This is a genomic window from Deinococcus metallilatus (assembly GCF_004758605.1).
GTDB classification, from domain to species: domain Bacteria; phylum Deinococcota; class Deinococci; order Deinococcales; family Deinococcaceae; genus Deinococcus; species Deinococcus metallilatus.
The window spans coordinates 1-224,903 of the sequence record NZ_CP038511.1 but is presented as its reverse complement, the minus strand read 5'-3'; the positions used below and the strand labels follow the sequence as shown (position 1 = coordinate 224,903).

Here is a 224,903-nt window from a genome sequence, read left to right as displayed (position 1 = left end):
GGACGAAGGTCTCCAGGGCTGCCAAAGGTTCCTCCCGCTGGCCGCAGGGTAACAGTGCCGGCGCAAAGATCCGTCCTACTTTGCCCACGTCTTGGTGCAGGGCCTGGACCCCACCCGGCAGCGATTTTTGCTCACCTGGCCCCTCAGGCCGACTGTTCCGCCCCAAGCTGCCTGAATTCTAATCCACCCCCAGGGGATAGCCTGACGGATGTGTCGACGACGGCCTGCTATGAAGCTCTAAATCTGCTTGGCTGAATCCAAGTGCCGTGCTCAGCCTTGACATCCCCCCGGGGAGGGTATAGGGTCAGGGCGGGGAAGGCATCCTGGCGGCAGAGCAACCCGCGCGTTCCCCAAAAGCCGAGGTCACGACCGCGCCAGCCTCACTGGAGCCCTTGAGAACGTCATCGGTGCGCGGGCGCAGCGGACACTCGCCGGACGGTTCATCCCTGTGGGCGAGCGCGGCGGTCACTGCCTGCAGGGTTTACAGGAATTGAACACTTGCCGCCTACCCTCACGGCACGGGGCGATCACGCCGTGAGCAGATGAGCGGGAAAGCAGGGGGAACAATGACGCGACAGCACGAGACGCACCACCACGGCCAGACTGAAGCCAGCACGCAGACCTCCAGCGTTCTGGAAGTGGCGTTCCGCAACTGCTACGACGGCTCGGAGTTCGCCGACCTTGAGCGCAGCCTCTCCGCCATCGCGGGCGTGCAGAGCGTGCATATCGACCGCACGCGCGCCGTCGCCCACCTCGGGTACGACCCCGGCAACGTGACCGAGCCCGAGTTGCGCCGCCGCCTGCACGCCGCCGGGTACGACTGCGACTGCGAGGACTGCCCGCCGTCCGCCGTGCAGCCGGGGCATCCCCGCGTCGGGCACGCGGACCGCAGGCACACCGGGCACGACCACGCGGCGATGCTGGCCCGGGCCGCGACGTCCGCGCCCCACGCCCCCCCCACCCAGTCCCAGGGCCGCCAGGACACCTCTGCCGAGACGGGGCACGCCGGGCACGACCACCCGGCCATGACCACCAGCACCTCGCACCCCGCGGCCCACGATCACGCGGCGATGATGGCCAGCGGGGCGGGCGCGCACGCGCAGATGGGCCACGACGAACACGCGGGCCACGGGGAGGCGATGGTGCAGGGCATGCTGCGCCGCTTCGTGATCAGCCTGGTGCTGACCGTGCCGGTGGTGCTGTATTCCCCCATCGGTGAGGTGCTGGGCTTTACCGCCATGCCGCCCCTCGGCCTCTCGATGGCCTGGTTCGGGCTGATTCTCGCCACCCCCGTGGTGTGGTGGGGCGGCTGGCCCTTCATCTCGGCGGCGTGGCGGGCCCTGCGGCGCGGCGAGGCGAACATGATGACCCTGATCGCCACCGGCATCCTGGTGAGCTGGGTGTTCTCAGTGTACGCCACCCTCTTCCTGGGGGGCCGGGAGGTGTTCTTCGAGGCGGCGGCCATGCTGACCACCCTGTCCCTGCTGGGCCACTGGCTGGAGATGCGCGCCCGTTTCGCCACCGGGCGGGCGGTCGAGGCCCTGCTGAAGCTGGCCCCCTCCACCGCCCGGGTGGTCCGGCAGGGGCAGGAGGTGGAGGTGCCGTTGGAACAGGTCGTGGTCGGCGACGAGCTCGCGGTGAGGCCCGGGGACCGCGTGCCGGTGGACGGCGAGGTGGTCAGCGGGAGCAGCTACGTGGACGAGTCGATGATCACCGGGGAGCCGATTCCGGTGGCGAAGAACCCGGGGGCGAAGGTCACGGGCGGCACCGTGAATCAGAACGGCGCCTTCCACTTCCGCGCGACGGCGGTGGGGGCGGACACCGCCCTGTCCCGCATCGTGCAGATGGTGCAGAACGCGCAGGCGAGCAAGGCGCCCGCGCAGCGTCTGGCGGACACGGCCGGGAAGTACCTGGTCTACGTCGCGCTCACCAGCGGCCTGATCGCCTTCCTGGTCTGGTATTTCCTGGGCAATGAGGGCGTGGTGTTTGCGTTGACGGCGACCGTGTCCGCCATCGTGATCGCCTGCCCGGACGCGCTGGCGCTGGCCACGCCGACCGCGATCACGGTCGGCGTCGGGAAAGGGGCACGGGAGGGCGTGCTGTTCAAGAACGCCACCGCGCTGGAAGCGACCGCCGGGGTGAATACGGTCATTTTTGACAAGACCGGCACGCTCACCGAGGGCAAACCCGCCCTGACGGACGTGATTCCGGTCCCCGGAGTGGGTGAGGCGGACCTGCTGCACCTGGCCGCGTCGGCGGACCGGCCCTCGCAGCACCCGCTGGCGGAGGCCATCGTCCGGGGTGCCCAGGCCCGGGGGGTGGACATCCAGCGTCCGGACGCGTTCGACTCGGTGCCCGGGCACGGCGTGGTGGCGACGGTGCAGGGCCAGCGGGTGCTGATCGGGAACCGCAAGCTGATGGACCGGGAAGGGGTGGACGTCGGTGCCCTGCCCGGAGAGGTGGACCGGCTCGCGGCAGACGGAAAAACCGCGATGTACGTGGCCGCGGACGGACGGGCGCTGGGCGTGGTGGCGGTGGCCGACACCATCCGAGAGACGGCCCGGACGGCGGTGCAGGTCCTGCACGGGCTGGGCGTGCAGACCGTGATGCTCACCGGGGACAACCGCCGGACGGCGGAGGCGGTGGCCCGGCAGTTGGGAATGGACACCGTGATCGCGGAGGTGCTGCCGGGGGACAAGGCCGCGAAGGTGCAGGAACTCCAGGGGCAGGGCCGCAACGTCGCGATGGTGGGGGACGGCGTGAACGACGCGCCGGCCCTGGCGCAGGCCGACGTGGGCATCGCCATCGGCGCGGGCACGGACGTCGCGGTGGAAACGGCGGACGTGGTCCTGGTCAGGAACAGCCCGGCGGATGTGGCAAGTTCCATCGAGCTCGCCCGGCGGGTGCGCGGCAAGATCAAGCAGAACCTCTTCTGGGCCGCGATCTACAACGTCCTTGCCATTCCCTTTGCGGCGGGCGTGCTGTATCCGGCGTACGGCATTCTGCTGCGCCCCGAGTGGGCGGCGCTGCTAATGAGTGCGAGCACCGTCATCGTCACGGTGAACGCGCTGCTGCTCAACCGGGTGCGCCTGGGCCGACACCCGGCCCGGCCCCAGACCGCACTGGCGAGTGCCACTCAGGCCCACTGAGTCTCCTGACCGCACGGCTGCCGCCCAGTGGGCGGCAGCACGCTTGGGGCGGTTTCCCCACCACCCGCTGCTCCTTCCCGCAGTCGCCGCACGGAGCCAGGAGCGCGAAGGCAAAGCCCCCCTCACCGGGGCGGTGGGGAGCAGGACGGATTCGTAGGCGCGGGCGTCAGCGGCAGGGTGAGGGCGACGCTCTGGGCTGGCAACACGTCCCGCCACGCCGTTATCAGCTCGCGGTACGCGGTGCCGACCGGCCGGATACGGCGGTCCAGGTCGTACAGGCCCACCGGGTAGGGGCGCAGGTTCCGCTCCCGCAGCGCCGTGTCCCAGTCCACCTGATCCGTCAGCGAGTACCACGTGAAGCCCACCACCGGGACCCCGTCGTTGCGGATCTTGAGGACGTTGGCCCACTGCTTGGTGAGCCAGTCCGCCGCTTCCGTCCCGCGGCGGCCCTGGGGCGCGTTGGTCTCGGTGTGCATCACCGGCAGCCGGTAGCGCCGGTGATACTCACGGGTGATCAGGGCATACCCGAACATGTCCCCGGAGGGTTCCAGGCGGCCGTCCGGGAACACGCAGTGTTCGTTGGTGACGTAGTAGTCGTTGCCCATCACGCAGTGCGGCGTGAGCCGCTGCGCCCGGAAAAAGGCGTACTCCTGCCGGGTTAGGCCGTGATCCAGCAGGTACTCCAGCATGCTGGCGCTCACGTCCCGCCCGTAGTTCAGGTCCAGCGACAGGAACCGCAGCTCGTTGAGAAAGGCCTCCTGCGCCAGCACCTCCGGCACGCGGGCATGGAAGTGCTCCGTCGACTCGCTCTGCATGAACAGCGCGTCCGGGCGCACCTCCAGGATCGTCCGCATGGCGAGGACGTTCGCCCTCACCAAGTGTTTGAGCGCCGTGACGAACCCCCGATCTGTCGTGAGCCCCTCGTTCCACCAGCCGTACTTCCCGCTGAACAGGGCGCAGATGTACATCTCGTTGACCGGGGTGTAGAGCTGCACCCAGGGGTAACGCCGGGCGAACGCCCCCGCGTACCCGGCAAACAGTTCCGGAAAGTCCGGGTTCTGGAAGCTCCCGATCCAGTCCGGCACCCCGAAGTGGCAGAGGTCCGCGATGACCGTGAGCCCCCGCCGCCGCAGCGCCCGGAAGGTGGCGTCCGCGAAGGACCAGTCGTACCGCCCGGGGCCGACGAAGGACCGGTGCAGGGGCGGCCCGTACCGCAGGGCGTTCACCCCGAGCTCCACGGCCAGGTCGAAGTCCAGCTCGTAGTGCTCGTCGTGCCCGCAGTCGCGCATCTGGTCCACCCGCACGCGCCCGCCCTGGAGGGTGGGCGCGCTGTTCTCGATGCCGGTGGCGAACAGGAAATGGGTCATGGCTCCTTTCCGTGCGGGCGACCGCCGGGCCGAGGGTCAGAGGAGGGGGCACACGACGCCCCCGGGCCCGGCGTTCAACGTCCCACCACCAGGGCATGCAGTTCCCCGCCGAGCCGGTAGCGCGCGGTGACGCGGCGGGTCAGCGCGTCGATTCTCACGACGGTGCCCTCCCGCATGTTGCTCACGAAGACGTCGCGCCCGTCCGCGCTGATCCCGAGGCCATATGGCCCGTCACCCGTCCCCACGTTGACCGAGTTCCCGCTGGACACGTCCAGCACCGTGACGGCCGTCCCGCTGAGGTTGCTGACCCACAGCTCCTGCCCGGTGCGGAAGGCGAGTTGCTCGGGCACCATGCCGACCGGGTAGCTGGCGGCCACGGCGAAGGGCGCCGTGTTCAACAGGTCGATCCGTTCCCCGTCGAGCTCGGTGAGGGCCGCGCGGCGCCCGTCCGGCGAGAGGGCGGCACGGTAGGGCCGACCCCCCAGCATCCAGGTGTTCCTGACCTTCAGGGTGGAACCGTCCAGCAGGGTCACGCTGCCGGACAGGCGCGCGCCGGGGAGGCTCCCGGCCATGCTCGTGCTGGTGACAAGCAGCCAGGCCGCCCCCGGACCCACCAGGACGTGTTCAGGAACCTGCGCGAGCCGGACGGTGCGCTCCACCTGCCAGGTGTCGGTGCGGAACACCGTGAGGGTGCGCGGCCCCGCGCGGGTCACGTAGAGGCGCCGTCCGTCCGGGGAGACGGCCAGGCCGCGCACCCCCGCCCCCACCCGCAGCGTTCGCAGGACGCGCAGCCGCGCCGCGTCGATCACGCTCACCGTGCCCGTCTCCCCGCCCACCACGAACAGCCGTTGCCGCTGCGGGTCGGAAATCAGGCCGTGCGGGGTGCCGGGAATGGGCACCCGTCCCATCACCTGTCCGCTCGCACCGTCCAGCGCGATGATGGCGGAATCCGTCACGTTCTCGACGTACACGGTGGGCGCGGCAGCGGCGCCGGACAGTCCGAGCAGGCCGCAGAGAAGCCAGGCCTGCCTGCGGTGTGGCCGGGTCATGAATCCTCCTTTCGGTTCACGCCCCGTCATCCGGGACGACCGGCGCGCCCCGTCTGGCCGGGCCGTCTGAGCGCCGGGAAGAACGCCGGGGTGGTGGCCGCGTAGCGGGCGTAGGCTTCCCCGAACACCTGACGGGCCTCGGCCTCCTCGCGCCGGGCGAGCCGCAGGTACATCACCACCAGCACGGGAAACATCAGCAGGGTCAGGAGGGTCGGCCACTGCACCAGAAACCCCAGCAGGATCAGGATGAAGCTGGCGTACTGCGGGTGACGGACCCGCGCGTACGGGCCGGAGGTCGCCACCCGTCCCTCCCGCTGCGCGCGGTACAACACGTCCCAGGCCGCCGCGACCAGCCAGAACCCGCCGCCGATCAGCAGGTAGCTCAGCAGGTGCGGCAGGCCGAGGTGAGGATCGCCGCGCTGCCCCAGCATCGCCCACCACAGGTGCCCCGCGTCGTGGGAGAACACGTTCAGGTCGGGATACCGGCGCTGCAACCAGCCGGACAGCAGGTAGAGGGTCAGCGGGAAGCCGTACATCTCGGTGAACAGCGCAACCAGGAACGCCGTGAAGGCGGAGAACGCGCGCCAGTCGCGCGGGCTTCTGGGCCGCGCGAAACTCAGCGCGAAGAGCGCGAACACCACGGTGTTGAAGGCAACCAGGACCCACAGGCCGTAGGCGGGCGTGTCCGTCACCGCGCATCCCCTCCCCGGGAGGAACCGTCTTGCAGGTCCGCGCCCGGACCCGCGTGGCCCTGTCCCCCATGCCCATGCATCCAGAGGTGCATCAGCGGACACAGCAGGACCAGCACGAGGGGCAGCGCCCCGAACACATGGGCCGTGTGCTCCGTGACGAGGAAAAAGCCCGCGATTCCCAGAAAGGCCAGGAAGACCAGGCCCCCGGCCGTGCGCAGCAGGTGTCTCATTCTTCCCCCTGACCCGGGCAACGTCGCCGGATCCCGGCCGTGCCCCATACCGGGGCCGACGGCCGACGGTGAACTCCGGGCAGGACCCTCACCGGATGCTGGGCGGGCCTGCCTCGAAGCCGGCCCGGGCCAGTGCGGAACGCAGGTGCGAGAGGTCGAACTGGCCCGGGTCATACTCCACATACCCCATCTCGGTGGCGGGGTTGACATAGGCCCGGATGACACCCGGCAGCCGGGACAGAACGCCCTCCGCCCGCAGGGCCCCACCGCACCCGAGCCCGTCAATGGGAATGGTCAGGCGCTGGGTGGTGTGCATCGCTCCTCCTTGCCGCGCCCGTGGTGGCCCCTGCACTCTGCCGGGGCACATTCGGGCGTCACCCCCAGTCTGCCGCCCACCCTTGAGGGCCCGCTGCGCCGTTCCTGTGGGTTGGCTGAGGTGCACGGGTTCACTCTCCCCGGCAACGGCCCGCCGAACTAACGGCCGCCGGGTCCGGTCCCCGGCGCGACGGGCAGTTCGAAGGTGACCTGGGTCCCCACGCCCGGCCGGCTTGCCAGCCGCAGGCTGCCGCCGTGCTGCTCGGCGATCCAGCGGGCGATCGGAAGGCCCAGGCCGCTGCCCCCCGGGTGGTGGGTGCGGGCCGGGGCGCCCCGGTAGAAGCGCTCGAACACCCGCGGCAGGTCCGGCCCGGCGATGCCGACGCCCGTGTCGCTTACCGTCAGCCTCGCCGCCGGGCCGTCACGCCGTAGCGTGACGTTGACTTGCCCTCCCGGCGGGGTGTAGTGCACCGCGTTGTCCAGCAGGATGAGCAGGAGTTGCTTGAGCCGGTCCCCGTCCCCCTCCACGGTCGCCGCGTCGACGGGCCCGAGCGCCAGCCGCTGCCCGCGTGCCAGGTGTTGCGCCTCCTGGACCGTCTCGCGGACCAGCGCCTCCAGCACGACCTGTCCCCGCCGGATGCCCAGGCCCGCGTCCCCGCGCGCCAGGGTCAACAACTGGCCGACGAGGCGGGTCATGCGCTCGCTCTCCCGCTCGGCTTCCCGCACGACGTCCGCACGCTCCGCCTCCGGCATGTCCGGGTAGCGCCGCAACAGGTCCAGGTTGGCCCGGACGACCGTCAGGGGGGCCCGCAACTCGTGGGAGGCGTCCGCGATAAAGCGGCGCTGGGTCTGCGCCGACTCCTCCAGGCTCTCCAGCATGGTGTTGAAGGTCCGCGCCAGCTCGCCGACCTCGTCGTCGTGGGGTGGCGGTGCCACCCGCGCCGTCGGCTCCCGCGAGCGGGCGATCTCGCGGGCGGCCGCCGTCATGGCCTCCAGGGGCCGCAGCAGCCGCCCCGCGGTGAACCAGGTCGCGGCCAGCGCGCCGAGCAGGCACAGCGTGCCCACCCCGAGCAGCACCGTTCTCAGCCGGGCGACCGAACGGTCCAGCAGTCCCAGCGGGGTGAGGGTCTCGACATAGCCGAGCGCCGTGCCCCCCGCGCGCACGGGCAGCACGAAGACCCGCCAGCGCTGCTCCCCGACCAGCAGCCCGAACGCACCCCCGGCCGGGTGCGGCGGGGGCGGCGTCAGCCGGGGAAACAGCGCCACCACGCCGGCGTAGGCGGGTCCGGCGGGCGCGGCGAGCACCTGGGGCGGGGACGCCTGCACCAAGGCCGGGGCCGCCGCGCTCCGGCGCCGCACCCGCCCGTCGGGGCCATACACGCCGGACAGGACCGGGAGGCCCCCAGCCTGAAGATCGGTGTTCACCCGCGTTCCTGCCTGCCGCACCTCGGCCGCCAGGTGCAGCGCGCGGTCCACCAGGACGCGGTCGAGTTCATCGTAATGGCTGCGGGTGTGAAAGGCGTAGCTGAGGAGGCCCGAGGCGAACAGGGCCAGGGCGCAGCCGAGGCCGTACACCAGCGCCAGGCGCCAGCGCAGGGGCAACCTCCACGATAGGCGCGACCGGCCGGGCCCCCCACCGGCCCCGGCGGCGCTCACTCCCGGCGCAGCACGTACCCGGCGCCGCGCACGGTGTGGATCAGGCGCTCTTCCCCGGGTTCCTCCAGCTTGTGGCGCAACTGCTTCACGCATACCTCCACGACGTTCACGTCTCCGAAATACGACTTGTCCCACACCCGGTCGAGCAGCCGCTGCTTGGACAGCACCCGGCCCTGGCCTTCCAGCAGCTCCCGCAACAGCCTGAACTCGAGGTGGGTGAGCGGCACGACCCGCCCCCCCCGGCGGACCACGTGCCCCTCGACCTCCAGCGTCAGGTCGGCACAGCGCAGGACCGTGGGGCGCTCTGTCCGGCGGCGGCGCAGGAGGGTCCGCACCCGCGCGAGCAGCACGTCGAAGGTAAAGGGCTTCACGACGTAGTCGTCGGCCCCCGCCTCCAGCCCCGCGATCTGGTCCCGGTCCTCGTCGCGCGCAGTCAGCAGCAGCACGGGGGTGTCATCCCCGGCGGCGCGCAGCCGGCGCAGCACCTCCAGCCCGTCCACCCCCGGCATCATCACGTCGAGGATCACCAGGTCAGGGGTCTGGCCCCGCAGGAGGCGGAGGCCCGACTCGCCCGACGCGGCCACCTCCACGGCGTACCCCTCGAAGGTGAGGCCCCGCTTGAGGGCCGCCGTGACCCCCCCGTCGTCATCAATCACCAGGATGCGTTCCATGCCCCAGCGTTCATTCTGCCTCACCGCTGGAAGAGGAGGGACCCCCACCCGGCTGGAAAAGGGCAAGGGGGCCACCCCAGCGTTCGCGGTGCAGGCGGCGTGAGGCCCTCAGCGTCGGCTCAGGTCCCACGCGGGTGCCGCTCAGGCAGGCCATCTAGGCTTGGAGGACCGGCGCCGTGCGGACGCCCCCACCGCTGACCCTGGTCGCGCCAGTCCTGCTGTCCCCGGGATCAGCCTTGCCGGTCCCACCTGCCCGCTTTCCCACGCCGGAGGCCCCCATGACTCCCCGACCTGCCCTTTCCGCCACCCCGCCTGGCCCGTCGCCCCTGTCCCCCGAGGAACTGCGCCTGCTCGACGCGTACTGGCGCGCCGCGAACTACCTGTCGGTGGGCCAGATCTACCTGCTGGACAACCCGCTGCTGCGGGAACCCCTCAGCCTGGACCACGTCAAGCCCCGGCTCCTGGGCCACTGGGGCACCACACCCGGGCTGAACTTCATCTACGCCCACCTCAACCGGCTGATCCGGGCGCATGACTTGAGCGTGCTGTACGTCGCCGGTCCCGGGCACGGCGGCCCCGGCCTGGTGGCGAACACCTACCTGGAAGGCACCTACAGTGAGGTCTACCCGGAAGTGGGGCAGAACGAGGCGGGCCTGCGGCGGCTGTTCAAGCAGTTCTCCTTCCCCGGCGGTATTCCCAGCCACGTGGCCCCCGAGACGCCCGGCTCCATCCACGAGGGGGGCGAACTGGGTTACAGCCTCGCGCACGCGTATGGGGCCGCCTTCGACCACCCGGGGCTCCTCGTCGCCTGCGTGGTCGGCGACGGCGAGGCGGAGACGGGCGCCCTGGCGGCGAGCTGGCACGCCAACAAGTTCCTGAACCCGGCGCGGGACGGGGCGGTGCTGCCCATCCTGCACCTCAACGGGTACAAGATCGCCAATCCCACCGTGCTGGGCCGCCTGGACGGGGCGGAGCTGGAGGCGCTGCTCACGGGGTATGGGCACCGGCCCTACCTGGTGGAGGGCGACGATCCGGCCGAGATGCACGGCAAGATGGCCGCCACGCTGGAACAGGTCTGGGCCGACATCACGGCGATCCAGCGCGCGGCGCGGGAAGAGGGCGCGACCTCGCGGCCCCACTGGCCGCTGATCGTGCTGCGGAGTCCCAAGGGCTGGACCGGGCCGCGGGAGGTGGACGGCCTCCCCGTGGAGGGAACCTGGCGTTCCCACCAGGTGCCGCTCGCGGGGCTGTTCGAGTCTCCCGATCACCTGCGCGCCCTGGAGGCGTGGCTCCGCAGCTACCGTCCGGAGGAGCTCTTCGACGACAGCGGGCGGCTGCGGCCGGAACTCACGGCCCTCGCGCCACGGGGAACGCGGCGGATGGGGGCCAATCCGGTGGCGAACGGGGGACTGCTGCTGCGGCCCCTGGAGCTGCCCGATTTCCGCCTGTACGCCGTCCCCGTGCCCCGGCCCGGCGGGGTAACCGCCGAGGCGACCCGCGTGCTCGGCACCTTCCTGAGGGACGTGATGGCGAAGAACCCGGTGAACTTCCGGCTGTTCGGGCCGGACGAGACGGCCTCGAACCGTCTGGACGCCGTGTACGGGGCCACCACGAAGACGTGGCTGGGGCCAGTCCTCCCGACCGACGAGCACCTGTCCCCGGACGGGCGGGTCATGGAACTGCTGAGCGAGCAGGTGCTCCAGGGCTGGCTGGAGGGCTACCTGCTGACCGGACGGCACGGGCTGTTCTCGTGCTACGAGGCGTTCATCCACATCGTGGACTCGATGTTCAACCAGCACGCCAAGTGGCTGAAGACCACCAACGACCTCCCCTGGCGTCGACCGATCGCGAGCCTGAACTACCTGCTTACCTCGCACGTGTGGCGGCAGGACCACAACGGCTTCTCGCACCAGGACCCCGGCTTCATCGACCACGTGGTGAACAAGAAGGCGGACGTGGTGCGGGTGTACCTGCCGCCCGACGCGAACACGCTGCTCTCGGTGGCCGACCACTGCCTGCGCAGCCGCCAGTACGTGAACGTGATCGTGGCCGGGAAACAGCCCGCTCCCCAGTGGCTGGGCATGGACGAGGCCGCGCGCCACTGCGCGGCGGGCGTGGGCATCTGGTCCTGGGCGAGCACCGACGCGGGGGCGGAGCCCGACGTGGTGATGGCCTGCGCGGGGGACGTGCCCACCCTGGAGACGCTCGCGGCGGTGGACCTGCTGCGGGAGGCCTTCCCGGACCTGAAGATCCGGGTGGTGAACGTGGTGGACCTGATGACGCTGCAACCCCACGAGGAGCACCCCCACGGCCTCACCCACCAGGAGTTCGACCGCCTCTTCACCACCGACCGCCCCATCATCTTCGCGTATCACGGCTACCCCTGGTTGATCCACCGCCTCACCTACCGCCGCACGAACCACCCCAACCTGCATGTGCGCGGCTACAAGGAGGAGGGGACGACGACCACGCCCTTCGACATGACGGTGCTGAACGACCTCGACCGCTTCCACCTCGCCCTGGACGTGGTGAACCGGGTGCCGCGCCTGCGAGAGGTGGGGGCGCATTTCGGGCAGCGGATGCGCGACCGCCTCGCCGAGCACCACGCGTACATCCGGGAACACGGCGATGACCTGCCCGAGGTAAAGAACTGGACCTGGCGCGGCTGAGGCACCACCGGCTGCCGGGACCGCGGGGGGGTGACGCGGTCCCGGTGAACTTTCCCCGGGCTTCCCGGCCGTTCAGCTCACGACGATGGCCATCGTGAGGCCGCCACCCCCCTGGACCTCCACGTTGTCATTGGTGAGGTGGTGGGGGATGTGGCAGTGAATCAGCCAGGTGCCCTTCTCGCGCGCCGTCCAGATCACGTCGTAGCGTTGCCCCGGCCCGACGTTGATGGTGTCGGCCCGGAAGCGGGCCGAGGGGGCCAGGGTCTCGCCGTCGCGGGCCACGACCTCGAATGGCCCGCCGTGGACATGCATGGGGTGGATGAAGTTGTTGTTGCTGCCAATAAAGCGCAGCCTCACCGTCTGGCCGATCTTCATCCGGATGGTGTCGGTGGCGGGATAGGCCTTGCCGTTGATGGTGAAGAAGTTCGGCAGCAGGCCCTCCATGAGCATGGCGGGAAAGGTGTAGCCGTCCTTGAAGGTCCACTCCTGCAACTGCAGGGTGTATTCGGCGTCTGCCCGCGGCTCGCCCGCCCGGTCCCTGGGATCAACGATCAGCGCCCCGTAGAGCCCCAGGCCCTCCTGGCGATCCACCGCGGTGTGTGAGTGGTAGAAGTAGGTCCCGACCTGCCTCACCGTGAACTCGTAGGTGAAGCTCCCGCCCGGGGGAATGGGCGGCTGGGTGACGTCCGCCGCACCGTCCATCGCATTGGGCACCACCAGGCCGTGCCAGTGGAGGGTGGTGGGCTCGGGCAGGGTGTTCTTCACGATGATGCGGACACGGTCTCCCTCGGTGAGGCGCAGGCGCGGCCCCGGGACCTGCCGGTTCACGGCGTAGGCCGCGACCTGCGTTCCGGGCAGGATGTTCCAGCGGATCAGCGAGGTTTCGAGCTGAAACACCTTCACGCCGTTCTCGACCCGGGGCGTGAGCGGCTGATCGCCACGCGCGTTCGGGGGGGCGGTGGAGCTGACCTTGCCCAGGTCCACGGCCGCCATGTCGGCCATCGCCTCCATCGGCGTGCTGGCGGTCATGATCATGCCGGGCGGCATCACCAGGCTGCCCATCTTGGTCGGCGTCTGGACGGGCGTGTCGGGAAGCTGCGACACCGGCGTGGCCTGGCCGCTTCCTCCCACGGTCATGCCGGGCATCGTCCCATTCTGCATGGCGCTGGCCCTCATGCCGAGGTCGCCATACCGGGCCGAGAGCAGCACGCCTCCCGCCAGGGCGAGCAGCGTCAGGACGGTGACGGCAGTCATCTGCGGCCTGCCGACCCGGGGCGGGCTCCCCATGTCCTCCATGCCCACCGGGCCGGATGGCCCCACGCTGCGGTCACTGCCGTTGCGGTCGTTCATGATTCCATTCCTTTCATGCTGGGGCTGGCGGGAGGCACGGGGGCCAGGGGCCGTTCCGCACGGGCGGCAGCGAGGTGACGCTCGGCCGTCAGGCTGTGGCCGCCCCGCCCGAGGGCCAGGACGGTCCCCATCCCTTCCTTGGAACGGACGCTCACCAGCCAGACGTTGATGGGATAGGCGAAGGCCAGCCCCACGACCGCCGCAAGCGACATCACGCCCCAGAAACGCAGCGAGGTAGGTTCCATCGCGGCCATGTCCCGGCTCATCAGCAGGACCATCACCGGTGCCATGCCTGCCATCATCACGTTCATCGACAGGAACTCGGGCAGCAGGCTGCGGCGCAGCGCCGCCAGGTACGAGCCGCCCAGCATGTTCCGCATGAACAGCGCCTGGAAGATCAGCAGGCTGAACAGAAAGCCGAAGACGTACTCCGCCAGCAGGTCGAACCCCATCGGCCACCCCAGCAGCCCGGTGACAGCGGCGGCCAGGATGATGCCGGTGGCGTCCCCCGCCAGGCAGTGGATGGCGGACCCCAGGCCCTGCTTCCACAGGGGACGGATGAACTCCGGGTGCTGCCCGGCGACAGGGGCCTGACAGGACAGCACGTACAGCGCCGCGCCGACCGGTCCGGTGTACGCCGTGACAAACACCCACCCCCACTTCATGACCTTCATCTCGGGATTGTTGGCAAAGGCGTCCCAGGCCACGTACAGCGTGGTGAGGGCGGCCAGGACGAACCAGACCCGCAACACGGTGTCGAGGTCAACCACGGCGAATGCCCCTTCCCGGGAGGGCTCCCGGCCCCCCGTTGACAGCGTTCCCGCCGTCCCGCAAGCGGACCGGCACCTGGCCGTTACAGCGGTGAGACATAGACTTCCTCCCCCTCGACCTCAGCGCGAAAGAGCCGCACGGGCTTCACGGCGGGCAGCCGCAGGGCCCGGCCGGTCTCGAGATCGAATCTTGCCCCGTGCTTGGGGCAGGTGATCGCGCCGTCCTCCACCGGGCCACCCTCCAGCGGAAAGTTCTGGTGGGTGCAGAGATTGCGCAGTGCGTAGAACCTGCCCTGATCCCGGATGACGAGGACGTTCTGGTCCCCCACCCGGACGCTGGTCTGGCTACCCTCGGGCAGGTCGGCGACCCGACCGACCCGGACACGCTCCCCCGTCCGGCTCGCCCCTGAACCTGGTGCGTTCACGCCGCCCCCGGCGAGCGCACCCGTCCGGGGAGCACGGTGGTCAGGGGCTCGCTGGCAGTCCGCACGCTTTCCCTCTGCCATGACCTGTCCATGGGTCACCGGGGGGCCGTCGGCTCTTCGGCCCCCTTGGAACCGGCAGGCGTTCCTTGACCCGGCGTCACCCGTGGTGGCCGGGAGGAGGGCAGAAAGTGGCGGGTGATGCCCAGGCTGGCGTCCGTTTTCGCGATGGACCGCGCCGCGTCCGGCTCGGTGCCGCTGAGCGCCCGGATGCAGTCCACGTTCTCGGGAATCACGATGGCCTCGTTGTGCACCTGGAAAGTGAGGTACACTTCGCGCCCGTCGCTGGCCAGGGCGTCCTCCCAGACCGCCACTTCCCACATGTCGCCGCGGGGGCGCCGGAGGTCGCGCATCAACTCCATCACGCTGTTGAGCGCCTCCAGGCCATCCGCCGCGCGCACCAGGGCCACGCGCGGCGTTTCCAGCAGAATCGCGCGCAACTCTTCCACGTCCACGGGGCGCGTCGTCTCGATCATCGCGAAGTGCAGGTGGCTGAGGTTGTAGGGGCCCGCCCCGGCCAGGGTGGTGATGTCGAGCCCCGGGATCACCGTCTGGGCGTCCGGTCCCTGATGGCTGGGCACCTTCGTTTCCGGGGTGGCCGTGTTGATCATGCCGTTCCGGTGCGACTCCCACGGGTCGGTCGCCCGCCGCATCAGCACGGCCCGCACGCGTCTGGCCAGGCCACGCCCGTGCAGCGCGTGGCTGATCCGGCTGAGGGCGGTGGTATTGCAGGACACCACCCGCGCGGAGTCGCGGTTCAGTGCCCCCTCGTAATTCACCTGCGCCACGAACGAGTACCCCGCCAGTTCGTGCTTCTCCCCCCCCTGCCAAATTGGCTTGACGCCCGCCGCCTGGTACGCGGCCTGGTTGGCGGCCGCGACCCTCTTGGGGGCGCAGTCCACCACCACGTCCACCTGCGCCAGCAGGTCCTGGAGCGTTCCGGCCACCGGCACCCCGGCGGCCTGCAACTCGCCCGACCTTTCCGGGAGGCTGGCGTACACTGGGTACCCGCGCTCGACCGCGACACGGATGCGGTAGTCCGGCACCACATCCGCCACGCCCACAAGTTCCATGTCGTCCTGCGCGCTCACCGCGTCCGCGACGCGCTTGCCGATGACACCGTAGCCGTTGACGGCCACCCGCACCTTGGCTGATTTCATGCGGTCCTCTCCTTCCAGAACGTCAGAGGCGGAGTGCCCCTCGGGACCCAGCCTAGGCCGCCGGACCAAGCGGGCCCTGTCGAGTGGCTGAAGCTGCGCTGAGCCCCTTCCCCGGCCTGGTGGTCCGGGACCCGTCCCGCGAGGACTTGTCGGGGCTCCCGCGGCGCGTCGAGCAGGAGGGCCACAGCTTCACCCTCTCTAGACCCCGGAGCGGGCGAGACCCCGGAGCGGGCGCACCAGTGCTCGTCGACGCTCACGAGGCGGCCGGGCTCGCCCCCCACGGCGCCGAGCCCATGCCTGCCCTCCCGCTCATCCCCAAGCCCAGCGCCTCCCGCCATACGGGACGTCCGGCAGCCGCACGCCCCGGCCTGAGCCGCGGTCCCCACCTGGCAAGTGAGCACCTCGACGGGCACGCCGTCCGACAGCAAGATTCGCGGGGCGCTGGACACCTCGCGCATGCAGTCCTCGTCCTGCACGAAGCGCGGGTCGGCGGGAAACTCCACCCTGAGCACGTCCACGCCCAGCGCGGGAAGGTCCTGGGCGCCGCGGACCACCTGTTCGGCCTGACGTCGGGCAAACACCCGCCGGGTCCTCGTCTCGCGGTGCGCCGGGGGAGGCGACGGGCTCGACCAGGGCGGGCAGGTCCTCCTCCCGGCAGGCGGCGATGAGCGCGGCCGTCACCTCCCGCTGACGCGCTGCGGCGTTCTCCCGGGCCGGGTGGTAATACACCAGCAGCTTGGCGGCGTCCGCGCCCATCCGGCGGATCGGCTGCCCCCTCCAACCCGGGTGGAACGTGGTGAGCCGCGCCCCGTGGTCGTCGTTGTACCCGGTGGCCTCCGTGCCGACCCGTAGGCCCGTGTTCCCCGGCAGCGCTTCCACCGCGATGCCCTGCGCCGCCCCATACGGACACCGGGGCCAGGGCGCGGGTGAGGTCCAGCTTGTACCCAGTGAGGCGCGCGGCATCCCCGGATTCCGGGTGACGGGGGCCCATCATGCGCTGGATAGATCCGCGGTGATCGAGGGCCCTCATCACCAACAGCCCTTCCCGGGTTGCGAGGCGTTGCAGGCCGCGCAGTTTCCCGATCGTGAGGGGCGTCATGGCTGCTCCTGGGGTGTGCAGGGGTCCGGGATGCGGACGAAGAGGCGGCTGGCTCCACCGGTGGGTGGGGCGCCCTCTCAGTGGTGGCTCTCGTGTTCCCCGCCGGTGCTCGGCTCCACCTGGCGCAGACCCAGGTCACGGACGCCCCCCGGGGCTGGCGCGAGGGGCGAGACGCTCACCCCGTTCGGCCCCTTCCCGGTCGGCACCCGGGCAACCGTGCGGCGCGTGGCTAGGTCCACGACCGCGAGGGTGTTCGCGTAGGTGTTGGTGACGTACGCGAAGCGCCCGGTGGGGTCCACCGTCACGCCGTGGGCGCCCGCGCCGGTCGCGATGTCCGCCACCACGCTGAACTTCGCGGCGTCAATGACCGACAGGGTCTGGCCGGGGCGCTCCGGGGTGCCCTGGTTGGCCGCCAGGACGAAGCGGTTGTCCGGCGTCACGGTGAGCTGGATCGGCCCGGGACCCACCCGCACCTTTCCGAGAACCTTCCGGGTGGCGACGTCGATCCTGGCCACCGCATTCTCGTCGCGGAGCGTCACGTACGCCACCTTGCCGTTCGGGGCGAACGCCACCTGTGCCGGGGCCTGGCCCACCGGGACCTCCGCGACCGTGCGGGACGCCCGGGCGTCGATCCAGCTCACACTGTTCCCGCCGGTGTTCGCCACCAGGACCCACCGGCCGTCCGGGCTGGGGCGCAGTCCGTGCGGGTGCGCGCCCACCTTCACGGTCGCCAGAGGCTGAAGCGCGGCCGCGTCGATAATGGTGACAGTGCCGTCCTCACCATTTGTGACGTAGGCGCGCTTCCCGTCAGGGCTGACGATGACGTGGGCGGGGGACGTCCCGGTCGGAACGCTGCCCAGCAGCCGGTAACTGGCCGCGTCAATCTTGACCGCCCGCGCCTGCTCGCCGAGCACGGCCCAAACGCTCTTGCCACCTGGGGCGAGCTGAACGTTGTGCGGGGAGGGCACCCCAGTCAGGGTGGCCTGGACACGCCGGGTGGCGGCGTCGATCACCGTCAGGCTCCCGGTCGTCTCATCCGCGACCCAGACACTTCCGCGCACGTCCGGCGCCCCTCCTCCGCCCAGGGTGGTCGCGGCGGACACGCCCAGGAATAACCCCAGCAGCGGAACAACTTGCAGCATACGTGTAGACATTGCATCCTCCGGGTGGCCGGGCGCGGCCTGGAAGCCATCCAGACACTGCGGACTGGCCGTGCCGTGCTTGGCCCGAGGTCATGCTAGGGCGGACATGTAAAGCTTGTGCAAAGCGGCACATGGTGGTGTCCTGGGCTTTCCTTCCATCGCGGTCGGGGCGGAAACTGACCACGCGTGCCCGCGCCAACGGGCAGCGGGTTCGCCGGTCCCGGCGCTTCCACGGGTGGTTGGCACCTCTGCCCGTCCGGCCCGGAACCCGCGGTAACGGCCCGGTAACCCAGGAACACCAAGCTGGGGCGGGAGGTGCACCAGATGAGGAGACGCGGCCGGCAGAGGCGTGGGAGGCACCTGCAGCAGACCCGGCGGCGCGGGGCGACGGGATGAATGCCCGGCTGCTGGCAGAGGTGCTGCTCAAGCGGCGAACCCTGCGAACCCATGACGCCTGGAGCCGCCAGCAACTGGAACGCCATCAGGAGCGGGCGCTCGCCACGCTGCGGCGTTTCGCGCTCGCCCGTTCGCCGTTCTACCGGCGCTTCCACCAGGGGCTCGAAGACCGGCCGCTGCATGAATTGCCGGTTCTCACCAAGAGCGAGCTGATGAGCCGGTACGACGAGCTGGTCACCGACCGCGCCGTGCACCTGGAAGACGTCCGCGCCCACCTGGCTGCCCCAGGCGGCGGGAAGCCGTTCCTGGGGCGGTACCAGGTGAATGCGACGGCGGGCAGCACCGGGCACCCCGGACTGTTCCTGTTCAACCGGGAGGAGTGGTCCTGGGTGCTCGCCTCCTATGCCCGGATGTACGCCTGGAGCGGCATCCGGGCGGATCTCACGCATCATCCCCGCCTCGCGGTGGTCAGCACCACCCACCCCTGGCACCAGTCCGCCAGCGTGGGCGCGAGCGTTCAAAGTCCCCTGGTCCCCACCCTGCGCCTTGACGCAGACCAGCCCCTGCCCGAACTCGTCGCGGCGCTGAATGCCTGGCAGCCCGAGGGGCTGGTGGCCTATGCCGGGACCGCCCACCAGCTCGCCGGGGCCCAACTGTCGGGTGAATTGCACATCCGCCCCAGGGCCGTCCTCACGGCGTCGGAGGTGCTAACCGGTGAGGCGCGGCGCCGCATCACCAGCGCGTGGGGCAAGCGCCCCTTCAACGAGTACGGCGCGACCGAGACGGCCGGGATCGCCGGGGAGTGCGCGCATCACGACGGGCTCCACCTGTACGAGGATCTCCTCGTGATCGAGGTGGTCGATGCGCACCACCGGCCCGTGCCCCCGGGCGAGACGGGCGAGCGGCTGCTCGTCTCAGTGCTGTTCAGCCGCACGTTGCCCCTGATCCGGTATGAACTGACAGACCGGGTCCGCCTCGACACGGGCAGGTGTGCCTGCGGCATGCCGTACCGGCGCCTCACGGCCATCGAGGGCCGGGCGGAAGAGGTCCTGCGCTTGCCCGGCGCCAGGGGGACCGTCGTGACGGTCCACCCCAATGTCTTCCACGATCTGATGGATGCCGTGCCGGTCAGCCAGTGGCAGGTCGTGCTCACCGGATCGGCCGTTCGGGTGCGGGTCACCGGCCCCGGGGCCACCTTGACCCCGGGGAGCGTCGAGGCGAACGTGGCCGCCGCCCTGGAGAGGCGGGGGGTGATCTCCCCGGACGTACGCGTGGAGGTGGTGGAGCAACTTTCCCGGACCGCGCTGGGCAAGACGCCGCTGATCCGGGTGGAGTCCGCAGAGCCGCCCGGGAGGGCGGACCGCTGAACCGGAACCAGCAGGGGCGGGGCCCCGTCCTCCGGCTTTTTCCCGGGCTTTACCGAAGTTGAACAGAGCTTCTGTAGGGTGAGGTCCGTGCAATGTCTGGGAATGTGCCCGAACTGGAGAGTCGCCCTGTGCCCGGCGGTGTTTTCCGTTCCCCCCGCGCCTGCTCGGGGGATGGCCGGGACGGCGTGACATGACGGCGAACACCCGTCACGCCCCCCGCACCGGGCGCCGCGCGGCGTTGCCCCTGGCCCTGCTGGTCGCGGCCGGGCTGGGCGGCGCGCTGTGGTGGCAGACGCAGGGTGCTGGGGTTCGGGCCGCAGGGCGGCTGAGCGGCGACTTCCACGCCCTGCGGGTCCTCCCGGATGGCCGCCTGCTGTACGGGCAGCATGCGGGCGTCTCGGTCAGCACGGACGGGGGCCGGACCTGGGGCGCCGCCGACGGTGCCGGAGACGCCATGGCGCTCGCCCCGGCGGCGGGCGGCACCCTGGTCATGGCCGGGCATGACGTGCTGAAGGTCAGCCGGGACGGCGGGACGACCTGGCAGGACGCGGGGTTCGGAACCCTCCCGGGCACGGACATTCACGGCTTCGTGGCCCTGCCGGGTCGACCCGGCGTGTGGTACGCGAACATCGCCGGAAGGGGCCTCTACCGCACGGAGAACGGGCAGGACTGGCGCTTCGTGTCCCCGGAGACGGCGGGCGTGATGGCGCTCGCGGCAGGTCCGGGGGAGACCCCGCGGCTCTATGCCCTGAGCATGGGTGAGGGGCTGATCGTCTCGGACGACGGCACGACCTGGCAACGGGCCGGGGACGCGCCGCAGGCGGCGGGTTTGGGCCTGGACGTTCACCCGGTGAGCGGCAATGTGTACCTCGCCGGTCCGGCTGGCGTGGCCCGCTCGGAGGACCGGGGCGCGAGCTGGATGAACCTGGGGCTGCCCGAGGGCGCCCTGCTGGTCACCGCCGACCCGCGGGACGAGACGAGGCTGTACGCCGCGGGTGAGAGCGGCCTCCTGTACCGCTCGGTGGACGGGGGGAAGACTTGGAGCCAGTGAGGTCGCGCTGGTGGCTCGCCGCGGCGGGCACCCTCGTCGCCGCGCTCTTCCTCGCGTGGCCGACCATCTCCCCGGTCCTGCGGGAGGCCGCCCTCGACCTGTATCGCCGCAGCGGCACCCTGAACGCCGCCCTGGCGGGTCCCGTCACCGCCCTGCGCCTCCAGGCAGGCGCCTCGCTGCTCACGCCGTTCCTGCTGGGGCTGCTGGCCGCCACCGCGCCCTGCCAGCTCTCGACCGGCGCGGCGACCCTCGCCTACGTCGCGCGGGACGGCCACGCGGGGGGGCCTGGCCGCGCAGCCTGGCCTTCATGGGGGCGCGCGTGCTGGTGTACCTCGCGCTGGGCGCCGTGGCCGTCTCCGCCTTCGGCGGCACCCTGGCGGCCCCCGGGAACTTCTTCACCGGCGTTCGGCGGGTGCTGGGCCCGCTGATGGTCCTGGTGGGCCTGGCGATGGTCGGCGTGCTGCGCCCCCGCGTCACCCTCGGGACGCGCCTCGCGGGGCGGCTGGAGGAACGCGCCCGGGGGGGCGCGGCACGCTGGGCGCGTTCCTCCTGGGTCTGGCCTTCAGCCTGGCGTTCTGCCCGACGCTCTTCCTGCTCTACTTCGGCCTGACCCTCCCGCTGGCGCTCACCGCGCCGCTGGGCGCGCTGTACCCGGCCGCGTTCGCGCTGGGGATGACGCTTCCCCTGCTCGTCCTGGTCGCATTCCTGCCCCGGGCGACGGCCAGCGGGCGGCCACCGTACGTCGGTGCTCTCCAGCGCGGCCACCGGCACGCCACGCCGGTGGCCGGGGCCGTGTTCGTCCTGGCCGGGCTGTACGACAGCTTTGTCTATTGGCTGCTCTGACCGCGAGCAGGTCACGCCGGGGCACAGCTGGCCTGTTCTCCCAGGTCCTTGGCCGGGTGCGTCCCGGCGTGCCTCACGTTGGGGGCCAGGAACCACCGCCCAGGTGTCCGGCCAGGGAGGGCACCGACCGGCGTGCCGCCCGGGTTCGAAGGTGGCGAGGGTCAACACCGCGAGTGGCGACGCCCACGCCCAGGTCAGGCACGAGTGGCATCTGGCCGCTGTACGCCCACCACTTCAGGGCGCGTGCCACCCCCTCACCCGGCGTCCCGGTGGTTCAGCGCGAGGGCGGCGCACGGGACCCCGGCGGCGGGGACCAGGCCCCGCTGCGAAAGGGCGGCATCTGCACCATCTCGCGGGCGCTAGTGAGAACGAAGGCCGTCCCGGAGACGAACAGGAGCGCGCGGATGAGCGCCCGGCGCAGGGGTCCGCGGCCCGCCGGGACGGGAAGCGCGGCGGGCGTCACGAGGAGGCCGAGCAGGCGGCGTTCCCGCACCTCCACCGGGAAGCCAGCCGCGCGCAGCCGCTCGGGAGTGCGCCGGTTCGGATGCCAGCCGACCACGTGATCGAAGACATCAGGTCGGCCGCCCGGCCCAGCCGGGGGTGAGGGGGCGGACAAGCGCCAGCAGCCGTCCGCCCGGCCGCAGCTCCGCGAAGAGCCGCGCCGAGTCGGGAACGGCAGGGCCTTGGGGCGCGCTTTGCGGAGCGTCCCACCGCTGAGGTCGGGGCCCATGCGTGAACGTCGCACCCGTGCCCACCCCGAGGTCCAGCACGTCGCGGCACGCCCCCGCGAGGAGGCGCGACCGCAACAGCATTGGGCGGCGACCCGGTCGTATAGCGGCTAAACACGGTCGGCATGGGCCACGGGTGATCCTCCACCAAAGGCCAGGGGAGAGGCTTTCCCCGGCCGCCTTGGTCGCACACTCCTGTTCAGCTTTGATCCAGCGCCGCGTCCGACGCGCCCATAGCCAGAGCCACGCTCCGCCTTTTACAGAAGTTGAACATGGGCCGCGTAGCCTGGAGCTATGACCAACACGAACAGGATGTCCGGTGGGAAGGTCTCCCCGGCACGGCCGGGGGGCCGCCCCTGGCCCGCCGTGCTGGCGGGGGGGTTCGCCCTGCTGCTGGTGGGGGGTGCCTGGTGGGCCCGTTCCGGCGGCGCCCCGGGGGAGCTGGGGCAGACGTTTCCCAACCAGGGCCAGGAGCACATCGCCGCGGGGGCCGAGCACCCGGCCTACAACTCCTTCCCGGCGACGAGCGGCTGGCATGTCGAGCAGCCGCAGCCCTGGGGCACCTTCGTGTACGAGGTTGCGCCCGAGGCCCTCGTGCACAACCTGGAGCACGGCGGTATCGTGATCCAGTACCATCCGTCGCTGCTGAAGGGGGACATTGGGGTACTGGAGGCGATTCAGAAGCGCTATCCGAACAAGACGGTCGTCGCCCCGAACGCACGGTTGAAGGTCCCGCTGGCCCTGACCGCCTGGCGGCGGCTGTACACCCTCGACACGCTGGACGAGGCCAGGATCGTGGACTTCATCGAACGGTACAAGAACCGTGCGCCAGAGCGTCTCCCCGACTGAGTCCCGGCCGCCCGCGCGGCCGCTGGGGCGCTGGCTGCCGCCGGTGCTCGCGGCCCTGCTGGTGGCGGTGCTGGCGGCGGCCCTGCTGCGCCCCAGCGGCGCGCCCCCGTCCCCTCTGATCGGGAAATCGGCCCCGGACTTCACACTGACCACGCTGGACGGCCAGACCTTCCGGCTGCGCGACCACCTCGGCGGCCCGGTGATCGTGAACTTCTGGGCCTCCTGGTGTATTCCCTGCCGGGAGGAGGCGCCCCTGCTGGGCGAATTCGCGCGGGCAGCGCGCAACCTCACCCTGGTCGGGGTGACCTTTCAGGACCAGCCCGACGCTGCTCAGGGCTTCGTGCGGGAGTTCGCGGTGCCGTATCCCAGCGTGGTTGACCGTCAGTCGCGCGCGGCGATCGACTATGGGGTCGCCGGAATTCCCGAGACGTACTTCATTGATGCTGGCGGAGTGGTTCGGGAAAAGCACACCGGGCCTTTCACCCGGGAGGCGCTGTGGGAGAGTGCCCGGCGGATCGGCGTGCGGTTTTGACCTCGCGCCCACCGGGCAGGGCCTTGTGAGGCGTGACCTCCATGGGCGCGGCGGGGGAAAGGGAGACGAGCAACCCTGGAGTTGCCCCCTCCCGTCACGGCTGGCTCACTGCCGGTGTTCGGGATGGGGTCCTCGCTTAGCCACTGCTGATGCACCTGCTCGTGGTTCAGGTGCACATGCTCGTCCACATGATCCACCGCGCTCAGTGGGAGCCAATGGTGCGTCCCCGAGTCATCCTTGGTCAGCTTGAGGTACTCGCCGTCCACCCGGTCCACCTCCTCATGCGGGTGCCCGTCCGCGCAAATCATCGGCATGTGCTCCTGAATCCGTGCTCCCATCGTCGTGGTCTGACCTCCCTGGGCGGCACCCTCCTCCCGGCCAACCCGGCAGGCGCGACCTTCACCCGATGGAGGAGGCTCCACGTTTTATCTCGATACCTGAGCAGACGCTCAGGTATAGTGGGGGCATGAGTGCTCCCCGCTCGAGGCTCGAATACTTCGTGGACGGCATGGACTGTGCCAGTTGTGTTCAGAAGGTCGAGCGCATGATCGCCACGCTCCCCGGCGCCGAGGAGGTCAGGACCAGCTTCAACAAGCAGACGCTCCGCCTGGACCTCGACGAGACGCAGACAGAGCGCGCCACCCTGGAGCGCAACCTCCAGGCCCTCGGGTACACCCCCTCCCTGCTGAATCCGCCCACGGCTCCGATGTCGGAGGCCGCTCCCAAGGACCACGCCCACGGCGAGCACGGGCACGTCCACGAGGCCCCCACGCCCGGTCAGCCTTGGTACGCCACCGGGCAGGGCAAGCTGGTCGTGACCTCCGGCGTGCTGCTGGCGCTGGCCTGGCTGTTCGGCTTCATCGAGCCCCAGTTCGCCACCTGGGGCTTCGTCGCCGCCACCCTGCTCGGGGTCTGGCCGCTGGCGAAGAAGGCGGTCGCCAGCGCCCGCTTCGGGGACTACTTCAGCATCAACACGCTGGTGAGCCTCGCCGCCGTCGGCGCGGTCCTCATCGGGGAGGCCGCCGAGGGCGCCGTCGTCGTGTTCTTCTTCGCGGTCGGGGAGCTGCTCGAAGGCATCGCCGCCGGGCGGGCCCGCGCCGGAATTCAGGCGCTCGCCGCCCTGGTCCCCAAGACCGCCCTGCTGGTGGAAGGCCAGGGGACCCGTGAAGTGCCTGCCGATTCGCTCGCGGTGGGGCAGACCGTGCAGGTGAACCCCGGGGGCCGCGTCCCGGCCGACGGCACGATCCTGAGCGGCACCTCCAACCTGGATGACAGCCCGGTGACGGGAGAAAGCGTGCCCGTGGTCAAGAGCGCCGGGAACACGGTGTACGCGGGCAGCATCAACACCGATGGGGTGCTCACCGTGCGGGTGGACAAGGCGGCCAGCGACAACACCATCGCCCGCATCATCCACCTGGTCGAGGAGGCGGAAGGAAGTAAGGCGCCCACCGCGCGCTTCATCGACCGCTTCAGCCGGTACTACACCCCGGGCGTGGTCGCGGTGTCCGCCCTGGTGGCCCTGGTGCCCCCGCTGCTGTTCGGGGGCGTGTGGCACGAGTGGCTGTACAAGGGCATCGCTCTGCTGCTGATCGGCTGCCCCTGCGCCCTGGTCCTCAGCGTCCCCGCCGCCATCACCAGCGGGATCAGCGCCGGGACCCGCCGGGGCCTGCTGATCAAGGGCGGCGCCGCGCTGGAGAGCATCGGGAGCGTGAAGACGGTGGCGTTCGACAAGACCGGGACGCTGACCGCCGGGAAGCCGCGCGTGACCGACGTGGTGGGGCAGGACCGAAACGAGGTGCTGCGCCTGGCCGCCGCGGTCGAGTCGGGCAGCAGCCACCCGCTGGCGAAGGCCATCACCGACGCTGCCAAGGGGAGCCACCTCACCCTGCCCGCCGCCGAGAACGCCCAGGCCCTCCCCGGCAAGGCGGTCACGGCGACCGTCGAGGGCCGAACGCTGAGCGTCAGCTCGCCCCGCCACGCGGCGACCCTGACGACCCTCCCCGCCGACCTGAGCGCCACCATCGAGGCCTTCGAGAAGCAGGGGCGAACCGCCGTGGTGCTGCTGGACGGGCCGACCCCCCTCGGCGTCATCGCCATCCGCGACGAGCCGCGGCCCGACGCCCGGGAGGCCGTCGCGCAGCTCCGCGGGCTGGGCGTCCAGACCGTCATGCTCACCGGGGACAATGCCCGCACCGGGCAGGCCATCGCTTCCGACCTGGGGATGGACGTTCGGGCCGAGTTGCTGCCCGAGGACAAGCTGCGCCTGATCGCGGACCTGAAGGCGAAGGGGGGCGTGGCGATGGTGGGGGACGGCATCAATGACGCGCCCGCCCTGGCCCAGTCGGACGTGGGCATTGCGATGGGCGGCGGCACCGACGTGGCCCTGGAGACCGCCGACGCGGCCCTGCTGCGTGAGCGGGTGACCGGTGTGGCGGACCTGGTGGGGCTGTCGCGGGCGACCATGCAGAACATCAAGGTGAACATCGCTTTCGCGCTGGGCCTCAAGGCGATCTTCCTGGTCACGACCCTGCTGGGGTATACCAACCTCTGGATGGCGATTCTGGCCGACACGGGCGCGACCGCCATCGTCACCGCCAACGCCCTGCGCCTGCTGCGCTGGAAGGGGAGCGGTCCCGCCGCCCCCCGCACCGTCACCGCCGCCCCAACCCCCACCCGCGCCTGAGCCATGCCCGAGATCACGCTCTACACCGTCCCGAACTGCGCGGACTGTCATGCTGTCAAGCGGCTGCTGACCCACCATGGCGCTGCCTTCACCGAGAAGAACGTGCGGGGGGACCCGGAAGCCGTGGCGGAAATGCAGGCCAAGGCAAACGTCCGCATCGCCCCCGTCACGTTGATCGGCGAGCAGGCCTTTTACGGCCCCTTCGACGACCAGCGCCCCCGGATTCTGACGGCCTTGCAGGGTTCCCGTGAGTGAGCACGGGCACAGCCATGGGGCGAACGCGAGCGCCCGCCAGCTCACCCTCGCCCTGGCCCTGACCGGCAGCTTCCTGGTCGTGGAGGTCATCTACGGCTTCCTCTCAGGCAGCCTGGCCCTGCTCTCCGACGCCGGGCACATGCTCACCGACGTGATGGCCCTGGTCCTGTCCCTGTTCGCCATCCGCCTCGGGCAGCGGGCGGCCGACCGGAGACGCACCTTCGGCTACCGCCGGGCGGAGATTCTGGCGGCGGCCGTGAACGCCGGGGCGCTCTTCGCCATCGGGCTGTACATCCTGTTCGAGGCTTACCGCCGCCTGCGCGAGCCGGTCGAGGTCCAGACCACCTCCATGCTCGTCGTCGCGGTGCTGGGGCTCCTGGTGAACGTCATCAGCGCCCGCATCCTGGTCGGCGGCAGCCAGGACAGCCTCAACGTGAAGTCCGCCTACCTGGAGGTCATAGGCGACCTGCTGGGCTCGGTGGCCGTGATCGTCGGGGCGCTGCTGATCCGCTTCACCGGCCTCACCTGGATCGACCCGGTGCTGGGGGCCCTCATCGGCCTGTGGGTCCTGCCCCGCACCTGGACCCTGCTCAGGGCCAGCGTGAACGTGCTGCTGGAGGGCGTGCCCGAGGGCCTGGACCTCGATCAGTTGCGATCCGACCTGGCGGCGTTGCCCGGGGTGCGGGAAGTCCACGACCTGCACGTCTGGAGCGTGACCAGCGGCGAGCACAACCTCACGGCGCATCTGGTGGCGCCCGCGCCCGCCGCCGATCTGCTCTCCCGGGTCCACGAGGTCGCCGAGCGGCACGGCATCGAGCACAGCACCGTCCAGATCGAGCCCCCAGGCGCCCACGCCGGGCATGAAGGACACCTGCACCCATGAATCGGCCTCCTGGGAACGTGCGGGAGGTGGTGGGGTGACGGTGTTTCCCTCCTCCCTGCGCTATGGTCGAGACATGAGAACCGCTTCTCAAGACGACGTGTGCGAGGTGGCCTGCGTCCATCCTGAGGCGGTCGCCCGGGTGAGGGCCGTCCAGCCAGACGCGAGCTGTGTTGAGGACGCCACCAGCCTGCTCAAAATGATTGCCGACCCCACCCGCTTCCGCATCCTCAGCGCCCTGAACGCCGAGGAGCTGTGCGTATGCGACCTCGCCGCCGTGGTCGGCATCAGCGAGAGCGCCGTCAGCCACCAGCTCCGACTCCTGCGGGCCCACCGCCTGGTGGCCTTCCGCAAGGAGGGACGCATCGCCTACTACCGGCTGCTCGACCAGCACATCACCTCCCTAATCGGCGGCGCGGTGGACCACGTGCGCGAGTGAAGCCGATCTTCGTCCTGCTGGCCGTGGCGCTGCTGGGGCTGGCGGGTGTGGGCGGGTGGTGGCTGACCCAGGAGCGCCGCTGGCAGGGGGACCTGTTCTGCATCGAGCGGCCCGGGACCCTCTGGAATGGGCTGGCTCCCCTCCCGTCCGGCCTGACGCCCGAATGCCCGACGTACAGCCGGGGCTACCGGGCGGAGGTTCACCGGGGGGAGGCCCGGGTGGAGATGTACCGCCTGCCCGGGTGGCAGCCGAAGGTCCTCCTCGATCCCTTCAAGCGCGCGGGGTATGGGCAACGGACGGACGACGTTCTCCCCGGCAACTACACGGCGTTTCTGGACCGGGGCGGGGAGCTGCTCCAGTACCACGCCGTGCAGGAGGGGGAGACCAAGACCACCCTCATCACCATCAGCGGCCAGCCGTAGAATGCTCCAAAAGCGGCCAGTGAGGTGGGCTCCACCTCACTGGCCGCACGTCTGTCTTCACCGCAAGTGCAACGCGCGGCCCACCCCTTACCGCGACGGGGACGCGGCGAGCCGGCGGTGAAGCTGGCGCTCCTTGAGGCCCTCGGCCAGGAAGTAGCTCCCCATCACCGCCACCACCGCCACCACCTGGAGCACCACACCCTCCCAGGTCGCGTACAGCCCCGACCACAGCCCCGCCCACGCCGGGAAGCTCGCCGGCAGGGCGTGGACGGGCAGCCACCCCACCAGTTGCAGGGTGTGGACCGTATTCCCCACCATCACGAACAGCACCGCGCAGATCATCCCACCCGTCCAAACCAGCAGCTTCTTCATGGGCAGCTTGGCCTGGAGGGCGAAGACCAGGACACCCACGCCCAGCACGGCGGCCAGTCCCAGCCCGGTCCCCGTGAGCACGACCCCCGTGCCGCTTTGCAGCACCAGCGATTGGAGGAACAGCACCGTCTCGAAGCCCTCGCGGTAGATGGAGGTGAAGCCCAGGACGACCAGGCCCAGCACCTGCGCGAGGTGCCCCCCCACCCGCCCGCCCATCAGGTGGTGTTTCTGCTGCTGGAAGGCGGCCATACGGTCGGTCCAGTACACGTTGTGGAAAAACCAGTTCATGATCACCAGCAGCACGCCGATGGCGATCACGCTCACCACCGCCGAGAGCTTCTCCCCGAAGCGCGCGAAGAGCCCCAGGGTGCCCTGCATCAGCAGCCAGGTCAGCACCGAGGCGACCAAGGCGAGGGCCGCCCCCGCCCACATCGGGCGGCGCAGGTGCCGCACCTGCTTGCGGCGCAGGGAGCCCATCAGGGCGGCCAGGATCAGCACGGCCTCCAGCCCCTCGCGGAAGACGATCACGCCCGCGTTGGTCGCCACGGCGGCCGGGGCCGCGTCCGTGCCCAGCAGCTTGGCCGTGTCGTCCAGGGCCACGTCGAGTTGTGCCCGGGTCTGCCCGAAGGCCGCCGCGTCCCCGCGCTCCCGGATCAGGCGGGCGAGCCCCTTGGGCTGTTCGCCGTTCCAGAAGAGGTCTTCGAGGCGCAGCTTGAGGTCGGGGGCGAACACCGCGATCCGGGCCTCCGGGCCGCCCTCCAGGGTGGCGTAGGCGTCGAGGCGCCCGCTCTCGGCGAGGTCGTAATCGCCGCTGGCGGCCGCGCGCACCGCCGCGTCGAGTTGCGAGCGAATCACGTCGAGGTCACCGCTGGCGTCGTGCCGCTGCCAGGCCGCCGGGAAGAGGGTACTGAGCTGGGCGGAGAGGGCCTTCACCCCCTGCTGCACCCGCGCGGCCGAGGGGACGTTCTCCTGGCGCGCGGCCCGGTCGAGGTCCGCCGCGAGGGTCTCGAAGGCCTGACGGGCCCGGTCGGCGCCGGACTGGTCCCCCAGGAGCGGGGCCAGGTCCCCGAAGGCCCCGGCCGCGCCGCTCAGGAAGGTGCGGGCCTCGGTGATCTCCAGGTCGCGCTTCACGACGACGTGTCCCTCGGCGCCGCTCACCCCGCGGGCGTACTCCACCAGCACCAGGTTCAGGTAGCGCAGGGCCTGGGAGGCGCGGCGGGCACGCTCCCGCTCGCTCAGGGGCGCGGCCCGGAAGCCATTGATCAGGGTGGTGACCCGGGGCAGGCTGCCGGGCAGGGCCACGAACGCCTCGCGGGCGGTCTTGAGCGCCGCCTCGCCCCGTTGCTCCCGGTAGGTGGGGGCCAGAACCTCGAAGTACCCGCGGGCCAGGGCGGCCTGCTCTGCCGCCCGGATGCGGTAGCCCTGGGTTTGGGCCTGGCCCAGGTGGGTCAGCGCGTCCGCGAGCCGGGCCTGGTAGCCGTCGAGCAGGTCGGCCCGCACGCCGAGCAGGGCGGCCTGGGGCTGAATCTCCCCGCGCGCCAGGGCCTCGACCGCCTCGGTCACGTCGGCGTTCAGCCGCGTGAAGCGGTTGGCGGGCCGGTACTCGCGCAGGGGCAGCCACCGGCGGGCGGCGACCACGTCGTTCGCCCGCACGGCGCCTTCCAGGGCGCGGTACGCCCCGGAGAGCAGGCCCGTCCAGGCCAGACTCCGGGCGGCAGCGAAGTTGGCCTCGTCGTCCCGCCCCGCCGCCTTCACCGCCCGCTCCAGATCGCCCGCCACCTGCCGGGCGATGGCCGGGTCCACCTCGCGCAGCGCTGGCGCGAGGTCGCGTTGGAAGGTGGTCTGCGCCTGTCGGGTGAGCGTGGCCGCGTGCTGGGGATCGAGGATCAGCTCGACCTGCGCGTCGGAGAGCGCCGTGCGCACCGTCTGCGCCGCGGTGGCGAGGTCAGCGGCGCCCGCCGTGCTGGCCAGGGTGAGGAGCAGGGGGAGAAGCCGCCTCATTGCCCCGACACCTTGACCCCCAGGAGGGTGGCGGCCTGCGTGAGGGGACCGGCAATGGCGGTCGCGCGGTCCTGCGCCTCCTGTTGCAGCATCAGGGCCTGCTCGGGCGTGAAGCGCCGCCGCTGCTCTCGGGCAATCAGGCGTTCAACGTAGGTCCGCAGGTCCTTCAGGCCGCTCCGCACCTGGGCGTCGAGCGTGGCGTTCCTGCCCCGCACCTGGGGACTCACCCCGGCGTAGATCACCTGCCAGGACCCGATGTTGTCCCGCAGGTCGTTCAGGCGGGAGATGGCCGCGAACTCCTGGGTCTGGCTGGCGCCGCCCGTCACGAAACGCGAGCCGCGCCAGGCCTCCAGAAAGTCCTGGGTGGTGGGCACGTTGGCCGTGAGGGTGCTGAAGACGTACGCCGTGCTGGGCTGCCAGGTCCGCGCCGTCTGCCGCAGTTGCCCGACCACCGCGTGCAGGGCGTCCACGCCGCCCTTGAGCACGTTCGCGTCCGGCAGGGCGTTGCCCAGCCCGTCCCTGGCGCTGAGCTTCACCTTCAGGGCCGTGTACCGGGGATTCAGGCCCCACAGCGCGGACTCGGTGAGGTTGAACAGTGCGCCCGGCCGTTTCAGAACCGTGCCGTTGGGGAGCTTCACGTCGTGGTCCACGCCGCCCTCGGTGCCGGGGTTGGCGGCGTCGATGATCAGGTCGAGGCGGTCGAAGGGGTCCTGCCCGGCGAAGAAGCCCTCGATCTGCTCGTAGCGGGGGCTGGCGTCGCGCCAAGCGGCCCGGGTCTGCTCGACGGCGGCTTTCACTCCACCAGGATTGGTCTTCCAGAGCCGGGCGTAGTCGAAGTTCGCCCCCTTGGCGAGTTGGTAGTAGGCGTCACTGGCCTGCACGAGTCGGGCGGTGGAGGTGTTCAGGGCGTCCAGGCGACCCAGCAGGTAGGTCTTGGTGCCGCTCAGGTCGGCCGCCAGGGCGGGCGGAGCGAGCAGCAGGGTCAGCAGGATCGGGGCGGTTCGCACAGTTCTCCTTTTAATCCGAGCAGATCAGTCGGATTAAGCGTAGGGCGCGACCAGAGAGCTGTCAAGAATCGTCGTGTAGGACGGCCTTTATTGAGAGTCGTTCTCGGTAAGGTCAGGACTTCGGCCAGAACGGCGTCATGTCAGCGCTGATCACACCATGCTGGCCCTTCCGTCTCTTGGAGGGGACGAGGAACACGTCTGTTGAGGCCATCGGTCTCCTCCAAGCATCTGCCCCTGCGGCCAGCCCGGGTCACGTTTGCCGCGGCCCCGCTGCGCCGGATCTCGGGGGCGAACGGGTGGGACTCTCTGAGTTGCGGGGGCAGGAAGTCATCGTGCCGTTCCGCGGCTGAGGTGCGCCTTCTGCCGCGCCGGTCCGGCACGAACACCTTTACCATGACCCAATGGGGAGGTCACACGAGCGAGTTCCGCGGGCTGAAGGCGGACCGGATCCCGTGTGAGTCAGACGGTGGCCTCCCACTCCCCGCGACGGGCTTCCGGCGGTGACGGGGTAACGCCAGCAGTGGCGCGAGAACCAACGCTAAGCTTTCAGCCCCTCGGCCGCGCCACATCCTCTGGGGCTACCGTCGTCCCCGGCGCTCGCAAGAGCCTGGCGACGCTGCCAGTCCTGACTTTCTCAACCACTAGAATGCCTGAATGACGACGGTGGCCGTGCCCGGCGTGCTCGACCAGCTCAAGGCCCTCTCCCACGAGATCCGCTTTGAGTTGGTCCGGCACCTGGCAGGCGGCGAACGCTGCGTGTGCGACCTGGAAGCCTTGCTGGGGCTTCCCCAGTCCAAGGTCTCCTACCACCTCGGCATCCTCCGCGAAGCCGAACTGGTTTCTTCCGAGCAGCGCGGCAAGAACACCTATTACACCCTGCGCCAGGATCAATTTTTTCAGTTGGGTGGGAACCTGCTGGGCGAGATATTCACGGGTCCACTCGCCTTGACGCATCAAACGAAATCGATATGCTGAGGGTGTGACCCGCGTTCTGATCCTGTGCACCCACAATTCCGCCCGCTCGCAGATGGCCGAGGCCCTGACTCGGGCGGCGGCAGAGCGTGTGGGATTGGGCCTCGACGTGCATTCCGCTGGGACGGAAGCCACCCGGGTCAAGGACGACGCGAAGACCGTCATGGGGGAGATCGGCCTGAGCCTCGACGGCCACACCAGCAAGACGCTCTGGGACGTGCCGGACTGGCAGAACTTCGACTATGTGATCACCGTCTGCGACTCGGCCGCTGAAGCCTGCCCCGCGTACCCAGGCCGGACCCACCGCCTGCACTACCCCTTCACCGACCCGAGCGGCGGCAGCCTCGACCGCTGGCGGGAAGTGCGGGACCAACTCCAGAAGCAATTCGATGGGTTCGTGCAGGCGCTCCGGGACGGGCGGCCCGTCCCCGAGAGTTACGAGGACAGCCCGCCCGTCTCGGCGGCCTGACGTGGCCGTTCCCCTGTCCCGCGCGCTGGTGGCCGAGGGGCTGGGCACCTTTGCCCTGGTGTTCTTCGGCCCCGGTGCGGCGGTGGTCCAGGCGCAGACGGGCGCCCTCGGCCACCTCGGCGTGGCCGCCGTATTCGGCCTCACCGTCACCGCCGTCATCGCGGCCCTGGCGCCCATCAGCGGGGCCCACATCAATCCGGCGGCCACGTTCGCCCTGACCCTGGCCGGGAAGTTCCCGCGTGCTCGGGTCCTGCCCTACGTCGCGGCGCAGCTCCTGGGCGCGGTCCTGGCCGCCTTCGTGCTGCTGGCGCTCTTCGGCCTGAAGGGCGGTCTGGGCGTCACGGTTCCTGCGGGGAGCGTGGCCCAAGCGTTCGTCCTCGAACTGGTGCTGACCTTCTTCCTGCTGCTCGTCGCGCTCAGAAGCGGTCTGCCGTGGGTGGTGGGAGGCGTCGTTGCCCTGGGAGCCGCGATGGGCGGCCCCATCACCGGGGCGAGCATGAACCCGGCCCGCTCCTTTGGCCCGGCGCTGGCGAGCGGCCTCTGGACCGCCCACTGGTTGTACTGGGCCGCCCCCCTGCTCGGCGCCGTCCTGGCGGTGGCCGCCAACCACGTCCTGAGTCCCACAGAACCCGTCGAACCCCGTCCTCACCTTGCCCAGGAGTTCCAGCCCGAAGGAGAGCCGACATGACCCAGGGAGAGAGCAACACGTTCACGCCAACCGACACCCGGCCGCCCAGCGTGCTGTTCATCTGCACCGGCAACACCGCCCGCTCGCAGATGGCTCAGGTGCTGCTGGAGCACCACGCCGGGGACCGTTTCAGCGTCCAATCGGCTGGGCTGGAACCGGGTGAAATCAACCCACTGACCCTGAAGGTGCTCGAAGAACGGGGCCTTTCCACCGGCCACCTTCAGGCCAAGGGCGTCAAGCCGCTCCTCGGGGAGCACTTCACCTACGTGGTGACGGTGTGTGACCGGGCGGAAGCCAACTGCCCGATCTTCCCGCACGCCTCCTACCGCCTGTCCTGGGCCTTCGACGACCCCGCTGCCGCTCAGGGCAATGAGGAGGAGCGCCTGGCCGTCTTCCGCCGGGTGCGTGATGAAATTGACGACCGGATTCAAAGCTGGTTGCGGAGCCAGGCATGAGGACCGCCGTCTTCGGGGACGTTCACGGTAACTGCTCTGCCCTGGTCGCCCGTCCGATCAGGGCAACCGTTAACCCATCCGATTGTTGTCATTGACAAGCAACAAGGGCCGCAGTACAGTCAAGGCATGACCGTTGCCAATGACAACAGATTGGAGGAGGCGACCCAGACGGGAGCACTCCTTCGGACGGTGACGCGGCAGTTCACCGAGTTGCAGCAACGGAACTTCGCCTGCTGCGACGTGCAATCCGCGACCCAGTGCGCGATTCTCACCACCTTGGAACGCGAGGGCGATCAGACGCTGCGGGCCTTGACCGGCACTTTGAACCTGGACAAGGCGTGGCTCAGCCGCAGCACCGACGATCTGGTGGAACAGGGGCTCCTCGTGAAGACGCCGCACCCGGGCGACCGCCGCGCCCTGCTGCTGCGCCTCACGGGCGCGGGACACCAGGCCGCGCAGGACCTCGACGCCCAGCTCAACGACCAATCCGCCCGGGTGCTGGCCCGCCTGCCCCAAGAGGACCGGGCGGCGACGTTGCGGCTCCTCAGGGGCCTGAGCGCCGCGCTTGGGGCCGAACTCGACGGGGAGGGGGGCTGCGGATGCTGACCCGAGGCGCACGTCCCGCCGATCTTCCTGCCGCCGGGGCGTTGCTCGCCGCTCTCAACCTGCCCACGGCGGGCGTCGGCGAGCACCTGGGCGGCTACCTCCTCGCCGAGGACGGGGACGGGCACGTGCTGGGCCTCGCCGGGTTGGAGACGCACGACAGAGTGGGCCTGCTGCGCTCGGTGGCCGTCACGCCGTCGGCACGGGGGCAGGGCGTGGCCGCCCGGCTGATCGGTGAAGTGCTCGACCAGGCCCGCGCCCGGGGCCTCCAGCATCTCTACCTGCTCACCACCACCGCCGAGGGCTACTTCCCGCGCTTCTTCCCGCGCTTCGGCTTCGTCCGGGTGCCACGTTCGGTCGCTCCCGCCCCCCTGCTCGCCTCGCGCGAGTTTCAGGACGCCTGCCCAGGGTCCGCCACCCTGATGCACCTCGCCCTGCACGCCGCTTCCCAGGAGGAACCCATGACGCAGACCATCCCCGGCCTCACGGACCAGACCTCCACCTCCGCGCTGCTCGACGCGCTGCGTGCAGGGCCTCCACTCCCCCTGGAGTTCTGGCTCCACAGCGAGCGGCTGGTCGGCCCCGGCTACCACGTCACGGAAGTGAAGGCCGTCACGATTGAAGCGATGGACTGCGGCGGGAGGGCTTCCTCCTGGCGCGAGACGGTGATCCAGCTCAAGGACGGCAACGCGCGGGAGGCGGGAGAGGGGTTCATGACCACCCGTAAGTTCCTGAGCATCTACGACCGGGTGGCAAAGAGCGTCCCGGTGCGCGGGGAGGCGGAGGTGCGGTTTGAGTACGGCAACAGCGTCACGCCCGCCATGCAGTACCACGTCACGCACGTCGAACCCCAGGGGGAGCGCGTGATCGTTCACCTGCGGACGCCAGGTGTGCAGTGCAAGGCTTCTGACGCCTGCGGGCAGCCCGTCGCTGCGGCGGAGCCGGTGGAGGCCGCGGCGTGCTGTGCCCCTACAAGTGGGAGTGGCTGCTGTGGCCCGGCCACGACCGACCTGATCTCCCTGGGCTGATGCCCGAGTCCACTCGCAGCCAGCGTTCCCTGGTGTGGACGCTGGCCGTCCTCACGACCGTGAGCTACGGCGCCCTGTACTACGCCCAGCCCCTCCTTGCGGTCGCCGCCGAACACGAACGCGGGTGGTCCCGCACTCAGACCGGCCTCGCCTTCACCCTCGCCCTGCTGGTCACGGCGCTCGTCGCCCCAAGGGTCGGTCGCGCCCTCGACGCTCGCGGGGGCCGGGTGCTGGTGGGGGGCGGGGCGGCGCTGGGCGGAGTGGCGTTCATGCTGCTGGCCTGCACCTCCAGCTACCCGGCCTTTGTGCTGGGCTGGCTGCTCGCGGGCGTGGCGATGGCCCTGACGTTCTACGAGGCCGCCTTCACCGTCCTGGGGCAACAGGTGAGTGGCGCTGCCCGGACCCGGGCCACCCTGACGATTACGCTCGTCGCGGGGCTGGCGAGCACGATCTTCGTGCCGCTCACCGCCGCCCTGCTGTCGGTGGGGGCACTACGTGCGGCGCTGCTCGCCCTCGCGGTGCTGCTGGTCGCCTTGGGCCTGCTGGCCTGGCGGGTCCTTCCCTCAGTGGGAGGGGCCAGACCGGGTACACCTCGTCCGGCCTTTGCCCCGGACCCCGCCTTCGCACGGCTGACGTTGGCCTTCACGCTCGCGCGCATCGTCACCGTCGGGGTGGGTTTGCAGCTCGCGCCGCTCCTGCTCGCTGCCGGATACGCTCCCGGGCTCGCGGCGGCCCTCACCGGCCTGCTGGGCCTGGCCGCCCTGCCGGGCCGGGTGCTGTTCGTCCCGCTGCTCTCGCGGCTGGGCGCCCTGCCTCTGACCCTGGTGCTCTTCGTCGGCCTGGCGATTGGGGCGCTGCTGCTGCATTTCCTGGCGTCTCTGACGCTCATGGTCGTGGGCATCGTGGTGTTCGGGCTGACGAGTGGGGCCCTGACCTTTGGGGCGGCGAACGGGCAGATGGCGCGGTCGGTGAACCTGGCGCAGGCGTTCACGCCGCTGGGGGTAGGGGTGCTGTTCACCTGGACAGGCAGCGCCCACGTCTCCCTGCTGCTGCTGGCAGGGTCTGCCCTGGCCGCTGCCGGAGTCCTGCTCACCGCCCGTCGCCTGACCGCAGGCGGAGGCTGGACCCAGGCTTAGCCTTGGTGTTCGCCCCACTGCTGGCGCGACCCCTTGACGGGAACGTCCGAGGGGTGCGCCGTGGACACCCTGACAAGGGGTGGGCGGCGGGGGTGCCGCTCTGCTTCGACGGGCTCCGGTGGGTGGACGATCAGCGGCGCGGCCTCGCGGAGGCGCGCGTCTCTGGCACGGTCCGGATGGGATCGCCTGACCAGCCGGAAGGCGACAAGAATGCGGGCTCAACCGTTCGGTCGGCTCCCTGTGGAGCGGTGCTGCAGGTCCAGCAGACCGAGTTTTAGGAGAGCCGCAGGATCCCGGTGGGGCCAGCCTATAGGCGGTGGGGCGCCGAGCGGCGCGGCGAGTCCCAGCCGCCCCTGCGGCTTGGTCCCGGAGAAACGCGGCGCCGCATGGGCAGCGCAGCCACCGGCCACGCTCAAGCTGCGGACAAGGTGTTCAGGACCGGATGACCTTGAGCGTCGCGTCGTACTTCGCCTCCACCAGCTCCAGGAACAGCAGCAGCGCACCCGGGCCGCCACGCACCCTGAACCAACTTCCCACGCTCATGGGACTGTCCGTCGTCCGGCTGACTTCGGTCCAGCCCTGCTCGGCCAGTTGCGGCGAGAAGTGGTCGAAGAGGGCTGCCGCCGTCCTCTCCGCGCCGAGCACGGCGGCATGGTGCCACCGTCCGCCGCTCCCACCCCCGCCCAGGGGTTCCACCGTCGTTCCACTGGGGACGCGCAGGCGAACCGGGGGTCCCCACCTTTCCTGGCAACAGGCCAACCGAACGGCGCGTTGTTCCGGGAGCGTGGGAGAGGCGTCGAGGGTCACCCACGTCACCCCGTCCACCTCCCGGGCGGTGACCCGCAGGGAGAGGTGCTGTTCCCTCGAGGAGCAGTGGAGGTGTTCGGGGAGGAGTGCTGGGAGAAACCCGCCTGCCGGGAACCCCGGCAAGCGGTCTTCCTCCCAGCCGGTGAGCCGCAGTAGGTCACGCCACTGCCCGAGGCACGAGAGCAGGGGCAGTTCAGCGTCGAGGAGCACCCGGGTGTGCCTCCCTGGCAAGCCCCCGGACCGGGGAATCCGGGACCACTGGGTGCTGCCCAGGACCCGTGAACCGGCTGGGAGGGGGAGGTGGAAGCCGGGCGGAAGCCGCCCGACATAGCGGGTCTCTGTGGCACCGTGGCGGAAGGGACCCAGAAGCAGGCGGCGGCGCAATTCACGTTCCAGGGCTTCCATGAAGACCTCCGGGATGAGCGGAATGGGGAGGGAAGTCAGGGGAATACGGGGGGGTCCCGCCCCAAGCAAGTGGACCTGGGAGACGGCCCCTCCGGCGATGCGGACGGCCCCACCCCCAACCCCTGCCGACCGGGCCGGCTGACTGCCGCATCAAACTCCCCGAACTCCTCCGGCTGGATCACGGAGTCCGCGGCGCCACGGGCCTCGCTGGCCCACCGGTCCTGGGGCAGCTTCAAGGGCGTGACCACCACCGGCACACCCCGGAGCGCCTTACCCCCGTGCATGGTGTACAGCTGTTCATGTCTGTTGACCCGGGGCATGTGGAGGTCGAGCAGCACCAAGCTAAATTGCCCCTCCGGTCGCCCGGCGTGGCCGCTGCGGCGGCCCAGGAAATTCAGGTCCTCCTGGCCGCCTGCGGCGACGCTGACCTCGCGCCGCTGAGTTTCAGGGCGACCCGGGCTCGTTGTCCCCGACATCATCAAGTGCTCGGTCATGCAGGTCCTTCCGGCCAGGGCAGCACGGGAAAAGCCTCACCTGTTCGTGACAGTGGACATGAGGGTGGGAGAACCACCTGTCCAGGCAGAGTGTCCTCAACCCCGCCGAACCTCAATGACGGGTGGGCCACTTCCATGTCAGCGCCTCCAGGTTCACGGCTGTCCAGTCCAGACTTTCTCAGCGGACAGGGGGGACGGGCGTTCATACGCTCCCGCCCGCTCCCCGCACCTGGCTGCGGCTCAGGACACCTGAATCTGCATGGTGAGCCCCCCGCCCCCCTGCACCTCGACGTTGTCGTTCGTCGTGTGGTGCGGAATGTGGCAGTGGATCAGCCAGGTGCCCTTCTCCCGGGCCTTCCAGATCACGTCGTAGCGCTGCCCGGGGCCGACGTTCACCGTGTCTGCGAGGTAGCGCGCGCTTTCCTTCAAGGTCTCCCCGTCGCGCGCCACGACCTCGAAGGGGCCGCCGTGCACATGCATGGGGTGCACGAAGTTGTTGTTGCTGCCGACGAAACGCAGCCTCACCGTCTGGCCGACCTTCATGCGGAGGGTGTCGGTTTCCGGGTACGCCTTGCCGTTGATGGTGAAGAAGTTGGGCAGCGCGCCCTCCATGATCATCGCCGGGAAGGTGTAGCCCTCGCGCTTGAGCCACTCCTGCAACTGCACCGTGGAGTCGAGGTCCGCCTTCGGCTCGCCCGCCGCGTTGTTCGGCTTCACGAGCAGCGCCCCGTACAGCCCCAGGCCCTGCTGGCGGTCGGGGTTCTTGTGCGAGTGGTAGAAGTACGTCCCCGCCTGCCGCACGGTGAACTCGTACGTGAAGGTCTCGCCGGGCGCGATGGGCCCCTGGGTCACGTCCGCCGGGCCGTCCATGCTGTTTGGCACGATCAGGCCGTGCCAGTGGATCGTCGTGCTCTCCGGCAGGCTGTTCTTGACGTTGATCCGCACCCGGTCGCCCTGGGTGAGTTCCAGGCGCGGCCCGGGCACCTGGCGGTTCACGGCGTAGGCCGCCACCTGCACGTCCTTCAGGATGTTCCAGCGGATCAGCGAGGTCTCGAAGTTGAACACCTTCACCCCGCCCACCACCTGCGGCGTGAGGGTCCGGTCTCCCCGGGCGTTCGCGGGGGCCGTGAACCGGACCCGGGTGAGGTCCACTGCGGCCATGTCCCGCATCGCCTCCATGTTCATCGTCTTCGTCATGATCATGCCGGGCGGCATCACCAGGTCACCCATCCGGGTGGGCGTCTGGAGGGGCGTGGCGGGCAGCTCGCCCACGGGGGTGGGCGTCTGGGCGGCCGGGCCCGTGTTCGCGTTGCCCCCGCCCATGTTCATCCCGGGCATGCTCGGCATTCCGGAGGTGTTCCCGCTCATGTCCATCCCGGGCATGTTCTGGCCCGGCATGTTCATCTCGCGGGCGCTCATGCTCAGGTCGCCGAAGGCGGCCGCCAGACCGACGCCCGCCGCCAGGGCGAGTACGCTCAGGATGGTCACGGCCGCGATCTGGGGACGCGACACCTTGGGCGTCATGTCCATACCGCCGTGGTCCGGGGACGGCGTGGACTTCCGAGGATCTGGCTGGTCGTTCATGTCACATGCCTTTCATGGAATGGTGGGCGGTGGAGGCGCCTGGCGCGGGCACCTCACCGGTGGTGCGCTCGATCAGGCGCTCCTCGGCGGCGAGGTCGTGTCCGCCCCGACCCAGGGCCCGCACCGTGCCCATGCCGTGCTTGAGACCGCTCGCCACCAGCCAGACGTTGACCGGGTAGGCCACGGCGAAGCCCACCAGGGTCGCCAGGGACATCACCCCCCAGAAGCGCAGCGAGGTGGGTTCCATCGCCGTCATGTCGCGGCTCATCAGGATCACCATCACCGGCACCATGCCCGCCATCACCGCGTTCATCGAGACCCACTCCGGCAGGAACGAGCGCCGCACCGCCCGCAGGTACGAGCCGCCCAGCATGTCCCGCATAAAGAGCGCCTGGAAGATCAGCAGCCCGAACAGGAAGCCGAACACGTACTCGCTGATCACGTCCAGCCACATCGGCAAGCCCAGGGTCGTCGTGATCGCGGCGGCCAGGATGATGCCGGTCGCGTCCCCCGCCAGGCAGTGGATGCTCGAGCCCACACTCTGCTTCCACAGGGGCTGGACGAAGGTCTCGTGGGTGCCAGGAGCCGGTTCCTGGCAGGACAGGATGTAGAGCGCCGCGCCCACCGGGCCGGTGTAGAGGGTGACGAGCAACCAGCCCCACTTCATGACCCTCATCTCCGGGTTGCGGGTGAAGGCGTCCCAGGCGACGTAGGCCGCCGACAGCGCGGTCAGCCCGAACCACACCGCGAGGATGACGTCGATGGTCGCCCAACCGGTCGCGGCGGGAGTCATGCCCGCCCCCGGAACTTGGACGTGGAGAAGACGCGGGCCCGTGGAACGGACCGGCCCTTCACCCCCTCCATCCGGTGCCTGGAGGTGTCGCCCGCGATCATCCAGGGGTTCCTGCCGCCAGGCTGCCTGCGGAGAGGGGCGCCCCCGAAGCGGGCGAGCGCCCGCGCGGGGCGGCAGGACGTCCCGCGCGCGGCATGGCTGCCCGGCGGCAGGATGGGATCGCCGGGGGTCCGGTGTCCGGGCACGAAGTGTCGGGGGCCTGGCGTCTCGCCCTCATCCCGGATGGGGGAGCGGGTCAGGGCGAACTCCTGGCGGGCGGGCCGGGCCTGGAGCATCCGGGCCGCCCGCCGCCACTGGGCACCAGCGGGGACGCGGCGTGTCGCGGCGCCGGGATGGGTCACGGCCGCACTCTGGGTGGGCGCGGGCGCGGGGATGGGTCGTCGGCAGTTCATCTCCACCTCCTGGCGCAAGGCTAGGCGCGAGGTGTTAAGTTCGTGTAACCCGGCCGGGGTGGCCTGGAAGTTCGCTCCCACACGCCCGGCGTTCCCCAGGGTCAACCCTTCGACCCGCGCGGCTCCTGGTCATCGAGCAGGGGAGTCCACCAGCCGGGGCAGGCCATTCTCCACGCTTCACCAGCCGGGGTGTCCACCCCGGCTGACCGGGTGGGCCAGGGCGCTGGTCCATGAGGTTCGGAGCCACACGCCGACTTGAACGGACCGGCCCCGACGATCGGGGGGAGACCGGTCACGGTCCTGGGTCGTCGGGACCGTTCCCGCCCGGCTCTGGGGAGGAAGAGGACGCCTCCAACAGCTCGAAGGTCACGTCCTGGCTCCCGTCAGGAAGGCGGTCGAGGGCGAGCATCACGATGGGACGGGTGACCCCCTCCACGGTGACGCTGGGCTCGGAGATGCCCTCGAAGTCGGCCAGCCGCAGGCCCACCGACATGCCGACCGGCAGGCGCGGGTCGTCGCTGCGAGTGACCTGCCCCACGATCTGGGCGGGGGGAACGCGAACCGTCACGGAGCAGGTTTCTAATTTTCGGATATTCGGAAGCACGGATGTTAGGATAGCAGCATGCACCGCCACGCCATTCCCAGCCCGGCCCACCCGGAGGACCTGAGCCGGGTCACCGCAGTGTTCAAGGCCCTGTCCGAACCCCTGCGGGTCCAACTGCTGCTGCTGCTCAGGGACGGCGAGCGCAATGTCGGCCAGCTCGTCGAGGCCCTGGGCGTCCCCCAAAGCACCGTCAGCCGCCACCTCGCCCTCTTGCGGAGCGCCGAGCTGGTCAGGACCCGCCGCGAGACGACCAGCGTGTACTACCACCTCGCCGACGGGCACGTCGCCCGCCTCCTGCAGGAGGCCTTCTCCCACGCCCAGCACGAACGCCTCGGCCTCCCCGACCACCCCGGCACCGAGACGGTGATGGGAAGCGTCCAGTGAACGCCCTGGCCCCATTCTCCGCGCTGCGCAACGCCCGCTTTGCCCGGCTCTACGCCGCCCAGACGATCAGCCAGATCGGCGACGCCTTCACCTGGGTCGCGCTCGCCCTGCTGGCCTACCAGCTCGCCGAGAAGGACGCCGCCGTCGTGCTGGGCACAGCCCTCACCCTGCGCGTGACCGCCTTCGTGCTGTTCTCCCCGCTCGCCGGGGTGCTCGCCGACCGCCTGGAACGCCGGACCATCCTGGTGGGCTGCCACTTCGCCCGCGCGGTCGTGATCGGCCTGATGCCCTTCGTGGGGGAAGTGTGGCAGGTCTACGTCCTGATGTTCCTGCTCAACAGCCTGACGGCCTTCTTCACCCCCACCAACCAGGCCACCGTGCCGCTGGTGGTTGGGCGCGAGGACGCGGGCCCCGCCTTCGCGCTCTCCAGCGCGACGACCGAGTTGCTGGGCATCGTCGGCCCCGGGCTGGCCGGGGTCCTGGCCGCCTTCGTGGGGGGGCGCAGTCTGTTCTTCTTCGACGCGGCGTCCTTTGTGCTGGCGGGCCTGCTGGTGCTCACCCTGCCCAGCCTGCGGGCGGGGCGGGGGAGGTGGAGCGCAGCACCCTCGCGGACGTGCGGGACGGCACGGCCCGGCTGTGGCGGGACGCGCCGGTCCGCTTCGCGCTCCTGATGGAACTGGTGGCGGCGGTCGCGGGCGCGCTGATCCTGGTCGTGACGGTGGTGCGGGTGCAGGGAGGGCTGAATCTCGGCGAGGCGCAGTACGGCTGGGTGATGGCGCTCTACGGCCTGGGGGCGACGGTCGCCTCGCTGGCGGTGGGGGCGGCGGGGCGGCGGGTGCCGAGGACGACCTTCATCCTGGCGGGGGCGCTGCTGACCTCGCTGGCGATCCTGCCGGGGGACGTGGTGGGCCTGGCGCCGCTGATGATCCTGTGGCTGGTGGCGGGGGTGGGGCAGAACTGGGTGAACCTGCCGACCGAGACGCTGCTGGCCGAACGCACCGAGGAGGCGGCGCAGGGGCGGGTGTACGGGGCGCACTTCGCGTGGAGTCACCTGTGGTGGGCCTTTTCGTACCCGGTGGCGAGCCTCCTGAGCGCGCGACTGCCCGACCACGCCTTCCTGTACGGCGGGCTGCTGGCCCTGGTGATCCTGGCCGCCGTGTCCCTCCTCTCCCGCGGCACGCCGAGTCCTGCGGCCAAGCCGAGTTCCTCGACCGATTGAAAGGAGACGCCCGGCCCGGCGCCCGTCCGGAGGCACGCTCCCGGGCGGGCGTCATGGGCCAACTTCAGCCGCCCTTGAGACCGCTGGCCGGTGGCCTTCACGCAGGCCTGCTGCACTGGAACGATGACCCAACCCGACCGCACCGGCCAGTCCGAACAGACGGCCCAGGAAGACCGCGCCGCCCGCATTCAACGCCTGGTGAACGAGGGCCGGGAAGCGGAGCTGGACGAGCAGGACGACCGGTTCGCCATCGAGAACGGCCTGATCGAGGGCTGAGCCCCGCAGCAGGTGCGCCCCGGCCCGGCGGAGAACACCGCGCGAAGGGGCGGCCTGAACAGGGAAGGCCCTCTCCCCGCTTCCTTCGGCGCTCCGGGCGTGACGGGGACCTGAAGCGGTGGGGCAGAGCCCGCACCGACCTTGTGAGCCCTGCTTCAATGGGCAGAACCCGGTGGGAAACTGGCCGCTCGCCTGAGGCCGCTCCCGACCCAACCAGCGGAGGAGGCGGGTTGACCCCGACGGCCCGCCCTGGTGCAACCGGGGAAACCACCGGTCCCGCTCCACGTCGACCTGATAGTCGGGTCCCCAGCGGTCACACCGTAGTCTCCACGGGGATACTCAGGGCCGTGGCGATGGGCGTGTAGATGTCGACGTCCGCCTCCACGGCCCGCAGGCTCACGATCAGGGCGTACCGCGCGTCGCGGTCCACGTACGGCGGGGTGCCGCCCCGTTTCTCGCGCCACCACCCGCTGACAGGGTAGACCAGCACCGCCTCACAAGCTTGCAGGGTCGTGATGTCCCCGCGCCAGCGGTCCGAGTGAATCGAACCGGAGGTCCGGAGTCTGGGGCCGAACGCCCAATGATCGTTGCCCGCGTCCCGGATGCTGCTCCCCTCGTTGGGCAGGCTCTCACGCTGAATGCGGGCCTTGAAGTCCGCCTCGGTCTCCAGCGGGCCTTTCACTGCAAACCTCAGGCCGTGCGAGGCGTAGCGGAACCGCTGGGCGTAGCCGCGTTCACTCGGATTGGGTTCCACGAAGTACGACAGCGTGACGCGCATCTCAAGGTCCAGGCCCTCCAGCGCCGCCGTGTCGATGGCCGACCAGGGGAAGCGGTGCAGGTGCATCTCGTTCATCCGGGTTCGGCTGCCCACCGCCTCAAACGGGCGCAGGGCGTCCTGGACGACCAGCGTGAGGTCGTTCCGCGCGCTGCGGCGGGCCCGCTCCAGCTGGGGGACGCCGTACCCGTACCGACGCAGGAGGTTCCGGACATCCAGGCGGCGGGACCCGGCCAGGCGCGCCTGCATGGCGGGCGTCCACTCGGCGGAGTGCACCATCAGCGCCCGGATCGTCTCCGGCCAGTAGTGCGGGAACTCCGCCGCGAGTTGGGCCGCCATGCGCGCCCCCAGCGCCGACGCCGCACTCGTGTCCCCGAAGTCCCGCAGGTGCCCCGTCGTGAGGTCGAAATCCGCCGTGAGCAACCGGACGTCCGGGTGCTTGGCATCGAAGGTGCCCCCGTTCACGATCAGGTTGCCGCCTTCCATCACGATCTCCGGCTTGATGGGCCACTGTTCCTGCCAGAGCACGGACGTGCTGCTGGTCGGGGACAGGTCCCCCCGGGCGCCACCGGCCACCATCCCGTGTACCGAGGGTCGAGCAGATTGGTCTTGTCGGTGTACGCCCCCACGGTCAGGACGTTCCACGCCTGGGCGGGGCTGTGCACCTGCGCGGTGTCGGCCGACCCCAGGTAGTCGCTCAACAGGTCGGGAACCGCGGGCGTGTTGTTCCCGGCCGCCACCACCGCGAGGCGCTGGGGCTCGTCACCGCCCCCGGACGTGAGCTGGTCGAGGGCGGCGGACCAGGCCGTGGGCCGACCCCGGTTCACGTCGAAGGTCGCCGTCACCGCCAGGCAGATGACGCGCTGCCGCTCGGGGTTGGTCCCCTCCATCTGCCGCACCGCGTCCTGGGTGATGCGCCCGTAGAGGTGGTGGGGGTTGTGCCCGGCCGGGGGCAGGATCTTCACGGACTCCAGCCGGTGACTGAGCCTCGCCGCCGCGCTCGACAGCAGAAAGGCGAGGACGTCCCCGTGCAGGATCAGCCCCGACATGGCGGTGCCGTGCCCGTCCCACCCGGAGTCGTCCGGTCCCCAGTGGGGGTGCCAGGTCTGCCAGTCGTTCGGGTGCAGGTGCGTGGCGATCAGGGGGTGGGGCCGCGTGACGCCGCTGTCGAGCAGCAGGACGGCCGTCTGCACCGACGCGTCGGGAGGCAGAAGGCGCGTGGCGGCCTCGTCCACCCACTGGGCCTGCTCGGCATTGTTCATGCGCACGAACACGTCGGGCGTGTCGCGGGACAGGCGCAACTCCGCCATCACGACGGTGTGGAGGAAGATCCGGCTGAGCGCGTCGAAGGACCCGTGCACGAGCAGCACCTCCCGGTCCGGGAAGCTCAGGCTCTCCCCGGCCACGGTGAGTTCCACCCGCCGCGCGACCTGCCGGAACTCCTCGGCCGCGCCCTGCCGGACCCAGACCTCCCACCACACGGCCGCCCCCGGCCCGGGCAGCGACGCGGCGTCCCCGACGAAGATGGAGCGCAGGGCGGCGTGCCGGATCCCCTCGATGTTCGTCACCAGGGACGCGCGTTTGGGCTTTCCGCCGGGAGTGTCCACGCTGGCGTACTCGTGGATTCGCCGGTCGTAGGCCTCGGCCGCCGCCTGCGGCACGACCACCGTCGCGACCACGCGGTTCGTCGCCGGGTCCCGCCGGACCGAGGCCACCTCGATGCCCTGTTGCCGACCCTCCAGCCGTTGCAGGAGAGCTTTGTCCGCGTCACGCCCCGTGAGTTCGAAGTCGAGGTACTGCCCCTGCGGCCCCTCGGGGAACGCGGGGTCCCGGGGCAGGCCCGAGAGCGCCTGCCTGGCCAGCGCGAGCTGACCCGCCAGGGCCGCCGCGTGCGCGGCGCGGTCGTCGCGGGGCGTGATGTGCGCCCTGACGTTGCCCTGCACCTCGTACCGTGTGGCCTGTCCAGGGCCCTCCAGGTAGAGGTGGTTCAAATCGCGTCGCGGATCAGTCATGCGGGATGTCCCGCATCTTAGCGGCTCGGCAGCTCATCGGCGGGCGAGTTTGCGTTCCTCAATCGCCGCGAGCAGTTCCGTGCCCCCGATCTGCTCGCGTCCACCCAGAATGGCCGTCTTCGCGGCTTCCTCCGCGGCCCGGGCCACCTCGGCGTGGCTCAGCCCCTCGGCGGCGGCGGCCGCCTTCGACCAGGAGAATTTGGGCGGCGCGAACCGGGCCAGCTTGTTCTTCAGGATGCGGGTAATGACCGCCGGGGTGGGCAACTGGTACTCGATCACGTCGTCGAAGCGGCGGAAGAGGGCCGGGTCGAGGAGTTCCGGGTGGTTGGTGGCCGCGACGATCAGGCTCGTGGAGGTGTCCTGCTCGAGGAACTGGAGGAACGAGTTCAGGACGCGCCGAATCTCCCCCACGTCGTTGCCCGCGCTGCGCCTCGCGCCGATGGCGTCGAACTCGTCGAAGAAGTAGACGCCCCTCATCGTGCCCATCGCCTCGAAGACCGTCCGCAGTTTCGCCGCCGTCTCCCCCATGAACTTCGTGATGACCCCCTCGAGCAGCAGGGTCATGAGCGGCAGTCCCAGCTCGCCGGCCAGGGCGTGCGCGGTCAGCGTCTTGCCGCTGCCGGGCGGGCCGATCATCAGGATCTTGCGCCGCGGGGTCAGCCCGAAGGCCCGCAGCCGTTCCTGCTGCACGTACTCGTGAATCACCCGCTCCAGGCGTCCGGCCGTCTCGTCGGGCAGGACCAGGTCCTTGAGCCGCTGGCGCGGGTGCGACACCGACAGCAGCGAGGCGAGTTCCCCCTTGGGCGGCAGCGGCTGAAACACCAGCGGGGAGGGGGAAGCTGGCGGCGGGAGGCCCTCCCGTGAGCGGGCGAGGTCGATCAGCTTGCGGAGTTCCTGCGCCACGTTGCCGTGCCCCTGCCTGGCCTCGCGCGCCGCGACCTGCAGGGCCACCGACAGGAACTGCTGATCGTCCCGGTCGACGTGGCTTTTCACAAGCGCGAGAACGTGGTTCGAGGTACTCATGGGGCCTCCGGGGCAAAAGGGGTCAGCGGACCTGCATCCCTGCTGCTCAGGGTACGTGAGACCGCGTCTGAAGATGTCCCGGTTATATCAGTGGAAGAGGGCGGGAGGACCCCGACGTCGAGGTTCCCCCGGGGCCACCGAGCCGGGTCTCCTCATCCTCGGCCCACCGCCCCCGACGCCCAACCGGTACACTCCAGGTCAAGCGCGGCGGGGGGAGACATGGGCATGCGGCGGATCACCTGGATGGTCGTCCTCACTCTGTTCACGTGTGCTCTGGCGGGCGGCGGGGGTCCTCCGGGCCCGCTGGCCCCCGACTTCGCGTTTCAGACCATCAACGGTCAGGCCGTGCGGCTCTCGGCCCTGCGCGGACAGGCGGTGATCATTCTCTTTGGGGACGTGCATTGCACGGTGTGCCGGGACAACGACCAGTTGCTGCGGCTCTACCAGGACGAGTATGTCGACCGTGACCTGACCGTGATCAGCCTGCACGCGCACGTCACGCCGCTTGACCTCGCCTGCTACGACGCGCCCTTCCTTTTCGGCGTCCTGACCGGTCGCGATCCGGGGGTGGTGATCTTCCATGAGTACCACGCGACGCTCCCCACAACCGTGTTCATCGACCGGCGCGGCCGGGTGCGGAATGTGGTTCACGCACGCCTCGACGAGTCCACCCTGGTGCGCGACCTGCAAGGCCTGTTGTGAGGCAGAGGTGCGTCGCTCTCCGGGTCCAGGGTCGGGGGACGGAGCCCGGTGAGGCGCCACGGACCGGCGTCGCCGGGGATGGGGCGGGGGTCGTGGCAGCCCCTCCGCGGCGTCCCGGGCCAGCGGCGGGGGAAGGAACCCTCTGACCGGAGGGCAGGGGTCGGCGGAAGGGGGTCGGTCATCCAGCGTGGCCTGACCCCCGCTTGCCTTTCTGCCGTCCGGCAGGCACGATGCGGGGCATGACGAAAAAGTCGACGAAGGCCCCGGCCAAGAAGCCTGCTGCCGCCAAAGCCCCGAAACGCGGCGCCGCCGAGGCGACCGCCGGGCGCGGCGGCAAGGTCGCCAAGACGCAGCTCGTGGAGCAGGTGGCGGAGAAGAGCGGCCTGACGAAGAAGCAGGCGGCCCAGGGGGTGGACGCGGCCATGGACACCATCGTCGAGGCCCTCCGCCAGGGGCAGAGCGTGGGGCTGCCCGGCCTGGGCACCCTGAGTGTGCGGGACACCGCTGCCCGCACCGGCGTGCGCCCCGGCACCAGCGAGCGCATCCAGATTCCCGCGGGCAAGAAGGTCGCCTTCAAAGTCGCTCAAACTTTGAAAGGTGAACTCAAACAACGAAGTCCCGACTATCACGTCCTCCTAGCAGACTAGGGGCGTTCGGTATTTCGTGCAGAGCACTTCGCTCCTTCAAGGTCTCTGCCTCTGCTCCAACTCAATGACTCACAGCAGACTCATCTTGAGGCCTATTAACCTCAAATGTATACTTGTCAGCCTCTAACTGGGTGACAATCCACCATCAACGAAAATCAAGCGCGCGCGGTTCTCTGGGTGGGCCTTTAAATGAACACTATCAAAAGCCGCCCAATTCTCAAAAATTGTGATGCTCCCGTGCGCAGACCGCCAACAGACGACCACCTGACCTGTGTGGAATATCACGCCGTCAAGGACATGACCTATGCCGCTGACCCCTGTGGTATCGGCCGCACGCATGACAGCAAAAGTACGTGGGAAAGTGATGCCAGTGTGACTCATCGTTTTCTCCTATTCACATTCAACATATCCTGGTTACGAGAGCAGTTACATATACGGATGTAAGTTGCAGCGATGGCCCTCCTATTAAGACGTCCGCTGTCTTTTAGAGCTCATGGGACATGTAGGTACGGACATCCTATAAACTTTTAAGATCGAAGGCGGGGCTGAAGATGTGGCCGACGCAGTTGTAGAGGCGCAGTGGCGGGTGGTGATTCTTTTGGTGCTGACGCCCGACCTCGAACACTATAGGAGTTGGAGCCGCCATTAGCAGGTGGATGATGCAATTCTGCCCGTAACGACTTTGGATCGCACTGAGGAGTAGCGAGAACTCTCGCCTGAAGTGCTTCAGTTGTTTCTCAGCGATGAGAAAATGTTTATGTCGATGCCGCTCGGGAGTACGGATGTGGATCACTGGCGTATCGGTGGGCACGTCCGGGCCAAATTGGCTGGTCGTGATCAGACCGCTCATCGAAAGGCAAAGCACGACTTCACTCACTCCTTCTGTATCGGGCAGAGAATCGACTTCATAGGTAAAATCGTCGGCAACCTGGGCGGCTTCCTTCCAACGGGTGGGACTGCCGTCCTGAACGTTCATAACGCGTAAAGGTCGAGTGCTGCCGACAACGCTGCCAAAGTAAGCGATGGCTGGCATCTTGCCCAGGCAGAAGATCGATAGGTGTTCAACGTCATCGAGATCAAGTCCGGCCCAACGACGGGTGATCAACTTCCGCAGCTCAGCCCAATGTTCAGGAGATTCCTCTGTCGTCAACGGAAGGGTCAAGCGTGAAGGCTTTGCCTGATCTGGGAAGAAGTCGGGCAGAACAGCATCACGCATTTGCGAAGCGTCGAGGTTTGTCACCTGCTGTTGGGCATCTTCACTTTGAGTTTGTTGAATATATGTTCTGAACGCTACGATGTGGGTACGCTTAGGTTTCAAGCTTGTCAGGTACCAGATTCTTTCTTCATGCTGCTGTTTAATCCCTTTTAAAGCTTCTGTAGAGAACTTAGGGTCATTGGGGCGCGAGTCAATCTCATGGTGGCAATCAAAGCACAGCAGCATAATGTTGTCGATGGAATCAGCCTTCTGGCGTGAATCGATAGGATGGTGACGTGGGGCTTTCGGCCCGCCCTGACCGACAATATGTGCCCTCTCAGCACGGTTCAACGGCTCGAACGTCATAGGGCTCTCAGTGAGAAGGTCGTTGCAAATCTCGCATCGTCCCCCAGCCGCCACCCAGAGCCGAATCGTGTTGAATTCGTTGAGGTTCGTGTGACCTTTGACTTCCTTCGTGATGGTTTTCGGGGGTTCCCAAGTCATACCCTGAACTCCGTGTGGGTTTCGCCTATGAGAGTGACGTCGCGCCCACCTTGATTGGCATGCCAGACGCGCGTGATGGCGGTGCCAACAATGATGAAATGCAGCCCGTTTTCGCGGGCCTCCTCCTGCTTCAAGTGCTTCCGCCAGCTGCGCAGGTCAATCGAAGACGGCGTTGGGCAGGGCTCCGGATGTGTGTGCCATTCCCCGAAATAAGTGCGGGTACAGCCGGAAGCAAGCCACATTAGGTTCAGGAGTTCCTGATGCGGCTCGACACTGCGGTGAAAGCGGGTGCGCGTGCGGCGGTCTCCGGGCTGCGGCGAGGTAAAGCGATCCAGGACAAGGTTGCCCTGCTGGCGCTCATGACCAACAAGGATGCCGCCAGCCTCCGTATTCTTCGGGTGCACCTGTGTATAAGCCCACATGGCTTCCAGCACACGTCGATGCACTTCAAGGATGCGTCCTGCGGTCGTCCGCAGCAGCAGCGTCATGGTTTCCCTCTGCACAGCGGGCAGTCGGGATTGTCGTACGCTTCGCCCCTGCGCAACGCACCGCGCTTTTTGAAGTAGCGCTCGGACAGCTGGTGGCCAGCCGCTTTGAACGCTGTGGGGCTGCCTTTCCATGACCGGAGGAGGCTGCGAGCGAGCCTGCCGTGGAGGACGTCGATCGCTGTTCGGACGGCCTCCTCAGCCGTCTTGATGGCATCAAGGTCGGAGTAGGGCGTGTGAAACGTCCCGCACCCCAGCTCGTCGTGCCCGATGTGCTGGTACGGCGCGCCGAAGGATGCGGCGTTCGCCATGGGCGCTTGGGGAGACGAGTACAGGCATCGTGGGCAACCAGCCTCGCCTGGGATCACCGTCAGGTGATGGCCGCCCAATCCCAGAGCCTCTAGCCAGAGCAGCAGCGTCGGTGGACGATAGGCAACGGGGAAGTCGCGCAGCGCTCTGGCCAGCATCAGCTGATGCGTCGTGTCGCCCGTGGCATCGACGGTCAGGTCGAAGTCCCCCAGCTGGAAGTCACCCTGGCCGAGGGCCACCTCGGTGCGCTTCTCGACCGCTGTCACCTTAAGGTAGGGGTACTTCTCGTGCAGAGCCTGTTCCATCCCGGTGACCTTCGGCTTTCCGACAAAGCGCCGACCGAGGGCATGCCGGTATGTGTTGCTCGCCATGAACTTGTCCGGGTCGACCAGCGTCAGGTGCCCAACTCCAGCGGCGGCGAGCATGGGCGCGACGTAACCGCCGAGCGCTCCGCAGCCGAGCAGGAGCACCTTCCTATCGAGGAGGGAGGCGGTGCTGCCACCGCGCGGCATGAGGTAGGCCGCATCACGCCGAACCACCGAGAGCGGCCCCAGCTGAATAGGGAGAAGATTAGCGTCCAGCGACAGAACATGTCCACGACGCATCCCCCTGACCTGCACGGCGACCAGACCAAAGCGGTGTTCTTGTGCTCGCTTGGGGCGGGGGATGCCGAGCACCAGTAGATCTGCCGTCATCTTTCGGCTGGTCAGAAGGTCGTCGAGCACAAGTAGGTTTTCGGGCGATAAAGATCCGCGAACGATGTCGCGCAGTTGTGTGGGCGTCCACTGTCTCCTGGAGAGCGGCGGCACGATGAGCGGCGTGGGCTCCAGCGGTAGGTACAGGGCTGAAGTACTCGGAGTGCTCATCCTCAAGTCGCGGTGGCGATTGAACTCGTTGGGCCCAAAGTCACCGCCCAGGTCGCCGACCGCCTCGTACGGTTCAGGCGGGACATGAGCAGCTTGACGCCGTATGGACGTGCGGCCCTTGGCGTCCTTCCTGCCCTCATCCGAAGCCCGCCAGGCAGCCAAGACGCGGCAGCGCTCGTCCGGGACGAAATAGGAGGCGATGGCCGAGGGCTTCGACTTCGATCCGGCAGGAGGCACCCAGTACAGGGGGAACTCGTCCAGGAGTTCGTGATTGTCCGGAGCAGTCCAGGCATCCTCTAGAGTCGTTAAGGCTCGCCTGAGCGCGTCAAGAATTACCTCGACGGGGGTTTGTGGGTCAAAGGCTTGGTCGCGCGTCGGGACGTAGCAGATGTCGCCGTCATGCCCCACATGCGCAGTGATGCCATCAGCCCGTCCTCCCTCGTCGGCCACGAGTTGGACGTAAGGCAGCTGGGATGGGAATGCGCTGGTAAGGCCAACGCGGAGCGTGACGCTGTTGGTTCCAATAGTGGCATCGCCGACCAAGCACGCAGCGATGCCGCGGTTGCGAGCCCAGGGGAGGCCCTGAGGCTTGGTCGTGATGGTGGCGTTGGCAAGCAGGTTCAAACGACCGACTTCCTCAAGCCAGACGATGAGTTGGGCCCGGCTCGTCAACGTCGAGTTCACCCCGAGATGGAGGGGGTCAGGATGGCCGCGGCCTTCTTCACGGAGTCCTTCGTGCCTTCTTCTTCCTCGTCCTCACCGTCCGGAAAGCCCTTGAACTGCCCTTGCAGGACCTTGCAGGCATCCGTGTTCTTCCCGGCGTCGCCCGCATCGCGCAGGGCGTCACGGAGGTCAATGAGGCGATCCTCGAAGATTTCCATATTGCGGTTGGTCATGCGGGCGAAGACATCCGTATAGGGAGCAAACGGCAACTCAACCACCAGCCTCCGGCCGAGCTCATCGTCTTTGTCTCCCTTCATGTTGTCTTGAAAGGTATCGAGCAGGTTCTGAACGAAGTTCTGGAGAGCGGCGCGGTCATCGGTGGTGCCGTAGAGTTCACGCCCCTGCGGCGTGAACATCGTCAATCCGGCCACGGTGAGGCCCACCCCAACTGGGGAGGCATGGCTGGTGGCCGAGCGGTACTTGTGGTCGCGCCAGCGCTTGAGAGCACGGAGTACACGCTTGAACTGCTGGCGTTCCTCCTTGATGGAGAACGTCGTCCTAATGCGGCGAGCGAGTTCGCTGGGGTGGTTGGTTTGCCACTCAGGGCTCCCGGCGAACTCCTTGCCCCGGGCGAGCGGGAGTTCAATGTCCGTACGCATATCCGGGTCGGCGTAGGCGGCGAGGTCAACGTGGCAGCCGTCATCAAAGGTGACTGTGACGCATGGCGTCTTGATCTCCACGGTACCCTCGTCCAACTCCAAGTCGAGGGCATCGCGAATCAGGCGCTTGATCTTGGTGGGGTCGTCCTTGTAGTCACCCTGTGTGGAATCGATGTTGAAAACGGCGCCGACATCAATGTCATAGTCGTGTTGTTCGTCAATAGGCTTGACACCGGTTTTGAGGCTATAGCTGCCCTGGTCGAACTTCTTGAAGCTGGGTGCGGACTCGTCTTTGTCTTCAAAGAGCTTTTTCAGGCCCGACCGCAAGGCGTCAAGTACCTGCTCACGCCTTTCACGAAGGGTAGGCTCCTCCTCGGTGGTACCCAGTTGGATCTCTTTGTCGAACTCGTAGAACTGCTTTTGAACCTTGGCCATTCGTCCCCTCCTATAACGAGTACGGAAATACGTGACGGGCGTAAAACGAGGCCAGCATAACAGTGCCGCCTCAATTTGTAAATAGCATAACAACCACACGTCAGCGCTCTTGAAGGCGGACGGAACTCTAGAGGAGGAATTTTTAGGGAGGTTTTAGCGGTCTGCTGACGGGACATACCATACAACCAGAAGGTGATCCTCCCACAACCTTCAACTCATCGCTGGGCAAGCACTGGATCGGGCTGGGCATCACGGCTGCCTTAGCAATTCTCGCGCTGATCGGCACGGAATGATAGTTCGACTGCGTCTCTCCACCTCTCATGTTGCCACCCCGGGTCTGGAGCAGGGCGTCACGTCGCAGGGGTCGGGCCGCCCCGCGGATGTCCTGCGCTCACCATCTCGCCGCAACTGCGCTTCCGAACCCCGCCTGACCGCACTACAGTGGAGTTCCCTTTCCCCGCTTCCGTCGTCCGCCCTCTCGCAGGAACCGCTGGCCAGGAGTCCGGATGCGCCGAACCGCTGCCCACGACGGCCTCACCCTCAAAGCCTACGCTGGCACCACCGGCGTCCTCCTCGCCTTTGACATTGCCCCAGAACGGCGCCCGGGGCTGCTGGGGTTCGCCGTCCACCGCTCCGCCCCCGACGGCTCCGAACGCTGGCTCCCCGGCCAGCTCGCCTTTCCAGATCAGCCCCATGAGCCTGGCGAGTCCCTCCCCACGAACGTCGCGCCCATTCAGGCCTTCCGCTGGAGCGATTACGCGGTCTACCCCAACCGCACCTACACCTACACGGTCCACCCTGTCTACGGCCAGCCGGGTGCCCTTGACGTTCAGCCCGGTCCCAGCGTGACCATCACCACCTCCCCCCAGGACGCTGGCGAGCACATCGTCACGTTCAACCGCGCCGCCGCGGCCAGCCAGGCCTTCGCCCGCCGCTTTCCCCGGGTCGCCGAGGACCTGCTCGCCCGCAAGAAGGCGGGACAGGCCGCCGTCCTGCCCGCCAACGCCCTGGAATGGCTCAGCCGAGGCGCCCTTGAGCAGATTGTCCGCTTCATCGACGACGCCCAGGATGAAACCTGGGCCCTGGACATCGCCATCTACGAGTACGAACTCCTCCCCATCCTGCACGCCGTCGAGCGGGCCGTGCAGCGGCGCGTGAACGTCCGCGTCGTCTACCATGCTGCCGCGAGGGACCCGCAGACTGCCGAGAACGAGCACAACCTCACCCGGGTTCCCGAGGCGTACAAGCGCGCCCGCGTCACCACCCGCATCCACCACCACAAGTTCATGGTCCGCAGCCGCCTCCAGGACGGCAAGCGTATGCCCCACGCCGCCCTATGCGGCAGCACGAACTTCACTGAGAATGGAGTGTACCGCCAGGCCAACGTCGTGCATGTGGCGCAGACTCCGCACGTCGCCCGGACGTACCTGGACCTGTTCGAGGTGCTCTTCTCCGGGCTAGCCCCCAAGGCCACCAAGCAATACATCGACGAGCACAACCCGCTGCCCGGGTCATGGGGGGAGTGCTTTGTCGGCTTCTCACCCCGCAGCGGTGAGCGCGACCTGGACGCATTCGTCACCCTCATCAAGGAGGCGAAGCGTGACGTCATGTTTTGCACTGCCTTCGACCTCGACGCTCGTATTCTGAACGCGCTGTGGGGCATGGAGGGCGACGACGTCCTCCGGCTCGGCCTCCAGAACCGCCGGCAGGAGGGTCCCCCAGCAACGGCCGGGGAGACTTCTGGGGGCGAGATCGTGGGAACGCACCGTGACCGTGGCCGGCAGTTCGCCGCGGCGGCCCTCCTCCCAAGCGGCCTGGAGGGTTTCTTGCAGGAGAACACCGCCGGGCAGGCGGGCAGCATCCTCATCCACACCAAACTCGTCGTGCTCGACTTCACCACGGACCGTCCCACTGTCATCAGCGGCAGCCACAACTACTCCAAGAATGCCAGCGGGGGAACGACGAGAACTACCTCGTGCTGCGCGGCAACACCGACGTCGCCGACGCCTACGGCTGCGAACTCCTGCGGATCTACGACCACTACCGGTTCCGCTGGCTGCTTCGGGAAGAGGGGGCCTCCGCCACGCCCACCCTCGCGTTGACCGACGCTTGGACGCAGGACTACTTCGGCGGGGACAAGTTCCGCACGCTGGATCGCGAGCGCTTCGCGGGCACAGGGGGGGCAGGATGACCGATCAGGACGTCGCTGGCCTGCGAGAGTGCAATCTCGTGCTGGAGGGAGGCATCACGAGCGGCATCGTGTATCCGGCCCTCATCGTGGAACTCGCCCGGACGTACCGCTTCCGTTGCCTCGGGGGTAGCAGCGCCGGGGCGATCGGCGCCGCCTTTGCGGCCGCTGCCGAGTACGGTCGTCAGTGCGGGCAGGGCGGGATGGACGCCTTGGAGCGTGAGGCCGCCTGGCTCGGGCAGGGGGCCGTCCCCGGCCCCCTCCACCTCCAGCAGCTCTTCCAGCCGCAGACACGTACTCGCGGCACCTTCAACTTTCTATCGGGAGCGGTCGGGAAAGACTGGGGGTGGAGGGGGCCGCTCTCCGCGATGCGTGTCCAGCCCCTCGCCGCGATTGTGGGTGCTCTGCCGGGCCTCGGCTCAGCCCTCGTCGCCCGCACGAACAAGACCTCCCACGGACGCCTGGCTGGCACCCTCATTGGCCTGGGGCTTGGGGCTGCCGGGGCAGCTACAGCCGCACTCGGCGTATCGCTCGCCAGCATCAAAAGCGTGCTGGAAGGAAATCACTACGGACTGTGCGACGGCTCAGGAAGCGAAGGGGGCGGCGTGCCCGCCCTGACGGACTGGTTCACCGACGCCCTCGACCGCGTCGCGGGCCGGGGCACTGGGGGCGATCCACTCACGTTCGAGGACCTGACGGCGCAGGGCATCGACCTCCAGATGATGACGACCTGCCTGTCCCACGGGCGGCCCTACCGGCTGCCCTTCACGCGGGGAGACCGGTTCTACTTCCGGGAGAGTGAATTCCGCGCCCTCTTCCCCGAGCGGGTTGTGAAGTACCTGCTTGAGCACCCCCGGCCGATCTCCTCGAACGACGAGCGTGCGGTAGCCCGTCGCGCCCGGCTCGCCGCACAAGGGCTGCACCCACTCCCCGCTGGCCCTGCCCTGCCCGTCGCACTCGCGGCGCGGCTGAGCCTAAGTTTTCCCGGCCTGATCAGTGCCGTGCCCCTGTATACCGTCGACTACTCTCTCGCCGTGCCGGAGAGCGAGCGCACCGCGGAGTGCGCTTACTTCTCCGACGGCGGCCTCGCCTCGAACTTCCCGGTGCACCTCTTTGACGATCCCCTGCCCAAGCGGCCGACATTCGCGGTGAACCTCCGCCGCTATCCCCGTGGTCAGGAGCCCTCGGCGGACGAGGCAGAGAACGTGTGGATGCCCGACGGGAACCGCGGCGGCCTGAACCCCACCTTCAGCCCCATCGAGGGCCTCGGCGGCTTCGGCCTGGCCCTCCTCGACACCGCCAAGAACTGGGGAGACGGGGTGTTCGTGCAGGCGCCCGGGTACCGCGACCGCATCGTGCACGTGCACCTGGCTGAGGACGAGGGCGGCCTGAATCTGGGGATGGACGCGGAGACGGTGACGCGCCTGATGGAGCGCGGCCGGGCCGCCGCACACCTGATCACCACTCGTTTTGCGTCGGGGACCGCATGGGACAACCACCGCCGGGTTCGGCTGCTGTCGTTGTTGGCGGGGGTGGAAGCACTGGCGAGGGAGTTCGAGGCGGAGGTCGGCTTGGTGCGGGAGGGGGAGATGCCGTGGCCGGAGATCCTCGCAGCGCGGAACCGGGGCTACCCGCTCTTGGCCGCGGGGCAACAAGTGGCGGATCAGGTCGCACAAGCGCTGCAAGACTTGGGCAAGGAGCTGAAGGTGTCCCCCGTGTCTCTGAGGGAGCGGGGCGCGCCCCGCCCACAACTGGAATTGAAACTGAGGCCGGAGCCATAGGCGGGGCGGACCGTGCTGAGCAGTGTAGGAGGCCAGTTGGACGAGCCCTCCCTCGAGACGACCCGCCACTTCCGGGGGCCAAGGAAACGGACAGCTATCAGGACTGGTGGAAGCCGCAACGTCGCCTGGGCGCCCGACCGCTCACAACCATGATGGAGAAGGCAAGTTCGACGAGCCTTTCCACGGGTTAATTCCTAATTAAGGTAGATCGTGGCTCTGTCCCGTCCCCTGTTGATGCCGGTCATGAAATCTGGCAACTCAGGGGCGTTGGCACATCGCCTGGGTTCTCCGAGAAATCACTTCAGATCAAGCACTCCGATGATCTGGATATCAATTAGACCGGGCAAGGACTGCTTCGATAATGCCCTCAAGTCCATACCACTCGTAGCATTCCACGACACGCGGCATCTCACCAATCTCCTTCGCTAGATGTGGCGCGTCGCTCACGTAATCGTCTGGATGCCATCTTGGGCTCAGACCTACAAAGCCTTCTTCCACAAACTCTGCTACGTGTCGCGTGCCCCGCGTCACGGCCTTGAACCGATCGTCGGGGAGCGAGCCTCCCATAAAGAACACAACGTTTCTCTTCAGGTTCAGCCGCTGACAGAAGAGAGCAATCGCCTTCAGGTCCAGTCGGCACTTTTCGTAGTTCCAGCGTCCTGCCTCCCAGACCTCATAGGTATAGAACTCATGCTCACCCGGCTGACGTCGCTGCGTTAGCAGCACAAATAGATCTAGGTCTGGCTCCATCAGGGCTGGGAAGAATCGCTTTTTCCGCTGATCTCCGAGGGCAGGTGACTGTGGCAGCGCGATAAAGAAGACAGTGCCCAACTGATCTCCTATATGGAGGTCAGCAATCCGCTGGCACAGTTCCTGCGGGTGCTTGTACCAGTGTCCTGCACACAAGCCCGGCTCCCGACTTCGGCCCAGGAGAAAGTCGCGGCTGACCTGGAAGTAGTCAGTGATGAACGTCAGCGCAGCTTCGTCCAGATGGGCCACCGTCTGACTTGGGCTTGCCAGAACGCCTAGGCTGAAGCCGAAGGGGGCTAACAACGAAGCGGCTCGCAAACTGTCCAGAGTATGCCACTTCAAGACCTGATGTAGCCGGTCATAGATCAACCCATAAGGCGCTGGCAAATCCGTGGGGATCACGCGCTCTGCTTTTGGGGATACGTGCCGCACCTGCGCCGTATCCTGAAAAAGCTCCAGAGGAACGGCGCCCAGGGGCGGGCGGGCCGATTCCACCGAATGAAGGTGCCGCACGAGCGCCGGCCAATTGGTCTCCCAGGCCGCATCAGTGCCAAAATCGAAGTAAAGCCGGGACTTCAGATAATGCGGCAGGCCCGCCCAGCCGTCTCCAGTATTGAAAAGCAGCGGTACATACCGGGTCTGGCGCGGGTCACCGTAGACAGCTGGACTGATCAACTGCGTTTCAATGCCCACGCCCCCGTGACGCAGATTGGCCTTCTGCACATACTTGGCGTCCAGCAACATCAGCACATGTGTAATGGAAGGGTCACCAACAGCCTGTTCCATGAAGACGTTTGTATCCTGGCCGGGTTTCAGGTCCCACTGATCGAAAACAACATCAATGCCGGCTCCCCGAAGGGCCCTGGCGAACTCTTGCCTGATGGTGGGCGTCTCCCCAGGCGTAGGAGAGGAATGCGCGGGGTGGAGGAGCCATGACTGGCCCAATAATCCCATGGAACAGCTGCGGTCCCGCGAGGGTGGCGATGGTGCTGGGGTACTACGGCGTGCACATGGCGCTCGCCACTATCAGCGCCGGCACTCGCCCTTCCCCCATCTCGTACATGCGCGCGGACGGCATTGCGCCCTTCGCCCGGCAACTTGGCCTTGATGCCACACGGGTCAAGCAGGCGAATGTGAACACCATCCGCAGCCTGATTGCCAATGGCTATTTCGTGACCGTCTTGGAGCGGCTGAAAGAAGTCGACAAAGTCCTACACTTCCGGGTGGTGTGGGCCCTCGACGACCAGCGCCAGGTCTTCAGCGCGGGAACATCGTTGGCGGGGCCGTAGGCATGGTCGAGCGCCTCCCAGAAGATGCCATCAAGGTTAAGGGACATACCGGGCTTCACCCTACCCGCTGCGCCGGGAAATGTCGGGACGGCTCAACCGGGTGAACCAGGATGAACCGCCTGCCGCCCGCTTCCTTCATGACGGGCAGGGCTCGACGAACTCCGCGTCCAGCCAACACTCCGCGTGCCCCAGGTCTAGGGCGCTGTTCGCCCTCCCCGTTCTTTCGTACTTCCAGGGAAACACACTCCCGATGGCTCCGGCTCAAAAGGGGATGAGCAAGTTGAGCAGCCGGCGCAGCTCGTCCGGGGTGTCGTCCGCCGTCCGAGTCGCCGCGCGAGCAGCCAGGTCCCGGAACTCGTCCTCGGACGGCAGCGCCGTGGCCTCCACCGTCAGGGTATGAGCGGAACACACCGCCTCCCCCCCGCACTCCACCCGCACGTCGCACGGGAGGTAACAACGGCCGGGTTCCAGGTCGAAGCGGGCCCGCAAGACCCCCTCAGGCGCCGTGATGACGAAGACGAAAAGGCCAGGAATCACTGCCCCCATTGTGCGCCCTGCCGCCTCAACGCACGAGGGGGGCGTCAGCCCCTGGCCTACAGGTTCACCACACTCACCCCCAGCAACCGGACCCGGTGCCCGGCAGCAGCTCCGGCGTCAGGACCTCGGTCACCGTCTGAGCCAGCTCGTCCGCCCCCTGGAACGGCTGCTCGCGGGTCCGGTGCCGCGTCACCGTCGTCCCGTCCTCGAAGCTGAGTTTCAGCACCGCCGTCCGCCCCACGTAGCCCCGCTTCGACCACCGAGCTTCGACCTCCGCCGTGAGGGACGGCAGCTCGGCCAGGACAGCCTCCCGCGTGCTCAGGTCGTGGTCGAAGGTGCGCTCCACCCCGATGGACTGCGGCTCCCGGTGCACCTCCACCGGCCGCTCATCCACCCCCGCGCCAGCTCGCACAGGCGGGGGGCGAGCTTCCTGAAAGGCGGACGAAGGTATGCATACTCATCAGTGCTTCGACGCGTCTGGAACGGAGTATTCCTTTCCTTACCAACCTAGTTGAAAACAGTTCCCATTCCAGCGCGTGCCGAGCCGCACCTGCCCATGCAACACTGCCCTCATTTTCCTGCTCAGGTCACCTCACCTGTGGCCGTTGCGAAGAGGCTTTTTGGTTCAATTGATTTTCGTCCGCGTTTCAGGAGCTTCCCGAACCCAGGATGGCCTGGAGTTCCGCCAGCGTCCTCGCCCGCAGGTCCGCTCCTGTCAGCATGCCTCGTATCGTGTCACTATCGGCAGCCTGGCTGCCAGAACGCTCACCATGCGGTTGTGGTAGTTCATCACGGGGTCACGTCTGATGTCGTGTCCATTCCACTGCTCGGCCCAGTGCGCGTCGCGGCCGATCCAGGCGATCTCGTAGGCCAGTTTGAAGATGGAGGTCGCCACCGCGCCCGCGCTGGCCGGGTACCCCGCCGCGATCAGCAGGTGCGCCGTCCGCAGGTCCTGCATCACCCGCACGAAGATCTTCCGGCAGACCAGATTCGCCTATGAAAGCTGCGTGGCGTTGGCCTCTGGCTGGACGGCCAGCAGGTTAGACATCAGGGCATAAGTTCGGGCGGGCAGGTCGTACACCAGGGACTCGGAATGCTGGGCCGTGAAGTCCAGCGCCGCGTTCTCCCAGTCGGCCACGGTCCAGGCTGGATCGGGGTTCTGCCAGGCCTCATCGCGGAAGCGCGTTATGGCGCCCAGTATGGAAGAACGGGGCGACTGCGAGCCCCAATGGGAGCAGCAGCCTTCCGGAGCCCGCAAACCCGAGGGTAAGAAGGGGCGGTCCCTTCTATACTGCCCCGGTGCTGTTGCCGATCAGTGCGGAACCGCTCAACTTTCCCCTAAACTTCACCTGGACGGACAAGGCCACCGCCAAGGCCGGCGCAGCCCTGCTCACTCAGGGGGACTACGACGCCATCGAATTGCGCCGGTACGCGGAGCATCAGAAATGCCATGGCTGCGACACCCGCGAGAAGGCCAAGACGCTGGTCGTCGTGCGGGACCGCCTCACCGGCGAGACGTTCGAAATTGGCCTGCAGTGCATGGGGGACCTGTACGGCGTCAACATCGGCACCCTGTCCCAGCACGCCTCGGACGTGGCTAAGACACGCCGCAGCCTTGCCCTGAAGCTGGGCCTGTCCGGCGACCTCCCCACCGAGCGCCAAGTGGCCATCATCCGGGAGGCCGTGGCGACCTATGTGCCCGTGCCTGAGCGGCTGCTTCGCGAACTCGACGGCTTGGACGTGTGGAATCTTCCGCCCCTTGAGCAGGACCGGGTGCGGGACCTGCACCAGCTCGCCTGCTACCACCGCGAGTGGCGGGAAGCACCCGACCATGCCCATCGCCGCTGGCGGGCCCTGAGCGGCCACCCGGCCTTCGCCTACACGCCCAGACGTCAGGAGGTGCATGACCGCTGCATGCGGGCCCTCTCCGCCGCGGCCCTGCTTCCGGAGACGGAGATCATCCGGCTGATCAGTCACCTGCGGGAGGCGGCCGCCTTCAAATCCAAGCTAGCCCGGCTGGCCGCACCCGAGGAGTTCCCTAGCCGGGAAGCGTATGAGGCGGCGCTGGAAGCCCGGCTCAGGGCCCGGGTGCGGCTGGGCCAGCCGGTCGACCACCGGCTCTCCGGGGACCGGGCCGCGGCGGTGTTCAACCCCACCCAGGTAGTGGGCCTGGAGGCCCGGGCCCTGTACGCCACTGCCGCCGTGTGGGACGACGAGGCGGAGCCCTTCAGGGAACGTCTGCACGCCACGGAACCCTACTGGAAAAAAGTGCGGCGGCCGGTGATCGCTGTCGGACCGGTCGACTTCCAGCAGGTTCCTCCCGTGAAGGGCCGGCGGTACAACGAGAAGGACGAGGAGTGGGAGGAGTACGACAAGGAACCCGCCTGGACCTTCCGTTTCCGGCGGGTGGCCTGGGCCCTCGTCGAGCCCTACACCGACACCTACCCCCTGTGGCACACGTACGGCCGCGACCGTCTGGAACGCTACACGTGAAAGCGGCGGAGCATCTCACCGTGAAGATGCGCCTGCCCGCCTGGCGCGGGCACTACCCGGACGCCGACTTCTGGGAGCCCTGGCACATGGCGGTCCTGCACCACGGCGGGATGGGGGGCTCCCCACCGCCCGTCAGCGTGATGGCGGACCTCTACCACCCCGCCCGACCAGTGAACAACCCGGCCTCCCGGCTGTTGCTCACCTTCGAGAAACGCACCCTGCTGGGGCACCTGCCTCCCGAGATGCGGTTGGAGCATACCGTCCCCCAGAGTCTTCTGGACGAGTGTCTAGAGGCACCGGTCGAGGACCTGCACGCCTTCTGGGGCAACCTGGACAGCCACGTCCACAAGCATGTCGTTCCGGACGAGCAACCCCACCTGGACGCGGCGGCCCGGGCCATTCGCGGGGAGGTCCGTCGCCGCGGCCTGGACCCCGATCTCGATCCTGATTTCTTCCCTACGGCCGTGACGGACGCAGCGTCCTACGCCGCACTTGCCCGGGCCATCCTGTTCGTCGCGTTGCTTGCGAACACTCCACTGCGGTTCCACCTGTACTGCGCGCGGGCCGACTTCGTGCCGTACGCCGCGCTCACCCTGAACATCGACATGCCCGAGGCGTTTCTTCAGGCTCACGGGGAGTCGGGGACGCGAGAAGTGGTCCTTGGGCTGCACCTCGCCGTCGCGGAGCGGCTGTCTCTGCCCAGAGAGACGCTCTTCGTCCCCATCCTGAACCGTGAGGTCAACTTCAGTACCCTGTATGCCCCGAAAGCGGCTCAATCTTCACGATTGCGGGCCGGTGGCCGGTCGAGTATTGTAATTCTGCAATAATGGACCATTCTAGGGGGGTGAGCATGAGCGACGCGGACAAGAAAGTACAGGCGCTGGACGACGAGATCCTGGAAGACACCGTCCTGGTGCACCGCCGCATGCGACCCCGCGTCCAGCGCCGGGAGACGCTCGTCACCCTGGCCCTGCGGGCCCTCCTTGAAGCCCCCGAAGGACGCCTGGAAACGCCGATCCTGGCCTCTGACCCAGTGCGGCGCTGAAGGGTGGCGAAGGCTTCGTCCTATAGGCAGGCGTTGTGGCGCGCAGGAGCCCAGGCTTTCTACGTTACTTCCTGCACGCTGCGGTTAAGGACGCTCCGTATCTCTTCAGGAGTTGTCCTTTGATCAGGAAGACAGCACCGGACCAGTATGGAGGGTCAAGGGATCAGCGCGACCGCGAGGCCGCCACTTCCTTCCCAATCACGTCGCGCATCTGGGGAAGACCGATCTCTGCATAGGCATTGGCCGCCACGTTCAACCACACCGCCACCCGATCGTTTGAATCTGCACTGCTCACCTGCATGTCGGCGTACAGTCGCGCCTGCTCGAGAAGGGCGCGGGCCAGGACGCGGTAGGCCCGGAGCCGGGTCGTCATGCGCACGACCTCTTTCATCAGGAATTGCGCTTCACCCAGGAGCTCAGCCCCACCGTTCACGCCTGACCGGAACTGCTCACGCAACAACCGGATCTTCAGCAGTTGCGTCTGACCCAGTTGAAGCGACACGATCGGAAGGACCCGGTCCACCACCTTCTGCACAAACGCGAACTGGGCCTGCGGTTGATCTCCAAGACGAGCACGCCAGAGTGCGACGGAGCCCCGAAGCAACAACGCGCTGTGTTCGCCGCGGTCCAGTTCCAGCGTCGTGTACATGCGCTGGGCCAACCTGGCGTGCCGGTCCACCGCCTCAATGTCGTGGTCCGACCTGGCCGGGTTGGGGGCTGAGCAGGGAAGATCCTGCGCCTCGCTCAGGTACGCGCGGGCCAGGTCGAGGTGGACATCCGCCCTGAGGCGGTCGAGGCCGACAGGCCCTCCGTCAGAGGTGTGGTTCCGGGTGTTCAGCGCCGCGCAGAGGGGCTCAAGGAGGCGCAACGAGGGCTCGCGTTCCTTGCGAAGGGTGGCCAGCCGGCCGCCCAACGCCGTATGTCGCCAGCTCAGCTCCTGGCGCACGGCCGATTCCTGCGCTCCGTCCTGCCACATTAGGGCGACGAGATCTGGCACCAGGGCGTCGTGCTGTGACCCCAGGGCCTCAAGGGCCGTGCGGGCCTCCTCAAGGTCAACATACATCAGGGTCCGCACACGATGACGCAGTGCCCGGAGGTGGACATCGGCGGGCGGGTTCATCTCCACGACCTGTTGGCAAAGGCCCGCGGCCTGCACGAGGGACAGCGCCTCACCCTGAGGGCCGCGCAACGTCTGGGCGAATTTGAGCACCTCCTGGGGTGTATGCCCGGAGATGGGCATATTGATCTCGGGCAGCTCGCGGAGGGCCTGAATACAGCAACTCCGGTCTGTGAGGCGCAGGGATGGCGCCCGCCGCGACCTCACCAGAGGCGCTCCGGCGGGCCTCCCCGAGCCACGACCAGGAGCTACACGGTCGCTATCGAGGACCTCCAACTGGTGCAACCCCCGCAGTGCAATGGTCTCTCCAGGCGTGACGAACACCTCAAGCTGTCCATTCTTCCGCAAGGCCTGGTACACGTCCTTGCGGTATTGCTTGGCGTCCACGGCCCCCCTCGACTTCGGGGGTTTGAGGCCCAGACTGCGTGGGTCCAGCCCCACGACCTCGCCTGTGAGTAAGAAGTACGTCGCCTGCCCTACGAGCTGCCGCAGGATCGGCTGCCGCCGGTCCACCATTGTGCTCCCCCGCCGGCGTGACGTCTTCCAATAGATGCGCGTTCCGTCCTTCGTCGGCACGGCTGTGGCGATGAACGCCGCCTCCGACTGTTCGGACGGAACACGTTGCTGTTCAAGGTGCAGCTCCGTCAGGCGGGAAGGCGCATCTGCCATGTTCTGATCGTACTCAAAGGGGCTCGTGAAACATTGTGTGTTGCAAAGTGGTGGAATTTGCGATGGAAGGTGCTCACTGACGGTGCGAGGGTGAAGACGTACCCTGAACTCACCAATCGGCTGGCCAGCTCATCGGTGTCGGAAGTCGTACCCTTTAGCCATCGTCACAAGCGAACGGAGGGGTCAGGAGTGAAAACGCTCGTTACGCTCGGCGTCGCGTTGTTTCTCGGGCATGCAGCGGCCACGAGTTACCGCATCGGCATCTTCGTCAATCCGAACGTCACCTCTAGCGGCTCACTGGGACCGACCGGTGACGCCTCCTCGGCAACGCTCTCCGCCTTCGGTCACATGTGGATCGCCTTCATCGTGGACGACCGCGTGGACAGCACGTACGGATTTTGGGGTGAAGGCCCTTTCGGCTTCGGCGGCGGTGGCTTCCGCGACGACAGGGAAGTCGCCGATACGCAAGCGTTCTTGCGCGGTAACGTTAACGGCATGATCGCGCGTTTCGCGCACGTCAACGACACACGGTTCAACTGGGCCAAAGCGAACATCAAGAGTTTCTCCGGCTGCACCTCGTACAAACCGGTCGGCGGGACCGGCGGGCAATGCAACTGCATCGACTTTGCCACGCGCACGTGGCACGTGTTGACGGCGAACTGGGAAGACTTTCGCGTGGGCCCCACCACGAACCTCTCCGTGTCCACGCGGCAAGTCGCACGCATGATTCAAGACAAGAACGGCGGGTACATTCAAGGCGACTTGGACGGCGGCAAGGTGTGGCGGTGACCGAGGCTTCCGACGACCCCTGCCGACTGCCACGCCGAACCCGCTAGGCCTCGTCGCTGTCTTCTTCGGGGTCAGGCGGCGCAAACGCGCCGCCTGACCCCGAGTTGAACAGTGGCTAGATCAGATGGGTCATGTGGTCAAGGGAGGGCGCCACCCCGGTCTGGAGTCTCGCCTTCGAGTTCAGATCGCCGGTGCCTCAACTTCATTTCGCAGGACACGCACCGCGTTCCCCACTCCTCCGGGGCCTGCCTGGAAGAAACCATCCGCCCAGCCGCCACCAAAACCACCGACCTAGGCTCCATCCCTCAGGACTTGTCGGAGGCCCCTTCCTGGCCTTCCTGTGAGCGAGCATTTTTCCTGACGTCTAGAACAGCGTTTTCCACGCCCTACTTTTGCTGTGGACAGAAGGCAGGCGTTTCTTTTGCTGCAGCCACAAGAGGACCAGAGGGCACGCTGTATTGTTAACTTCAAGCCATGCCGGTGTAGGGAATAGACACACGGATCGACCGAACCAACCGCCAGATGCCTCCTGCAAGATTTTTCCAATAAGAGCGCTTATTGTAAAATTCCACGGTGGTTCCCACCCTCCACCCCCGCCTCCGCGGCTTGACCCGGCACCCCCACGCTCCCCTCGCCATCGCCGCCGGTCTCCCCGACTTCCTCACCCGCCACCCCCACTTCCAGGATCATCCCGTCACGAACCGGCTGCGCGACCTCGCCCTTCAGATCTGTCGAGCGACTACTCCCGAACGAGCGGCGACCCTGGCCGCCGAACTCCTCGACCTGGTGGAAGCCATCACCCTCATGCATCACGAGGCTGGGCATGCCGCCGCGTACTACGCCCTGACTCCAGCCTCGCGGGTCCGCCTCGTCCGGGTGACCTTCGACCCCCAGGAGATCCCGGTCCCCGGCTTCGACCATTTCGCCGCCGTAGTGCGCGAACTCCCGGATACTTGGCCCCAGGACGAGCACGAGGCCCTCCTCGAACTCGCCTGCCTCCTCGCCGGGCCGCTCCATACTCCCGAGTACGAGGGCCGGTACGGCCAGGCCCACATGCGTCAGGACGTGGCGCTCCAGGGCACCGATGCCCTGCGGGTCGAGGAACTGCTCTCCGCCTTCGCCGAGGACGGACTGGACCCAGAGGCACAGCAGCGGGAGGCGGAACGGCTCGCCACCGATCCCACCCTGCTCCCGCCCATTCGTGAACTGGCGCGGGTCCTGTTCGACGCCTGGGCGGAGGGGCAGCGCGATGTTCCAGGCTCCGTCCTGGAAGCCGTCCTCGCGCGGCACCTCCGGAGACCGCAAGAATGACGGGGTCTGCCCTGGACCTAGTTCGCCAGGACCTGCACGACCGGGCCCGGGCCTGGGTATCGCTCCACCCCGACGAGCGGCGTCGCCGCGCCGTTCAGGCCTGCGCCGAAAAAGACGCCGAAGCGCTCTGGTCCCTGGTCGAGGCGTACCTCACCCAGCACGCGCAGTCGGGCGTGCTGATCAGCCGCCACACCCTGCTCAGCTACCGCACCGGGGTCCGGCAGCTCGTGGACCACATGACAAACCGAGCCTGGAAGGTGCTCGGTCCCGAGCGTGAGGACGCTCAGGGGTGGGTGGGCGACCTGATCGCTTCTGGCAAGTCGATCAGTACCGTGCAGGCAAGGGTCGCGGCAGGCATCACCCTGTACAAGGCCCTGCGCTGGGCGGGCGCCACCCGCGCTTCGCCCTTCGAGGACGTGCGCCTCCCCCGCGACCGCCGTCACCCCCTGGAGAAGAACGCGCCGTACAGCGAGAGCCTCGTCGCCCGGGTGCTGACCCGTGCCCGGGAAGCCTACGGAGAGGCAGAGACCTCAGCAAAGCGCTCCCGGCAACTGGAAGTGTGGGCGCTGTTGCTGGTCCTCACCCATTCGGGGCTACGCATTGACGAGGCCCTCAGCCTGCGCTGGCCGGACGTGGACGCGGGCGAGGACGAGCCGCACCTCGTCGTGCAGTCGGGCAAGGGGCGCAAGAGCCGCGTGGTCCCGATCAGCCCCCGCCTGGCCGACGCGCTGCACGCCTATCGCGGTGTCACCCGGACCCGGCGGCACCGGGAGGACTTCATCTTCCCGTACCGCACCTGGCAGGGGGCGGCGTACCACGTGCGGCCGCTGTTCGCGCGGCGGAACGGGGGGAACGACTTCCGGGGGTTTCACGCCTTCCGCAAGTACATGGGGAGTCGGCTGTACGAGGCGCTGGGGGACTTCGTGGCGGTGGCGGAGGTGCTGGGACACGCCAACGTGAACACGACGCGCGGGTATGTGCGGGTGGGCGTGAAGCGCGCCCGGCAGGCCATCCGGGAGTGGTGAAACCGGCCGGGCCGGGCATGGCACCGCCCTTACCGAGAGGCGTTTCCCGCACCAGGCCTTCAGCACATCGGATCACCGCTGTCCGTGGACAAGCTGGCAGAGGACAACCTCGCCGAGAGCGGAAGGGCCCGCGTCCACCCTGACCCACAGGAACAATGGGGGGATGCCGCCCTGTCCGCAGTGTGCCCCGCACCCGGGTCATCCTCCCGGTCCTCCCCGCCTGCCAGCAGACGCCGGGCGCCAGACACTCCTCCTCAGGTTCGACCGGTGCACCATCACCACGTCATGAATGACTGGCCGCTGCGCTCCGCACAGGCCCGCGAGGAACTCACCGAAGCGCTGGGGGACGTGTTCGAGGTCGGGCGCGACCAGGCCCAACTCCTGATGCTGAGCCTCCTCACCACCCTGATCCAACACCAGCAAGCCGGGGGAGCCCGCGTCTATGTCCGGGAGAACAGCTACTTCGTCGGCGCGCTCCCCCTGTTGCCAGAGGTTAGGGAACTGGCAGGGCTGCGCCCCAAGTATGAGCAGTTGTACGTTCAACAGCCCGCTCAGGCGCACCTGCTCATTCAACGGGCCCTGCTCGCCCGCCTGGTCCCTCACGCATCGCGTGGTGGAGCAGCATGAACAGCATGAACGCCCTCTCCCCTCTCCACAGCCTGCAAGTGCTCGACCTCCTGGGGCAGGGACCGTCCACCACCGGCGACATTGCGGCCCTCACCGGCCTCCCGCGTGCGGACGCCCACACCCTCTTCAGGACTCTTCAGGACGCTGGCTTGGTCTGCAAGGCCGCCGACCGCGCGGGAACTCTCCGCCTCCATCATCTGACCACTCTGGAAACCGAGCCCGCCGAGGTGACCCAGGAGCGGGTCCTGGCCGAGGTCGAGCGGCGGCGCACCGTGGCCGCACTCGTCACCACGACCGGTTTTCCGCGCACAGTCGTCACGGACGTGCTCACCCGTGCGCTGTGGCGAGGCGAGGTGAGCTGCCGCTGCATCGGGAGCCTGGGGGTGTTCACCCGGGGTAAAGCCTGGCAACCGAGCGTTTCCGGTCAACCGACATGAAGCGTGAACGGGTACGAAGGGGCGGGCGAGGGTCAGGACGTCCGGCCACTCAAGCGGGCGACGCCTCGCTCCAGCAGCAGCTGGAGGAGCGCGGGCAGCAGAGTCAGGCTCTCCCGGGTGAGCTGCTCGACCCGTTCACGCGGCAGGCCCAGCAACACCGCCTGCTCGCTGGCCTGCATCGGATGGATCATCCGCGGCGAAACCCCCTCCCCTTCGAGGAAGATGTAAGTCGCGCGGAAGTTGTCGTGCGCGTCGAAGACCAGCAGGAACGCGAGGCCCTGCCGGAGCGGCACGCCGAACAGGGACTCGCCGGGACGTACGAAGAACAACAGTGCGCCACCCCAGGCCTCCTGCCCAGGCAACTGGTCGGGCAGCTCGAACCAGACCGCGGGACAGGTAAGGGTCAGCAGCCCGTCGGGGAGCGGTAACCCGCGCAGCCGTTCATAGGTGGAACGGCTCAGGGTGCACAAGCGGGCCTCAAACAGTCGCTCCTGGAACGTAGCCTCGAATTGCGCCTGCAGTTCAAGCGGAGAAACTCCCGTGCCATGCAGCAACTCGTACAGGTGCAGCAGCCCGTCCTCTTTGTGCCAGTCATAGCCCAGGCCCCGCCGGGCATCACGTTTCATGGTGTCGATCAACATCCCGCCCTCCTGAACAACCAGGTTCGAACAGAAGTCTAGGGGCGACAGGGCGCGACCACAGCCAGAGCAGGTTCAGTGGCACGCGGACGGCCACAGGGCTTCCCATTTGCCCGACACGCTGCAGCGTCCAACCTGACCCGCCACCACACTTCAGGGTGGAGGACATCCACCCATGACCACACGCCTCACCCTGCTCGCCCTCCTTGCCCTCGTCTCCACACCCGCCGTCGCCCTGAAGGACGTGAACGTCATCCTGACTCCGCAGCAAGCCCAGCACTACACCCTGACGCTCGGTCCCGGCGCCCTCGGCACCCTCGTCTTCCCCGAGGCCGTCAAGGACGTCCTGGTCACACGCGACGGGCTGGTCGACCGCAGGAAGGACGGCAACCGCGTCCTGCTCGCGGGCCTCGCCGGGTACGGCTCCACGCCCCTGCAGATCGTGACCGACAGCGGAACCTACACCTGGCGCCTCACCCTGTCGGGCGACCACGCGGGCAGCATCGTGAACGTCACCGTGAAGGACCCCGAGGAGACGAGCCCGGCCCCACCAACGCCACAGGCCAGCGCCCCCACCACCAGCCTCCGCCCGGGTGCGGCCCTCGGCGCCGAGGAGACCCCGCGCTTCACCTTCACCGCCACCCGCGACGGGAACATCCTCGTGGTCAACTACCGCGTGCAGGCCGGGTCCCGGGCGATTACCCTCAACGAACGGCAGTTCGCGATCAACGGTCAGAACGGCGGCAGCGTGCTCGTCAAGACGAACCTCGGCACGCTCGTGGTCGCTCCCGGCACCACCCGCTACGGCACAGTGACCGCCAGCGCGGCCGACGCCGGGGTCAATCCGACCGTTCTGTGGCCGTACCGCGTCGGCATCAACGAGTACACCACCCGCGCGACCCTCAACGTCACGCCCAGCGGCAATGCCCAGCGGTGACCTGCACACCGGAGTCAACCTGATCACCCTGGTGGGGATCGCCGGACCCCTGGCCGCCCTGCACGTCTCCCAGGACCTGCTCCTCTCGCTGGCGGCGGGATACCTGACCGGGACGCTGCTGATCACGCCTGACCTCGACCTGGCGGGACACGTGCGTGTGCGGGCACGGTGCAACTGGGGTGTCTGGGGAGGCCTGTGGCGCCCGCTGAGCCTGTTCGTGCGGCACCGGGGCGTCACGCACACCTACGTCCGCGGACCGCTCCTTCTGCTGGGGTACGCCGCCGTCCTGCTGACACTGCCGGTCACCGCGCTGCTCGCCGTGGACCGGGCCCTGGACGTCCCCCTGCGGGTACCCACCCCGGACGGGCCGCTCTACGCGGTGGCGCTGGGCGGATACCTGCTCGCGTACTGGCTGCACCTGTGGCTGGACGGATACCGGCCCTGGAACGTGCGCCGGTGGTGAGAGGAGGAACCCCTTGAAACAACCGACCTTCGCCGATGTCCTCCGGAGCGAGGCGCGGCTGACCTTCTTCCAGTTCGGCCGTCTCCGTCCTCCAGGCGGCAGACGGTGGTCTCGCTCCCAGCAGGACGCGCACGTCCTGGAACGGGCACGAACCTTCCTCGACGAGCGGGTGATCGGCCAAGCGCTCGCCGCCTACGGAGTTCCCCAGGCCGAGCGGGCCCTGCGGGTCCTCGACACGGTCCGCGCCCTCGTCGAGGCGGAGGCGGATGGGCAGACGGTACGGGCCAGCAGCAATCCCTTTCAGGAAGAGAACCTGTATTACCTTCCCCCATCCGCCCTGATCGTGGTGAGCCAACCCACCAACCGACGGAGCGAACCGGCCTGGGTCAACCCCCCGCCCACCGTGCCCGAGGTGGAGTACCGACCGCCGGTCGACCTGGCAGCCCTCGCCGCGCAGCCGGAGCTGTCCGTCCCGCCTTCCCCTGCGGAAGGGCCTGAATGGGAACCCGGACCCGAGGTGATGGTCACCGACCATCCACCCGTTGCAGTGATCACGCCTGGTGGGGCCGTGTCCGACCCACGGCCCCACCAGGACCCGGAACCCAGAACTTTTCCGAAGCGTGGAACACCTGGGCACATGTCCATCGCCGAAGCGCTGCTCCACCTCGGCTACGGGGACCTGGAGACCTCGGAACTGTCGGACCCGCGCCTGGAACAGACCCTCCTGAAGGGCGGGAGGATCAACGAGGACCTGGCTTTCCGGGCACTGGCCCTCTCGCGTGGTCTCCCCTTCGTGGACGTGGGCCTGGACCCGCCCCACGAGGACGCCGCGCACCTGCTCGACGAACCCACTCGCAGGACGTACCGGGTGTTCGGGCACCGTCTGGACGACGGGGAGTTTTTCGTCCTCACCGACCAGCCGCAACGAGAGGCGGTCCTCCGGCGGGCGGTGGCCGAACGCAGCGGTCAGCCGCACGTGGAGGTGCTGGTGACGGGGTCCGCGGCGCTCGACCGCCTGATGGGGGGAAACGACACCACGCCCACGAGGGTCGAAGAGTCCAGCCGGGAGGTTCACCAGGAGCAGGCCGGTGAGCCTCACCTGACCCTCCTGCTGGCGGCCGACACGACCATCCAGCCGGGTGAGGTCACCGACTACCTGGGGACCGACTTCGACCCCGACCTCCACGCCCTGCTGCTGGCCTGTCTGGCCCACGCGCATCGGCGGGTCGTCGTGCTGCGGGTGCCGGGCGCATCGGCCTGGCCCCTGACGACGGCCCCGACCGAACACCGTTACCCCACCCTGGCGCGCGAGGATGCGCGGGCGCTGGTGTGCACGGGTGGCTGGCCGGAGGAGGACAGCGAGCGGCTGACCGCCGAGTGGACGGTGGACGGGTCGGGGGCCGTCCTGCGGGCGCTGGCTCAGGACGGCGAGGTGAGGTTCGAGAGTCTGATGCTGGAGCGTGAGCTGCTGGAAGGCCTGTCTCTTCCCGATCCCCGGGAGGCAGAGGGGGGGAGGCGCGGACACCCAGGGGTATTCCGTTGAAGCTGGACAGAGCGTCCAGCGCCTCGTCGGGGAGCGCCGGGGACTGGCCTGCGTCCAGTTTCCCGTATGGGCGCATTCCAACCCTCTTCCAGGCGATCAGACCCGGGCTGTCGGCTATCAAGGGTTTGGACAGGACACCGGATGACCAAGCTCCCGGCTCTGGCGCCTCTCTCCCTGCGATGGGGCCTGCCGCTTCGGCATGTGCCGTGGATACTCGGGCTGGTGCTGCTCGTGGTGCTGCTGGAGGTCGTGGTGCAGTCACGTTGGGTCGTCCCGTGGGTGATCGAGCAGACCGGCTGGACGCCCAAGCGGGGTCCCTCGGACGAGTTGCTGGATCGGATTGTCCGGGGCCCCATGATCGAAGAGGCGCTGTTCCGGCTGGTCCTGATCCCCGGGCTGGTCGGTTTTGCCGCCTTCCTGGGCAACCCCGGGGTGCGTCGTCCCCAAGAGGCCTGGCGCCTGTTGCCGTGGTTGAGGGTCGTGTCGTTGGTGAGCTGCGTCGGGCTCAATGCCTTCGACGTGTTGAAGGCGGCAGTGGATCAGCGGCAGTGGAGCCCCACCCCAACATGTTCATCACGCCCCTGGTCCTGGCCTCGTTGTCCCTGAGCCTGCGTCAGCGGCATCCCGGCGGACGACTTTCCCCCGGCTGGCTGATCGGCTGCGCGGCGGTGACGAACACGCTCTTCGCGCTGGCGCACCTGTGCAACTCCCCCGATCTGCCTCACCACCCGGCCGTACTCGGCCTGGTTATCCCACAACTGATGAGTGGGGCGGTGTTCTCCTGGGTGGCGACGCGCTCTGGCCTGCGGGCCGCCATGCTCTGCCATGGGTGCGACAACGCCCTTGTCACTGTCCTGGGAGCGGTGCCGCTGGTGTGGCGGGTCCTGACGAGCTGAGACGCGGCTCTCTCCCGACCCCGGAGAGCGGCCGAAGACCCCTGGGACAGCTCACGAGAAAGGGTCCTCGCGCTCTGCGTTGACACCCCGAAGTTCCAAGTTGTCCTACAGCAGCGCCCGCGTCCCGTGCAGGGGCTCGACGTCCTGCACTTCCAGCCGGGAAAAGCGGCGCTGCGCCCCCTGACGACGCTGCAACACACCCCAGGTGTCGAGGTAGTTTCCCTTGCCCTGCCCGGCGAGCACGACCGCCAGTTCCCCGTAGGCGGCCAGTTCCAGTGGCACCAGTGGTGTCTCCGTCCCCTCCGCCCGCTTCGGCGTGAGCCCCAGTCGAATGTTCGTCACCGGCACCTCGTTCTCCAGGCGCTGGGCCTGCGGTGGGGTGATCAACACCCCCCGCGCCCGGACCCGCCAACGGGCACGAAGCAGCCGCGCGGCCCCACCGCCGTCCAGTTCCAGGCGGACGTGCTCGCTGGGCAGGCGCGCCGCGTCCTGAACCGCGATGACGATCTCCCCCTCATACGCGGCCAGCACGCCCGTTCCGCTGATCGCCTCGCCCGCGCCCAGCGTCCCCAGCCGTCCTGCCAGACGACCCGCGGCGACGCAGGGCTGGTAAAAGACCGTCCGGATCGGCGTCCCGTCCTCCCGAGACCGCTTGAACTCTCCAGCCAGGGTGAACGTGGCGAACTGGCCGCCGGGTTTCAGGACGCCCGGACGCGCGAGCGCGGCGGTGAACTCGGCGGAGGTGCCGTGGGTCAGCGTCATCATGGCAGCATGCTGGGGGAAGGTCAGGTTGGAAGGCGCGAAGTCCAACCTGACCCGGCCGCACAGTGACCACATGCGACGACGGTTTCTTTCCCTCACGCTGGGGGCGCTGCTTACCCTGGCCCTTCCCGCCCGGGCCGTCTCCCAGCCCGCCCTGGCCCTGCAGCACCTGCCCGTCGTGTATCAGGGCTGGAACGACTGCGGCCCGGCGAGCATCGCGATGGTGCTGGCGTATTACGACTTCACCGTCCCGGTGCAGACCATCAGCCGGGCCACCAAACCGTCCCCGGCCAGCTATATGCAGGTGGAGGCCATTGAGCGCTTTGTCAGCCGCTACGGCCTGCGGTCCGTGCAGATCCGGGGCAGCCAGATTCCTTGCTGAAGAATCTGATCGCGCTGGGTGTGCCCAGCATCGTCTTGCAGTACGCCCAGGAAGTCGGCCAGGTGCCGCATTTCCGAGTGATCCGTGGGTTTGACGACCGCTTCTCCCGGCTGTATCTGGCGGACCCCTTGATCGGGTACGCTTACATCTCCTACCAGGACTTCGACACCCTCTGGAACATCCAGGGCCGGATCAGCGTCGCGGTCTATCCGCCCGCCATGCACGCGCAGGTGATGAGGGCGCTGGGCGTGGGGGGTAGCACCCCGTCACATTTCTCCGGTGCGGTCACGCCGGGGAGGTACGCTTGACGGCATGAACGTCGACCGGCAGCGGGCAACGGACCTGCTTTACGAGAGGCCCTACGGCGACGGGGCACGGTTTTTTCTTCCCGACGAAACAGGGCGGCCGGTCGAGGTGGAGCGGCTCCCCTCCACCGTCTGGCGGGCCCGGCAGCGGGTGATCGGCATGCACTTTCTGCCTGACCCGGACTACCTCAGTCTGGTCACGCTGTTTGTCCCCGTCTGGGAGGGCGCTGACCCGCCCCTGCTCTACGAGACGGTGCTGGTGCGCGGCGACGAGGGTGAAGTGGTGGCGCGGGCGGCCACCGTCGAGGCCGCCCGCACCAACCACCGCACCTTCCTCACCCAACTCTGTGCGCGGTATGGCCTGCCCACGCCACCTGAAGAAGTACCCGAACCGTGAACGCGGTCGAGAGGACGTCCTCTCCCGGCGCGGGCAGACCAAACTGGGCGCAGGCCTGGGCGAGCGTGAAGACGTCAATATCCTGCTCCTCCAGCCTGCTGCGCAGGCAGAACACCGGCTGGCGGCTCAGCCGCATCCAGGCGGCCTCCCGGGAAGCGCCCGGCGTTCGGAACGCGAGCAGTTGCGCCGCCCAGCAGGAGGCGTCCCAGGTGGCCAGGGTCCGCCCGGCGGAAAGGTCCAGGGCCCGCTCCAGCACGGCGGACACGCAGGGGTCACGGCGGCTCGCCGAGGTCGCGTAGGCGACCACCTGCCCGTCCTTCCCCAGCAAGGCCGCGCCCGGGGCGGACCAGGATGTGCCCTCGGGAGCCAGCACGAACACCGGCGGCGGGTCCAGCTCGGGGTCCACGGACGCCAGCGCCTGGTAGACGGGGACGCGGCGCCGGACCCGCATCACATAGCCGACCTGGGGGCCGACCGGTCGCAGGGTATAGGGGGGCGTTTCAGTCCAGTCCGGCGGAAAGACGAGCATGAGGGCAGTATGGGTCCACCGCAGGTTGGTGACCTTCCCGTCTCAGGTGTGGTCACTGCTCCAGGCAGGAAACCCGGAATCCACGGCGCGCAGCCGCGAGAGCATGTCCTGCGCCTCGCGCGGGTCGGCCTCCTGCTTCAAGCGCGCCAGGATGCCTTGGCGAAGCTCGTCCGGGGTGACGAACATCCAGGGTTGCTCCAGGGCCAGGGGTCCCCGGTAGAGGCCCAGCACCCCACGCAGGGTGGCGCCAGGCAGTTCGCGCAGGTCGCAGCGGGCCCGCACTCCAGGAGCCAGGCGGTAGCCTCCATCCACCCGGACCACCGGGTCGCGTGCCTGACCGAGGACGCCCTGCCAGCTCGAACGCAGCCCTCTCAGCGCGACGGACAGGTACACCCGGGGTCGCCGGGAATCGCTGAAGAGTGCCTCCATCAGCTCGCCCGCCGAGTGGACCTCGCCGTCACACAGGTACGCCAGCAGGGCCAGCGCCCGGGGCGGCAGTTCCAGCACCCGGCCGTCCAGCCGGGCCAGTGGCGTTCCCAGCAGGCGCACCTCCAGGGTGTGATGCTCGAGCGGGCGCTCCTCGACCGGGGGGAGGCCGTACCCACCCGGGGAGATCTCCAGGGAGGTCCACCCGGGCAGAGGGTCGGCCGGGAGGCCATCGGCCCCGCTGTCCGGAACCCGTCCACATAGGCGCCCGCCCCTCCAGGGAAACCAGTTCCGCCAGGTGGTCACGACGGCCGCACCGTACACCTGCTCGTGGCCCTCGCGCCCACCGTGGACCAGCGCCCGGACCAGCGCACTCTCACGGAGCGCGACGGGACGCTGGGAGGGCGGCGGCGGCATCTCACTCAGACAGGCCCGCAAGACCGCCTTGAGGTCCGACAGGGTGGGCTCCACCCAGGGGTCACGGGGCAAGAGCGCCTCGAGCTGTCCGACCAGCGAGAGCGCTGCCGGGTATTCGTGGCGGTGCACGTGCAGCAGACACACCCGGAGACCGGCCTGCACCTCCAGGGTGTGGTAACCCCCCAGGCGCGCTTCCTCCAGGGCACGCCGGGCCTGCCCGAGCGCCTCTTCCTCACCGTCGCCCAGCCGCAGCTCGCGGTGAGCCAGGTGTGCTTGCAAGAGCGCCCGGCTCGCACCGTACCAGCGCCCGACGGGGACGGTCACACGCGGCAACTGCCCCAGCAGCAGGCGGGCTTCCCGGAGGTCGCCGAGGTCGATCAGGAGATGCAGCAGCTCAAAGGTCACCGTCAGGTCCGACAACGCCAGCGGCAGGTTGTAGCTGTAGACCATGTGAGCCTGACGCGCCGCGTCCCGTGCGGCCCGGACGTCACCGAGACGCAGGCAAGCACTCGCCCTCGCAACGTAGAAGACCCCGATCTCTTCGGCGGGCAGCCCCACCGCGGCGCCTGAGGCGGTCTGCAACTCCATCAACGCGGCGCCGGAGCGACCCTGCGCCACGAGACACAACGCGAGCCAACCCAGAGCGCGCAGGCGCGGCGCGCTCCCCTCCGGTGAGGCCCTCACCGCCTCGCCGAGGACGCTCACAGCCTGATCAAGCCAGCCGAGCCGCAGGAGCATCTCCCCCACCACGAAGCTTGCTTCCGGTTCACGGGCGCCCTGGTGCCGGGCGTGCTGAGCCACCTTCAGGGCGCGGCCCACCTCCTCCTGATGGGTCGCCAGCCCGTCTTGTGCGCGGGCGAGCAGCAACTGCTCGTCGGCGGTCAGTCGATTGAAGTAGGGTTCCAGGTGGGCCCGGACCTGTGACCAGTGGCGCTCACGCGACCAGATGGAAAGCCGGGTGCGGGCCAGCGCCAATGCCCCCTCCTCATCCCCGATCTCACTGCGCAGTTCCAGGGCGCGGATCGGCTGGGTCGCCTCGATGAGCGTCGCCAGCCGCTCACTGGACTTGCGGAAGCTGTCCGCATCTGTCCGGCGCAGCTCCTCGAGCATCGCCTCACGCAGCAGCGCCGGGGGAGCCACGCCGTCGCCGTGAGGACGGAGCGGGAAGCCCAGCTCCTCGAAGCGGCGGAGGTAGTTGCGGGGAAGACCGAGCGCCTTGCACACTTGGCTGCCGGTCTGACGGTGCCAGACGTCCAGCAGCGCCGCCGGCAGGAGCCCGAGGTCCTCGGGGGCGAGGCGTCCGACCAGTTGCTGGGTGTACTGGTCGGGCTGCCCCTGCCCCCCCGCCAGGATCAGGGTCGGTGCGGGCCAGCCGTCATACGGGTTGTCCGGCACCCCCAGAGCCGCAGCCTCCTGCGAGGTGAACTCCAGCTCTTCCCGCCCCAGGACCGTGACCTCCGCGGGAAAGTACGCGGCGAGCGGCTCGTATCCCGAAACGATCACCTGGACCAGGGGAGCGACACGCACCGCCAGTTCCGCGACAAAGGTGGCTGCCTCCTCGCCGTCGACGCCGTCGATCAGCAGGGTGAAGGGAACCTCGGCGTACAGGAGGTCCTCGGCCACCGCCTGCGCGAGCCCGAACGCGCTGTACAGGTCCCCAGCAGCATACGTCGAGGCCAACCCCTCGAACATCCGGCGGCCCGTCACGCGCATGACGGCGCGGGTGAGGCGGTTGGCGAGGTGAAAGGGGCGCCGGTCGTCAGGCGAGCAGGTCAGCGCCACCACCTGCTGACCCCGCAGGGTGAGCTGCGCCTGGTAGGTCTCGATCAGTCGGCTTTTCCCGTAGCCGTGAGGTGCCGCCAGAACCGCGACCGGCGCCGACAATCGTGCCAGAAGGTGGGGCCGCGGCAACAGCGGCACCGGGCTCACCGCATTCAGACGTCCAGCCATCCTCGCATTTCTCCTCTTCCCAAATCTCCAACGGCGACTTCCGGAGCGGCAGAATTGACCCAGACAAGTTCAACCACCGACGAGCAACTTTAAAAAGTGCTAGACAAGTTAAAGAGGAAGACGCTCCACGTTTTTACCATCTCTTAATTTATCGGTCATTCTGTTCGGCGGCTTATGACGGGGGGCTTCTTCTCCCAGTCGTCCAGTAAAAAGATCAGGTCAGCAGGGCGGAGAACGAAATCTCAAACACAGTACGGCCCCGCCTCCTGTCTGAACAACTTAAGCCCGTTTCCGTAAAAACAGCGTTCTAGGGAGGGTTTAAAGAAAGCTCCGCAGGGTTTTGGGTCCGGCGGGCACCATGCGCGCGAGATGCGAGCCGACCTACGCCCCCTGTGCCTTGAACTGAGCCGAAACGGGATCACCGCGGCGGAGATGTACCAGCGTTGCAGCGGGCAGCCGGGTGCACCGTCACTGCGGACCTGCCGTCAGGTGCTGGTCACGTTGACCGAGGAGGGAACCCTGCATGCCCACGGGGGCAACGTGAAAGTGTACTTCCTGCGAGAGAACCTCCCCCAACGCTTGCGGGACTGGCGAATCCGGCTGCAGGCACGCGTGACCGAGGTGCTGGCAAGTGTGGGCACCTGGGCCGATTTCGCCCAGTTGCGACGCGCGCTCGCAGATGGTTCGGGGGGATACGGCGGGGATCCGACGCTGCTGAGTGACGTCTTGCAGGATCTGCCTGACGTTGAGCGGCAGACCGTGCGGCTGCGGCGAGACGAGATCACCCAGTACCGGCTGCCTCCACCGGCGTGGCGCCCGGCACTGGACCCGGCGCTGATCCACCGGGCGAGCGAGGCAGCGTCCACCCTGCTTCACCCGGACGGACCAAGGCGCTTTTCGGGGGTGGCGTTTCGTAACGCTCTCGGCGTGGCCCGGGAGGTGGCGGAGCAATTGCTCGCCCACCTGGTGGGTGGCGGGCTGATCCACGCCATCGAGGGGTGCCTGATTGCCACCTTCGAGGCGGCACCGAGGCGGCCGGGCCGGCCGCGTCCTCCCCTGCCCCGCCGCCGCGTCGCCCGCGCTCTCCCCCGTTCCCTGCGGGCTCGGCCGCTCCGGCCACCGCTCACTCCCCCGGTTGCCGAGGAGGTGCCCGACGGGGTTCAAAACTTAAGAGCCGAGCCTCCTCAATCCACCCGACGAGGCTCGGCTGACGTCCCGCGTCCGGCGTGTGAAGACCTACCGGGACATCACACGCAGCGTCCGCGACGAACGGGGCCCACTCACTCCCCAGCACCTCACCACGTCCCTGCTCGGGCCAGTCCCACCCGGGCAGGTGTGGATTCACGCCGGTGGCGACCGAGGAGGCAACCGGCAGGGGAACCTGATCACGGTTTGCAGGGACGAAGCCATCTCCCCGAAGGATCGCCGCCGCATCGGCGCACGTGCCCGCCAACGTCACCAGCAACGTCACGAGGAGCCCCATGCCTGCTGAAGCCAGCAAACGTCCCGAGCAGCGCCTGTACCTCCAGCTCTCGGGCCAGGACCTCACCGTCATTCACGTCCGCAACGAAGGCAAGACCGGGCACTACTTCACCGTGCCGGTGCAGGGCCAGGGTGAGGAGGAACAGCGCCTCAGCGCACTCCTCACCGCCCTGGGCAGCGTGCCGTTTCACAGCCTGGTATACGTCCACACCAACCTGCACACCCTGCGCGAACAGGTGCGCCGTCCGCCGAGCGGGTGGCCGAAAGAACTCAAGGCGCTGCTCCAGAGAAAGTCGCTGCAACTGCGGGTGGGCACCCTCACCCGGCTCGACGGCTTCTGGCAGGACATCCTCACCCAGGCGGAGGGAGGGACCCTCCCACGCATGAACGGGCTGAACCACTACCACCTGCACACCTACGCCGTTACCGACGGCCTGCAGACCCATGTGGCCGGACTGCTGTACGGCGAAGGCGAACTGCACCTCTACGACGGGCGGGTGCGGGGTGAGCAGCTCTGCCAGACCGAACTGGAGGCGGCCTGCTGGGCCCTCGACCTGGTCGCCCCCAGCAAGACGATCGAGCTGCGGCACCAACATCCAACCACACCGCGCTTCTGGGAGGACGCCGAGAGGTACCTGAGCGATTACCCGGATGTTCAGCCTTTAGCGAGACGGATCGGGCGGCTGATCGAGGAGAAAAACCTGCGTTTCAACGTGCCCCAGACCCGCCTCGACGACACCCTCGCCCGCGCCGTGCGCTGGTACACCGGGCGCGGCCTGGCATGACCGAGGACACGCTCGAACTGCTGCACGCTGGAGGTCTGCTGAGCGAGGAGGAGGCCGACACGGCCCTCCGCGCCCAGCAGACCCTGGGAGGCACGCTGCTGCGCGTCCTGGAACGCACCGCGGCAGACACCCACGACCTCTGGCAACGTCTGGCCCGGCTGCATGGCCGCCCGGTCTACACCCGCCTGAACGAGATCGAGACGGTCGAGGAAGCCATTCGCCGGCCAGGCGGCGGGGTGGAACCGATGCTTCCCCGTTCCCTCGCGCTGGACACCCTCACCCTGGCTCAGCGGCGCGAGGGGGAAACCCTGCGCCTGCTGTCCCCCGACCCTTTCCTCGACCTCAGCGACTCGCGGCTCCAGGAACGTGCGCGCGCAATTTCACTGACCGGAGGCGGGGACCTCGCCTGCTCGATCCTGCCCCCCGACCTGTACCGCCGCTGTCTGCGCCTCACCTATCCCGAGGCGCTGGCCGGGCCGCTGAGTCTGGCCGCCCGCCTCGCGGTCACCGGACTGATCCCCGGGGCAGAGATGCGGCCGTACCAGGGTCGGGAAGCGGGGCTGCTGGGCGACGGCCTGATCAGCGAGGACGACTACGCGGCTGCCCTGGCCGACCACCTGAACCTCCCCCTCTACCGGCACGCGCCCGTGACGCTCGAGGAACACCTCCTGCCGGAGGAGGCCATCCGCCGACACGACCTCTATCCCCTACGGCTGGACCGGGAGCGGGGCACGCTGGTGGTCCTGACGGCCACCGCGCCCGACGACCTCCTCGGTCTCCACCTGCGGCGCCTGAGCGGCTGGCCGGTGGCCTACGAGATCACCACCCGCACCGTCATCCGCAGCCTCATTCAGAAACGAGGACGGCCACATGCACATCACTGACCTGACCGAAGTGACGGCTCAATTCGACCACCCCGGCTATCTTCAGCTGTACCTCCAGCGCTTTCAGGAGGCGTTCTCGCAAGGCCGCTTTGACGCCGTCCCCGGGAAGGAGCAGACCCTGCGCTGTGGGAGGCACCGCCTGGACTTCCTGTCCTACGCGATCCTCGACGATGAGCGGTTCCGGCGGTGGCACAAGGAGACGGTCGCGCAGGTGCTCGGTTTCCGGCACGATGAGGGCAAGGTCGCGACGCGCGAGACCTATGCCAGTTGCACGCCGGAAATGTTCGCCCTGCTGGCCGCCAAGGCCCGGCAGCTCCAGGGCCATGACGCGGGCAAGGACCCGGGGAAGGAAAGCGGCGAGAAACCAGCCCGGGGGAAAGCGCCTCCGGTCCAGGCCCTGCCGGTTAGACCCACAGGGGCGAGCACCGAGACGACGGGGGACCCGTCGGACGAGCGGCAATCCGCATGAACCTGCTGGAACAGGCCCAGCGTGCCCTGGAGGTGGGGTGGAACGTGATCCCGGTTCACCCGTTCAAGGGGCCGCACACCGTCATGGTCGAGACGGGGCACTACACCGTCAACGACGAGGGGAGGCGGGTGCCCGCCTGGCGGAGGTTCCAGCAAGAGCGGGTGAGCCCGGACCTGCTGCGCGAGTGGTTCCACCCCCGGCGCCGCGTCCCGGGCATGGCGGGCGTCACCGGAACGGTCAGCAGGCGGGTGGTGATCGACTTGGACGGAGCGGCGGGCTGGGCGCTCCTGAAGGAGTGGGGCCTGACCCCCAGCGCCCTCTCGGGGGGCGGGTCCCCGCACCTGTACTTCCCGCATCCGGGCTGGAAGGTCCGGACGCTCGCCAGCGGCAGCTTCAAGAACCCGCCGTTCCCCGGACTGGATGTCCGGGGGGACGGCGGGATGATCGTCCTGCCCCCGAGCGTTCTGGCCAACGGGAGGTACCAGCTCCTCAGCGAGGCGTTGCTCGACCCCGCGTGTCTGCCCGAGGCGGTAGCCCTGTGGACGGGCCTCACCTGCCCGCCCCCGCCGGAATTGCCGGAACTCGACCCGAGCAAGCTGAGGGCCGGCGAGGACGCGCCGACCCTGTTGCGGGAAGCGCTGAACCGGGCTTCCGGTGCGCGGAACAACGCCGGGTACTGGCTCGCCCGTGAACTGAAAAAGGCGGGATACGCCCTGGAGGACGCCCGGCCCGTGATGATGGACTACACCGACGGGGTCGGGCAGCAGGACGCACGCGGTCGACACGACCCCTACACTCGCCGGCACGCGCTCGCCAGCCTGGAGAGCGCCTACCGCGCGCCCGCGCGCCCGAGGCTGGCGCACAGAAGCGGGACGGTCACGGACCCACTCGACGAGGCCCGGCGCGTGCTGCCGCAGCTCACCCTGGAAGAGCGCGTCCAGCTCGCCCGGCTCATCGCGGCCACCTATGCCCGCGAAAGTGAGGAGCGCGCCGCGGGCGCCCTGCGAAGTCTGGGGCTGAATCCCGCTGCGGCCCGCGAGGCCGCCATGCAACTCCAGCAGGGCGTGAGTCTTCCGGGAACGCGACGCCTCATTCTGTTCTTGAGGAGAAGGAGATGAGGAGTACACTCAGCTCATGTTGCTCTCGGTGGGGAACTCACGCGTGATGCTCAAGGAGAGGCACGACGAGCTGAACCTCGCCCGTCTCAACCTGGTCCTGGCGCAGAACCGCACCACGCTCAAGGGCTGGCGCAAGGAACTCGCGCTCGACGCGCTGGGCACGATGACTGTCGAGTGCACGGCCGACCTCAACGACGTGGTGCCGCACGGGATCGACAACGATGTATTGCTGGGCCTGATCAGCGCCGCCGTGCTCCAGAACACGAGACCGGGCGGCGAGATCCGCATCAGCGCCAGCGAACTGCTGAAGCTGAGCTGTCTTCCGGACAACGCCAGGAGCTACGGCGAGGTGCAACGCGCCCTCCACCGGCTCAAGCGCAGCACCTTCACGATCACCGAGTGTTGGTACGACCAAGGCAAGCGCGACTGGCGGACAGTGGATTTCAACTTGGTCGCCAAGCACTGGCAGGCAGACAACACCGAAAAGGTCGAGGACATCGGCCGTTGGCAGGCGAAGACGCTGCTCGTCATTCGCCTCGACCCAGAGCTGATGCAGAGCATTCGCTCCGGGTACGTCCGACCCCTCGACAGCGCCCTGCTCGGCCGGCTCAAGCAGCCGATGAGCCGCAGTGTCTACCGGGCGCTCTCCATGCTCCGAACCAATCTCGCTGAGGGCGGCGCTCCGCCCAAGGAGGTGCAGCTTCCCCTGCTGAGCTGGGCCGAACACCTGGGACTGTCTCACCAGATGGACGGTCGGAACCTGCCCTCCCTCATCGAGCGCGCCCTGATTCCCGCCCACGAGGCGTTGATGGAAAGCGGCTACCTCGCGACCGTCGAGACCGAGGGGCGGGGGCGGCAAAAAACCTTCACGTACACCTTCGTTGAGGAAGAGGTGCGGACGGCCGATCCGGAGGCGGCCCAACTCTTGTCGCAGTATCTCAGCAGCAAGGCTGCCCTGGAATTGGCCGTGCAGTACAGCGCAGCGCACGTACATCAAACTCTGACGCGTTTCGAGGCCTTGATGAAGACCGCCTACAAGGGCAAGGTCAAGAACCGTCAGGGCCTCCTGGTGGATATGCTTCGCGACCCGGACAAGTACCCGGTGGAGATCGCGGAGAAAACGTCCAGTGCGCGGCGGCCTGCTCCTACCCCTCTGCCCACACCTGATGAGGAAGACCCGACTCCGGTGGAGAGGAAACCAGAGTCTGCGCTCATGGCCCTCGGGCAGAGGTTCGAGGAAACAGGAGCCCTGCGGCCCCTGCGTGACCGGGCGGTGAAGCTGTACCTGGATGGGCGCGTCAGCACCCTGGACCTTCTCCAACTGCGTTCCCTCGAAAGGCCCCAGATCGAAGGCCAGATCTCAGGTTGGGAGCAACCCACCGCCTGATCCTGTCTCTGTTCAACTCACTGTGGTCCCCGGCAGAGCAGGTGACGGGGCCCTCCCTTTTCGCTGCTACACCTTCGCTTCCGACATTTTGTGGGACTCGGCAGGCAGAGGCAGGAGGGCTCCCTCCGACACTTTGTGGGACTGACTGTAGGAGCCTCCGACACTTTGTAGGAGTCGCCCCCGACACTTTGCGGGACAGGGCTGGAATGCCCTCCCTCGCCCTCCGACACTTTGTAGGAGTCACCTCCGACACTTTGCGGGACAGAGCTGGAATACCCTCCCTCGCTCTCCGACACTTTGTAGGAGCCATCTCCGACACTTTGTAGGACTTAGGGGCAGCTATCCTGGACGTTCCACCGACACTTTGCGGGATTGACCGGACCTGCCTCCGACACTTTGCAGGACCTGCCTCCGACAGTTTGCAGGATTATCCCGAAAAACGCGCGCCAGGCCGTGCTCCACCTGGGCGCCCTGATGATGATCATCATATTTTTTCTACTCTTTTTTCTTTTTGAAGAATCAACAGTCAAGAGGGCCATCTCGGTTCAGGGGATTCCACCAGGCAGAAGCCATAGGGCAGGAACCCTCCACCCAGGGTTGTTGTCGTCAGGTTGGTCCAGTAGCGGCCCTGAGGGGCTTAGCTGGGATCAGTAGGGTCCGGTGAACCGTTTCCCCCCGAAGGCTCGCAGGGGCCTGCACGGCCCACATCTGTGACGTGCAGGCGAATGACACTCCCTCTGCCGTAGTCCCTGGCACCGATCTGCCTCCCCTGCTATGCTCGATTCACCAACAGGACCCCTGTTGAACCCACCGGCGCGGCAACGTGTGCGGCGGACCTCATGCCAGCCTCCCTCGTGGAGGCTCCCCGGCTCACCCGGGCCCTTCAAGTGCAGCGGCACCCCACATTTGTAGATGTGGAGTGCCACCGTTTCCTTCCCGCGCGGGAAGGGGTTGTTTCTCTCCGAGACTCGCGGTCAGGGTCGAGGGGCGATCAACCCCCCTGACGGCGAGCGAAAGGAAACGAGATGAGTGTACAGGATGCGGCGGTTTTCCCCGTCAGCCTCGTCGAGCTGCTGGCCCGTGCTCGCCAGCAGCCCGGGGCGACCATCGACGAGAAGCTCTACGGGGCGCTCCTCGCCCACGAGGACACCGCCGCGTGGCTCCAGGCGATGGTGCCCCTGGCCTTCAAGAAGGGTGCGGCCGTGGGGGCCGTGCCCGCCGCGAGGAGCCAGTGGGAATCCAAGGCACGGGACGTGGTCATCCGCGCCGTTTTCGCCACGGCGAAGAATGTCAAGGAAGGTGACGTCATGGTGCCCGGGCGCGGCAAGGTGTTCGTCCGTCGGGACGACATGCTCCAGCCCAGTGTCCATTACGGCCTGACCCAGGGCGACGTGGATTACACGGCACTCGCCGCGCTTCAGCATCTGCACGGCGTGGGCTACACGCTCGACGCTGAGGAGATGCAAGCGCAAGCCGACGCTGCTGAAGCCCAGCGGGACTGGGCACACGCCGAGCACGAGCTGCAAGGGGTGGACGCCGACCTTAAGGCGCTCGGCATCTTTGCCGACAACGCCGAGGAGGCCGCCACGCAACTGGTGGCAGCGGGGAATCCCGACCCCGAGTTGCTGGCCCGGCTCGAAGCCCTGGGCCGCGGCCACGGGGGCAATCCCATACGCGATTACGGAACGTTTCGGGCGCAAGCCTGGTACGAGCCGGACCCGCAGCCGGGCAGAAGCGTGCAGCCCCGCGCCCTGCACCACAGGGTGGAAGAAGCGCTGGCCGGCGCCCTGTTCGTCACGGGTGACTGGGAGAGCCTCCGGGTGCCCCGCGCCCTGAAAGCCGAGGCGTTCGACCGGCTGGTCGAACTCTTCACCGCCGCCTTGAAGCGCAAGCAGGCGCCGGTGGTGGCCGCCGACACCGACGACCTCGTCGGCAGGGCTGCCGTCATGGCCGCCCGCCGTCTCGGCCTGAAGACCGTGGCCGTGCAACTCGCCGGGTGGGAGTTCAAACCTGCCCGGATGCAGATGCGCTGGTGCGAGCGGACGCCCAACGGTGTGGACGTTCCGGTCGCCCGTGCGGAACTGCAGGTGCGTCTCGCCGAGCTGGTGGGCGAAGTGTGCAGCCTCGGAGAAGTGGACGACATCCTCGCCCACAATCTCACCCGTCAGGGCAAGCCCAGGGCGGCGCTTGACGCCGCCTGGACCAGGCACAACGGCCTGTACTGATCCCGCCCAGAGCCTCGCGGCTCAGAGCTCTCCATGCAAGACCGGGGGGAGCGGCGCGAGACGTGGACCCCCAGCGAGGAGAACAAGAATGTCCCCTAAGCTCGAGGCTTGGGTGGGCTTGTTCGGCTGCATCGGCTGCACGGTGTTCGCGCTGTTCATCATCCTGGGGTCCTTCACGGTCCCGGAGAGTGAGCGCATGAACCTGCTGGCCGCCGCACTGATGACCACCCTGCTTCTCTACGGAGCATGCATCGGTTTCTACCTGTTCTGGCGGACCGTTCTTCGCCGATAGGCTGGGGTGTCGCTCCTTCTGCCTACAGTTTTCCGCTTTCGGGTGGACGCCACCGTCACCCTCCCAGACAAGACCGGGGGGGTGACGCGACACGCGCCCCCGGCAAGGAGACCTGCGATGGACAAGACGATCCTGCTGGGCGACCTCACCGCCCTGCGTCCCAGCCACCCCGGCGCGACCGACTTCCTGACCGGGAAGTTCGTGATTGCCGGAACCGGACACCGGCCCGACAAACTCGGTGGGTTCAGCCTGGAGGCCCTCGAAGCGCTCATCGAGGTGGCCAGGGGTTACCTCCTTAAGCTCAGGCCCGACGTCGTCATCACGGGAATGGCGCTCGGCTGGGACACCGCCCTGGCGGCCGCCGCTCTCGGGCTGCGAATTCCCTACGTCGCCGCCCTGCCGTTCCCCCGCCAGGCCTCGCGCTGGCCGCAACTCGACCAGGAACGCCACCACGGTCTCCTGAAGCGTGCCGCGCTGGTGGTCTGTGTGGGTTCGGACGACCTGGCCGATGCGGACATCCGCTCGGCGATGCAGTGGCGCAACGAGTTCATGGTCGACCATGCTCACCTGATCCTCGCGTGTTCCGACGGCAGCGCCGGTGGCACCGCGGGCTGCGTCAAGGATGCCGTGGAGCAGGGCAAACCGGTCGTCAACACCTACCGAAGGTGGGAAGAGATGACACGCCCGATGCAGGCCGAGCAGGTCGTGACCACCGCGACGGTTCACCACCCCGAGTTCGGCAGCGGTGTTCTGCGCGGCAAGACCGAGATGAAGCACGGCCCGTGCCTCATCGTGGATTTCGAGCACTGCACTGCCATTGTCCCCGAGGCGAGCGTGCGTGAGCAGGCGAGGGCAGCCTTGGAAGAAGACCTTCAGAGGATCGTCCACCCGAAGTTCGGAGAAGGAACTGTTCTCCAGAAGGTTGTCACCGTGCTGGGTGAGATGACCCGGGTGTCTTTCGAGAGTGGCCCCCGGACGCTTCTGACCCCCGCGGAACGACCCACGAGCCACCCTCTCCGCGAGCGTGCGCCAAATCCTCCGGCCTTCGAGATCGGGCAGCAGGTGGCCCACCCCATCTACGGACGGGGTGACATCCTCACCGTCAGCTCGACCGCGCTGGGAGAAGCCGCGACCGTCGCTTTCCCGAGCAGCACCCAGAAACTCCTGATGACCAGCCTCCAGCCGGTCTAGTTCCAGCAAGGGCCAACGTCCCCCGGGCCCCCGCGCGTCCTCAGCCTCCAGTTCACCGGGGGCGCGGCGCGACAGCGACCCCCGAAGAGGAGTACCCACATGGCCACCCTGACCTCCAAGCTCAACAGTCGTACCGCCGCTCCTGCCTTCCCCACTCCCGCGGACGACTTCGAACTCGCCCGCCGCGCCGCCGAACAGGACTTCGTCCTGCTCAGTGATGGGGAAACGCTCCGGCTTGCGGGCATCCTGGCGAGCGAGGACAACACGGCACTCCAGAAGGAGTACGCCTACACGCTGCTGCACCGCGCGCTCAGTCCCATCGCCCTACTGGCGGCACGTGAACAGGCAGGCCACTTCGTCAGCTTCTCCGCCGCCCACAGCGCCGCGCTGATCAGCCTCTGGCGCGCCCTGCACCGCTGGGATCCCAAGCGAGGCATGAGACTCTCCGCCTTCGTGCGCTTCACGCTGCCGGTCGAGCTGGAACGTGAACGCAAGGAAGCTGAAGTCATCAGCCGCAGCGACTGGTCCCATATCGCAGTCAGGGCGGCGATTCACGAGATCATTCAGAGCGGCTACAACCGCCCCTACATGACCGCCTACAGCGACGTCCAGGGTGAAACCCTTGCCCCCCTGCTCCGTCGCCCCGGTCTCCCCGCTCCACTCGTGCTCCGCTTCCCGGCCCACACCACCGTCAGCTTTCAGGCGGGCCTCACGGTGCGGACTCCCCCGGAGAAGGTCGAGAACGGTGATGGCAAACCCCAGCCCAATCCGCTGCTGTCCTGGTTCTCCGGCCACAAGTCCATCACGGTCAGGACCTTTCGGGGGCCCCGCAACTGGCCCCGCAAGACCACGCGTGCCAGGACCGGGTACAAGGTGAGGCAGTTGCAGGATGCGGGTGAAGCCTTCCGCTCCACCGTGTTCGGCAGCAAGTTCACCTCCCGCTTGATGCAGACGCGCGTCTTCAGTCGTCCTCCGCGACCCATCCGTGAGGAAGACGTCACGCCCCGCATGGTTCAAGACGTGATGCGCCAGAACCGCAAGCTCAAAGGTCAGCCCTTTGACGAGCAGGCCTGGAGCGTCACGCGAATCGGAGCCCTGATGGACGAGCTGTACACCGTCACCTCCTACGACGTCACCATGCAGGACGACGAAGGAGATGAAACCCGCTTGATCGATTTCCTTGCCGCCCCCGATCAGGACGACGAGGAGTTCCCTGAAGAAGAGTTCGATTCCGAGCAGTTGCAAGACGCCGCACGGATCACCGAACGCCTTCAGAGAACGGGACTGTGGGAGATCGCGATGAGGATCCCCCTGCACAAGTTCCTGCTCGCCTACCGCGCTGGCCGCCCCGGGTTCTGCACGCTGTGCTCCCGGTACGGTATTCGCGTCAGGCATGCCACCGAGATCATGGGGGCCATCGAAGCGACCCTTCGCTGAGCCTTTTTCCAGAAGTTCCACCCGCAACCTACTGCTGGTTGCCAACGCGTACTGCTCGCGTCGCCCTTCAATCTTCGGATTGTCGGGCAACTTTTTTTGGGGTCCTGGAGGGGGACTTGACAGCGGCACCAGGGTGTTGAGAAGGTCCGGGTATGGACGAGCAGAAGATCATCACGCGGTACCTGCAGGAATATGGCCTGCTGGGGGTCTATATCGACCACACCCCGCACGGGGATTACCCGCTGTTGCATCTCCGGGGTCGGCTGAACTTGGACCTGCTCATCGAAACCCCTCACCTCGGCCGGGCGGCGGCGCAGACGGGCACCCTGGCCGGCCCGTGGGCGGGAGAGCAGGTCGGCGTTCACACGGCACAGCCGGGCGCCCTCGAGATCGAGTCCTCCCATCCGGAGCTTACGGACCTGATACGTCAGCACGTCACCAATGCGGCCCAGGACATCCAGCGCGCCTTTCGTCTGGGTGATCTCCTGGAGGGGCCGGACCACGGGCTGGAAAGCCTGACGTTGTTGGCCAAGCACCCGGAATGGGAGGAACCGCTGGACCTGTCCCGGCAGCTCGGCACCGCGACGCCGCTTGAAGGAGGCCCGCAAAGCCTCTCACGGGATGAGCGGCTCGACCGGGCCCGGGCCCTGCGGGGAGGGGCGGTCATGGATATCTTCGACGTGCGGGCGCTGCGGCAGGCAGAGGCCGAGCAGGAACGCGTGTTGCTGCACTTCCCGCCCCTCCGGGACAGTGAGCAGGACCCGGAGCGTCGCCTCTCCGACGAGGACGTCCAGGCGCTCGCGCGGCAAGAACGCTTGCTGCGGGTGGAGGGTGCGGGCGAGCCGGAGGGCCGGCTGGAGGACGACCTGCGCTTCTGAAGGGAGGCGTCCAACCTGACCCGCACTCATGCTGGGGACGTGAGCACCAGGCTTCTCCGGATCACCCGCCCAGCGCCGCTGCTGCCGACCGAGTGCGCCCTGCAGAGTGAGGATGAACTCTCCTCGCACCTGCGGGCGCACGTCGTGGCCTTTACGGGTGTGCCCGAGGCGCAGGCGCTCGCGCGGGTCCTCTGGTCGCAGGGGGAAGTCAGGGACAGCCTGACCCGGACGCATTACCTCTGCCGGGAGGCGACGGGGGAGCTGACGGCCTGCCCGCACTGCGACCAGGCTGTGCCCGAGGTGGTGCACGGCGGGGTGAAAAGCGCCTGGTGCTCGTGCCTGCAAGGAGAATGGCTATGAAAAGATTGCTGCTCCCGCTGGCCCTCGCGCTCACGGCGTGTGGGGCGGTGGGCTCCGGTTTCGAGAATCCCTTCGGCGCTCCCCAGGTCCCGGCCCTGACCCTGACCGTAACGCCCTCCACGCTCACCCTCGCGCCCGGCGCCACGGCACACGTCGGCGTCGCCACCTTCAGTGGGAGCGTCACCCTCGGGACACCCGCGCCCCTGCCAGTCGAGACCGCGGGGATCCGCGCGATCCCGGACGCCAGCGGCATGACGGTCAGCGTGAGTGGGCGTGCCCTCCTCGGCAGTTCCAGCCTGCCCATCCAGGGCCTCTCCAGCCGGGGGCAGGGCCAGACCGTGCTCGATGTCGTGGTGGGGACCCGGCAGGCCGGAGGGTCGGGCCAATGAACAGGATGCGTTTCCTGCTCGCCTGCCTGGCGCTGCTGCCCGCAGGGGCCCGCGCCTCGACCAACCCCTACCTGGGAAACAGCAGCACGCGGACGTACTACCTCGCCGAACTTGAGGACTGCCCGGGGAAGCTGGACATGCAGCCCGGTGACCTGTGGACCCTCACCTTTCCCGACAAGCTGGCGGACGCCTTCGTGACCCGCAATGGCCTCGTCGAGCGTCGCTTGCAGGACAACCGGCTGATCATCGCCGTCGTGGGGCCCAGTGGCAGCACTCCGGCACTGGTCCTGACCGAGGACGGCCGGGCCCCGCTCTTCAGCATCACCATCCAACCTGGACCCGGGGGACGGAACAAAAGCGTCATCGTCAAGCCCGGTCTTCCGCCAGGCGGCTCCAGGTGCGGGGCCGCTGGCAGCGCGGCGCCACGCACGGGAGCGGAGGCCAGGGCCCCGACGCCCACCCCCGTGGTGAGGTCTGCCCCAGCCCCAAGCCGCCCGACCACCGCCACCGTTCGCCCGCCCGTCACCACGCCGCCGCCAGCCGGGAGGGCCATCACCCCGTCCACCCGTCCGCCCGTCAGGGAAGCCGCCCGTGTGCCCGCGACCGCTGCGACTTCCACCCCGGCCAGGGCGGCCTCCGCCCCGGCTCCCGCGAGAACCACCGCGCGTGCGGCCACGCCACCGACGCTGCCTGCCCCGGCCAGTCCCACGCGGGCGGGTTCCAGCCCGGCTCCTGCGGTGGTTCCTACCCGTACGGTTGCGGCACCGCCGGTTCCCGCCCCCACCCCCTCCGCCCGACTGACGGCCAATGCCGTCCCGGCCACCCCCCTTTCCCGCGCAGCCACGACACCACTGGCCTCTGCCCCAGCCAGACCCGACCGGATGGCCCCCACTCCGGTCCTGCCCCCCTCCGCCAAGCGTCTTCCCGTGTCCATCCGGACCCAGGGGCCTGGGGCACTGCGCGTCTGGGTGGTGACCGGGCAAAAGCAGCGGGGCGTCCTGACGTTCACGCTGAGCAACTCGCTGGACTCAGGCGTGGTCCTGAGGCGGGAAGACCTGCACGTGGCTCAGGCTTCGGGAAGTGGGAGCGGCGCGCTGGTCATCCCGGCCGGACAGACGCTGACCTTCGACGTCGCGCTGAAGGGTCCCCTGCCGCCCGTGCTCGGACACCTCACCTGGTCGGGAAGCGTGGTGGGAAGCAGGGAGGGCTTCGAGATCAGCGCCCTGCTCGCGCTGTGAACCAGGGCTCTCTTCGGGCCGCACTGCAACGCCTCCTCGTGTGGCGAGCCGTGCGGCCCGGTTCCGCGCTGTTGCCCGTCCCGACAGACACGTTGGAACAAGCGGGGCTCGCCATGCGGGTTCCCACCGCCATCGGTACGGGCCTCACGTTGACCCGGCAGGCGCGGCAGTGGTTGGAGGTCTCCCCCGCCGTCACGAGTGAGACGGTGGTCGCCAACACCCTGTACCTGCAAGACGCCGTGCTGGCCCTCAACGCGGCGGGCTACCGCGACCTGCGGCCCGGCCGGGGCATCTTCCTGGTGACGACCGGTCCGGGCGGCGCGCCCTGTCCGGTCCTCGGGCGCTTCACCAGCGGGGGGTACAGCGGCAGGCGTGTGCGCGAGCACGTCGAGCGGCTGGAGCCGGACCTGCTGAGCGGACGTGCCCGGCTGGTCGTCGTCCATCCGGACCCTACCCGGTTGTCCTACCGCCACCCGCGGCTGCAGTTGCTGCACGTCCCGCCGCGGTGGTCGTCGTGATGTCCACGACCAGAAAGCTCCGCCCAGCACCGCCGTGGCGCTCGGCGAGGTGTGCGGTGCGGGCACGGGAAGGCGTGCCCCAGACCAGGCCCTGGAAGGTCCGCCGGTCGCTGAAGGCCTGGAACTTCTCACGGGTGATCGCTGGAGGGTACCCGCCGTCGTACTCCACCGCGACGACCTGACCGCCCGGTCTGCGCCACAGGGCGTCCGGGCGGGAAGTGCCGTGGCCCTGCGCCCGTTCCCACTCCTGCCGCGATGCCCCGAGCAGGTGCCTGAGTTCCGCCGTGCTGGCATCGTGCGCCAGGCTCCAGGCGGGCTCCCAGAGCAGCCGCTCGGGCTCCCGGGCGATGAAGGTGGTTCTCTTGACCGGAGAACTGTTCGACAGAGGCTTGAACTGCACCTCGCGATGCGGAAAGTGCGAGAGGACCGGCTCCTCCCGCACCTCGTAGTGCCGGACCACCTGTGCGAGGGTCAGGACCCGGTCCACCTCCAGGGCCAGCGCCACCTGCCTCAGGCGGACAGGGGCAGGGATGAACTTACTGCCCATTCCCCCCACTGTTCCGGCGCACCACGATTTGCAGCGTCGTCCCCTTCGGCAATTCGGCGACGTTCACCAGAGAAGCCTGGCCTTCGGGAAGTTGCAGCGATCCCAGCGCGCCAGCGCCCGTAAGCATCCAGAAGTTGGGCGTGTTGGCGGCGCTGGAGGTCACTACGCTGCCCGTCCCGCCGACCCCGGTCTGGACCGTGACGTTCCGTTGGTTCACCATCGCGTCCACGAAGGCTTTCGCGCCACCGAAAAAGCCCGACATCAGGGACGACACGAGGTTCGGGGCTGTGGGTTTGACCTGCGTTCGCACTCCTGGCAAGCCGTCGGGGCCGTAGGCGTCCGCCATCAGGGGGTACTCGCGGTTCCCCTGCAACACGGTGTCGAAGGTCATCTGAATCCGGCCTTGAGCGTCGAGTTGGGGCGTTCCGCGCCAGGTCGCCCCGTCCTCGGTCTCCGCGTAAATCGGCAGACCAATGGCCATATCCTGAACGGCCAAAGCCCCCACCAGCAGCTTGGCGGCCAGCGGCCGCCCCACCGGGTAAGGCGCGGGAGCTTCCGCCGCCGGGATCGCCGCCGCGCTTTCGGCGGCACCCTGGAGCGCCGTGTCACCCGTCCCGGTCATGCCACTGAGACTGTAGGAGGAGGCCGTACTGGTGCCTGCTCCCGAGGATGTGGTGCCCTCGGATGTTGAACTCCCCTGCATGGAGAGCAGCCCCAACACCTGGGTCCTGTTCTCTGCCATCGAGGGACGCTGGTCGCTCTGTTCCTGCGCGCCGGACGCCGTGGATACGGGCACACCTCCTCCCTGGGCAGCGGCCAGGCTGACGAGCCTGGGAGGAGTAGGGTCCGCTGCTGCCGTGCTGCTTAGCCCGGAGCGGGCGGAACTTGAAGAGTCGCCGGGCTCCGGAGTCGCGGTTGCCGCACTGGCGTTCGCCGAACTCAGCCCGGAGCGGCGCGATGCCTCGCCGGACGTCCCCTGGGCGGCGCTGCCGCTCAGCGCCCACGGACGCGCCTCGCCGCCGGTGGTCCCACTTCCCGACGTGTCCCGCGAACCGCTGAGTGTCGGAGGAGCCTGCACCACCTGGTCCTTCGGCGTGTGGGCCTGGAGCCGCGTCCTCTGGGGAGAGGTCTGGCGAATGACGATCGGTGCGCTCAGATGCGGTGCGGGCGCGACCGGAGAAGACGGCAGCGTCGTGGGCCCGACCGGCATAGGTGGGCCCACGACGGTCGGTACGGTCCCCTCCTCTCCCGAAGTGAGGTTCACTGCGGGAGCGCTAGGACCCGCTGATGTCGAGGCGTCCTCCACGCCCAACCCTGTCGGGTCTACCCGTGCATCCACGGAGGGTGTGTCGGGGCTCGGTTGGATGGGGGTGGTGGGCACCGTGTCCTCTGGGGCAGGCACCGCATCGCTCTGGACAGGCGGCGTGGTCTGCGGCGAGGCCACGGCGCCCTCGTTCGCTGGCACCACTGGGGGCTGCCCGGCCATCCGGCTGGCGCTGACCTTGTCTCCGGAAGGGACCAGAACATAGAACGCCACGGCCGCAACTGCTCCCGCCCCGAGCAGCACGTTCCGTACCAGGGCCGTGTTGGGCGCCTTGTCACCATTGACCGTCTTCTTCTGGAAGGGGGCCTTGAGCCAGCCGAGCACTCCCGTACGTGCAGTGGCGCGTGTGGCTTGGCGCTCGACCAGCTCGCTGCTCAGCAGCTCGTCCGGGTCATATCTCAACCCCGAGAAGTCCTGCGCCAGGCCCGGGTCCTTGAGGTTGAGCTCACGCACCAGCGCTCCCCACTCCTCCGAATCGGGAGGTGGCAGGTGCTCCACGTCCACACCGTGGTTCACAAGCTTGGGCCGCAACGCTTCCAGCCGTTCCTGATCGATCTGCATGGCCGCATCTTCACCTCGGCCCAGGTTGGACGCTTGAGTGCAGGGCGCCTCGGCGGCCCCTTCCAGCCTGAGCCGCACCCACCATGTGCCGCAGGAGGTCAACCGTGGGCTTCCGAGGACAAGGAGTGGATATGAAAACCGCCCTGCACGCCATTCGCCCGTACATCCCGGGTCTCCGGGAACTCGTCTTCAGCCTCGGGCTGTTCCTGCTGTTCCTGCTGCTGAATCAGGCCGCGGCGCAGACCATCGACACCGCGCTCGGCGGCAACGTCACCAGCAAGGGCTGCACCTTCGTGAAGAGCGTCGAGACCAGCGTCGCCGCGAAGGTGTTCTGTGCGGCCATTTTGCTCTGGGGCATCGTCAAGTTCCTCCCCACCCGCAAGGACGGGGTCGGCCAGATCCTCGCTGGCATCATCGGCTTCCTGGTGCTGAGCAAGTTCACGGCCATCATGAACACCTTCGGCATGAACTGCTGATCCTCCCTACCTTCCCCACCTGGCCCCACGCCTGTGCAGCCGGGGCCTGTTTTCTCAGGAGACCTCCCGTGAACAACTGGCCGCAACTCGACGACCTGCAGTTTGAACGGTTGGGCATGAGCCGCAACGCCCTGTTTTTGACGGTGTTCGTGGCCTTTGTCCTCTACCAGCTCGTGGACCATTTCAGCAAGCCGTACCTCCAGGGCGCCGCAGGCATCGTCCAACTCGCGCCGCTGTTGGGCACCGCCCTTTTCTGGTGGTTCGTGCTGATCCCGAGGGTCCGCAGATGGAGCGAGACGCTCCCCAGAGGCTATTTCCAGGGCTTGAGCGACTACTACCTCTTCAATCCGCAGAACCTGGAAATCACCAATGACCCCACACCCCTGCCGCTGTATGTCAAGGCCAGGCAGGGGCCCCGGCGCGCCTTGCGGAACATCGTCCAACCTGGGCCGCGCCCATGATGCCCGCCATGCTCTCCAAGGTTCTGACCCATTTCCTGAACAGGCCCTCCCCAGAGGCGCCCGTCCAGAAGCCCGCCCGGGTGTCGTCCGCGAAGGTCAGAAAGCCTGCACGGGTTGCGCGGCCGGTCTCCGGCAAGAGCCTGATCGAGCAGTTGCCCTGGGCCGAGCCCGACGACGGTGCCGTGTTCCTGCGCGGGGGCGAGCGGCTGTGGTTCGGGTTCGAGATTCAGCCGGCGACCGCCGCGCAGGTGGACTTCGCCCGCGCGCAGGCTCTCTCCGAGGGCATCCGCGTGATGCTCAATCAGGCGGTCCCGATGGGCGAGGGCGGGCGCCTGATCGTCGAACGCGTGCCCGCTCCCGAGGCCTTTGTGGAGTACTTCCTCCAGGGGCAGCGGGCCACCACGCCCGACCCCCTGCTCCACCGGATCATGGAGGCCGAGCACGAGGACCTGCGGGGTGCTCGGCTGCGCGGGGAGATCACCGTCACCCGGTTCTTCCTGACCTTTTACGTCAACGTGCCGAAGCGTCCCAAGGACGTGCCACCCACCGAGGCCGAGTATCGCGCACAGATGGCCCTGGTTCGCCGGAAGCGCACCAACCTCCTGCACCGGCTGGAAGGGCTGGGCCTGAGCCCCACGGTGATGAGCAACCGCGAGATCAAGTGGCTGATCTGGAGGTACCTCAACGGGAACCTGGCCGCCGCCCATCCGCCGGCCTTCACCTCCCAACTGGACTTCCGTGACTTCGACCCGGACGATCTGAAAAAGGACCGCTCGGCCGCCACCCTGACCACCCGCTACCAGGTGGCGGAGACCGAGATCGGCACCGACCACCCCGGGTACCTCACGATGGGTGACCGACTGATCGGGGCCATCAGCATCGGCAAAGGCGGCAGCGGAACCGGAGTGCACATTATCGACCACTTGCTGGAAGCGCTGCAGAACAAGCACTTCTACGTGATGGTGGATTTCGAGCACCTCCAGCAGGGGACCGAGAAGGCCAGGCTCGACACCGCTGTGGAGGAACTCGAGGGTATGGTCGACAGCCTGGTCATGCGGGCCGGGGAGGGGACCAGCGCGAAGGCGCGCAAGGCGCGAGAGGCCATTCACGAGGCCGAGTACCGGGGAAAGCATTTCTGGCGCCTGGGCTTCACGACGGTGCTGTATGCCCGCACGCGCGAGGAACTCACGGAGATGCTGGAAAAGACCCGCAGCGAGTACTCGCTGATGCAGGGGGCGCACGCCATCATCAGCAATGAGCAGTTGCGGCGGACCTTTTTCGACGTGATGCCCTTCTCACGGCAGCTCACCATCCACCGCGTCAAGGGCCACTGTTCCAACGTTGCCGACGCCTTCCCCAAGGTCAGCCCCTGGATGGGGACCCTGGACCCCATGATTCCCCTGCGCAACCGCCACGGGGGGCTGACCGGACTGAACCCGAAAAAGGGCGGGACGAACTTCGGGATGATGGTGATCGGCCAGTCCGGCGGCGGCAAGAGCGTGTGGAACATGAACCTGCTGCTGAGCATGGTGCCCCCGGGCGTGCGGGCCTTCATCCTCGACCCCAAGCACGACTATGAGGAGACCACCTGGTCGTTGCGCGGGCAGGTAATTTCCATCAGCGCAACCGCCCGACTCCCCGACGGGCGCCCGGTGAGGATCAACATCTTCGACCCCACCCCCGGCGAGGACCAGCCCGGCCCGGAGAAGACGGCCTTCATCATCGCGGTGTTCCGCACCCTGGACCTGGTCCCGGACCGCCTGCATCAGGCGGTGTTGGAAGCCGCCCTGCAGCAGTTCTTCCTGCTCAAGTCACGCCGGGTTCCGGACCCGGAGAAGGTCGGCGAGTACCGCGAGGTGTACATGGGCGGCCGCCTGCGCGACTTCGTGCAGGTGTTGAGCACCCTCAGCCGCATCGGCTCCGAAGGCATTCACGACAAGCCGCACTTCCTCCAGATTCGCGACAGTCTCACCGCGTTGTTCCAGTCCTACCTCGCGGGGCAGGGCGGCGTCCTGGGCGAGTTTCTGGACGGCTGGACCACCGTGGAGTCGGGCGCTTCGTGCGTGACCTTCGACGTGTCCAGCATGTACAACGACCCCACCCTCCGGGCGCTGGGCATCCTGCTCATCGGCGAGTTCATGTTCCAGCAGGCGGCCCGCACCGCCGGAACGAAGATCGGCATCTTCGAGGAGTTGGGCGTGCTGGCCCACATCCCTGAACTGGAGCAGCTCGTGAACCGCTGGTTCAAGACCGGCCGCAGCCTGGGCATGATTCCGGTGGGCACCTCACAGGACGTGAAGGACTTCGAGAAATTGGGCGGCCTGATCAACAACAGCGCCTGGGTGGTGATGAGCGCCCTGGGCGCGGGCGAGCTCGCGGGGCTTCAGGAGGTCATGCATCTGTCGGACAAGGTCGCCGAACTCGCGGCCTCCTTGACGTTGCGGCCCGGCGTGATGGGCGAGTACCTCGTGCTGCAAAAAGTCGCCGACAACGTGCATGTCGGGGACGTGGTGCAGCTCTGGATGAGCCCGGAAAAGCTCTGGACGGTGACCACCCAGGACGAGGAGAAGACCAGGCGGCAGACGTACACCCAACGGCTCGGTGGACGCACCGAGGCCATCTTGCAACTCGCCGCAGAAATCCGGACCAGGAGGAAAGTCGCATGAACACTTCCGCCACCCCTCACGTGTCCGGTTCCGAGAGCGAAGCCCTCCTCCAGGAAAGGCAGCTTGCAGGGACCCCTGCCCGGAGCACGGACTTCCCCGCGGGGAGGCCGCCGGTGACCCGGGCACCCTTTCGCCGGTTCTTGACCCTCGGCGTTGCGCTCAGCCTCGCCCTGCCGTCAACGGCTCATGCCCAGGACCTGGGGAGCCTCACCGACCTTCTCCAGTCGGGCGGCCTGATGAGCCTGATCGGCATGATCCCGGGTCTCAACTTTCTCGCGGGCCTCGGCCCGCTCACGGACATCTTGAAGGTGATTCCGGGCCTGGACACGCTGCTCGGGCAGATTCCCGGCTTGAGTCAGTTGCTGGACCTGATCGGCCTGGGTGGAGGGTCGAACCTCGGCCCGCTCCTCGGGCAGATCCAGCAGGTCCAGAAGTGGTTGACGGCCGCGCGGCAGATTCAGGACACGGCGAAGAACATCATCCGCCCGAACAACTACACGGACTTCGTCGCCAGCGCGAACAGCGTCATGCGTCTGGCGGGTGTGAACCAGGTCTTCAGCCAGGGCCAGTACCAGCAGGACCCGCAGGGCGTGGCTCGGGCGGCCATCGATGCCCTCACCGACCAGCAGCGTGAGGTGCTGGGTCGCCTACGTACGGTGATGACACCTGCTGAGGCCGTCGCGGTGCGCGAGCAGGCCGCGGGACTTCAGGATCTCAAGGCCAGGGTTCAGCGGAACGCCGACAACGCCGAGGCCCAGAGCAACACGCAGAGCCTGACCAAGGAGGCCCAGGACCGGGCGCTGGACGCGCTGGACTACTCGCAGGGGGCGGCCCAGGCGCTCAAGGACAACAAGAAGATCGAGGACATCAGCCGGATGGTGGGTTCGGCCTCGCTGGAATCGCTGCGGGTCAGCGCCCTGAACAGCGCCGCGCTCACGGCCGCGCTGGCCAACCAGACGAAAATTCAGGTGGCGCAGGCCGAGACGCTCGGACAGATGCTGGAGGAGATGCAGCGTTCGCGGCTCGACAAGGCGAACGCCATCGCGCGAATGATGGAAGCGCAGCGGCAGCAGGCCAGGCGTGAGGCCCAGCGCCTGCGCAACTACAGCCGCAACCTCACGGATGGCATGGGCAGTGCCGTGAGCGGCGCAAGCCTGCGTGGAGTCGACCTGCTGGGAGGGCCGTGATGCGGCGCTTGTGGTGCGTCCTCGCGCTGCTGTTCACCCTGGGGGCGCCCGCCCTGGCCGAAAGCGATCCCGGAGCGGGGGGCCTCAGCCCCATCTGTCAGACCATGCTGGAGCGCAACGCACCGGCTCAAGGGGGAAGCCGCGTCAACCTGGAGACGTTCGTGCCCGATCCCGGGTGCTGGCTCCAGGCGAGCATCAAGGACATCAATGACGTCAACCTGTTCACGGTTACGGCGGCCATCGCCAAGTTCATCGTGGTCGCCAGCGTCCTGTGGGCGCTCCTGACCTCCGTCGGCCGCGGAACGGCCACGCCATTCCTGCGCGCGCTGGCCCTGGGCTTCGTGGCCTTTACCGCGGCGAACGCCTACACCACGAAAAGCGGCATCGGCTGGGTTGCGGCGGACTGGGCGATGGGCGCCTGGCAGACGGCCTACGTTGGAAGCGCGCGGGTCGGTCAGGCCATGCTGGACCAGCGCATCCTCGCCAAGACGAAGGAGCTGGACGAGAAGATTTCCAACTACGTCGCGATTAGCATGGACATCCAGGCCATCGCCACGCAGAAGGCCCTCTTCGGGACCAAGGCGGACCCCAATACGCTGGAGACGGCCTACCAGGAGATGCAGAAAACCGTGGGCGGCGGCGGCAACATCAAGTCACCCCTTCCGAAGTCGGCCTACTCGGCGGCGTACTTCCTCACGTTGGGCATCTTCAGCGTGTTCGCGATCCTGGTGTACAGCAGCGGCATGATGGTGGTGATCAGCGTGCTGGCCCTGCCCATCGTGTTGGCCCTGACGACCCTCGGGTCACGGCAGTTTCTCCAGACGGTCGGCGTGATCTGGCTGTCCAACGTCGTCAGCATCCTGATCATTCCGGTCTTCATGGGGGTCTTAATGACCACCATGCTCACCAGCCCGGTGCAGAGCCTGAACGCCAATCTGCAGTACAACATCGAGATCGGCACGCAGATGTTGACTGAGGTCAAGCAGCGGCTGGACAGTTGCAGCGGCGTCCTCTTCGTGGCCTGCCGAGCGGTGGAGGGGATCGGCGCGGTCATCGACGGCTTCACACAGGGCCTGGAGAGCGCCTTCATGGGCGTGGGCGTCGCGATCTTCGCCATCATCGTGGCCTTTTCCGTCGCGGTCTCGCAGTTGCGGCGCATCCCCGCCACCGTCGAGCGCATCCTCGGCGGTCTGGGCGGTGGGGAGTCGAGCGGTGTGTTCACCGACTTTGGCAAGCGTCCCAGGGAACGCCGCCCACGCGCGGCGGCAGACGCGAGCACCCAGAAGACACCCGCCCTCGCCCCGCCGGCCAGCGGCGGCCCGAAGGTGACCGTCACGCAACTGCCCAAAGGAAGCGGTCTGCCCGGCAGCGGCGTGACGGTCCCCAATCCCAAGGTGATCCTCGCGCAGGCCACCACCCGCCCCGTCCGGGGTGCCCTGCCTCCCCCGAAGCCCTGAACCCCGCCTCCTGCGCCCCGCTGCCTGAGTTCCGGGGCGCAGTGTCGTTCCCCGGTCCCCTGAAAGGAGCCCACCCCCTTGTCCCACGCGTCTGCCCCGGCGGGCACCGTTCAGCAGAGTCAGGGGGTCCGCACCTTCCCGGTCGGCTGGCTGCTGCTGTTTCTCGCCACGCTCCTCGTCCCCGGTTCCTTCGCCGTGCACACGGCAGGGCAGGTCTCCCAAGTGATGGTCGACAAAGGCTGGCCGGCGGCCCTGCACAGCCAGACGTTCGTGCTCGACTGCACCCTGAGCCAGGCCTGCAACGCGGCGTTCCAGCAGGGCTTCGCCCGCCTCTTCCCGCTGTGGTCGCTGGCGCCTCCCGCCGTGGGACTGGTCATCTACGGCTTCAAGGCCCGGCCGCGCACGTACCCTACCAAGGACCCCGGCCTCGCCTGGTGGGCCCAGGCCGACGATCAGGGCCTGAACCAGTACCGGACGCACGACCCGATGAGGCCGGAGAACAAGCTGCTCGGGTACCTCGGCCACCTGCTCAGCGTGGGCCGCGAGGGCAAGATCGAGTACCGCAAGACCTTCCCGCTGTACGTGCGCATGGCGGCGCTCGCCGAGAACGTCCTGGTGCTCGGGGGGGTGGGGGCGGGCAAGACCCGCGGCTACTTCAGACCGCTGATCATGCTGGCCGCCCACCTGGGCTTCACGGTGATCGTCTTCGACCTGAAATACCCACAGCCCGACTCGGGCTTCTTCGACATGATCGGGTACTGGGCCAGACGGCGCCGCAGGGTGATGATGTTCACCCCGTTCAGCCTCAACACGATGCGTCTGCCCCTGCTCGACAGCATCGAGGACTATGCCAGCGCCCTGAGAATGGCGACCACCATCATGCCACCGCCGGAGTACGGCCAGGAGCCCGGCAAGCACTACCGGGACCGGGACCGGGGGGTGCTCGCCGCCTTCCTGCTGTACCTCGCCAGGAGTGACACGCCCAACTTCCGTGAGTTGCTGCGCATGGCGCAGTTCACGCCGAACGAACTCAAGAAGTGGTTCGAGGACCAGGCCGCCTTCGACGAGAACAGCGAGGTGGTCCTCAACCTCAAGGGCATCTTCGCGCAGGGGAACCAGGAGGTCGCCTCGGTCCTGCAGGGCATCAAGAACGCCCTGCGCATCTTCTACAACCCGATGGTGGCGCGGGCGACCGAGAGCCTGGTGGGCGAGAACATCGACGTGCGCGCGGCCTTTCGGGAACCCACCCTGCTCTACATCGGCATCCAGCAGGAGTACATGATGGAGGGCGACGGCGTGGTGCTCCTCCAGCTCGTCAAGCGCTCCATCGACCGCGATCTCCAGCGCGAGGCGGCGGCCCAGGGCGGCGTCCTCAAAAGGCACGCCGCGTACGTCCTCGACGAGTTCCCTTCCTTTGGACAACTGCCGTACATGATGCGCTCGCTCGGCGTGCTGCGTTCCTACAACGTGTCGCACCACATCGGGGTGCAGAACCTCGCCCAGCTCGCCGTGGTCTACGGCGACAACTACAGCAAGGCCCTGACCACCAACGTGATCGGCCGCAAGATCTTTTTCCCGCTCGCGGTGGACGACGAGGAGCGCGAGATCTTCTCGCAGTACGTCGGCAAGACCACGGTGTACGACATCAGTGAGGGCGACACCCGTCGCCGCTTCCTGGGCACCTCCCTGGACGAGACCACCCGCCAGAGCATCGGGCTGCGCAAGATCGCGGTGCCGCTGCTCGCTCCCGAGGAATTCCCCCATTTCCGACCGATGGAGGCGGTCATCAAGGTCCGCGGAGCCAACCCCATTCGCACCTTCATGCCCGCCATCGAGGACCCCTTCCTCGACGGGCCGGACATTCCACGGGGCATCCCCAACCGGCTGCACGAGCTCTACCGGCAGGTCAACCCGGGGCGCGAGAACATGGCCCACGTCACCCAGCAGATCATCCGTTCCGGCGTGCTCGGCACGGCCACCACGCCGGAGGAGGACTTCAGCGCCCAGCAGCACGAACGCTTCCGGACCTGGGTGAACGGGGTGTTGGAGAGCGGCGCCCGGGTCCGCTTCAGCGCGAGTGACCGCGAGCGACTGTACGTCCGCACCGCGGACCTGCCGGAGGCCCTGAAGGAGGGGCGCACCCTGCAGGGCTTCTATTCCCGTGGCTGGACCGGCAGGGCGGACTCCGACGAGTTGCGCCTCAAGCCCGAGGGGCTGGCGCTGCTGAGCCGCGACCTGCGCCTGCGGCTGAACAAGCAGGCGACCTTCGGCGCCCTCGACCTGTGGCTGGAGCAGAACGGGTCTATGGTTGAAGGTCACGAGGCCCGCGAGGCGCTGGGGTCGGACGAACGCCCGGAGGTCCAGGCGATCCTGGAGGGCGAGCGGGTGTACCTGCGCTTCCTCCCGTGCCGCGACCTGTTCGGGGCGGCGCCGGAGGTGCTCAGCAAACGCATCGGCAAGAGTCAGTACATCCTGATTGACCGCCAGGACCCTTCGGGCTTCTGGAACGCACTGCAAGACGCCCGGGTGAAGGCCCACGAGCAGGACGCAGCTCCTGCTGGAGCGGAAGACACTCGCCCTGCACCAAGTCAGGCCGTGAGGAAGCGACCCACCAGCAAGCCCTGGACGAGGGACGAGGAGGAAGCTCGCCATCCTGAAGGCGCGCAGGAAGCGGACCCGCAGGAGACCCGGGGTTCCGAGGCCGAAGGCCGCCGACCGGGTCTGCGCAAGACCAAGAAGAAACGCCTGGTGGACAGGACCTGGACGAACGAGGAGGAAGAGACGCGCGGGCAGGAAGCCGAGCAGGAAGCCGACCGGTTCCCGCACGAGACCCTGGGGGCGGAAGACGAGGACGGCCCATCGTTGTGGCAGACCCTGGAGAAACACCGGGCTCCCAAAGAGTTCTAGAAGGAGTGCCCCCAGCAGTGGCGCGTCAACCAACGCTCAGCCTTCAGCCCTTCACCCTCGCCCCACTGAGCCAACGGTGGGGTCCATCGGGTCAGGTCACTTGCTCTTTCGCCACCCGGGCGAGGCGGTGTCGTTCCTGGCGGGCCAGCGTTCACTCAGCCCAGGCAGTTCGCCCTGCTTGCCGGTGATGGTCTCCGGCGTGATGGCGTACACGATGGTGCCGCCTACCCGGGGCAACGAGTCCTTCTCCCGGCCCCAGGAGTCCTCGGGCGCGTACTTGTGCATGAAGGCGCGGTAGAAGCGCACCTTCTCGTCCGTGTCCTCCACGACGCGGATGCGCCCGAAGACGATCACCGAGCGGTACGACACCGAGGTGTCGCATTCCACCTGGCCGTAGGGGTACACCTCGCCGGGCTCGTCCACCTCGAAGCTCACCCGGTCGTGAAAGCGCACGTTCGTCAGGAAGTGACCGGCAGAGCGTGCGGTGTGGAGGTAGACCTGGCCGCCTTGCCAGGTGAAGAGGTTGGGGACGACGTAGGGGTAACCGTCGGGGCCGAGGGTGCCGGTGCGGCCGCAAAAGGCGGCGACGAGGAACGCCTCGGCCTCCTCGCGGGTCATGGCTTTGTCCTGGCGCTTGAGCTGTCCGCGTGGGGTGAAGTCGGTCATGGCGGTCCTTTCTGATGCGCGCGCGTTGGCTTGGGGAGAGTGCCGGTGTGTCCTCGTCTCACCGCGTCAGGCGGCTCAGCGCGGCGACGGCGACCACGAGGAGTGCCGCCAGGATCGTGCGTCCGTCGAGCCCTTCCCCCAGGAGCAGTGCTGACCAGACGACGGTCAGGACCGGCTGCACGAGTTGTACCTGTCCCGCCCGGGCCACCCCTCCCAGTGCCAGCCCGCGGTACCAGGCGAAGAAGCCCAGAAACATGCTGACCATCGAGACATAGCCGAAGGCCGCCCAGGCTCCCGGCGAGGGGAGATGGGTCGGCCAGGGGGCCAGCAGGGTGGCGATCAAGGCGAAGGGCAGCGAGAACACCAGCGCCCAGCTCACCACCCGCCATCCGTCGAGTTGCCGGGCCAGCCGTCCGCCCTCGGCATACCCGACCGCGGCGAGCAGCACCGCCAGCAGCATGTAAACGTCGCCCGTCTCCAGATGCCCCGCCCCGGTGGTCGCAGCGAACCACAGGACGGCGACCACGCCCAGGGCACAGACGAGCCAGAAGACGGGCCGTGGACGTTCTCGCGTCAGCAGTACGGCGGCGACGGCGGTGGCCGCTGGAAGCAGACCGACCACCACCGCCCCGTGCGAGGACGGCACAGTACGCAGGGCGAGTGAGGTCAACACCGGGAACCCGAACACCACCCCGAGAGCGACCAGCCCGAGACCCCGCCAATGACGACGCGCGGGAAGCCGCTCCCGACGGGCGAGCAGCAGGGCCACGGCCAGGAGGGCCGCGACCACGGCGCGACCAAAGCCGACGGTGTACCCGCCGAATTCCGGCACCGCGAGCCTGGTCGCGGGCAGGGTGAAACTGAAGCACAGCACGCCCAGGGCTGCCCACCACCAACCACTTGTTTCCGTTTTCGTCGCCAAAGCTGTAACGCTACTGATACTCTTCACGTTCTACGATAACAGTATGACGTCGGGTACCGAGAGTGGCAGGAGTAGACAACGCCTGTTGTTCGACCTGAAAGCGTGGATCGGGCAGGAGGCGCGGCCCGGGGAGCGGTTGCCCCCCGTGCGCGAGTTGACCCGCCGTTACCACACCAGTCCCGTGACGGTGAGCGCCGTGCTCGCCCAACTGGCAAGGGAAGGGCTGATCGTCACCCGCCCTGGTCACGGCACCTTCGTCGCGGAGGCAGCCATCGTCCCGCCCTCAACGGACCTGGCGTGGCAAACCGTGGCCCTTTCGGGTCGTCCCATCTCGCCGGGCTACGTGCAGGACCTGTTTCGACCCCCTCAGCCAGACACGCTGCCGCTGGGCAGTGGCTACCCCGACGAGACGATTCAACCCCTGCCCCTGTTGCAGACTGCCCTGGGCAAGGCGTCCAGGCGACCAGGGGTCTGGTCGCGGTTACCACCGGAAGGGCTGGAGGCATTGCGGGCGTGGTTTGCCCGGGAACTGGGGGAGGCGTACCGGGCGTCTGACGTGCTGATCGTCCCCGGCGGACAGGCGGCCCTCTCGACGGCCCTGCGCGCCCTGCTCCCTATCGGGGCACCGCTGCTGGTCGAGTCTCCCACGTACTACGGTGTGCTGGCCGCCGCGGGGGCGGCAGGTGTGCAGCCGGTCCCCGTTCCGGCAGATGCGGAGGGCGTCCGGCCCGATCTGCTGGAGTTGGCGTTCCGCTCCACCGGCGCGAAGGCCGTGTATCTCCAGCCGCTCTATGCCAACCCGACGGGCGCGGTCCTGGCGTTAGGGCGCCGGGCGGTGGTGCTGGCGGCGGCGGAGCGGGCCGGGGCCTTCGTCATTGAGGACGACTACGCCCGGGGCCTCACCCTGGACGGGGAAGCCCCGCCTCCCCTGGCGGTGGACGGTCCGGGGCGCGTCGTGTACCTGCGCTCGTTGACGAAGGTGAGCGCGCCGGGGCTGCGCATCGCCGCCTTGGTCGCGCGGGGGCCCATCCTGACGCGATTGCGCCACGGGCGGGCCATCGAGGACTACTTTCTGGCGGGTCCCCTTCAGGAGACGGCCCTGGACCTGGTGACTTCCCGGGGCTGGCAGCGCCACCTGAAGGACCTTCAGGCGGCGCTGCGCGAACGGCGGGCCGTGATGGTGGGGGCGTTGAGGCGCCACTGGCCGGAGGCGCGGATCACCCTGGTCCCGCGGGGCGGGTACAACGTCTGGGTGCAACTGCCCGAGGGGACGTCCGACCTCGACTTTGTGGAGCGGGCGGCGCGGGCGGGGGTGCAGGTGAGCGCGGGCAGCGGGTTCTTCCCGACCGAGCCGGGCGGCGCATTCGTGCGCCTGAGCTACGCCGGGGCGAGTCCCGCCGTCATCGAGGAGGGCGTGGGCCGCCTTGCATTCACGGCTGTTGGACCCCAACCTGGGTAACGAGGTGATCGTCCAGCAGGCGCTCCGGCGACGGGGTGGAGAGACAGACTCGGCGGTGCCTCCAGACAGGCAGGACGGTGGGAACGCCGTCGGGAGGCAGGGTCTACGCCATGCAAATTCTGAGCGTTTGTTGTCGCGTGATTGCTGGCGCGACCCCTAGAACAGGAAGGCACGGCCCGGATGCTTCAGCCCGGAGCCACTTTCGTTGTCCTGCCACAGGCGCACAGCACCGCCTCCCGAGAATTCCACGCAGGGAGAGGCACCCTGACGCCAGCCCTTCTCGGACGCGGCAAGCGGCGTGACGTACATCCAAGAAGCAGGAGGCGCTTCCCGCCCGTTGACCGTCCCCGGAAGGAGGGTTGGAGAACGTCCGACCAGGGCGCCGGGATCGCGCCTTGCCAACCTGGGCCGCGGCCACCATGCAGGGGTATGCGCAGATTCGTTTCCCTGATGCTCGCCTGGGCGGCGAGCACCGGCACCGCCCAGACCACCACTCTGAACGAGGTCACCCAGGCCCTGCACCGGGCTCAGCGCCAGGTGATCGCCTACCTCCCCGACCTCCAGGCCCAGATGCTGGCGCAGGCCCTCAAGGAGGCGGCCAGCCGCCGGGTTCACGTCCACCTGATCACACCCCGGCGTGCTCATCTGCGGCCCGGCTCGTTCCTGCCCAGCGTCGCCCTCGCCAACGCGGAGCAACCGCCCCTGCCGCTCGGCTACCACTTCGGTGAGCTGAAGGCCCCGCCCCTGGTCATCGTGGACAACCGGACCCTCTACCTCGGCGCGGGTCTCGCCGACGGCTCCTCGGCCGTGCGGCGCGGGACGTCGGCTGAACTCACCCGGGCACTCACCGCGAGCGCGAACGTCATCAACGCCTCTCCGAATGTCCCTGCCCGGGTGCTGATCAAGGAAAGGTACGGCCTGGCATGGTGAAGCCTTTTCCCGTCATCGACCTCACCATGCCAGCCGAGTACGCGGCGGTGCAGGAGCGCTTTCCGGAGGAACTCCGGCGAATCATCGCCCCCAACCTGACGGAAACCGACGAGATCATCCTCGACCTGAATCAGCCCCTGAGCGTGCGGTTCGGAGGGCTGCGCATCGACTACCCGCTGGTGTTGGACCCGGTGCTGTTCGGCCGAGTCGACACCGAGATGCAGTCCGGAGTCACCAAGGGCTGGCGGGCGGACGGACGCATTGGTATCCCCGGGACCTTGCACCGGATCAGCCGCGAGACCAACCTCCAAGGGGCCAGCGTGATGATCACCGTGCGCATCGGTCGAGCCCTGATCGGCGTCGCCGAGCCGCTGCGCGAGGTCATCCAGGAGGCCATCGACCGGGGTGTGGGCATCGCCATCATCGGGCCGCCCTTCGTCGGGAAGACGACCCTCCTCAGGGACATCGCGCGCATCATGGCCGAGCGGTTGGGCCGCGGGTTGATCATCATGGACACCAGCAACGAGATCGGCGGGGACAGCGACCTCGCTCACTGGATCATCGGCAAGGCCCGGCGAGTCATCATTGGGGACCCCGGGCTGCAAGGTGGGAAGTACGCGCGCGCGATAGGAAACGCCGCCCCTCAGGCCCTGCTGGGTGACGAGCTCGGGTACCGGAACGACATCCCGATCATCGTCGAAAACGCCCCGCGTGGTGTGCCGATCACCGCCACCCTGCACGGCCGGGACATGGTGCGGGTAGTGAAGAGCCAGAAGCTCTGGCCGCTGCTGGGTATCCGGGACGGCCGGAAGCTCGACCCCAGCACCTTCGCTATCGCCATCGAGGTCCTGGAGCGCGGCCACTACCGAGTCCACACCAATTTCGACCGGAGCATCGAAGCCCTGCTCGGCAACGCCACCCCCACAGAAGGTCTTCACGAAGTTCGCGTCTCCTGAACCCGAAGGCCCTGCGACAACGGGACGTGCCATGCGTCCCGTTGTTCTTCTTTTCCAACCCCGTGACCCCTCAGGAGGAGTTGCTCCCTTGCGGCGAGGAACACCGGAGGCGCGCTCCAAGAACACAAGCACCAAGTCCATCCTCGTCCCTCACCTGGCGGCGCGGTTCCAGCAGAGACCTGGCGGTGCTGGTCTCCCGGCACAGCTCTCTGTTCCAGTCCCTTTCTCACATGGAGAAACCCAGACGGGGCGACAGGTCAAAGGTGGGGGGTCTATGGGCGCTTCAGCTTTTTCAGAAACGAAACGTTCCCCCCCCTGCAACGCCAGCCTCCACCCTGCCTGAAGCCCGCGCCCATGCTCGTCTCCCAGCTTCAGACCGCTCTGCCCCAACCTCAAAATACAAAGCACTTGAAAACTTCAACCGAAATTATTCAAACTTCTCATTCTTGTGAGAGGGTGAAGCGAGGAGCGGACGGTCCGTCGAGAGATGCCCGCCCATGCTGAGCCCCCCGGATGCCAGCGGTGAGGGCAGGAGAACGTTCCTTGGAGAATCGCCTCAAGACACCGGGACGTGTCCGGCAGTGATGCGAAAACACGCCGGGAGTGTCCTGGAGGAAGGGGCCTTGATGGCCTGGAGGAACCGAAGTCACCTGCACCGTGAGAGGGTCATGGCGAGCCCCGCCGGACCGATACCAATGCCGATCCGTCTGCGACATCTTCCACGCCAGGCCACCTGACTCGGGCATCACCTTCCCCCACCGTCGGTGCCCGAGTGGCCCTCCCCCGTCCTCGCGCCTCTCTCGTTCACGACAGGGAGCGGGCGGGCGACGCTCCGTGTTCGCGCACTGGCCCGGCGGGACCCTCGCCGCTCAGGCGGCGCGCTTGCCCCATCTCACATCAGGAGGAAAGCGAGATGGTGAACACCCGTTGCCGTACCTACGTCAGCCCCAAAACTTCGCAGCACGAGGAAGGTCGGGGCGAACTCCAGGCTCAGGTCGAGGCGGCCCTCCAGGTCCTGCGTCTCGCCGAGCAGCTCGGTCCCCGTCCTCGGAAACCGCGCGTCCGTGTTCACCTGCACTGACGCTCCACCCGGGTTTCACCTGTCCCCGGGACCCGGTCCACACCCCTGACCTGAAAGGGTGCCCATGCTGCATCTGCTGCTCGGCAGCCTTCGCAAGGACGCCCGGCTCCTGCGTTGGCTCGCCACCATCCTCCCTCCCGCCCTGCTGCTCGGCTTCACCTTGCGGGTCGGTCACAGGGCCCCGCCCGACGCGGCGCAGGTCTGGTCCTCGCTGCTTGCCACCCTGCTGTGGGCTGTGCTGTTCCTGCTCGCCCGCCGTTTCGGTCCGGCCTTCGACACCCGCACCGGCACCCGGTTGATGGGTACTCTCCGGGTCGTCCTCCTCCTGCTGTTCGTCATGCAACTGGTCCTGTTGCTCGGCGCCCTCTTCCCCTTCGCCTGACCTCTCCGGTCCCGAACTTCAGGAGCACCCCAGCGATGCCACCCAACGCCCGGGACGACGGACGACCTGCGACCCCTGATCCTCAGCGCCGACCGGATGTCCCACCGTGACCAGCCACTGGGCGTGGCCGGTCGGGGAGGTCCCGCGCCGAGCCTTTCCCTTTTGCGTGGCCCGGGAGGACCCTCGCCTCCCGGGCGGCGAGGCAGGCATGGCCCTCCTGCACTTCCTGCTTCGCCGCTTCGGCCACCGGGTCCCCGACCCCGTTCTCGTGACCTGCCCCGACTGCCACGGAGAGGGCGACCTCTTGGTGGACGACGGCCGTCGTGTTCACTGACCCCGACACGGGAGCGGCCGAGGTCGAGGTCGGCCAGAACCTGGAGACATGCACGACCTGCCAGGGCTCCGGTCGGGTCACTCTCAGGACACAGCTCGTGATCCGCACCACTCACCTCGTCAACACAGATCGCTGGTGGGCCCGGCACGCCAAAGCCTGACCTGCGCTCGTCAACCCGGCTGCCGAGCGGGGAGCCTCCACGTCTCTTTTGATGGCGGCTGCACCTTCCGCCCGGGTGCAGCCGCTTCCGCTCACGTCCGGCAGAGACGCTGGACTGCCCCGCCAGCTTCATTAGCCTCCACCCTCACCCGCCGGGCAGCGGGTGGGCCAGCCGCATGACCACCACCAAACGCATCCGCCACAAGGGCAAGAGGAAGTTCCCTCGTCCCCTCACCCGTGAGCAGAAACGCGAGCGGAAGTACCAGAGCTGGAGGCACGTGTGAGGCTGTCCGTCCTCCCCCGAGTCGCCAGCGCACCCCCCGCCGGCCAGGCCCTGCTGACCCACACGCTGGACCTGCTCGACCTGCTCGACGTCCTGCGGCCCAACCTGGAACGCACCCTGTGCGTCGACCTGATGATCACCTGTCCCGCCGTGTCGGCCCAGACCACCTGTGAACTCGCCCGCCTGGCCCTGCAGGAGGCCGACGGCCTCCCCGCCCATCCCCAATTGCCCCAATTGCCTGCCCTGACCGCGCACGTCCGCCGTCTGCTGGGCGCCCTGCTCGCCTCGCCCGCCCCTCACGGTCTCGTCGCCTGAACACGCCCTGACGTGACCAACCTGACCCGCACCCACACTGGAGGACGGGCACGGTCGACCCTCGCGTCCACTGCAGAACGGGCAGCCATCCCTCGCCCGGAGACCGCACCGGGCGAACCACCGGCAAGGTTTACCGGTGCCGCCGCGCACCAGAAGGAGTCCCCATGAACAAGGTCCTGATCATCGCCGCCCTCGCCCGCGATCCCGAACTCCGCTACACCCCGGGAGGCACCGCCGTCCTCGATCTCACCCTTGCGGGCGAGCGCCACATCACGGGCAGCGACGGGCGCGCGCACGTCATCCCCTTCTACGAGAACGGGCAGGCGCTGGGCAAGTACGCCGAACATCTGGCCGAGCGCGGGTATCAGGCGGGCGACGTCCTGGTGGCGGACGGGCAGCTCGATTACAGCCAGTGGGAAGCGTCCGAAGGGGGCAAGCGCAGCGCCCTGCGGGTGCGCGTCACGGGGACGGTGCGCCAAGCGGACGGAGACTTCGAACTCATTCAGGATGGCCGGGGCGGGCAGCGACTCAGGGGCGGCTTGAACCGGGCCACGGTCATCGGGAACGTGTCCGCCGACCCCGAACTGCGGTCCACACCTGCCGGTGACGCCGTGCTCGGTCTGCGTCTGGGCGTCAACGAGAAGTACAAGGACCGTCAGGGCCAAGCCCAGGAGAAGACGCACTGGGTGGACGTGACCCTGTGGCGCGACCTGGCCCTGGCTCACCAGGGACTGCGCAAGGGTGACCCGGTCCTGGTGGAGGGCGCACTGGTGGACGAGTCGTGGACGGACCGCGACGGGCGTGGGCGGCGGACCAAGAAGGTCGAGGCGGACACGGTGGTCCCCCTCAGCCGGGGTGCGGGCACGGGGACCTCCGGCACGCCAGCTCCGGCACGCGAGCAGCGGCAACCGGTCGCCGCCTCGGGGACTCGCGCGGCCAGCTCTCAGAACGCCGCGCCCGCCCCGACCCGCTCTGGGGGGCTGGACATCGATCAGGGGCTGGAGGACTTCCCGCCCGACGAGGAGCCCCTGCCGTTTTGAGCCAGCCCGGGGGAGAGCGCCTCTCTCCCCTGTTCTTCTGGAGCATCCACCCGCCGGCCCCATCGCCCCCGGCGGGGTGCCCCTGAGGGACCCTCGCCCGGGAGAACGCCGGGCGCAAAGGAGCGCATGAACCTGTCCCTGAAGCTCGGCGAGGGCGTAAGGCAACTCCACGAATGAATTCGGGGGCTTTGCTGTCAGAAGCAGAGCCCACGCCTTACCAGGGGACCTGAATCTCAGGTAGCAGATGGATGGACGATCGGACCTTTGAATGCCCCTTGCCAGTTCAAAGCTCTCCGGAGCGGCCTGCGAAGCCCCGGGCACGGGGATGTCCGGCCCGCACCGCTCAAGCACCACCCGGCTCAACGCCATCCCTCCCCCCGAGGCAGACTTCACTCCCCTCACCGGGAAGAGCACCAGCCACGGAGTAATCCGATGACCGAACGCCCTATCGTCCATCTCGACTCCTTCAAGCCTCGGGACCGGCAGCTTCCGAACCGGGCCCTGGTGGTCTCCGCCACCCACAAACCCCTGATGCCCTGCCACCCCGCGCGAGCCAGAGAACTTCTCAGGAAAGGCAGGGCCGCAGTGCTCCGTCACCAGCCTTTCACCATCGTCCTGAAAGACAGGGCTTGTGGAGTGACCCAGCCTCTGAGCCTTAAGCTCGACCCTGGGTCCAAGACCACGGGCATCTGTGCCGTGGCTGAGATGAAGCGGGGGCCAAAGGTCGTTTGGGCAGCACTCCTGCACCATCGCGGACGGGCCATCCAGCAGAGCCTGGATGCACGCCGAGTTCTCCGGCGGGCGCGACGGTCTCGCAAGCTCTGGTACCGTCAGCCGAGGTTCGACAACCGCACCCGTCCGATGGGCTGGTTGCCGCCCAGTCTTACGCACCGGGTACTCACCACGTTGACTTGGGTGGGGCGCCTCTCGCGTTGGGCCGCAGCCACTCACCTGGCTACTGAACTGGTTTCCTTCGACACGCAACGCCTGCAGAATCCATTCATCAGGCGAGAGGGCTACCAGCGAGGTACCCTTTACGGCTACACCGTCCGGCGCTACCTCTTACAGAAGTGGCAGGGCAGGTGTGCCTACTGTGACCGGAATGACCGCCCGCTAGAAGTCGAACACCTGACACCGCGCTCACAAGGGGGATCAGACCGCATCTCCAATCTCGTGCTCTCGTGCACGCCCTGCAATCTGAAAAAGGGTACCCAGAGCCTGCAGCAGTTCCTCGCGGAGAATCTCATCCTGCTGAAAAAGATCCGGGCGCAAGTTCAGGACCCCCTGCATGACAGCGCTGCGGTCAACGCGACGAAGGCTAAGCTGCTGCGTGAGCTTCAGAAGACCGGGCTTCTCGTCGAGATTGGCGACGGCGCACAGACCAGCTTCAACCGAGACATTCAGGGCTACCCCAAGGCCCACTGGATTGACGCAGCCTGTGTCGGACCTTCTGGCGCCCGGGTGATCGTCCCGAACCTGCGTCCGCTTGCCATCATCTGCATCGGGCACGGGAACCGGCAGATGTGCGGGACCAACAAGTTCGGTTTCCCTACCCGGCACCGCACTCGGCAAAAGACCCACTTTGGTTTCCAGACCGGAGATCTGGTGCGGGCAGTCGTCACCACTGGGAAGAAGGCAGGAAGCTACGTCGGGCGGGTTTCAGTGCGGGCGACTGGAAAATTCCGACTCCCAATGGTTGACGGGCTGCATTACCGCTTCTTCGTGCTCATCCAGAAAGGAGACGGCTACGCTTACAGTTAAAAGCAGTGCCCTCACAGGCGCCGGCCACCTGTTGATCTACGGTCCTATGGCCCTCGAGGCCGCCCGCGTCATCACCTCGGCGGCCCGGACCCTCCCCGGCATTCGCGCCGGAGGGCGGTCGGGCCGGGCGCAGGTGGACACCACCCTCAGCGGCCGGACCAGGCACCTTCCCTTCACGGTGGAGAGAGCCGGGACATGCTGAGGTTCCTGCACGTCCTCGCCAGTTTTCTCACGCCCGCCTTCGAGGTCGAGCAGCAGTTCCCGCCACGCGGTGGCGAGCGGCGCAGCCTCCACGTCATCCACCGGCCGGGCGCGGGGTACGCCGTGTTCGAGACCCGCACCGACGAGGCGCAGGGGGAGACGGCCATCGACGCCGAGACCTTCGAGGACGGCCTGACCCGTCCCCAGGCCCTGCGTCGCGCGGCCCGGTCCGGAACTCGCCCCGAGACGGTGGCCGCGGTGCAGGCGTCCCGTTCGGCCCTCGTTCCCGCGCCCGTTCCTCTTCGGCTGGAGGTGCACGGCGACCTCGGGGTCGTCACCCTGCACTTGCACGAGCACCTGGACCAGCCGGGCTTCCTCGCCGCGGTGGAGTGGGCCCTCCGGACCACCGACGCCGCGTCCTACCTCGCCCTGATCGGCCGGGAGGGAGAGCGGGAACTGGCCTGGCAGGCCCTCTTCGAGCGGGTGCCTTGGGGTCGGGGGACGGTTCGCGAGATCGAGCGCTTCACCGCCCACCTGTGACCCCGAAGGGCAGACCTTTCCAGGAAGGACCCTCGCCCGGAACCTCACCGGGCGTGCACGCGCTCACATGACCCCCGGGGAAGCATGACTAAGTTGGCCGTGACCGTCGACGCTCGACGCGCAGGGACGGCTCACCCTGCCCCCCGAGGCGCAGGCCCGCCTCGCCCGTGGGCCCCGGCAGACCGTGGTGATCGATGTGGAGCTCCCCGTCGAGGAGACGCCGGTCGGCGAGGGCGAGCCCCCCTTCCTGCGCTTCATCGGCACCCTGCCCCCCTGGCCGAGGACAGCCGCACGTCCTACCGACGTGTACGGGGACACGAGGACTGACAGGTTGCACCGGTATGCGGGTGCGCGGCCCGTCATGGGTGTGGCATTTTGGCGTACAATGATGCCAAGGGGAATGTGATGACGCAGCTACCGAAAGACGAGCGGCTGCACCTGCGAGTGACTGGGGAGCACCATGATCTGATCGAACAGGCCGCCACCCTCGAGGGGCTCACCCTTACGGGTTTTGCCACCCGTCACCTGGTGGACGCGGCGACGCGCGTGGTCGAACATCACCGCGTGACGCAGCTCGGCCGAGAACAGGCCGAAGCGTTTCTCCGTGCCCTCGAGGAAGGCGAGGCGCCCCAGGGTGTGGACCGCCTCACGCGCCACTTCGGCCGGACCTCGCTGCCTGTGCGGGAAGAACCGTGAGTGTGGACGATCTGCAGGTGACGCCGCTCGGTCCCCACCATGACCGGGCGGCGTTCACGTGTGGCGAGGCGACGCTCGACCGCTACCTGCGCGAACAGGCGAGCCAGGACCGCAAACGCTCGCTCGCACGTTGCTACGTCCTCACAAGAGCGAGCGAGCCCGCCCGTGTCGTGGGGTACTACACCCTCAGCGCCCACAGTCTCCGGCTTCACGACTTGCCCGAAGACGCGGCGCGCGGCATTCCCTACCGTGACGTTCCGGGCGTGCTGGTCGGGCGGATGGCGCTGGACGTGCGCGAGCAGGGTCGGGGCCTTGGGGAGCGGCTCCTCGCGGCGGCCGTCGAACACTGCGCGCGGTTGGAGAGTGAGCTGGGGTTGCGGGTGATCGTGGTGGATGCGCTTTCCGAGGGAGCGGTCCGCTTCTACGAGCGTTTCGGCTTCCAGCGCTTTGGCTCCGGTGACTTGCGGCTTTTCCTGAGCCTCCGGCACGTGCGGCCCAGGACGTAGGACAGAGAAGGCGAAGGGCCATGGGGAGGGGCCGGCGTGCCTCTCCCCGTTCAGCATGCCCCGGCAGAACCCTCGCCCTGATGGGCGGGACAGGCAGTATGAAGGCGTTCGACTTCCACCTGCTGCGTCATACCGAGGCCCAGCTTCGGGTCCTTGCGCAAATCCTCGGTCAGGGCCGTGACATCCACGACGCTACGGACCGCGCCGCCCTGGCCCTGAACGTTCGCGCCCAACTCGCCCCGGACGTCCTGGTGTTCACGCTCGTGCAGGCTCCCCGGCAGGAGCAGATCCGCCCCGGTGACCTCCTCGTCGGGGTGGCCTCACCGCCCGTGTCCTCTCCCTGGGCGACTTCAGGGACGCCGCCTCCACCCATCGAATCCTCCTGCTGCACTGAACCTCTCGCTGTCCCCCGAGCGGGTCAGCGCCCCACCACAAGGGGTGCACCATGAACGAAGGCATGATCAGTGGTTGCGTCGTCCGCGTCGAGGACAAGACCCAGACCTTTCCCGCGGCCATCGTCACCCTGGCGGGCGAGACGAGCCGAGTCAGCAAAGCCCTGGTCTTCTTCGAGCAGGTCCGCGTGACCCGAGACGTCGCCGTGAAGGCCCTCCAGCTCGAACCGGGACAAGCCGTGCTCTTCGATCGGGCCACGGTTGAGCAACTGATCTGGACCGACCGGCAGACTGGGGAACCGCGCGCGCAGATCGTGACCCGGGGCCGCTCCTTCGTGAAGCTGCGGGGGGTCCGCACCCGGCGTCAGGGGGAGCATCTCCTCTTGGAGAACGCGGTCAACATCTTCACCCTCCGCGGGCGGTTGGCGAAGAAGACCGAGACGCGCCGGGCAGGGGTGTTCGGCGAGGTGACGGAAGCCCTGGTGACGCTGAACCTCCCCGTCAAGTCGGGCGCGCCCGAGACCCGCCCGCACTACCTGAAGGTCGAGGCCTGGCGGGAGACGCCGCTCAAGGGGCAGCGCAGCGGCGCCCTGGTCATCACGCAGGTGCTCGTCAAGACGGATGCGAGCATCATCGGTGGAGAGAAGCGGTACTTCACCGTGCTGGAGGAACGCGCGAGCAGCGTGATGGCGTGAGCCGGCGGTATGAACGCGTACGCGCCGGAGGTTGCCGTGATGGGCCCTCACCCGTGAACAAGCCCGCCACTTCCAACCCGGCTCACGGTCCTCGATTGGTGGCTCGCGGCACGGCTCCACCACGCCCAGCCGTTCTGACCTCCCACGCCCGGGGGCTGAACGGGCAGCCCTCCATTCCGGTGCCTCCAGACGCTGGGGGAGATTCCGGAAGGATGGGCAAGGCATGCGGCGGCCCCTCTCCGTCCAGGGCCGGAGGAAGCCGGGCATGTCCGAACAGGCCACGCCTGCCCCCAAGCCGCAACACGAACTGGACGTGCTGTACGCCCGGCTCGCCGAGCGCAACGCCCACCTGTTTCCCGGACGGCTCCAGGTGCCCCGCGCCGCCCGCACGTGCGTCAAGGGTCCCGCCGCGCTGGAGCGCGAGATCCAGGCTTTTGAACGTTTCCGGCGGCGGCACGAGGGCCGAAGGCGGGTGCTGTGGACCGTGCTGGACGCCTGCTCCCCCAGCGAGCCCGAGTGGGAGGGCGTCGTCTGGATTCGGCACGCCAGCGGGCTGAAGGAGCGGGTGCCCATTCGTCAGCATCCCGCGTTGCAGGCGGCCGTCCCGGGGACCGGTCAGCTCGCCGACCTGAACGAGGCGGGGACGGCGATCTTCGAGCAGTTCGTCCGGCCGCGCCTGACGCCCGAGCAGGTCCGGAGCGCGTTGAAAGTCGGCTACGGCCGCACCTGTGTTCACCGGATGACGGCCCTGCGGGACCACCCCTTCACGCCCGGCGTCCGGGAGTTCTACGAACTGCGCACCGAGTACTCGGTCAGTGCCCTCACGCCCCGCACCGGGCAGCACGCTCCGGCGAAGTACTGCCGTTTCACCTGCACCCAGACCACCACGCGGGTACAGCGTCGGGGCCGGGACCTGCTGCTGATCCAGGGCGGACAGGTGCGGAACGTGAAGTACGGCCGCTTCGATCCGGCGGGCCTCACGCCGGAGGTGTGCCGGGGCCTCCAGGCGCTCGCGTGGGAACTGGCGCGGGAAACCTGTTGCGCCGGGGAACTCGCGCAACTCCGCGAGGCCTTCGCGCCGGAGGACCAGCCCCGCACCACCGAGCGGCTGGGTCCCTTCCTGTTCGCCGTGCAGCACCCGGACTACCTCAACGTGCCCGCGCTCATCGAGCATGTGCAGCTCAGCGCTAGGCGCGAGTACCGGGCGTGGTTGAGGCGCAGGCCCGGCGCGACCACCCTGCTGCGCGAACTGTGCGGTTCCCTCCCCCGCGGCGTCCGGCCGCTCCTCGCGCGGCTGGACGTGCTCACCCTGGCCGCGTCCCTCCACCGCAGCGGCATGAGGTCCCCGGACCTCAAGGCCCAGGTCCTGAACGCCTACGCGCCCGCCCTGCGCGAGCACCGCTGCGGCCCACCTTTTGATGCCCGCTGGTACGTCGAACTCGCGGGCGGCGAGCAGCAGGCCGCCCGGCGGCTGATCCGCACCTTCCGGGAGGGGCACGCCGTCTCTGGCCTCGCGCTCCTGCTCGGCGACACGGAGCGCCTGTGGCAGGACGTTCAGGCCGCGCAGCCGGGTTACCGGCCCGGGCGAGACCAGCTCGACCCGCTGGCCCTGCACGACCACCTGGCCCGGCTGCATACCCGCATCCGGACCGAGAACCGGCCCATCCCCAGTGGCACGGACGGGCGGCTCTCTCACCTCGACGCCGACCTCCCTCACGCGGCCCGCGGCACGCTCCACTTCCGCCGGGCCCGGGAGACGCACGACCTCATCCACGTCAGCGAGACCCTCCACAACTGCGTGTCGAGTTACGCCGGGGCGGCCATCCGCGGCGAGGTCGTCATCGTCGTCGCCCGAGACGGGCGGGGGACGCCGGTGTACTGCCTCGAGGTGCGGGGACGTGCCGTCCACCAGTTCAAGCGCGACCGCAATCAGGGCCTGAGGGATCAGACCGACCTCGCGGCGGCGTTCGGCTACCTCGGTCAGGCGTGCCTCAGCATCCGCACACACGATCTCGCACCACTGTGCCACCATCCCGGCCTACCCCAGGAGGCCGTCTCCATCCCTGAACCCGAGCCGGACGACCTCCCCTTCTGACGTCGGGCAGTTCCGGGTGTCCCGGAAGGAGGAGGCGTCGGTGCGAGAACCATCCCCGACATGGTGGGGCCGACCCTCGCCCGCTGGGCGGGAGCCTGGGTTGCTCCCACATTGAGGACTTCGGAGCCAGAGAAGCCACAGTCACCCAGCGCGTGTCCCTCACCCTGCCGGGTGCCCGTGGTGCATGCCGACTGGAATTCCTGTCCTGCACGCTGTCTACCAGCGCCGTCTCTCCGCCGACGCCACCAGTCCGCTCCATCTGGTGGCGCTGGTCACGACCACCGACGCGGAGACCGCCTTCGACCTGACCAACCACGGCGGACGACAGGACACCTGGATCAACAATCCCGGCGTCGTCCCGCTGGACCTGGGAGGCCGCAGCAGTGGCGTCCACGACGTTTTCGTCGGAGACCAGGAAGCGCTGCTGTACCTGGGAGCCGGGACGGCCATCCTGGCGCTCCCCACCCGGGCGGTCAACGTGACCGTGCTCCTCGCGCTGCCGAGCTGCCTCGTGTGGGCTGACGCGCGTGTCTGCCTGCTTGGCGAGACCACGGACGAGGCCCTGCGGGCGGAGTTGTCGCGTCCCGAGGTGGCGCGGCGCCTGCTCGCCGAACTAGAGGGCGAACCCGACCTCCCCGGCACCCCTCGGGTGATCGTCCAGGGAGCGTTGACGCAGGCCGCCAAGCTGCTCTGCGGCCTGCGCTCGCAATCCGGGCTGCGTGCCCGGCTGGACGCGCTGCCGGACCACCAGGCCAGGGTCGATGTCATGGCGGCGGCGCTGGCGATCAAAGGGGTGGCCGCCGGCGCGGAAACGCTGGCCCTCGCGCGGGCGGTGGTCGACGCCCGTCACCTGACCTCCTTCCGCGAGGCCCCGACGGCCACCGCGCGGCTGGAGACGTGGCGCTTCGTGAACCTGGACGGCCTGGACGGCCGCCCGACCCTCACCGGGCGCGTCTTTGACCATCCGGAGGCCCGCGCCGGGGAGCAAGTCGTCACGGACCCCGTCGAGGCCCTGCATGGCACGGTGGCCCGCACCTCGTCCCGGGTCTACGCGCTGGGCGAACCTGGAGACGAGGACGCGGCGGCGCACCTGCGGACCCTCGTGCGCTTGCTGGAAGCGGAACGGGACGGGCGGTGAGGGTGCCCCGGAAGGAGGGGCGGCCGGTGCGAGACCTCCGGGCCGCGGCCCGACGCGCGAGCGGTGAGGGAGCCTGAGCTGTGCCACGCACGCCCAAGACCGCCGAGCAGGCCAGCCGCGACAACGCCGCGAAGTTCAACCGTCTGCACCTGGAGCAGATGCCGCTCTGGCTGGGCGCCAGCATGGTGGCGGACCCTCAGGCCGCTGACCTCACCCGGACCCGGAAGGAAGATCACCAGTTGCGGTTGTGCGCGCAGGGCCGTGGGCGCATGGCGGAGTTGGAGGCCCGGCACGCCAGGGAGGCCGAAGCCTACCGCCGCGCCCTGAAGGAGGCCGCTTAGGAGGCGTACCGCGAGGCTCTGCTGAAACTGCGGCACCTCCAGCAAAGGTATGCCAGCATGCGCCGCCCCACAGACGCGTGTGATCCCTGGCACACCCACTTGCGAAAGGCGGTGCCGGTGGCGCAGTGGCGGGCCGTCGAGGGCCAGGTCAACCCGGCCTCCGCGCAGCAACACCGGGCGCTGGGCCGCATCGAGGCCCACCGTCAGGGGTCACGCGAGCGGGCGGGGGTGTAGCCACTGTTGCCGTGGGGAGCGCGTGCCGACGATCCCGGCCGGGAGAAACGAGACGCGCCCGGTGCCGTGGGCGACAGGAAGACGGTCCGACCCGGCTGACCCGGGCCAGCGACCGTCCGACCTTCGTCGCCCGGAGAGGTGTGATCCGTGCCCTTCACGCCCGGCGGGTCCCTCACCCGGTGGGGTGACCCGGGGACATGACCGAGCCGCAGCTTCCGGAGCGGACGACCTACCGGGTCGGCGAACCCTTCCACCCCGACGTGACCGACTGGCCCGAGGGGCAGCAGTTCAAGCTGCGCTTCGGACTTCCCGGGTTGCTGCTCTTCTACCCCAACCCCAGGCTGGACGAGGTCCTGGCGGTGGCCCGGCGGCACATCAGCCTCGCCCTCTTCGCGGAGGCCGACCAACTGCTGCTGCTGTACCAGGTCGGCGCGACCGAATGGGAAAGGGGCGGCCTTCACGCCCCACCTGGCCGGACCCGACTTCGTGCTGCCCGCCGTGGACCGGGAACTCCCCATGCCGGTCTTCCTGATCGACGCGAACACCGGCATCATCGCGGCCCTCTGTGCCGTGACGTTGGAGCGCCGCTTCGTGGAAGTGCTGCACGCCGCACTGACCCGGCAACTCGCCTGGCCCTGGGACGAGGCGGCCTATGACGCCCGGCTGGCCGAGCTGCGCGGACGCTTTCCCCACCCGGGCGACCTGCTGGTGCGGGCGCAGGTCCTGCACCAGGCCTGACCCTCCCCGCGGCAGCGGGGGCCAGTGCCCCGTGCCCCACGTCCTGGATGAGATCACCTCTCCCGCCGCCGCATCGGGGAGGAGGACCAAGCCTCTCCTCTCCCCTCTCCCCCGCTGCATGCGGGGGTTTTGTCATGGCATGACACCGCTCGTTCCGAAGCCTGCTGTGAAAGGTGGCTTCCCGATCTGCCCATTCTCAGATGGCTCCGGCACGGAGCGGCACGACTCTCCACAGCAGGTCCGGTCTCACGTTGCCCGGCAGCGAGGGCCGGTGCCGCTCCATGCCCCACAGGGCCAGCCTCGATCCGTCCTCGACCTGCGGATCCACCGGCAGGAGGTGCAGGCATGAGCGTGGGGAAGAACACGAACAGCACAGAAGCACCGCGAAGGTGGCGTGAACTCGCCTGGCAGGCTCAGCACCACCCCGCCTTCCTGGGGTACCTGTGGCGCGACCTGGATGAGGCGAGCATCGCCCTGACGCTGGGGGCAAGGCGCGTGACGGTGTGGCGGCTCAAGCTGTGCCTCCTGCCCCAGGGTGAGGCGGACGTGCGCGCCGTGGAGGCGCACTTCGGGTTGACGGCTGGCCGCCTGGGGGCCCTGCTGGGGGAACAGGGCGGGTCCTTTCACGGTCCGGGCGTCGCCCCGCAAGCCATAATGACGATTGGAGGTCCGTCATGACCATCTCTCGCTCCACGGCCCCCCTCCTCCGTTCTCGCGCGTGGCGCCTGAATGCCGACGGCGCCCTGGTGGCTTTCCTCCTGCTCGCCAGCGCTTTCCTCGGACAGCCCATGCTGCTGATGTCCCTGGGCGTGATCGCCGTGCTGGGGCTCCACCATGTCCTGCCCAACGCCACGGCTGGGCAAAAGGTCGCCCGGATGCTCCTCTTCTCGCTGCTGGCCTTGGCTGCCAGCGTGCTGGTGACGGGTCTCCTGGGCTGCGCCGTGGGTCTCCTGGTTTTTGTCGGGACGCTTGCCGTGGCGGGTGCGGTTACCGGCTGAGGCGGCACCGTCCAACCTGACCCGTCGCCACACTGCGGGCATGACGACGCCATTCACCCCCGAGCATCAGCTCTACGTCATCCAGAGCCAGGGGACCCCGGTCACGCTGCTCGCGTTTGCCGGGTATGTCCTGGCCGGTACGTTGGTGGGCCTGAGCGTGCGTGACCCGCGCTTCGGGACCTTGAACACCGGCCTGATCTCGCTGGCCCTGCTGGCCGCCGTGGTCAACGGGGCCCTGACCCTGGGCCTGTTTCCCTGGCTGTTCACCGGGTTGAGCCGCTGCTTCGGCGCCGCGACAGAACGGCACGAGGTTCGCGCCATCACGGCCCTGAGCCTGGTGCCGGTTGTCCTGGCCACGCTGCTGAGCCTCGTGGTGGGGCTGGGCGGGCCGCTGGCGGTGCTGGGCAGCCTGGTGGCCGGGGGCGTGTTCGTGCACGGCCTGGCGCTCGCCAACGGCGTGACCTTCAGACAGGCGCTGCGTCACACCCTGGTGGTGTGGGCGGTCCTCATCCTGGGGATCATCCTGCTTAGTGCGGCTCTGGGCACGTTCCTGACGTAAGGCTAGATCCTTCCTGATGTTGCGTGGAAAGGGCGCCGCCTTCGTGTCGCCTCTTCGCTCAAACCATTATGGACGAACGGCCTTGACCATCCAATTGTTTCCTTCGAGCACCATAAAGTAGGTGCGGGTGCCTTCAGAAGCTGGTGCCTTGAAGTCGAAGAGCTGAACCAATTCAGGGTTTTTGGTCCATGCCGCCGTGGTCTGCTGGTTGACGGCAGCCTTGACCTCTGCCGAATTAGTATGTTCGACGATTTCCTTGACGTTCTTGAACGTGAAAGTTCCGTAACAGCTATGAACTCGATCACCCGCCGCTATGCCAATTTCATCGTTGAACTTCTGAGTGGGCTTCACCTGCAGGACCGGCTCCGCTCCAAGCAGCGGCGGCTGGAACTTCTCGACGGTGACATAACCCAGACGTTGAAGCGTTTCATACGCTCCCAACCCACTCTTCTCGACGGTGTCGGGGTCGAAATCTGTCCCAACGGGTGAGAGTTTGACTCCGTAGAAGTCCCCGCACAGATCACCGGGATGTTCTTTCTCATAGCCCTGGATGGCCCTGGCGAGATTCGTCTCGGTGGCGGCCTTCGAGTTGTCACATCCACTCAGGGTGAAGCCGAGCGGGAGTGCAGTGGTGAGCATTAGCAGGCGGCGCATGTCGTCTCCAAGGTCAGGGGTAGAGGGCAATGATGTACCTGGGATATAGAACGGCTTCAACTGAATGCGAGGTCAAGTCGTGAGGTAGGAGCATTTCCTTAGCCCCTACATCAACGAGAGTTTAATCCTCCTCTGGGCGTGAGGACTTGCCGGGCTATCAGCTCTGTGACGTGTCCTGTCAGGACATCCCAACGAAGTGGAAGGCGTTGCGCCATTTGCGCGAGGTTTAGGCCATTCGCAGCAGCGTGGTAGGTTAAACCCAGGGGGGTGCTCAAATCCTCCCTGAGCCTTACTGAACTAGGAGTGAAGTGATCAGACAGCCGCAACGCGCGCTGCTCAGATGTCAGCGTCAGGGCGTGCCATGCGGCAGCCGTCGTTCCAGCTTGAGCATTTGTGCGGATGGCGGGTTCATCTATATATGCGGCTACACGAATTTGAGGGCTCGTTAGATGCCAGTACAGCGGCACCATCGCGCTAATTATTCGTTCATAAGCCAATGCACGTAGGCTCTCCATGCAGATCTGGCCTGCTTTGATCAAGTACTGCAACATTCCTTGGGGGTCCGGATTGTATTGCTGTGCCTTCAGAACTGCTTCGGCAGATATACCGGTGTGAATGAGCAAGGTGGGCCAGGATGGTAATACGGGGCTTATAACAGTAAGTATTTCGGGTCCATCTAAGTGCAATTCAGTATTTAATTGGGCATCTTCAAATTGTAGAGTTAGAATTCTGTAGCCGCTCTCTTGAGCTGCTTGTTGGACAGCGAACATGGTTGGCACAGGTTTCATCGCCCTTCGCGCTCCTCCCCTAGCGCTCCTGGCATGCTGTGTGGCTGGTGGAGCACACCTAAATTAGAGCTAACCTCTAAAAAGTTCCAAAAAGCTCTATGTTAAATGATTGGCAGAACCAAACAGGCGCTAGAATGATGCGTTATCGATGCAAAAAGGACCCGCCCTTCAAACGAAGGGCGGGTGGTGGTGGAGACGGAGGGAGTCGAACCCTCGTCCGATGCTGCTTCAGTGGGCTTCTACGAGCGTAGTCCTCATTTTAGGTCTCGATTCTCAGTCGCCCAAGGACAGGCTACTTTTGAATCCATCCTCTAAGTTTCACTCGGGAAGCCGAGGCTTCTTCCAAAGCTAGCCATCTTTTGTGTCAGCTCGCGTAGCGCCAATGGCCGGGCTTTACGATTGCTGGGCTGGGATTAAGCAGCCAGTGCGAACGAGTCGCTGTTGTTGCCAGTTAATGGCTTGGTCGAATGATTTACGAGGCCCACGACCATCCTCGGCTCGCCACTTCACCTTCCGCGAACACCGTCGAAACCGGGGCGTCCCCAAAGGGCTGAGAAAATATAGCACAGGTCCACGTCACCATCAAGCCGACATGGGGTGGCTAGCATACCCCATGCTTCCCCCCTCCGGTTCGTCGGGCGAGCGGCGCATGCGGCAGAACACCAGGTTCGTGGTGCCGACGGCCTTGCCCGTCGAGCTGGACCGCAGCCATGTTCATGCCCTGATTAGCCGTGGGGTAAATGCGAAGGTCGTGTTGCTGGTCGCGCCGTCCGGGTACGGCAAGACCACGGCCCTAGCCCAGTGGGCCAGGCAACAGACGCTGCCGGTGATCTGGCTTCGGTTGAACGAAGAGGACAGGGACCCCAAGACCCTCTTCACCGATCTTGCGCAGGCCAGTGCGCTCGCCAGAGTCAGAATGGAAACCTGGGACCGGGTGAGCCTCCTCGACCTGAGCCGGGAACAACTCATCGCCGCCTTGGCAACCGACCTGAACGCCCACGACACCGATCTGACCTTCATTCTGGACGGTGGGGAACACTTGGGGAGTGACGCGGCGCGCGCCCTCACCAATCTGCTTACCGAGCTTGGCAAGGGCCACCGGGTCCTCATCGCGCAACATGAGGCCTCCCCATTCAACGCTGCGCCGTTCGTCGCTCGTGGAGAAGGTCTGCTGATTTCGGCCAATAACCTAGCCTTTACCCCAGAGGACACCAGGGCGGCAGCCCGGCAGTTCGGCGCGCAGGACCAGGCCTCCACAGCCGTGCAGCAGCAGTACCAGGGCTGGCCTGCGGGGGTCATGCTGGCTCTGCACACCCAACAGTCTTCTATGCCTGTCCCGGCCACCGCACTCGTGCAGGAAGTGGTGAACACACTGCCCCCGGAGGTCAGGCAGGTGCTCCCATACCTGGCCGTCCTGAGTACCTGGAGTGCCGAGGAGGCACGAAGTCTGAGCATTCCGCTTCCGGTGGGCTGGCTGGACGCCGTACTGCGAGCCGGACTCCCCCTCACACCGTTGGGTGAGGGAAAATTCGCACCGCACGATGTGGTACGCGAGTTGTTAACCCGGCAGTTGAAACAGGATCTGGATTTATGGCGAGTGCTGCATTTCAAGGTGGGCCAGCAGGCAGAGGCACAGGGGCAGCCCTACAGCGCGGTACGACATTACGTACAGGCTGGACGCGAGGACTTGGCGATGCGCCTGGCGGAAGAACTGGTCCCCCGTTGGTATCGTGCGGCAGATTGGCTGCTTGCCCGGGAGGCTTTGGAGCCGATCCCCAATGTGCAGTTGACCGCTCCTCTACGGTCAATCTTGGCACTGGCACTGTTGGAGACCGGCGAGACAGAGCGAGGACGTGAGCTGGCACAGGAGCAGTTGCGGTCGCTTCCAACTCCCACGGCACACCTTACATTGAGTCTGGACTCTTATAGAACAGGAGATTTACCGGCAATGATTCAGCACATCGAGGCCGGTCTTGCCCTTGCAACGGAGCAGAGGGATGTCATTCAACTGCTGCGCTTTAAAGCCGCCTACCTGCAGGGAGTCAGTCGGATTGATGAAGGCTTGGCGGTAGCCGATGAAGCGGTCCAACGTGCGGAGGCAATGGGTGATGCTAGTCTAAAGATAGCCACACTCTCTATTAGAGCATACATTCTGGAACAGAAGCAGGAACGAGAGCTGGCATTACGCGATCACGAGCGCGCGTACCAAGCGGGTCAGCAGCTCGGCCTCACCAATCGCCTCATGCCAGTCGTGGACAGAATGGCACTGCTATATGTAGGCAAGGATCGTATTACCGAAGCGGTACAACTGCTGGAGAGCTTTTTGATTGCCTGCGAAAGAAATTACCCGATAGGCGTCCCAACCACGCAGCGCCGCCTCGCACAGGTTCGCCACGCACAGGGGAAAACAGATGATGGTGTTGTGATAGCACGACAAGCTTTTGAAGAACTGCTGCGTCAAGAGAATCCCAATACCGCGTCAGATGCCCTTGTCTATTTTTTCTATACGGAAGTGCTCCGCGGACAAAAGCTGGAGGCAACTTTAGCTTTTGATCGTATCCGAGTTCTACTTGGCGAGGAGAAGTCGAAATTATCGACTATCTCTTGGATAAGAAACAGAGAAGCCAACGCATACTTATCTTATGTAGACGGTCGATTAGACGACGCACTTAACTATTTGGATGAGGCCATCACAGAGAATTTAAAGGTTTACAATGTCAGAAATGTCTTATCAGAACTCCTTAAAGCAGAGATCAGACGCCGTGAGGGTCGTTTAACCCGTTCCGATGCAGACGCAGTGCTAGAGGCTCTACAGAAACGACCGGAAGACGTGGCTGAAGTTCGTATGGTCCACCCACATTTCGAGCCCCTGTTGCGGGAATTTGTCAAGCAAGGCTGGTCTACCTCAGTATTTAGAAGCCTTCTCGAACGATGCCTCATGACTGCTGAATCTGCCGCTCCGCAAGTGCATTTGGAGTTGACAACACTCGGGCGTGTTAAAGCGGCCGTGAACGACCAAGAGATCCGCTTAGGTCATGTGTCCGCCGTCGAGGCTCTGGTCTACCGAGTCTTACACCCTACAGCACGTCAGGACCAGCTTGCAGATGAAGTTTGGGGAGGCGCAGACCTCAAACGTGCTCGTCAATCCGGTCACACCGCCCGGAGTACCCTTAACGCCTCTTTTCGTGAGGCCGTGAAGAGCTTGGGCATCCCAATAGCGACCGACCTGATCCTGCCGAGCCAGGGCCGCCGTAATCCGGAATGGGTTCTCAACACCGCCGTACAAATTACTTGTGATGCTCTAACCATTGTAGAGAGCCGTGACCCAAAGGAAGTTTTGCGCTTGTACGGGGGACCGTTCCTCCCAGACAGTGCCAGCGAATGGGCCGGTCACTACCGCGAGGTCATTCACAAGCATGTCGTGCAGGTGCTTCATGAGGGGGCGGCTCATGTAGAACCTCACGACCCTCAGACGGCCCTCGCCTGGCTGGTGAAGGCGGCGGATTTGGCCCAAACACCGGAAGCGTTCGAGCGGGTGGTGAGGTTAAGTCGTCAAATGGGCGAATCGGCCCTTACGCGGGCCGCAGAACAGGCCATCCACTCCCTGAAGGCGGGAGAGGTAGCGATCCTCAGCCGCTTGTACTCGCTGAACTGAGGGCAGCCGCACACGCGCTCCGCAGGGCGGCCAGTTGTTCCCGGGTGGCTCCCCACGCTGGTTGGGCGTGTTTCGTGGTCGCGTAGCGTGCTTCCACCACCGTGTAGCCGACAGGAGCACTGGCCTCTGCCTGCTCCTGCAACATGCGGAGGGTCAGGGCCTTGGTCTGCTGGGTCCTGACCTGTCCTGTTCGCGTCTGCACCTCGCCCTCGCTCCAGTAGGCAACCGCGTACCAGGGAGCTGGGCTGTCAACACTCTGGCGGGCGTACACCGCGATCTTTGGCTCGCCCTCTTGAACAGGAGGGAGTTGCCCGGCCCCCTGAGTCTTTAAAGCCGCGCGTGCGAGGTCGTGCGCGCGCTCGTGCAGAGGACTGCTGTTTCGGGGGATACGTGTGACTGTGACCTGTGGGTGAGTAATGCACAGCACAGCGCGCAGCACATCCTCCTGAGCATCGACCTGAAGCACGGCAGTAGTACCAGGCGGCAGGTGCCGCAACGTTGCAAGTGCCGCCGTCGCCTCTTGATGTTCTGAACGAGGTAGGGGGCCCGACACCTCGACACGCACGCCATCAGGAAATTCAAGCACGCCGCCGAAGGCCGCCTGTCTCCCCTTGGCGCTAGCGTCAGAGGCAATTCGAACCTGAGATGGGTGCGTCATATATATATTATTCCTGAGGTTGTCCCTCACCCTACCAGGTGGAGAAGAGCTATGCCCTCTTCTCCCCTCTCCGCTGTCGCCGATTTGCTCAGCCAGGTGCCTGTTCACTACGCGCACAGCCGTTTCGGTCCGGCACCTATCCACGTGCTGGGCAAAGGTGGCAGCAGCCTCACGCGCCTCGACGTGTACGTGCGTGAGGACGACCTGTGTGAGTTCGTCCGGGAGTTGCCCCTCCATGCCGCCGTGCCGGCCCTCTGGACGGTCTGGTTGCAGCGCCGGGCGCCCCTCCCCCTGGATTGGGCCTGGGGGTTCCTGGAAGCGCAGAGGCAGTGTTTCCCACGAGGCGGGGTCTACCGGCCCAGCCGGGCGCTGGAACCCTCCCAACACTGTGAAGCGAGCGATCCGGCAGTGATGGACGCGCGGCGACTGGGCATGCTGGCCTACCTGCTGTGCCTCGCATCGGCTGAGGAACACTTCACGATCCCTAACGCCGCGGATTAATGCCGTTGGCCCTCCCCCGCCCAGGCGGGGGCAACAGGCGGCATGGTTACCCTCTGTACCCAGGGTCGTGTACAGGAAGCATTGACGCAGTACTTCGAGCAGCGCAAAAAGCGGGGCAGTGAGATCACTCTGGTGGAGGTCGGGCCCAGGGAGGCTTACTTGGCTGTGACCATCCAAGGCCTGACCTGTGCCTTCGTTGTTCCCCTGTCCCCGCTCGACCCAGGCCTCTGCTACGGGCATGACCTGCTGTTGATGGGGCCTGTCAGCGAGACGCGGGACCCAAGGCCCTGTCAGGTCAGCGCCAACTTCCTGAAGTGCCTCTCCCCTGCCCCACTGTTTCTCGAGGGAGATGAGGGACGCTGGCGTCGGCGTGCCGAGCACTTCGTCCACCGGGCCCGGCAGAGTGAGCAGGGAGAAGTGCTCCTTGGAACCTATGCGGACGCCCGCGGCACCATCAGCTACAACGAAGCTGCAAAAAAAGCATTTGAAAAGGACGCGCGGCGTTACCTGAAGCGACTGGCGAGACACCTGGGGCGGCCTGCGCTTTCCGGGCGCAAGGCCGTTTCCTACAACCCATCCGGCATCGCGTGCAGCGGTGAGGCCATGTTGCACCTGGAGATGGACACGCACACGCTGCTCCTCGTGGAGGTGGATGCCGGAGGGCTCTGCGCTCCCTGGCAGCGGACCAGTCCCAGTGGCGTGGCGATCATGTGGCGCTTTGAGGGACAGGGGGAAGCGCTGCGGCACGAGCAGCGTTTTTTCTATCCCAACCAGTGGGTGCGCTGGGACACGTCTGCCCGTGACTTTGCAGCCTTGATCGAAGAGGGGTGGGTGAGACTGACGCAATCCACAGCCAGTGAGGCGGGACCAGGACCTGTCTGACGGGCCTGCGGCTGCCGGGAGATGGCCTCGCGCCCGCAAGGCGTTCGAACTCCTTTGCTCCTGGATGGCCGGGTTCATTCCCGCCGGGACAGCTCCCTCACGGGACGGAGGGAGGCTCATTCCTTGAATTACGTTATTCAAAACTTGCCTCGATGTGTACACGTGTGTACACTCCTGTTATGGCACCCAAAACCGTTGGGATACGTGCACTCCGCGAGGAGCTCCCGGAGATGTTGCGTCAGGTGGGAACAACCGGGCAGCCGCTGGTCGTGACCAAGCACGGTGAGGCCGTCGCGACCATCGTCCCTGGTGCTGCCGTCGAACCACCTGACGCCGACGCCCCCCGCATCATCGCGGTGGTCAGTCTGAAGGGGGGCGTGGGCAAAACCACATTGACCATGCACCTCGCGGCTGCGATCGCGCAGGAGCGTGACCAGGTGGTGGTTCTGGACGCCGACGAGGAGGTGAGCGCCTTTCGCTGGCAACAGCATGCGGCTGCCGAGGGGCTGACCCTCCCCTTCAAGGTCATTCCTGCCGAGCGCAACACGCTGATGCGTCAAGCACGCGAGCTGGCCAAGACGGGCGTGACCGTTCTGATCGACACGCCACCCAACAACCGCGAGATCCTCAAGAGTGCCGCCACGGTGGCCGACGTGGTGCTGGTGCCCGTGCTGCCCACCGGTATGGATGTCGACCGCCTCGCCACGACGCTCGAACTCCTGGCCGACCTCGAAGCGGCACTGGACAACTTCAACTACGCGATCATCCTCAACCGGTTCGACTCCCGGAAGGGCATGGCCCACGAGGCGAACGAGGCGCTGAACGCCCATCCGCGCCTGAATACGGTCGTGAAGTCGCTCAGCGCCTACGAGAAGGTCTTCGGACAGGCTCCCGCCGAACTCTCGCAGTTCCACGAGATCTGGCAGGAGATCAAGCAGGCTCTGGGGAGCGGCGCATGACCAGAAACGCCTTCAAAAAGCCCAAGGCTCCAAGTATGGGGACACTGCTCAACCGATCACTCGAATTTTCTGGGGCGGTCCCATCCCAGGAAGGCGAAGTGGGAGAGGTTCAGCAGCTCCCCATCGATGCCCTGCGGCCCAACTCACGGCAGCCCCGGCGGTTCTTCAACGAGGAGAGCCTGAAGGCGCTCGCCGAAAGCCTTCGCCAGGAGGGCGTCCTCCAGCCGCTCATGGTGCGGCCGCTGGAGGATGGGCACTTCGAGATCGTGTACGGAGAGCGCCGCTGGCGTGCCGCCCGGCTCGCCGGACTCCCGAGTGTTCCCGCCCGGGTCCGCACCCTGACCGACTCGCAAGTCGAACTTCTGGCCGCCGTCGAGAACCTGCAACGTGAGGACCTCAACCGTTACGACGAGGTGAGCTACAAGTTGCGCCTGGTCGCGGCCCTGTTCGAGACGACACCCGAGGAGGCGATCCGGCGTCTCAAGGAGCTGCGCCGCCAGCCGGAGAGTCACCCTGAGCAGGTCGCTCAGCTCGAACACCTCTTCACCCAGCTCGGTCGTGAGAAATGGCCATCCTTCGTCACCAACGGGCTCCCCGCCCTGCGGTTGCCGGAGACCCTGGTCGAGGCCGTGCAGACGGGGGCCCTCGAATACACCAAGGCGCTGCTGATCGCCCGCGCTCCGCAGGAGCATCACGAGGCCCTCCTGAAGCGGACGCTGGAAGAAGAACACAGCCATGCCTCGCTCACGGACATCGTGGCCCAGCTCAAACCCACCGCCCGCGGGGACGCCGACGCGCAACTCCTGAGCCTGCGCCGGAAGATTTCCCCCAGGCGGCTGGGGAAGCTCCCGCAGAAGCAGCGCGCGGAAGCTGAGCGGCTGATTCGCCGACTGCACGAACTGCTGAGGGACTGAGGCCGAATAATATTATTCCAGCGGCCCCCTCCGGGAAGAGGGGGCCGCTTGCCCTGTCGCGCCTGAATAACGTTATTCGGTGTCCCTCCCCGGCTGGCGCCGGGGCGCTTCCTCCATAAGGAGGTCGTCATGACCCTCTCGGGACATCTCTTCGGCGCGCCACTTCACACCGAAATCCGAATGGTGCCCGTCGGACTGATCGAGGAACCCGACACCCTGGAGGTGAACCCCGGGATCGAGCGACTCGGCGTGATGCAGAGCGTTCTGCTTGGGCCCAGCGGTAATCCCGAGCGTCCCTACCGGATCGTGGACGGCAGGCGCCGGGTCCGCAGTGCGCTCAGGTACGGCATTGAGCAGATCCCTGCCCTCGTCACGGACGGGACCCCCGGGCAGATCGCCGCCGCGAGTGCGATCCTGAACGCTGCCCGCTCCAGCAATCCGCTCGACGAGGCCCGCAACTGGCAGACCGCTCTGGAGGAGGGGCAGTTCGGTGACGTGCAGGAACTCGCGGCCCACGTTCGGGTCAGCGTGCAGACCATCCGCAAACGCCTGAGGCTGCTCGCCCTGCCCGAAGACCTCCTCGCGCACATTGGCATCAGCATCGCCGAAGGTGTGGCGGAACGCATGGCGAACCTCGCGCCCCAGTACCGCGAGCAGGCGATCCGGGCGGCCGAACGCCGACTGGACGCGGGGGAGAAGTTCACCGCCGCTGACCTGAAGGCGAGCCAGACTGCCCGCACCGCGGATTTCGAGGAGAGCCTCGCCCCGCTCTTCCGCACCGAGCCCCTGCTGGAGGTCTCCCGCGACCCCCTGACCGAACTGGTGCAGGAGGTCAAGCGGCTGGCGGCGCTGAGCGGCATTGAACTTCCCGCGCTGGTTCGGGCCCTGTCAGGAGCGATGCCGGGCATGAACGAACCGTTGTCCGCCTCAGCGGAGCCACCCGCATCCCCGCATCCGACCGTGTGTCCTCGCCCCGGCCGTGTGAATCTCGGCCTGCACCACCCGAGGGGACTGCCGTGACGACCCTGTTCGACTTGATTCCCGCTCAGGGTGGCCCACGGGAGTGCGGCCCCGGGCGGCAGGAAGGCCACATCTACGCGGAATGCGGGTTCAGTCCCCACGGCGTGCCTCTCGAGCATTTCCTAATCGACCTGCCCCTTCCCGTCGACCCGGGGCAACTGGGCCTGAGCCGCCAGGGCGTGACGTTCGTCGAGCGTCAGGGAACCTGGCACGTTGTGGACGTCATCGGCGAGGGACACTATCCCTGCGCCGCCGACTTTCTGGAAGAAGCACGGGCGCTCGGCGTCAGCCGGAAACTCCCGCGCACCGGAGACTTCAGCCGCCTCACCCGCGGGAGCACCCTGATCCTGATTCACCCCCGGGGCCGGGTCACCAACACCCTCGCGTTGGCTTCCTTCACCTCGAGCTTTTCCTGCCCTTGCGGACATGGTCACTCGGCCGCCGACCCGTGCGCCGGGTACCACTGGTACGCGGCCGAGGCGAACGTGCCCGGGACCGTGAAACGACGCCTCAAACGCACGAGCTACGAGGTCAGGCCCCTCCTGATTGGAGCTCCGGTCCTGGAGTTCATCCCCGCCTATATCCTGCGGGTACCGATCAGCAACCTGAGCGTGATCCGCAACAAGGACGGCAGCGTGAATCGCCAGAGCCGCGCCATGGCGGAGAAGGCCCGGCTTCCAGTCATCGACTCGGACACCTGACCGCGGTGGGAGAGAGGAACGGGACGGGAACCTCTCCCTGCTGCTGGGCTGGCCGAACGTTGTGGACGAGGCTGCTGGAGGGCCAGCACGTGCAGCACCGCCGATGGACGGTCATCCCTGGCCTCATCGGCGGGAGCATTCATGCCGCCTCTCCCTTTCAGGGAGCGCCCACCGCCCTGCGCGCCCGGTAGGGGAAGAACGGGTCAGGCCTGGGGCAGTTCAGGCCGCACGCTCGCCTGTCCAATGCTGTGCTTGCTCGTCCCTCTCGAAATCGTACGGGCTCACCACGCGGGGTCCCTCATGCCGGTGGCCGGGCGGCCATCCGGCATGACCTGGATCACATGATCAAAGGATTTGCTCTGTCTGCCGTGACCGGATTCCTCGCGCTGTTCGGCCTCAACTGCGAAGTGCCGTATACCCGCATGGGTTGCCCGAAATTCAGCCCGGCTGACAAGTCGGCGCTGGCCCTGAATGGGACGCTGCTCACCCGCGAGGGCTATGACGTGGTCAGTGCGCCCCAGCCTGCCCTCACGCCCGGCGGTGAACTCTACGGCGTGGAGGTGACCGGCGGCGCCCAGCAGGCCCGTCTGAACGCCAACGAGGCGGCCCGCCACGAGATTCTGGCCCCCCACCCTGACCTGGCCGTCCTGCGGGCCTACGGCGGCGGGGGCGGTCTCGGCGAGAGCGTGGACCAGTTCTACACGCCCAGTGCCGTCGCGGCGCTGTTATGGAACCTCGTCACGCCCTTCCTCAAGCTGGGTGACGAGAAGCGCCCCGTCCGGGCTCTGGAACCGAGTTGCGGCAACGGGGCGGTCCTCGCGCATGCCCCCGAGGGCGTCCTGCTCACCGGCGTCGAGCTGGACCCGGTGGCGGGCCGGGCGGCCGCGCACCTGCACCCGCACGCCAGCATCCACGTGATGCCGCTGGAGCAGTACACCACCCGCAGCAGCGATCCCCTCTTCGACCTGGTGGTCGCCAACCCGCCCTACGGCCCGCGCGGCGAGACTCGATCTCTGCACGAACCCGACGAGGTCCGCAGCGAGCGGTACTTCATGCGTCAGATCCTGCGCCGCGTCCAGTTCCAGACCGGGCTCGTCAGCGTGCTGCTGCCCCTGTCCCTGCTGCACGGCCACCGGCACCGGGACTGGCGGGAAGAACTGCTCACCTCCGCCCTGCCCCTGCACGCCGTGCTCGTCCCTACCGGTGCCTTCAAGGCGGCCGGGGCGGGGGTCACCACGGTGCTGCTCGTCTTGCGCCGCCACGACCACGGGGTGCGGGAGGCCCTAAGCACCCTCGGCGGTGCCCAGGTCACGGACACGCTGCTGGAGTTCGTCGCCGATCCTGTCCACCGGGAGTTGGTCGAACGCTTCGTGGACGGGAGCAGCCTGATCATCACCGAGGGCGAGGAGGGAGCCTGGACGCACCGGCTGCGCCAGCTCTCCGGCAGCTTCCGTCTGAGTCAGGAGAGCACCCTCCGCTGCGGCCGCTTCGGAAACCCGCTGCTCGAAGGCGAGGTGGACACCCGTCAGGTGGAGCGCGTCCACGACCAGATGCAGGCCGCGATGAACAGCGCCCCCGTGCTGTTCCGCACCCTGATCGAAACTGTCCGCGAGCGGCTCGGTGAGGATGCCGCCAGAAACGCCGAGGCGGCCTCGCACGTCGCGGACCTGCACGCGATCCCCGAGGGCACCCTCTCCACGGACCGGCGCCATGCCTTCCGGCTCGGCCAGTGGGTGGTCACCGACGACTTCGCGGCGCCGGTCGTCGCGCAGGCGGTCCAGGTGGCGCAGGCCCTCCAGGCGTACCTGGAGGCGCGCGAGCTGGGCCGTCCCGAGACCCCGCAGCGCCGCCGCACGGCCCTGGCCCTGGACGTGCAATACCGCGCCACACACGGGGCGTACGACCGCCAGCGTTTCACCCGGCTGATTTCCCGGTACTCGCTCTTCGCCGTCCTGCTCGCCCACCTCAGTGCCCTGGGTGAGCTGAACCTGCCGGATGACGGGACGTACGCGTTGCCCATCACGGCCAGCGGGATGGAGGGCATCGCCCAGCAACTCGCCGACCTGATGGCGCTCACCGAGCAGACCCTGATGGAGTACGCCGGGGTGTCCGAGCCGGAAGCGGTGACGCACCTGACCGGGCACTACGCCTTTAACGGGGAAATCTGGGTGGAGCCGGGGCTGTACTACTCCGGGCACGCCTTCCTGCGCGCCGAGCAGGCCCGCGCGCAGGCCGAGCACTTCGGCGGCCACCGGCGGGCGGCGCTCACGAGGCAGGCGGACCTGTTCATCAGCCGGGTGCGTCGCGCGAACCTCAGCGAACTGGCCCTCAGCCCCCGTGACGCCGTGATTCCCGTCGCCGTGTTGGAAGAGTGGGTCAACGCTTACCTCGGCAGTGCGGCCGACCAGAAGCCGCTGATCAGCGTGCGCCGGGAGAACGGGGCGGTGCGTTTCCGCCTCAAGGGTGGAGCGGGCCAGGCGGGGGTGCGGGCCCGCAGCGCCTTCGACCAGGAGAAGGCACGGGCGCTGGAGAACTACCTCAACCACAAGACGGAGGTGGAGGCCGTTCGTGGCGCGGGGGAGATGTCGCGCGAGCAGTATCAGGCGGAGCGCGCGACGGCCATCGACGCGGCCCAGGCGTACGAGGATCAGACCCAGGCGCACTTCGGCAACTGGCTGATGCAGAGTCCGCACGTGGGCGTCGTCGAGGAGGCGTACACCTATGCCCGCGGCGCGATCCTGCGCCCAGAAGGAACGGCGCGGCCCCTCCACCTGCCCGACTGGCGTGGGCCCGAGCACCACCCCTACCAGGTGATGGACATCCGCGCGATGGCCGCCACCACCGGCATGGTCAACAACTACGACGTGGGTTTGGGAAAAACGTTCGCGATGCTCGGCCTGATCGCATACCTGAAGACCTGCGGGCGCGCCTCGCGGCCTATCGTCGTCGTGCCTGCCGGCCTGGTCAGCAATTGGGCGACCAACGCGGCCCTCGCGCTGCCCGACTGGAACATCGTGACGGTGGGCATGAGTGTCCGGCGCGACCGGCAGGGGAACAAGGTCTACAAGACCAAACGCGACGGCACGCCCATGCTCGACCAGGGCGGCAAACGCATTGAGGCCTGGAAGGAGGACTCTCCGGCGGTCAAGCGCGAGAAGATCGCGTCCCTCAGCGCCGGTCAGGTGGACCTGGTCATCATGAGTCGCGAGTCCTTCACTGGGATCGGGATGCTGCGTGAAACCCGCCAGCGGCTGATCCTGGAGGACCCGCAGTATCAGCGGAACCTGGAAACCGCCGACAGCTACGAGGGCACGCCCAAGCGGGGCAAGCACCAGGAACTCGTGCGCAAACTCGGCGTCTTCGGCGCGATGCTTGCCCGCACGAAGATCGCGCAGGAGGGCGAACTCTCCTTCGAGCTGCTGGGCTGCGACTTCACTGGGCATGACGAGGCACACTGCTTCCCTGCGGGGACGTTGGTGGACGGCAAGTACATCGAGGCGTATCGGGCGGGGGAGCGCGTACGAGCGTTCAATCACGTCACCGGACGCATCGAGTCAGCACGGGTCCTCAATCTCCAGGTGCGCCGTCCCCATGATCTGCTCCGCCTCACCCTTGAGGATGGAAGGCAGATCATCACGACAGGGAATCATCCCTTCTTTACCCCGGCAGGGTACCTTGACGCCCGTCAGCTCACCCCTGGAGAAACGCTCTATGTCGACAAGCAGTGCAACGCACCCTTGCGGTCAGTGCCGGACGCTGATCTCGCTCTCCAAGGAGCAGCGCACCCGAGTGAGGCGTGGGCTGCCGGTCTTCTGCGGGAGTCGGTGCATCCAACTGCATCGGCACCGGACGAAGCCGAAACCGCGTCTCCCCAAGATTCAGCGGCACTGCGAGGAATGCGCCGTCCTGTTCACCCTGAACAACGTGCAGTCCTGGAAGCTGCGCACCGGAAAGGCGACGCAGTTCTTCTGCAGCAAGTCCTGCCGCACGAAGCACACGGCCAGAACCAGCCTGAAATTCAGGGCCAGTGTGCAGGCCGCCAACCTTGCCCGGATCGACGAGCTCAAGGCGCAGATGGCGGAGATGCGCAGGAAGGCCGCCCAGCCGGAAGTGGTGGCCCGGATGCGCGAAACGATGAAGGCGCGGGGTCACAAGCCCCGGATCCGCGGAGGCAATGGACAGGGTCTGACGGCGCCGCAAGCAGCCCTCTGGGTGGAACTGTGGCAACTGACGGGCGTGGAATGGATTCCGGAGCACCCGATCAAGACGGGCCTGAGGCAGCGGGGCTGCCCACGGGTCTACAAGGTGGATTTGGCGCATCCCACCCTGCGCCTTGCCGTCGAGTGCGACGGGCCGTCACACAAGTCGCTTTCCCAGCAGGCTCAGGACCGAAAGAAGGAGGCGATACTGTCCTCACTCGGCTGGCAAGTCTTGAGATTCTCGAACCGGGAGATCATGGAGAATACGGCGGCCTGTGCCCGGGCGGCCTGGTCTACAACATTGAAGTAGAAGGCCATCACAACTACTTCGCCGAGGGCATTCTCGTTCACAATTGCAACAAGAACCTCTTCGCACCGCCGACCACCTTCGGCGAGACCCCCCGCTTTCTCGGTGGGGGAGGGGAGAGCCAAAGGGCACTCGACGCGCTGCACAAGGGCCGCTTCGTCCGCGAGCGGGGCGGCAGCACCTTCGCCTTCACCGCGTCGTGGATCAAGAACAGTCCGCTGGAGGTCTACTCCATGCTCAGCATGGTCACGGACGCCCTGCCGGGCTATGGCCTGCCGACCGGCGAGGCCCTGATGGAGCAGTACCTGCGCATCGAGCCGGACATCGTGACCGGGATGGACGGCCGCGTGGAGGTGAAGCCCTGCGTGAAGGGCTTCCGGCGGTTACGCGAACTCAAGGGCATCATCAGCGGGCACGTCATCACCCGCTCCTATGGGGACCCGCTGGTCGTCACCCGGGACGGCCAGCCGCTGAAGGTCCCGTCGGCGGTGGCGGAAGAGGTCATGATCGACATGAGCGAGGAGCAGGCCGTGCTGTACCGGTCGCTGCGCGAACGTGCCCGCACCGCCGACGCCCGGGCCAAGGGGCCGAACCACCCCTTCGCGATCCTCTGGGAGATGCGCAAGCTCACCGTGGACCCGGCTCTCTTGGGCGTCGGGGGCCGCAACCCGCGCTTCGAGAAGATCACAGAACTCGCCCTGGAGAACCGCGCGTCCGGCGGCAAGGGCATCGTGTTCCTCAGCATCGGCGAGAAGGAGGGGTCCTTCGCCCGGCTGAAGGCGCTGTTGGTGGAGGCCGGGTACCCGGAGCACGAGATCGCCATCGTGTCCAGCGACACGCACAAGAGCAGCGTGGCCCGCCAGGACCTGGAGGACGACTACAACTTCGGGGACCTCTCCCTGATCCTGGGGACGGACGTGCTGGGACAGGGGTTCAACCTCCAGCACGGCACGACGCTGATCGTGAACGCCGACATCCCGTGGAACTACGAGGAGATCCGTCAGCGCGTCGGACGCGGGGCACGGCAGGGGAACACGGCGGAACGAGTGCGCAACGTGTACCTGCTGATGCGCGGGTCCTTCGACGCGATCACCTACACGATCATGAGCGGGAAGAAGTCCTGGCTCTCCCAACTGTGGCTGGACGTGGACGAGTTGGAGAACACAGCCGCAGGCTTCAACGGGGAGGAGATGGCCCTGCTCCTCAGCGACGACCCCGAGCAGACCCGCCGGGAGATCCGGGAGAAGAAGAAGACGCTCGAAGAACTCACCGGCCGCGCGGCGCTGCGGCGCAACCTCGAAGTCCTGGCGCGGGTCCTGAGCGTGCAGGGGCGGGTCCAGACCGTCCGTGAACGGGCCCATGCGCGCAAGAACGGCTGGACGGCCAACGATCACGCCCTGCTGACCCAGGCGCGGGAGGCGTCCGGGCGGGTGAGGCGTGAACTCGACCTGCTGGGGGAGTTCAGCTTCGCCCGGCTGCTCAATTACGTGGGCGAGCTGCACTGGATCGGGGTGCTGCCCGTCCACGTCGGACTGACCTTCGTGCACGAGGGCGGGCGAGTCGAGGTGACGCAGGTGAGTGCCGGAGCGGTGACGGCGGTCAGGGAAACAGGGGAGAGTACCGTGTTGAACTTCCGGCAGGTGACGGGCGGGGCCGGGTACGAGGCGAGCACCCACTCCGGGCACTATCGCGAGTCGCTCAGCCTGGGAGCACGCCCCACGATCAGCCTGCCGAAGAACGCCGCCGTCCACGCGTTGGACGCCCGGCGAGTGAACCCGGTGCCGCGGAACCCGGAGGGGGTGATCAGCGTGAGCGTGAGGGGGGACGAGGTGATGCTGCACGCGAGTCCCGACAAGTACGCGCTGCGCAGCTTGTTGATCACCGGGCACGTGGTGATGCATTACGCGGTCAGGACGGAGGGCGAGCACCTGACCGTCACGCAGGTCGCGGTGCTGAGCGGTGACCCCCGGGTGGTGGAGGGTACCGGGAAGCAACTGGTTTCCGAGCGGTTCCGGGAGCGTCTGCTCGCCATCGTGGCGACCGCCCTGGGGGCTGATCCGATCCGGGACCGCGCTCACGCGGCTTGAGGGGGAGGGGAAAGGCCTCCCTTCCCTCTGCCGGGCGGGAACGGTTCCAGGCTTGACCCTCTCCCGCCGGGGCGGGAGGTTCCCCCGTGGAGGTAAACCATGCACATTGAATTTCGCAGCGACCTCGGCGCGAAGGTTCTGGTGGACGTCCCGGACGAGCGGGCGCTGGAGGACACCCTCAGAAGGTACGGCCGTCTGGGGTGGACCAGCGGCGAGGTGCCACCCGGTGGGTATCCATTCCCCTATGACAATTTCTCCGATTTCGACTGGAGCTTGATCGGGGCGAGGAAGTGGACCAGTCCGGAGGGTGACGTTTTGATCATCCATCGGGGGCAGGCGTACAAGATTCGGGAACTGGAGGCGGTGGACTCACGCAAGATGAAGCTGCCCGCGGCGGTCAAGATCAGCCGGGGCGCGAAGAGCACGGACCTGGACCAGGTGCGTGAGAAGGCGGACGGCGAGTTCGAGTACGTGACGCTGGCGATCTTCCGGGGGGGCAGGCGGCAGGAGCGCTACGCCCTGCCTCGGCAAGGCGCACCGGCCCCCAGCGCCGCCGATTAGCCAAGGTCAGCAGCGCGGGGAATGGCCCTCCCCGCGCTCTTTCCGCTCCTTACCTCTTCGTCCACCCTGAGCCTCCAGCATCATGACGTTATGAGCCCGCGCTGCCAAGAACGGCGGGAACCATGATGAGCGCAGCGATGCCCGGCATGACGATGGACGAGAAGCACTGATCCGGGCCGTGCGGGAGCGAAGAACGAAGAACCGCGTTGTGCCCGTTGAGCCTCGCCGTTCCCGCCCGCTCAACCACGTCCTCTCGTGGTTGAGCCCTGTCCAGCCCTGGGGGAGGACGAGTTCCACCCTCACCCCGAGCACGCCCCTGCGCCACTTCGTGCACACCGTGGACCGCGCCGACTGAACCAGCAAGGTGTGGGGCGTGGTCACTCGACGGCCCGGGGTCGGCGGACCCCGCCCAGGGGCAACGTCACGACCCAGACCCTCAGCCTGACCCTCGATGAGACGCGGACCCCCGGGCGCAGCCCGATACGATCTCCGGTCAGGAGTGCTGACGTGTTGCCCCTCCCCTTGCCGGGCTGGCACCCCTCGAAGCGTGGACGGAGTCAAACGGCCTCAGCGCGGGCCTTTTCGTCGGCCTCGGCCGATCAAGGGCAGGCTCACCCCTTGGCATCAGCCGGGCCTCGTCTTCACCCCCTGCCGGACCACCACGAGCCCCACATCGAGGATCAGCTCGACCCGCGCGTCGGAGAGCCGCGTCCGCAACGTCTGCGCGGTGGCGAGGTCGGCGGCGCCCGCCGTGCTGGCCAGGGTGAGGAGCAGGGGGAGAAGCCGCCTCATTGCCCCGATACCTTGACCCCCAGGAGGGCGGCGGCCCGCGCGAGCCGGGCCGTGGAGGCGTTCAGGGCGCCCAGACGGCCCAGCAGGTAGGTCTTGGTGCCGCTCAGATCGGCCGCCAGGGCGGTCGAGGAGAGCAGCAGGGTCAGCAGGATCGGGGCGGTTCGCACGGTTCTCCTTTTCATCCGAGGAGATAGTCGGATGAAGCGTAGGCCCGGTCCCGGGTGCTGTCAAGAATGGTCGTCTGGGACGGCACTCCTCAGCATGAGTCCCCGTGCGGCGCCCGCGTCACACTGGACGCCCGCAGGGCCGGCCTTTCTCTTGATCCCTGTAGAGGTGTACAGATAACCTGGGGCCGGATGGGTTGCGCCGTCCCCCGGGCCTGCCCCCGCACGCCTTCGTGCCGTGGGCCGGGAGAGGCGTGCGGACTCTCCCGCCGTCCAGTCGGAAGGGGAACCTCGCTGTTCCGGCTGACCGGTGGGAGGCCGTCTCCATCCGGCCGTCCACGGGCGCCCTGCCTCGACCCCTCACCAGGAGTTCTCCCTTGTCCACGCTTCAAGACCAAGATCAAGCGCTCGCCCGACTGGGCGGCGGCGGTGCCCTGCTGGCCGGAGCGCTGTTCCTGCTGTCCCTCGTCTATGTGTATGGCGTCCTGGCCGGGGCCGGGCTGGACGTGGAGATGTTCGAGGATCAGGCGCGGCTGCTGCCGTGGGTGGCGGAGCACGCCCGCGCCTACACCGGCCTGTGGTGGCTGACCCTGCTCTCCAGTCTGGCGCTGCTGCCGGCACCGCTGGCGCTGCACGACCGGCTGCGCCCCGGGGGCAGAGGGGTCTCCAGGGTCGCGGCCGTGGCCGGGGTGGGGGGCGTGGTCTTCGGGCTGGCCGCCCCGCTCGTGCTCGCCGCCGCGTCGCCCGTCCTGGCGCAGAGCTACGTGCAGGCCTCCGGGGAGACGCGGGACGCGGTGGAGGTGGTGGGGGGGATGGTCGGGGACCTGGCCCTCCACCTGCGGCTGGGGTCGGACCTGCTGCTGGGCGTGTGGTTGGCACTGAGTGGGGGCCTGCTGCTGCGCCTGCGCCGGAGCGCCGCCCTGGGGACCTGGTTTCTGGTGACGGCGGGGCTCGCGGGCGTGGTGATCGCCACCAAGCCCCTCGGTCTGGCCGACCTCGAACCGTTCCTGGCCCCCGTGCTGAGCCTCGCGTACCTGGGCCTGGGCGCGGCGCTGCTGCGCGGTGTGGGAGCTTCCCGGGCGGCCGTCGGCCCCACCCGCCCACCCGCGTGACCGCTCCCACCTCAGCGCTGTTCCCCGGCGGTCCCAGCCGCAGTCTCCAGGACGGTGGATGCCCTGACCTAAGGCGCTGAAGACCTCCAGCCAGTGACCACGGTGGACGTGGTGCTGGACGAATCGGGTAACTCAGGCCGGGGACACCGTGTTTGACCCAGCGGGAAATAATTCCCGGGTCCTGCGCCGTCTCGGCCCGAGCGCGACCCAGGGGGGTGGCGGGTCGAGGGCCGGCTCATCAAGTGAACGTCCGGGGGCATCCTGCCAGCCCCGAATGGACGCCATTGGAGGGGCCGGCGGCGAGCGTCTGGAGAGGCCGTGGTGTTCCCCGGATGAGGCCCCTTCCACCTCGCGGGGGCAGCCTGCCGTCACCTCCGGAAGGTCCCATCGGAACGGGGCCTTTGGCGGCCCCACACGACGCCGAGCAGGCCCAGGGCCGCGACCCCCACCGGCCAGTCCCCCAGCCGGACGTACCCGGTCGTTCCCTTCTGGGCGGCGAAGCGGGCCTGGAGTGCCCCTGCACGCCGGGTCGGCAGCGCCTGCGTCACCCGCCCCCTGGGGTCGATCACCGCCGTCACGCCGATATTGCCCGCGCGCAGCAGGAAGCGCCGGGTCTCGATGGCCCGCACCCGCCCCATCTGGAAGTGCTGCTCCACCCCGTTCCCCGCGTTGAACCAGCCGTCGTTGGACACATTCACCAGCACCCCCGCGCCGTCCCGCACGAGGCCGCGGGCGATCCCGGGAAAGACGCTCTCGTAACACACGTACGCCCCGTAAGCCACCCCGCCCAGGGTCAGCGGCCGGTCGAGGCGACCCGGCAGCAGGCCGGCCGGGTCGGGCACGCCCAGCGCCCGGAAGACCCGCTCGTACAGCGGCGCCAGGGGGGTACGCAGCGGGAAATACTCGGCGAACGGCACCCGCCGCCGTTTGTCGTAGGCCCCCATCAGGCCGCCGTCCCACGCCTCGACCCGGTTCTGAGCCGGGCGGGCGACGCCGATCAGCAGGGGCTGATCGGGCAGACGGCCCAGGTCATCCCCCGAGATGGCGGTCTCCGGCCAGACCGCAACCGCTCCGGCGGCAGCGCCGCTGAGCCGGGCATAGATCGGCAACGGGTCGGCCCTGCCCGCCACCTTGTCCAGCGGGTCGAGGTTGCCCTGCACCAGCAGCGCCCGGTGGGTCGGTGGTGGGGGCTCGGGCCGCGTCAGCCCGTAGACCAGCGCCAGCCCCCAGACGGGCAGCGCCAGCGCCAGGGGCCGGGCCTCCTGCCGGGCGAGGCTGGCGAGCGCCGCTGCCAGGGTCGTGACGAGCAGACTGGCGAGCAGGACGCCGCCGAGATCGGCCACCTGGATCAGCGGGGTGGGCAGCAGCGTGTACCCCAGCGTGCCCCAGGGAAAGGCGAAGGGCCCCAGGTGCCGCAGCCATTCCAGCACCACCCATCCGAAAGCCAGGCCCCACACCCGCCCCAGGAAGGTGGGTGTGAGCCGGGCCACCAGCAGCCCCAGTAGCGCGTAAAAGGCTCCCTCGAGCACAAACAGCGCCGGGAAGAGCAGCGCGCCCGCCACACCGAAGAGCTGCGCAAAACTGAGCGGCAGGAATAGCAGGTGCAGGCTGAAGAAGGCGGTCATGCCCCAGAACAGCCGGGCGGCGACCGCGCGCGGGGCCTGCGGGGTGCTGACCCACCAGAGCAGCGCGGCGAGCGGCAGCGGGGTGAGGGCGCTCCAGGCGTGGGGTACGGCGGTCAGGGCGAGGGCCGCGCCCAGCCCCACGGACGGCAGGCTCGGCACGCCGGACAGGGTGCCCTTCTTCAGCCATCTCCCCCTCCTGATCTGGAGCGTCCCCTTCATGCCCAAGGTCGGGCCGCCGCGCTTGATACCTGTACACTCATACAGATATCTTAAGGTATGACGAGTTCCCCCTCCACCCCGGGCACGCCCCTGCGCTACTTCGTGGAGCGCATGGACTGTGCCGACTGCGCCCGCACGGTGCAGAGCGCCCTCACCCGGCTGCCCGGGGTGGACACGCCCCAGGTCAACTTCACCACCCAGACGCTGAGCCTCACGCTGGACGAGGCCCAGATGCCCCGCGAGCGGCTGGAACAGACCCTGCGCTCCCTGGGGTATCCCCCCACCCTGGAAGCGGCCCCGGCCGTGACCCCCAACGCTCCCCTGCGCTACTTCGTGAACAACATGGACTGCGCGGACTGCGCCAACAAGGTACAGGGCGTGGTGACTCGCTTGCCGGGGGTCGGCGAGCCCAAAGTGAACTTCACCACCCAGACGCTCAGCCTGACGCTCGACGAGACGCGGACGCCCAGGACCCAACTCGAACAGACCCTGCGCTCCATCGGGTACCCGCCGGAAGTGCAGGACGAGGTCAACCCGGTGCCCGGCACGGCCCCGACCACTCCGGCCGCCCCCCGCCCGGCCCGGGTTGAACGCCCCTGGTATCAGACGGGCAAGGGCCGCAACGTCCTGCTCACCGGCGCCCTGCTGGCCCTGGCTTTCGTGTTCAGCCTGGTCGCGCCGGGGTTCGCCTTCTGGGCGTACGCGGCCGCGACCGCCATCGGCACCTGGCCGCTGCTGCGCAAGGCCGTCGCCAGCGCCCGTCTGGGAGAACCCTTCACCATCAACACCCTGATCAGCGTGGCCGCCATCGGCGCCATCGCCATCGGGGAGGCGGCGGAAGGCGCGCTCGTCGTGTTCCTCTTCGCCATCGGCGAGCTGCTGGAGAACGTGGCGGCCGGGCGGGCGCGGGCCGGCATCCAGGCCCTCGCCGCCCTGGCGCCCAAGACCGCCCTGCTGCTGGAAGGCGGGCAGACCCGTGAGGTGCCCGTCGAGGGGCTTGGGGTCGGCCAGCTCGTGCGGGTGCAGCCGGGCGGCCGGGTGCCCGCCGACGGCACCATCACCGAGGGCGACTCCAACCTCGACGACTCCCCCGTGACGGGCGAGAGCGTGCCCGTCCACAAGGGCGTGGGGGACGCCGTGTACGCGGGCAGCATCAACACCGACGGGGTGCTCACCGTGCGGGTGGACCGGGGGGCGTCCGACAACACCATCGCGCGGATCATCCACCTGGTCGAGGAGGCGGAGTCCTCCAAGGCCCCCACCGCGCGCTTTATCGACCGCTTCTCCCGTTGGTACACCCCCGCCGCGATGGCGGTCGCGCTGCTCTTCGCCGTCCTGCCCCCCCTGCTGTTCGGCCAACCCTGGCACGAGTGGATCTACAAGGGCGTGGCCCTGCTCCTCATCGCCTGTCCCTGCGCCCTGGTGCTCTCCGTGCCCGCGGCCGTCACCAGCGGGATCTCGGCGGGCGCCCGGCGCGGCCTGCTCATCAAGGGGGGCGCGGCGCTGGAGACCATCGGGGGCGTCTCGACGGTCGCCTTCGACAAGACGGGCACCCTGACCGAGAACAAGCCGCAGGTGACCGACGTGATTCCGCTGTTCGGGGACGAGGCGAACGTGCTGCGCCTGGCCGCCGCCGTGGAGACGGGCTCGGCGCACCCGCTCGCCAAGGCCATCGTGGAGCGTGCCCAGGGGTTGGCGGTGCCCACGCCCCGGCAGGCCCGGGCGATCTCGGGCAAGGCCGTGACGGCCGTCGTGGACGGCGAGGACCTGGCGGTCGGGTCGCCCCGGTACGCGCAGGAGCGCACGGGGCTCACCCCGGAGGTGCGGTCGCGGATCGAGGCCCTGGAGGGTCAGGGCAAGACGGTGGTGGTGCTGCTGAACGGGCACGGGCCGCTGGGCCTGATCGCCATCCGGGATGAGCCGCGTCCCGACGCGCGCGAGGCCGTCGCCACGCTCAAGGGGCTGGGCGTGCGCTCGTTGATGCTGACCGGGGACAACGCCCGCACGGGGAACGCCATCGCGCGGGACCTGGGCCTGGACGTGGAGGCGGAGTTGCTGCCCGAGGACAAGCTCCGGCGGATCGCCGCCCTCAAGCAGGGCGGCAAGGTGGCGATGGTCGGCGACGGGATCAATGACGCCCCCGCACTGGCCCAGTCCGACGTGGGCATTGCGATGGGGGGCGGCACGGACGTGGCCCTGGAAACCGCCGACGCCGCCCTGCTGCGTCACTCCGTCACGGGAGTCGCGGAGCTGGTGCAGCTTTCCCGCGCCGTGATGACCAACATTCGCCAGAATGTCGCCTTCGCGCTGGGCCTCAAGGCCATCTTCCTGGTCACCACGCTGCTGGGCATCACCGGTCTGTGGCCCGCGATCCTCAGCGACACCGGCGCGACTGTGCTCGTGACCGCCAATGCCTTGCGCCTGCTGCGCTTCAAGCCCGGCGCGTGAGCAGTTGCCCACCGCGGCCCTCGCGGTCGCACCCACGACCAACCACGAACCTCCTCCCCGGTTCAGGCCTGACCTTCGGAACCCACAGCGCCTTCACCGTCAGCGGCTGCCATCAGAAAGGTGGACGCCAGTGAGCGACTCCCGGACAGACGACGACGCACACCATCTCGACGCCAGCCAGGCGGCCGACCGCCGCATCCTGTGGCTGGTGCTGCTGATCAACCTCGGGCAATCCCTGGCGGGCGCAGGGGTCGGCGTGTGGGCGTCCTCCACCGCCCTGATCGGCGCAGCCCTCGACAACCTGGCCGACGCGTCTGTCTACGGCGTCAGCCTCTACGCGGTGGGCCGCGCCGCCACCATCAAGGTGCGCGCCGCCCGCCTGTCCGGCTGGCTCCTGATCGGCCTCGCGGTGCTGCTGTTCGTGGAGGTGCTGCGCCGGTTCTTCGGGGGTGAAGAGCCGGTCGGCCCCGCGATGATGGTCATGGCCGCCGTCAACGCGGGGCTGAACCTGGTCTGCTTGCACCTCCTCAGGCGCCACCAGGGCGAGGACGTCAATTTCAAGGCGTCGGCCATCTTCACCAGCAACGACTCGCTGGTGAACCTGGCCGTCGTGCTGTCCGGCGCGCTGGTGTTGTGGTTGGATTCGAATCTGCCGGACCTGGTGCTCGGCGTGATCGTGTCGGCCATCGCGGCCAACGGAGGTCGGGAAATCCTGTCCGAGGCGGCCGAGGCTGCGGAAACGGCCCGGTCGGAGGCTTGAGGCCGGACCCGCCCTCCACGCTCCTTCGCTTCCTTTCCTGCCGAGGTGTCTCATGCTCCCGACCGTGATCGTCTACACCGTCCCCAACTGCTCGTCGTGCGAGGCCGTCAAGCGCTTTCTCACGGCGCGGCGGGTCATCTATATCGAGAAGAACGTCCGCGAGGACCCGGCGGCCTTGGCGGAGATGCAGGCGCGGGCGAACGTCCGCGTCGCCCCCGTGACCGTCATCGGTGAGCGGGCCTTTTACGGCACCTTTGAGGACCAGCGCCCCCTGCTGGAAGCCGCCCTGAGCGACAATGGGGCATGACTTCCTCCCTTCCCGACGTCAAGACCGATCGTGCGGCCGACTGCGAAGTCCACTGCGTGCACCCCGAGGCCGTGGCCCGCGCGGCGGCGGGCCTGCCGGACGAGGCCCTCATCGAGCGCGCGACCACCCTGACCAAGGTGGTCTCCGACCCCACCCGGTTGCGCATCCTCTCCGCGCTCGCGCTGGAGGAACTGTGCGTGTGCGACCTGGCGGTGATCGCGGGGATCAACGAGTCCACCATGAGTCACCAGCTCCGCCACCTGCGCGCGCTGGGCCTGGTGACCTTCCGGAAGGTGGGCCGCATCGCCTACTACCGACTGGCGAACGACGGCGTCACGCGGCTGATCGCGGACGTGCTGGAGCACGCCAAAGCCATGTGAGGACGCTCCCCCCCGGGGTTTCCCGTCCCACCCCTGCTTCTCAAGGACCCCGCTTTTGAACACCTCCATCTCTGCGGCCCTGCTGGGCCTCGTCGAGGGCATCACCGAGTTCCTGCCGGTGTCCTCCACCGGCCACCTGATTGTCGCCGCCGACCTGCTGAAGTTCCGCGACTCGGGCGGCACCTTCGAGATCGTCATCCAGGTCGGGGCGGTGCTGGCCGTCATCGCATACTACTGGCGCGACCTGCTCGGCCAGGCGCGCGCCCTGCCGGTCAGCCCGGACGCCCGCCGCTTGTGGCTGGGCGTGGCCCTGGCCTTCCTCCCGGCGGCCATCCTGGGCTTCCTGTTCAGCGACCTGATCACGCGCTACCTCTTCTCGCCGCTCACCGTGGCGATCTCCCTGATCGTGGGCGGGATCGTGTTGTGGGTGATCGAGGGGCGGCCTGCGGCGGCCACCACGAGCGGCCTGACCCAGGTGACTCGGCGCCAGGCCCTCGTCGTGGGCTGCGCGCAGTGCCTCGCCCTGGTGCCCGGCGTCTCGCGCAGCGCGTCGAGCATCATCGGCGGTCTGCTGACCGGGCTCGACCGGCCCACCGCGACCGCGTTCTCGTTCTACCTGTCGATCCCGACCCTGGGCCTGGCGACCCTGTACGCCCTGCTGAAGGGCCGCGACGCCCTGGGGGCAGCGCAACTCGGCCCCCTCACCGTTGGGCTGGCGGTGTCGTTCGTGACCGCGCTGCTCGCGGTGAGCTGGCTGCTGCGCTACGTCTCCCGGCACAACTTCCGGGGCTTCGCGGTGTACCGCGTGCTCGCGGGCCTCGCCATCCTGGGGTGGGTGCTGTGGCGCTGAGGCGGGCGGGGGTGGTGTGGCCCCGACCGGCGGTGATCGCCGGGGTGCTCGCGTGCCTGCTGCTGGACCAGAGCCTCAAGGCGTGGGCCGTGCGGGAATTCACACTCGGCGAGTTCCGCGAGGTCCTCCCCGGGGTGCTGAGTCTGGGGCTGATCTACAACACGGGGGCGGCCTGGAGCCTGTTCGCGGGGGCGGCGCTGCCCCTCGCCGCGCTGCGGCTGGTGGCGGGCGTGGCGCTGCTCGTGTACCTCTCCCGCCGCGCCGTTCCGCCCCTAACGGGTGTGGCCCTCACCCTGATTGCCGGGGGGGCGCTCAGCAACTCGCTCGACGGGTGGCGGCTGGGCAAGGTCGTGGATACGCTCGCGTCGCACACCCTCTCGGCGGTGACCCGCGTGCTCGGGCAGGGTGACTTTCCGGTCTTCAACCTCGCCGACGTCTGGGTGGTGAGTGGCGTGCTGTTGCTGCTGCTGCGAAGCACGCGCTCCCCGACCCGGTCCTCGTCCACGGCCTGAGGTTCAGGCTCGCCCACCGTTCCTCACCGTTAGGAGGTTCCACCATGTCCGCGGCCAGAAGCCATCCCACCGACAGCACCGTGGCCCTGCTGCGCGAGGGGTACGCGTTTCTCCTCCACCGCAGCGAGCGCGACCGCACCGACGTCTTCGAGACCCGCTTGTTAGGGGTGCCCGTCCTGTGCCTGCACGGTGAAGAGGCCGCCCGGGTGTTCTACGACCCGGAGCGCTTCGAGCGGCGCGGGGCGGCCCCGTCCCGGGCCCAGAAGACCCTCTTCGGGCAGGGCGGCGTGCAGGGCCTGGACGGCGAGGCCCACCGGGCGCGCAAGGCGATGTTCATGTCCCTGATGACCCCGGACAGGTTGCGCGACCTGGCGAGCCTGACCACCGCGCAGTGGCACGCCGCCGCCGTGAAGTGGGAGATGCAGGACCGGGTGGTGCTGCTGGACGAGGTGCAGGAACTGCTCTGCCGCGCCGTGTGCCGCTGGGCGGGCGTGCCGCTCACTCCAGCGGAGGTGACGCTCCGGACGGCGGACTTCGCGGCCATGATCGACAGCGCGGGCGCGGTGGGACCCCGGCACTGGCGCGGCCGCCTGGGGCGGGCGCGGGCGGAACGCTGGGCCGGAGGCCTGATCCGTCAGGTACGCGCGGGGGACCTCGACCCGGCCGAGGCGAGTGCCCTGCGCGTGATCGCGCTGCACCGGGACCCGGCGGGAGCGCTGCTGGACGAGCACACCGCCGCCGTGGAGGTGCTGAATGTCCTGCGACCCACGGTGGCGGTCGCCCTGTACGTCACCTTCACTGCCCTGGCGCTGCACGAGTCCCCGGAGGCCAGGCGCGACCTGCTCAGCGGCCGGGGGGCCGGGGAGCACTTCGTGCAGGAGGTGCGGCGGTTTTATCCCTTCTTCCCCTTCGCGCTGGCCAAGGTCCGGCGGGACTTCGAGTGGCGGGGGCAGCCCTTCCAGCGGGGACGGCGGGCCCTGCTCAACCTGTACGGCACCAACCACGACCGGAGGCTGTGGGGGGACCCCGAGCGGTTCCGCCCGGGGCGCTTCCGGGACTGGAACGGCAGCGCGTACAACTTCATCCCGCAGGGCGGTGGGGACCATGTCCAGGGGCACCGCTGCGCGGGCGAGTGGATCACCATCGAGTTGATGCAGGGGGCGCTGCGCTTCCTGACGGAGGAGTTGACCTACGCGGTGCCGCCGCAGGACCTGCGGGTGAGCCTCACGCGCTACCCAGCGCGTCCAGCCAGCCGCCTGGTGCTGAGCGGGGTCCGGCGGAGCGGTGGCCGGGCGGGCGGAGCGTGAGCGGGCCAGGCCAACTCAACCCGGAGCAGGCGACCCTGCTGATCCCGCTCGTCGCCAAGGCGAGCCAGAACACGTGGCGCGACCCGATCCTGCGCGACGAGACGGCCGCCCAGGTGCTGCGTCGTCTGGGGCGGGCGGTCCCGGCCCGGCCCGCCCTGCGCGGCGACGCCTTCGGGCTGGCGCTGCGCGCCCGGGCACTGGACGAGTGGACGGCGGCCTTCCTCGCCCGGCATCCGGCGGCCACCGTGCTGCACCTGGGGTGCGGGCTGGACGGGCGGGTGGACCCGGTGCCGGTTCCTCCCGGCGCGCGCTGGTTCGACCTCGACCTGCCGGAGGTGATCGCGCTGCGCCGGGCCGTCTACCCCCGGCACGAGGGACCGGGCTACCGGATGATCGCCGCTTCGGTAACGGAGGGAGGGTGGCTGCGGGAGGTGCCGCGGGAAGGGCCGGTGCTGGTGATCGCGGAGGGACTGCTGATGTACCTGCCGGAGCCTGAGGTGCGCGCGCTGCTCACGCGGCTGGGGGAGATGTTCCCCGGAGGGGAGCTGGTGTGCGACGCCCTCAGTGGGCTGGGGGTGCGCCTGGGAGGGTGGCACCCGGCCCTGCGCGCGTCTGGCGCCACCCTGCGCTGGGGGCTGGAGGACCCCCGGGAGGTGGAAACCTGGCCGCCAGGCTTCCACCTGCTCGACGACGTCAGCCTGCTCGATCTGCCGGGGTTCGCACGGTTGCCCAGGGTGGAGCGGGCGGCCTGGCGGGTGCTGCGCCGTGTCCCGCTGTTGCGGAGGGTCCACCGCTTGCTGCGCTACCGCTTCCAACCACTCGGTTAGGCCAGCCCGTTCCAGCGTCCTCTCCACATCCACCGCATGCCTCAGGCGAAAGACCATCTCCAAATCGAGGAGCCCCTACGCTGGTAGGCCGCCCTGGGGCTGCTGGCCCTGCTCCTGCTCACCTGCCGGGCCCATCGCTTGGGAGGGTCAGAGCGAGTCAGGCGTCACACGGATGGGCGGAGCAGGCGGAGGTCACGACCACACGCGCAGAGGGTCGGGAGGCTTGGCCGGAGACCCATCAGGGCGGCACCGTCTGGGTGGGGTTTCCGTTCATCCGCCTGCGGCAGGGCCAGCGGGCGAGCCCACCTCCCCGCGCTTACAGCAAGATCTCGGACAGGGCCGAGCCGTTCCCTGGCTTCCAGCTCATGGAGCTGTACCCGCCCACGTCCTTGATCCGGTAGTTTCCCTGCCGAAGTTCGGCGCTCAGCTCCTCGAACAGCGTGTGGAACGAGTCGGCGACCACTCGGGGACGGGGAAGGTCTAGTCCGAAGATGACGACCTGCCCCCACACGCCCGACGCCGACGGGGCCAGGTCGAAGCCGAGGAAGTTCCCGGTGTTGTCCGTGAACAGCGGCACGTGGTGCGGATTCGGTTCGTACGCCTGCGTGCGGCGGTCCAGGTCCTCCACCGGAACAAGCCCCTCGCGTTCCAGCGCGTGAGCGACGCTCCGGGCGTGGCGGGCGATGTCCTGCGCACTCATCAGGGTCAGCCCGAACAGGATGCGGTGCCCGGCCCGCTGCCCGTTGTGCGTGGCGAGCACCTGGTGGACGTCCTCGGGAAGCGGACTGTTCAGCGCCGCGGTCAGGGCCTGGAGGTCCGCCGCCGTGGCCGGTGGGGCGAGGCCGTCGAGCAGCCCCGGCGCCAGGTCGGAGACACCCTTTAGGAAGGCTGTCCAGGACACGGGAGCGTTCTCCTGCCCGAAAGAGAAGGGGCCGAGCCTGCGCCACGACTCCAGAGACCACCCCTCACAGCCCGCGCACCCCGATTCTTTCCAGCCCGACGTTCAGGCGCTCGCGGGACAGACCGCCGCGGTCCACGTGTTGAACGACGCCCTGCCGGTCGATGAAGACGGTCTCGGGAATCCCGCCCACGCCGTAGTTGATCGCGGTTTTGGACTGAGGGTCGCGCAGGCTGGGATACGCGAGGGCGAACTCGCGGATAAAGTCGCGGGCGTTCTGTTCCTTGGTCTCCTGGAAGAGGATGCCGATCACGGCGAGGCCCTGTCCCGCCGCCTGCCGCCCACTGAGTTCACGGAACAGAGGCGCTTCCTCGCGGCAGGGCGTGCACCATGACGCCCAGAAATTCAAGACGACGGGCCGACCACGCAGGTCCGCCAGACGAACCGACGCACCGTCCAGGCTCTGGAGGGCGAAGGCGGGCGCGGGCTTCCCGACGAGTGGACCGCCGCTGGTCGTGCGGCGCGCCGGGTTGAGCAACGCCGCACCCAGGGTGGCCGCGAGGACGGCCGCAAGCACGGGTGGCAGGAGGCGTCGCCACAGGGCCGTTGGGACGTGAGTGCCGGGGGAGGCTGAATTCACGGGGAAGCTCCCCTCCTGCGGGCCGGGAAAGCCCTTTCCCCGGTCGGCCGCCAGGCCGACCGGGTGAGGCGCTTCGGGCTGTGCCAGAGCGGGCGAAGCCCGGTGTGCCGTGAATGGGGCATGCTCGGGCACCGGGTCGGTGGGGGGTGAGGATGAGGAACGGCGCCCGGGGCGAGGCCCGGCAGACAGGTCAGGTACAGGCGAGGAGACACTGGGTCCATGATATCTGTATAACTGTACAGACACCATGAGAAGAGTCCAAGGGCTGGCGTGTGCCCACGCTCCCTGCGCTCCCGGGCGAGGTTGAGCAGCCTCACCCGTTGGGGGGCGTGTCGCCATGCGCCAGGCACTGCACCCCGGACGCGTTAAGAAGCTCATCGCCGGTGAACTCGAAGGCACGCTTGGCGCTGGCGGAGGGGGTCACCCCCTCCACGCCGTCCTTCTCGTCCTCGACCAGCTTCTGGAGGCCCACATCTGACCTTTGAGGTCACGCCAGCGGGGAAGACTCTTCGTCTTCCCCGGACAGGGCCACACGTGGTCACAACCCTGAGATTCCCCCAGGTGTTTGACGGAACGGGGGAGGGGGGAGACGCCGCCATGGACGTCCAACCGTTCTCTGACACCGACCTCGCCCAGGCCAGGTCCTGCCCGGCGGCCAGCAGACGCACGTTCCGCTGAATCCAAACGCGCCGCCCGCCTATTGTTAAAGAATGTACGTCTGTACAGATTTCCATAGAGCCTGGACACTAAACGTCAGGTGCCACCCTGAACCTCCACTCCCGTCAGGAGAACTCGACCTTGCCGCGTCCACCGATCGCTCCTTCCGACCCTGGCCTGCACCTGGGATTTACCCGGGGTGACTGGATCACCCTGGGGGCCGCAGCTTCGACCCTGGTGCCCTTCTCCCTCGTCCGCTTCGGCGGCCTGGCGCAGGGGCACCCGCTGCTCACCTCGCTGGTGCTGGGGGTGGCGATCATCGCCGCGGCCTTTTTCCTCTCGTGGGCGACGGAGGGCCTCGAAACCGTGGTGCCGCAGTCCGTGGCGCTCGCCCTGCTCGCCCTGATCGAGGTCGCGCCCGAGTACGCCTTTGAGGTCCTGCTGGCCTACCGCGGGCAGACGGAACTGGCCGCGGCCAGCATGACGGGCGCCAACCGGCTGCTGCTCGGCCTGGGCTGGCCCCTGATCATGGTCGTGGCGTTCCTGAGCGCCCGGCGCCAGGGCCAGCGCTTCACGGAAATTGAACTCGACGCGCGGAACGCGCCCGAACTGCTGTTCCTGCTGCTCGCCTCCCTGTACGCCTTCGTGCTGGTGCTGAAGCGGTCGTTCAGCCTGCTCGACTCCGTGGTCCTCGTCGCGCTCTACGTCGCCTACATCCTCACCGCCTTCCGCCAGTCCAGGCGGCGGCACCAGGCACCGGCCCGCGTGCTCACGGAGACGGAACTCAGCGCGGAACTGGAGGAGAACAGCGAACCCGCGGAGGACGCCGACGAGGAGGACGAGAGCCGGGACATCGGCGTCGCCGCCCGCGTCAAGCGTCTCCCGCCCGGGACGCGCACCCTGGTTATCAGCCTGTTCCTGCTGGCCGGAGCGTACGTGCTGTTCTTCGGGGCGGAGCCCTTTATCGACGCGGTGCTCCAGGTCGCCCGGCAGGTGGGCGTCTCGCAGTTCATCCTGATCCAGTGGGTGGCCCCCTTCCTCTCGGAGTTTCCCGAGAGCCTCACGGCGTTCATCTGGGCGGGCCTGATCGTGTTCGCGGGCAAGGGGTTGAGCAACCTGATCTCCTCGAAGCTCAACCAGTGGACGCTGCTGATCGCCGCGATCCCCCTGGCGTACAGCGTCGGGCAGGGGCACGCCGCGCCGCTGCCCCTGACGGCCCAGTCGGTGGACGAGGTGTTCCTGACGGCCGCGCAGTCCCTGTTCGGGATCTCGCTGCTGCTCACCTTCCGCTTCACCCTCCGGGCCGCGCTGACGCTCGCGGGACTGTTCCTGGTCCAGTTTTTCATTCCGGTCGAGGGGGTGCATGTCGCCCTGGGCTGGCTCTACCTGGCGCTCACCGCGGTGTTCCTGCTGCTGAACCGCAGGCACCTGCACCTGGCCGAGTTGCTCAGGGCCGGGCGCCCTGGAAGGTAGGCCGCCATGCGGAACCGTGCGAACACCCGGGAGGCCCAGGCGGCCCTCGGCCTCATGCTGGCCCTGCTGCTCCTGGCCGCCGTGAGCGTTTGGGACGCGCGAGAAGACCGGCAGGACCGGGCACCCCATGGAGGGTCCGCCTCCACCCCTGCTCCGGCGGCCAGCAGCCCCCTGCCACGGGAAGCACCGAGATAGCAGGGCGTCGTGCTCGGAGACGCGGGCTTATGTCTGTTCGTTCCTTGAGGTTGACCTCACCCCCGAGTGGCCGTGATGAACCACTTTCCTTCCTCCCCCACCCAACAGAGTCCGTGGCCGAAGTCCTGGCCGCGGCTCATGATCGCGGGGAGTGCCGGGATTGCGGCAGCGTTGGTGCTGCCCGTTGCCCCGGCAGGGGTGATCCGGGCCATGTTGGGCTGGGACGTGGGCGCCCTCACCTTGCTCGCGTTGACCTGGCACTTCATCCTGCGCTCGCCTCCCGAACGCACGCGGTACGCGGCGGCCGTCGAGGACCCCGGCCGGGCGGCCGTGGGCGCCAGTGTCCTGGTCTCCAGCGTCGTGAGCCTGGTCGCGGCCGCCTGGGTGATCGACGGGGCCAAGCGTCTGTCTCCCGCAGCTCCAGGCGTGCCGATCACGTTCGCGGTCGTGGCGGTGGTGAGTGGCTGGTTCCTCACGCACACCACCTATGCCCTGCGGTACGCGCACCTGTACTACAGTGACGGGGATCAGGAGGCCGGGCCGGACGGTGGTCTGGAGTTCCCGGGCGCCACGCCACCCGCCGCGCTCGACTTCGCCTACTTCTCTTTTGTCCTCGGCATGACGTTTCAAGTCTCGGATGTGGCCGTCTCCAGTCCGGTCATCCGGCGGGTCGCGTTGTGGCACGGCCTGACCGCCTTCTGGTTCAACGTGGCTATCCTGGCCCTCACCCTGAATGTGCTGGGCAGCCTGATCTGACGGGAAGAAGCGGCCGGGACACTCCCACCTGTAAAGAGCGACGTGGCGGACGGAGGGGTGTCTGGCTGAGCAGGAGTCCAACCGCCGAGCGGCGCGCCCCAGTGAACCTGGGGGCGCGCCACTCGGCTACAGCGCTTTATTTGGGCCGCACCAGGGTGATCTTGCCGCTGCCAGTGCGCTCGTCGAGCTGCGCGACGTACAGGTGGCCGGTCGAGCGGTTCTCGGTGAGGTCCAGGGGGCTGGGGGTGAAGTTGGTCAGGCCCGTGATCAGCGTCTCGGCCCCCACGATGTCCTGGTTCGGCCCGCCGGGGGTCAGCACGATGATGTCCTTGCCCGCGCTGTAACGCACGACGAGCAACTTGTTCTTCAGGGTGGAGTTCTGGGCGGTGGTGTACTCCTCGATCACGCCGTTGGCGGAGGCGTGCTCGCCGAAGTCGTAGGAGAAGCCCCGGTAGTTGCGGTCGGGCTGTACCCCCACCGCGTACCCTGCCCCTGAGGTGGAGGCCACGACCTCGGCGGTGTCCACCCCCGCCGTGGGGTTGCCGCCGTTGAGCACCCACTCGCAGCGCTGGGGATTGGGGTGGCCGTAGTAGCCGCCCGACACCACCCGGAAGAGGTAATCATGCTGCCCGCTGACCCCGCTGAGCGCCGGGACCGCCGGGCCGGTGTAGGGACCGCCCTCGCGGGTCTGGCAGGCGTCGGGCAGGGTGGCCGGGGTCCCGGGCGTGTTCCCGCCCGCCGCCGAGCCGTTGGTGGGCACGTAGAGCTGCCCGTTGGTATGCCACACCATGTCGTAGGCGTTGCGCATCCCCGAGGCGTAGATGGTCACAGGCGCGCCCGCCGCGTAAGGGTTGTACAGGCCGCCCTCCGCCGTCTTCACGTCCACGGGCGGGTTGGTGATCTTGGAGAGGTCCACCCGCAGCAGCGCGGCGCTCAGCAGCCGCTCGGGGCGGTTCCCCCAGGCGGCGTCGGGGGCGCCCATCGCTGTATTGCTGGCTTGCAGGACGTACATGGCGTTCGGGTCGCCGGGGCGGAAGGTGATGGAGTTCGTCTCGTGGTCACGGATCGAGCGCGGCAGCCCGACCACGTAGTCCTGCACGTTCTCCAGGTTGGGGCCGCTGAGGCGGGTGATCTTGCCGCTCCAGTCGGGCGCGTTGCTGGTGCCGTCCCAGAAGTAGTTGTTGCTGATCCACAGGATCAGGTTGTCGGGGGTGGAGGTGGGGTCGAACTTCAGGCCGATGATGGTGCGCGGCCCGCCGTTGGCCGTCTGCACCGAGGTGATGGTCTGCGGCTGGGTGAGCGTGCCGTCGGACAGGATCCCGAAGCGCAGGATCTCGCCGGTGAGCGTCCCGGCGTACAGCTTGCCGTCCGGTCCCATCTCGACCGCCGTGTACGGCATCGCCGGGACCGTGGGCAGCGCGACCTGCTCGAAGGCGACGTTGCTGCTGGACCCGGTGCTCGACCCCGTCACGAAGGTGGACCGCAGCGGCAGGAAAGGCACCCCGCTCGTGTCCTTGACCCCGGCGGTGACCTCGAAGATGTACCGGGTGTTGGCATTCAGGGGCGTGTTGGGCTTGAGCACGATCACGTCCCCGCCGCCCGAGGTGTTGAGCGTGGCGGGCACCGCGACGTTCGTGCCCGCGTCGATCAGCCGCACCGTCGAGGCGGTCAGGGTGTTCACGTCCACGCCGCTGTTGGGCAGGTTCACGTCGGCCGTGATGGACGCGGTGGTCGGCACGAGGGTCTGGGCGTCCTGCGGGTTGGTGACGCGCACGCTGGGCTGGTCGCCTGGCCGGATGGTCACGTAGTCGATCTTGGTGTTCGTTCCGCCGCGCGCGTCCACCGTGAGGCGGCCGTCGGTGACGCCCACGCGCACCGTCGAGGTGATGAACTTCTTGGACGCGACCGGGGTGTAGCGGGCGATGGCGAGCTGCCCCTCGACGTTGATCTGGTGCTGGCTGTCGAGGCTGTTGCTGGCGTCCCCCACGGCGACCGTCACGGTGTACACCCCGTTGGGCAGGGCGTATTCCCAGGCGGCGGGCGTGCGCACGGCGGTCGAGCTACTCACGTTGGTGGGGAATTGCATATGGGCAAAGGTGTTGAGGCGCCCGTCCACCCCGGCGAGCGCGCGGTCCCGGGTGTTCGGCGTGATGTCCAGGGGCACGCTGGTCCCCGTGCCCACGCTGTCCTCCCGGATCCAGCCGAAGCCGCGCGCCGCGTCGAAGGCCGCGCCCGTGTCCTTGGTGTACCCAGCGGGCGTGCCCGAGCCCGCTGGCTGGAAGTTGATCAGGATGCCGCCCGCGGGGAGGGTGGAGGCGGGGTTGACCGTGACCTGAGCGCTGCCCGACTTGCTCGGGTCGAACTTCGAGGTGGCGGTGATCGTCACCGTCCCCTGAGCGGCAGCGGTGACCAGCCCGCTGGCGCTGACGGTGGCGACCGCCGGGTTGCTGCTCGTCCAGGTGACGTCCGAGCCGTACGCCCCGCTGCCCTGCACGTCGGCCGTGAACTGCCGGGTTCCCCCCACCGACAGCACCGCGCTGCCGGGGTTGACCGTCACGCTGCTGACCGTGGGCTGGGTCACCGAGCAGCTCACCTTGGCGCTCGCCCAGTCGGCGTGGTCGTAGTTGATGCCGTCGCCCGCGTCCGTCACGGCCAGCGTCAGGCGCTGCTTGCCCGCGACGTCCACACTCACCGAACGGGCCGGGTCGCGTCCGGTCATGATCCCGCTGTCATAGACCTTGGTGCCGTCGGTGAGCACCTGGAACACCACGCTGCCGCGGTCCCCCACCTCGTCGTCCACGCCCACCTCGGCGGTGAAGGTCGAGCAGGTGCCGCTCAGGTCGTAGGTGAGGGTGGACGCGGCGTGCACCCCCAGCCCCTTGGAATAGCTGGTGCGGCCGATGGTGAGGGTATTGCCGTCCCCGGCCGCATTCTGACCGTTGCTGCGGTCTTTCTCGTAGGGACCGTAGCCGTTGACCGGGGTGCTGACCGGCGTGAGGTCACTCAGGAACTTGTCGCCCGAGGTCGCGGGCACCGAGCAGCCGAGCAGCCGGGTGGCGGCCCAGTCGGCGTGGTCGTAGTTCATCCCGTCACCCGCGTCGCGCACGACCAGCCGAAGCTGCTGGACCCCGTTCAGGGGCACCGAAATGGCCCTGGCCGCGTCGGCCCCGCGCATGATGCCGCTCTCGTAGAGCCTGGTGGTGGTGCCGTTCCAGACCTCGAAGACCACGCTGCCCCGGTTGCCCACCTCGTCGTCCACCCCGATGCTGGCGGTGAAGGTGGTGCACTGGCCGGGAAGGGTGTAGCGGATATCGGAGTTGGCGTGGGCGCCCAGGCCCTTGGCGTAGGTGACGCCGCCGATGGTCAGGGTCTGACCGTCACCGCCCTTGTTGGTGTTGTTGCTCTTGTCCACCTCGACCGGGCCGTAACCGCTGGAGGCCGAGTCCCAGTTCCCGCTCGTCAGGTCGAGGTCGGTGGGCTGCCCGGCCGTGCCGACGGCCAGGCCTCGCCAGGGGTAGCCCTGGTCGCCGGGGTACGGGTTCGTGCTCGGCACCGTGCTGGTCCACGAGTAGTCCGTGCCCGCCTCGTAGGGGTAGGCCGCGACCGGGTCGTTCGCGTCTGGCGCCCCGCTCCCCGGCGACGAGGAGCAGGCGGCGAGGCTCAGGGTCAGCGCGAGCGTCAGACCCAGGGAGAGGGTGGAGCGCGGTGAACGTTGGGGCATGGGGCATCCTTTCGGAGCAGCCGGTTCCGCCGTCCCCGGAGGTGAACGGGAAGGCGGGGCCTGGGCTGGGTGGGCCGCACGGTACCTCACCCCGCGCTAACACTTCGCTACTGAACCCGGAGCCTGGCTGTCAGTGCGGGCAGGCGGGAACGGGCACCGCAGGACGGGGAGCGCGGTGACCGCGGCCAGGACGCGGGAATGATCTGTAACGACAATTTAACTGTAAGTCTGTACAGATGTGGTGTAACCTGCTGGCGATTCATGACGCCTGCTCGTGTTCCGTCCCTGTACAGTTCGGCCGGTTGCCTGGACCAGCCTTTCGGCGACCTGGAGGGGAGGGCGCCTGGCCCTGACCTGCCCTCCGGTGGGCGTCCTGGCTGCGTGGCCTGGGCACGGAGGGTCTCGTCGCCCTTGTGCCCGGTGGCCCTCTTACGGACCGCTGGGCCGCTTCGGGTATGGAGACGCCAGCCAGCAGGAATCCACTCAGGAACGCCCATTTCAACCGGCACGGCTCCCGGCACGTCTTCCCGCCCGGCCCCGCGACCTGCAGAAGACAGGCGGCGCCTGAAGAGTCCGGAGGTGCCTTCCAGGGGTTCCGCGCTGACCTCCCCACTCCGGGTGCTCCGGGCCGTCACCCTCTCCTGCGGCCTGCTCAGCTCGTGGGCCGCGGCCCAGACAGGCCCTGTCCAGGCCAGCCCATCTGCTCCGGGCGTCAGCACGCCGGGTATTGCCGGAGGCGCCCCCGGTTCCACCGGGCCAGGGACATCTGCGGCCGCCGGGGTGGCCTTCGGCAACCCACGCTCCAGCAGTGACCGCGGCACGACGCGGGTGGTGTTCGACCTGGCCGCGGGCATCACGTACCGGCTCACCCCCACCTCCGGGGGGTTGCGCCTCGACGTGTTCGGCGCCCGGGTGGTGTCCCAGACGCGGGCGGGCCTGGGCCCCAGCGTGACGGGATACCGGGCCGCCGGACATCAGGTGCTGCTCGCCACGCCGTTCCCACTCTCCTCCTCGGACGGGTGGCGGGGCAACGAGGCGACGCTGGCGAGCGGCGCACGCGTCCTGATCCTGGATTTCGGGCCGACCCTGGTGGGGGGCCCGGGCGATTCGCTCCGGGCACTCGCCCGCCCGGGCCCCGTGCTGTCCGCACCCCGGACGGGGGCAGGCAGCCTGACCGCCTCTTCCCCGAACGGCCTGGCGACGGCCGCCGCGCCCCCGCGTCCGCCTGCACCGGTGGCCGCCCGCCCCGCCGTTCCCGAGGGCCTGACCCCCAGTGACGCTCTGGCCGCCACCTCCGGGGTGGCCGCGCCGGCACCGCCCCCCGCCCCCCGCGTTGCCGGGCCAGGAGCTGGGGCAGCCCAGCGCCCTGAGCGGGCAGGCCCAGGGGGCGCTTCAGCCCGGGGCCGCGCTCACGCCGCCCCGGCTGGGCCGGAACCCTGGGCTGACCCGGGTGGTGCTGGACCTGCCGCCGGGCACCCGCTACCGCCTGGTGCCCGGCGGGGTGGGCCTGCGGGTGGAGCTGAGCGGCGTGAGCGCGCCGGCCCTCTCCGCGCAGCAGGTGACGCCTGAGGTGCGGGCCTGGCGCGTCGAGCCCACGCCGGACGGGGCCCTGGTGACGCTGCTCACCGGCACGCCCCTGACCGGGCGCAGCGGGTGGCGCGCGCAACTCGTGCCGCCGCTGGCGGGCAGCGACCGCTCCCGCCTCGCCATCGACCTCTCCCCCGCGCTGGCAGACCTCACGCCGCTCATGCCCCGCGAGCGGGTGGTGGCCGCCGTGCCGCCGATGTCGGCCCTGCGCGGCACGGCGCTCCTGGCCCCCAGCGTGGCCCGGGTCAAACCGCGGGTGGTCCTCGACCCCGGGCACGGCGGCCGTGACTCCGGGGGCGTCGGCGCGGTCGTCGAGAAGCAGGTGGCGCTGGACGTGGCCCTGCGGGTGCGCGACCTGCTGCGCGTCGCCGGGGTGGAGGTGGTGATGACCCGCGAGACCGACCGGGAACTGGCGCCGGACAAGGCCACGGACTTGAACCAGCGGGCGGGGCTGGGCACGCCCGGCACCCAGCTCTACCTGAGCATCCACGTGAACGCCATGCCGCCCGCGAACGCGCTGAGGGGCTACGGGGTGGAGACCTGGTGGAATCCCAACCACCCGCTCTCCAGCAGCTTCGCGGCCCTGATCCAGAAGAACGTCATCACGGTCACCGGCGCGTTCTCGCAAGGCCTGAAAAACAATCGCTCGCTGGCGGTGCTGCGGGGCAGCCGCATTCCCGCCGCACTGATCGAGATCGGGTACACCAGTCACCCGGTCGACGGCCTCAACCTCCAGAATCCCACCTACCTCGACCGGGTGGCGCTCGGCATCGCCCAGGGCATCCGGGAGGCGGTGGTGACGGGCGTCACGGCGAGCGGCGGCGGGAGGTAGGGCGCGCGGGTGTCCCGGAGCTGGTGCACCCGGGGCCTGGTCTGGGGGTCAGGACAAGATTCCAGAATGCTGGTACGCTAGGAACTTAGCTCACATTCCAGCATCACGTGGGGCCCTCATTCGCGCTGCACGAAGGCCAACCGCACGCCCAGCGCCACGTACACGCCACCCATCACCCGCCGCTGCCACCGCACGAAGGACGGGTGGCGCCTGAACACGCCGGACACCGCATCCGCCAGCGCCGCCATCGTGCAGAACCACGCCAGGCACACCAGCAGAAGTGGCAGGCCCAACACCAGGAATGGCGCGACGACCGACCCCCGTTCGGGATGCAGGGGTGACACCAGTAGCGGCGTGAGAACGAACGGTAGGCTCTCGGCCACGCGGCTGAGGGCTCCCTTCTTCACACTGAGGCCGTGCCACTGCCCAAGGTTATAGGTGATTTTGCCGTGGTTTGTCGGGCTGCAAGAGCCCCGCCAGCCGCACCAACAGCTCCTCCGCCCGCTCGTACCCTGGCCGCAGGTACACGGTGCCGAAGGTCGTCCAGTCCTGCACCGCCCCCACCTCCTGGTCGTTCTCGTGCAGCTTCAGGTGCGGGTACGCACCATACTCGACGTAGCACCCGAACTCGGCGGCCAGCTCCTCCAAGCGCCGGGTGTTCTCCTCGGTCCAGGTCAGGACGTAGGGCAGGGCGAAGCAGGGCTTGCCGCAACTGCCCCCCAGCCCGACGAGCGGGAACCCCGCCACGCTGGGGGTCTCCCGGCGGACCCGCGTCCGCTCCAGGAAGGCGAGACGGTCGCGGGCGGCGTCACGGCTGGGGAGTTTCTGGGCGGCAATCCAGGGACCGACGGTGAGCTTGGACATGGGCACTCCTCGGGAAGGTCAGGCGCGGGCCACGCGGGCGGGCGCGGCCACGGGGACGGGATCAGGACGGACGGGCGGACGGAAGCCGCGCAGCCGCAGGGCATTGGTCAGGACGAAGACGCTGGAGAACCCCATCGCCGCCGCGGCGAGCACCGGGCTGAGCAGCCACCCGAAGGCGGGGTACAGCACACCCGCCGCCACGGGAATCAAGACGACGTTGTACGCGAAGGCCCAGAACAGGTTGAGCCGGATGTTCCGCAGGGTGGCGCGGCTGAGGGCGTAGGCATTCGGCACGCCCCGCAGGTCGCCGCTCATCAGGATCACGTCGGCGGTCTCGACGGCTACGTCGGTTCCGGTGCCGATGGCGAGGCCGACGTCTGCCTGAGCGAGGGCGGGCGCGTCGTTGATGCCGTCCCCGACGAAGGCCACCTTCTGGCCCTTCCCTTGCAGTTCCTTGACGGCGTCGCTCTTGCCGCCCGGCAGAACTTCCGCCAGTACCTCGTCGATGCCGAGTTGGCGGGCGATGGCGTTCGCGGTGCGGGCGTTGTCGCCGGTGATCATGGCAACCTTGAGCCCCTGCCGGTGCAGGGCGCGCACCGCCTCCGGGCTGCCCTCCTTGATGGGGTCGGCGACCGCGATCACCGCCGCGAGCTGGCCGTCGATGGCGGCGTACAGCGGGCTCTTGCCCTCGTCCCCGAGCCGTGAGGCCTGTGCGCCGAACGGGGTGACGTTCAGGCCGAGCCGTTCCATGTAGCGGTCGGCCCCGACCTGGACCAGAGGACCCTGTACCCGCGCTTCCAGCCCGTACCCGGGGACGGCCTCGAAGCTCTCGGGCAGGAAGACGGGGACGCCTTCTTTCCTCGCCGCGTCCACGATGGCGCGGGCGATGGGGTGCTCACTCTGTTCCTCAGCCGCGGCCACCAGGCCCAGGACCTCGGCGCGGTCGAAGCCGGGCGCGGTCACCAGGTCCGTGAGTTCGGGCCGCCCCTTGGTCAGGGTGCCGGTCTTGTCCACGGCGACGACGTTCACGCCCTGCAAGCCTTCGAGCGCCGCGCCGTTGCGGAAGAGGACCCCGAGTTCGGCGGCCTTGCCGGTGCCGACCATGATGCTCGTCGGGGTCGCCAGACCCATCGCGCAGGGGCAGGCGATGATCAGCACGGCCACGGTATTGACCAGGGCGAAGCTGAGGGCCTGCTGCCCGCCCACGAACAGCCAGATCAGGAAGGTCAAGGCGGCGATGCCGAGCACGATGGGCACGAAGACGGAAACCACCCGGTCCGCGAGGCCCTGAATGGGAGGCTTGCTACCCTGAGCACTCTCGACGAGCTTGATGATCTGCGCCAGCGCTGTGTCCGCGCCGACGCGGGTGGCCCGGAACTGGAACGCCCCGTTCTGGTTGAGGGTCCCGCCCACGACCGCCGCGCCCCCCTGCTTGCTGACGGGGATGGGCTCGCCCGTGATCATCGACTCATCCACGAAGGAGTTGCCGGAGACGACCTCACCGTCCACGGGCACCTTCTCGCCGGGGCGCACCGAGATCAGGTCCCCGATCAGCACCTCGTCCACGGGCAGTTCGAGTTCCTGCCCGGCACGGACGGCACGCGCCGTCTTCGCCTGCAAGCTCAGCAGCTTTTTCATCGCCTCGCTGCTTCTCCCCTTGGCGATGGCCTCGAAATACTTGCCGAGCAGGATCAGGGTGATGACGACGGCCGAGGCCTCGTAGTACACGTGCGCGGTGCCCTCGGGGAACACCTGCGGGGCCACCGTGGCGACCAGCGAGTAGAAGAAGGCCGCGCTGGTGCCGATCATCACGAGCGAATTCATATCGGGCGAGCGGTGCCGCAGGCTCGTCCAGCCCAGGCGGTAGAAGCGCAGCCCGGGGCCGAACTGCACGGGCGCGGCCAGCAGCAGCATGATCCAGTTCAGGGCCGCCATCGGTATCCGCTCGTGCAGCCACATCTCGAAGGGCGCCCAAAGCATCGGCAGCATCGCCAGGATGAGCAGGGGAACGGCGAACAGGGCGCTGAAGGTCACGGCGCGGCGCAGCCCCCGCACCTCCTGCTCGCGGGCCTCCCGCTCCTGGTCGCTGCGGTCCACGCCCGTCTGGCCCTCCAGCACGGTGTACCCGGCCCCCACCACGGCCGCCTTGAGTTGCCCGGGGCTGACGCTCGACGGCAGGTAGCGGACGTGAGCCCGCTCGGTGGCGAGGTTGACGCTGGCATCCAGCACCCCGTCCACCTTCCTCAGGGCCCGTTCCACACGACTAACACAGCTCGCGCAGGTCATGCCCTGCACCCCGAGTTCGATCTCACCCACCACCGGCTCGTAGCCCACATCCTTGACCTTGGCGATCAAGGCCTGCGGCCCGGTCTGCTCGGGATCGTAGGTGACGGTGGCGCGCTCGGTCGCCAGGTTCACCGAGGCCTGCTCGACCCCCTCGACCTTGTTCAGGCCCCGCTCCACCCGGCCCACGCAACTGGCGCAGGTCATCCCCTGCACGCCCAGTTCGATGGTCTTGCTCATGCTTGCCTCCAATCCCCCCTGGGGGGATATACGGTGAGGATACGCCAGAAGCTGGAGAAGGGCAAGCCTTGAAAGGCGGTAGGGAAAGAAATAGGCCCATTCCTCCCCCCCAACTCTTGTCTTACCCCCTGGGGAGGGTGTAAGCTTGGGGCATGACGAAGACGGAACTGACGGTGACCGGGATGAGCTGCGGCCATTGCGAGAAGGCCGTGACAAGTGCCCTGAGGAGCGTGCCCGGCGTGCAGGACGTGCGGGTGGACCTGCCAGGTGGCACCGCCACGGTACAGGGGGAAGCCGACCCCCAAGCGCTGATCGCCGCCGTGACCGAGGAGGGCTACGGCGCCCAGGTGCGCGGTTGACATGACCCAAGCCAAGACCGAGCCTGCCACCCACACCGGGCATCACCTGTGCATGCCCGAGGACGCCCGCAAGCGCGCCGCCCGGCGGCTGAAAATCGCCCGCGGCCACCTGGACAGCATCGTGACCATGCTGGAGCAGGAGGACGCCTACTGCGTGGACGTGCTGCGGCAGATCAAGGCCGTGCAGGGGGCGCTCTCGGGGGCGGGCGAGGTCGTGTTGCGCGGGCACTTGGAGGCCCACGTCGCCACCGCCTCCACACGCGGGGACAGCGTGGAGATCGTCGAGGAGCTGATGGAAGCCCTCAAGTACACCTGAGCCCCCAGCTTCGCCCTGCGGACGGCAGACACGCCGTCCGCTTTCCCGTGGGTACGATGAGGGGACGTGACACCGCTCGACCTGCTCGCGCTGTCCCTGATCTTCTTCCTCACCAGCGTGATCAGCGTCGTCACCGGCGCCACCTCCCTGATCACCGTGCCCGCCCTGCTGGCGTTCGGCGTCCCCACCACCACGGCCCTGGGCACCAACATGCTGGCCCTCACCGCCCTCAGCGTCGGCGCCACCCTCCCCTTCCTGCGGGGAGACGCCCTGGACCGCCCACGCCTCCCCGCCCTGGTGGTCCTGACGCTGGTCGGCTCGGTCGTCGGCGCACTGCTGGTGTTCGCGGTGCCCGCCGACGTGTTGCCGCTGATCATCGCCTGCGCCCTGCTCGCCGTCGCTGGGGTCGTCCTGCGGCCCACGCCGGTCCCCCCGTCCACCGTTCCCACCCCCAGCCGCACCGGCCGCCTGCTGGGCTACACCCTGACCCTGCTCCTCGCCGTGTATGGCGGCTTCTTCAGTGGTGGGTACGTGACGTTGCTGACGGCGGCCTGGGTGGCGACTTTCCGGATGCCCTTCCTGCGGGCGGTGGCGACCACCAAGGTCGTCAACGTGGCGTCGTCGCTGGTCGCCAGCCTGATCTTCGCGTGGCGCGGGGTGATCGACTGGCCGCTCGGGGTGCTGCTGGGGGCCGTCATGGCGGTGGGAGCCGGACTCGGGGCACGCTGGACCTTGAGGCTGAGCGAAGTGGGGTTGCGCCGCCTGTTCGTGGGGGTGGTGTTGCTGCTGGCGGTCAAGACCCTTGTGTTCGAGGTGCCGTGGTCCCGTTTCCTGCCGGGCGGGTGAGCCGGGGGCGAGACCGGACGTGGCGCGGCCGTGGGACCCGCCCCCGGGTCCTGCGGCACCGAGACAGGCCCGGAGCCCCGGCCGGGGTCATCCTGCTGCTTTCGGTGGCACCGACGTGGCGTGACCCCGCGCACCGTGGCCCTTCCTCAGGGCTGGGTCCGGCGCCCCATCTCGGGGGGGGGGACGCCTGAAAGCCGAGGGCCTGAGAGAGCGTGCGGGCCTGATCGGTCGTGCCCAGGCTGAGGGTGTGAAGCCCGCGCGCCTTCGCCGTGTCCAGGGCGTGGTCCAGCAGGGCGCGGGCCACCCCCCGCCTGCGCCACTCGGGCACCGTGAAGACGCCCCTCACCCGCGCCCGCAACGGGCTGGGGTCGTCCCGGGTCGGCCCCCACTCCAGGAGGATGAGGCCGGCGCCCCCGATGACCTTTCCGTCGTGCTCCGCCAGCCATCCGAGGTCCACGCCGCGGGTGAGGGCGTCCTCGACCCAGGCCGCGGAGGTCGTGTGTGGGGGCTGTCCTCCTGCCCGTTCCGGGGAGCGGTGTGCGGCGACGGTCGCCGCGTCCTGGGGTGTGGCGGGACGAAGGTGAAAGGAAGACACCCGGCAGTGTAGGTGCCTTGGAGGTGGGGTCGAGCCTGGCCCGGCCCCGCTCGTCTTCCCGCCCTCAGGCCGCCGGAAGGGGCCCGGGTGCCGCGGTGGGTTCCCCCCGCCCAAAGCGCAGCCGGTTGAGCAGCAGGGCATTCACCGTCACGATGACCGTGCTGGCGCTCATCAGCAGGGCGGCCCACTCCGGGCGCAGCAGGACGCCATACGCGGGGTACAGCACACCCGCCGCGAAGGGGATGGCGAGCAAATTGTAGATAGCGGCCCAGAACAGGTTCTGCTTGATCTTGCCCTGCACCTGCCGGGCCAGCGCGATCCCCGTGGGCACACTTGCCGGGTCACTCTTGACCAGCACCACGTCGGCGGTTTCTACCGCCACGTCGGTGCCTGCCCCAATCGCCACGCCGACTTCGGCTTGTGCGAGTGCTGGGGCGTCATTCACCCCGTCCCCCACCATCGCCACTTTCCGCCCTTGGCCCTGCAACTCCTGGACCTTCGCGGCCTTCTGCTCGGGCAGCACGTCGGCGATCACGGTGTCCATGCCGAGCTGCCGGGCCACGGCCTCCGCCGTGCGGCGGTTATCTCCGGTGAGCATCACGGTTTGGACTCCCAGGTGGTGTAACTCCGTCACCGCCACCTTCGCCGACGGTCTGATCCGGTCCGCCACAGCGACCACGCCCAGGAGTTGCCCGTCCACTGCCACGAACATCGCCGTCTTGCCGTCCCCGGCCAGCCGCTCGACCCCGGCCTCGCTGCTTCCCAGCGATACGGCCTCCTGCTCCATCAGCCTGCGGTTGCCGATCAGGACCCGTCGCCCCTCCACCCGCGCCTGTACCCCACGACCGGGGATGGAGTCGAAGTCCTGGGCCGGGCTGAGGGTGATCCCCCGTTCCTGTGCCCCCCGCACGATGGCCTCGGCGAGCGGGTGCTGGGAGGGCTGGTCGGCAGAGGCGGCCAGGCGCAGCAGCTCTGCTTCGTCTCCCCCCGGTGGGGGCACCAGATCGGTGAGGGCGGGCTTGCCCTCCGTCAGGGTCCCCGTCTTGTCAAAGATCACCGTGTCCACCCCGGCGGTCGCCTCCAGCGCGGTCGCGTTCTTGAACAGCACGCCCTCCCGCGCACCTTTTCCTACCCCGACCGTGATCGCCGTCGGGGTGGCGAGTGCCAGCGCGTCCGGGCAGGCGATCACCACCGTGGACACGGCAGCCGTCAGCGCGAACACCACCCCGGCTCCCAGGAAGAACCAGACCAGAAAGGCGATCAGTCCAGCGCCCAGGGCGACAAACACGAGGTACTTGCCCGCCCGGTCGGCGAGGCGCTGCGCCGGGGCCTTGCTCGCCTGTGCGTTCTGGACCATCTGCACGATACGCGAGAGGGCGGTGTCCGCTCCCACCGCTGTCGCCCGGAAGTGGAAGGCCCCGTTCTGGTTCACTGTGCCGCCCGTCACCCGGCTCCCGCTTTCTTTGCGGACGGGCACCGGCTCGCCGGTGATCATGCTCTCGTCCACGTAGGACTGGCCGCTCACCACCTCGCCATCCACCGGCACCCGGTCGCCGGGGCGCACCACGATCTCGTCCCCGACCCCCACCTGCTCCAGCGGCACCTCGACCTCCTGGCCGCCCCGCATCACCCGGGCGGTTGAAGGCGCCAACCTTAGCAGGGCCTCCACCGCCCTGCCCGTGGCGAAGCGGGAGCGCATCTCCAGCCAGTGCCCGGCGAGCGAAAAAGTGGTGAGCATCGCGGCAGCCTCGAAGAACACCTCATCGGTTCGCAAAAAGATCGTGGCCCAGAGCGAGTAGAGGTACGAGACCAGGATGCCGGTGGCGATCAGGGTCATCATGTTCGCCTCGCCGCGCTTCAGGGCACGCCAGGCCGCCGAGATGAACGGCCAGCCGCCCCACCACACGACCGGCGTGGCGAGAATCAATCCGAACCACGCCATGCCCAGGCCGAAGGGCGGGGCAAGGCGAAACCCCAGGCTCGCCCCGATGGGGGAGAACAGCACGATGGGCAGCGTCAGAAGCAGCGACACGACGAAGCGCCGCAGCATGTCATTGACCATCTCAGCGCCGTGGCCCGCGTGCCCGCCCTGGCCCATGTCGGCGTGAGCACCGTGATCTGACGGGTGGGTCGTGGCGGTCTGGGTCCGGTGCCCCGCGTGTGGGTCGTGGAGCGTGCCCGTGTGTTCGGCGTGACCCGCTTGCCCCTGCGCCATCAGGTTCCCGCCGTGGTGTTCGTGGCCCACCTGGGGGTGACCTGGCTGGGCGGTGGAGGGGCGCTCGTCCTCGCAGTCGCAGGCGTACCCAAATGCGTGTAGCCGCCGCTCCAGTTCCTCCGGCGTCACGGTTCCCGGGTCGTACCCCAGATGAGCGACGCCGCGGGTGCGGTCGAGGTGGACGCTGGTGACGCCCGGCACCCGGGCGAGATTCCCTTCCAAATCGGCAAATTCGCTGGCGTCGTAGCAGTTCCTGAACGACACTTCCAGAACGCTCACGCGGTGTCCGTGGTGTCCCTCGTGGTGGTGTGTCATCGGTTCCCCCTCTGACCTCGAAAAGGTCTCTTGATTAACGTAGAACCGGCGTGTTCAGTTCCTGTAAAAGCCCGGGACGAGCAGAGCCTTGAGGGCACCTTGAAGGTCGCCTCGGCTTTACACAAGCTGAACACAGGGCTGCCTACGCTGGCGAAGCGGCGGAAGAACCACCGCCTCGTCATCTCGCCCCCCGCCCCAGTTCAGGAGAGTGACCATGCCGCAGAACACCGCCCGGATGCTCCAGACGCACCCCAACCCCGCCAGCGTCTTCGACCAGGGCGCCCTCGCCGCGTGCATCGACGCCTGCTTCGAGTGCGAGAACGTCTGTACCTCCTGCGCCGATGCCTGCTTGGGCGAGCAGGGGCACCTGATGCACCTCGTCCACTGCATCCGCCTGAACCTCGACTGCGCCGACGTGTGCGGCACCACTGGGCGCGTCCTCTCGCGGCTGACCCAGCCCGACCAGAACGTGCTGCGCGCCCAGCTTCAGGCCTGCCTCGCCGCCTGCCAGGCGTGCGGGCAGGAGTGCGAGATGCACGCCCGCGACATGAACATGCCGCACTGCGCGGTGTGTGCCGAGTCCTGCCGCCGCTGCGAGCAGGCGTGCCAGCAACTCCTGGGGAGCATGAGCGCCTGAAGGGGCTGATCCTGACCCTGGCCCTGACCACCCGGGGTGACGCCAGGAGCCGCGAGGAAACAAGCGCCCTGGCGTGAGCCGGTGCGGTCCGGCGGTCCTCGGCTTTCCGGGTCCGGCCACTTCCGGCCCGTTGACCCCCACCCCCTACCCCGTCCGGCCCACGCAAAGCCCTGAACCCAGGCCGTGTCCTCGGGAATCACGCCCTCCCGAAGGGGCGGGTCACCAACCGCTATGCTCGGCCTCGTGAGACGCGGTTCTCAAGAGACACTCCCGGGGCAGCGTGGCTGAGGTCCTCCCGGCCGCCCTCGCGCAGGGCTTCGGGGTGAGTGCCGCGCACCTGGTCGGCGTGAGCGCCCTGAGCGCCTTCGTGCTGCGCCAGGCCCTGGACCGCCACCACCCCATCGTCGCGGTGAGCGCGGGTGTCCTGGCCGACACGCTGTTCATCACCCTCGGCACCACCGGCCTGGGGACGCTGCTCACCCACCTCCCGCTCCTCGCCCCACTGGCCGCCGGGGGAGGAGCGGCCTTTCTGGTTTGGCACGGCTGGAAGGCCTTCCGTACCGCGCGCTCGCCGAAGGTTCTTGACCGCCGGACCCTGTCGCTGCTGTCGTACAAGGAGGTATGGTGGCCCCACCGTAGTGGGGCCCGGAAGCGCGGCCTCGGGCAAGCACGGGAGAGAGCAGGCTGAGGGCGGGGACGCCGAGCATGACCGTGGTGTTCTTCACCCCGCGAGGGTCAAGCGCCAGGGGCCTCGTCTTGGGCGTAAGGTGGGGGCGCTCGTCCTCGCCCCCGTCGGGGGAACGTCCCCTCGCCTGCGGGCGGCTAGTTCTTGGCCCGCATCGTGCGTCCGCGCGCGGGCTTGCTCTCCCGACTCTTCCGCTGCTGCGCGCAGCTTTTCGCCAGGGTCTGCCCCTTCTCCAAGCTGGCGTTGAGCCGGCGCCGGGTCTCCTCGGCAAGCGCCTTGAAATCCACCGCACCCGACTCGATGTTCTCAACGGTCGGCTTGACCCGGGCGTTGCGGCTGGGGGCCGCGGCCAGCTCCTCGTTCACCTGCTGGAACCAGGCCTCGTAGGCCGTGGTCAGCTCAATGACCATCTCGCGGGCTTCCCGGGTGCCGGTCTCGTCACTGCACGCTTGCGATACGTCTTGAGGAGGGGGAAGCGCCCGGGCACCTGCGCCGCTTCAATTCGACAGTTCGTACTGCACGCGCGCGCTTAACGAAAGGTCAGAGCCAGCGGCGCACGCGGCGGCGGTACCCCTCATAGGCCGTTCCATGCACCCGGGACAGGTACGCCTCCTCCAGCCGCACCTGCACGCCCATCAATACCTCCCCGGCCACCAGCACCGCCAGCGTCACCGCGTTCGGCACCACCAGGAAGAGCCCCAGCAGGTTCACCCGCATCCCCAGGAAGATCGGGTTGCGGGAATGGGCGAACAGCCCCCGCTGCACCAGGTCGGTCCGGGCGCCCTCGTCCACCCCGATCCGCCAGGAGGCCCCCATCCCCGCCTGCGCAGCGGCAATCCAGCCCAGGGAGGCCAGCAGCAGCACCCACCCCAGGAAGGCCAGACGTGGGTCCAGCAGGGCGGGGACCGGGCCGAGCCGGGCCTCCAGCCCGGGCATCAGGTTCAGTCCAAGCACCAGGACCAGCACCGTGAGCAGCAGGACCCGCATCGCGCGCCCGACGTACCCGTGCGCGGAGTCGTCTGCGGGCAGCACGTAAGGGTTCACCCCCGTCCGCCGCCACACCAGCAGTGAGCGCCACACGAAGGCGATCCCCACGTACGCCAGCGTGTAGACGAGCAGGGCCAGGGCTTCCACCGGGTCTCGTGTCATCGTCGATCACCTCACACCTACATATGAGCATACATTCAGACATTGGGAAAGCTATCGCCGACCCCCAGATCGGGGGCGCCCCGCCTCTTTCTCTCCTTGACTTCTTTTTAGGTAAGCCTAAATAATGACCTATGACGGACCGAACTCTCTCGCACGCGGCGGAGGATTATCTCAAGCAGCTCTACCTGCTGGGCCAGGGCGGGACCGTGGGCACCCAGGCACTCGCCGACGCCCTGAACGTCACCCCGGCCAGCACCACCGGCATGCTGCGCAAACTCACCGACCTCGGCCTGGTCGATCACGCGGCCTACCGGGGCGCGAGGCTCACCCCCGCCGGGGAGAAGGTCGCCCTGGAGGTGGTGCGCCACCACCGCCTGCTGGAACTGTACCTGCACCGCGCGTTGGGCTATCCCCTCGACGAGGTACACGACGAGGCCGAGCGCCTGGAGCACGTCATCAGCGAGGCCTTCGAGGCCCGCATCGCCGCCTGGCTGGGCGACCCGAACTTCGACCCGCACGGCGATCCCATCCCCGGGCTGAACGGGGAACTGCCGGTCCAGGGCGAGCGGCGGCTGGCGAGTCTGGGCCGGGGTGAGCGGGCCCAGGTCACCCGGGTCCCGGAGGACCCGGCGGTGCTGCGCGGCCTGATGGAGGCGGGGCTGACGCCCGGCGCGGAGGTGAAGGTCCTGTCTCACGAGCCAGCCTTGGGCACCCTGACCCTGGAGGTCGGTGGGGCTCCGCTGACCCTGGCCCTTCTCGTCGCTGAACGCGTTCGGGTTTCCGAGGGGGTGACGGCGTGAGCCGCGTGTCCCCCAGCCTGGACGAGCGGATGAACGCCCGGGCGGCGGCCATTCTGGAGCGGACCTCAAACCGAAGGGGCCTGGGCCGGGTGCTGCCCTTCCTGGGCCCGGCCTTCGTCGCGTCGGTCGCGTACATGGACCCCGGCAACTTCGCCACCAACATCCAGGGCGGGGCGCAGTTCGGCTACCTGCTGCTGTGGGTGGTTCTGAGTGCCAGCCTGATGGCGATGCTGATCCAGACGCTCTCGTCCAAGCTCGGGATCGTGACCGGCAAGAACCTGGCCGAGCACATCCGGGACCGCTGGCCGCGGCCGGTGGTGTGGTTTTACTGGGTGCAGGCGGAACTCGTGGCGATGGCGACCGACCTCGCGGAGTTCCTGGGGGCGTCGCTGGCCTTTGCGCTGCTGTTCAACCTGCCGCTGCTGTGGGGGGCCGTCATCACGGGCGTCATCACCTTCACGATCCTGGCCTTGCAGAACCGGGGCTTCCGGCCCATCGAGATCGCCATCACCGCGTTCGTGGCCGTGATCGCGCTGGCGTACGTGGTGCAGGTGATCCTCAGCCGCCCGGGACTCGACGCCCTGGGCGGCTTCGTGCCGCGCTTCGAGGGCCCGGAGAGCCTGTACCTGGCGGTGGGCATCATCGGGGCGACGGTGATGCCGCACGTGATCTACCTGCACAGCGCGCTGACCCAGCACCGCATCCCAGCGGGCACCGAGGAGCAGAAGCGGCGACTGGTCCGCTACAACCAGCTTGACGTCCTGCTCGCCATGAGTATCGCGGCGCTGATCAACCTGAGCATGCTGGCCTCGGCGGCGGCGGCCTTCCACTTCGGCGGCCAGGCGGACGTGGCGGACCTGACGGTGGCGTACCGGACGCTGACCCCGCTGCTGGGTGGCGCTGCCGCCGTGGCGTTCGCGCTCGCGCTGCTCTCCTCGGGGCTCTCCAGTTCGGCGGTGGGCACGATGGCCGGGCAGGTGGTGATGCAGGGCTTCGTGGGCTTCCGCATTCCGCTGCTCGTGCGGCGATTGATCACGATGCTGCCCGCCTTTGCGGTGATCCTGGCGGGGCTCAACCCCACCGACACGCTGGTCCTCTCGCAGGTGGTGCTCTCCTTCGGCATCCCCTTCGCGCTGGTGCCGCTGCTGATCTTTACCGCCCGCCGGGACGTCATGGGGGGATTGGTCAACACCCGCCTCGTCACGGTGACGGGCTGGGTGATCGCGGCGCTGATCATCAGCCTGAACGTCTACCTGCTCGCGCAGACCTTCCTGGGGTAGCGCGTGGTCCCCCGTTCCGTCCCGCGCCGGAGGTGTCCTATGCCGCTGGAATTCGTGGCCGCCCCCGTCCTGGCGAGCGCCGGGCTCGCCCTCTTCCGCCACTTCGAGGAGGGCACCTGCCCCAAGAGGCGCCTGGCGAAGTGGGCCGTCTACTTCGCGGGGGTGGGGCTCACCACGCGCACGGTGGGCCGCCCGTGGTCGCTGCTGTGGACCTTCGGCCCCTTCGCCCTGGGGACCGTCTTCCACCTGTCCTGGTGCGCCCGGCACGGCATCCACCCGCTCACCGCCGAGCCGAGGGCGCGCTACCGCGCGTTGCGCGGCTGGCCCCGGCAGCCGTGACCGCTGGCCGGGCGGCGCCGAGCGTGCCACACCTGGGCTCGTCGCGGTGGCCGGGGATTGATCGTGGCACGACCCAGACTGGGTCTCTCCTGCTCAGGGGCGACTCCGCCCGCGGCCTCCTGTTCGTGGCGCGGGAGGCCGCTCTGCGCGTCCCATGTCCGTGCGGACGCCCCCCGCGCCCGACCTGCTGGAAGCGAAAGCCAAGCTGTTCCGGGGTTTTTCCGACCGCTCGCGGCTGAGCCTCCTGGAAGCCCTGCGCGAGGAGCCACGCCGCGTGTCCGAACGGATGGCCCTCACCGGCCTGACCCAGCCCAACGTCAGCCACCACCTGGCCTGCCTGAGGGACGGCGGCCTGGTGCAGGCCGAGCGGGTGGGCCAGATGCTGGCCCTGATCGACGACCTGCTGGCCGCGGTGGCCGCGTGCGGCCATGACCGGGAAGAGTTCCCTTCCTCCTGATCGTGCAGTCTCCCGCACGTATCAGCCCCGACGGATATCCTCGGCAGGATGATTCGCCCTTCTCAAGAGCCGACCGGGCCGGGGTATGGCTGAGTTCTTCCCGGCCGCCCTGGTGCAGGGGTTCGGGGTGAGTGCCGCGCACCTGATCGGCGTGAGTGCCCTCAACGCCTTTGTCCTGCGCCAAGCCCTCCACCGCCATCACCCCCTTGTGGCGGGAAGCGCGGGCGTCCTGGCCGACATGCTGTTCATCACCCTCGGCACGACCGGCCTGGGGGCGCTGCTCGCGCGCCTCCCGCTCCTGGCCCCGGTAGCGGCGTGGGGCGGGGCCGCGTTCCTGTTCTGGCACGGCTGGAAAGCGTTTCGCGCCGTCCGCTCCCCGAACGTCATCGACACCCGGACCCCCCGCCGGGAGCTGGGCGGTCCCCGTCAGGTGGCGGCCACGGCTCTGGGCCTCACCCTGCTCAATCCCCACCCCTATGTGGACAGCGTGGTGCTGTTCGGCGCCCTGTCCACCCCCCTCCCGCCGCTGGGCCGGACCCTCTTCGCCCTGGGAGCCGTCTCTGCGTCCCTCGCCTGGTACGCGCTGCTGGCCTTCGGAGGAGTCCGCCTCGCGCCCCTGTTCCGTTCCCCCCGGGCCTGGCGGTGGCTGGACGTGCTGGTGGGCACGCTGCTGTGGACCTTCGCCCTGTCCCTGATGTGGCGGGCGCTGCACGGCGGCCTGCTGGACCACGGGTGAGGACGGGGGGCGCCGGTCGTCACGGCGCCCTCTTCCCCCGCCTCAATTGAGGGAACGACTTCCCGAAGGGTGACGTAAGGTACAGGCGTGGAAACCCCAGGAGTGTGGACCCGAGTCCGGGCCTTTACCCGTGGTGAGCGGGACGCCGAGACGCTGTACGCCTACCGCCAGGCGGGGACGCAGGTTCACCCGCTGCTCGACGCCGCCGAACGCCGCCGCTTCGACCTCACCCTCAGCGGCACGAGTCCCTTCGCGGTGAAGCGCCACGTCGGGCTCGAACTCGCCTGTGCCTGGAACGCCTTTGCGCTGCAAACGCTGGCCGACAAGATGCTGGAGGCGGACGAGGCCGCCGACCCCAGTACGGTGGGCTTCGTGCCCCCGGTGACCTTTGACCAGGTGAACGCCTACTACGCCGAGGTGGGGCGCTGGCTGGGGTACGCGAGCGAGGCGGAACACGACCCGGCGTTCGAACTGCCTGCCAGGACCTTACCCGCCAAACTCCCGAAGTGGTCCCCGGTGGAGCCCTGCCCGAGGCCGCACCTCGACGCGATGATCGCGGCCCTGGACGCCATGCGCCTGCACGCTGAGGCCGCGATGCACAACCTGGAGAAGACCACCCCGGAGGCCGACGCCCCGAAGCTGGCCCGGTTGCGCGGCCAGTTCGAGGGGGCGCTGTCCAAGGCGAACTACGCCTCGGGCATGTACCGCCCTGGGGCGTCGCTGGCCCTGCACGAGCAGATCGAGGAGCACGCCAAGGGGGCCATCGAGGGGCTGTACCGAGTCGGGCAACTGATCGGCTACCCCGCGCTGCTGACCGAGGGAGGGCGCAGCGCTTCCCCCCGCAAGGGCGAGGCTCCCCTCCTCCACACCGCCCTGCCCGGCGAGCCGGGGTTTGACCGCTGGGCGATGACCGACCCGAACAGCGTGGCGTTCCTCCGCAAGGACCCTGACGCCGGGCGGGTGATCGACGAGATGTGGGCGCTCGACCCGGACCCGGCGGCGAGCGTGGCCCTGTGGCATGAGATCCGCCGCGCGGTGGAGACGGGCGGCGCGGTGGTGGCGAAGAACGCTCAGGGGCGGCCTCTGGGCTTCTACTTCTGCACGCCGTACTGCGCGATCTACGAAGCGAGGCGGCCCCTGGTGCTCGGGGAGACGCCGGTGCGCAAGGGTCAACGCTTCACCTTCGAGCGGGCGGCCGAGGGGGTGCGCGTCGGCTACCCCTTCAAACGGGAGATCGTGGTGGGGAACTTCCAGACCGGGGCGGCCATCGACTACTGCGATCCCGACCAGCCCCCGCCGCACGACGAGTAACCGCCCGGGGCACCTTCCTCATCCGCGGCCCGTAACCTGAGAGGGTCGTGAAGGCCGCCCGCCCGGTCCCCCTGCCCTGGATGCGCCTGCTGGCGGGCCTCCTGACGGTGCTGGCGGCCTTCGCCTTTCAGGCTCGAGGAGGCCAGGGGGTGGCGCCCCTGTTTGTGGGCCAGGCCCAGCACGGCGCTCCGGCAGCGCAGACCACCCATCGTGGTCATCACCCCGGGGATGAGGCCCCACGGCGGCCTCCGGTCCCCCACGCTCACGGCGCCCACTGCCTGTTCTGTCTGACCCAGGCCTACGGGCTGGAGGCCAGCGTGCCGGAGCTGGTCACGGGGTCTCCCCGCTCGCCGCCGCCCCCGGGCGTCTTCACGCTTCCGGTGAGCCGGGCTTTGCCCCGGCACGCGGACGCCCGCGCGCCACCCCCCCGGCCGAGCTGACCCACACCCCAGGTGTGCGTCGGCGTTTGTCATGCCGACTCGCCACGACGAGGGCTTCTGAACACCCCAGTGGTGGCCGCCAGAGTCCCCGTTCCTTCCCCCTTGGAGTTCCCATGTTCAACCGACCCCTGCCTCTCCTCCTCGCCCTGCTGCTCCCCGTCGCCGCCGCCCACGCCACCGTCCGCACCGAAACCGGCGCGGGCGAATCGAAGGTCGGCGTCTCGGAGACCTACCGCCTGAACGTGCCCACGGAAAAGGAGATCAGCACCACCGAGATTCGCCTCGTGATCCCTGCCGGGGTGACGATCACCCGCTTTCAGGTCACGCCCGGGTTCACCCGCACCGTCAAGACGAACGCGGCGGGGCTGATCACGGAAGTGACCTGGCGGGGCCGCATCGCCCCGCAGGAGTACGCCCGCTTCTACTTCCAGGCTCGCAACCCGGACGCGGCGGGCCCCGTGAGCTGGAAGATCTATCAGACCTACAGCGACGGCAGCGTGGCGCTCTGGGACGGCAGCGATCCCGAGAAGGCCCCCGCCAGCACCATCACCGTCCAGTAAGACCGGGGGACGGGGGTGCTCCCCCGTTTCCCTTCCAACAGGAGACATCCATGATCCTCAAGCGCCTCTTGGCCCTGCTCCCCCTTACCCTGGGCGCCGCCCTCGTGCACACCGAGGTCACCGCCGTCACCCCCGCCCGCGGCGCCACGGTGCCCGCTCCCCAGCAGGTGACCCTCACCCTCAGCGAGCCGGTCAGCCTGCGCTTTTCCACCTTCAAGGTCTACCCGCTCACCGCCAGCGGCAATGCCGCCGCCGTGCAGCAGGCCGCCGCCACCCTCGCCAAGACGGCCCTCGATGCCAGGAACGACGCGGCGGCCCGGGCGGACACCATTCAGACCCGCACGGGCATGGCGGCGCGGGTCGTCCTGCCCCTCAAGGCCGGGCTGAAGCCGGGCCTGTACGCGGTCCTGTGGCGCCTCGCCTCGGAAGACGGTCACCCGATCAGCGGGCAGAGCGTCTTTCGGGTGAAGTGACGCCGGCCGCCGCCAGCCTGCTCACCTTCGCCGGGCTGGCCCTGCTGCTGGGCGGCGCGCTCGCCCGGCGCCGTCTGGCGGGCCTGGTCGGGGCCCCGCCCGGCGGGTGGCCCGGCTGGCAGGGGGCCGGCGCGCTCCTGATCGCCCTGGGGGTGGCCCTGCAAGTCGGGGGCACGCTGACGGCCCTGGGGTTCACGGCCCCCGCCGACGTGCTGGCCTATCTCACCTCGACCGGGCCAGGCCGGGCGGCCCTGACCGCGCTGCTGGGGACGGCCGTCCTCCTGACCGGCGAGGTCCTTGGCCGGTCCAGTGTCCCCGTGGGGCTGGGGGCGGCCGTCACCCTCTGGGGGGTGGCGGGCGGCGGGCACGGGGCGGTGGGGGGCGACCTCCCCATGCGCGCGGCCCACGCCCTGCACGCCGGGGCGATGGCCGCCTGGACCGGGGGCGTGCTGGTGCTGGCCTGCGGGCGGGGGACGAACTGGCGGGCGGCGGCCCGGGCCTTTACCCCCGTGGCCCTGGGGAGCGTCGTGCTGCTGTCGCTGAGCGGGCTTTACCTGGGCTTGCACCACGCGGGTCCCGTCCAGGCCTGGCCCGGGAGTGGGTACGGCACCACGCTGCTGCTGAAGCTGGGGGTCTTCGCGGCCACGCTCCTCGCCGCGGTGGGCGTCCGCCGGACGCTCGCCCCGCACACGGCCTCCTTTCCCCGGGCGGCCCTGGCGGTCGAGGCGGGCCTGCTGCTCGTGGTGCTGGGGGTCACCGCGGTGCTGGTGGGCAGCGTGCCTCCCCAGACCTGAGTCGTCCACGGGGTCGAGCGTCCGTCCCAACGGTGGGGCGCGGCTTTGCGGCGGACAGTTCCCAGCGGTCCTGAGCCGGCCCCGCCGCCTGAAGGAGGAAAAATAGAGCTTGAATAGAGGTTTGATGGTAGGATAATCTGGGGGTGAAGGGATGACGACCACGGAAGGACCGACCGCCCACCTGCTGATGGACGCGCGTGACCCGCGCAGCGGCAAGCTGGACGCCCGGCGGGTGGCGAGCACCTTCGGCCTGACCATGCGCGAACTGGCGCAGGCGCTGGAGCGCGACCCCAGCGGGCTGAGCAAGCACCCCACCAGCGATTCGCTCCAGGAACCGCTGCACGAGCTGGAGGAGATCGGGCTGCATCTCAGGGAGGTCTTCGGGGACCTGGGGGTGGGCCGGATGTGGCTGCGCGCCCCCAACCCGGTGCTGGAGGGCCGGGCGCCGCTGTCGTACCTGCTCGAACGGCGGCCGGTGGCCGTGCAGCGCCTGTTGCTGCTGGCGGAGACGGGCACGCCGACCTGATGCGGCGGGGCCAGGACCTGAAGCGCGCGTTGCTCGACGCCCCCCTGTGGACCCCGACCCGGGTCATCGATGCCTACCGCACGGTGCCGCTGCTCGCGCTGCGCAAGTACAGCCCCGACCCCCTGAACACCGCCGGTTCAGTGGTGACGGGGGGCCGGTACAACGCGCCGCAGGGGTTCCCAGAGGCACACGAGATGCTGTACCTGGCGGAAAACACGGCCGTCGCCCACGCCGAGGCCAGGGTGATCACGGTGGTGACGGGCCCACCAGGCGTTGTGATCCAACCGGGCACCGACCAGCGCCCCCGGCTGGACATCACCGTCAAGCTACGCCTGGGGGCCGTCCTCGACCTGACCGATCTCGGGGTCCAGACTCACCTCGACGTGCAGCCAGGCGACCTCTTCCAGGAGTGGTTGCCGCTGAACCTGGACGGGCACCTGGCCCTGACGCAACTCCTCGCGCGGGCGGTCCTGGACAGCGCCCGGTACGACGCCATCCTCTACCCCAGTGCCCGCTATCCCGGTGGGCGCAACTACGCCGTGTTCCCGCAGCGGGTGGCTCCCACCGACCGGGCTGTTCATGACCCGGACGGGGAACTGGGGGTGTTCCGGCGACCAGGATGATGTGGAGGTGGAGACAGCCCGTTCCTCCCGTGATGTGCTCACCGGATGAGGAGCCCAAGGCCCAGGGCGTCCCTGCCCAAGCCTCCACCCCCCGCCCCGCACCCCCCCTCCTCCTCGAAAGGACCCCATGACCTTGTCGGCGGCCCGAACCCGTGAAACCCACCCCGCTCACTTTCTCAGCGGTCTGACGCTTTCAGAAGGTTGGACCGTGCTGGGCAGCACGGCACCGTCCACGCCCTATTCCCAGGGACACCACTCCGTCGGGTACTTCGTTCGGCACGCCGACGGGCGCGAGGGGTTCCTCAAGGCCATCGACCTGTCGAACGTCTACCAGGCCCCCAACGTCATGCAGGAACTCCAGGCCGTCTCCGCGCAGTTCAATTTTGAAGTCTCCCTGCTCGCGATGTGCCGGAACCTGCGCATGCACCGCGTGGTGCGGGCCATCAGTCACGGAGAGGAGCGCCTGCCCGGGGTGAATGTCCCGGTGCCGTACATCATCTTCGACCGGGCGGACGGGGACGTCCGCGACCATCTGGCGATCACGGCCATCGATGAGGTCTGGCTGCTGCGCTGCATCCACCATGTGGCGGTCGGTGTTCAGCAATTGCACATCGCCAAGCTGGCCCACAATGACCTCAAACCCGCGAACGTCCTGGTCTTCTCGGAGGACGGCTGGAAGATCGGCGACCTGGGCACCGCCGTGGACGCGCTCGGGAAATCCCCACACCATGAGACGGCCTTTCCCGGCACCTGGGAGTATGCCCCGCCCGAGGCGTTGTATTTTGCCCAGTCGGCCGACGTCTGGCGGGACCGCAAGCGCGCCGACCTGTACATGCTCGGGGGGTTGGTGACGTTCCTGTTCACCCACCAGCACTTCAACAGTTACCTGTACGCCGAACTGGACGAGGCGATGCGGCCGCTCTTCTGCGGCGGGGACTGGGAGGAGGACTTTCCCCAGGTGCTGCCGCACCTGCTGGACGCGTTCGGGCGGGCGATGCGGGGGGTGTCGGCGCAACTCCAGCGGCGCCTGGGACCTGTCCTCGCGGCGGAAGTGACCCGCAGCATCGGGGAGCTGTGTTTCCCCGACCCCCTGCGGCGTGGCCATCCCCGCAATCTCGGGCGGGTGGACCCGACCGGCCTCCAGCAGTACGTCAGTCTCTTCGACCGCCTCGCGGTCGCGGCGGCCTTGCGGCGAAAGCAGCGGGCCCCGTGACCCTCACCCACAAGGTGGAGGATCGGCGCGTTATCCCGCGCTGGCGCGACACGCGGGTGGCCGTGGAGATGGGGGAGGCGTCCAGCCTGCGGCCCCCCCGCGCCGCGAGTACGGAGCAGGTGAGCGCCCAGATCGCCTCACACCTGAACCAACTGCGGGTGGCGTTCGCCGCACGGCCCAGCATCGGGCGGGCGGCCGAACTGACGAGTGCGGCGGCGCTCGCCGCGCGTCCGCAGGTGGCGGAGGACGCCGCCGAGTACCTGCTGCTGCACGCGGACGACACGACCCCCACGGCCCTGTCCACGGCCCGTGACGTCCTCGGGTTCCAGCTTGAGGCCCCGCCCCTCAGGCTGGTTACCCCAGCCCTGAGCATGGACCGGCTGCAAGAGGAAGTGCGGCGCCTCAAGGCGGTGGTGCGGGCCTTTCCGCGGAGCCCGCTCGCTCACGTGGACCTGGCCCGCATGTACGCGGCCCTGGGTGTCCTGGCAAAGGCCGAGCGCCACCTCACCGTGGCGCTGGGCCTGGCCCCCCACCACCGCCTGACCCTGCGGGCCGCGGTGCGGTTCCACCTGCATGCCCACGATCCCCGCGAGGCCGTCCGGCTGCTGCGGCAACAGCCGCTGACCCTCCAGGACCCTTGGCTGATGGCGGCCGAGATCAGCGCGGCGATGGTGGCTGGCCTGCCCCCCAAGTCGGTCAAGCGGGCCCGCGAGGTGCTGGAGCACCGGGAGTTCTCACCCCTCCACAGCAGCGAACTCGCCGCCGCCCTGGGCACCCTCGACCTGACGGACGGAAAGACCAAGCGGGTGCGGAAGTTGTTTCAGCAGGCCCTGGAGCGGCCGACCGAGAACGCGGTCGCACAGGTGCAGTGGGCGGCGCCGCACGTCCGGCTGGAGCTGAAGGAATCGCAACTCGTGGACGTTCCCCGGAATTTCGAGGCCCGCGGGCAGGACAGCTACGAGGCCCGCAACTACGAGGACGCCCGCGCGGCATTCGTGTCCTGGTTGCAGGATGAACCGTTCTCGTCCACGCCCGCCATCATGGCCGGGTACCTCTCGCATCTGCTCGACGAGACGCCCGGGCAGGCCATCGAACTCACCAAACTCGGCCTGACGGCCACCCCGGAGGAGGACACCCTCCTGAACAACATGGCGTTCTACCTGGCGGACGCTGGGCAACTCGACCGCGCCGAGCGGTACCTCGCGCGTGCCCAGGCCGTGGCCCCAGCGAACGAACTCGGGTTGACCCTGCGCGCCACCGAGGGCCTCATCGCGTTCCGCCGCGGTGATCCGGTGCGCGGCGCGGCGCTGTACGAGGAGGCGCTGCGGGCCGCACGCGCCCTGAAAAACACCGAGCGCGAGGTGCTGGCCCGGCTGTACTACGCCCGGGAACTGGCGAGACACCGCGACCCGCAGGCGCCCGCCCTCCTGGCCGAGGCGTACGCCGCCGCGCTGAACTTCGGGGAGTCCGGCGCGGTCCTGACCGCCCGGCGGGTGAGGGCCGACGCCGAAGCGCTCCTCAGGGCGTAAAGGTGGGGCCAGGCACCTGCCTGGCCCCACGTGCGTCCCGTCAGGACGCCTGCTGGCTCAGCGATTTCACGTGCCGGTCGAACTCCGCCTCGGTCACCTGACGCACGAGGCCGGTGTCGTCGCGGCGGATCATGCTGTAGTACCGGGAGTTGCTCTCGAACCGGCCCAGCGCCGCGTTAAAGGCCTGGATCAGGGTCACGCCGTCCTCACGCTTGGTAATTTTCACGGGCACGTTACCCACCCTGTAAAACTTCGTCATTCACTCACCGGCCTCTCCGCGGACGGTTGCCCACACCCGCTGGAACATCAGTGTACTCGCATCGTTGAGGGTGTCCAAGACCAACTGTTCAATCACCGAAATCCCATCCTCGACCTTGCCCTCCAGCTTGCGCCGGATCTTGTAGAGGTCGTGCTCATAGCTGTCGAGTTCATCGAAGGCGGCGTGGCACAACTTCACCTCGGCGCAGTGGCCCTCCACGTCCACCACAAACTGGAGGTCGCGGTACCCGCTGGGCTGCGGTTGCAGGAACCGGTCCTGAAAGGCGCGCACCTGGAACACCGCCTCGATGCGCTCAGCGGCGCCGTAGAGCGTCCGTAAATCCTGGAACACGTACTTCCCCGCCAGAATGTCCAGGGGAACCAGTCCGTACGCGCCAGCCTTCTCAAAGGTGCGCTCCCAGGTCTTGATCCCCGTGGGCCGGGGCAGCGCCCGCTGTTGCACCAGTTCGCCGAACGTGGTGAGCTGGGCCAGGAAGGTGTTGCTGAGTTCCAGGGCCCGCGCATACGCGCGCCCGACGTCCTGTTCGTCCTGCTGCACGTCCGCGGGGACCCGCGGAAAGCGGGTTCTCAGGCTGGCACTCAGCGGCTGAAAGGCCGGGGGGAAGGGGACATCTTCCTCAGGGTGTGGGTCGTGGGTCATGGAGCGTGGAGCAGTGTACCAACGCCGGTGACGGCTGGACCTGGGGGAGCCGAAGACCTGGTCCAGGAGGTGAGCGCCGTGGTGGCCTGGCCCCTCGCCGGGGACGGCCAGTTCAGGGGTGCCGCCCCGTGAGGGAGCCTTCCACAGGGCGCGTGACCCGTTCTTCTTGCCTGCCCGAGAGTCCCGGACAGACGCGGCGACCCGTCCAAGCCTCTTCCTGTCTCAACGGAGACTCAAGAAAGACGTCTGGACGTATGAGCAAACGTGGGCATGAACCGGACAGGATGGGGAATGACGCTTTCCCCGCTCCTCCGGCTCTGCCTCGCCCTCTGCACCCTGGGGGGAGCGGCCTCCGCCCTCCCCGCGAGCGTCACCCTGGGGGGCATCCGCCACGAGTACCAGGGGCCGGACAACTGCGCCCCGGTCACCTCCCTGACCGTGTTGGGGTACTACGGCACCCGCGTCACCCAGGCCCAGGCGGCGAGTGCCATGAAGGACGCCCCCGGCGACCCGCAGGTCACCAGCCTGGAACTCGCCGCGTACCTGGGCCGCTTCGGGCTGCGCAGCGTAATCCGGTACGCGGGTGACGGGGAGCTCTTGCGGGAACTGCTCTCCCGGGGCTTCCCGGTGGTGCTGCAACAGCGCCTGAAGGCGGGCAGCAATGTGGCACATTTCCGCACGGTCTACGGGTACGGCCCGGGCTACTTCTTGGTCAGCGATCCGCTGCGCGGCCCCTCGCTGCGCCTGAGCACCGCCGAGCTGCTGGAGTTGTGGCGCTTCTACAACGGGGAGTACCTGGTGACCTACCCGCCAGCGAAGGAGGGGCAGGTGCGCGCGGTGCTGGGCGACGACTTCAGCGCGGCAGCCAACTGGCAGCACCTGAGATCCCACGGGCAGCAGGACACCCGGGCCCGGCCGAACGACCCCTACGTCTGGTGGGGGCTGGGCAAGGCGAACCTGCGGCTGGGCAACGTGCAGGCGGCGGTGAACAACTTCGACCGGGCAGTGGCGCTGGGCGTGCCCACCCTGTACTTCCTGTACCGCCAGGAGGCGTTCGAGGCGTGGACCAAAGCGGGCGACCACCGCAAGACGCTGACCTGGACGACACGCGCCCTGAAGGCGTTTCCCTCCAGCAAGGAACTCCAGCAGTTTCAACGCCGCGCCCAAGCGGCGTTGGGCGGCTAGACCGGGAGATGAGACGATCCTGGGAAGGCGCGGCCCTGCTGGGCGCATTGGGGGCGTATGGCTGGGCCCTGCCCCGGGTGCGGCGGGAGTACGCGGAAGACGGGCACCTGTCGCGTGCCACGGCCGGTGTGGTGTACGTCGCCTACGGCCTGCACGCCCTGGGGTGGCTGGGCGCGGTGCGGGCGCGGGCCTGGCCGTTGACCTTGCCGGCTCCGGTAGCCGTCAGCGTTGGCCTGCCGCTCGCGCTATCAGGAACCGGGCTGTTCGCAGCGGGCTGGCGAGCCCTGCCTCCCGCAGACGACTCCGGTCTGGCGACGAGTGGACTGATCACGGGCGGGGTGTACCGGGTGAGCCGCAACCCGCAGAACGTTGGCTGGGCCCTGCTGCTCACGGGAGGGGCATTCGTGCGCCGCTCCGGGCTGGGCCTGGGGCTCGCCGCGCTGTTCTGGATGACGTTTCGCGCCTATGTCCCCGTGGAGGAGGCGTTTCTGGAACGCACGTACGACGAAGGCTACCGCCGTTACCGCGCCTGCACGCCCCACTTTCTTGGCTGGCCGTCCCGTGACCCGTGAGGTCCGCGTTATTCCCTGCCCTGCCCGAGGAGCCCGCCTATGACCCTGGAGGAACCTCAGCACCACTACGAACTCGACCGCATGGCCGAGGACGCCTGGCGGATGTTCCGCATCCTCGGTGAATTTTCTATCGGCTTCGACCGCATGGCCCACGTCCGGCCCCCCCTCGTGACCGTCTTCGGCAGCGCCCGCACCGAGATCACCGACCGCTATTACAGCCTGGCGGAGACGCTGGGGCGTGAACTCGCCCAGGCGGGTTTCGGCGTCATGACCGGGGGCGGCCCCGGCATCATGCAGGCCGCCAACCAGGGGGCTTACGAGGCGGGCGGGGTCAGCGTGGGCCTGAACATCCTCCTGCCCTTCGAGCAGAAGCCCAACCCGTACCAGACCCTCAGCCTCAACTTCGAGTACTTCCACGCCCGCAAGGTAATGCTCGCCAAGTACGCCGTCGCCTTCGTGGTCTTCCCCGGGGGCTTCGGCACCCTCGACGAACTCGGCGAAATCCTGACCCTGGTGCAGACCCGCAAGATGCACGCCCTGCCGATCTACCTGGTGGGCGAGACGCACTGGCGCGGCCTGGTGGACTGGTTCGCCGGGACGCTGGTGGAGAGCGGCGCGATTGCCCCGGACGACCTGAGGCTGTTCAAGGTGGTGGACGACGTGACGGCCATCCCCGGGGACGTGCGCCGGTACCTCGATCCCCAGCAGCCCGACGCCTTCAAGCGGCCCACCCCGGAAGACCGGCAGCGGGCCCGGGGGGAGACGTGAGCGTCCGCCTCTTTCCCAGCCTGCTCGCGGCCGACTTCGCCTTCCTGGGGGACGCCATCCGGGAAGCCGAGGCCGGTGGGGTGGACGGCTTTCACCTCGACGTGATGGACGGGCAGTTCGTCCCCAACCTCAACTTCGGTCCCCGGACGGTGGAGGCGTGCCGCCGGGTGACGACCCGGCCGCTCGAAGCGCACCTGATGATCGTGCGGCCGGAGCGCTTCGTGCCGGACTTCGTTCAGGCGGGGGCGAACCGGGTCATCATCCACGCCGAGGCCACGCCCCACCTGCACCGGGCGGTCGGCCTGATTCGTGAACTGGGCGCGCAGGCGGGCGTCTCTGTGAATCCGGGCACCCCGCTGCAGGTGCTGCGGCCCGTCCTCGCTGACCTCGACCTGGCGCTGGTGATGAGCGTGAATCCCGGCTTTGGCGGGCAGCGGTTTCTTCCCGGAAGCCTGGAGCGGGTTCGCACGGTGCGCCGCTGGTTGGAGGAGGCGGGCCGCGGGGCGGAACTGGAGGTGGACGGTGGAATCACGCCCGCCACCGCGCCGGGCATGGTCACGGCGGGGGCGACCGTTCTGGTGGCGGGGAGCGCGGTGTTTGGGGGGAACGTGCAGCGTAACCTGAACGCGTTGCGGGCCGCCCTGGACGCGGCGGCAACTGAGGAGTTCCCATGAACGACGATCAGCACAAGCCGGACGACCCGTCCCAGGGGGAAATCGTGCTCACCACCGTGCCTGAGTCGGTGGGAGACGAGGCTCAGAACGAGACGCCGACCGACCTCCTGGCGCGGTTGCACCAGCAGGAGGATTCGCGGATCGAACCCGACAACGAGGACGGCTAGGGCGTGTAGGCTGCCCCCGCGCGGCGGTCCTGCCGGGCGCTTCCGGTCCTCCAACCATGAAGGTGGCGTGGGGGGCGGAGACGCCCGCCTCATCTGCCCCGCTGCCCTGCCGCCGCGCGTTCAGGACGTGGCGGGTGAGGGGGCAGAACCGGCGGGCGCGGCCCGGCTCAGGCACGGGATGAAGTAGGCTGCGGGGGCATGCTGTCCAGGTCCTTTCCACGCGAACGGCGCCGCCTCCTGGGCCTGGCCTGCGCGGCCCTCCTGGGCCAGGCGGGCGCGCACGGCCAGCAGCTCTCGGACCTGCGGGGCGTCACGCTGTGCCTGGACCCGGCCTCCGTGGGGGTGACCTTCGAGGAACTGGCACCCGCCCGGGCGGCGAGGGCCCGGCAGGAGATCGAACCGGCGCTGAGGCAGTCGCTGGGCTCCGCACTGAAGGCGGCCGGGGTGCGCCATGAGGTCCGGGCCTCCTGCACGGGCCAACCGGGGATGACCCGATGGGAAGCGGACGTCCGCTACCTCAACCCGCGCAATTACGTCGGCTTCGGCGACCCCGCCTACAGCTACCAGGTGTTCCTGTTCGTGGGCGACCCGGCCTCCGTCCAACTGTCGGCCCCGGGCGCCGGGTCGGCCCGCGGATTCGCGGTGGACTGGGCCGACATCCACTCCGAGTCCCGGACCGGCCAGCCCTTCGAGCCGGTGGTGCTGAGGTGGGGCGAGGAGCAGATGCGCGACCTCGTCGTCGCGTGGCGGCGCGACAACCCCACCCTCGCCGAGCGGTTCGCCCGGCAGGGTCCACTCACGCTGGGCCTGCTCGGGCTGGGCCTGGGGACGCTGCTCACGGGCGCGGGGCTGTGGCTGGCGCGCCGTCGCCGCCCACGGGAGCGGGGAGCCCGCCGCCGCGGTGGTCCCCGGCTGGGATAGGATGGCGGGACGTCCCGAACGTTATGCCGAGCCGACCGCCCCCACCGCCGCGATGCCCGCCTCTGGCCGGGCTGCTGGCCCTGGGCCTGACGCTCGTGTCCTGCCGGGCCCCGGCCGCCCGGGACTTCGATGTGCGGCTTGCCACCCGGCCCAGCCCGGCGCGGGTTGGCGTCACCCGGCTCACGCTCACCCTCCCGGACCTGCCCGCCGCCGCGGTCAGCGTCGAGGGCAACATGACCCACGCGGGCATGGCTCCCGTGCGCGCCCAGGCCACCCCCGCCGGGAACGGACGGTACGTGGTGGACCCCCTGGACCTGAACATGGCGGGAAGCTGGGTGCTCACCGTGACGGCGCGCACGGGGGATGGGCGGACCCTCACCACCGACGTGCCGCTGGAGGTGGCGGGCCCATGAGCGCGGGGACGACCCGGCGGCGCGTCCCCGGCCCGGACCTGCTGCGCCTGCCCGGCCTCGGGCGCTTCGTGCGGTGGCGGTATGCCCGCCTGACCCTGCAACTGCCGCTGCTGGGGCTGGCGCTGCTCGCCGTGTTCGACGGCCTGACCGGGCGGCAGGTCGCCCCGCAGAACCTGGCGACAGTCTCGGTGTGGCTGCACTACCGCGGCCTGGTCGTGCTGGCGCTCCTCGTCCTGGGCAATCTCTTCTGCGCGGCCTGCCCGCTGATGCTCACGCGCGGCCCCAGCCGCTGGCTGCGCCGCCTCACCCCGCGCCTGACCTGGCCGCGGGCCCTGCGGAACAAGTACCCCGTGCTGGGCCTGACCGTGGCCTTCCTGTTCGCCTACGAGGCCTTCGACCTGTGGGCCAGCCCCTGGCTCACCGCGTGGCTGATCCTGGGGTACTTCGGCGCGGCGCTGGCGGTGGACACCCTCTTCCCGGCGGGCACCTTCTGCAAGCACGTCTGCCCGCTGGGGAACTTCAACTTCGCCCTCTCGCACGTCAGCCCGGCCCAGATCGCGGCGCGCGATCCCGACGTGTGCCGCTCCTGCGCCGGGCAGTACTGCGTGAACGGCCGGCTGGAGGACGCCGGGGGACGCGGCACCCTGGGGGGACCGGCCGCGCCCCTGCTCCAACTCGCGCCGCTGGAGAATGCCCGCACCTTCCCCGGCTGCGAAACCGAGCTGTTCGTGCCGCAGGTCCGCAGCAACCAGGACTGCACCCTCTGCCTGAACTGCGTGCGGGCCTGCCCCCACGACAACGTCGCGCTCGTGCTGCGCCCGCCCACCCGGGCGCTCGCCGCGTGGCGCCCCCGGGCCGACGTCGCGCTGCTGGGCACGCTGCTGCTCTTCGCGGGGGTCGCCAACGCCCTGGCGATGACCCCCCCGTACGCCGCCGCCGCGCAGGGGCTCGCCTCGTGGCTGGGCACCCGCAGCGAGGCCCTGGTGCTGGGCCTCATGCTCGGCGTGGTCCTGGGGGGCGGCTGCGGGCTCACCCTGGCCCTCTTCGGGTGGGCGAGCCGCCTCGCCGGACGGCGCGAGGGGATGCGGCAGGCGGCGCGGCGCTGGGGGAGCGCCGTCTTCCCGCTCGCCTTTGCCGTCTGGGCGGGACACTACAGCTTCCACTTCCTGACTGGCTGGGCGAGCATCGTGCCGGTCTTGCAGCAGGCCCTGGGGCGGCTCGGCCTGCCGGCCGGGACGCCAGACTGGACGTTGGCGGCCCTGGTGCCCGAGAACCTGCTGTTCCCGCTCCAGGTGGCCCTGCTCTACGCGGGCTCCGGGGCCAGCGCCTACCTGACCGCGCGCGCCGCCCAGGGGGTGTGGCGGGCCGCCGTCCCGGTGATCGTGTGGTTCCTGGTCGTCGCCGCCCTCACCGTCCTGATCCTGGGGCAACCCATGCAGATGCGCGGCACCCTGCTGGGAGGCCCGCGGTGAGGCGGCTGGCCCTGCTGCTGGCGGTCCTCCTCGCGCCCGGCGCGCTGGCCCACAGCGAACCCGTGACGGTGACAGCGGCGCTCGCGCCGCTCCCGGACGCCGTCCGGGTGGAGGCGAGCCTGGTCGGGCAGACGAGCGGCCTGCCCATCCGGGGGGCGGCCGTGGAGGTGCTGGTGTCGCGGGGCACGGGCACGCCAGGCCGGGCGAACGACGTGCCGGAGACGGGCGTCCTGGGCCGGGCGAAGCTGACGGCCGGGCAGGAGACGGGACAGTACACCGGGGACCTCGCCCCCCTGCCCGCCGGGCGGTACGTCCTGACCGTGGTGGACACCACCTACCGGGGCGAGGCGGCGGTGGCCGGGCGGCCTTTCGCCTTTGTGGGTCAGCCCACCCGGGTGGCGGTGGTGCTGCCGGTCACGTCCACGCCGGGGCGCTACGTTGGGTACGCGCTGCTCGGCCTGCTCGCGCCGCCGCTGCTCCTGGGCCTGGTGCTGGGTGCCCGCAGGCTCTCCCAGCGGCGCGCGGCCTGAGGGGCGCAGGCGGATCATCCGGCCCGCGTGCTCCGGAACCATCCCTTCCGGGCGCCGCCCACCGCGCCGCTCGCCGTGAGGCCCATCACGAGGGGCTCCCGGACCCCCAGGCGAGGCCCAGGGCCAGCCGGTCCAGCGGGTTGGACTCCCGCAGGTTCAGGCCGTCCACTGGGTGGGTCGCGTCCCCGACCTCCATCAAGGCGGCGGGAACGCGGCGGCCCCGCCGCACTGACCGCGACCGGCCACGGTTCACACCCCGGTGGTCGCGGTGGGCGCTTCCACCCCTCCCACGGCGATGACGCTGGTGTGGGCAGCGGCCACGGCCCGGGGGATCACACCCGCCTCGTCCTCCCCGGTCCCCGGGCACCGCTCGTCAGGAGCAGGGCGGGTGAGGGCGTCGGGGCGCAGCAGCGGGCGTGGTCCTGGGGTCGGTCCTCCGCCAAGCCTCGCTGACGGACCCGTGATGGGCTGATCCGGTGCGCGGGCTCCGCTCGGCGGGTCATGGTCATGCGGCGCCGCCTGTCCGCAGGGCATGCCAGGCGGGCGTCAGATCTGGCTGCCGAGCACGTTCAGGGTCAGCGCCAGGATCGCGACGTTGAACCAGAAGGCGGTGATGCCGTGCCACAGGGCCAACCGGCGGATGACCGGGCTGGAGACGGCCACGTCCGACACCTGAAAGGTCATGCCGAGCACGAAGGCAAAGTAGGCGAAGTCGAGGGCGGAGGGGGCGCTGGCCCCGGGGAACTCCAGGCCCCCGTCCGGCCCCGCCTCCTCGTCCCCGTCGCTGTAGTAGAGGTGGGCGTAGCGGAGGGTGTAGGTGGTGTGCGTCAGGAACCAGCCGCTCAGCACGGCGACGACCGCCACGGCGATGGCCAGCAGCGGTGCCTCTGGCTCCAGGCGTTTGGCGTGCTCGATCACGACGGCCGAGGCGACGAGGCTCACGAGGCTGGAGCCGAGCACCACCGCCTGCACGGCCGCGCGGCCGGGGTCCTCGGCCGCCGCCGCATGCCGGGTGCGCCCGGGGGGTGACCGCAGGATGAACCCCCAGGTCAGGGCCAGCAGGGTCAGCGCTGCACCGTCCCAGCCCACCATGATCCTCACCAGGGCGGAGGAAGGAGCGGGGAGGACGAGGGCCGCCGCGAGGCCAGCGGCGCCAGCGAGCAGCAGCCGGGACCAGGACGGCTGCCACCCGGCGTGCGGCTGGGGCAGGGAGGAGTGCCCGGTCACGGCCTGCGCTCCCCGCCTGGGCGCCGTGCTTCCCCGCGCCCAGGACGCTGGCGCGTCACCGTCCCGCTCCCCCCGTCTTCGAGAGCCTCGCCTTCAGCCGCTCACGCATCAGCCCCCCGGCCCACGTCCTGACAGTCGAGCAAGAACGGCTCGGGCATCCCGCCCACCCCGGAATGGATGACCGCCCGCAGGTTGGGGTCGCGCCGGGAGCCGAGGACAACTTCAAGGAGAACGTCGCGGGCGTTCTGCCCCTGGGTCTCTTGAACAAGGAGGCCGATCACGGGCAGGCCTGTTCCTCCCGTCGGCCGCTCGCTCCGTTCACGAAGCAGGGGGGCCGCCTCCCAGCACGGCCCGCACCACGAAACCCAGACGTTCACCCCCACCCAGGCCTCGCCGCGAGAAGGGCGGTGCGGCCTGGCCGGCGGGTGGCCCTCCCGTGGTGGCCGTTCGGGTGGGATGGAGCCGCGCCGCCCCCAGGACCACGGCGACGGCTGCGGCTGGCAGGGGGGCCGCAGGCGCTGCCACAGCGGGACGGGCGCGAACGCCGGGGCGGGACGCTCAGTCACAGGTTCCCCTACTGGCGGGGGCCGCGGGCGGCCCGCCTGCCCGCCACCTGCCCAGCAAGCCCGGGCGGACCAGATGAATAGGTGAATATTGGCTCACATGAACAGCCTAATACAGAAGGACACTTCCGTTGGGAACCGACGTTCCTGGCCGCCCAACCCGCGGGACCTCCCCACCGGGTCTGGCCTCAGCGGTGGGCAGGCCGGGAGCGGTGACTGACCAAAGGGGCATCACCGGGAAGTGCCGCTGGGCCAGGTGCGGCTCTCCGGGAGCGGTCCGCTGGGCGGTCTTGCGGGGGCACCGGCGCCGGTCTGCTCCTGCGGGTGTCCCTGGGAAGGCCAAGCAGGGAGGGGTGGGGTGAGCTTGTTCTGGGGGAACGTGGGCCAGGCAGCCATCCACCCCTCCGGGTGGTCATCCGCCCGTCCCTGGGCGGCGTGGAGAAGGGTCGAGCTTAGGGGCGGGCCGCCGCGTTCACATTCGGCCCGCCCCCTGTGCCCCGGGCGCGGGCGGCCAGACCTCTGGTCGCCGAGCCATGGAATAGTGTGCTCATGATCCTACGGCGGAAGTATGGCGTGCTGTTCTTGAATGTGCTGCTGGGTTCGGCCTTTGCCCAGGTCGAAATTCCCGCGCTGCCGTTGCAGCCCGCGCCCGTTCCGGCACCCCCACCCTCCTCGGAACCCGCGCCTTCCCCCCTTCCCGGGTCGGAACCCGTTCCCCCGCCCGTCGAAAGCCCGGCACCTCCGGCGCAGCCGTCTACACCGGCCCCGGTGCCAGAACGGCCAGCTCCCGCCCCCACCCAGTCCGTCAAGACGGCCCCTCTGCCGCTGCTCATCACGGTGCAGGCGAACTGGCCCGCGCTGGTGGATGGCCAAAAGACGACGGTGCCCTTCTCGCAGACCCTGACCCTGCCCGGCGAGCGGGCCGCGCAGCTCCGGCAACGCGGCGTCATCACGGCGAGTCTGGACGCCGACCTGAAGAAATTCCTGGCGAGCCTGCCGCGGGAGGCGCAGGACGCCCGCTTCGAGAACCGCTGGGAGGAGGGCTGGGCGGTCGTGCAGAGAGGCGGCCTGAAGGTGGACGAGGCGAGGACGCGGGCGAACATCCTCGCCGCCCTGAAAGACCCCAGGGGAGTCAAGGCTGCCGTCGTCGTGACGGGACAGGTCGCGCCGAAGCGCACGCTGGATTTCTTCGCCTCGCGGGGCATCACGGCGCACCTGGGCACGGGCGAGACGAACTACTTCGGCAGCAGCGCGGCCCGGATGACGAACATCCACGTGGGTACCCGCAACTTCCAGGATCGGCTGTTCACGGGCCAGACCTTCTCCTTCAACCAGTTCATCGGCCCGGTCACTACCCGCGCGGGCTACGTGACGGGCCTGGTCATCGCGGGCGACCGCACGGCGAACGGGGTCGGTGGCGGCATCTGCCAGGTCAGCACCACGGCCTTCCGCGCGCTGTATGGAGCGGGGCTGCCGGTGGTCGAGCGGCGCAACCACTCCTATCAGGTGCGGTATTACGACCCCCAGGGGCTGGACGGCACCATCTACCAGCCCAGCCAGGACCTGAAGTTCGCCAACGACACCGGGGGCGCGCTCTGGTTCCAGGCCGACTGGGACGACGAGAAGTCGCGCCTAAGCATCAGCGTCTTCGGCCGGGCGCGCGACTTCACGGTCGAGATCGGTGACCCGAGGACGCTGAGCACCACCCCCTCCCCCGCCGACCGCATCATCCGGGACGCGAGCCTCCCCGCCGGGCAGCGCAAGCAGGTGGACTGGGCCGCGCCAGGGGCGGTGATCGAGGTCACTCGCCGCTTCGTGCGGGAGGGCCAGACCTTCCGGCAGGACACGCTGAAGAGCAGCTACCGGCCCTGGCCGAACATCTTCCTGGTCGGCACGCGCCGCTGAACACCCCGCGCCATGGGTGAACCGGGAGGGCAGGCCCTGGAGGGTTCGTCGGGTGCCGTCCGGCGCGCCCTGGACTTACCCCCTGCCCGGGTGGCGCCGCCCGAGCACGACGAGCAGCCACACCACGCCCCCGAGGACCAGCAGGTCAGCGAGATCGGTCCCGAACCGGTCCATCCCGCCCGGGCCGCGCGCCAGCGGGGCGAGCAAGGGTGCCAGGACTCGCTCGGCCGTTCTGTCCAGGAGCGTGCCCACCACGTCTCCCAGCACCCCCGCGGCGAGCCAGGACAGCAGCCACGCCAGGCCCCACGCGCGTCGCCGGGAGAACAGCGCGGCGATCAGCAGCAGGCCGGCCGCCACCGCGAGGCCAATCAGCGCGGCGGGCCAGGGCGACGGGTGCCCGGCGACGCCGCTCCAGGTCCGCGCCGCCGAGAAGCCCAGGCCCGTGGTGAGGACCACCAGGGCCGCCAGTCCCCTGGAGGAGAGGGCCACCCCCGGCCGGTTCCGTCGCCTGGCGGTGGGCGGGGAGTGTGCTCCGGTCCACGCACCGCTCGGGGGGTGGCCAGGCCGGCCCTCTCCTGACGGCGTCAGCTCGGGCCAGGCCGTGTCCAGGCTGGCATGGAGCATGCCGGGCAGGGGGACCTCACCGGCGCGGGCACAGACGCCGTACCCCAGCAGCAGCAGGTTGCTTTCCAGGACGGCCCGCGGTGTCTGCGTCTCGTCCAGGCAGAGCCGCAGGCGGTGCTGGCGTCCATCCGCCTCGATCTTCCGGGCTCCGGGCAGCCTGGCCACCATCCGTGCCACCGCCCGGGCCCGGGTCTCCCCGTCCATCTGGGGCAGGTGGTAGTCGAGGTGCGTCTCCGCGGGCGCCACCGTTCCAGCATACCTGAGCCAGCGCTCAGGGAAGGGCACGTGAGGCAGCGGTTCTTCCCGGCGGTCCGCTTCCGGGGACGACGTCAGATTTCCCCTGGGGCCCTGCTTCTGCCGGTCATTCCCGCCCCGGGACGTTGCGCATCCACCACTCTTGCGGCACCTCGCGGCTGCGCGTGGCCCACACGTCCTCAAAGCTCGCCTGCTGCTGGGCCACCGCCCCCGGGTCCGTGGTCGCCAGCATCGTCTCGTTCAGGCCCAGCGGTCCCCACGAGGAGAAGTGCAGGTTCATGCTCCCGGCCACCACCATCCGGCCGTCCACGGTCAACGCCTTGGTGTGCATGGGGAAGGTGACATACCGCGCCTCGAAGCGGTCCTCCAGCCCCCGGCGCCGCGCCTCCAGCCGCAGCAGGGCCGCGCCGCTGCGGTTCGGGGCCCGGTCGATGCCGTAGTCCACCATCAGCGCGCGCACCTTCACGCCGCGCTCCATCGCTCCCAGCACGGCGCGCAGGTACACGGGCCACTCGCTCACCGGGCAGGCGTCAGGATTCTGGTACGCCCACCAGCAGGAATACCCCGGGCTGAACTGCGCCTGCATCAGGTCCAGGCGCTGCCGCGCCGCCCCGAACAGCGCCACCATCGCCCGGTCCGCCTGGTCGAACCCCGGGCGGCGGTACAGCAGGAACGCGCGCGCCTCCCCTGCGGGGGTGACCACCCGGGCCGCGCCCGGATGGGTGGGCGGCTCCGCCGGGCCGAGGGTACACGCCTGGAAGAGGTTCTCCGCCGTCACTTCCGGGGGGCAGCGCACCTGCTGGGCCTTGCGCCACAGGTCATTGAACACCGTCACGCCGTCCTGCGCGGCTGGCCCGCGCATCCGCAGGCCCAGGTCGTGCAGGCCCTTCCCGCCCGGCGCCGTGTCCGGCAGGTGCCAGGCGGTGTAATTGTACCCGGCGACAGTCACGTCCTGGCCGTCGATCACGTGGAGTTTGACATGGCTGTGCGGAAAGTAGCGGTAGTTCGCCACCCCAAGCCGCCACCCCGCCGCCGGGTCGTTCAGGGGAACGCCCAGCCGCGTGAGGTCCCGCACGAGTTCCAACGGCTGCGTGGCCCCGTCGGGGCGCCCCAGGTCTGGAAACCCCCCCAGCACCACCCGCACCGTCATGCCCTGCGGGTAGTCGGCGGGATTTGCCCGCACCTTCAGGTACAGGTCCCGCAGGGCCCGCGCGAAGGTCCAGCCGGGACGCCCCTCGCCCGCCTGCCACTCCATGCTGGTCAGCAACACCTCCGCCCGCGCCCCCCGGATCTGGTCCGCCGTCACGTCAAAGGCATCGGGTTGTGTGGCGGTGCGCGGCGTTCGCAGGAAGCCCGTGAACGCGTTCCCGCACGAACGGTCCGGGCGCCCCCCCTCGGTCGTGACGCGCCACAGCGCGAGTTCCAGCGGATCGACCGGCCTGGAACAGGACAGGCCGAAAGGATTGAGGTTGGGGGTCGGGGGCACGCCGCCCAGCCCGATCGGGAATTCGGAGGCGTCCGCCAGCCCCCCCACAGCCAGCAGGAGCGCCGGAAGCCAGCGCGAGGCGAAGAAAAGACCGCTCACCGCCTGAGACGATACGCCGCCATTCCTCCGCACGTATGAACAAACGTTCAAGAATCCGGCGAGCTGAAGGGCTGGATTGGGCCTGCCCGCACCCGGCAACGTGAGGGGGCCTGGCGGCCCGCACGCGACGGGGCCAGGCTCGACCACCAGGAGGTTCACCCGTCGTGACCGGGTCGCGCGCGGGGACTCCCCCTGGGGGGCTTTTCTGGGTGGAGGTGACGTGATGGGAGCCCTCTCGCTGCTGCTGTTTGTGCTTGTCCCGGCGGGCACGACCGTCCTGGGCGGCGTCCTGGCCACACTCCGCCCTCCGGGTGAGCGCTGGCGCAGCGCGTTTCAGCATTTCGCGGCGGGCGCGGTGTTCGCGGCGGTCGCCGGTGAACTGCTGCCCGAGATCAAGCAGGAACATCAGCCGCTGGGTGTCCTGCTGGGCTTTGCCCTGGGTGTGGTGCTGATGCTCGGGCTGGAACGTCTCTTCAAACCCGTGGCCGGGGCGGGGCCGACGCCGGAAGAAGGGGGGGCGGGCAACGCGACCGGCCTCGCCCTCATCACGGGCATCGACATTCTGATCGACGGCCTGCTGATCGGCGTGAGTGCGGGCACCAACGCCCAGGCCGGTTTTCTGATCACCCTGGCCCTCACGCTGGAACTGCTGTTCCTCAGCCTGTCCACCGTCGCCGCCCTGGGGCGCGCCGGGGTGACCCGCGCCCGGGTGATCGGCGTCACCCTGCTGTTCGCGCTCGCGCTGGCGGTCGGTGTCCTGATCGGCGCGCTGCTGTTCGCGGGGCTGTCCGGCTTCGCGCTGGCGGTGGTGCTGTCCTTTGCCGCGGCGGCCCTGCTGTACCTGGTCACCGAGGAACTGCTCACCGAGGCGCATCAGGTCACCGAGACACCGCTCCTGACGGCGACCTTTTTCGCGGGCTTCCTGGCCATCTTCCTGGTCGAGCTGCTGCTCCCCGGAGCCGGGGCGTGACGCTGTTCCTGGCTTCCCTGCTGTTGGGGAGTGGCTTTGCGGCCATTCACCTGCTCTCGCCGGCCCTGCGGGTCCCCGACGGTGTGCCCCGCAACCGGCTGCTCTCGGCCGCCGGGGGCCTCGCCGTCGCGTTCATCTTCCTGCGCATCCTGCCGGAGTTCGGGGACAGCCAGCAGGTCTTCGGGGCGACGCCACGGGGCACGCTGCTGGGCCTTCCCGGCCACCACGTGTCCGTGATCGCGTTCGTCAGCCTGGTGCTGTGTTCCGCCGTCGGGCGGCTGGTTCAGACCTTACGGGCGCAGCAGCGGGCGGCGATCGGCCATGGCGCGCCCGGCGAGCGCGTCTTCTGGATGCACCTCCCCACCGACGCGCTGGACAACTTCGTGATCGCCTCCCTGCTGGCCCACCGGGCCGACACGCGCGGATGGCTCTCCCTGGGGCGGTTGGGCGGTTCTTTGTCGCACTCGCCCTCAAGGTTGTGGCAGACGACCACAGCCTGCACGCTGTACACCAGGCCAACTCTGACCGGCGCGGACGCTGGCTCCTCGCGCTGGCCGCACTCGCCGGCTGGGACCTGCGGCAGCTCACCGACCTCTCCGAACTCGCCTCCGCGACCCTGGAGGCGTTTCCGGCTGGCGAGGCCGTGCTGAGCGTGCTGAAGGAGGAACGCCCCGCCCAGCAGCAGGCGCGGCTTTCGGCCTTCGCTCTGGGTACCTTCGGCGACGGCGCGCTGCTGCTGGCCCTCGCAGCGGGCTGACCCCACAGGAGAACCGACCATGCTCTACTTCATGTTCGCCACCGGCATCGAGAACTCCTACCCCACCATCCAGAACGGGCGCTTCCGCCAGGACGAGATGGACAAGACCCGCCATTACCAGCTCTGGCGGCGGGATTTCGACCTGGTGCAGGAGCTGGGCGTGACCCACCTGCGTTACGGCCCGCCGCTGCACCGCGTCTGGCTGGGGCCGGATCGCTACGATTGGACCTTCGCCGACGAGACCTTCGGGGACCTGCGGCGGTGCGACCTCATGCCCATCGCCGACCTGTGCCACTTCGGGGTTCCCGACTGGATCGGGAACTTCCAGAACCCCGATTTCCCCGAGCAGTTCGCCCGCTACGCCCGGGCCTTCGCCCTGCGGTTTCCCTGGGTGCAGCTCTACACCCCCGTGAACGAGATGTACATCTGCGCCCTGTTCTCCGCGAAGTACGGCTGGTGGAACGAGCAGCTCACCACCGACCTCGCCTTTGTCACGGCCCTCAAGCACATCGTGCGGGCGAACGTGCTCGCCATGCACGCGATCTTGCAGGTCCGGCCCGACGCGATCTTCGTGCAGAGCGAGTCCAGCGAGTACTTCCACGCCCAGAACCCCCAGTCCATTGGCCGGGCCGAGTTCCTCAACCAGGTGCGCTTCCTGTCGCTCGACCTGAACTACGGGCACCGCGTCTCCAGCGAGATGTACGAGTACCTGCTCGACCACGGCATGACCCGGGACGAGTACCACTTCTTCCTCGACAACACACTCAAGCACCACTGCATCATGGGCAACGACTACTACGTCACCAACGAGCATCTGGTGCAACCCGACGGGAACACCCGGGCCTCCGGGGAAATCTACGGCTACTCGGTGATCACGGCACAGTACTACAACCGGTACGGGTTGCCGATCATGCACACCGAGACGAACCTCAACCAGGGACCAAACGGGGACGAGGCGGTGCAGTGGCTGCGCAAGGAGTGGGCCAATGTGCTGCGGGTGCGCAACGACGGGTTGCCCATCGTGGGCTTCACCTGGTACTCCCTGACCGATCAGGTGGACTGGGACAGCGCCCTGCGCGAGAACAATGGCACCGTCAACCCGCTGGGCCTCTCTGACCTCGACCGCAACCTCCGGCCGGTGGGACAGGCGTACCGGGACCTGATCCGCGAGTGGCGGGCAGTGCTGCCCACGCAGAGTACGGCGCTCACCCTGCCGGTGTTCCCACCCAGCCAGCAGGACGGTGCAGCGGCGGCGGCCGTGCAGGACCTCGCCCGCACCCACGCCCACGCCCGCGAGGCGACCTACGGGATGGCCGAGGCGGCCGTCACCGGCGACCGCCTGGCGTCGAAAGGAGAAGCGTAGATGAGTGACGTTGCTCAGCCTGTCGTGCGGGTCCCGGCCCGCTTCACGGGCAAGACGGTGATCGTGACCGGGGCCGCGAGCGGCATCGGCCTGGCGACCGCGCGGCGCTTCGGCTCGGAAGGCGCGCGGGTGGTGCTGGCGGACCTTGACTTCGACCGGGCCGGGCAGGCCGCCGAGGCGGTGAAGACGGATGGGGCGCCCGACGCCTGGCCCGTGCGGTGCGACGTCTCCGACGAGGGGCAGGTGCGCGCCTGTGTGGCCGGGACCCTCGGCGCTTCGGCGGGCTGGACGTGATCGTCAACAACGCGGGACTGATGACGTTCAAGCCCATCCTGGAACTGGAGGCGGAGGACCGGCGCCGGGTGCTGGGGGTGGACCTGCTGGGCGCGTTCTTTTTCGTGCGTGAGGGCTTCGAACACATGAGGCCGGGCGGCGCCATCGTGAACGTGAGCAGCGTCCATGCCGTGGAGACCTCCCCGCTGGTCGCGCCGTACGCGGCTGCCAAGGCCGCCCTGGTGTCCCTGACCCGCCCCGCCGCCCTGGAGGGCAAGGCCAGGGGGCTGCGCGTGAACGCCGTGCTGCCCGGCGCCATCGAGACACCGATGCTGCGGGAGAACCCCAACGTGAAGAGCGGGGTGGAGGTGATTGACCCCAACTTCGTGGGGCAGCCCGCCGACCTCGCGGCGGCCATCGCGTTCCTGGCCTCGGACGACGCGAGGGTCGTGCAGGGCGCGGCCCTGGTCGTGGACGGCGGACGCCTCGACCGCCCATAACGCCTGCGGTGAACAGGCACCTGGAGGGTCCGGCCGCGGTACCTCCTGGCAGCGGTTGATCCGGGAGGAGGGGCGGGCAGTAGGCGTCCCGGCCGGTGCCGAGCTGCTTGCGTCCTCATGACAGGTTGGCTGCATTCTTGCTCACTCATCAAAGCTTTAGTACACCTTGATAAGTTGCCGCTCGTTCATGCGTAATCACCTGTTCACCGCGCTGACGCTCCTGATGTTCAGCCTCGCTGCCGCCACAACCGTCACCGTGCAACCGGGGGATACCCTCACCCGCCTCGCGGTGCGGCACGGCACGACGACCCAGGCTCTGCTGCGCGCCAACCCCGGGGTGAACCCCAACCGGCTACGGGTGGGAACCGCACTGAGCCTGCCCGCCGCACCCACCCGGACCTGGACGGTGCGCCGGGGCGACACCCTGTCCATGATCGCGCAACGTCATGGCATCACCCTGGGGGTCCTCTTGGGCGTCAACCGGGGGCTGAATCCCCGCCTGCCCCTCCAGGTGGGGCAGCGCCTCACGCTGCCTGCTCCGGCCCTGGCCCGCGCCTCCACCACCGCGGTGGTTCGCGCGGCCTCCATCCGGGTGAACGCCGCGCTGCCCGTCCAGGGCCGGGTCACCACGCCCTACCAGGCCGCCCACCCGGGCCTCGACCTCGCCGTCCCCGCTGGGACGCCCATCCGCGCCGCGCTGCCCGGCACGGTCGTGGAATCCCGCTTCGACAGCCGGAGCGGGTGGGGCTGGACGGTCGTGCTCGACCACGGGGGCGGCGTCAGGACCCGGTACAGCCACAACAGCGCCAACCTCGTCCGGGTGGGCGCGCGGGTGAGGGCGGGCGACGTGATCGCGCGGGTCGGCAGCACCGGCAAGAGCACTGGGGCCCACGTCGATTACCGCCTGTACCGGGAGGGGCAGGCGGTCAACCCCTCGGGCGTGCAGTGAAGGCGGGGCGCGGGGCCCAATTCCCCCATCCAGAGGTCCTGAGGACGCCGCTTCAAAGCCGGAAGACAGGGGGCCGTTGCCCACTTGGAGCGTGGACCCCCGGTCAGGAAGACCCCAGGAAGAACAGGCCACCTCTGCGGTGAGGGACGTGCGGTCACGCCGCTGTGAAAGGCGCCCGCAACGATGAACTCGGAGGCTACTTCCGGCCTGTGGGTGTCGGTGAACGAGCGGTTCTGTGGGGGCAAGCCGGTTTCCTGTCCATCCTACCCGGAGTGACGTGGCCACGTCCTCTCTCCCGGTCGAATGGAGGCCAGCTCCTCAGGACGACGGCCAGAAGACACCGCGTCAGGACAGGCCGACTTCCATGCACCCCAGGTCGAAGAAACGCAACGGCCACCCTCGCCGGTGCATCCACGACACCACCACGCCGGGCAGCAGGAACAGGCCTCCCAGTCCGTTGCCGAGTGCCAACAGGCCCACGTGCGTCACAGGCTCCACCGGGAGGGCTGCCACCTGGACGAACCGCGCCCATCGTGGGAGGGTCATCGGCAACCCTGCGTGAAGACGTGAGCTTCCGCCTGTTCGCCGTCGAGTGTCCATCCGCTGGTCCCCCGGTCCGCGAAGCGGCTCATCGGTTCAGGAGTGCGGTGCCTGGGCGCTCGGCATGAAAAAAGGTTCGTTCTCCGGGTCAGCGCCGCCCAAGACGGCGCACGAAGATCAGCGTGAGCACCAGGACCAGGACCTCCAGCCCCACGCCGAAGATCCAGAAGGCCCGGGGGCTGGTGATGAGCCGGTCCACCAGGAAGCTGAAGTTCTGCCCGAAAAACCCGGTCACCAGTGTCAGGGGCAGGAACACCGTCGCCACCTGGGTGAGCTGCCGGGAGGCCGCACCCTGCTCCCGGGCTTCCAGCGATTGGTAGATGTCGAAGGCGCGGTCGGCCGTCGCGCGGGCCAGATTCAGCCGTTCGACCACGTGCTCCACATGATCCCGGATGTCCCGGAAGTAGGGAATCTCCAGCTCGCTCACCACCGGTGGGCCCGCCCGCAGCAGGGTCGTCAGGACGTCCTTGAGCGGAAAGGCGACGGCGTGGGCCGCGTAGGCCAGTTCGCTGATGGTGAAGATGCGCCGCAGTTCTCCCTCCTCCAGGGCGGGCTGCGTGACCAGTTGGTGGCGGATGTCTCGCAGGTCGTCCTCCAGGGCGTCGGTGAAGGGGGCGTAGTCGTCCACCAGGGCGTCGAGGAGCACGTAGAACAGGCTGCTGGGGTCAGGCTGCCAGTCCTGGGGGACCCGTTCCCAGCGGTCGAGGATGTGCTGGGGATCGAAGCCGTGCCCGTGCCGGACGCTGATCACGAAGTCCGCCCCGACGAACAGGTTGAGTTCGTGGATGTTCAGCGTGCCCTGGTCACCTCGGGAGACCCCGTGCACGACCACGAACTGAAAGGTGGAGTAACCCTCGACCTTGGCGCGCTGGTGGGCGTGCAAGGCGTCCTCGACGGCCAGGGGGTGCAGCCCGAAGCGGCCCTGGAGCATCTCCAGGTGCTCCGCCCCCGGGTCGGTCACATCGAACCAGGTGAAGCCCCCCTCCGGTGCCGGACGAACGGGCAGCGCGTGGAGCTGAATGCTGACCGCACCGGTGCGGTCAAAGAGGTAGGCCCGGAGATCACCGGGGCGACGGTGTTCACCCTCAGTGACCTGGGCGGCTTGGGGCTTCATGGCGACTCCTTTGAGCGAGGCACCCGGTTATTGTGGCGAGAGAAACGTGGCGTGCCCCCGCTCACACCTGGAGAACCAGGCTCGCCACGTTGAACTGGATGAGGAGGTCGGTCGCGTCTTTGAGCCGCTTGAAGCGCAGCGGCAACAGGGCCCCCACGACGTCAGCGAAGATGGCGATCCAGGTTTTGGCACATGCCGCGGTGAACGCCCAAGCCAGCCGCTGACTGCGGCGAAAGAGCGCGGTCCGCAGCAAGGCGATCACGCCGCTCAGGAGGCCCGCCCCGAACTCCTCGAACAGCACCCTCCGGGTGTCGCGCCCGCGGATCTGTCCGGGGGCGATGGCCCGCACCACCAGCGTGGCCGACTGGCTGCCGGTGTTGCCGCCCGCGCCGATCAGGGTCGGGGAGGAGATGGCGAGCGTGGGCACCAGGGCGACCAGGCAGTCGTTGGGGCCGATGACGTTGGTGGTCACGAACAGGGTCGGCAGCCAGCCGATGCGCTTGCGCCACAGCAGCACCGTGGAGGCGCGGGGAGAGTCGATCTCACGGCCCTCCATCTCCAGCCACTTCAGTCACTGAGAGTGAGAGCAGGGCTTGCAGCGACCGCAGCAGGTCGTCCTCCTCCAGGCGGCCCCGACGCACGTCCCGGATGAACCCGGCCCGGTCGATGAAGACCGTAGTGGGGAGCGTCAGGGCGTGATACTGGCGCGCAATCGCCTGCCCCGGGTCGAGTCCCGCGAGCGTGCTGAAGGTAAACCCCGCGTCGTATCGCCGCAGTTCTTCCAACGTGGCCCGCTCGTGCAGGCTGACGACCACCAGGCCGTGGGTGGCGTACTCCAGTTGGTAGTGGCGCAGCAGGCGGTCGTTCTTCCGGCAGACGGCGCAGCCCACGTCCCCGAACTGCACGATGACCGCCTCGCCCCGCAACTCGGCCAGGCTCACCCGCTCTCCGCCCAGGTCGGTGAAGGTGAAGTTCGGGGCGGAGCGCCTCACGGCACCCGTTCCACCCCCCGCCTGCGCGGGCAGGGGCGCGGTGAGGCCGACCAGGGCAAGCAGAACGAGCGCACGCTTCATAGGGTCCTCCGGGTGGGTCCCCTCAGCATAGCCAGTCTCCCGGTGCGGGCAGAGCACCCAGGAAAGTCAGGTCCTTCAGGGCTGTGGAGCCAGGACATACGCCATCCCGCCCGCGTGATTCAGCCACAGCCGCTCGAAGACTGCCCGGGGGTAGGTGCGCCGCACGCTGGCGTCACTGGGCGCCGCCGGGTCGTTGACTACCGGGTTGCCCCGCGCGTCAAATCCCGTGAGGACCATCAGGTGTCCGTCCGACCAGGAGAGCGGCGCGCCGGGCAACTCGCCCGCCCGGAAGCGCACGCTGACGGCCAGCGGGAGGCCTTGCAGGAGGTAGGCTTCCGCGTCCCGCAGGCTGCCCAGCCGGGTGACGAACGCCTGGAGGCCGTGCGTCGCCGCGTACGCCGTGTTGAAGGGCCAGTTCCCGAAGCCGTCGTAGGTCGCGTCGAAGGTCGCTCCCGCCGCGTCCGGGACGCGCACCGGTGTTCCCCAGAAGCCCAGCAGCATGCTGACGCTGGTCGGGCTGCACCACACCGGCCCCCCCTCCGGGTAGATCATCTGGGACAGCCCCGGGACCTTCAGCACCCGGTTCCAGGCCGCCGCCTGCCCCGCCGCGCCCTGTTCCCGGAAGCGCAGGTCGGTGTCGGACGTGTTGAAGGAGAGCAGCCGCACCTGCGTGCCCGCCCCCGCCGTCACCCGGAACTGGAAGGCGTCCGCGCGAAAGGGCAGCGCCAGGGTGTCGGTGTTCACCGTGCCGTCCGCTGTTCGCGTGACCGCGCGGCTCGCCCGCGGCCCGGCCGCCCGCCACTCGCCGAAGCTGAAGTACCGGGTCCACCGGCCGCCCGGGCGGCGCACCCGGACCTCGACCGTGACGGGGCTGGTGGTGGACCCCGTGACGTTCCAGCTCGGGATCAGCGCGTTGAAGGGCGGCACGGGGACGGCCGCGCTCTCCAGACGCCCCGCCCGCAGGGGCGGGAGGGCCTGCCAGCTCGCGGGCCCGCTCGCCCGTCCCTGCGCGGCGCGGATGGCGGGCGCGGGCGTGCCGAAACTGGTCTGCTGCGTGTAGGGGGCGGCCTGCGCCGCGCAGGCGAGGAGCAGGCTGGACAGGGGGAGCCAGAAGCGCTTCACCGCCCGAGGCTACCGGGTGAGGGCCGCCCTGGGGTGAGCCCCGTGCCGTCCGGTAGAGTGCCCCCATGCGGGGAAAGCTGCTGCTCCTGTTCACCGCCGCCGTGCTGGGCGCGTCCCCGACCGGGGAGGCCGCCGCGTTCCGCTTTGCGAACCTGGCCTGGGGCGCGGACCGGAGTGAGGCCCACCCGATCCTGACGCGTCAGGGCTGGCGCTTCGAGCGGCAGGCCGCCCACGGGGACGCCGTCTACTCGGGCACCTTGCAGGGCTACCGGGCGCGGGCCATCCTCAAGTATGACCCCCTGGGACGGCTGGTGGCGGTGGACGTGCGTGTCCTCCCAGCCGAAGCGGATCTCCTGGGGGCGTACGGGGCGCTCCGGGCGGCGGTCATCCTGCGGCAGGGGGACCCCGCCTACAGCCTGTCCTCCTTCCGCCTCCCCTACCGGGAGGGGGACGGACGGGAACTGGAGGCCCTAAAACGCCATCACGCCGTGTTCGACACCGTGTGGTATGACCCCCACGAACTGAACCTGGAGGCGAGGAGCGGGATGCAGATGGAGGTGGTGACCACCCCCTTCTCCCGGCTGGAAATCCGGCAGTTCTACCTCAGCAACGGCTGGACCGAGGAGTACGGGCGCCGAGCTGGCCTGCTGGAACGGGGCACCTGAGGGGGCGCGTTCTCCCCGGGGCCGGACCAGGGGCCGCGCGCCGCAGGAGCCGAACGGCCGCTCCAGGCTCGCCCCACCGCCGCGGGCCTCCTCTCCCCCCGCGGCCCCCCGTCCCGGAGTCGCGCCCGGACGTCTGCCCCGGGAGGGGCGGCTTACACTGCCCGGGTGCGCCGCCTCACCGTGCCCGTGCTCGTTGTTCTGGCGGGCCTCGTCGCCCTGGGGGCTCCCGCGGTCCCGGCGCTCACCCGGTATGGGGCGCTGCCCCGCGCGGCGGGGCGTCCGGTTACCGTGCTGCTCGCCGGTGTGACGCCCCGCTACCAGGAGAACGCGGCGGTGTGGCCCTGGCCGGTGGCCCCGGAGGACTTCACCTTCCTGACGGACACCCTGGTGCTCGCGCAGTTCTGGCCGGGCGGCCGGGTGAACCTGCTGAGTCTTCCCCGCGACACCTGGGTCAACCTCGCGGGGTACGGCTGGGGCAAGATCAACGGGGCCAACGTGAAGGGCGGGCCCGAGCTGCTGGTCAAGGTGGTGCAGGACCTGACGGGCGTGCCGGTGGACGCGTACGTCCTGCTGTCACTCAACGCGGTGCGGGCACTGACCGACGCGGTGGGGGGCGTGACGCTGGACGTGCCCCGCCGCATGAAGTACGACGACAACGCGGGCAAGCTGCACATCGACCTCCAGCCGGGCCGTCAGCGCCTCCGCGGGCCGCAGGCCGAGGGCTTCCTGCGCTTTCGCAAGGACAACCTGGGCGACCTCGGCCGGGTCCAGCGGCAGCAGCTCTACCTGACCGCCCTGGTGAACCGGGTCAAGAACCCGCTGAACTGGTGGCGGCTCCCCGCCATGGTGGGGGCGCTGGACCGAAACACGAGGACGAACCTGACCCGGGCGCAGGTCGGCGCCCTGCTGGGCGCGGCGCTGGGGGGCCTCCAGGTGAACACGGCGACCCTCCCGGGCTCCTTCGGGGACGGTGGCACCTGGGTCGCCGACCATCCCGCGCTGCACGCCCTGGTCCGGGAGCAGTTCCGGGACCCCAACGACCCGCGATTCCTGACCGTCGCGGTCGTGAACGCCGGGGCGCCGGACGGCAGTGCCCGGCGCCTCCGGGCGCGGCTGGAGGGCCTGGGCTACCAGCAGGTCGTGATCTCCAACGGTCCGCGCGCCGGGGGCCCAACCACCGTGAGCGGGAAGGCGGCCGCGGCGGTGCAGCGCGACATGGGTTATGGGCGGGTGACCCGGGAGGCAGGCCTCCCCGGCGCGGACGTGACGGTGCGCCTGGGGAGCGACACGAAGGCGCCGTGAAGCGGGCGCCGCGGCGGGCCGGCTCCTCTGGCTCCGCCGCCGAACGTGCCCGGCCAGGACCGACCACAGGGAGGTCGGGCCAGGGCCGCGAGAGGCTCTTCAGGAGCTCCGGCTTCAGGTCTGCTCTGGAAGAGGTGGCGTGTCACCCGGGTCACGGCCCCGTCCACCGGCCTCCGCTGCCCCGCCGAACAGGCGGGCGGTCAGGCAGGACACCCCGGCGTTCCACTTCCCTGGAACCACCACAGCGCCCGTGCCATTCAGTCGAGGTGGGGCAGGTGGATGGGTGCCGTCCCGGACCTGATCGGGGTGGTGCTCTTGAATGCTGACCACGCCCGTGCTGCCCGGGCCGCATCGCCCGTGGCGCTCCACTGGTCCTGTGCATCGGTCGCGACGTTCAGCCGCCAACTTCTTATACTGCCCCGTGCTGAATGAGGAGCCACCGGCCGTGACCCCGTCCAATCCGTCCCCGGTGCCTGGCCCCGGCAGCTCGCGGTGGCGAGGAGCCCTTCCTGATCCGGGACCGCGGAACGGCGGGGGGCCTTTGATGCCGCCTGGCCTCCTGCCGCGGGGTGGGCGGTGAAGCAGTATTGGGCGGTCGTGGGCGCGCTCGTCGCGGTCTTCCTGGTCCTGTTCGTGGTGGTGGAGGCGCTGGGGCTGCCCCTGCTGACCGACCCCCTGCCCTTTCTGCGCCGGGGCGGCGCGGCGGCGGGCCTGGTGGGGGTGGCCCTGCTCGCGACGGACGTGCTGCTGCCCGTGCCTTCCAGCGTGGTGATGCTGGCGCACGGGGCGCTGTACGGCGCCCCGCTGGGGACCCTGCTCTCGCTCGTCGGCAGCGTGGGGGCCACGCTGCTGGGGTTCGCGCTCGGTCGGCGCGGCGGCCCCCTCCTCGAGCGGCTGGTGCCGCCGGGGGCCAGAACGCGCAGTGAGGCCCTGCTGCGGCGTTGGGGACCGCTCGCCCTCGTCGTCACGCGCCCGGTGCCCCTGCTCGCCGAGACGGTGGCCGTGCTGGCGGGCGCCTCGCCCCTGCGGTGGCGGCAGGTCATCCCTGCGGCCACGCTGGGCGCGCTGCCGTCCGCCTTCCTGTACGCCTGGGCGGGGGCGACAGCGAGTGGACTCGGGACAGCCTGGGTGGTGGGGGCGGTCGCGGCCACGGCCGTCGCCTTCTGGCTGGTCGGCCGCTGGCTGGAGCAGCGGTCGCCGGACGATGGGACCGGGGTACGCTGACCTGGGGAGGACACCCGCTACCGTTGCGGACGGGGTCGCCGCTTGCACAGCCTCCGAAATCAGCATCGTCGCCCCATCCCGCTCCCTTCCCTGCCGCCACGGCTGGTTCGTCGTCCGGCTAACGGATTCAGGGAACAGTGCGCCCACACGCGAGCCGAAGCGTGGCCCTCACGGGACTGGGAGAAGTCCTGGCGCGGCTCGGCGGGGCGGTCGGCGACGTTTATCGCCAGCCAGGATTCCAACCGCCGTACGTGTTCCACAGCCGAAGGGCCAGGTTCACGGCCCAGACGGCTGCCAAGCCGAGCAGCAGTCCCGCTCCCAGCCCGATCAGGGCCCGTGTGGTGCTGATCAGAAACGGCGTGTGGAAGTGCGAGAAGGTGTTCAGGATGCTGGCCTGCCCTTCCAGGCCGCCCAACAGCGCCAGGACCGTGAGAGAGCCGGGCAGCGTGCCCGACAGCCCCTGCAACAGCAGCGGGTGACCGAACACCTCCTTGAAGCGTGGGCGGATGACAGCGTCTTGCAGATCCTGGCGAATCCTGGCCTCCACGCCGCTGACACCCACCGCCGAGGTGTTGCCCCGCCGCGACACCGCGACCGCGAAGAGGGCCAGCGCCAGGCCCAGCAGCACCACGTCACCCACCTTGAGCTTGACCGCAAACAGGTCGGCCAACGTCCGGCGGATGTCCTGACGGGGCAGAAAGCTCAGCAGCACCAGCCCGATGGGCAGCACCAGCGTCAACCCCACGCCGCTGAAGGGGTCGAGGCCCAGCATGCTGCCCTTGTCGGCGCCCAGCGCGCTGACAAACAGCACGCCCAGCAGGCTGAACCCCGTGGCGAGAAACCAGTCGGTGAGCTGCCTGCGCCGCAAGACCAGCCCCAGTGCTGGAAAGGTGATGGCCGCCACCAGCGCCAGGCTGTGAAAGGGCTCCCCGCCGTTCAGGCCCAGGGCGCCCAGCAGCGCCAGCCCCCCCACAATCAGCCCGACGCGCGGCAGCGGATAGCTCAGCGCCAGCAGCAGCAGGGCGGCGAGCGGCCCGATCATGCTCAGCCCCCTGAGCAGCGCATTGGGCGTGTAATTCTCGATCACCGGCCGCGTCACCCGGATGTGGCTGCGCGCCAATTGCTTGCCGAGCAGGGTCAGAAAATACTCGGTTTCCCCCTGCGTCGGGAAGGGCCGCAGGTACAGGATGCGCTGGGTCCGCTCGCGGGCGGCCAGCGCGAATTTGCTGGCCACGTCACCCGGCGTCAGGTTGTTCTGCCAACTGGGGTTCAGGCTGAACATGCGCGCGGCCGTGCGGCCCTCGATCAGGGTCTCAAGACCGGCCTGCGGGCTGTTCTCGATGATGGTCGGCACCCGGGTGCCCAGCCGCGCCCCGATGTCGGCCAACACCCTGGGGTTGCGCGCGCCGATCACCTCGCTGCCGGTGAACGAGAGAAAGGGCACGTCCGGCCAGTCCGCCCCCGGCTGGCGCACGCGCTGGTCGTCGTAGGGCCGGTAGACCACCACGAAGCCCCTGGCCTGCAACGTCCTGATCTGGGCGAGGTTGGGACCAGCGGGGAGGTAGCGCGGATCTACCGACCAGCCCACCCACGGCTGCCCCCGCACCGTCACGGTGGTGGTCGGCAGCGGCCGGTATCGGGCGGGCGGCAGCAGTTCGCCAGTTGCCGCGGCCTGACTGATGGGACCGGCGTTGGCCAGCGAGCCGTATCTCCTCACCAGCCGCTCAACTGTGCCGGGCTTGATGGACCTCAGGTACGACCACTCCGGGTTGATGCCGGGCACACCGGGATGGCGCGCCTGCAATTCGCTGCCCGTCAGGAAATACGCTTCGCCGCGTTGAATGGCCGAGGCCACGACATCCTCGTAGACCGCCACACCGTTGACGCCCAGCGTCTGGTAGCGCCGCAGCAGGGCGCCGGGGTCCTGTCCAGTCTCCTTGGCCTGCTGTGAGAGCGCCGGGTAATCCATGACGAGCGCCACCGTCTTCTCGCTGTTCTCAAACGCGATCCGGCTGGTAACCAGCAGCCCGGCAGGAATGAGCGCCAGAAGAATCAGCGAGAGCAGCAGTGGCTGGAAGCGCGAGCGGGTGGGCAGCGGCAGGCGACTTAACGCCGAAGCTGGCGAGGTGGGGTGAGGGGTCGGTTGAGGGTGGCTCATGGTGGTCCTGACAGGGTCATGCGGGCGGGCCGGATCAATGGCGGAGGAGCCTGGCTCGAGCGGTCCACAGGAAGGAGCGTGACTTGCTCAGGTCACGTCCAGCGCTGAAGCTGAAACCCAGGGGGGCAACGGCGACGTGCCGTCGCAACCTGTCAAGGGGTGGCCGCGGCGCGCGCATGGGAGGAGAGGAGGCCCCGGACGTCACACCCACATCGACGCTGGTGGTCGGGGCGCGGGCGCCGCAGGAGAACGGACGATGCTCCAGCTCATGTTTGCCACCCGCATCGAGAACTACGGCCCGACCATCCAAGAGGGGCGTTTCCGGCAGGACGAGATGGTCAAGACCCGCCATGACCAGCTCCACAGGGTGGAGCGGCGGGTTCAGCCCGCACCCGCTCCTACGGGTCGCGCACGGCGAGGGCGACGGTTCAGCCGGGGCGGCCCTCCCCCGCGTGCCCCTCCACCGTGGTGAGCAAAACCTCCGGGCGCGCCTGAGGGATCTGCCCCGCCGTGGCGACGGGAGTGTCAGGCTGGCCGGAGGCCCGAGCCGTGCGGAGGTTACCCAGCGAGGCATGGCCGCATGAGAGGTCTGCCCGCTCCCCTCGGTCGTGATCCGCCACAACGCGAGTTCGAGCGGGCCCAGCGGCGAGGGAGGCGTCCCGGCCGTCCCAGCCCCTCTGCACGGCCCGAGTCCGGCGAGCGTCAGGACATCGGCTTCCCGCCGCAGGGTCGTCCTCCAGGGCATCTATTCCCCTCCCGGGCGGTCACCCGGTTCCGGTTCAGGGCGGGAAGGGGAAGGACGGAAGTCGGCGGGCAGCCACCAGGGCGCCTGAATTGTCCGGGCGCGGGCCCACTCGAAGGCGAACATGCGCCGGTACTCGTCGATGGCCCCGGCGTCGCTCGTGGCAAGCGTGTACTCGCCCAGGCCGAGCGGCCCGAAGGAGGAATAGTGCAGGTTCTGGCTCCCGACGGTGAGCATCTGGTTGTCAATCAGGGCAGCCTTGGTGTGCAGCCCACCTGACGTGCCGTACCAACGGGCTTGCACGCGCCCTTGCAGCCCCAGCGGCGCCAGCTCGGCCTGGAGGCCGCGCAGCAGGGCCAGCGTCTCCGCCTGGAGCAGCGGATCGTAGTCCAGCAGCAGCCGCAGCGTGACGCCCCGCTCGCGGATCGCGCGGACAGCGGCGCGCCATACGGGCAGTTGAAAGGCGGGGTCGCAGCCGCCCGGTTCGGACAGCTTCCCCACGCAGCCCAGGGTGCCGCTCACCTGGGACTGCATCACGTCGATGCTCGTGCCCGCCGCCGCGAAGAGGGCACTCACCGTGTCGTCGGCATTCTGGTAGCCGCGGCGGCGGTAAAGGGGATACACCCGGGCGGTTCCGGCGGCGGGGGCAGGGGCCGCCCAGCCCAACGGCAGCAGTGGTGCCCGAACCTCAAAGGCACACTCGCGCCGCAGCGTGGCTGGCAACGGGGGGGTTCGGCACGTGAGCCGCTGGCTCAGGGTCCACCCGTCGCGGAAGGCCGCCAGCGCGTTCCGGGCAACCGGGCCGCGCACCCACAAGGCAAGGTCCGTCAGATCGAGACCGCGCCCGCTTGGTGCCGTCTGCGGCTCGTGGAAGAAGCTGACGTTGTACCCGCCAGCCAGCATCCGCTCGCCGTCCTGCACGACGAGCTTCATGTGGTTGTGGGGCAGGGCGTAGGCGTAGTCGGCGATCTCCAGGCGCCAGCCGGGCACGGGGTCACGGGTCAGCGGGACGCCCGCGTCCAGCAGGTGCCGGGCGGCGTTGTAGGCGTTGGCTGCTGGGTCGAGGTCACCCAGCCGGATGGAGTGGCCGAGCATGACGCGCACGGTCACGCCGTCCGGGTAGCGGTCGGGGAACGCGGCCACGTCCCGCCGCAGGGCGGCGATGGCCTGGGCAACCCGCGCCCCCGGGGCATCCGGACCGTCGTCCCAGATCATGTTGGCGATGAGCAGCTCCCGTCGCGTCCGGCGCAGTTGGTCCACCAACAGGTCGAAGGCCCCCCCAGGGCGGCGCGGCTGGGCGCTGTAGGCGGGGTCCGCGTTCGGAAAGTGCAACAGCCCTTCTACCTGGTTCCCGCAGCTCAGCGCCGCGCCCTGTCCCCGTGTCCGTTCGAACAGCAGGCGGTCGAGCGGCGCTTGAGGGACCGGACAGGTGTTCAGGCCCAGACCGTCGAGGGCAGCGGTGTCGGGCGCGGGAAGCGGTCCGGCCACCTCGAACCCGGCCGCCAAGGCCAGCCCCCACCCCCCGGGCCGGGCGTCAGGAACCAGCAATAGCACCAGCCAGGCCAGTCCCCAGGCGACGGAGCGGGTGAGGGGAACAGGACACGCCTTCTGAGGCGAACTCGACTGCAACGGATGCACGGAACCGGGATTCAAGCGTGAAAACTCCTCGCGGCCGCCCGATCGCCGCATGGGGCTTCTTCCATGGCAGCACAGGGGCCTCGTCTGGTCAGGCAGGATTGGGGGTGAGCAAGGGTGGGACGGGTGCCCCTGAACCCAGCCTCAGTTTCCCATACACTGTACGCATGAACAAGTGCTCATACGTATGGTCACACGGGAGGGCTGATTGACGCGAGCGTCTGTTTTTCTGCCGCGAGACGTTTATGCAGGAGCAGGGTGGGCTTCAGGATTAAGCGAGGTCGTGGAAGAGGCCAGCCATGGATAAGTACGCCTGGTACGTGATCGTGGTGTACGTGGTGCCCCTGGTGCTGCTGGGGGCGTACCTCGCCTGGATGTGGCTGCGGCTGCGGGCCCTGCGGGAGGAGGAGCGCCGATGACGACTCCCCTGCCCCGCGCGAGGCGGCGTCGGCGCAGCCCCTGGCCGACCATGCTGGGCGTGCTCGCGCTCGTGGGCCTGACGGCCTTTATCGCCTTCGGGAACCTGGGCAAGAGCCTGGAGTACTTCGTCACACCGACGGAGTACGAACAGCAGCGCGCCCAGTTCGAGGGCCGCCCCCTGCGCATCGGCGGGCTGGTGAAGGCCGTGCAGTACAACCCGCAGACCCTCGACCTCAAGTTCAACGTGACGGACGGCGGCGCCACCTTCCCGGTGCAGTACCGCGGCGCGGTCAGCGACCTGTTCAAGGAGAACCAGGGCGTGGTCGTGCGCGGGACGTTCCAGGGCAACACCTTCCACGCCACCGACCTCGTGGTGAAGCACTCCGAGGAGTACCACGTGCCGCAGACGCAGGCCGAACTCAAGAAGCTCCTTCAGGAAAACCAGAGCCAGCAATGAGGGGCGGATGCTGAACCTGATTTCCTTCCAGTCGAGTGCGCTCGGCGCGCTGGGCCAGCTTAGCCTGCTCGCGGCGCTCGCCTTTACCCTGGGCGGGACGTGGCTGGCCGTCGTCGGTGGCCTGAAGGCCGACAGCCGGGCCACCGAGGCCGCGCGGCGGGCGGTCTGGGCCGTCTTCGCCCTCGTGAGCCTGGGGACGCTGGTCCTGATGGCCGCGCTGCTGCGCGACGACTTCAGCGTGCGGTACGTGGCGGAACACTCCATGCGGGCCTCGCCGACCTGGGTCAAGGTGACGAGCCTGTGGGGAGCACTCTCCGGGTCGATTCTGCTGTGGGCGTGGCTGCTCGCGGGCTTCGCGCTCGTGCTGAGCCTGACCCTGCGGCGCGACGCCCTGCGGCCCTGGGCCCTGGGCGCGATGTTCGTCAGCCTGCTCTTTTTCGTGGGTGTATGCGCGAGCATCGCCAGCCCGTTCACGCCGCTGAGCCAGATTCCGGCGGAAGGCTCCGGGCCCAATCCCGCCCTGCAAAACCACTGGATGATGGCCGTCCACCCGGTCCTGCTGTACCTGGGCTTCGTGGGGCTGAGCGTGCCCTTCGCGTACGCGGTCGCCGCGCTCGTGACCGGGCGGCTCTCGGACCACTGGGTCGTCGTGACCCGGCGCTGGACGCTGGTCGCCTGGGCCTTTCTCACCGCCGCCATCGTGGCGGGCGGCTGGTGGAGCTACGAGACGCTGGGCTGGGGCGGGTACTGGGCCTGGGACCCGGTGGAGAATGCGTCGTTCATCCCCTGGCTGCTGACCACCGCTTTCCTGCATTCCGTCCAGATTCAGGAGCGGCGCGGGCTGATGCGCGCGTGGAACGTGTGGCTGATCGTGCTGGCGTACGCGAGCACCGTGCTGGGCACCTTCCTGAACCGCTCGGGGATCGTGCAGAGCGTCCACGCCTTTGCGGGCGGGCCGGTCGGGCCGGTGTTCCTGGGCTTCCTGGCCTTCCTGCTCGTGGCGGGGATCGGGCTGGCCGCGTGGCGTGCGCCCCACCTGCGCGACGAGGCCGACCCGCCCGCCCCGGTGAGCCGTGAGGGAGCCTTCCTGGCCGGGAACTGGCTGTTCCTGGTCTTCGCGGTGATGGTGCTCGTCGGGACCCTGTTCCCCACCCTCGTGGAGGCAGTGCAGGGGCGGCGGGATGCCTCGGTCGGCCCGGCCTTCTACAACGCCTTCGCCATTCCGCTGGGGCTGGGATTGCTGCTGCTGATGGGCGCGGGGCCGCTGCTCCCGTGGCGGCGGGCAGACGGGCAGAGTTTCTGGCGGGCGCTGCGACCCCTGCTGCTGGCGGGGCTGGGGGCGGGGCTGATCGCCTTCGCGTTCGGCGTGCGGAGCCCGGGTGTGCTGGGCACGGTGGCGCTCGCAGCGTACAACCTCGTCGGGCTGGGGCTGCTGACCGCGCGGGCGCTGCGGGAACGGGCGGCGGCGCGGCGGGGAAGTGGCTTCCTCGGCCTCGTCCGCGAGCAGCCGCGCCGCTATGGCGCCTACCTCGCGCACGTCGGGCTGGTCGTCATCGCCCTGGGGATCGCCTTTTCGGGCGCCTATCGGCAGGACGCACAGACTACGCTGAAGGTCGGTGCGGCCCCCACCAAACTGCTGAACGAGACGCTGGCCCTGCAAGGCACCCGGCTCGACACCAAGCCCTACGGGCGGTCCCAGGTGGCGCGCGTGCTGATCGACGGGCGGCCCTTCGAGGCGAAGCTCAACACCTACGTGCAGGGCGGGAACTCCGCCTTCGCCGCGCCCGCGGTGCGCTACGGGGTGCTGGGCGACACCTACCTCGTCGTGACGGCCTTTGACGAGCAGGGCCGGTGGGCCAGCGTGCGGCTGATCGAGAGCCCGCTCGTGTCGTGGATCTGGTGGGGCACCTTGATCGTGGTGCTGGGGGCCGGGCTGACGCTCGTGCCGCCCAAGCGCGCGACGGTGCGCGTGCCCGTGGCGCGGACGGCCCCGGCGACTGACTAGCCCTTGCCCCTGAAGAAGAGAGAGGATGTATGACAGAGGTTTCAACGAACCCCAAACCCGCGACTCCCGCTCCCCTGTGGCGACGTCTGCTGCCCCCCGTGCTTGCGGCGGGGCTCGTTGGGGTGCTGGGTGCAGCGCTGCTGAACCCCGCGCGCAACACCCCGGAGGGTGGGCCACTGATCAACAAGCCCGCCCCCGCCTTCACCCTCGAAAGCCTTGACGGCGCTCCGGTCAGCCTGGCCTCCCTCCAGGGCCGTCCCGTCGTCCTGAACTTCTGGGCCTCGTGGTGCACGCCGTGCCGGGAGGAGGCGCCCCTGTTCCGCGAACTCAGCGAGCGGCAGGGCGCGGGACAGGGCCTGGCGGTCGTCGGGGTCCTGTTCCAGGAGACGAAGGAACAAAATGCGCGCGACTTCATCAAGGAGTACGCCCTCGCCTATCCCTCCCTGCGCGACCCCGGCATCCAGACGGGCATCAATTACGGCGTGTCGGGCATTCCGGAAACGTTCTTCATCGACCGTGAGGGCGTGATCCGCGACAAAGCGTCGGGGGGCCTGACCCGTGAGCGGCTGAACGCGGGGCTGGCGAAGATCGGGGTGGCGGGGCTGTGAGGCGGCCAGGGGTGTGGGGACTCCTGGCCCTCGTCCTGGGCTTGCTGCTGTCCGTGTCGCTCGCCCTGACGCCCGACCAGGAGGCGCGGGCGGAGCGGCTGGGAACCAACCTGCGCTGCCCGATCTGCACGGGCCTGCCCATCACGGAGAGCACGAACGACCTCAGCCGGGAGATGCTGCGGGACGTGCGCGAGCAGGTGGTGGCGGGGCGCAGCGACCGGGACATCTATGCCTACTTCGCCGCGCGGTACGGGAACTTCGTGCTGCTCGACCCGCCCAAGGAGGGGAGCAACCTGCTGCTGTGGGGCGCCCCGCTGGCGGCGTTGGTGGCGGGGGGCGCGGTGCTGTGGGGCGTGTTGCGCAAACGGAACGTCGCGGCTCCGTCCATCCCGGAGGCGGGGACCGAGGCGCCCTTCGACCCCTTCCTCGCCCAGGTGCGGCGTGAGACCCGGGGGGATGACCGGGCGGGGGGGCAGGCGTGATCCTGGGCCTGACCCTCTTTGCCCTCGTCCTCCTGGCCGCGCTATGGCTGGTCTTGCAACCGCTGAGAGGTGGCATGCCCACTGATCCCGACGCTCCCGAGCGCCACCGGCTCACCGCCGAGCGTGACCGCCTGTACGCGGAATTGTCTCATTTGACCGACGAGTCGCGCCGCCCCGACCTCGAACGCCGCGCGGCACTCATCCTGCGGGCCCTCGACGCCCTGCCAGCCGCTCCTCCTCCCCGGGAACGTGGGAGGCGGACGCGCGCCGCTGCGCTGGCGGGGCTCGCGGTGGCTGCGCTCGTCACCGTCGCCGGGGCGGTGACCTTCGTGCCACGCTGGCAGCTCGCCTCTCTCGGGGCGGATGAGGTGCAGGACGTGCGGGACGTGCTCGCGCTGCCGGGCCTGCGCAGGAAGGCCGAGACGACCGGGGAGGGAGCCGCGTACCTCGCCTGGGGCCGGGCCGCTTTCGACTCCGCCCGGTACGCGCAGGCGGTGACCGCGTACGGGAACGCCCTGAAGCTCGACCCCCGGCAGCCCGAGGCACTGCGGCGGCTGGGCATCCTGCTCCTGACGCGAGGCGAGCAGACGGGGCAGACCGGCGCACAGCCCACACCCGAGGACGCGCGGCAGGCCTTCCTGTTGATCCGCACCGCGGCGCAGCTCGCGCCGAAGGAGCCGGAATCGCAGCTCCTGCTGGGCTTCGCGCTCGCCCGCTTCGGGCAGGACGCGGACGCGCTGACGGCGCTCGAACGCTACCGGACCCTCGACCCCAAGGGACGCGACGCCGACGACCTGATCACCTCCCTGCACGCGAGGCAGAACGAGAGCGACCCAGGCCTGCGCGTGTACGCTGCCAACTGCGCGAGTTGCCACGGCCCGAACGGGGGCGGGGGCCTCGGCCCGAACCTGCGGGTCGCCACCCTGTCGCGGGAGGCCCTCGAAAACGTGATCGTGAACGGCAAGGGCGCCATGCCCGCCTCCCCAAACCTGAAGCCCGAAGAGCTGAACGCCCTCCTCGACGTGCTGGAGCGGTGGCAGAAGGAAGGCGAGTAATGCCCCCGTCGGCTAACGCTGCTCGTCCGGCGTGTACGCGTACAGGGACAGCAGGGCGGAGCTGATGTCCCGGAAGATGGGGGCGGCGAGTTGCGATCCCTGGTACTCGCGTTTGGCCCCGCGCACCATCACCGCCACCGTGAAGCGCGGTTGCGCCGCGGGGAGGAAGCCCGCGAAGGTGCTGGAAAACACCTCCCCGCTGTAGCGGCCGTCCACCGCCACCTGCGCGGTGCCGGTCTTCCCGCCCACGTGGTACCCGGGCAACTCGGCCTTTCCCCGGATGCCGTCGTCGATCACCCCACGCAGCACCTCGCGCATGCGGGCCGCCGTCTCCCGGCGCAGCACCTGCCTCGCCCCGGCCACGTCGCCGGGGAAGAGGCGCGGGGGAACGTACCGCCCGTCGTTGGCCAGCACGTTGAAGGCCGCGACGAGTTGCAGGGTGGTGGCGGTCAGTCCCTGCCCGAAGGACAGGGTGGCCTGTGACAGGGCGCTCCAGGCGTCCGGGTCCCGCAGGAGGCCGTCCCCGGCGGGCAGGCCCAGCCGGACCGGCTGCCCGAAGCCGTACGCGGTGAAGTAGCGGTACAGCAACTCCGGGGGCACGCCCTCCACGAGCCGGGTCATGCCGACGTTGCTGGAGTAGCGCAGGATTTGCCGCGTTGTGAGCCGGGCAGGATGCGGAACGAGGTCGTTGATGGTGGCCCCGGCGAGGCGGCGCCACATCGGGGTGTCGTACGTCTGATCAGGTGTGGTCCGGTCCTCGTCGAGCAGAGCCGCCACCGTGAGCGCCTTAACCACACTGCCCGGCTCGTACTCGTCCAGCGCCGCCCGGTTGCGCCAACGGTCAGCCGGGACCTGCGTCCAGGCGCCCGGGTCGAAGCCCGGCACCGACGCCAGGGCACGCAACTCGCCCGTCCGGGTGTCCATGACGGCGGCCGACGCGAACTGGGCGTCGGTGCGCCTCAGGGCCTCGCTCAGGACGGCTTCAACGGCGGCCTGCACGCGGGTGTCCAGGGTGAGGGTCAGCGCCTCACCGCGCTGCAAGCGCCCGTTCATCGCCCGCTCCGTGCCCTCCAGCCCGGCCGAGGCCCCCACAAAACCGATGACCGGCGCGGCCAGGGGACCCAGGGGGTAACGCCGGGCGTCCAGGGCGCCGTGCGCCAGGACCCGCCCGTCGGCGCTGCGCAGTTCCCCGCGGGTGGGCCGGGTGGACGGGAGGGGCGGGGGGCCAGCGGGGACCGTGATGCGGGCGAAGGCCACCGCCAACACGGCGAAGGCGAGCAGACACAGGGCGGCGAGGACGCCAGCACGGCGACCAAGGCGGTGGGAGCCAGCACGAGTTGGGTAAGGGGACATGGAAGGTCTTTCTCAGGAGGGCCTGGGCGAGGAAGGACAACGCGGTTCGCCGGGACCGGCGAGGGAAGGCGGACCGTCCACATGGGATGGGCCGCACGGCGAAGTTGGGGGGAAGGCGGGTCTCGGGCCGTGTCGTGGCCAGGTTGCCGAACCGGCGGGGGCGGCCGGGACGCCGCGTGGGGGCGCACTCCCAAGCGGAAGGGGGCCGGTGAGCCAAGGATGACAGGACACGCACCCCCGGGAGCGGCGGCCGGTCGGGTTGGACCGGAGGGCGGGCTGCCCAATTCGGGTGAAGCGTCAGTTCAGCAGGCCTGTGATCATGCGGATGGAACAGGCGAAGCTCTTCACCCCGGGTCACGGCCCAGCGCCCCCGGCGAGCAGCCACTGGAGCCCCTGCCCCAGCATCAGGGCGTTGAGCAGCAGGGTGAGGATCATCAGCCCCAGGAACCCGTCGTTGGAAGGTGTGGGCCAGCCGGACAGCCGCCCCGCGAGCAACACCGTGCCGAGCACGTAGAAGATCGCACCGATCCCAAGGTGGCCCCCCGAGGCCAGGACCGCGCCGACCGCCAGGTTGGACAGGCTGAGCGCGAGGCACAGCCGCTCGGCCCGCCGGTGCCGGTCGCTTCCCTTCACCCGCAGGCTCCCCCACACTGGGCGTGGGCCGAGCGGCGCGCCACCCCCTCACCGCGTCCCCAGGTCGTGAGCGGCCTGACGGCGGTGAGGGGCCGGAGCTGGCTCAGCACTGTGGGCGACGGTGGGTGGTGGGGCCGATCCGTTCTGCTCGGCTGACCCGCGGATGGGTGGGCGGAAGCCGCCGCTGGGATGGGCGGCCTCGCGGCATGGGCCGCTGCGGCGAGGTCGCCCTGGCCCCGGCGTTCACCGTCCCCCCGTCAGCCTGAGGGCGCGGGCGATGCCCTCGCGCTGGTCCCGGAAGGTGCCGGAAAAGATCTGGTCGCCGACCTGGGTGACGGGCAGCGCGGAGACGTCGGCGCGCGCCAGCAGCTCCGCGCGCGCCTGCGCGTCGTGGTCGATGTTCTGTTCCGTGAAGGGAATGGCGTGGCGGGTCAGGAAGGCCCCTACGGCCCGGCTGGTCGCACAGGCGCCCGCCGTGTACACGGTGACCGTGGTCA

General features: G+C 68.9%; 226 protein-coding genes, 1 other RNA gene and 3 pseudogenes (1 of these 230 running past the window's edge). 152 read left to right on the top strand and 78 right to left on the bottom strand.

The features are described from left to right. Nucleotides 1-25, bottom strand: partial view of a DEAD/DEAH box helicase gene (locus E5F05_RS04955; protein ID WP_129117597.1) — the 5' portion only. The gene continues 3,272 nt to the left of window position 1, outside the view; 25 of the gene's 3,297 nt are visible here — the first part of the coding sequence; it begins with the start codon at nt 23-25; its stop codon lies off the left edge, out of view. 541 nt (nt 26-566) lie between these two features. Here E5F05_RS04955 and E5F05_RS04950 point away from each other — a divergent pair. Further along, nucleotides 567-3,149 (top strand): heavy metal translocating P-type ATPase, encoded by a 2,583-nt coding sequence (locus tag E5F05_RS04950; RefSeq protein ID WP_103127994.1) that lies wholly within the window; start codon nt 567-569, stop codon nt 3,147-3,149. Between the two features lie 122 nt (nt 3,150-3,271). Here E5F05_RS04950 and E5F05_RS04945 read toward each other — a convergent pair whose 3' ends face one another. The 7 genes from E5F05_RS04945 to E5F05_RS04915 all read right to left on the bottom strand — a co-directional run bounded on the left by E5F05_RS04945 (nt 3,272) and on the right by E5F05_RS04915 (nt 9,129). After that, on the bottom strand, nt 3,272-4,516 hold the full coding sequence (locus tag E5F05_RS04945) for a glycoside hydrolase family 1 protein (protein WP_103127993.1): 1,245 nt from the start codon (nt 4,514-4,516) through the stop codon (nt 3,272-3,274). A 74-nt stretch (nt 4,517-4,590) separates the two neighbouring features. Next, entirely contained in the window at nt 4,591-5,565 is a 975-nt protein-coding gene (locus tag E5F05_RS04940) for a YncE family protein (protein WP_103127992.1), read from the bottom strand. Nucleotides 5,566-5,591: 26 nt separating this feature from the next. Next, nucleotides 5,592-6,257 (bottom strand): methyltransferase family protein, encoded by a 666-nt coding sequence (locus E5F05_RS04935; RefSeq protein WP_103127991.1) that lies wholly within the window; start codon nt 6,255-6,257, stop codon nt 5,592-5,594. Beyond that, nucleotides 6,254-6,487 (bottom strand): DUF2933 domain-containing protein, encoded by a 234-nt coding sequence (locus tag E5F05_RS04930; protein WP_103127990.1) that lies wholly within the window; start codon nt 6,485-6,487, stop codon nt 6,254-6,256. Before E5F05_RS04930 ends, E5F05_RS04935 begins: the two co-directional genes overlap by 4 nt. A gap of 88 nt (nt 6,488-6,575) precedes the next feature. After that, complete coding sequence (locus tag E5F05_RS04925; RefSeq protein ID WP_103127989.1) at nt 6,576-6,803, bottom strand: cation transporter; 228 nt, start codon at nt 6,801-6,803, stop codon at nt 6,576-6,578. Between the two features lie 158 nt (nt 6,804-6,961). Beyond that, complete coding sequence (locus E5F05_RS04920; RefSeq protein ID WP_201262708.1) at nt 6,962-8,404, bottom strand: sensor histidine kinase; 1,443 nt, start codon at nt 8,402-8,404, stop codon at nt 6,962-6,964. A gap of 50 nt (nt 8,405-8,454) precedes the next feature. Then, nucleotides 8,455-9,129: a response regulator transcription factor gene (locus E5F05_RS04915; protein ID WP_103127987.1), complete on the bottom strand. Its 675-nt coding sequence runs from the start codon at nt 9,127-9,129 to the stop codon at nt 8,455-8,457. A gap of 278 nt (nt 9,130-9,407) precedes the next feature. Here E5F05_RS04915 and E5F05_RS04910 point away from each other — a divergent pair, with 278 nt between their 5' ends. Beyond that, complete coding sequence (locus E5F05_RS04910; RefSeq protein WP_103127986.1) at nt 9,408-11,798, top strand: phosphoketolase family protein; 2,391 nt, start codon at nt 9,408-9,410, stop codon at nt 11,796-11,798. A 72-nt stretch (nt 11,799-11,870) separates the two neighbouring features. Here the strand turns inward: E5F05_RS04910 and E5F05_RS04905 are convergent, their stop codons facing one another. The 5 genes from E5F05_RS04905 to E5F05_RS04880 form a co-directional block, all read right to left on the bottom strand. After that, complete coding sequence (locus E5F05_RS04905) at nt 11,871-13,148, bottom strand: multicopper oxidase family protein (protein ID WP_103127985.1); 1,278 nt, start codon at nt 13,146-13,148, stop codon at nt 11,871-11,873. After that, nucleotides 13,145-13,918, bottom strand: coding sequence for a DUF4396 domain-containing protein (locus tag E5F05_RS04900; protein ID WP_235610222.1), 774 nt, complete (start codon nt 13,916-13,918; stop codon nt 13,145-13,147). The genes E5F05_RS04905 and E5F05_RS04900 overlap by 4 nt, the downstream gene beginning before the upstream one ends. Nucleotides 13,919-14,001: 83 nt before the next feature. Continuing rightward, complete coding sequence (locus tag E5F05_RS04895) at nt 14,002-14,343, bottom strand: Rieske (2Fe-2S) protein (protein ID WP_235610220.1); 342 nt, start codon at nt 14,341-14,343, stop codon at nt 14,002-14,004. A 95-nt stretch (nt 14,344-14,438) separates the two neighbouring features. Further along, entirely contained in the window at nt 14,439-15,560 is a 1,122-nt protein-coding gene (locus E5F05_RS04890) for a type II glyceraldehyde-3-phosphate dehydrogenase (RefSeq protein ID WP_129117596.1), read from the bottom strand. Between the two features lie 1,176 nt (nt 15,561-16,736). Next, on the bottom strand, nt 16,737-17,801 hold the full coding sequence (locus tag E5F05_RS04880) for a YVTN family beta-propeller repeat protein (protein ID WP_103128283.1): 1,065 nt from the start codon (nt 17,799-17,801) through the stop codon (nt 16,737-16,739). 392 nt (nt 17,802-18,193) lie between these two features. On the opposite strand from E5F05_RS04880, the gene E5F05_RS04875 reads away from it, so the two are divergent. From E5F05_RS04875 to E5F05_RS21985, 5 genes are all read left to right on the top strand, one after another. Then, nucleotides 18,194-19,564, top strand: coding sequence for a phenylacetate--CoA ligase family protein (locus E5F05_RS04875; protein WP_103128282.1), 1,371 nt, complete (start codon nt 18,194-18,196; stop codon nt 19,562-19,564). 190 nt (nt 19,565-19,754) lie between these two features. Next, nucleotides 19,755-20,615: a sialidase family protein gene (locus tag E5F05_RS04870; protein WP_103128281.1), complete on the top strand. Its 861-nt coding sequence runs from the start codon at nt 19,755-19,757 to the stop codon at nt 20,613-20,615. After that, complete coding sequence (locus tag E5F05_RS21570; RefSeq protein WP_244944487.1) at nt 20,612-21,043, top strand: hypothetical protein; 432 nt, start codon at nt 20,612-20,614, stop codon at nt 21,041-21,043. Before E5F05_RS04870 ends, E5F05_RS21570 begins: the two co-directional genes overlap by 4 nt. Beyond that, a complete protein-coding gene (locus E5F05_RS22075; RefSeq protein WP_425322069.1) occupies nt 20,935-21,225 on the top strand; it encodes a hypothetical protein in 291 nt (96 codons plus the stop codon). The genes E5F05_RS21570 and E5F05_RS22075 overlap by 109 nt, the downstream gene beginning before the upstream one ends. Nucleotides 21,226-21,287: 62 nt before the next feature. Beyond that, the gene (locus E5F05_RS21985; RefSeq protein WP_186805503.1) at nt 21,288-21,458 is read left to right on the top strand and encodes a hypothetical protein; all 171 of its coding nucleotides are present in this window, start codon (nt 21,288-21,290) and stop codon (nt 21,456-21,458) included. 274 nt (nt 21,459-21,732) lie between these two features. On the opposite strand, the gene E5F05_RS04855 is transcribed toward E5F05_RS21985, so the two are convergent. Further along, complete coding sequence (locus E5F05_RS04855) at nt 21,733-22,017, bottom strand: hypothetical protein (RefSeq protein ID WP_103128279.1); 285 nt, start codon at nt 22,015-22,017, stop codon at nt 21,733-21,735. A 463-nt stretch (nt 22,018-22,480) separates the two neighbouring features. Between E5F05_RS04855 and E5F05_RS04850 the strand changes: the two genes are divergently transcribed. Next, nucleotides 22,481-23,035 carry a thioredoxin-like domain-containing protein gene (locus E5F05_RS04850; RefSeq protein WP_103128278.1) on the top strand — a complete coding sequence of 185 codons (555 nt, stop codon included), beginning with the start codon at nt 22,481-22,483 and terminating at the stop codon, nt 23,033-23,035. Further along, complete coding sequence (locus tag E5F05_RS04845; RefSeq protein ID WP_235610258.1) at nt 23,010-23,567, top strand: TlpA family protein disulfide reductase; 558 nt, start codon at nt 23,010-23,012, stop codon at nt 23,565-23,567. Before E5F05_RS04850 ends, E5F05_RS04845 begins: the two co-directional genes overlap by 26 nt. A gap of 218 nt (nt 23,568-23,785) precedes the next feature. Here the strand turns inward: E5F05_RS04845 and E5F05_RS22070 are convergent. Continuing rightward, nucleotides 23,786-23,875 (bottom strand): annotated as a pseudogene (locus E5F05_RS22070) (DUF2171 domain-containing protein); the annotation flags it as partial. Nucleotides 23,876-24,033: 158 nt separating this feature from the next. On the opposite strand from E5F05_RS22070, the gene E5F05_RS04835 reads away from it, so the two are divergent. From E5F05_RS04835 to E5F05_RS04815, 5 genes are all read left to right on the top strand, one after another. Further along, complete coding sequence (locus E5F05_RS04835; RefSeq protein WP_129117594.1) at nt 24,034-26,250, top strand: heavy metal translocating P-type ATPase; 2,217 nt, start codon at nt 24,034-24,036, stop codon at nt 26,248-26,250. 3 nt (nt 26,251-26,253) lie between these two features. After that, nucleotides 26,254-26,505 carry a glutaredoxin family protein gene (locus tag E5F05_RS04830; RefSeq protein ID WP_103128276.1) on the top strand — a complete coding sequence of 84 codons (252 nt, stop codon included), beginning with the start codon at nt 26,254-26,256 and terminating at the stop codon, nt 26,503-26,505. Continuing rightward, nucleotides 26,498-27,388: a cation diffusion facilitator family transporter gene (locus tag E5F05_RS04825; protein ID WP_103128275.1), complete on the top strand. Its 891-nt coding sequence runs from the start codon at nt 26,498-26,500 to the stop codon at nt 27,386-27,388. Before E5F05_RS04830 ends, E5F05_RS04825 begins: the two co-directional genes overlap by 8 nt. A 73-nt stretch (nt 27,389-27,461) precedes the next feature. Then, nucleotides 27,462-27,824 carry an ArsR/SmtB family transcription factor gene (locus E5F05_RS04820; RefSeq protein ID WP_103128313.1) on the top strand — a complete coding sequence of 121 codons (363 nt, stop codon included), beginning with the start codon at nt 27,462-27,464 and terminating at the stop codon, nt 27,822-27,824. Then, a complete protein-coding gene (locus E5F05_RS04815; RefSeq protein ID WP_103128274.1) occupies nt 27,821-28,246 on the top strand; it encodes a hypothetical protein in 426 nt (141 codons plus the stop codon). The genes E5F05_RS04820 and E5F05_RS04815 overlap by 4 nt, the downstream gene beginning before the upstream one ends. Nucleotides 28,247-28,333: 87 nt before the next feature. Here E5F05_RS04815 and E5F05_RS04810 read toward each other — a convergent pair whose 3' ends face one another. Next, a complete protein-coding gene (locus tag E5F05_RS04810) occupies nt 28,334-30,619 on the bottom strand; it encodes an FTR1 family protein (protein ID WP_103128273.1) in 2,286 nt (761 codons plus the stop codon). After that, a complete protein-coding gene (locus E5F05_RS04805) occupies nt 30,616-31,626 on the bottom strand; it encodes an imelysin family protein (protein ID WP_164973352.1) in 1,011 nt (336 codons plus the stop codon). The genes E5F05_RS04810 and E5F05_RS04805 overlap by 4 nt, the downstream gene beginning before the upstream one ends. Nucleotides 31,627-32,280: 654 nt before the next feature. Between E5F05_RS04805 and E5F05_RS04800 the strand changes: the two genes are divergently transcribed. The 7 genes from E5F05_RS04800 (at nt 32,281) to E5F05_RS04770 (ending at nt 36,977) form a co-directional block, all read left to right on the top strand. Then, entirely contained in the window at nt 32,281-32,601 is a 321-nt protein-coding gene (locus tag E5F05_RS04800; RefSeq protein ID WP_103128271.1) for an ArsR/SmtB family transcription factor, read from the top strand. A 4-nt stretch (nt 32,602-32,605) separates the two neighbouring features. Then, nucleotides 32,606-33,067 (top strand): arsenate reductase ArsC, encoded by a 462-nt coding sequence (locus E5F05_RS04795; RefSeq protein ID WP_103128270.1) that lies wholly within the window; start codon nt 32,606-32,608, stop codon nt 33,065-33,067. Nucleotide 33,068: 1 nt separating this feature from the next. Further along, nucleotides 33,069-33,755: an MIP/aquaporin family protein gene (locus E5F05_RS04790; protein ID WP_235610257.1), complete on the top strand. Its 687-nt coding sequence runs from the start codon at nt 33,069-33,071 to the stop codon at nt 33,753-33,755. Beyond that, nucleotides 33,752-34,210 carry an arsenate reductase ArsC gene (locus E5F05_RS04785; RefSeq protein WP_103128268.1) on the top strand — a complete coding sequence of 153 codons (459 nt, stop codon included), beginning with the start codon at nt 33,752-33,754 and terminating at the stop codon, nt 34,208-34,210. The genes E5F05_RS04790 and E5F05_RS04785 overlap by 4 nt, the downstream gene beginning before the upstream one ends. Before the next feature lie 126 nt (nt 34,211-34,336). Next, complete coding sequence (locus E5F05_RS04780; protein WP_103128267.1) at nt 34,337-34,816, top strand: MarR family winged helix-turn-helix transcriptional regulator; 480 nt, start codon at nt 34,337-34,339, stop codon at nt 34,814-34,816. Then, on the top strand, nt 34,810-35,841 hold the full coding sequence (arsN2, locus tag E5F05_RS04775) for an arsenic resistance N-acetyltransferase ArsN2 (protein WP_103128266.1): 1,032 nt from the start codon (nt 34,810-34,812) through the stop codon (nt 35,839-35,841). The genes E5F05_RS04780 and arsN2 overlap by 7 nt, the downstream gene beginning before the upstream one ends. Continuing rightward, nucleotides 35,841-36,977, top strand: a complete 1,137-nt coding sequence (locus tag E5F05_RS04770; RefSeq protein WP_103128265.1) for an MFS transporter — start codon at nt 35,841-35,843, stop codon at nt 36,975-36,977. Before arsN2 ends, E5F05_RS04770 begins: the two co-directional genes overlap by 1 nt. A gap of 432 nt (nt 36,978-37,409) precedes the next feature. On the opposite strand, the gene E5F05_RS04765 is transcribed toward E5F05_RS04770, so the two are convergent. From E5F05_RS04765 to E5F05_RS04745, 5 genes and pseudogenes are all read right to left on the bottom strand, one after another. After that, nucleotides 37,410-37,994, bottom strand: a complete 585-nt coding sequence (locus tag E5F05_RS04765) for a hypothetical protein (RefSeq protein ID WP_129117593.1) — start codon at nt 37,992-37,994, stop codon at nt 37,410-37,412. Between the two features lie 929 nt (nt 37,995-38,923). Next, nucleotides 38,924-39,913: pseudogene (locus tag E5F05_RS04760) on the bottom strand (multicopper oxidase domain-containing protein); the annotation flags it as partial. Between the two features lie 355 nt (nt 39,914-40,268). Then, the gene (locus E5F05_RS04755; protein ID WP_103128262.1) at nt 40,269-41,060 is read right to left on the bottom strand and encodes a DUF4396 domain-containing protein; all 792 of its coding nucleotides are present in this window, start codon (nt 41,058-41,060) and stop codon (nt 40,269-40,271) included. Then, a complete protein-coding gene (locus tag E5F05_RS04750) occupies nt 41,057-41,512 on the bottom strand; it encodes a hypothetical protein (RefSeq protein WP_129117592.1) in 456 nt (151 codons plus the stop codon). The genes E5F05_RS04755 and E5F05_RS04750 overlap by 4 nt, the downstream gene beginning before the upstream one ends. Before the next feature lie 292 nt (nt 41,513-41,804). Continuing rightward, nucleotides 41,805-42,080, bottom strand: coding sequence for a hypothetical protein (locus tag E5F05_RS04745; RefSeq protein WP_103128260.1), 276 nt, complete (start codon nt 42,078-42,080; stop codon nt 41,805-41,807). Between the two features lie 54 nt (nt 42,081-42,134). Here E5F05_RS04745 and E5F05_RS04740 point away from each other — a divergent pair, with 54 nt between their 5' ends. The 4 genes from E5F05_RS04740 to E5F05_RS21215 all read left to right on the top strand — a co-directional run bounded on the left by E5F05_RS04740 (nt 42,135) and on the right by E5F05_RS21215 (nt 43,995). Continuing rightward, nucleotides 42,135-42,500, top strand: coding sequence for an ArsR/SmtB family transcription factor (locus E5F05_RS04740; RefSeq protein ID WP_102124842.1), 366 nt, complete (start codon nt 42,135-42,137; stop codon nt 42,498-42,500). Beyond that, a complete protein-coding gene (locus tag E5F05_RS21555; protein WP_244944486.1) occupies nt 42,497-43,171 on the top strand; it encodes an MFS transporter in 675 nt (224 codons plus the stop codon). Before E5F05_RS04740 ends, E5F05_RS21555 begins: the two co-directional genes overlap by 4 nt. Next, on the top strand, nt 43,114-43,719 hold the full coding sequence (locus tag E5F05_RS21550) for an MFS transporter (RefSeq protein WP_244944485.1): 606 nt from the start codon (nt 43,114-43,116) through the stop codon (nt 43,717-43,719). The genes E5F05_RS21555 and E5F05_RS21550 overlap by 58 nt, the downstream gene beginning before the upstream one ends. Before the next feature lie 123 nt (nt 43,720-43,842). Beyond that, nucleotides 43,843-43,995 carry a hypothetical protein gene (locus E5F05_RS21215; RefSeq protein WP_164973351.1) on the top strand — a complete coding sequence of 51 codons (153 nt, stop codon included), beginning with the start codon at nt 43,843-43,845 and terminating at the stop codon, nt 43,993-43,995. A 313-nt stretch (nt 43,996-44,308) separates the two neighbouring features. On the opposite strand, the gene E5F05_RS21850 is transcribed toward E5F05_RS21215, so the two are convergent. From E5F05_RS21850 to E5F05_RS04720, 3 genes are read right to left on the bottom strand one after another with little or no spacing between them, the layout of a single operon-like run. After that, nucleotides 44,309-45,298: a S8 family serine peptidase gene (locus E5F05_RS21850; RefSeq protein ID WP_186805502.1), complete on the bottom strand. Its 990-nt coding sequence runs from the start codon at nt 45,296-45,298 to the stop codon at nt 44,309-44,311. Further along, nucleotides 45,256-46,782, bottom strand: a complete 1,527-nt coding sequence (locus E5F05_RS21845) for a S8 family peptidase (protein WP_146719918.1) — start codon at nt 46,780-46,782, stop codon at nt 45,256-45,258. Before E5F05_RS21845 ends, E5F05_RS21850 begins: the two co-directional genes overlap by 43 nt. Nucleotides 46,783-46,815: 33 nt before the next feature. Continuing rightward, nucleotides 46,816-47,805, bottom strand: a complete 990-nt coding sequence (locus E5F05_RS04720) for an AAA family ATPase (RefSeq protein ID WP_129117590.1) — start codon at nt 47,803-47,805, stop codon at nt 46,816-46,818. A 225-nt stretch (nt 47,806-48,030) separates the two neighbouring features. On the opposite strand from E5F05_RS04720, the gene E5F05_RS04715 reads away from it, so the two are divergent. Continuing rightward, nucleotides 48,031-48,507, top strand: a complete 477-nt coding sequence (locus E5F05_RS04715) for a TlpA family protein disulfide reductase (RefSeq protein ID WP_164973350.1) — start codon at nt 48,031-48,033, stop codon at nt 48,505-48,507. A 239-nt stretch (nt 48,508-48,746) separates the two neighbouring features. Continuing rightward, nucleotides 48,747-49,154 carry an HU family DNA-binding protein gene (locus E5F05_RS04710; RefSeq protein ID WP_375791552.1) on the top strand — a complete coding sequence of 136 codons (408 nt, stop codon included), beginning with the start codon at nt 48,747-48,749 and terminating at the stop codon, nt 49,152-49,154. A gap of 517 nt (nt 49,155-49,671) precedes the next feature. Here the strand turns inward: E5F05_RS04710 and E5F05_RS04705 are convergent. Genes E5F05_RS04705 through E5F05_RS04690 form a run of 4 tightly spaced genes read right to left on the bottom strand, consistent with a single transcriptional unit; the run spans nt 49,672 to nt 54,270 of the window. Continuing rightward, nucleotides 49,672-50,853 carry an SAVED domain-containing protein gene (locus E5F05_RS04705; RefSeq protein WP_129117587.1) on the bottom strand — a complete coding sequence of 394 codons (1,182 nt, stop codon included), beginning with the start codon at nt 50,851-50,853 and terminating at the stop codon, nt 49,672-49,674. Beyond that, nucleotides 50,850-51,341, bottom strand: a complete 492-nt coding sequence (locus E5F05_RS04700) for a Mov34/MPN/PAD-1 family protein (protein WP_164973349.1) — start codon at nt 51,339-51,341, stop codon at nt 50,850-50,852. Before E5F05_RS04700 ends, E5F05_RS04705 begins: the two co-directional genes overlap by 4 nt. Beyond that, nucleotides 51,338-53,137: a ThiF family adenylyltransferase gene (locus E5F05_RS04695; protein ID WP_164973348.1), complete on the bottom strand. Its 1,800-nt coding sequence runs from the start codon at nt 53,135-53,137 to the stop codon at nt 51,338-51,340. The genes E5F05_RS04700 and E5F05_RS04695 overlap by 4 nt, the downstream gene beginning before the upstream one ends. Before the next feature lie 56 nt (nt 53,138-53,193). Next, a complete protein-coding gene (locus E5F05_RS04690) occupies nt 53,194-54,270 on the bottom strand; it encodes a nucleotidyltransferase domain-containing protein (RefSeq protein ID WP_129117584.1) in 1,077 nt (358 codons plus the stop codon). Nucleotides 54,271-54,776: 506 nt separating this feature from the next. On the opposite strand from E5F05_RS04690, the gene E5F05_RS04685 reads away from it, so the two are divergent. Continuing rightward, nucleotides 54,777-56,372, top strand: coding sequence for a phospholipase D-like domain-containing protein (locus E5F05_RS04685; RefSeq protein ID WP_244944484.1), 1,596 nt, complete (start codon nt 54,777-54,779; stop codon nt 56,370-56,372). A gap of 85 nt (nt 56,373-56,457) precedes the next feature. Beyond that, on the top strand, nt 56,458-58,239 hold the full coding sequence (locus tag E5F05_RS04680; RefSeq protein WP_129117582.1) for a patatin-like phospholipase domain-containing protein: 1,782 nt from the start codon (nt 56,458-56,460) through the stop codon (nt 58,237-58,239). A 330-nt stretch (nt 58,240-58,569) separates the two neighbouring features. On the opposite strand, the gene E5F05_RS04675 is transcribed toward E5F05_RS04680, so the two are convergent. Further along, complete coding sequence (locus E5F05_RS04675; protein WP_129117581.1) at nt 58,570-59,943, bottom strand: toll/interleukin-1 receptor domain-containing protein; 1,374 nt, start codon at nt 59,941-59,943, stop codon at nt 58,570-58,572. Between E5F05_RS04675 and E5F05_RS04670 the strand changes: the two genes are divergently transcribed. Further along, nucleotides 59,922-60,278: a cysteine peptidase family C39 domain-containing protein gene (locus E5F05_RS04670; RefSeq protein WP_129117580.1), complete on the top strand. Its 357-nt coding sequence runs from the start codon at nt 59,922-59,924 to the stop codon at nt 60,276-60,278. The two genes, E5F05_RS04675 and E5F05_RS04670, sit on opposite strands and share 22 nt — an antisense overlap. A 261-nt stretch (nt 60,279-60,539) precedes the next feature. Here E5F05_RS04670 and E5F05_RS04665 read toward each other — a convergent pair whose 3' ends face one another. The 4 genes from E5F05_RS04665 to E5F05_RS21210 all read right to left on the bottom strand — a co-directional run bounded on the left by E5F05_RS04665 (nt 60,540) and on the right by E5F05_RS21210 (nt 61,953). Then, on the bottom strand, nt 60,540-60,815 hold the full coding sequence (locus tag E5F05_RS04665) for a hypothetical protein (protein ID WP_241687050.1): 276 nt from the start codon (nt 60,813-60,815) through the stop codon (nt 60,540-60,542). A 73-nt stretch (nt 60,816-60,888) separates the two neighbouring features. Beyond that, nucleotides 60,889-61,227 carry a DinB/UmuC family translesion DNA polymerase gene (locus tag E5F05_RS04660; protein ID WP_186805501.1) on the bottom strand — a complete coding sequence of 113 codons (339 nt, stop codon included), beginning with the start codon at nt 61,225-61,227 and terminating at the stop codon, nt 60,889-60,891. 303 nt (nt 61,228-61,530) lie between these two features. Further along, a complete protein-coding gene (locus tag E5F05_RS04655) occupies nt 61,531-61,782 on the bottom strand; it encodes a hypothetical protein (protein WP_129117578.1) in 252 nt (83 codons plus the stop codon). Between the two features lie 27 nt (nt 61,783-61,809). Continuing rightward, nucleotides 61,810-61,953, bottom strand: a complete 144-nt coding sequence (locus E5F05_RS21210; RefSeq protein ID WP_164973346.1) for a hypothetical protein — start codon at nt 61,951-61,953, stop codon at nt 61,810-61,812. 161 nt (nt 61,954-62,114) lie between these two features. Between E5F05_RS21210 and E5F05_RS04650 the strand changes: the two genes are divergently transcribed. From E5F05_RS04650 to E5F05_RS04640, 3 genes are read left to right on the top strand one after another with little or no spacing between them, the layout of a single operon-like run. Next, a complete protein-coding gene (locus E5F05_RS04650) occupies nt 62,115-63,308 on the top strand; it encodes a hypothetical protein (protein ID WP_129117577.1) in 1,194 nt (397 codons plus the stop codon). Between the two features lie 26 nt (nt 63,309-63,334). After that, nucleotides 63,335-64,135, top strand: coding sequence for a hypothetical protein (locus E5F05_RS04645; RefSeq protein WP_129117618.1), 801 nt, complete (start codon nt 63,335-63,337; stop codon nt 64,133-64,135). A gap of 23 nt (nt 64,136-64,158) precedes the next feature. Beyond that, the gene (locus E5F05_RS04640; RefSeq protein ID WP_129117576.1) at nt 64,159-64,353 is read left to right on the top strand and encodes a hypothetical protein; all 195 of its coding nucleotides are present in this window, start codon (nt 64,159-64,161) and stop codon (nt 64,351-64,353) included. A gap of 163 nt (nt 64,354-64,516) precedes the next feature. On the opposite strand, the gene E5F05_RS04635 is transcribed toward E5F05_RS04640, so the two are convergent. Next, a complete protein-coding gene (locus E5F05_RS04635; protein ID WP_129117575.1) occupies nt 64,517-66,139 on the bottom strand; it encodes a hypothetical protein in 1,623 nt (540 codons plus the stop codon). A 189-nt stretch (nt 66,140-66,328) separates the two neighbouring features. On the opposite strand from E5F05_RS04635, the gene E5F05_RS04630 reads away from it, so the two are divergent. The 5 genes from E5F05_RS04630 to E5F05_RS04610 all read left to right on the top strand — a co-directional run bounded on the left by E5F05_RS04630 (nt 66,329) and on the right by E5F05_RS04610 (nt 70,328). Further along, nucleotides 66,329-66,928, top strand: coding sequence for a hypothetical protein (locus E5F05_RS04630; protein WP_129117574.1), 600 nt, complete (start codon nt 66,329-66,331; stop codon nt 66,926-66,928). Between the two features lie 573 nt (nt 66,929-67,501). Beyond that, nucleotides 67,502-68,239: a hypothetical protein gene (locus E5F05_RS04625; RefSeq protein WP_129117573.1), complete on the top strand. Its 738-nt coding sequence runs from the start codon at nt 67,502-67,504 to the stop codon at nt 68,237-68,239. Continuing rightward, nucleotides 68,236-69,264, top strand: coding sequence for a tyrosine-type recombinase/integrase (locus E5F05_RS04620; protein ID WP_129117572.1), 1,029 nt, complete (start codon nt 68,236-68,238; stop codon nt 69,262-69,264). Before E5F05_RS04625 ends, E5F05_RS04620 begins: the two co-directional genes overlap by 4 nt. A 285-nt stretch (nt 69,265-69,549) precedes the next feature. Continuing rightward, the gene (locus tag E5F05_RS04615; protein ID WP_129117571.1) at nt 69,550-69,891 is read left to right on the top strand and encodes a hypothetical protein; all 342 of its coding nucleotides are present in this window, start codon (nt 69,550-69,552) and stop codon (nt 69,889-69,891) included. Nucleotides 69,892-69,896: 5 nt separating this feature from the next. Next, nucleotides 69,897-70,328, top strand: coding sequence for a helix-turn-helix domain-containing protein (locus E5F05_RS04610; RefSeq protein ID WP_164973345.1), 432 nt, complete (start codon nt 69,897-69,899; stop codon nt 70,326-70,328). Nucleotides 70,329-70,360: 32 nt separating this feature from the next. On the opposite strand, the gene E5F05_RS04605 is transcribed toward E5F05_RS04610, so the two are convergent. Next, complete coding sequence (locus E5F05_RS04605; RefSeq protein ID WP_103128247.1) at nt 70,361-70,969, bottom strand: hypothetical protein; 609 nt, start codon at nt 70,967-70,969, stop codon at nt 70,361-70,363. A gap of 172 nt (nt 70,970-71,141) precedes the next feature. Here E5F05_RS04605 and E5F05_RS04600 point away from each other — a divergent pair, with 172 nt between their 5' ends. The 5 genes from E5F05_RS04600 (at nt 71,142) to E5F05_RS21200 (ending at nt 74,805) form a co-directional block, all read left to right on the top strand. Then, on the top strand, nt 71,142-71,903 hold the full coding sequence (locus E5F05_RS04600) for a hypothetical protein (RefSeq protein ID WP_103128246.1): 762 nt from the start codon (nt 71,142-71,144) through the stop codon (nt 71,901-71,903). After that, complete coding sequence (locus E5F05_RS04595) at nt 71,890-72,366, top strand: DUF2227 family putative metal-binding protein (RefSeq protein ID WP_103128245.1); 477 nt, start codon at nt 71,890-71,892, stop codon at nt 72,364-72,366. The genes E5F05_RS04600 and E5F05_RS04595 overlap by 14 nt, the downstream gene beginning before the upstream one ends. Nucleotides 72,367-72,379: 13 nt before the next feature. Further along, on the top strand, nt 72,380-73,909 hold the full coding sequence (locus E5F05_RS04590) for a GspE/PulE family protein (RefSeq protein WP_103128244.1): 1,530 nt from the start codon (nt 72,380-72,382) through the stop codon (nt 73,907-73,909). A gap of 141 nt (nt 73,910-74,050) precedes the next feature. Beyond that, nucleotides 74,051-74,515 carry a hypothetical protein gene (locus tag E5F05_RS21205; RefSeq protein WP_164973344.1) on the top strand — a complete coding sequence of 155 codons (465 nt, stop codon included), beginning with the start codon at nt 74,051-74,053 and terminating at the stop codon, nt 74,513-74,515. Continuing rightward, on the top strand, nt 74,476-74,805 hold the full coding sequence (locus tag E5F05_RS21200) for a CPBP family glutamic-type intramembrane protease (protein WP_103128242.1): 330 nt from the start codon (nt 74,476-74,478) through the stop codon (nt 74,803-74,805). Before E5F05_RS21205 ends, E5F05_RS21200 begins: the two co-directional genes overlap by 40 nt. Nucleotides 74,806-74,910: 105 nt before the next feature. Here E5F05_RS21200 and E5F05_RS04580 read toward each other — a convergent pair whose 3' ends face one another. Then, nucleotides 74,911-75,570, bottom strand: coding sequence for a single-stranded DNA-binding protein (locus E5F05_RS04580; RefSeq protein ID WP_129117568.1), 660 nt, complete (start codon nt 75,568-75,570; stop codon nt 74,911-74,913). A gap of 70 nt (nt 75,571-75,640) precedes the next feature. Here E5F05_RS04580 and E5F05_RS04575 point away from each other — a divergent pair, with 70 nt between their 5' ends. The 3 genes from E5F05_RS04575 to E5F05_RS04565 are packed head-to-tail and all read left to right on the top strand — an operon-like array spanning nt 75,641 to nt 76,651. Further along, the gene (locus E5F05_RS04575; protein WP_164973343.1) at nt 75,641-75,949 is read left to right on the top strand and encodes a C39 family peptidase; all 309 of its coding nucleotides are present in this window, start codon (nt 75,641-75,643) and stop codon (nt 75,947-75,949) included. Further along, nucleotides 75,943-76,257, top strand: a complete 315-nt coding sequence (locus tag E5F05_RS04570; protein ID WP_146719916.1) for a cysteine peptidase family C39 domain-containing protein — start codon at nt 75,943-75,945, stop codon at nt 76,255-76,257. The genes E5F05_RS04575 and E5F05_RS04570 overlap by 7 nt, the downstream gene beginning before the upstream one ends. 4 nt (nt 76,258-76,261) lie before the next feature. Then, nucleotides 76,262-76,651 (top strand): hypothetical protein, encoded by a 390-nt coding sequence (locus E5F05_RS04565; RefSeq protein ID WP_103128239.1) that lies wholly within the window; start codon nt 76,262-76,264, stop codon nt 76,649-76,651. Here the strand turns inward: E5F05_RS04565 and E5F05_RS04560 are convergent. Both E5F05_RS04560 and E5F05_RS04555 read right to left on the bottom strand, forming a co-directional pair. Continuing rightward, nucleotides 76,590-77,180, bottom strand: coding sequence for a hypothetical protein (locus tag E5F05_RS04560; protein ID WP_129117565.1), 591 nt, complete (start codon nt 77,178-77,180; stop codon nt 76,590-76,592). The two genes, E5F05_RS04565 and E5F05_RS04560, sit on opposite strands and share 62 nt — an antisense overlap. A gap of 42 nt (nt 77,181-77,222) precedes the next feature. After that, on the bottom strand, nt 77,223-79,973 hold the full coding sequence (locus tag E5F05_RS04555; protein ID WP_129117564.1) for an AfsR/SARP family transcriptional regulator: 2,751 nt from the start codon (nt 79,971-79,973) through the stop codon (nt 77,223-77,225). Nucleotides 79,974-81,454: 1,481 nt separating this feature from the next. Here E5F05_RS04555 and E5F05_RS04550 point away from each other — a divergent pair. The 14 genes from E5F05_RS04550 (at nt 81,455) to E5F05_RS04485 (ending at nt 94,626) form a co-directional block, all read left to right on the top strand. Further along, a complete protein-coding gene (locus tag E5F05_RS04550) occupies nt 81,455-82,240 on the top strand; it encodes a hypothetical protein (RefSeq protein WP_129117563.1) in 786 nt (261 codons plus the stop codon). After that, entirely contained in the window at nt 82,237-83,124 is an 888-nt protein-coding gene (locus E5F05_RS04545; RefSeq protein WP_129117562.1) for a hypothetical protein, read from the top strand. Before E5F05_RS04550 ends, E5F05_RS04545 begins: the two co-directional genes overlap by 4 nt. Further along, a complete protein-coding gene (locus E5F05_RS04540) occupies nt 83,111-83,593 on the top strand; it encodes a hypothetical protein (RefSeq protein ID WP_129117561.1) in 483 nt (160 codons plus the stop codon). Before E5F05_RS04545 ends, E5F05_RS04540 begins: the two co-directional genes overlap by 14 nt. Continuing rightward, nucleotides 83,590-84,711, top strand: a complete 1,122-nt coding sequence (locus E5F05_RS04535) for a bifunctional DNA primase/polymerase (RefSeq protein WP_129117560.1) — start codon at nt 83,590-83,592, stop codon at nt 84,709-84,711. The genes E5F05_RS04540 and E5F05_RS04535 overlap by 4 nt, the downstream gene beginning before the upstream one ends. A 16-nt stretch (nt 84,712-84,727) precedes the next feature. After that, a complete protein-coding gene (locus E5F05_RS04530; protein WP_129117559.1) occupies nt 84,728-86,098 on the top strand; it encodes a replication initiator protein A in 1,371 nt (456 codons plus the stop codon). Between the two features lie 1,025 nt (nt 86,099-87,123). Further along, on the top strand, nt 87,124-88,323 hold the full coding sequence (locus E5F05_RS04525) for a hypothetical protein (protein WP_129117558.1): 1,200 nt from the start codon (nt 87,124-87,126) through the stop codon (nt 88,321-88,323). An 88-nt stretch (nt 88,324-88,411) separates the two neighbouring features. Beyond that, complete coding sequence (locus E5F05_RS04520) at nt 88,412-88,615, top strand: hypothetical protein (RefSeq protein ID WP_103128230.1); 204 nt, start codon at nt 88,412-88,414, stop codon at nt 88,613-88,615. Nucleotides 88,616-88,732: 117 nt separating this feature from the next. Further along, nucleotides 88,733-89,806 carry an SLOG family protein gene (locus E5F05_RS04515; protein ID WP_103128229.1) on the top strand — a complete coding sequence of 358 codons (1,074 nt, stop codon included), beginning with the start codon at nt 88,733-88,735 and terminating at the stop codon, nt 89,804-89,806. 99 nt (nt 89,807-89,905) lie between these two features. Beyond that, nucleotides 89,906-91,243, top strand: coding sequence for a hypothetical protein (locus E5F05_RS04510; protein ID WP_129117557.1), 1,338 nt, complete (start codon nt 89,906-89,908; stop codon nt 91,241-91,243). Between the two features lie 152 nt (nt 91,244-91,395). Further along, nucleotides 91,396-92,121 (top strand): hypothetical protein, encoded by a 726-nt coding sequence (locus tag E5F05_RS04505; protein ID WP_103128227.1) that lies wholly within the window; start codon nt 91,396-91,398, stop codon nt 92,119-92,121. A 39-nt stretch (nt 92,122-92,160) separates the two neighbouring features. Continuing rightward, on the top strand, nt 92,161-92,481 hold the full coding sequence (locus E5F05_RS04500) for a hypothetical protein (protein ID WP_129117556.1): 321 nt from the start codon (nt 92,161-92,163) through the stop codon (nt 92,479-92,481). Continuing rightward, entirely contained in the window at nt 92,478-92,870 is a 393-nt protein-coding gene (locus E5F05_RS04495; RefSeq protein WP_129117555.1) for a hypothetical protein, read from the top strand. Before E5F05_RS04500 ends, E5F05_RS04495 begins: the two co-directional genes overlap by 4 nt. Continuing rightward, entirely contained in the window at nt 92,867-94,108 is a 1,242-nt protein-coding gene (locus tag E5F05_RS04490) for a hypothetical protein (protein ID WP_129117554.1), read from the top strand. Before E5F05_RS04495 ends, E5F05_RS04490 begins: the two co-directional genes overlap by 4 nt. Nucleotides 94,109-94,221: 113 nt before the next feature. Further along, entirely contained in the window at nt 94,222-94,626 is a 405-nt protein-coding gene (locus tag E5F05_RS04485) for a hypothetical protein (RefSeq protein WP_129117553.1), read from the top strand. On the opposite strand, the gene E5F05_RS04480 is transcribed toward E5F05_RS04485, so the two are convergent. Next, nucleotides 94,559-95,173, bottom strand: coding sequence for a hypothetical protein (locus E5F05_RS04480; protein WP_241687049.1), 615 nt, complete (start codon nt 95,171-95,173; stop codon nt 94,559-94,561). The two genes, E5F05_RS04485 and E5F05_RS04480, sit on opposite strands and share 68 nt — an antisense overlap. Then, the gene (locus E5F05_RS04475) at nt 95,163-97,058 is read right to left on the bottom strand and encodes a hypothetical protein (RefSeq protein ID WP_129117552.1); all 1,896 of its coding nucleotides are present in this window, start codon (nt 97,056-97,058) and stop codon (nt 95,163-95,165) included. The genes E5F05_RS04480 and E5F05_RS04475 overlap by 11 nt, the downstream gene beginning before the upstream one ends. A gap of 131 nt (nt 97,059-97,189) precedes the next feature. Here E5F05_RS04475 and E5F05_RS04470 point away from each other — a divergent pair, with 131 nt between their 5' ends. From E5F05_RS04470 to E5F05_RS04445, 6 genes are all read left to right on the top strand, one after another. Next, nucleotides 97,190-97,534: a hypothetical protein gene (locus tag E5F05_RS04470; RefSeq protein ID WP_103128220.1), complete on the top strand. Its 345-nt coding sequence runs from the start codon at nt 97,190-97,192 to the stop codon at nt 97,532-97,534. 68 nt (nt 97,535-97,602) lie between these two features. After that, nucleotides 97,603-97,995 (top strand): hypothetical protein, encoded by a 393-nt coding sequence (locus tag E5F05_RS04465; RefSeq protein WP_129117551.1) that lies wholly within the window; start codon nt 97,603-97,605, stop codon nt 97,993-97,995. 8 nt (nt 97,996-98,003) lie between these two features. Beyond that, nucleotides 98,004-100,661, top strand: a complete 2,658-nt coding sequence (locus E5F05_RS04460; protein ID WP_129117550.1) for a VirB4 family type IV secretion system protein — start codon at nt 98,004-98,006, stop codon at nt 100,659-100,661. A gap of 140 nt (nt 100,662-100,801) precedes the next feature. After that, nucleotides 100,802-101,848: a hypothetical protein gene (locus tag E5F05_RS04455; protein WP_129117549.1), complete on the top strand. Its 1,047-nt coding sequence runs from the start codon at nt 100,802-100,804 to the stop codon at nt 101,846-101,848. Next, nucleotides 101,848-103,305 (top strand): hypothetical protein, encoded by a 1,458-nt coding sequence (locus tag E5F05_RS04450; RefSeq protein ID WP_103128216.1) that lies wholly within the window; start codon nt 101,848-101,850, stop codon nt 103,303-103,305. Before E5F05_RS04455 ends, E5F05_RS04450 begins: the two co-directional genes overlap by 1 nt. Before the next feature lie 78 nt (nt 103,306-103,383). Then, nucleotides 103,384-106,212 (top strand): type IV secretory system conjugative DNA transfer family protein, encoded by a 2,829-nt coding sequence (locus E5F05_RS04445; protein ID WP_103128215.1) that lies wholly within the window; start codon nt 103,384-103,386, stop codon nt 106,210-106,212. Between the two features lie 96 nt (nt 106,213-106,308). On the opposite strand, the gene E5F05_RS04440 is transcribed toward E5F05_RS04445, so the two are convergent. Then, nucleotides 106,309-106,878 carry a pyridoxamine 5'-phosphate oxidase family protein gene (locus tag E5F05_RS04440; RefSeq protein ID WP_103128214.1) on the bottom strand — a complete coding sequence of 190 codons (570 nt, stop codon included), beginning with the start codon at nt 106,876-106,878 and terminating at the stop codon, nt 106,309-106,311. A 58-nt stretch (nt 106,879-106,936) separates the two neighbouring features. Continuing rightward, nucleotides 106,937-107,800, bottom strand: a complete 864-nt coding sequence (locus tag E5F05_RS04435; RefSeq protein ID WP_103128213.1) for a DMT family transporter — start codon at nt 107,798-107,800, stop codon at nt 106,937-106,939. Between the two features lie 85 nt (nt 107,801-107,885). Between E5F05_RS04435 and E5F05_RS04430 the strand changes: the two genes are divergently transcribed. The 3 genes from E5F05_RS04430 (at nt 107,886) to E5F05_RS04420 (ending at nt 111,145) form a co-directional block, all read left to right on the top strand. Next, the gene (locus E5F05_RS04430) at nt 107,886-109,259 is read left to right on the top strand and encodes an aminotransferase-like domain-containing protein (RefSeq protein WP_244944483.1); all 1,374 of its coding nucleotides are present in this window, start codon (nt 107,886-107,888) and stop codon (nt 109,257-109,259) included. 429 nt (nt 109,260-109,688) lie between these two features. Then, entirely contained in the window at nt 109,689-110,189 is a 501-nt protein-coding gene (locus E5F05_RS04425; protein WP_103128211.1) for a phospholipase D-like domain-containing protein, read from the top strand. Continuing rightward, nucleotides 110,183-111,145: an AAA family ATPase gene (locus tag E5F05_RS04420; protein WP_129117548.1), complete on the top strand. Its 963-nt coding sequence runs from the start codon at nt 110,183-110,185 to the stop codon at nt 111,143-111,145. Before E5F05_RS04425 ends, E5F05_RS04420 begins: the two co-directional genes overlap by 7 nt. A gap of 892 nt (nt 111,146-112,037) precedes the next feature. On the opposite strand, the gene E5F05_RS04415 is transcribed toward E5F05_RS04420, so the two are convergent. Next, nucleotides 112,038-112,217, bottom strand: a complete 180-nt coding sequence (locus tag E5F05_RS04415) for a hypothetical protein (RefSeq protein WP_146719915.1) — start codon at nt 112,215-112,217, stop codon at nt 112,038-112,040. A 73-nt stretch (nt 112,218-112,290) separates the two neighbouring features. Between E5F05_RS04415 and E5F05_RS04410 the strand changes: the two genes are divergently transcribed. The 17 genes from E5F05_RS04410 (at nt 112,291) to E5F05_RS04340 (ending at nt 125,633) form a co-directional block, all read left to right on the top strand. After that, nucleotides 112,291-112,608 (top strand): hypothetical protein, encoded by a 318-nt coding sequence (locus E5F05_RS04410; protein ID WP_129117546.1) that lies wholly within the window; start codon nt 112,291-112,293, stop codon nt 112,606-112,608. 773 nt (nt 112,609-113,381) lie between these two features. After that, a complete protein-coding gene (locus E5F05_RS04405) occupies nt 113,382-113,699 on the top strand; it encodes a hypothetical protein (protein ID WP_129117545.1) in 318 nt (105 codons plus the stop codon). 164 nt (nt 113,700-113,863) lie between these two features. Further along, nucleotides 113,864-114,739 (top strand): single-stranded DNA-binding protein, encoded by an 876-nt coding sequence (gene ssb, locus E5F05_RS04400; protein ID WP_129117544.1) that lies wholly within the window; start codon nt 113,864-113,866, stop codon nt 114,737-114,739. A 432-nt stretch (nt 114,740-115,171) separates the two neighbouring features. Next, nucleotides 115,172-116,500, top strand: a complete 1,329-nt coding sequence (gene iscB, locus E5F05_RS04395) for an RNA-guided endonuclease IscB (RefSeq protein WP_103128204.1) — start codon at nt 115,172-115,174, stop codon at nt 116,498-116,500. Nucleotides 116,501-116,546: 46 nt separating this feature from the next. Next, a complete protein-coding gene (locus tag E5F05_RS21195) occupies nt 116,547-116,702 on the top strand; it encodes a hypothetical protein (RefSeq protein WP_164973342.1) in 156 nt (51 codons plus the stop codon). Beyond that, nucleotides 116,696-117,241, top strand: coding sequence for a hypothetical protein (locus tag E5F05_RS04390; protein WP_129117543.1), 546 nt, complete (start codon nt 116,696-116,698; stop codon nt 117,239-117,241). Before E5F05_RS21195 ends, E5F05_RS04390 begins: the two co-directional genes overlap by 7 nt. A gap of 405 nt (nt 117,242-117,646) precedes the next feature. Then, the gene (locus E5F05_RS04385) at nt 117,647-117,937 is read left to right on the top strand and encodes a type II toxin-antitoxin system TacA family antitoxin (protein ID WP_129117542.1); all 291 of its coding nucleotides are present in this window, start codon (nt 117,647-117,649) and stop codon (nt 117,935-117,937) included. 2 nt (nt 117,938-117,939) lie between these two features. Further along, complete coding sequence (locus E5F05_RS04380) at nt 117,940-118,443, top strand: GNAT family N-acetyltransferase (protein WP_129117541.1); 504 nt, start codon at nt 117,940-117,942, stop codon at nt 118,441-118,443. A 445-nt stretch (nt 118,444-118,888) separates the two neighbouring features. Then, a complete protein-coding gene (locus E5F05_RS04375) occupies nt 118,889-119,530 on the top strand; it encodes a hypothetical protein (RefSeq protein ID WP_129117540.1) in 642 nt (213 codons plus the stop codon). Between the two features lie 265 nt (nt 119,531-119,795). Then, entirely contained in the window at nt 119,796-121,625 is a 1,830-nt protein-coding gene (locus E5F05_RS04370) for a PcfJ domain-containing protein (RefSeq protein WP_164973341.1), read from the top strand. Nucleotides 121,626-121,809: 184 nt separating this feature from the next. Beyond that, on the top strand, nt 121,810-122,763 hold the full coding sequence (locus E5F05_RS04365) for a hypothetical protein (RefSeq protein WP_129117538.1): 954 nt from the start codon (nt 121,810-121,812) through the stop codon (nt 122,761-122,763). An 80-nt stretch (nt 122,764-122,843) separates the two neighbouring features. After that, nucleotides 122,844-123,104, top strand: a complete 261-nt coding sequence (locus E5F05_RS04360) for a hypothetical protein (protein ID WP_103128187.1) — start codon at nt 122,844-122,846, stop codon at nt 123,102-123,104. Nucleotides 123,105-123,161: 57 nt separating this feature from the next. Further along, complete coding sequence (locus E5F05_RS21190) at nt 123,162-123,338, top strand: hypothetical protein (RefSeq protein WP_164973340.1); 177 nt, start codon at nt 123,162-123,164, stop codon at nt 123,336-123,338. Nucleotides 123,339-123,824: 486 nt separating this feature from the next. Beyond that, on the top strand, nt 123,825-124,076 hold the full coding sequence (locus tag E5F05_RS04355; protein WP_129117537.1) for a hypothetical protein: 252 nt from the start codon (nt 123,825-123,827) through the stop codon (nt 124,074-124,076). 345 nt (nt 124,077-124,421) lie between these two features. Further along, nucleotides 124,422-124,754, top strand: a complete 333-nt coding sequence (locus E5F05_RS04350) for a hypothetical protein (RefSeq protein WP_129117536.1) — start codon at nt 124,422-124,424, stop codon at nt 124,752-124,754. After that, nucleotides 124,751-125,074, top strand: a complete 324-nt coding sequence (locus E5F05_RS04345; RefSeq protein ID WP_129117535.1) for a hypothetical protein — start codon at nt 124,751-124,753, stop codon at nt 125,072-125,074. The genes E5F05_RS04350 and E5F05_RS04345 overlap by 4 nt, the downstream gene beginning before the upstream one ends. A 40-nt stretch (nt 125,075-125,114) precedes the next feature. Further along, the gene (locus E5F05_RS04340; RefSeq protein WP_129117534.1) at nt 125,115-125,633 is read left to right on the top strand and encodes a hypothetical protein; all 519 of its coding nucleotides are present in this window, start codon (nt 125,115-125,117) and stop codon (nt 125,631-125,633) included. 66 nt (nt 125,634-125,699) lie between these two features. On the opposite strand, the gene E5F05_RS04335 is transcribed toward E5F05_RS04340, so the two are convergent. From E5F05_RS04335 to ssrA, 3 genes are all read right to left on the bottom strand, one after another. Further along, on the bottom strand, nt 125,700-126,287 hold the full coding sequence (locus E5F05_RS04335; RefSeq protein WP_129117533.1) for a hypothetical protein: 588 nt from the start codon (nt 126,285-126,287) through the stop codon (nt 125,700-125,702). 110 nt (nt 126,288-126,397) lie between these two features. After that, nucleotides 126,398-127,075 carry a hypothetical protein gene (locus E5F05_RS04330; protein WP_129117532.1) on the bottom strand — a complete coding sequence of 226 codons (678 nt, stop codon included), beginning with the start codon at nt 127,073-127,075 and terminating at the stop codon, nt 126,398-126,400. Nucleotides 127,076-127,262: 187 nt separating this feature from the next. Next, nucleotides 127,263-127,619, bottom strand: a transfer-messenger RNA (tmRNA) gene (ssrA, locus tag E5F05_RS04325). Between the two features lie 69 nt (nt 127,620-127,688). On the opposite strand from ssrA, the gene E5F05_RS04320 reads away from it, so the two are divergent. The 11 genes and pseudogenes from E5F05_RS04320 to E5F05_RS04280 all read left to right on the top strand — a co-directional run bounded on the left by E5F05_RS04320 (nt 127,689) and on the right by E5F05_RS04280 (nt 143,519). Then, on the top strand, nt 127,689-130,730 hold the full coding sequence (locus tag E5F05_RS04320) for an AAA family ATPase (RefSeq protein ID WP_164973339.1): 3,042 nt from the start codon (nt 127,689-127,691) through the stop codon (nt 130,728-130,730). Nucleotides 130,731-131,439: 709 nt separating this feature from the next. Continuing rightward, nucleotides 131,440-131,889 carry a hypothetical protein gene (locus E5F05_RS04315; RefSeq protein WP_129117530.1) on the top strand — a complete coding sequence of 150 codons (450 nt, stop codon included), beginning with the start codon at nt 131,440-131,442 and terminating at the stop codon, nt 131,887-131,889. Between the two features lie 81 nt (nt 131,890-131,970). Beyond that, nucleotides 131,971-132,771, top strand: a complete 801-nt coding sequence (locus E5F05_RS04310) for a hypothetical protein (RefSeq protein WP_129117529.1) — start codon at nt 131,971-131,973, stop codon at nt 132,769-132,771. Between the two features lie 179 nt (nt 132,772-132,950). Then, nucleotides 132,951-133,730 (top strand): type II toxin-antitoxin system prevent-host-death family antitoxin, encoded by a 780-nt coding sequence (locus tag E5F05_RS04305; RefSeq protein WP_103128176.1) that lies wholly within the window; start codon nt 132,951-132,953, stop codon nt 133,728-133,730. Nucleotides 133,731-133,828: 98 nt separating this feature from the next. After that, on the top strand, nt 133,829-134,644 hold the full coding sequence (locus E5F05_RS04300; RefSeq protein WP_164973338.1) for a ParB/RepB/Spo0J family partition protein: 816 nt from the start codon (nt 133,829-133,831) through the stop codon (nt 134,642-134,644). 129 nt (nt 134,645-134,773) lie between these two features. After that, a complete protein-coding gene (locus tag E5F05_RS04295; protein WP_129117526.1) occupies nt 134,774-135,664 on the top strand; it encodes a ParB/RepB/Spo0J family partition protein in 891 nt (296 codons plus the stop codon). Beyond that, complete coding sequence (locus E5F05_RS04290) at nt 135,661-136,365, top strand: hypothetical protein (RefSeq protein WP_129117525.1); 705 nt, start codon at nt 135,661-135,663, stop codon at nt 136,363-136,365. Before E5F05_RS04295 ends, E5F05_RS04290 begins: the two co-directional genes overlap by 4 nt. A gap of 341 nt (nt 136,366-136,706) precedes the next feature. Continuing rightward, nucleotides 136,707-140,075: pseudogene (locus E5F05_RS22065) on the top strand (N-6 DNA methylase); the annotation flags it as partial. Further along, on the top strand, nt 139,957-140,874 hold the full coding sequence (locus E5F05_RS22060) for an endonuclease domain-containing protein (protein ID WP_368773369.1): 918 nt from the start codon (nt 139,957-139,959) through the stop codon (nt 140,872-140,874). The pseudogene E5F05_RS22065 and the gene E5F05_RS22060, both read left to right, overlap by 119 nt. Further along, complete coding sequence (locus E5F05_RS22055; protein WP_368773368.1) at nt 140,787-142,958, top strand: helicase-related protein; 2,172 nt, start codon at nt 140,787-140,789, stop codon at nt 142,956-142,958. Before E5F05_RS22060 ends, E5F05_RS22055 begins: the two co-directional genes overlap by 88 nt. Nucleotides 142,959-143,057: 99 nt before the next feature. Further along, nucleotides 143,058-143,519 carry a single-stranded DNA-binding protein gene (locus tag E5F05_RS04280; protein WP_103128169.1) on the top strand — a complete coding sequence of 154 codons (462 nt, stop codon included), beginning with the start codon at nt 143,058-143,060 and terminating at the stop codon, nt 143,517-143,519. A 624-nt stretch (nt 143,520-144,143) separates the two neighbouring features. On the opposite strand, the gene E5F05_RS21185 is transcribed toward E5F05_RS04280, so the two are convergent. Together E5F05_RS21185 and E5F05_RS21180 are read right to left on the bottom strand one after the other, a co-directional pair. Next, nucleotides 144,144-144,311 (bottom strand): hypothetical protein, encoded by a 168-nt coding sequence (locus E5F05_RS21185; protein ID WP_164973336.1) that lies wholly within the window; start codon nt 144,309-144,311, stop codon nt 144,144-144,146. After that, nucleotides 144,308-144,478, bottom strand: coding sequence for a hypothetical protein (locus tag E5F05_RS21180; RefSeq protein ID WP_164973335.1), 171 nt, complete (start codon nt 144,476-144,478; stop codon nt 144,308-144,310). Before E5F05_RS21180 ends, E5F05_RS21185 begins: the two co-directional genes overlap by 4 nt. 374 nt (nt 144,479-144,852) lie before the next feature. Here E5F05_RS21180 and E5F05_RS04275 point away from each other — a divergent pair, with 374 nt between their 5' ends. Then, complete coding sequence (locus E5F05_RS04275) at nt 144,853-145,587, top strand: DUF4386 family protein (RefSeq protein ID WP_164973334.1); 735 nt, start codon at nt 144,853-144,855, stop codon at nt 145,585-145,587. A gap of 368 nt (nt 145,588-145,955) precedes the next feature. Here E5F05_RS04275 and lnt read toward each other — a convergent pair whose 3' ends face one another. Beyond that, nucleotides 145,956-147,371, bottom strand: coding sequence for an apolipoprotein N-acyltransferase (gene lnt / locus E5F05_RS04270; RefSeq protein ID WP_235610253.1), 1,416 nt, complete (start codon nt 147,369-147,371; stop codon nt 145,956-145,958). A 117-nt stretch (nt 147,372-147,488) separates the two neighbouring features. Between lnt and E5F05_RS04265 the strand changes: the two genes are divergently transcribed. From E5F05_RS04265 to E5F05_RS04230, 8 genes are all read left to right on the top strand, one after another. Next, a complete protein-coding gene (locus E5F05_RS04265; protein WP_103128167.1) occupies nt 147,489-149,879 on the top strand; it encodes a heavy metal translocating P-type ATPase in 2,391 nt (796 codons plus the stop codon). A 130-nt stretch (nt 149,880-150,009) separates the two neighbouring features. After that, the gene (locus E5F05_RS04260) at nt 150,010-150,639 is read left to right on the top strand and encodes a cation efflux transmembrane domain-containing protein (protein ID WP_103128166.1); all 630 of its coding nucleotides are present in this window, start codon (nt 150,010-150,012) and stop codon (nt 150,637-150,639) included. A 52-nt stretch (nt 150,640-150,691) separates the two neighbouring features. Then, nucleotides 150,692-150,946 (top strand): glutaredoxin family protein, encoded by a 255-nt coding sequence (locus E5F05_RS04255; RefSeq protein WP_103128165.1) that lies wholly within the window; start codon nt 150,692-150,694, stop codon nt 150,944-150,946. Next, nucleotides 150,943-151,326, top strand: a complete 384-nt coding sequence (locus tag E5F05_RS04250; RefSeq protein WP_103128164.1) for an ArsR/SmtB family transcription factor — start codon at nt 150,943-150,945, stop codon at nt 151,324-151,326. The genes E5F05_RS04255 and E5F05_RS04250 overlap by 4 nt, the downstream gene beginning before the upstream one ends. A gap of 55 nt (nt 151,327-151,381) precedes the next feature. Next, nucleotides 151,382-152,176, top strand: coding sequence for an undecaprenyl-diphosphate phosphatase (locus E5F05_RS04245; protein ID WP_129117523.1), 795 nt, complete (start codon nt 151,382-151,384; stop codon nt 152,174-152,176). Beyond that, nucleotides 152,167-152,688 carry a signal peptidase II gene (gene lspA, locus E5F05_RS04240; protein WP_241687048.1) on the top strand — a complete coding sequence of 174 codons (522 nt, stop codon included), beginning with the start codon at nt 152,167-152,169 and terminating at the stop codon, nt 152,686-152,688. Before E5F05_RS04245 ends, lspA begins: the two co-directional genes overlap by 10 nt. A gap of 44 nt (nt 152,689-152,732) precedes the next feature. Further along, nucleotides 152,733-153,995 carry a cytochrome P450 gene (locus E5F05_RS04235; protein ID WP_129117522.1) on the top strand — a complete coding sequence of 421 codons (1,263 nt, stop codon included), beginning with the start codon at nt 152,733-152,735 and terminating at the stop codon, nt 153,993-153,995. Beyond that, nucleotides 153,992-154,822 carry a class I SAM-dependent methyltransferase gene (locus E5F05_RS04230; RefSeq protein WP_129117521.1) on the top strand — a complete coding sequence of 277 codons (831 nt, stop codon included), beginning with the start codon at nt 153,992-153,994 and terminating at the stop codon, nt 154,820-154,822. The genes E5F05_RS04235 and E5F05_RS04230 overlap by 4 nt, the downstream gene beginning before the upstream one ends. Nucleotides 154,823-155,138: 316 nt before the next feature. Here E5F05_RS04230 and E5F05_RS04225 read toward each other — a convergent pair whose 3' ends face one another. The 3 genes from E5F05_RS04225 to E5F05_RS21175 form a co-directional block, all read right to left on the bottom strand. Then, entirely contained in the window at nt 155,139-155,723 is a 585-nt protein-coding gene (locus E5F05_RS04225) for an SMI1/KNR4 family protein (RefSeq protein WP_164973333.1), read from the bottom strand. 64 nt (nt 155,724-155,787) lie between these two features. Further along, nucleotides 155,788-156,306, bottom strand: a complete 519-nt coding sequence (locus tag E5F05_RS21540) for a TlpA family protein disulfide reductase (protein ID WP_260177086.1) — start codon at nt 156,304-156,306, stop codon at nt 155,788-155,790. Between the two features lie 367 nt (nt 156,307-156,673). Further along, complete coding sequence (locus tag E5F05_RS21175) at nt 156,674-156,832, bottom strand: hypothetical protein (protein ID WP_164973332.1); 159 nt, start codon at nt 156,830-156,832, stop codon at nt 156,674-156,676. A 326-nt stretch (nt 156,833-157,158) separates the two neighbouring features. Here E5F05_RS21175 and E5F05_RS04215 point away from each other — a divergent pair, with 326 nt between their 5' ends. Together E5F05_RS04215 and E5F05_RS04210 are read left to right on the top strand one after the other, a co-directional pair. Next, nucleotides 157,159-158,490: a sodium:proton exchanger gene (locus E5F05_RS04215; RefSeq protein WP_164973331.1), complete on the top strand. Its 1,332-nt coding sequence runs from the start codon at nt 157,159-157,161 to the stop codon at nt 158,488-158,490. Between the two features lie 333 nt (nt 158,491-158,823). Further along, nucleotides 158,824-159,441, top strand: a complete 618-nt coding sequence (locus E5F05_RS04210) for a DUF1345 domain-containing protein (RefSeq protein ID WP_164973330.1) — start codon at nt 158,824-158,826, stop codon at nt 159,439-159,441. A 136-nt stretch (nt 159,442-159,577) separates the two neighbouring features. On the opposite strand, the gene E5F05_RS04205 is transcribed toward E5F05_RS04210, so the two are convergent. Next, a complete protein-coding gene (locus tag E5F05_RS04205; RefSeq protein ID WP_129117516.1) occupies nt 159,578-163,162 on the bottom strand; it encodes an NPCBM/NEW2 domain-containing protein in 3,585 nt (1,194 codons plus the stop codon). Between the two features lie 1,333 nt (nt 163,163-164,495). On the opposite strand from E5F05_RS04205, the gene E5F05_RS04200 reads away from it, so the two are divergent. Continuing rightward, complete coding sequence (locus E5F05_RS04200; RefSeq protein ID WP_235610252.1) at nt 164,496-165,581, top strand: N-acetylmuramoyl-L-alanine amidase family protein; 1,086 nt, start codon at nt 164,496-164,498, stop codon at nt 165,579-165,581. A 116-nt stretch (nt 165,582-165,697) separates the two neighbouring features. Here the strand turns inward: E5F05_RS04200 and E5F05_RS04195 are convergent, their stop codons facing one another. Genes E5F05_RS04195 through E5F05_RS04185 form a run of 3 tightly spaced genes read right to left on the bottom strand, consistent with a single transcriptional unit; the run spans nt 165,698 to nt 168,968 of the window. Then, on the bottom strand, nt 165,698-165,964 hold the full coding sequence (locus E5F05_RS04195) for a hypothetical protein (RefSeq protein WP_103128155.1): 267 nt from the start codon (nt 165,962-165,964) through the stop codon (nt 165,698-165,700). 49 nt (nt 165,965-166,013) lie between these two features. Beyond that, nucleotides 166,014-166,445, bottom strand: coding sequence for a hypothetical protein (locus tag E5F05_RS04190; RefSeq protein WP_103128154.1), 432 nt, complete (start codon nt 166,443-166,445; stop codon nt 166,014-166,016). 18 nt (nt 166,446-166,463) lie between these two features. Next, the gene (locus E5F05_RS04185) at nt 166,464-168,968 is read right to left on the bottom strand and encodes a heavy metal translocating P-type ATPase (protein WP_103128153.1); all 2,505 of its coding nucleotides are present in this window, start codon (nt 168,966-168,968) and stop codon (nt 166,464-166,466) included. 152 nt (nt 168,969-169,120) lie between these two features. Here E5F05_RS04185 and E5F05_RS04180 point away from each other — a divergent pair, with 152 nt between their 5' ends. The 3 genes from E5F05_RS04180 to E5F05_RS04170 all read left to right on the top strand — a co-directional run bounded on the left by E5F05_RS04180 (nt 169,121) and on the right by E5F05_RS04170 (nt 170,489). Beyond that, entirely contained in the window at nt 169,121-169,327 is a 207-nt protein-coding gene (locus E5F05_RS04180) for a CopZ family metallochaperone (RefSeq protein ID WP_103128152.1), read from the top strand. A 1-nt stretch (nt 169,328) separates the two neighbouring features. Then, nucleotides 169,329-169,643, top strand: coding sequence for a metal-sensitive transcriptional regulator (locus E5F05_RS04175; protein WP_103128151.1), 315 nt, complete (start codon nt 169,329-169,331; stop codon nt 169,641-169,643). A 66-nt stretch (nt 169,644-169,709) separates the two neighbouring features. After that, nucleotides 169,710-170,489 carry a sulfite exporter TauE/SafE family protein gene (locus E5F05_RS04170; RefSeq protein ID WP_129117514.1) on the top strand — a complete coding sequence of 260 codons (780 nt, stop codon included), beginning with the start codon at nt 169,710-169,712 and terminating at the stop codon, nt 170,487-170,489. Here the strand turns inward: E5F05_RS04170 and E5F05_RS04165 are convergent. Further along, on the bottom strand, nt 170,437-171,225 hold the full coding sequence (locus E5F05_RS04165) for a GNAT family N-acetyltransferase (protein ID WP_129117513.1): 789 nt from the start codon (nt 171,223-171,225) through the stop codon (nt 170,437-170,439). The genes E5F05_RS04170 and E5F05_RS04165 overlap by 53 nt on opposite strands. Further along, the gene (locus E5F05_RS04160; RefSeq protein WP_103128148.1) at nt 171,149-173,614 is read right to left on the bottom strand and encodes a copper-translocating P-type ATPase; all 2,466 of its coding nucleotides are present in this window, start codon (nt 173,612-173,614) and stop codon (nt 171,149-171,151) included. Before E5F05_RS04160 ends, E5F05_RS04165 begins: the two co-directional genes overlap by 77 nt. Nucleotides 173,615-173,828: 214 nt before the next feature. Here E5F05_RS04160 and E5F05_RS04155 point away from each other — a divergent pair, with 214 nt between their 5' ends. Further along, the gene (locus tag E5F05_RS04155; protein WP_103128147.1) at nt 173,829-174,251 is read left to right on the top strand and encodes a four-helix bundle copper-binding protein; all 423 of its coding nucleotides are present in this window, start codon (nt 173,829-173,831) and stop codon (nt 174,249-174,251) included. Between the two features lie 280 nt (nt 174,252-174,531). Continuing rightward, nucleotides 174,532-174,939, top strand: a complete 408-nt coding sequence (locus tag E5F05_RS04150; RefSeq protein ID WP_103128146.1) for a LysE family transporter — start codon at nt 174,532-174,534, stop codon at nt 174,937-174,939. 134 nt (nt 174,940-175,073) lie between these two features. Here E5F05_RS04150 and E5F05_RS04145 read toward each other — a convergent pair whose 3' ends face one another. Both E5F05_RS04145 and E5F05_RS04140 read right to left on the bottom strand, forming a co-directional pair. Then, nucleotides 175,074-175,346: a hypothetical protein gene (locus tag E5F05_RS04145; RefSeq protein WP_103128145.1), complete on the bottom strand. Its 273-nt coding sequence runs from the start codon at nt 175,344-175,346 to the stop codon at nt 175,074-175,076. A 130-nt stretch (nt 175,347-175,476) separates the two neighbouring features. Continuing rightward, nucleotides 175,477-176,085, bottom strand: a complete 609-nt coding sequence (locus E5F05_RS04140; RefSeq protein ID WP_103128144.1) for a methyltransferase family protein — start codon at nt 176,083-176,085, stop codon at nt 175,477-175,479. A 131-nt stretch (nt 176,086-176,216) separates the two neighbouring features. Here E5F05_RS04140 and E5F05_RS04135 point away from each other — a divergent pair, with 131 nt between their 5' ends. From E5F05_RS04135 to E5F05_RS04070, 14 genes are all read left to right on the top strand, one after another. Beyond that, nucleotides 176,217-176,885, top strand: a complete 669-nt coding sequence (locus E5F05_RS04135; protein ID WP_103128143.1) for a metal-dependent transcriptional regulator — start codon at nt 176,217-176,219, stop codon at nt 176,883-176,885. 29 nt (nt 176,886-176,914) lie between these two features. Continuing rightward, entirely contained in the window at nt 176,915-178,165 is a 1,251-nt protein-coding gene (locus E5F05_RS04130; protein ID WP_103128305.1) for an Nramp family divalent metal transporter, read from the top strand. 39 nt (nt 178,166-178,204) lie between these two features. Then, nucleotides 178,205-178,504: a hypothetical protein gene (locus tag E5F05_RS04125; RefSeq protein ID WP_103128142.1), complete on the top strand. Its 300-nt coding sequence runs from the start codon at nt 178,205-178,207 to the stop codon at nt 178,502-178,504. Nucleotides 178,505-178,658: 154 nt separating this feature from the next. After that, on the top strand, nt 178,659-178,961 hold the full coding sequence (locus E5F05_RS04120) for an ArsR/SmtB family transcription factor (RefSeq protein WP_103128141.1): 303 nt from the start codon (nt 178,659-178,661) through the stop codon (nt 178,959-178,961). An 85-nt stretch (nt 178,962-179,046) separates the two neighbouring features. Beyond that, nucleotides 179,047-179,697 carry a LysE/ArgO family amino acid transporter gene (locus E5F05_RS04115; protein WP_103128140.1) on the top strand — a complete coding sequence of 217 codons (651 nt, stop codon included), beginning with the start codon at nt 179,047-179,049 and terminating at the stop codon, nt 179,695-179,697. Between the two features lie 87 nt (nt 179,698-179,784). Further along, nucleotides 179,785-181,008: a hypothetical protein gene (locus E5F05_RS04110; RefSeq protein WP_103128139.1), complete on the top strand. Its 1,224-nt coding sequence runs from the start codon at nt 179,785-179,787 to the stop codon at nt 181,006-181,008. A gap of 47 nt (nt 181,009-181,055) precedes the next feature. Further along, complete coding sequence (locus E5F05_RS04105; RefSeq protein ID WP_103128138.1) at nt 181,056-181,448, top strand: DUF2946 family protein; 393 nt, start codon at nt 181,056-181,058, stop codon at nt 181,446-181,448. A gap of 113 nt (nt 181,449-181,561) precedes the next feature. Continuing rightward, nucleotides 181,562-182,008, top strand: coding sequence for a DUF1775 domain-containing protein (locus E5F05_RS04100; RefSeq protein WP_103128137.1), 447 nt, complete (start codon nt 181,562-181,564; stop codon nt 182,006-182,008). A 50-nt stretch (nt 182,009-182,058) separates the two neighbouring features. Continuing rightward, on the top strand, nt 182,059-182,481 hold the full coding sequence (locus tag E5F05_RS04095; protein WP_103128136.1) for a copper resistance CopC family protein: 423 nt from the start codon (nt 182,059-182,061) through the stop codon (nt 182,479-182,481). Next, nucleotides 182,478-183,275 carry a CopD family protein gene (locus E5F05_RS04090; protein WP_103128135.1) on the top strand — a complete coding sequence of 266 codons (798 nt, stop codon included), beginning with the start codon at nt 182,478-182,480 and terminating at the stop codon, nt 183,273-183,275. Before E5F05_RS04095 ends, E5F05_RS04090 begins: the two co-directional genes overlap by 4 nt. Nucleotides 183,276-183,426: 151 nt before the next feature. Next, nucleotides 183,427-183,801 carry an antitoxin Xre/MbcA/ParS toxin-binding domain-containing protein gene (locus tag E5F05_RS04085; protein ID WP_103128134.1) on the top strand — a complete coding sequence of 125 codons (375 nt, stop codon included), beginning with the start codon at nt 183,427-183,429 and terminating at the stop codon, nt 183,799-183,801. Further along, nucleotides 183,801-184,424 (top strand): RES family NAD+ phosphorylase, encoded by a 624-nt coding sequence (locus E5F05_RS04080; protein ID WP_103128133.1) that lies wholly within the window; start codon nt 183,801-183,803, stop codon nt 184,422-184,424. The genes E5F05_RS04085 and E5F05_RS04080 overlap by 1 nt, the downstream gene beginning before the upstream one ends. A 208-nt stretch (nt 184,425-184,632) precedes the next feature. Next, the gene (locus tag E5F05_RS04075) at nt 184,633-185,637 is read left to right on the top strand and encodes a protein kinase domain-containing protein (protein WP_164973329.1); all 1,005 of its coding nucleotides are present in this window, start codon (nt 184,633-184,635) and stop codon (nt 185,635-185,637) included. Then, the gene (locus E5F05_RS04070) at nt 185,634-187,166 is read left to right on the top strand and encodes a tetratricopeptide repeat protein (protein ID WP_103128131.1); all 1,533 of its coding nucleotides are present in this window, start codon (nt 185,634-185,636) and stop codon (nt 187,164-187,166) included. Before E5F05_RS04075 ends, E5F05_RS04070 begins: the two co-directional genes overlap by 4 nt. A gap of 40 nt (nt 187,167-187,206) precedes the next feature. On the opposite strand, the gene E5F05_RS04065 is transcribed toward E5F05_RS04070, so the two are convergent. Together E5F05_RS04065 and E5F05_RS04060 are read right to left on the bottom strand one after the other, a co-directional pair. Next, nucleotides 187,207-187,425 carry a hypothetical protein gene (locus tag E5F05_RS04065; protein ID WP_103128130.1) on the bottom strand — a complete coding sequence of 73 codons (219 nt, stop codon included), beginning with the start codon at nt 187,423-187,425 and terminating at the stop codon, nt 187,207-187,209. After that, the gene (locus E5F05_RS04060; protein ID WP_103128129.1) at nt 187,426-188,085 is read right to left on the bottom strand and encodes a nucleotidyltransferase family protein; all 660 of its coding nucleotides are present in this window, start codon (nt 188,083-188,085) and stop codon (nt 187,426-187,428) included. Between the two features lie 291 nt (nt 188,086-188,376). Between E5F05_RS04060 and E5F05_RS04055 the strand changes: the two genes are divergently transcribed. The 9 genes from E5F05_RS04055 to E5F05_RS04020 all read left to right on the top strand — a co-directional run bounded on the left by E5F05_RS04055 (nt 188,377) and on the right by E5F05_RS04020 (nt 194,787). Beyond that, the gene (locus E5F05_RS04055) at nt 188,377-189,270 is read left to right on the top strand and encodes a C39 family peptidase (protein WP_103128128.1); all 894 of its coding nucleotides are present in this window, start codon (nt 188,377-188,379) and stop codon (nt 189,268-189,270) included. Between the two features lie 8 nt (nt 189,271-189,278). Then, nucleotides 189,279-189,842 carry a methyltransferase family protein gene (locus E5F05_RS04050; RefSeq protein ID WP_103128127.1) on the top strand — a complete coding sequence of 188 codons (564 nt, stop codon included), beginning with the start codon at nt 189,279-189,281 and terminating at the stop codon, nt 189,840-189,842. A gap of 39 nt (nt 189,843-189,881) precedes the next feature. Then, nucleotides 189,882-190,610 carry an LOG family protein gene (locus E5F05_RS04045; protein WP_103128126.1) on the top strand — a complete coding sequence of 243 codons (729 nt, stop codon included), beginning with the start codon at nt 189,882-189,884 and terminating at the stop codon, nt 190,608-190,610. After that, the gene (gene rpe / locus E5F05_RS04040) at nt 190,607-191,284 is read left to right on the top strand and encodes a ribulose-phosphate 3-epimerase (RefSeq protein ID WP_103128125.1); all 678 of its coding nucleotides are present in this window, start codon (nt 190,607-190,609) and stop codon (nt 191,282-191,284) included. Before E5F05_RS04045 ends, rpe begins: the two co-directional genes overlap by 4 nt. Then, nucleotides 191,281-191,451: a hypothetical protein gene (locus E5F05_RS21170; protein WP_164973328.1), complete on the top strand. Its 171-nt coding sequence runs from the start codon at nt 191,281-191,283 to the stop codon at nt 191,449-191,451. The genes rpe and E5F05_RS21170 overlap by 4 nt, the downstream gene beginning before the upstream one ends. A gap of 198 nt (nt 191,452-191,649) precedes the next feature. Continuing rightward, on the top strand, nt 191,650-192,372 hold the full coding sequence (locus tag E5F05_RS04035; RefSeq protein ID WP_114149443.1) for a hypothetical protein: 723 nt from the start codon (nt 191,650-191,652) through the stop codon (nt 192,370-192,372). A 23-nt stretch (nt 192,373-192,395) separates the two neighbouring features. Further along, nucleotides 192,396-192,785, top strand: a complete 390-nt coding sequence (locus E5F05_RS04030; protein ID WP_114149442.1) for a FixH family protein — start codon at nt 192,396-192,398, stop codon at nt 192,783-192,785. Beyond that, complete coding sequence (locus E5F05_RS04025) at nt 192,782-194,257, top strand: 4Fe-4S binding protein (RefSeq protein WP_103128124.1); 1,476 nt, start codon at nt 192,782-192,784, stop codon at nt 194,255-194,257. Before E5F05_RS04030 ends, E5F05_RS04025 begins: the two co-directional genes overlap by 4 nt. Next, complete coding sequence (locus tag E5F05_RS04020) at nt 194,254-194,787, top strand: hypothetical protein (protein ID WP_103128123.1); 534 nt, start codon at nt 194,254-194,256, stop codon at nt 194,785-194,787. The genes E5F05_RS04025 and E5F05_RS04020 overlap by 4 nt, the downstream gene beginning before the upstream one ends. A gap of 85 nt (nt 194,788-194,872) precedes the next feature. Here the strand turns inward: E5F05_RS04020 and E5F05_RS21165 are convergent, their stop codons facing one another. From E5F05_RS21165 to E5F05_RS21535, 3 genes are all read right to left on the bottom strand, one after another. Continuing rightward, nucleotides 194,873-195,040: a hypothetical protein gene (locus tag E5F05_RS21165; RefSeq protein WP_164973327.1), complete on the bottom strand. Its 168-nt coding sequence runs from the start codon at nt 195,038-195,040 to the stop codon at nt 194,873-194,875. Nucleotides 195,041-195,333: 293 nt separating this feature from the next. Beyond that, nucleotides 195,334-196,014 (bottom strand): DUF1345 domain-containing protein, encoded by a 681-nt coding sequence (locus E5F05_RS04015; protein WP_103128122.1) that lies wholly within the window; start codon nt 196,012-196,014, stop codon nt 195,334-195,336. A 101-nt stretch (nt 196,015-196,115) separates the two neighbouring features. Further along, nucleotides 196,116-196,295 carry a hypothetical protein gene (locus E5F05_RS21535; RefSeq protein ID WP_235610249.1) on the bottom strand — a complete coding sequence of 60 codons (180 nt, stop codon included), beginning with the start codon at nt 196,293-196,295 and terminating at the stop codon, nt 196,116-196,118. 831 nt (nt 196,296-197,126) lie between these two features. Here E5F05_RS21535 and E5F05_RS04005 point away from each other — a divergent pair. After that, on the top strand, nt 197,127-198,482 hold the full coding sequence (locus E5F05_RS04005) for a VanW family protein (protein ID WP_103128303.1): 1,356 nt from the start codon (nt 197,127-197,129) through the stop codon (nt 198,480-198,482). A gap of 75 nt (nt 198,483-198,557) precedes the next feature. On the opposite strand, the gene E5F05_RS04000 is transcribed toward E5F05_RS04005, so the two are convergent. Next, complete coding sequence (locus E5F05_RS04000; RefSeq protein WP_129117512.1) at nt 198,558-199,391, bottom strand: hypothetical protein; 834 nt, start codon at nt 199,389-199,391, stop codon at nt 198,558-198,560. Between the two features lie 76 nt (nt 199,392-199,467). Then, nucleotides 199,468-200,946, bottom strand: a complete 1,479-nt coding sequence (locus tag E5F05_RS03995) for a phospholipase D-like domain-containing protein (RefSeq protein ID WP_103128120.1) — start codon at nt 200,944-200,946, stop codon at nt 199,468-199,470. 223 nt (nt 200,947-201,169) lie between these two features. Between E5F05_RS03995 and E5F05_RS03990 the strand changes: the two genes are divergently transcribed. The 6 genes from E5F05_RS03990 to E5F05_RS03970 all read left to right on the top strand — a co-directional run bounded on the left by E5F05_RS03990 (nt 201,170) and on the right by E5F05_RS03970 (nt 205,758). Further along, the gene (locus E5F05_RS03990) at nt 201,170-201,916 is read left to right on the top strand and encodes a ZIP family metal transporter (protein WP_103128119.1); all 747 of its coding nucleotides are present in this window, start codon (nt 201,170-201,172) and stop codon (nt 201,914-201,916) included. Beyond that, a complete protein-coding gene (locus E5F05_RS03985) occupies nt 201,913-202,566 on the top strand; it encodes a hypothetical protein (RefSeq protein WP_103128118.1) in 654 nt (217 codons plus the stop codon). The genes E5F05_RS03990 and E5F05_RS03985 overlap by 4 nt, the downstream gene beginning before the upstream one ends. Nucleotides 202,567-202,692: 126 nt before the next feature. Continuing rightward, a complete protein-coding gene (locus tag E5F05_RS03980; protein ID WP_103128117.1) occupies nt 202,693-204,036 on the top strand; it encodes a family 1 glycosylhydrolase in 1,344 nt (447 codons plus the stop codon). Then, nucleotides 204,037-204,330, top strand: coding sequence for an SDR family NAD(P)-dependent oxidoreductase (locus E5F05_RS21975; protein ID WP_201262715.1), 294 nt, complete (start codon nt 204,037-204,039; stop codon nt 204,328-204,330). Beyond that, nucleotides 204,327-204,809 (top strand): SDR family NAD(P)-dependent oxidoreductase, encoded by a 483-nt coding sequence (locus E5F05_RS21970; protein ID WP_201262714.1) that lies wholly within the window; start codon nt 204,327-204,329, stop codon nt 204,807-204,809. Before E5F05_RS21975 ends, E5F05_RS21970 begins: the two co-directional genes overlap by 4 nt. Before the next feature lie 187 nt (nt 204,810-204,996). Then, nucleotides 204,997-205,758, top strand: a complete 762-nt coding sequence (locus E5F05_RS03970) for a LysM peptidoglycan-binding domain-containing M23 family metallopeptidase (RefSeq protein WP_103128116.1) — start codon at nt 204,997-204,999, stop codon at nt 205,756-205,758. A 345-nt stretch (nt 205,759-206,103) separates the two neighbouring features. Here the strand turns inward: E5F05_RS03970 and E5F05_RS03965 are convergent, their stop codons facing one another. From E5F05_RS03965 to E5F05_RS03945, 5 genes are all read right to left on the bottom strand, one after another. Continuing rightward, nucleotides 206,104-206,304 carry a hypothetical protein gene (locus tag E5F05_RS03965; protein ID WP_103128115.1) on the bottom strand — a complete coding sequence of 67 codons (201 nt, stop codon included), beginning with the start codon at nt 206,302-206,304 and terminating at the stop codon, nt 206,104-206,106. A gap of 142 nt (nt 206,305-206,446) precedes the next feature. Beyond that, nucleotides 206,447-207,472 (bottom strand): magnesium transporter CorA family protein, encoded by a 1,026-nt coding sequence (locus tag E5F05_RS03960; RefSeq protein WP_103128114.1) that lies wholly within the window; start codon nt 207,470-207,472, stop codon nt 206,447-206,449. 61 nt (nt 207,473-207,533) lie between these two features. Continuing rightward, nucleotides 207,534-208,028, bottom strand: coding sequence for a magnesium transporter (locus E5F05_RS03955; RefSeq protein ID WP_103128113.1), 495 nt, complete (start codon nt 208,026-208,028; stop codon nt 207,534-207,536). Beyond that, on the bottom strand, nt 208,015-208,545 hold the full coding sequence (locus E5F05_RS03950) for a TlpA family protein disulfide reductase (RefSeq protein ID WP_103128112.1): 531 nt from the start codon (nt 208,543-208,545) through the stop codon (nt 208,015-208,017). Before E5F05_RS03950 ends, E5F05_RS03955 begins: the two co-directional genes overlap by 14 nt. 75 nt (nt 208,546-208,620) lie before the next feature. Continuing rightward, a complete protein-coding gene (locus E5F05_RS03945; protein WP_103128111.1) occupies nt 208,621-209,667 on the bottom strand; it encodes a peptidase C39 family protein in 1,047 nt (348 codons plus the stop codon). A gap of 65 nt (nt 209,668-209,732) precedes the next feature. On the opposite strand from E5F05_RS03945, the gene E5F05_RS03940 reads away from it, so the two are divergent. The 3 genes from E5F05_RS03940 to E5F05_RS03930 all read left to right on the top strand — a co-directional run bounded on the left by E5F05_RS03940 (nt 209,733) and on the right by E5F05_RS03930 (nt 212,858). After that, nucleotides 209,733-210,332, top strand: a complete 600-nt coding sequence (locus E5F05_RS03940; protein WP_103128110.1) for a hypothetical protein — start codon at nt 209,733-209,735, stop codon at nt 210,330-210,332. Between the two features lie 165 nt (nt 210,333-210,497). Next, the gene (locus E5F05_RS03935) at nt 210,498-211,634 is read left to right on the top strand and encodes an LCP family protein (protein WP_103128109.1); all 1,137 of its coding nucleotides are present in this window, start codon (nt 210,498-210,500) and stop codon (nt 211,632-211,634) included. Nucleotides 211,635-212,210: 576 nt separating this feature from the next. Next, nucleotides 212,211-212,858, top strand: coding sequence for a TVP38/TMEM64 family protein (locus E5F05_RS03930; protein ID WP_103128108.1), 648 nt, complete (start codon nt 212,211-212,213; stop codon nt 212,856-212,858). Between the two features lie 220 nt (nt 212,859-213,078). Here E5F05_RS03930 and E5F05_RS03925 read toward each other — a convergent pair whose 3' ends face one another. Further along, nucleotides 213,079-215,016 carry a DUF5693 family protein gene (locus E5F05_RS03925; protein ID WP_221274093.1) on the bottom strand — a complete coding sequence of 646 codons (1,938 nt, stop codon included), beginning with the start codon at nt 215,014-215,016 and terminating at the stop codon, nt 213,079-213,081. A gap of 745 nt (nt 215,017-215,761) precedes the next feature. Beyond that, the gene (locus tag E5F05_RS03920) at nt 215,762-217,411 is read right to left on the bottom strand and encodes a phospholipase D-like domain-containing protein (RefSeq protein ID WP_241687046.1); all 1,650 of its coding nucleotides are present in this window, start codon (nt 217,409-217,411) and stop codon (nt 215,762-215,764) included. Between the two features lie 397 nt (nt 217,412-217,808). Between E5F05_RS03920 and ccmE the strand changes: the two genes are divergently transcribed. Genes ccmE through E5F05_RS03895 form a run of 5 tightly spaced genes read left to right on the top strand, consistent with a single transcriptional unit; the run spans nt 217,809 to nt 222,420 of the window. Continuing rightward, nucleotides 217,809-218,270 carry a cytochrome c maturation protein CcmE gene (gene ccmE / locus E5F05_RS03915; RefSeq protein ID WP_103128106.1) on the top strand — a complete coding sequence of 154 codons (462 nt, stop codon included), beginning with the start codon at nt 217,809-217,811 and terminating at the stop codon, nt 218,268-218,270. Between the two features lie 7 nt (nt 218,271-218,277). Continuing rightward, a complete protein-coding gene (locus tag E5F05_RS03910; protein WP_103128105.1) occupies nt 218,278-220,275 on the top strand; it encodes a heme lyase CcmF/NrfE family subunit in 1,998 nt (665 codons plus the stop codon). A gap of 29 nt (nt 220,276-220,304) precedes the next feature. Beyond that, nucleotides 220,305-220,883 carry a TlpA family protein disulfide reductase gene (locus E5F05_RS03905; RefSeq protein ID WP_103128104.1) on the top strand — a complete coding sequence of 193 codons (579 nt, stop codon included), beginning with the start codon at nt 220,305-220,307 and terminating at the stop codon, nt 220,881-220,883. Between the two features lie 11 nt (nt 220,884-220,894). Beyond that, on the top strand, nt 220,895-221,365 hold the full coding sequence (locus E5F05_RS03900; protein WP_103128103.1) for a cytochrome c-type biogenesis protein: 471 nt from the start codon (nt 220,895-220,897) through the stop codon (nt 221,363-221,365). After that, nucleotides 221,362-222,420 (top strand): c-type cytochrome, encoded by a 1,059-nt coding sequence (locus E5F05_RS03895; RefSeq protein WP_103128102.1) that lies wholly within the window; start codon nt 221,362-221,364, stop codon nt 222,418-222,420. Before E5F05_RS03900 ends, E5F05_RS03895 begins: the two co-directional genes overlap by 4 nt. 12 nt (nt 222,421-222,432) lie before the next feature. On the opposite strand, the gene E5F05_RS03890 is transcribed toward E5F05_RS03895, so the two are convergent. The 3 genes from E5F05_RS03890 to E5F05_RS03880 form a co-directional block, all read right to left on the bottom strand. After that, the gene (locus E5F05_RS03890) at nt 222,433-223,773 is read right to left on the bottom strand and encodes a peptidoglycan D,D-transpeptidase FtsI family protein (protein ID WP_103128101.1); all 1,341 of its coding nucleotides are present in this window, start codon (nt 223,771-223,773) and stop codon (nt 222,433-222,435) included. Nucleotides 223,774-224,127: 354 nt separating this feature from the next. Next, nucleotides 224,128-224,406 (bottom strand): hypothetical protein, encoded by a 279-nt coding sequence (locus E5F05_RS03885; RefSeq protein ID WP_129117511.1) that lies wholly within the window; start codon nt 224,404-224,406, stop codon nt 224,128-224,130. A 243-nt stretch (nt 224,407-224,649) separates the two neighbouring features. Continuing rightward, nucleotides 224,650-224,889 carry a glutaredoxin family protein gene (locus E5F05_RS03880; protein ID WP_244944490.1) on the bottom strand — a complete coding sequence of 80 codons (240 nt, stop codon included), beginning with the start codon at nt 224,887-224,889 and terminating at the stop codon, nt 224,650-224,652. Between the last annotated feature and the right edge of the window lie 14 nt (nt 224,890-224,903).

Excerpts from the sequence above, each read along its gene's own strand:
- E5F05_RS04950 (WP_103127994.1), top strand. The coding sequence starts at position 567 with ATGACGCGACAGCACGAGACGCACCACCACGGCCAGACTGAAGCCAGC.
- E5F05_RS04945 (WP_103127993.1), bottom strand. The coding sequence starts at position 4,516 with ATGACCCATTTCCTGTTCGCCACCGGCATCGAGAACAGCGCGCCCACC.
- E5F05_RS04940 (WP_103127992.1), bottom strand. The coding sequence starts at position 5,565 with ATGACCCGGCCACACCGCAGGCAGGCCTGGCTTCTCTGCGGCCTGCTC.
- E5F05_RS04930 (WP_103127990.1), bottom strand. The coding sequence starts at position 6,487 with ATGAGACACCTGCTGCGCACGGCCGGGGGCCTGGTCTTCCTGGCCTTT.
- E5F05_RS04925 (WP_103127989.1), bottom strand. The coding sequence starts at position 6,803 with ATGCACACCACCCAGCGCCTGACCATTCCCATTGACGGGCTCGGGTGC.
- E5F05_RS04915 (WP_103127987.1), bottom strand. The coding sequence starts at position 9,129 with ATGGAACGCATCCTGGTGATTGATGACGACGGGGGGGTCACGGCGGCC.
- E5F05_RS04910 (WP_103127986.1), top strand. The coding sequence starts at position 9,408 with ATGACTCCCCGACCTGCCCTTTCCGCCACCCCGCCTGGCCCGTCGCCC.
- E5F05_RS04905 (WP_103127985.1), bottom strand. The coding sequence starts at position 13,148 with ATGAACGACCGCAACGGCAGTGACCGCAGCGTGGGGCCATCCGGCCCG.
- E5F05_RS04890 (WP_129117596.1), bottom strand. The coding sequence starts at position 15,560 with ATGAAATCAGCCAAGGTGCGGGTGGCCGTCAACGGCTACGGTGTCATC.
- E5F05_RS04880 (WP_103128283.1), bottom strand. The coding sequence starts at position 17,801 with ATGCTGCAAGTTGTTCCGCTGCTGGGGTTATTCCTGGGCGTGTCCGCC.
- E5F05_RS04875 (WP_103128282.1), top strand. The coding sequence starts at position 18,194 with ATGAATGCCCGGCTGCTGGCAGAGGTGCTGCTCAAGCGGCGAACCCTG.
- E5F05_RS04870 (WP_103128281.1), top strand. The coding sequence starts at position 19,755 with ATGACGGCGAACACCCGTCACGCCCCCCGCACCGGGCGCCGCGCGGCG.
- E5F05_RS21985 (WP_186805503.1), top strand. The coding sequence starts at position 21,288 with ATGACGCTTCCCCTGCTCGTCCTGGTCGCATTCCTGCCCCGGGCGACG.
- E5F05_RS04850 (WP_103128278.1), top strand. The coding sequence starts at position 22,481 with ATGACCAACACGAACAGGATGTCCGGTGGGAAGGTCTCCCCGGCACGG.
- E5F05_RS04835 (WP_129117594.1), top strand. The coding sequence starts at position 24,034 with ATGAGTGCTCCCCGCTCGAGGCTCGAATACTTCGTGGACGGCATGGAC.
- E5F05_RS04830 (WP_103128276.1), top strand. The coding sequence starts at position 26,254 with ATGCCCGAGATCACGCTCTACACCGTCCCGAACTGCGCGGACTGTCAT.
- E5F05_RS04820 (WP_103128313.1), top strand. The coding sequence starts at position 27,462 with ATGAGAACCGCTTCTCAAGACGACGTGTGCGAGGTGGCCTGCGTCCAT.
- E5F05_RS04810 (WP_103128273.1), bottom strand. The coding sequence starts at position 30,619 with ATGAGGCGGCTTCTCCCCCTGCTCCTCACCCTGGCCAGCACGGCGGGC.
- E5F05_RS04800 (WP_103128271.1), top strand. The coding sequence starts at position 32,281 with ATGACGACGGTGGCCGTGCCCGGCGTGCTCGACCAGCTCAAGGCCCTC.
- E5F05_RS04785 (WP_103128268.1), top strand. The coding sequence starts at position 33,752 with ATGACCCAGGGAGAGAGCAACACGTTCACGCCAACCGACACCCGGCCG.
- E5F05_RS04780 (WP_103128267.1), top strand. The coding sequence starts at position 34,337 with ATGACCGTTGCCAATGACAACAGATTGGAGGAGGCGACCCAGACGGGA.
- arsN2 (WP_103128266.1), top strand. The coding sequence starts at position 34,810 with ATGCTGACCCGAGGCGCACGTCCCGCCGATCTTCCTGCCGCCGGGGCG.
- E5F05_RS04770 (WP_103128265.1), top strand. The coding sequence starts at position 35,841 with ATGCCCGAGTCCACTCGCAGCCAGCGTTCCCTGGTGTGGACGCTGGCC.
- E5F05_RS04755 (WP_103128262.1), bottom strand. The coding sequence starts at position 41,060 with ATGACTCCCGCCGCGACCGGTTGGGCGACCATCGACGTCATCCTCGCG.
- E5F05_RS04750 (WP_129117592.1), bottom strand. The coding sequence starts at position 41,512 with ATGAACTGCCGACGACCCATCCCCGCGCCCGCGCCCACCCAGAGTGCG.
- E5F05_RS04740 (WP_102124842.1), top strand. The coding sequence starts at position 42,135 with ATGCACCGCCACGCCATTCCCAGCCCGGCCCACCCGGAGGACCTGAGC.
- E5F05_RS21215 (WP_164973351.1), top strand. The coding sequence starts at position 43,843 with ATGACCCAACCCGACCGCACCGGCCAGTCCGAACAGACGGCCCAGGAA.
- E5F05_RS21845 (WP_146719918.1), bottom strand. The coding sequence starts at position 46,782 with ATGACTGATCCGCGACGCGATTTGAACCACCTCTACCTGGAGGGCCCT.
- E5F05_RS04720 (WP_129117590.1), bottom strand. The coding sequence starts at position 47,805 with ATGAGTACCTCGAACCACGTTCTCGCGCTTGTGAAAAGCCACGTCGAC.
- E5F05_RS04715 (WP_164973350.1), top strand. The coding sequence starts at position 48,031 with ATGCGGCGGATCACCTGGATGGTCGTCCTCACTCTGTTCACGTGTGCT.
- E5F05_RS04710 (WP_375791552.1), top strand. The coding sequence starts at position 48,747 with ATGACGAAAAAGTCGACGAAGGCCCCGGCCAAGAAGCCTGCTGCCGCC.
- E5F05_RS04705 (WP_129117587.1), bottom strand. The coding sequence starts at position 50,853 with ATGACTTGGGAACCCCCGAAAACCATCACGAAGGAAGTCAAAGGTCAC.
- E5F05_RS04700 (WP_164973349.1), bottom strand. The coding sequence starts at position 51,341 with ATGACGCTGCTGCTGCGGACGACCGCAGGACGCATCCTTGAAGTGCAT.
- E5F05_RS04690 (WP_129117584.1), bottom strand. The coding sequence starts at position 54,270 with ATGGCCAAGGTTCAAAAGCAGTTCTACGAGTTCGACAAAGAGATCCAA.
- E5F05_RS04685 (WP_244944484.1), top strand. The coding sequence starts at position 54,777 with ATGCGCCGAACCGCTGCCCACGACGGCCTCACCCTCAAAGCCTACGCT.
- E5F05_RS04680 (WP_129117582.1), top strand. The coding sequence starts at position 56,458 with ATGACCGATCAGGACGTCGCTGGCCTGCGAGAGTGCAATCTCGTGCTG.
- E5F05_RS04670 (WP_129117580.1), top strand. The coding sequence starts at position 59,922 with ATGACTGGCCCAATAATCCCATGGAACAGCTGCGGTCCCGCGAGGGTG.
- E5F05_RS04675 (WP_129117581.1), bottom strand. The coding sequence starts at position 59,943 with ATGGGATTATTGGGCCAGTCATGGCTCCTCCACCCCGCGCATTCCTCT.
- E5F05_RS04645 (WP_129117618.1), top strand. The coding sequence starts at position 63,335 with ATGCGCCTGCCCGCCTGGCGCGGGCACTACCCGGACGCCGACTTCTGG.
- E5F05_RS04640 (WP_129117576.1), top strand. The coding sequence starts at position 64,159 with ATGAGCGACGCGGACAAGAAAGTACAGGCGCTGGACGACGAGATCCTG.
- E5F05_RS04635 (WP_129117575.1), bottom strand. The coding sequence starts at position 66,139 with ATGGCAGATGCGCCTTCCCGCCTGACGGAGCTGCACCTTGAACAGCAA.
- E5F05_RS04620 (WP_129117572.1), top strand. The coding sequence starts at position 68,236 with ATGACGGGGTCTGCCCTGGACCTAGTTCGCCAGGACCTGCACGACCGG.
- E5F05_RS04615 (WP_129117571.1), top strand. The coding sequence starts at position 69,550 with ATGAATGACTGGCCGCTGCGCTCCGCACAGGCCCGCGAGGAACTCACC.
- E5F05_RS04610 (WP_164973345.1), top strand. The coding sequence starts at position 69,897 with ATGAACGCCCTCTCCCCTCTCCACAGCCTGCAAGTGCTCGACCTCCTG.
- E5F05_RS04605 (WP_103128247.1), bottom strand. The coding sequence starts at position 70,969 with ATGTTGATCGACACCATGAAACGTGATGCCCGGCGGGGCCTGGGCTAT.
- E5F05_RS04600 (WP_103128246.1), top strand. The coding sequence starts at position 71,142 with ATGACCACACGCCTCACCCTGCTCGCCCTCCTTGCCCTCGTCTCCACA.
- E5F05_RS04595 (WP_103128245.1), top strand. The coding sequence starts at position 71,890 with ATGCCCAGCGGTGACCTGCACACCGGAGTCAACCTGATCACCCTGGTG.
- E5F05_RS21205 (WP_164973344.1), top strand. The coding sequence starts at position 74,051 with ATGACCAAGCTCCCGGCTCTGGCGCCTCTCTCCCTGCGATGGGGCCTG.
- E5F05_RS21200 (WP_103128242.1), top strand. The coding sequence starts at position 74,476 with ATGTTCATCACGCCCCTGGTCCTGGCCTCGTTGTCCCTGAGCCTGCGT.
- E5F05_RS04580 (WP_129117568.1), bottom strand. The coding sequence starts at position 75,570 with ATGATGACGCTGACCCACGGCACCTCCGCCGAGTTCACCGCCGCGCTC.
- E5F05_RS04575 (WP_164973343.1), top strand. The coding sequence starts at position 75,641 with ATGCGACGACGGTTTCTTTCCCTCACGCTGGGGGCGCTGCTTACCCTG.
- E5F05_RS04565 (WP_103128239.1), top strand. The coding sequence starts at position 76,262 with ATGAACGTCGACCGGCAGCGGGCAACGGACCTGCTTTACGAGAGGCCC.
- E5F05_RS04560 (WP_129117565.1), bottom strand. The coding sequence starts at position 77,180 with ATGCTCGTCTTTCCGCCGGACTGGACTGAAACGCCCCCCTATACCCTG.
- E5F05_RS04555 (WP_129117564.1), bottom strand. The coding sequence starts at position 79,973 with ATGGCTGGACGTCTGAATGCGGTGAGCCCGGTGCCGCTGTTGCCGCGG.
- E5F05_RS04550 (WP_129117563.1), top strand. The coding sequence starts at position 81,455 with ATGCCTGCTGAAGCCAGCAAACGTCCCGAGCAGCGCCTGTACCTCCAG.
- E5F05_RS04545 (WP_129117562.1), top strand. The coding sequence starts at position 82,237 with ATGACCGAGGACACGCTCGAACTGCTGCACGCTGGAGGTCTGCTGAGC.
- E5F05_RS04540 (WP_129117561.1), top strand. The coding sequence starts at position 83,111 with ATGCACATCACTGACCTGACCGAAGTGACGGCTCAATTCGACCACCCC.
- E5F05_RS04535 (WP_129117560.1), top strand. The coding sequence starts at position 83,590 with ATGAACCTGCTGGAACAGGCCCAGCGTGCCCTGGAGGTGGGGTGGAAC.
- E5F05_RS04530 (WP_129117559.1), top strand. The coding sequence starts at position 84,728 with ATGTTGCTCTCGGTGGGGAACTCACGCGTGATGCTCAAGGAGAGGCAC.
- E5F05_RS04525 (WP_129117558.1), top strand. The coding sequence starts at position 87,124 with ATGAGTGTACAGGATGCGGCGGTTTTCCCCGTCAGCCTCGTCGAGCTG.
- E5F05_RS04520 (WP_103128230.1), top strand. The coding sequence starts at position 88,412 with ATGTCCCCTAAGCTCGAGGCTTGGGTGGGCTTGTTCGGCTGCATCGGC.
- E5F05_RS04515 (WP_103128229.1), top strand. The coding sequence starts at position 88,733 with ATGGACAAGACGATCCTGCTGGGCGACCTCACCGCCCTGCGTCCCAGC.
- E5F05_RS04510 (WP_129117557.1), top strand. The coding sequence starts at position 89,906 with ATGGCCACCCTGACCTCCAAGCTCAACAGTCGTACCGCCGCTCCTGCC.
- E5F05_RS04505 (WP_103128227.1), top strand. The coding sequence starts at position 91,396 with ATGGACGAGCAGAAGATCATCACGCGGTACCTGCAGGAATATGGCCTG.
- E5F05_RS04495 (WP_129117555.1), top strand. The coding sequence starts at position 92,478 with ATGAAAAGATTGCTGCTCCCGCTGGCCCTCGCGCTCACGGCGTGTGGG.
- E5F05_RS04490 (WP_129117554.1), top strand. The coding sequence starts at position 92,867 with ATGAACAGGATGCGTTTCCTGCTCGCCTGCCTGGCGCTGCTGCCCGCA.
- E5F05_RS04485 (WP_129117553.1), top strand. The coding sequence starts at position 94,222 with ATGCGGGTTCCCACCGCCATCGGTACGGGCCTCACGTTGACCCGGCAG.
- E5F05_RS04480 (WP_241687049.1), bottom strand. The coding sequence starts at position 95,173 with ATGGGCAGTAAGTTCATCCCTGCCCCTGTCCGCCTGAGGCAGGTGGCG.
- E5F05_RS04475 (WP_129117552.1), bottom strand. The coding sequence starts at position 97,058 with ATGCAGATCGATCAGGAACGGCTGGAAGCGTTGCGGCCCAAGCTTGTG.
- E5F05_RS04470 (WP_103128220.1), top strand. The coding sequence starts at position 97,190 with ATGAAAACCGCCCTGCACGCCATTCGCCCGTACATCCCGGGTCTCCGG.
- E5F05_RS04460 (WP_129117550.1), top strand. The coding sequence starts at position 98,004 with ATGCTCTCCAAGGTTCTGACCCATTTCCTGAACAGGCCCTCCCCAGAG.
- E5F05_RS04450 (WP_103128216.1), top strand. The coding sequence starts at position 101,848 with ATGCGGCGCTTGTGGTGCGTCCTCGCGCTGCTGTTCACCCTGGGGGCG.
- E5F05_RS04440 (WP_103128214.1), bottom strand. The coding sequence starts at position 106,878 with ATGACCGACTTCACCCCACGCGGACAGCTCAAGCGCCAGGACAAAGCC.
- E5F05_RS04425 (WP_103128211.1), top strand. The coding sequence starts at position 109,689 with ATGCGCAGATTCGTTTCCCTGATGCTCGCCTGGGCGGCGAGCACCGGC.
- E5F05_RS04420 (WP_129117548.1), top strand. The coding sequence starts at position 110,183 with ATGGTGAAGCCTTTTCCCGTCATCGACCTCACCATGCCAGCCGAGTAC.
- E5F05_RS04410 (WP_129117546.1), top strand. The coding sequence starts at position 112,291 with ATGCTGCATCTGCTGCTCGGCAGCCTTCGCAAGGACGCCCGGCTCCTG.
- ssb (WP_129117544.1), top strand. The coding sequence starts at position 113,864 with ATGAACAAGGTCCTGATCATCGCCGCCCTCGCCCGCGATCCCGAACTC.
- iscB (WP_103128204.1), top strand. The coding sequence starts at position 115,172 with ATGACCGAACGCCCTATCGTCCATCTCGACTCCTTCAAGCCTCGGGAC.
- E5F05_RS21195 (WP_164973342.1), top strand. The coding sequence starts at position 116,547 with ATGGCCCTCGAGGCCGCCCGCGTCATCACCTCGGCGGCCCGGACCCTC.
- E5F05_RS04390 (WP_129117543.1), top strand. The coding sequence starts at position 116,696 with ATGCTGAGGTTCCTGCACGTCCTCGCCAGTTTTCTCACGCCCGCCTTC.
- E5F05_RS04385 (WP_129117542.1), top strand. The coding sequence starts at position 117,647 with ATGACGCAGCTACCGAAAGACGAGCGGCTGCACCTGCGAGTGACTGGG.
- E5F05_RS04375 (WP_129117540.1), top strand. The coding sequence starts at position 118,889 with ATGAACGAAGGCATGATCAGTGGTTGCGTCGTCCGCGTCGAGGACAAG.
- E5F05_RS04370 (WP_164973341.1), top strand. The coding sequence starts at position 119,796 with ATGTCCGAACAGGCCACGCCTGCCCCCAAGCCGCAACACGAACTGGAC.
- E5F05_RS04365 (WP_129117538.1), top strand. The coding sequence starts at position 121,810 with ATGCCGACTGGAATTCCTGTCCTGCACGCTGTCTACCAGCGCCGTCTC.
- E5F05_RS21190 (WP_164973340.1), top strand. The coding sequence starts at position 123,162 with ATGCGCCGCCCCACAGACGCGTGTGATCCCTGGCACACCCACTTGCGA.
- E5F05_RS04350 (WP_129117536.1), top strand. The coding sequence starts at position 124,422 with ATGAGCGTGGGGAAGAACACGAACAGCACAGAAGCACCGCGAAGGTGG.
- E5F05_RS04345 (WP_129117535.1), top strand. The coding sequence starts at position 124,751 with ATGACCATCTCTCGCTCCACGGCCCCCCTCCTCCGTTCTCGCGCGTGG.
- E5F05_RS04340 (WP_129117534.1), top strand. The coding sequence starts at position 125,115 with ATGACGACGCCATTCACCCCCGAGCATCAGCTCTACGTCATCCAGAGC.
- E5F05_RS04335 (WP_129117533.1), bottom strand. The coding sequence starts at position 126,287 with ATGCGCCGCCTGCTAATGCTCACCACTGCACTCCCGCTCGGCTTCACC.
- E5F05_RS04330 (WP_129117532.1), bottom strand. The coding sequence starts at position 127,075 with ATGAAACCTGTGCCAACCATGTTCGCTGTCCAACAAGCAGCTCAAGAG.
- E5F05_RS04320 (WP_164973339.1), top strand. The coding sequence starts at position 127,689 with ATGCTTCCCCCCTCCGGTTCGTCGGGCGAGCGGCGCATGCGGCAGAAC.
- E5F05_RS04315 (WP_129117530.1), top strand. The coding sequence starts at position 131,440 with ATGCCCTCTTCTCCCCTCTCCGCTGTCGCCGATTTGCTCAGCCAGGTG.
- E5F05_RS04305 (WP_103128176.1), top strand. The coding sequence starts at position 132,951 with ATGGCACCCAAAACCGTTGGGATACGTGCACTCCGCGAGGAGCTCCCG.
- E5F05_RS04295 (WP_129117526.1), top strand. The coding sequence starts at position 134,774 with ATGACCCTCTCGGGACATCTCTTCGGCGCGCCACTTCACACCGAAATC.
- E5F05_RS22060 (WP_368773369.1), top strand. The coding sequence starts at position 139,957 with ATGATCTGCTCCGCCTCACCCTTGAGGATGGAAGGCAGATCATCACGA.
- E5F05_RS04280 (WP_103128169.1), top strand. The coding sequence starts at position 143,058 with ATGCACATTGAATTTCGCAGCGACCTCGGCGCGAAGGTTCTGGTGGAC.
- E5F05_RS21185 (WP_164973336.1), bottom strand. The coding sequence starts at position 144,311 with ATGAGGCGGCTTCTCCCCCTGCTCCTCACCCTGGCCAGCACGGCGGGC.
- E5F05_RS04265 (WP_103128167.1), top strand. The coding sequence starts at position 147,489 with ATGACGAGTTCCCCCTCCACCCCGGGCACGCCCCTGCGCTACTTCGTG.
- E5F05_RS04255 (WP_103128165.1), top strand. The coding sequence starts at position 150,692 with ATGCTCCCGACCGTGATCGTCTACACCGTCCCCAACTGCTCGTCGTGC.
- E5F05_RS04250 (WP_103128164.1), top strand. The coding sequence starts at position 150,943 with ATGACTTCCTCCCTTCCCGACGTCAAGACCGATCGTGCGGCCGACTGC.
- E5F05_RS04235 (WP_129117522.1), top strand. The coding sequence starts at position 152,733 with ATGTCCGCGGCCAGAAGCCATCCCACCGACAGCACCGTGGCCCTGCTG.
- E5F05_RS04210 (WP_164973330.1), top strand. The coding sequence starts at position 158,824 with ATGATCGCGGGGAGTGCCGGGATTGCGGCAGCGTTGGTGCTGCCCGTT.
- E5F05_RS04205 (WP_129117516.1), bottom strand. The coding sequence starts at position 163,162 with ATGCCCCAACGTTCACCGCGCTCCACCCTCTCCCTGGGTCTGACGCTC.
- E5F05_RS04190 (WP_103128154.1), bottom strand. The coding sequence starts at position 166,445 with ATGTCCAAGCTCACCGTCGGTCCCTGGATTGCCGCCCAGAAACTCCCC.
- E5F05_RS04185 (WP_103128153.1), bottom strand. The coding sequence starts at position 168,968 with ATGAGCAAGACCATCGAACTGGGCGTGCAGGGGATGACCTGCGCCAGT.
- E5F05_RS04180 (WP_103128152.1), top strand. The coding sequence starts at position 169,121 with ATGACGAAGACGGAACTGACGGTGACCGGGATGAGCTGCGGCCATTGC.
- E5F05_RS04175 (WP_103128151.1), top strand. The coding sequence starts at position 169,329 with ATGACCCAAGCCAAGACCGAGCCTGCCACCCACACCGGGCATCACCTG.
- E5F05_RS04165 (WP_129117513.1), bottom strand. The coding sequence starts at position 171,225 with ATGCCCTGCTGCTCAACCGGCTGCGCTTTGGGCGGGGGGAACCCACCG.
- E5F05_RS04160 (WP_103128148.1), bottom strand. The coding sequence starts at position 173,614 with ATGACACACCACCACGAGGGACACCACGGACACCGCGTGAGCGTTCTG.
- E5F05_RS04155 (WP_103128147.1), top strand. The coding sequence starts at position 173,829 with ATGCCGCAGAACACCGCCCGGATGCTCCAGACGCACCCCAACCCCGCC.
- E5F05_RS04145 (WP_103128145.1), bottom strand. The coding sequence starts at position 175,346 with ATGGTCATTGAGCTGACCACGGCCTACGAGGCCTGGTTCCAGCAGGTG.
- E5F05_RS04140 (WP_103128144.1), bottom strand. The coding sequence starts at position 176,085 with ATGACACGAGACCCGGTGGAAGCCCTGGCCCTGCTCGTCTACACGCTG.
- E5F05_RS04135 (WP_103128143.1), top strand. The coding sequence starts at position 176,217 with ATGACGGACCGAACTCTCTCGCACGCGGCGGAGGATTATCTCAAGCAG.
- E5F05_RS04130 (WP_103128305.1), top strand. The coding sequence starts at position 176,915 with ATGAACGCCCGGGCGGCGGCCATTCTGGAGCGGACCTCAAACCGAAGG.
- E5F05_RS04125 (WP_103128142.1), top strand. The coding sequence starts at position 178,205 with ATGCCGCTGGAATTCGTGGCCGCCCCCGTCCTGGCGAGCGCCGGGCTC.
- E5F05_RS04120 (WP_103128141.1), top strand. The coding sequence starts at position 178,659 with ATGTCCGTGCGGACGCCCCCCGCGCCCGACCTGCTGGAAGCGAAAGCC.
- E5F05_RS04115 (WP_103128140.1), top strand. The coding sequence starts at position 179,047 with ATGGCTGAGTTCTTCCCGGCCGCCCTGGTGCAGGGGTTCGGGGTGAGT.
- E5F05_RS04100 (WP_103128137.1), top strand. The coding sequence starts at position 181,562 with ATGTTCAACCGACCCCTGCCTCTCCTCCTCGCCCTGCTGCTCCCCGTC.
- E5F05_RS04095 (WP_103128136.1), top strand. The coding sequence starts at position 182,059 with ATGATCCTCAAGCGCCTCTTGGCCCTGCTCCCCCTTACCCTGGGCGCC.
- E5F05_RS04085 (WP_103128134.1), top strand. The coding sequence starts at position 183,427 with ATGACGACCACGGAAGGACCGACCGCCCACCTGCTGATGGACGCGCGT.
- E5F05_RS04080 (WP_103128133.1), top strand. The coding sequence starts at position 183,801 with ATGCGGCGGGGCCAGGACCTGAAGCGCGCGTTGCTCGACGCCCCCCTG.
- E5F05_RS04065 (WP_103128130.1), bottom strand. The coding sequence starts at position 187,425 with ATGACGAAGTTTTACAGGGTGGGTAACGTGCCCGTGAAAATTACCAAG.
- E5F05_RS04060 (WP_103128129.1), bottom strand. The coding sequence starts at position 188,085 with ATGACCCACGACCCACACCCTGAGGAAGATGTCCCCTTCCCCCCGGCC.
- E5F05_RS04055 (WP_103128128.1), top strand. The coding sequence starts at position 188,377 with ATGACGCTTTCCCCGCTCCTCCGGCTCTGCCTCGCCCTCTGCACCCTG.
- E5F05_RS04050 (WP_103128127.1), top strand. The coding sequence starts at position 189,279 with ATGAGACGATCCTGGGAAGGCGCGGCCCTGCTGGGCGCATTGGGGGCG.
- E5F05_RS04045 (WP_103128126.1), top strand. The coding sequence starts at position 189,882 with ATGACCCTGGAGGAACCTCAGCACCACTACGAACTCGACCGCATGGCC.
- E5F05_RS21170 (WP_164973328.1), top strand. The coding sequence starts at position 191,281 with ATGAACGACGATCAGCACAAGCCGGACGACCCGTCCCAGGGGGAAATC.
- E5F05_RS04035 (WP_114149443.1), top strand. The coding sequence starts at position 191,650 with ATGCTGTCCAGGTCCTTTCCACGCGAACGGCGCCGCCTCCTGGGCCTG.
- E5F05_RS04030 (WP_114149442.1), top strand. The coding sequence starts at position 192,396 with ATGCCGAGCCGACCGCCCCCACCGCCGCGATGCCCGCCTCTGGCCGGG.
- E5F05_RS04025 (WP_103128124.1), top strand. The coding sequence starts at position 192,782 with ATGAGCGCGGGGACGACCCGGCGGCGCGTCCCCGGCCCGGACCTGCTG.
- E5F05_RS04005 (WP_103128303.1), top strand. The coding sequence starts at position 197,127 with ATGATCCTACGGCGGAAGTATGGCGTGCTGTTCTTGAATGTGCTGCTG.
- E5F05_RS03990 (WP_103128119.1), top strand. The coding sequence starts at position 201,170 with ATGGGAGCCCTCTCGCTGCTGCTGTTTGTGCTTGTCCCGGCGGGCACG.
- E5F05_RS03980 (WP_103128117.1), top strand. The coding sequence starts at position 202,693 with ATGCTCTACTTCATGTTCGCCACCGGCATCGAGAACTCCTACCCCACC.
- E5F05_RS21975 (WP_201262715.1), top strand. The coding sequence starts at position 204,037 with ATGAGTGACGTTGCTCAGCCTGTCGTGCGGGTCCCGGCCCGCTTCACG.
- E5F05_RS03970 (WP_103128116.1), top strand. The coding sequence starts at position 204,997 with ATGCGTAATCACCTGTTCACCGCGCTGACGCTCCTGATGTTCAGCCTC.
- E5F05_RS03965 (WP_103128115.1), bottom strand. The coding sequence starts at position 206,304 with ATGACCCTCCCACGATGGGCGCGGTTCGTCCAGGTGGCAGCCCTCCCG.
- E5F05_RS03960 (WP_103128114.1), bottom strand. The coding sequence starts at position 207,472 with ATGAAGCCCCAAGCCGCCCAGGTCACTGAGGGTGAACACCGTCGCCCC.
- E5F05_RS03955 (WP_103128113.1), bottom strand. The coding sequence starts at position 208,028 with ATGGAGGGCCGTGAGATCGACTCTCCCCGCGCCTCCACGGTGCTGCTG.
- E5F05_RS03950 (WP_103128112.1), bottom strand. The coding sequence starts at position 208,545 with ATGAAGCGTGCGCTCGTTCTGCTTGCCCTGGTCGGCCTCACCGCGCCC.
- E5F05_RS03940 (WP_103128110.1), top strand. The coding sequence starts at position 209,733 with ATGCGGGGAAAGCTGCTGCTCCTGTTCACCGCCGCCGTGCTGGGCGCG.
- E5F05_RS03925 (WP_221274093.1), bottom strand. The coding sequence starts at position 215,016 with ATGAGCCACCCTCAACCGACCCCTCACCCCACCTCGCCAGCTTCGGCG.
- ccmE (WP_103128106.1), top strand. The coding sequence starts at position 217,809 with ATGACGACTCCCCTGCCCCGCGCGAGGCGGCGTCGGCGCAGCCCCTGG.
- E5F05_RS03910 (WP_103128105.1), top strand. The coding sequence starts at position 218,278 with ATGCTGAACCTGATTTCCTTCCAGTCGAGTGCGCTCGGCGCGCTGGGC.
- E5F05_RS03905 (WP_103128104.1), top strand. The coding sequence starts at position 220,305 with ATGACAGAGGTTTCAACGAACCCCAAACCCGCGACTCCCGCTCCCCTG.
- E5F05_RS03890 (WP_103128101.1), bottom strand. The coding sequence starts at position 223,773 with ATGTCCCCTTACCCAACTCGTGCTGGCTCCCACCGCCTTGGTCGCCGT.